We start from the raw sequence: 230686 nt of genomic DNA on the forward strand, positions 1-230686 counted from the left end.
CGCCACGCTCACGAGCCCCCGCACCAAGGCGATCGTCACCAACTCGCCGTCCAACCCGGTCGGCTATCAGTGGACCGCGGCCCAGATGGCCGAGATCGGTGAGTGGGCGGCCCGCCACAACCTGGTCGTCATCTCCGACGAGTGCTACGACCAGCTCTGGCTGGACAAGCCCGCCCCCTCCTTCGCCGCGGCCGCGCCCGGCGTCCCGTCGGTCACCGTGTTCTCGCTGTCGAAGAGCTACGCCATGACCGGCTGGCGCGTCGGCTACGCCGTGACCACCCCCGAACTCGCGGCCGGACTGGCCCGCGTGCAAGAGGTGACCGCCTCTTGTGTGAACACCATCGCTCAGCACGCCGCGGTCGCGGCCCTCACCGGCGACCAGCACTGCGTGGCCGTCATGCGGACCGCGTACCGCGAACGCCGCGACGTCGCCCTGGCCGCGGCCCAGCGGCTCGGCCTGCCTGCCACCCGGCCGGCCGGCGCCTTCTACCTCTGGCTCACGGTGCCCGGCGCGCAGGACGACGGCTTCGCCCGGCGCCTGCTCGACGAGACCGGCACCGCCGCGGCGCCCGGAACGGCCTTCGGGCCGGCCGGCGCCGGACATCTCCGCCTCTCCCTGGCGGCGGCCACCGACAACGTGGTCCGCGGCCTCACCGACGTCCGCTCCCTGCTCGCCGAACATCACCCCCACCCGGAAAAGTAAAGGAGGCCCCGGATGGCTGCTCGCAAGCTCATCCTGGCGGCGTTGCTCTCGGGCGCGGTCGGTCTGACCGCCGCCTGCGCCGGCACCAGCGATGCCGATTCCCCCGCCACCGGCGGTGGCACCACCGCCAAGTACGGCGGCACCATGACCGTCGCCTACCAGAGCGACCCCAAGACCTTCGACCCGGCGGTGTGCTACGACGCCACCTGCTGGAACAACATGCGCATGCTGTACGACCGGCTGTACGACTACACCGGCGACACGATGAACATCGCGCCGCAGGCCGCGTCGGCCGAGCCCGAGGTCAGCGCGGACGGGCTCACGTACACCATCAAGCTGCGTTCCGGCATGACGTTCAGCGACGGCAAGCCGGTCACCGCCAAGGACTTCGTCTACTCGTTCGGCCGCATCTTCGACCCGGCCACCAAGTCGCCGGTGCAGGGCTTCTGGACCGGCGTGGCCGGCGGCGCCAAGGGCATCACCGCGGTCGACGACACCACCCTGCAGATCAAGATGTCCGCGCCCAACAGCGCCTTCAAGTACGTGCTGGCCATGCCGCACTCGTCGGTCATCGAGGACGGCACGGGCGGCAACCAGCCCGTCGGTTCGGGCCCGTTCACGCTCGACCACTTCACTCCCGGCCAGGAGATCGTGGTCAACCGCAACACCAAGTACTGGGACTCCCCGCGCCCGTACGTCGACAAGGTCGTCGAGAAGCTCGGCGTGGACCCGCACGTCGCGCTGCTGTCGCTGCAGAAGGGCGACATCGACCTGATGGGCGACCCGATCCCGGCCGCCGACTACCTCACGGTCACCAACAACGCGTCGCTCAAGGCGCAGACCACGACGATCGTCAAGCCGTCGACCTACTTCGTCACCATGAACACGAAGATGAAGCCGTTCGACAACCCGAAGGTGCGCGAGGCGGTTTCGTACGCCTTCGACCGCAACTTCCTCCTCAAGCTGGTGGCCGGGCAGGGCAAGCCGGCCAACGAGTACCTGCCGCCGGGCATCACCGGCTACACCGAGGAGAAGCTGACCCACGACCAAGACATCGCCAAGGCCAAGCAGCTGCTGAGCGAGGCCGGCTACCCGAACGGCTTCTCGACCGAGATGTACTCGTGGAACACCTCGCCGTGGACCGCGCTGCTGCCCCAGTTGCAGCAGGACCTCGCGAAGATCGGTATCACCGTCAACGCCAAGCCGGTGCAGCAGAGCGCCTTCTTCGACCTGGCCGGCACGCCCGGCAAGGCCCCGATGACGCTCACCTTCTGGGTGGCCGACTACCCGGACGCCAGCGACTTCTACCAGGCGCTGCTGTCCTGCGCGGCGGCCATTCCGGGCGGCCAGAACTACCCGTTCTACTGCAACAAGAACGTGGACGACCTGGTCAACAAGGCGCTCGCGGCCAAGGACAACGCGGCCGCGACCGAGGTCTACGTGCAGGCCACCAAGGCCATGCTGGCCGACAACCCGGTGGTGCCCCTCTACTACGGCTCCAAGACCGAGGTCTTCAACAAGACCGTGGGCGGCTACCACTCGCAGCCGATCTGGGGCTGGGACATGACCAACTACTGGAAGACCGACGGCGCCGCCAGTCGCTGACCGGTTTCCCCCGGCCGCTCCTTTTTTCAGGAGCGGCCGGGGAACGACCCCGAGGACACCATGTGACAGCACTTCTGGAGGTCGACGACCTGACCGTCGGCTTCGAACGGGACGGCACGCGCTCGGCCGCCGTGCGCGGGGTCTCGTTCGAGGTGGCCGCCGGTGAGCGGGTGGGCATCGTCGGCGAGTCCGGCTCCGGCAAGTCGGTCACCGCGCAGGCGGTGATGCGGCTGCTGCCGCTCTCGGCCGAGGTCGGCGGCGCGGTGCGGTTCGCCGGGGACGACGTTCTCGGGTACGACGCCAAGCGGCTGGCCGGGTGGCGCGGGTCCGACATCGCCATGGTGTTCCAGGACCCGATGTCCAGCCTGAACCCGTTGCTGCGCATCGGCACCCAGCTCACCGAGGGGCTGCGCCGGCACCGCGGGCTCTCCAAGCCGGCGGCCCGCGAGGAGGCGGCCCGTCTGCTGCGGACGGTCGGGATCGCCGACGCCGAACGGCGGCTGCGCGACTATCCGCACTCGTTCAGCGGCGGCATGCGGCAGCGGGTGTGCATCGCGATCGCGGCCGCCTGCACGCCAAAACTGATCATCGCGGACGAGCCGACGACCGCGCTCGACGTCACCGTTCAGGCCCAGGTGCTCGACCTGATGGACGAGCTGACCGACCGGCACGGCACGGCGACCGTGCTGATCAGCCACGACCTGGGCGTCGTCTCCAGCTTCTGCGACCGCATTCTCATCATGTACGCGGGCCGGGTGGTCGAGGCCGGGCCGGCCGACGACATCATCGCCCGGCCCGCCCACCCGTACACCCGGGCGCTTCTCGACTCGATCCCGCGGTTGCACGGCGAGTTGCCCCGGCGGCTGCCCGCCATCCCGGGGTCGCCGCCGTTCGGCACGGTGCCGGCCGACCGGTGCTCGTTCGCCGACCGCTGCCCGCGCGTCCAGGACGTGTGCCGCACCAACGACCCGGCGCTCGAGCCGACGGCGACCGGCCGCCCCGCCGCCTGTTTCTTCCCGCTCGATTCCGTCCCCGTGGAGGTCCGATGAGCGCGGTTGTCATCAACGGCCTCGCCGTGACCTACAAGCGGCCCGGCCGCGGGCTGCGCCAGGAGACGTTCAAGGCGGTGGACGACGTCTCGTTCACCATCGAGCCCGGCCGCACGCTCGGGCTGGCCGGCGAGTCCGGCTCCGGCAAGAGCAGCGTGGCCCGGGCCCTGATGCGGGTGGTCGAGCCGTCCGGCGGCTCGGTGCTGATCGGCGGCCAGGAGGTCACCAAGCTGCGCGGGGGAGACCTGCGCAAGTTCCGCCGGCACATGCAGATGGTGTTCCAGGACCCGTACGACTCGCTCAACCCCCGGCTCACGGCGGGCGACAACATCGCCGAGGCGCTGACCGCGGCCGGCGTGTCCCGGCCCGACCACACGTCCCGGACGCGGGAACTGCTCGACCGGGTCGGGTTGCCGGCCGCGTTCGCCCGGCGTTACCCGCACCAGATCTCGGGCGGTCAGCGGCAGCGGGTCTCGATCGCCCGCGCCCTGGCCGTCGGCCCGCAGGTGCTGGTGTGCGACGAGGCCGTCTCGGCGCTCGACGTCTCGGTGCGGGCCCAGATCCTCAACCTGCTCAAGGACCTGCAGGACGCGGACGGGCTGGCCTACCTGTTCATCTCGCACGACATGTCGACGCTGCGGTTCATGGCCGACGACATCGCCATCATGCGCGGCGGCCGGATCGTCGAGCACGGGCCGAGCGCCGACGTGTTCGCCCGGCCGGAACACCCGTACACCCGGGAACTGATCGCCGCCATCCCGGAGCCCGGCGCCGGCCGCCGGCGCCGCCGCACCGCAGAGGAGGTCCGATGACCGCCCCGCTCGAGATTCCCCAGGGCGACCCCGCCCTGCCCGGCTTCGGCCTGCGGGCCTGGCGCAGCCTCCGCAAGGACTGGCCGGCCTTGCTGTCGATCGTGCTGCTCGTGCTGCTGGCCCTGGCCGCGATCCTCGCGCCGCTGCTGGCCCCGCATCCGCCGCTGGCCACCTACCCGGACGGTCTGCAGGCCAACGGCGCGCCGGTCGGACCGGGCGGCGACTTCCCGCTCGGCGCCGACCCCAACGGCCGCGACGTGCTCTCCCGCCTGCTCTACGGCGCGCGGGTCTCGCTGGTCATCGGCATCCTGGCCAACGGCCTGGCCACCGTGATGGGGGTGCTGGTCGGCCTGGTCGCCGGCTATCTGGGCGGCTGGACCGAGACCGTGCTGATGCGGATCACCGACGTCATCATGTCGTTCCCGATCCTGCTGTTCTGCATCGCGCTGATCGCGGTGACCGGGCCCAGCGCCAAGAACGTGGTGTTCGTGATCGCGCTGATCTACTGGACGGCGCTGGCCCGGATCGTGCGCAGCCTGGTGCTCTCGCTCAAGGAGCGCGAGTTCGTGGTGGCCGCGCGCACGCTGGGCCTCTCGCACTGGCGGATCATGCGCAAGCACCTGTTCCCGCACCTGGTGCCCACGATCATCGTGTACGCCACGCTCGGCGTCGCGTCGTCGATCCTCATCGAGGCCTCGCTGTCCTTCCTGGGCGTCGGGGTGCCGGTGCCCGACCCGTCCTGGGGCCAGATGATCGAGCAGGGCAAGGACTACTTCCAGATCGCGCCCTGGCTGCTGTTCGCCCCCGGCGTCTGCCTGATCCTCACCGTCCTGGCCTTCAACCTGGCCGGCGACTGGCTTCGCGACCTGCTCGACCCGACCGCACCGGAGCGCCGCTGATGAGCCGTTTCCTGCTGCGCCGCCTGCCCCAGGCGCTCATCGTCCTGTTCGGCGTGGTCACCCTCGCCTTCCTGATGACCCACGTGGTGCCGGGTGACCCGGCCCGGCTCATCGCCGGCCCCAACGCCAGCGCGGCCACGGTCGCCTCGATCCACCACGAGCTGGGGCTGGACCGCTCGCTCGGCTACCAGTACTGGACCTACCTGCGCCAGGCGGTGCAGGGCGACCTTGGTACGAGTTACGCCCTGCAGGGCACGTCGGTGGCCTCGGCCATCGGGCACGCGCTGCCGGTCAGCGCGGCGGTGGCCGTGCTGGGAGTGTTGTGGGAGGTGCTGCTCGGCGTGCCGATCGGGATCATCGCCGCCTACCGGCCGCGGGGCCTGCTCGACCGGGCCACCACGTTCGGCTCGCTGATCGGGTTGTCGGCGCCGCCGTTCTGGCTCGGGCTGTTGCTGCTGTACGCGCTCGCCTACAAGAGCAGCGTCTTCCCGCTCAGTGGCTACTCCAACCCGTACATCAATTATCTGATCCTGCCGTCGTTCACTCTCGGACTGGGTGGGGCGGCCTGGTACGCCCGGCTCACCCGGACCAACATGCTCGAGGCGCTGCGCAGCCCGTACGTGCAGACCGCGCGGGCCAAGGGCATGCCCGAGAGCGTCATCCTGCTGCGGCACTGCCTGCGCAACGTGCTCAGCCCGCTGCTGACCATGCTCGGCATGGACCTCGGCTACTTCCTCGGTGGCGTGGTCGTCATCGAGTCCGTGTTCGGCCTGCCCGGCGTCGGCAAGCTCACCTTCGACGCCATCGGCACCCTCGACATTCCCATGATCACCGGCGCCGTCCTCTTCGCCGCCCTCTTCATCGTCGTGATGAACCTGCTGGTCGACCTCGCCTACGCGGCGATCGACCCGCGCGTACGTCGCTAGCTCCTGAAAGGAACCCCCCTCCATGACTGACAAACTTCGTGTCGCCGTTGTCGGCGCCGGCCGCTGGGCCCAGCGGGCGCACATCCCGGGCTGGCAGCGCGACCCCCGGGTCGAGGTCGTCGCGCTGGCCGACACCGACCCGGCGATCCTGGCCGAGGCGGGCGAGAAGTTCGGCGTACGCAAGCTGGTGACCGACTATCGCGAGCTCTGCGCCGACCCCGACATCGACGTGATCGACGTGGCCACGGCCAACCGCGCGCACTACGAGATCTCGGCCGCCGCGCTCGAGGCGGGCAAGCACGTGCTGTGCGAGAAGCCGGTGCACCACGACTTCCACGAGACACGGGCGCTCTCGGAGCTGGCCAAGACCAAGGGCGTGAAGACCAAGCTGGGCTTCACCTTCCGCTACGCGCCGGCCGTGCAGTACGCCAAGAGCCTGATCGACGCCGGGTTCGTGGGCACGCCGTACATCTTCAACGGCTACGAGCAGAACAGCCAGTGGATCGACCCGGCCACGCCGATGCGCCAGGTCGACCCCAACGCTGACCCGGACGTCATCGCCACGTCGTCGATCGAGGGCTACGGCGCGCCGATCATCGACATCATGCACTGGTGGAGCGGCGCCGAACTCGAGTCGGTGGTGGGCACCATGCGCAACTTCGTGCCGGAGCGGATGGTCCGCGACACCGGAAAGACGCAGCGGCTGAACATCGACGACGGCGACATGTGGATCGGCGAGTTCTCCAACGGCATGCTGGCCTCGATCCAGTCGTCGTACGTGACGGTGGGCAACTTCCCCGGCATCGAGGCCCGGATCTACGGCTCCGAGGGCGCGATCATCGTTCGGCTGGTCGACGAGTTCGGCATCTGCCAGACCATCAAGACGGCCACCAAGAACGAGGTGGAGTTCGTCGAGCGGCCGATCCCGCAAGAGTTCTTCCCGACCGGCGGCACCTCGGAGGAGGACTGGGACTTCCTGTTCTACTCGTGCCTCTGCCAGGACTTCGCGACCGAGATTCTTTCCGGTGGCGCGGCCAACCAGGGCGACTTCGGGCAGGGCGCTCTGGTGCAAGAGACCATCAACGCGTACGAGCGTTCTTTCCGCTCGCGCTCGTGGGTCAACCTGCCGCTGGACGCCGCATGAGCGCGCATTCCTGGGGATCTCTCGCTTCCTCCGCCACCGCGCGCGACATTCTGGACTCGGCGCTCGCCGCCGTGTCGGACAGATCGGAATTCGCCGACGTACGGCTGATCGAGGCCGAGGAGATGCGGTCGTACATCAGCCTGGGCGGCGATCCGGACGAGCGGATCGAGCAGAACATAGGCATCGGTGTACGAGTTCTGGTCGACGGGCAGTGGGGCTTCGCGGCCCGTCCGCTGGCCTCCGCGGCCGATGCTGCGGTCGCGGCTCGGGATGCGCACGCCTCGGCGGTCGCGCTGGCCGGCTCGGGCAAGCCGGTGTCGCTGCCGCCGCGCGAGCCGTCCAGCGGTTCGTATGCGACCTCCGTCGGCGAGGACCCGTTCGCGGTGCCGACCGCGCGGCGGTACGAGCTGCTGGCCGACTGGCTCGCTGCCGCCTCCGCGCCGGCCGAAGTGGCGGCCGTGCAGGCCGGGATCAACGCCAAGCGCCAGCACCGCCACTACGCCGACACCGAGGGCTCGCGGCAGCACCAGCACTTCGTCGAGACCGGGGCGATGGTGCTGGTCACCGCGCGCGGCCACGGCGACGTGCAGCGGCGAAGCTACCCCAACTCGTTCCACGGCAACACGGCCGCGGCCGGCTGGGAGTACCTGTCCTCGCTGTCGATGACCGAGCAGGCGGCGCGGGTCGGCGAGGAGGCGGTCATGCTTCTCACCGCGCCGGTCGCCGCGCCCGGCCGGGCCGACGTGGTGATCGGGCCGCAGCAGGTGTCCCTGCAGATTCACGAGTCCAGCGGGCACGCCCTCGAACTCGACCGAATCCTGGGCGACGAGGCCAACTACGCGGGCACGTCGTTCATCCGGCCCGAGGACATCGGGTCGCTGCGGTACGGCTCGGAGGCGGTCACCATCACCTCCGACCCGACCGTGCCCGGCACCCGGGGCAGCTTCGCCTTCGACGACGAGGGCACGCCGGCCCGGGCCTTCAATTTGATCGACCGGGGAATCGTGCGGAACACGCTGTCCAACCGGGACTCGGCGGCGCGCTCGGGGCAGACGCTGACCGGGGCCGCCCGCTCGGACGGGTGGGGCTATCTGCCGGTCTGCTTCGCCACGCACGTGTTCCTGCAGCCGGGAGAGGGCAGCCTCGACGAGCTGCTGCAGCGGATGGGCGACGGCTACTACATCGACGACAACCGCAGCTGGTCGATCGACAACCAGCGGCTCAACTTCCAATTCGGGACCGAGGTCGCGTACGAGGTGAAGGGTGGGCGCCGAGGGCGGCTGCTCAAGAATTTCTCGTACGGGGGAATCACCCCGCAATTCTGGGGGTCGGTCGAAGCGGTGGCCGGGCCGTCGGAATTCCGGTCGTACGGCTACCCGTGCGGCAAGGGCGAGCCGAAGCAGTGGGGATTCCTGTCCCACGGCGCGTCGCCCATGCTCGTGCGCGACCTCAGGATCGGAGTCGCCTGATGTCCTCGTTCACTGCGCCCGTCGCGCCGGACGCTCTGCTGGAGACGTTGCAGAAGGCGGCCGCCAGCGCCGATGCCGACGCCGTCGAGATCGCCCTGCTGGGGCGGGCCGGCGAGTACACCCGGTTCGCCGGGGGCCGGATCCACCAGCCGCAGAACATCACCGAAACCCAGTTCACCGTGCGGGCGATCGTGAACGGGCACGCCGCGCGGGCTGCTTGCGGGGCGCTCGCCTTTCTGGATGACGCCGTGGCCCGTGCCGCCGCGCTGGCCCGTGAGTTGGCGGCGCGCGCCTCTTCACCCGGCCACGCCGTAGTGGCCGCCGCCGACGCCGTCTCACCCCCATTGGAAATGTCCGTCTGGAGTGAGGACACGGTGGCGTTCGACGGTGGGGCGCGAGCGGCCCTCGCCTCCTCGGCCATGCGGCAGAACGCGGCCGCGGCGGGCATGTTCGGCCGCGCCGTCACCCAGATGGCCGTGGTCAACAGCGCCGACGTCGCCCGGCACACGCTCGCCACCGAGGCGTCCGGCAGCCTGACCGCCACCGTCGACGAGGGCACCTCGCACTGGATCGACCTGCACCGCTCGTCCTCGGCCCTGAACATCGAGCAGGCCATCGAGCGTACGGTCCGCGAGGCCACCGCCGGCCGGGGTCGCGGCCCGCTGGCCGACGGGCACTACACCGTGGTGCTGGGCCCCCAGGCGGCCGGTGAGCTGATCGGGTTCCTGCCCGACTTTGGCTTCGCGGGCGAACTGGCGGCGGCCGGGGTCGGGCTGCTCGCCGCCCCGGGCGCGGGCGCCCAGGTGGCGGCGCCGATGGTGACCGTCGCCGACGACGCCCTGGCCGTGGACGGTCTGCCGATCGGTTTCGACCTCGAGGGCACGGCGAAGTCGCGGGTCGCACTGCTGGACGCGGGCCGGGTCGGCGCCGCCGTGACCGACCTGACCACCGCGCGAGCGCTGGGCACCGCCTCGACCGGGCACGCGCACGTGGCCCGGGAGGAACCACCCCGCCCGGTCGCCGCCAACCTGCGGCTCGAACCAGGCGACCAGACCGAGGAGGACCTCATCGCCGGGGTCGAACGCGGCGTCTACGTGCAGCGCTTCTGGTACACGCGGCTGGTCGACCGGGTCACCGGCACGATCACCGGGGTGTCCCGGGACGGCTGCTTCCTGATCGAGAACGGCCGCCTGGCCGCCCCGGTCGCGGGGGCGCGGTTCACCCACTCCGTCCTCGATCTGCTCTCGACCGTCGACGGGCTGGGCAGCGAACTGCGGTCGCAGCCGGTCATGAACGTGTGGAACGGCGCGGCCACCGCACCGGCGCTGCGCGGGCACAAATTTCGATTCGGAGCAGCCCGATGAGCGGGGTGCGCACCAATCGGGACCGGCTGGTCACCCAGATTCTGGTGGGTGAGGTGTGGCCGGCGCTGGCCGACCGGCACGGCTACCGGGTGGACGCCGACGGCACGCCGTTCCTGCTGCCCGGCATGGGCGGGGTCACGCTGGGCGCGCACGCGGGCGACCCGGCCACCGGCTACGCGGCCGACCACCTCGAACCAGGCTTGTCGGTACGGGCGGCGGGGGAGGGGGCCAACATGGCCCTGCAGTTCCTGTCCTGCGTCGGCAACGAGGTCACCGTGCGATCGGGGCCGGCCGCCGGGAAGACCGGACGCGTGCTCGGCCAGCACGCGTACGTGCTGGTCGACATGGCCGAGGACGACCTCGCACTGGTCGCCCCGGGCGACCGCGTGAGCATTCGCGCGTACGGGCAAGGTCTGCGCTTTCTCGACCACCCCACGGTCGTGGCCAAGAACCTGGACCCCGGCTTCCTCGACAGCCTGCCGATCCGGACGCTCGACGACGGGCGGCTCGAGGTCGAGGTGGCGGCCCGGGTGCCGGCAGCGGCGGTCGGCGCGGGCGCCGGCATGGTGTCCGAGTTCGCCAACACCGACCTGATGGGCGCCTACGCCGGGCAGGGCGACGACCTGTCGCTCGGGCTCGAGTCGCTGCGGCTCGGCGACCTGGTGCTGCTGGAGGACCAGGACCACCGGTACGGCCGTGGCTACCGGCCCGGCTACCTGACCGTCGGGGTGATCTGCACCGGGCACTGCCGGCTGTTCGGCCACGGCCCCGGCCCGTCGACCATCCTGTCCGGCCCGGCCGAAGCGTTCCATGTGAAAGGGGCATCGTGAAGACGGTTGCCATGAACCTGAGCGGCGCCGTCGAGACGCCCGAGATGCCGTCGTCGCCGTACCTGGTCGACGTCGACGGCCGTCCGTACGTGCCGATCGGCACAGCCGGGATCGTGCTCGGCGTCCGCCTCGGTGACGGGGTGTTCGACCACGACGCCGACCACGCGGCGCCCGGCGTCACGCTCTCGCACACCGACCAGGCCGCCCGGCACGGGCTGACCGCGCTCGCCTGCCTCGGCAACGAGGCGGTGGTGCACGGCGGCGCGGCGGCCGGGCGGCGCGGCCGGGTGCTCGGCAAGCGGGGCGAGCAGGGCCGGGTGATCGTCGTCTTCCCCGACGACGTGCTCGAACTGCTGCTGCCGGGCGACCCGATCCTGGTTCGGGCCCATGGCCAGGGCGCTGTCGTTTCGCCTTCCGTCGCCTTGATCAACACGGATCCGGACTTCCTCGACCGGCTCCCGATCTCGGTCGGCAATGATGGCGTACGAGCGTCGGTGCGCGCCGCCGTGCCGTCGGCGCTGGCCGGCAACGGGATCGGCCGTCCGGCTCACATGTGGGACCTCGACCTGCAGGTGACCGCGGAGACCGCGGCCGCGGCCGGGCTGGCCGGGCTGCTGTTGGGCGACCTGGTGGCCGTCGACGACCTGGACGTCCGGCACAACGCCGGCTACCGCCGCGGCTGGCGCACGGTGGGCCTGATCGTGCACGGCGGCAGCCCTCAGCCGGGGCACGGTCCCGGCCTGATGCCCATGCTGTGCGGGCCGCGGGAGGCTCTGACGATCGACATCCAGGGCGACCAGCACCGGGGAGTCACCGCCGAGCACCTAGACTTCCGGCCATGAGCGATCCCGCGAGCTTCCTGCACCGCTCCCTGCCGGAGGCGGTCTATCTGGAGCTGCGCCGCAAGATCCTCAACAACGAGTACGAGGCCGGCCAGCGCCTGATCGAGGCGCCCCTGGCTGAGGAACTGGGGGTCAGCCGCTCCACCGTCCGCGAGGCGCTGCGCCAACTGAACGTCGACGGCCTGGTCGAGATCACCCCGCGCCGCCACAGCGTGGTCACCCGCATGTCGTACGAGGAAATACGAGACGCCTGCTACGCGCGGTTCGTCCTGGAGGCCGGCGCCGCCCGCCTGCTGACCTTCCACAAGGACCCCATAGTCGACCGCCTGCAGGCGGTAGTGGACCGCATGGCCGCCACAGCCACGAACGGCGACGTGGCGGCCATGATCGACCTCGACACGGAGTTCCACAGCTGCATCATCGACGCGGCGGGAAAGCACCGTTTGGCCGCCCTGTGGCGAACCCTGGACGCCCAGATGGGCGCCCTGATGCGCTCGTCGATCGACCGCCAGCACATCGGCCTCGACGAGGCAGCCCGCCGCCACCAACAGGTGGTTGACGTCTTCCGCGTAGGCACAGCCGAGAACTTCGTCCAAATCCTGGAGGAGCACTACCTGGGCACGGTCGACAGCATGGCCCAGGCCGGCGTCCTGGATTCGGCGGCCGCCTTCAAGTCCTGACCGCCCGCGCACGGCCGCGCCCGCACGCCAACAACGCTCAATTGGAACGCGCCCGCGCATGTATTGAGCGTTTCGCACGGTCGTGCTCGGGTGTTGAGCGTTTAGCGCGGCCGCGCGCATGTGTTGAGCGTTTCGTGCGGCTGCGTGCAGGTGTTGAGCGTTTGGCGGGCTGCGTGCGGGTGTTGAGCGTTCGTGCGGCTGCGCGCAGGTGTTGAGCGTTTCGCATGGTCGTGCTCGGGTGTTGAGCGTTTGGCGGACTGCGCGCATGTGCTGAGCGTTTGGCGCGGCGGTGCTCAAGCGGGGACGGGGGTTGGTCGCGGTCGGGTCGGAGTTAGGACGGCGGCGATCGCGATGTCGGCGGCGGCGACGATCGCGGCGGTGAGGAAGCCGTTCTCGAAGCCGGTCAGGGTGGTGCCGGCGATGCTGGCGGCGGCCACGCTCGAGATGACGGCGGCCCCGAGTGAGGCGCCGAACTCGTGGAACGTGCTGACGATGCCCGAGGCGATGCCGGCCTCGTGCGGGGCGACCTGGCCGAGCGCGGTGGCCGAGGCGACCACGAACAGCACGCCGGTGCCGGCGGCGGCGATGACGACGCCGGTCACGACCGTGGCGGTGGTGAGCGACAACGCGGGAACGGCCATGCCGGCGGCGGCGATCGCGGTGCCGGCCATCGCGAGCGGCCGGGCGCCGAGGCGGCCGATCAGGCGGCCGGTCAGCTGCGCCCCGGCCATCGTGGACACGGCCACCGGCAGGAACAGCAGGCCGGTGGTCAGCGCGCCGAACCCGCGGGCGTGCTGGAAATAGAACGTGCCCAGGAAGAAGACGGCGATCATGAGCGCGGTGGCCAGCAGGATCAGGAAGGCGCCGGTCGCAACCGGACGGCGGGCCAGCAGCGACACGTCCATCAGCGGCGACGACGCCCGCCGCTGCCACGCGACGAAGACGACGTAGCCGATCGCGGCGGCCAGCACGAGCAGGCCGGTGACCGGGCTGAGCCAGCCCCGGTCACCCGCCCCGATCAACGCGAAGATCACGGCCGCGGTGGAAGCGGTCACCAGCACCGCGCCGAACACGTCCAGCCGCGTACGACTTTCCGCATTCGCATTCGCGGTTGAGGGCGCGTCCGCGTTCGCATCGGAGTGCTCTCCCGGGGTCGCGTCCCCGCTGTCAGCCAGGGTCGCCGGGAGCATGCTGGTCAGTGCAACCGCGATGATCAGGCCGACCGGCACGTTGACGTAGAAGACCCACGGCCAGCCGGGGCCTGCCGTGATGAGGCCGCCGAGCAGCACGCCGAGGGCCGCCCCGCCGCCGCCCAGCGCGGACCAGATGCCCAGCGCCCGGTTGCGCTCGTCGCCGTCGAACAGGGCGACCACCAGCGACAACGCGGCCGGGGAAAGCAGGGCGGCGCCGAGGCCCTGCGCGATGCGGCCACCCAGCAGCGCCTCCGGCGACCAGGCCAGCCCGGTGACGAGGGACGCCACCGAGAAGATGAGCAGCCCGGCCAGCAGGACGCGTTTGGCGCCGGCCAGGTCGGCCAAGCGGCCGCCCAGCAGCATGAGGCCGCCGAAGGTCAGCGTGTAGGCGCTCACCGTCCAGGTCAGCGTCTCGCGGCTCAGGTTCAGGTCGGCGCCCATGCTGGGCAGCGCGATGGCCACCACGGTGACGTCGAGGATGAGCATCAGCTGGGCGATCCCGAGAAATCCGAGGATCCGCCAGCGCGCGGGATGGGATGTCATGATCAGCCTCCAGAGCTAACTCGTACGTGTGTGTACGAGTTAACCGGCAGCGTATCTCGTACATTCCCGTACGAGATAAAGTGGTCGCATGGCTGACACCAGGGCGCGCCCCCGCCGGGCCGACGCCGAACGCAGCATCGCGCGCATCGTGGCCGGGGCCCGGGCCGCACTCAGCCGCGATCCGGACGCGACGGTGGACGACATCGCCGCCGCTGCCGGGGTCGGGCGCATGACGGTGTACGGCCACTTCCGCACCCGGCCTGAGCTGGTCGAGGCCGCTCTGGCCGATGCTTTGCGGGCCGGCGAAGAGAAGCTGGCTGGGGTCGACCTCGAGGGCGACCCCCGCCATGTGCTGACCCGTCTGCTCGGGTCGAGCTGGTCGCTGGTGTCGGAATCAAACGCGCTTCTGTCAGCGGCCGAAAAGGTGCTGCCCGAGGGCCGGGTGCGCCAGTTGCACGCGGCCGCCGCCGACCGCGTCGAGCGCCTGATCCGCCGCGGTCAGCGCGACGGCGTCTTCCGCACCGACCTGCCGATCACATGGATGGTCAATGTGATTCAGCACGTCCTGCACGGCGCCGCCGAAGAGGTGCGCACCGGCCGCGTACGGGAAAGGGACGTGCCCGACCTCGTGACGAAGACGGTGTTGTCGATTCTCAGCGGCTGAGCAGGTAGTCCTGGGCGGTCGAGCGCAACCGGGTGTGGATTCCCTCGTACGCGGGAGGGTTGTGCAGGAAGGTTTTGGCGACCTTGGCCAGCATGGTGTAGTTCGGGTCGCAGACGTTGCCGACCGGGGCCTCGCCGGCCTGGCTGATCAGTTGGTAGGCGTCGAGGATGTCCAGGCCGGTCAGGTCGGCGGTCCAGGTGACCAGGTCGTGCTGGCTCATGCGGTACGCGTCCTCGAGCGGGCGGGCCGAGCCGGCCGACATCAGGGCGGCGTCGGTCTCGAAGCGTGGCGTGGGGGTGGCCGCGCCCTTGATGACGTCGAGGATGAGCACCGTGTTCATGGCTGACTCGACGCCCGTACCGCAGACCTCGCCGTCGCCCTGGCGGCAGTGGCCGTCGCCGAGGGCGAAGAGTGCGCCGGGCACGTTAACGCCGAAGTACGCGGTCACGCCGGCCCGCAGCTCAGGAGTGTCCAGGTTGCCGCCGTGGGCGTCAGGGACGATCGTCATGCGGCTCTCGAACGCGGCGGGCGCGACCCCGGCCGTGCCGTGCATGGGGTCCAGTGGCAGTTCGACGGTGAAGTCGCTGCGCCGTGCGTGGTAGCGGACGACGCCGGCGGCCACGTCCACGTCGTACTTCCAGACCAGTTCGTCCAGCGGCGGGTGCAGCATCGCTGTGGTGTGGGTGCCGGTGAGCGCCCCGAAGTGCGGGAACGTCGACGAGACGGCCCACTCGCGGGCGGGCACGATCTCGACGAAGTGCACGGCCAGCGTGTCGCCCGGCTCGGCCCCCTCGACGTGGATGGGGCCGGTGACCGGGTTCAGGTAGGGGAACTCGCAGACCACGGAGGGCAGGTCGCCCACGTCGCGGACCCGGCCGCCGAAACAGTCCTCGGTGTAGAGCTCGACGATCGTGCCCGGCTTGACCCGGCGTACGGGCTCACGCCCACCGAAGGTGTACGACAGTTCCTCAGGAGTGGGGCGGTAGCTCACGACGTCGGTCATCGGCTGTCCTCCGGCGATGAAAGGCCGGCCAGCGCGGGGCGGCGGCCGGTCACGTAGAACACGATAAGCACGATCACTCCGACACCGAGCCAGGCGAAGCCGAGCGTCTGCGCGGCGATGTCCGCGTTGATCACCACGTAGAGCAGAATCAGGAATCCGATCACCGGAACGATCAGGTGCCGCCACCAGTCCCGGCTGTGATTTCGTACGACGTAGTGCACGATAACCGCGACGTGGAGAGCCAGGAAGGCGGTCATGGCGCCGAAGTTGACCAGCGTCGACAACAGCGAAATGCCGTCGTCGCGCGAGGCCATGTAGAGCCCGAGCACCAAGGACACCGCCGCGACCAGCAGGGTGGCGTTGGCTGGCACCCGGTGCCGCTCGTTGATCCGGCTCAGGAAGCGCGGCATCTGCCCGTCGCGGGCCATCGCGTACAGCAGCCTGCTGGTAGCGGCCTGGGCCACCAGCGAATTGGCGAAGCCCCAGGCGATCGCGGTGGCCAGGGCCGTCAGGTTGGCCAGCCAGCCACCGCCGGCCGCCCGAGCGGCGTCGTAGAACGCCGTACCTTCGGGGTCGCCGTTGGCCAGCAGTCCGGGAGCGTCCGGCACCAGCAGAGCAGCAACCCAGGTCTGTACGACGAACAGCGTGCCCGCCAGCAGCAGCGCGCCCACCATCGCCCGTCCGATCTGGCGCGCTTCTTCCCGGCTTTCCTCGGCGAGCATCGAAATGCCGTCAAAACCAAGAAATGACAGTACGGCGATCGACACCGCGCCGAAGACGACCGACCACGAGAACGTGTCGGCGTTGTAGAGCGGGCTCCACGAGAAGCCGTCGCCCTTCCCGTTGGCGAGAGCCACCACCCCGACCACCAGGAAGATGGCCAGGATGACGACCTCGGCCGCCAGCATGATCCGGTTGACCCGGGCCGTCATCTTGATGCCCAGATAGTTGACCACGGTGTTGAGCAGGACAAACGCGACCAGCCACAGCCACACCGGCACTCCCGGCACGAGCGAGTGCATGGCCACGCTCGCGACGAGATACAGCAACCCCGGCACGAGCACGTAGTCGAGCAGGATCACCCACCCGGCCAGGAACCCGACCGGCGGCGCGATCCCCCGCCCGGCATAGCTGTAGACCGACCCTGCCATCGGAAAGGCCTTGACCATTTGCGCGTACGAGAGGGCGGTGAACATCATCGCGACCATCCCGATGACGTACGCGAGGGCGACCATGCCGCCCGACCCGTTGTACACACTGCCGAAGATCCCGAAGGGCGCGATCGGCACCATGAAGATCAGCCCGTAGATCAGCAGATCGGTGAAGCTCAGCGACCGGCTGAGCTCCTGCCGATACCCGAACTTCTCGATGTCCGCCATGGCGCCGCCTCTCAGGCTAGAAACGCACCATAGATCGAATGTCCTCGATCGTCACCCCCCGCCCGGTAGTGTCGCGGCCGCGGGGTGTGATGGGGAGGTGGCATGGGCGGCGTCGATGTGCTGATCATCGCGGCGTTGAAGGAAGAGCTCGATGCCGTGCGGGCGGCGTCGGGCGTGACCTGGACGCCGTACGAGGGAAATCTGCCGTTTTTGCACGCCGACTACCCGTGCCGTGACGGCCGGCGTCTGTCGCTCGCGCTGGCCCGGCCGACCCGGATGGGCGGCCGCACCACCGGCCAGTTCGCGACGCACCTGGCCGGCGAGCTGAAGCCCGGGTGCCTGGCGATGTCCGGCGTCTGCGCGGGTAACCCGTCGGACGTCGCGCTCGGCGACGTCGTGGTCGCCGAGATCGCGTACGAGTACGACGAGGGCAAGGTGACCGCGGAGGGCCTGGTCGGCGATCACCGCCAGTTCCGATTGGACGAGCGGTGGTTCCGCGCGGCTCAGGAGTTCGATCCGGCCGGGCTGCCGAGCTACGGCGAGGCGACCGAACAGGAGGCGGCCGTCTGGTTCCTCGAGCGGCTGCACGCCGGGCAGGACCCGAGGAGGCATCCGGCCCGCGACCGCTACTTCCCCGCCGGCACCTGGAACCCCCGTATCGCGGGGCTCGAAGATCGCGGTCTCGTGGCGTGGGGTGATCCCGGCTGGGAGCTGACCGCCGCGGGCCGCTCGCATGTCACGCGGCTGCTGTACAACGACGTCGACGGTCCCGACAAGCTGCCGTTCGCCGTGGTGGCCGGCCCGATGGCCAGCGGCAGCTACGTGGCCAAGGACGGCGAGTCGTGGGATCGGCTCGCGGCCATGGGGGTGCGTACGGTGGTCGGCCTCGAGATGGAGGCCGCGACCATCGCCACGGTGGCCGCCGGGCAGAACGTCCCGCACTGGCTCGTCGTGAAGGGCGTGATGGACCACGCCGACCCCAACAAGGACGACCGCTACAAGAGGTTCGCCGCGCGGGCCGCCGCCGAGGTCTTGCTGGCGCTGCTCGACCAGCTCGCCGGCCGGGGGCCGAGCTCAGGCCCAGCCGCCGTCGTCCCGCCGACAAGCAAGTACCGGGTTACCGTCACCGGGTCGAAGGGCGTGCAGATCGGCGACGGCACCACGCAGAACAACACTTTCACCTAGAGCGGAGGCCGGCCGAACATGCGGCACACGGCCAGGTCCAAAGCTTTGGTGAGTACGGGGAACAGGGCGTCGTCGGGCTGGGTGGGCATCATGAGGACGATGCTCCGTTCGCCCGCACGGTCCGTGTAGGTCCACGAGACGTACCCCGGGATGCCGCCGTTGTGCCCGAAGACCGGCCCGCACGAGAGCTGTTCGATGAACAGGCCCAGCCCGTAGCTGAAGGTGGGCGCCACCACGACCGGGGTCAGCAGCTCCCGCTGCTGAGCCGGGGCGAGCAGGCGGCCCCGCAGGAGGGCTTCGTAGAACGTCCGCAGGTCGGTGGCGTTCGAGGTCATCGCGCCGGCCGCCCACACCGAGGACGGGTCGACCGCCGTGATGTCCCGGTAGCCGGCGCCGGTCACCGACGGCGGCAGGTAACCGTGGGCGTGATAGCCCGCGATCCGCGTAGTCGCCGGGAACGCGGTGCTGCGCAGGCCCAGAGGCCGGATGACACGCTGCTCGACCAGCCGCTCGAGGGCGCGGCCGCTCGCCTTCTCGACGATCAGGCCGGCCAGAATGTAGTTGGTGTTGGAGTAGGACCAGCCGCCGCCGGGCTCGAAGGAGGGCGGGTGGCTGTTGGCGATGGCGATCAGCTCGCGCGGCGTCCGCGGGCGGGTCGGGTCGGCCAGGAACTCGGCGAAGAACGTCTCGTCGGCGCCGTAGTCGAACAGGCCGCTGGTGTGGTTGAGCAGCATCCGCAGGGTGATGTTCTGGCCGTTCGGCACCAGGCCGGGCAGCCAGTGCTCCACGGTGTCGGTGAGCCGCAGCCGCCGTTCGCCAACCAGTTGCAGTGCCACGACCGACACGAACGTCTTGGTGTCGCTGCCGACGCGGAAGCGCGCCGACGGCCGCAACGCCTGCCGCGGTTCGAGCCGGGCGACGCCGCTGGTCAGCTGGATCGTCCGCCGGCCGTCGTCGACCACGGCCAGGGCACCGGTTCCCCCGGCCGCGACCACGTCGTCGAGGGCGGCCTGCAGAGCGGGGTCGCCGCGGGCGGCCGACGCCGGCGCGGCCGCAGTGGCCGGGAGCACCAGCGCGGCGCAGATCACGAGGAGCGTGCGTATCGATGCATGTCTCATCCCATCACCGTGGCACTGCCGACGGCGTCGCACAGGCGGCCGATCATCCAATAGGTGACTGTCGATCAATGATTGCGGGTAAGCCGGGCGGATGCGCAGGGTCATCGTCGCCAGTCTGATCGGCACGTCGCTGGAGTGGTACGACTTCTTTCTGTACGGGTCGGCGGCGGCGCTCGTGTTCGGGAAGTTGTTCTTTCCGCAGTTCGAATCGCTCACCGGCACCTTGCTGGCCTTCACCACGTACGCGGTGGGGTTCGTGGCCCGGCCGCTGGGCGGCATCGTCTTCGGGCACTTCGGTGACCGGGCCGGGCGGCGCAACGTCCTGGTGACCACGCTGGTGCTGATGGGGGCGGCGACCGTGGCCATCGGCCTGGTGCCGTCCTACGCCTCGATCGGGGTAGCGGCTCCGATCCTGCTGGTCGTGCTGCGGTTCCTGCAGGGGCTCGGGCTGGGCGGCGAGTGGGGCGGCGCCGTGATCATGTCGGTCGAGCACGGCGGCGAGCACCGGCGCGGTCTCAACGCCAGCTGGCCGCAGGTCGGTGTGCCGGCCGGCAACCTGCTCGCCGCGGGGGTGCTGTGGATCCTCAACGGCACGTTGTCCGAGGCGGCGTTCCTGTCGTGGGGCTGGCGGGTGGCCTTCCTGCTCTCCGGCGTCCTTGTCATCGTCGGCCTGTGGATCCGCTTGTCGATCAGCGAGTCGCCGCTGTTCGCCGAGGTCGAGGAATCGGGCGCCAAAGCTCGTATGCCGCTGATCGAGGTCCTGCGTCGCCATCCGCGCGGACTGCTGGTCGCGATGGCCGCGCGGATCGGCACCGACGTGGCTTTTTACACCTTTTCCCTGTACGTGCTGACGTACATCACGGGGACGCTCGGTCTGCCGCGCAGCGTGGGCCTGGCGGCTGTGCTCATCGGTTCGGCGTTCCAGCTCGCGCTCATCCCGGTGTTCGGCGCGCTTTCCGATCGCGTCGGGCGGCGTCCGGTCTACGCGGTCGGGGCCGCCGGTGCGGCGGTGTGGGCGTTCGCGTTCTTCCCGTTGCTGGACACGCAGAACCGCGTCGTGATCGTGCTGGCCACGGTGGTCGCCCTGGCCACCCACGCGGCCATGTACGGCCCGCAGGCGGCGTTCATCGTGGAAATGTTCAGCACCCGGCTGCGCTACTCCGGCGCGTCGATGGGCTACCAGATCGCCGGCATCCTGGGCGGCGCGCTGGCCCCTCTCATCTCGATCAAATTGGTGCAGCTCACCGGTTCGGCGTTCGCCGTTTCCGCGTACGTCTTAGCAGCGCTCCTCATTACGCTGGTGGCGCTGTGGTTCGCCCCCGAAACCTCGAAGACCGACCTTCACGCCTCGTCGGCCACCACGTGAACCAGGTTGCGGGTCTGCTGGGCGATGGCCAGGCGCCACGCGTCGAAGGTGGCGTCGCTGGGCTCGTAGTCGGTCTCGAAATGCTGCATGTCCGGGGTGTGGATGTGCCCGGCCGGAATGCTCAGGCCGAGGCGGTCGCGCAGCAGCGTGTTGCGGTAGGCACTCTCGTTGGACAGGTAGTTGCCGCCACCGCCGCTGTACGAGCATGACTGCGGGCTCGGCGGCACGCCGTCGCGCGTGACTCTCTCCGGCGCCGTGCAATCCGGGAATTCGACGTACGAGGTGCGGTGGACGACACCGAACGCCACCGACTCGTCGGGCCAGGTGTCGCCCGGCGGACGCGGCACGTCGGCGCCCGTGTCGGCCGCGATCATCGCTTCCACCGGCAGGGTGGCGCTGGTCCACTGCGGCGGATCGCGCAGATCCGGAGTGGCTGGCCCGCCCCACCGGTCGACCACGGTGATGGTGCATTCGGGGTTGTTCACCGCCAGCTGCGGCACCCCGCCGACCGCCGCGCAGGGCCGGAAGTTGTCGTTGCCGGGCGAGACACCGTGGTAGCGCGCGTTGAACTGCTCGAGGTTGAACACCGCGCCCCCGGCCTGGCTCACCGTGATCGAGGCGTCGACCTGGCGCGGGCCCGGCCGCATGAATGGGCCCACGGTGTCTTCGAGATAGCCGCGCCGGAACTCGGGATAGCTCACCGGCAGCGTGTAGGCCTCGATGAACGCGTTCCCGTGGCGCGTGCCGTCCAGTGACAGCGCGGTCGCTCCCGACGGGTTGCCGTGCCGGATGTTGTTGCCGCCCACCCCGCCGTCCAGCGTGTACGGATCGAACCCGCTGACGATGACCCGCTTGACCTTGCTGCCCGCCGGCAAGTTGATGTCCGGCATCCCACGCGATGCGCGGTCGAACGTCTCGATCAGCTGCAGACGCTGACCCGAGAAGAGAGGGAGCTGCCGGATGGCCGCCATGGCCTCGATCCGGGTCCAGTAGAGCGGACGGTCGTCGCTGTAGGGCAGGCTCCCGCGCACCGGACCGCGCCGCTGAGCCCGGTCGACCGCCGCGTGCCACAGCTTCTCGCCCTCACGCGCCAGCAGCTTCTCGGCCGCGCCGGGCGAACGGGCGGCGCACAGCCGCCGGACGAGGGCCGGTGTGAAGCCCTGAAAGCCCGCACCCTCGATCATCTGCCGCGCGAACGGCCTGTCCTGCCCCGGGAGCGTGACGGTCAAGCGGTTCTCCTCGACCGACAACGGCACCGACGGGTCGAGGCAGCCGGCCGCCCGGGCGGGGCCGGCGACGGCCACGGAGCCCGCGGCCAGGGACATCACGGCAAGCACGCGGAGAAGCCTCATCTCATCAATATATGACTGTCGATTGATTGCCGGTCAAGCCGATGGTAACGATGAGCGTCGATGACTTCCGAGGGGGTGCCATGCGAGTGGCAAGGATCAGCAAAGTTATGGCCGCCGTCGCCACGTGCGTATTGCTCACGCCCGTGGCCGCCGCCGAGGCGCGCGAGCAAACGGGGGCCGCCGCCGCCGCCGGCGGCGCGCGCGGGCAGACGTGGGCCGCGGCCTGGGCCGGTTCGGCGCAGGGGGTCTATCCGATCGGGTACTCGGTGGGGCAGCCCGGCGTGCCCGGGCCGGCCGGTCCCGGCAACACGGCGCCCCTGCTCACCGCCGCCTTCCCCGACAACCAGGCCCGTAACCAGACGTTGCGCCTGATCGTGGACCCGAGCGTGACGGGCGACAGCTGGCGCGTACGACTCAGCAATGAGTTCGGCACCCGCGCGGTCACCTTCGGGCGTGCGTACGCCGGTCTGCAGTCGACCGGGGCCAACCTCACCCCCGGCACGAACCGGCCCCTGACCTTCGGCGGCCGCGGATCGGTCGTGGTCCCCGCCGGCCGGACCGTTCTGAGCGACCCGGTCCGCGTCAAGGTGGCCGACGCCCAGTCCCAGCGCCTTGCCGTCAGCCTGCACGTGTCGGGCGCGAGCGGCCCGATGACCTGGCACGCCGCCTCGTTCACCACGTCGTACGTATCGGACCCGGACAGCGGCGACCACACGGCCGACCGCGGCGACCTGGCCTTCCCGCACTCGACCACCTCGTGGTACTTCCTCTCCGAGGTGCAGGCGCAGCGCTCCGGCGTCCCCACCGTGGTGGCTTTCGGCGACTCGATCACCGACGGCTTCTTCAGCACGATCAACGGCAGCGACCGCTGGCCCGACGTGCTGCAGCGCCGCCTGGGCGAGCGCACCTCCGTGGTCACCGAGGCGATCGGCGGCAACATGGTGACGCGAATCGGTCGTACGCCCGGGGGCTGCACGCCCTGCGACGGCCCGCCCGCGCTCGACCGCCTCGACCGCGACGTGCTGGCCCGTCCCGGCGTCCGCGCGGTGATCCTGCTGGAAGGCATCAACGACCTCGGCGGCGGCAACGCGACAGCCGAGCAGGTGATCGCCGGCTACCGGGAGATCATCCGCCGCGTCCACGCCCGCGGCATCAAGATCGTCGGCGCCACCCTGACCCCGTCCGCCGGCACCGAGTTCGGCCTGTACGGCACACCCGAGACCGACGCCAAACGCCGCGCCGTCAACGCTTTCATCCGTAGCGGGGCCTTCGACGGAGTGGCTGACTTCTCCGCCGTCACCGAGGATCCGGCCAACCCGGGCCACCTGCGCCCCGAGTTCGACACCAACAGCAGCGTCGGTGGCCCCGGCGACCACCTGCATCCCAACCGCGCCGGCTTCCTGGCCATGGCCGGAACCATCGACGTGAACCAACTGCGCCGCTGGACGGCGTAGCGCGGCGGCCGCGGACGGCTGGAAATCCGTTTCTTCGAATTGCTTGCGCTCCTTAGGATCTTCCGAGATCCAGGAGGGTATTTCGATGAGCGATTTCCAGCAGTTCGTGGCCGATGTGGACACGCGTTTGTCCGCGATGTCGAAGGGCGAGTTGTACGTCGCCGGCGACGCTTTCGACCGGGACTCGCTCTGGCTCACCTTCCTCGAGTCGTTCCCGGCCGGCACCAATCTGCGGTTCCGTGAGCGGACCGAGTACGACTGCTCGACCTGCCGCGGGTTCATCAAGAACTTCGGCGCCGTCGTCGAGATCGACAACGACCGGGTCCGCTCTCTCTGGTCCGGGGTGGCCGCGGCCGACCCGGTCTTCTCCGTCGTCGCCGCCGCGATGGACGAGTTCGTCGGCACCCTGCCGCTGTCCGACCTCTTCCGGTCGACCGAGGCGCAGTACGGGGCCAGGACGACCCGGTCGCTGCGCGACGGTCAGGTCGAGGTGTGGCACCACCTGCACGGCCGGGTGGCGAAGCAGCACCGCACGCGGGACGTCGGCGCGGCGCGGGGTGCGTTCGACGCCGCGGTGCAGGTGTTCCAGCGCGGCCTGAACGAGCTGACCCCGGACGCTCTGGACACCGTGGCCGACCTCATCGACGACAACGCTCTCTACCGCGGCACCGAGCATCTGCGGGCGGTGACCGAGTTCCGCTACCTGCGGAACCAGTGGACGCAGGCGGCCGACCAGCGGGCCTTCGTGTTCGCCTACGCCATGAACCCGGCGGCCCGGTTCCGCAACACGGTGATCGGCACCCTCGTCCAGGATCTGTCCGCGGGCGTCGGCCTGGAGCAGGCGGTCCGGTCGTTCGAGTCGAAGGTGGCGCCCCAGAACTACCGGCGTCCCCAGGCGCTGATCACCCCGGCCATGGTCAAGGCGGCCATGAAGACCATCGACGAGCTGGGCCTCGAGGAGTCGCTGCAGCGCCGGTTCGCCCGCCTGTCCGACGTCTCTGTCACCAATGTGCTGTGGGTCGACAACGACACCCAGTCGCGGATGAAGGACGGCCTCGAGGGGCTGCTCATGCAGGCCGCGACCACCGGGTCGTCCGGCGCGCGCCTGCGGGACGCGAAGCCGGAAGAGGTTCCGGTCGTCACCTTCATGAAGGACATCCTGCCCGGCGCCGCCACCATCGACCTGTGGGTGGCCAACCGCCACGAGCCGCACTTCGTCAGCCTCACCACCGGTGAGCACCCGGCGGCGCCGCGGCTGTTCACCTGGGACAACGACTTCGCCTGGTCGTACGGGGGAAATGTCACCGACTCGATCAAGGAGAGGGTCAAGCGGGCCGGCGGCAACGTCACCGGCAAGCTGCGCGTGAGCCTGTCCTGGTTCAACCACGACGATCTCGACCTGCACGTGTTCGAGCCCGACGGCGCCCACATCTGGTACAAGGACAAGCGCAACAAGCTGGACGTCGACATGAACGCGGGCGGCCGGTTCACCCGTGAGCCGGTGGAGAACGTCACCTGGACCGGAACTGTGCCCGATGGCGAGTACCGGATCGAGGTGAACCAGTTCAACAAGCGGGAGAGCACCCAGGTCGGCTTCGTGATCGAGACGGAGAGCAACGGGCGGATCGAGCACTACAGCCACGAGCGGGCGGTCGGTCACAAGCAGACCGTCGAGGTGGGCCGGATGACGGTCGCCAACGAGGTGATCACCGCTTTCCGGCCCGGTGAGGACATGAAGGCGGGCAGCGCCGGCCAGGAACTGTGGGGCATCACCACCGAACAGTTCGTGCCGGTGTCCACCGTCATGTACTCGCCGAACTACTTCGACGACAACGAGGTCGGCCACCGCCACTACTTCTTCATGCTGAAGGGCTGCCGGAACGACCGGCCGGCCCGGGGCATCTACAACGAGTTCCTGCGCGGCGACCTGCAGCCGCACCGCAAGGTGTTCGAGGTTCTGGGCGACCGCACGAAGTGCGAGCCGTCGGAGGATCAGCTGTCGGGCCTGGGCTTCAGCTCCACGGTTCGCAACTCCGTGGTGGCCAAGGTGACCACGACCGGCGGCCGGCGCCGGCTCATCAGCATCCAGTTCTGATCGAAAGAGGCATCGTGACCGTTTTTGAGAAGGCCACGCGGGAGAAGTTTCGTTACCCGTCGGCCAAGGGCCTGCTGACCACCGAGCAGCTGTGGGAGCTCCCGCTGACGGCCAAGTCCGGCTTCAGCCTCGACGACGTGGCCAAGGCCGTCAACGCCGAGCTCAAGGCCGTCGGCACCGAGTCGTTCGTGGCCACCGAGGCCGATCCGGCCAAGGCGACCTGGGAGGCCAAGCTCGAGGTCGTGAAGCACGTCATCGCCTACCGCCTCGCGGAGGACCAGGCGGCCAAGGCGGCGGCGGCCAAGAAGCTGGAGAAGGAGAAGCTGATCGCCGTCCTGGGCCGCAAGCAGGACGCGGAGCTGGAGAACCTGACCGAGGCCGAGCTGCTGGCCCGCATCAACAACCTGTAGTCAGCGGCGGGGCGGGGCGGTCGAGCCGCGGATGACCAGGCGGGTGGGGACGGTGACCCCGCCCGCCGTCGGCTCGCCCGCGAGCAGGGCCAGCACCACCCGGCCGGCCAGCACGCCCTGGTCACGGACGGGCTGGGCCACCGTGGTGAGCTCGGCCAGCTCGGCCATCGGGTGGTCGTCGATGCCCACGATCGACATGTCCCCGGGGATGCGCAGGCCGGCCCGGCGCAGCGTGCGGATCGCGCCGAAGGCCACCTCGTCGGAGTGCGCGTAGACGGCGGTCGGCGGCTCCCGCAGGCCCAGCAGCCGGGACATCGCGTCGGCGCCGGGCAGCCCGCCCCAGGGCACGGTCACCGCCAGGGCCGGGTCGGCGGGCAGGCCGGCGTCGGCCAGCGCCTGCTCGTACGCCCGGGTGCGGCCGGGGTTGGCCGGCCAGCCGGGCTCGGCCGGGTCGACGGCGGCGATCATGCCGATCCGGCGGTGCCCCAGGAAGATCAGGTGGTCGACGGCCTGGCGCCCGGCCGCGGCGTCGTCGATGGAGACGTACGGATAATTCTCGACCTGACCGCCGGCCGCCACGATGTGCACGCCCATGAGCTCGAGCCGGGCCCGTTCGCCGTCGCGCACCGGCATGCCCAGCACGACCACGGCGTCGACCTTGCGCCGGGCCGGCAGCCGCTGGAAGAAGTCGCGCCGGTCGGCCTCGTCGCCCACGTGGTAGAGCAGCACGTCGAGGTCGGCCTCCCGCAGCACCGACTCGAGGCCTTCGAGCAGGGTCGCGAAGAACCACCGGGCGATGTGCGGCACCACCACGGCGACCCGATCGGTGGCGCCCCCGGCCAGGCGTGACGCCTCGGGCGAGATCACATAGGACAGCTGCTCGGCCGCGGCCAGCACGCGGGCCCGGGTCTCGGCGGCGACGTGCGGATGGTTGCTCAGGGCCCGGGAGGCGGTCGCCATCGACACGCCGGCCCGGCGCGCCACATCGGCCATGTTGACCCTCGTGTGCGGTGGCACGAGGTGAGCGTAGCAATCGTTGGAAGCGTTTCCGATCACGCAGAGCGTGCACATTGTGACTCTTGACGAGAGACGCAGATCACATTGACGCTGAAATCCGCAAACGGTTCCAAGCCCATCCACAGAAGGGACGGCAACCGTGCTTCAGCACAAGCCACGCCGCTGGGCGGCCGGCTCCGCCCTCGTCGTGTTCGCCTCGGTCCTCGCCGGGTGCGGCGGCGACGACGGGTCGAACACATTGACCTACTACATCGCCGACGCCGCTCAGGAGGACGTGGCCACGCGCTGCTCGGCCGAGTCCGGCGGCGCCTACGCCTTCAACATCCAGCGGCTGCCCAACACCGCAGCCGGCGGCCGCGAGCAGCTGCTGCGCCGGCTGGCCGCCGAGGACCGCTCGATGGACATCGTCAGCGTCGACCCGCCGTTCATGGCGGAGTTCGCCAACGCCGGCTTCCTGCGCGCGTTCACCGACGCCGAACGGCAGGAGTTCTCCGACGGCATCCTCGACGGCCCGCTCAAGCAGTCCACCTTCCGCGACACGCTCTACTCGGCGCCGCTCTACGGCAACACGCAGCTGCTCTGGTACCGCAAATCGGTGCTGCAGAAGGCCGGTGTCGACCCGTCGGCCGGCCCGGTCACGTGGGATCAGCTCATCAAGGGCGCGACCCAGGCCGGTGTCACCGTGGCCGCGCAGGGCCGCCGCAACGAAAGCCTCATGGTCTGGGTGAACGCGCTGGTCTCGTCGGCCGGCGGGTCGATCCTGCAGGCCGGCTCCGAGAACCTGCCGGCCAACGAGGTCAAGGGCGGCCTGAACACGCCGGCCGGCGCCGAGGCGGCCCGCATCATGCACGAGCTCGCCGTCTCGCCGGCCGCCCCGGCCGGGTTCAGCACGGCCGGTGAGGAGGACTCGCGGGCCGCGTTCCAGGCGGGCACCGGCGGCTTCATGGTCAATTGGCCGTACGTCTGGGCCGCCTTCGACTCGGCCATCGAGGAGGGCACCCTGCCGGCCAACTTCAAGGACGACGTCGGCTGGGCCGCCTATCCGCGCGTCGAGACCGGCACCGAGAGCGCTTCCCCGTCCGGCGGCCTGGGCCTGTCCATCAGCTCGTTCAGCCGCAAGCAGGACCTGGCCGTGCAGGCCATCCGGTGCCTGGCCAACGAGCAGAGCCAGAAGGACTTCATGAAGACCGCGGGCAACCCGGCCGCGCTCGCTTCGGTGTTCGACGACCCCGAGATCCGCGAGATGTTCCCGATGGCCGACGAGATCCGCACCGGCCTCGACGCGGCCACGCCCCGGCCGGTCAGCCCGTACTACGGCGACGTCACCGGCTCGATCCAGACCGCGTTCCACCCGCCGGACTCGCTCTCACCCGGCTCCACCCCGCGGGAGGCCAACGACCTGCTCGAGGACGTCCTGTCCAACAAGAGACTGATCTAGGAGCGGCCATGAGCACGACAACTTCCGCCGCACCACCGAGAACCTCGTCCGAGACCCGGTCGCAGCGCCGGGTCCGGCTCACCGACCGCGCCCGGCACGAGCGGAACCTGGGCTGGCTACTGGCCGGGCCCGCGTTCATCGCCATGGTGGCGGTGACCGGATATCCCATCCTCAACGCCATCTGGCTGTCGATGTTCGACTACCGGCTGACCGACCCCGAGGGGCGGAACTTCGTCGGGCTCGGCAACTACTTCACGATCCTGACCGACGGGCTGTTCTGGCAGCAGTTCGGCGTCACCTCGCTGATCACGGTGGTGACCGTGGCGGCGGAACTGGTGCTGGGCTTCGGGCTGGCCATGGTCATGCACCGCGCCCTCTATCTGCGCACTGCCCTGCGTACGGCAATTCTTGTCCCGTACGGCATCATCACGGTCGTCTCGGCCTACGCCTGGGCCTACGCGTTCAGCAACACGTACGGGTTCGTGAACGGGCTGTTCGGGCTGGGCGAGTTCGACTGGTTCGGCGGCACGTGGTCGGCGCTGGTCACCGTCTGCGTGGCCGAGATCTGGAAGACCACGCCGTTCATGTCGTTGCTGCTGCTGGCCGGCCTGGCCCAGATCCCCGACGACTACCTCGAGGCGGCCAAGGTCGACGGGGCCACCGCCTGGCAGCGGGTCAAGCGGGTGATCCTGCCCAACATGAAGGCCGCCATCATGGTGGCGCTGCTGTTCCGCACGCTCGACGCGTTCCGCATCTTCGACAGCGTCTTCATCATGACGGCCGGCGCCCAGGGCACCGAGACCCTGTCGTTCCTGGCCTACCGGCAGACGATCAGCCGGGTGATGGTCGGTCTCGGCTCCGCGGTCAGCGTCATCCTGGCCATCCTGGTCGTCCTCATCGCGGTGATGTTCGTGAAGGTCTTCAAGACCGACCTGTCCCAGCAGAGGGGGGAGCGGAAGTGAAGGTCAGCCGCCGCACACAGGTGTACTGGATCGTCGGCGCGATCCTGATCATCGCCTACGCCATCATTCCGGTGCTGTGGATCGTCTCGCTCTCGTTCAAGGAGGGCGACGACATCACCAACAAGTCGTTCCTGCCGACGACGTGGAGCTGGGAGAACTACCGCACGGTGTTCGCCAGCGACCTGTTCACCACGGCGTTGCGCAACTCGGTCGGCATGGCGCTGATCGCCACGACCATCTCGGTCATCCTGGCCACCCTGGCCGCGTACGCCATCTCCCGTCTCGATTTCCCGGGCAAGCGCCTGGTTCTGGGCGTGGCCCTGGCCATCACGGTGTTCCCGGTCATCGCGATCGCCACGCCGCTGTTCAACCTGTGGCGCACGATCGGGCTCTACGACACGTGGCTGGGCCTGATCATCCCGTACCTGTCGTACTCCTTGCCCTTGGCCGTGTACGTCCTCGCCGCGTTCTTCCGCGAGATCCCGTGGGAGATGGAGCAGGCGGCCCAGGTCGACGGGGCGACGTCGTGGCAGGCCTTCCGGCGGGTCATCGTCCCGCTGGCCACCCCGGGCGTCTTCACGGCGGCGATCCTCACCTTCTTCGCCGTCTGGAACGACTTCGTCTTCGGCATCACGCTCACCTCGAGCGAGGCGGCCCGCCCGGTGCCCGCCGCGCTCGCCTTCTTCCAGGGCGCCTCGCAGTTCTCGCAACCGACCGCGCCCATCGCGGCCGCCGCCGTGGTCGTCACGATCCCGGTGGTCATCCTCGTGCTGCTCTTCCAACGCAAGATCGTCGCCGGTCTCACCAACGGCGCCGTCAAAGGCTAGTCATCTCTCGGAGAGGAACCCCGGCATGGCAGCCATCGAGATGCGCAACATCGTCAAGGAGTACGGCGACGGCTTCAAGGCGGTCAACGACATCAGCCTGGACATCGCCGACGGCGAGTTCATGATCCTGGTCGGGCCGTCCGGCTGCGGCAAGTCGACCCTGCTCCGCATGATCGTCGGGCTCGAGGACATCACCTCGGGCGACATGGTGATCGGCGGCGACCGGGTCAACGAGAAAGCGCCGCGCGACCGCAACCTGTCCATGGTGTTCCAGAACTACGCGCTCTACCCGCACCTGACGGTGTTCGAGAACATCGCCTTCCCGTTGCGGCTGAACAAGAAGGTCAGCGAGGACGAGATCCGGCGCCGGGTGAAGGAGGCGGCGGACATGCTCGAGCTCAACGAGCACCTCGAGCGCAAGCCGGCCAACCTCTCCGGCGGGCAGCGGCAGCGGGTCGCGATGGGCCGGGCCATCGTCCGGCAGGTCAACGCGTTCCTGTTCGACGAGCCTCTGTCCAACCTCGACGCCAAACTGCGCGGGCAGATGCGTACGGAAATCTCGCGCATGCAACGCCGGCTGGGCACGACCACGGTGTACGTCACCCACGACCAGACCGAGGCGATGACCCTGGGCGACCGGGTGGCCGTGCTGCGGCGGGGCTTCCTGCAGCAGGTGGCCTCGCCCCGCGAGCTGTACGAGCAGCCGGTCAACATGTTCGTGGCCGGGTTCATCGGCTCGCCGCCCATGAACTTCCTGCCGGCGGTGGTGGCCGGGCAGCGCCTGCAGCTGCCGTTCCTCGAGGTCGACCTGCCGGCCAAGGCGGCCGGGAAGGTCACCGACGGGCAGCTGCTGATCGCCGGCATGCGGCCCGACCACTTCGAGGACGCCCGCCTGCTCGACCCGGCCAAACGGGAGCGGGGCGCGCTGTTCCGGGCCAAGGTCGACGTGACGGAATGGCTGGGTGATTCCCAGTACGCGTACATCCCGTTCGAGGCCAATGAAGAGGTCACCCGGCAGCTGGCCGAACTGGCGGCCGAACTCGACAGCGAGGCCCTGCGGACGCAGCTCATCATCTCGATCGACGCGATGAGCCGGCTCCGCGAGAACCAGGAGGCCGAGTTCTGGGCCGACACCAGCCGGATGCACCTGTTCGACCCGCGTACGGGCGAGAACCTGACCCGCGACGAGGACGCCGCGGCCGACCTGGCCCACCTGGAGGAAGAGGAGCTCCGGGAACGGACGACGCGATGAGCTGGTGGCGCCACGCGGTGATCTACCAGGTGTACGTGTGGAGCTTCGCCGACTCCGACGGCGACGGGATCGGGGACCTGCAGGGTGTCCGGTCCCGCCTGCCGTACCTGCGCGACCTCGGCGTGGACGCCGTCTGGCTCAACCCGTTCTATCCGTCCCCGCAGGCCGACAACGGCTACGACGTGGCCGACTACCGCGATGTCGACCCCCGCTTCGGCACCCTGGCCGACGCCGACGCGCTGCTGCGCGACGCCCACGCGCTGGGCCTGCGCGTCATCATCGACCTCGTTCCCAACCACACCTCGTCCGAGCATCCCTGGTTCCGCGAGGCGCTGGCCGCCGCGCCCGGCAGTCCCGAGCGCGGCCGGTACCTGTTCCGCGACGGCCGCGGGGACGAGCCGCCCAACAACTGGATGAGCAACTTCGGCGGCCGGGCCTGGACGCGGGTGCCGGACGGCCAGTGGTACCTGCACCTGTTCGCCCCGGAGCAACCGGATCTGGACTGGACCACCACCGACGTACGCGAGGAATTCCACTCGATCCTGCGGTTCTGGCTCGATCGCGGAGTGGACGGCTTCCGCATCGACGTGGCCCACGGGCTGGCCAAGGATCCGCAGATGCGTGACGTGGACGCCGGCCAGGCGAGCCACCCGCACTGGGACGTCGACGAGGTGCACGACGTCTATCGGGGCTGGCGGCGGGTGCTGGACGGCTATCCGGGCGACCGCGTGTTCGTCGGCGAGATCTGGGTGCAGACGGTCGATCGGCTCGCGCTCTATCTGCGGCCGGACGAGCTGCACACGGCGTTCAACTTCGCCTTCCTCACGGCCGATTTCTCGGCGCCGGCCCTGCGCCAGGCGGTCGACGACAGCATGCGGGCGCTCGAACGGGTCGGGGCGCCGCCGACATGGGTGCTCTCCAACCACGACGTGGTCCGGCACGTCACCCGGTACGGCGGTGGTGAGCTCGGTCTGCGCCGGGCCCGCGCCGCCGCCCTGCTGATGCTCGCGCTGCCCGGAAGCGCCTATCTGTACCAGGGTGAGGAACTGGGCCTGCCCGAGGTCGAAGACCTTCCCGACGCCGTACGACGTGACCCCGTGTTTCACCGAAGCGGGGGCGCAGAACTGGGGCGTGACGGCTGCCGGGTGCCGCTGCCGTGGTCGGATGCCTCGCCGTCGCTGGGTTTCGGGCCGGGGGAGGCCACGTGGTTGCCGCAGCCGGCCGCCTGGAAGTCGCTGACGGTCGAGCGCCAGACCACCGATCCCGGCTCGATCCTCAACCTGTACCGCGCCGCCCTGGCTCGGCGCCGCGACCTCCCGGACGCCGGCCTCACGTGGATACCGACCACCGGCGACATGCTGGCCTTCCGCCGCGGGCCGGGGTTCCTGTGCATAGTGAATGTGGGCGACGACGCCGCCCCCGTGCCTGATCCCGTCCTTGACGAGGCACGGTCCGCCTCGCTGGTGCTGCACAGCGACCCGCGAGCATCCGGCGAGGTGCTGCCGGGAGGGAGCGCGGCCTGGTATGCGCATTCTGATCGTGACGGCGGGCTCGCGGGGTGACGTAGCCCCGTTCACCGGGCTGGGGCGGCGATTGCTCGAGGCCGGGCATTCGGTCGCTCTGGCCGCGCACGACCGGTTCGCCGATCTGGTGCTGTCGGCCGGGCTGGAGCATCGGACGCTGCCGGGCGACCCGGTCGAGCTGGTGCGGGCGCGGACGGCAGCGCCCAGCCCGTCCGAGGCGCAAGCGGTCTTCGCCGAGTTTCTTCACAAGTTGGGGGACGGGATCGTGGCCGCTGTGGCCGCCGGGACCGACCTCGTGCTCACCGCTTTCGGCCCGGCTCCGCTGAGCCGGGCCGTGGCGAACAGCGCCGGCCTGCCCAGTGCTGGGGTGTACCTCGCACCCGGTGTCCCGGCGAACGATTCCGGCTGGCCGGTGACGCGGGACGTGGTCGACCGGTCGGCCGCCCTTTACGCGCCTGTGCTGCGCCGGCTGAGTCTGGCCGAGCCGAGGGCCGCCGGGTGGCCTGTGTTCCACGGCTTCAGCCCGGCCGTGGTTCCGCGGCCACCGGACTGGCCGGACAACGTCCACATCACCGGCTACTGGTGGCCGTACCGCTCGGAAGCCTGGCAACCGCCGGATCAGCTCGCGGACTTCCTGCAGTCCGGGCCGCCGCCGGTGTTCATCGGGTTCGGCAGCATGACCCCCTCGCAGGAGCAGCTGCAAGACATCGTGTCGGCCGCGGTCACCCGGGCCGGGGTGCGTGCCGTGGTGCAGGCCGGCTGGGCCGAGCTGGGCCCGGCCGGCGACGACATCCTGGTGGTCGGCGACCTCCCGCACGAGTGGCTGTTCCCTCGTACGGCTGCGGTGGTGCACCACGCCGGAGCCGGCACCGCGGCCGCCGGCTTGCGGGCGGGAGTGCCGGCCGTCCCTGTTCCCGTGCTGGTCGATCAGCCTTTCTGGGCCGGCCGCCTGGTCGACCTGGGTGTGGCGCCGCGCTCCCTGCCGATGACCGAGCTGACCGCCGACGCCCTGGCCCAAGCCCTGCGCGCGTGCCTCGATCAGCCGTCCTACCGCGACCGCGCGACGGAGCTCGCCCGCCGCATCGGTGCCGAGGACGGCGCCGAACTCGTGCTGGCGGCGGCGGCCCGGCTCGAAGCGGCCCCGACTCCGGCTTCGGCGCAGCCACGAAGGTCGGCACCCCCGCCGCCGACGTGAAGATGCTCAACCTTGCCAATTGACGCGGCGGGATGTCGGTCGGTGGCCGGGAGCCAAACCTCAGCCACGAACGCGAAGTGTGTACGTGTGTATCGGCGTCAATGTTGACGTCAATATTGATCCAGTCAACATGAACGAGCCTTCAGGCGCTGACTCGCCCAAGGCGGGCTCGTGCTGGACCACCCCGAGTGCCGCATCGGCCTGGACCCATGGACGTGGGGCCGCCGTGCTTGCTCCTGGTCCGCTGCGTTGGTAAACGCTACGCGCGACCGCGACGGTGGTGCGCTGGGCGGTGGCGTCTGTCTTGTTGAACGCTACGCGCGGCGGACCGCGACGGTGGCGCGCTGGGCGGTGGCGTAGATCGTACCGGCCCAGCCGTCGGCGTCGCGGAACGACAGGCTGGTGGCGCCGGGCTCGGCGTGGTCGGCAACGATCGTGAAGGCGGCCCGCTGCAGCTCGCGCCGGTAGAACGACAGCACCGCCTCCGGGCCGGGGGCGGTGAGCGTGAACGAGGCCCCGGACTCGCCGTCGGCCAGCGCGGTGACCCGGCTGCCCGGCGGCAGGCGGAAGGCCGAAGGCACGTTGCGGACCCCGACGGCCGCCGGGGCCGCGGCCTGGACCTCACGCGCCGGGGCGCGCACCTCGGCCGCCGGAGCGGGCGCGATGGCGGCCTGCTCGTTGCGCCGCGGGTCTGTCGTGGCCGCGTTTCCGCAGGCCCCGGCGCCGGCCACGGCCAGCAGGGTGGCCACCAGGGTGCCGATCCGCCTCGCGATCATCGGTCCATTCTCCGTCATCGGGTCAAGAGTGTGGCCGGCATCGAGATGCCGGCCACCCCATTCTTCTCAACGAGCCGCCCGCCCAGGAGCCGCGGGCCACCTCTTTTTAGTTCAGCCAGTCACCGTGGGTGTTCTGGGTGGGGGCTGCGGCCCGGGCCGCCGCGATCGCCGCCGGGCGGGGCGGGATCGACGACGTGTCCTTCGCGAACGTGGCCACCGCGGTGGCGATCGCGTCGGCGTTGGTGTCCAGGGCGAACGTGTTGATGTTGCCGACCAGCTTGTTCTTGTAGGCCTTCCGGAGCTGGGCGTACAGCGCCTTGTCGGCGCCGTCCCGCTCAGGGGTGAAGCTGTCGCAGGCCTGGTGGTAGCAGGGGTCGTAGGCCGCGCCGGCGACGCCGCCCCACTTGGTCACGTCGTCCGCGGTCTTCTCGACCTCGGCCCCGGTGAACAGGCCGCCGGCCGGGATGCCGGTGCCGATGAACGGGCCGTAGTCGGAACGGCCGGTGAAGTCGGACGCCGCCGTGGCCTGGCCGCGGCCGGCGAAGAACTTCTGGAAGACGGCCTCGATCTGGGCCGATCCGGCCGGCCCGGGCCCGGCGCCGGTGGCGGCCGAGTCGTCGCCGTCGTACACGCCGAACGTGTAGTTGGGCGAGCCGATCATGTCGAAGTTGAGGTAGAGCGCGATCTTCGCGTGCTCCTCCTCGGTCAGGCTGTTCACGTAGAACGTCGAGCCGACCAGGTTGGCCTCCTCGGCACCCCACCAGGCGAATCGCAGCTTGTTGGTGGTCTTCTGGTTGCGCATCTGCAGGGCCGTCTCGAGGATGCCGGCGCTGCCCGTGCCGTTGTCGTTGATGCCCGGGCCCTCCGGCACCGAGTCGAGGTGGGCGCCGGACATGACGACCTCGTCCGGGTTGCCGTAGCGCGACTCGGCGATCACGTTCTCGGTCTCGCGCACGTCGGCCACGGTGTCGGTGGTGATCGTGAGGGTCAACCCGGCCGTGCCGGCGAAGGCCACACCCTGCGGGTACGAGATGCCGATGGCCGGGATGCCGACCGGGGAGCCCAGGGTGCCGAGGAACAGTTCCTGGCGGTCCGGGGCGGTGGTGTCGCCCTGGTTCATGATGACGACGCCGATCGCGCCGGCCGCCTCGGCGTTGGCCGCCTTCTGACCGAACGGGCACCCGCCGCGCTGCAGCAATGCGATCCGGCCGGTCACGTTGACGAAGTCGGCCGCCTCGCAGCCCGACGTGCTGGTGTTGGGGGTGGTGAGCTGCAGGTCGACCGGAACAACCGTGCCGGTCGCCGTGCCTGACCCCGAGCAGTCGAGGACGTCGTAGTCGGTCTGGTCGACGTAGGTGGTCGGCGTCGGTGCGGTCTGCGCGAACGACGACCCGTTCTCCGTACAGAAATTGAAAGTGAACGGCTGCCGGGTGACCTTGTAGCCGGCCGCTCGCATCAGCGTCGACACGTAGTCGGCGCTGCGCTTGTAGCCGGGCGTGCCCGACGCCCGCGTATCTCCACTGAGTTTGGCAATGGCCTGGAAAGCGACCAGGTGCCGCAGCACTCCGGCCAGCGTGACCGCCTTGGTCACGTCCTTGACCGAGTTATTTCCGGACGAGGCCTGAGCCGGTCCGGCGGCGACGAGGCCGCCCAGCAGCACCGCTGCCGCGGCCGCCGCCCCCACCCGTTTCCATGTCGATCGAGACACCACGATGTGTTCTCCCCCTTGTGAACGGTGGTCGGTGAATATCCAGCAACCTAGATCCGTCACCGTCCGCACGGAACCCGTCACACGGACATCCGTTTCCGCCGTCCGGTCGCCGGCCGGCAACGGCATCCATTGACGTCGATGGCACTGCATGCGAAGAATCGGGGTCAGCCGCACGGGGGTTCGGCTGCCGACAGGCGTGGCCGGGGTCCCGTGCATCCACACACGGGGGATCCTGTGAAGAGACGTTCTGTCCTGCGAAACTCGCTCGCGCTCGGCCTGGCGGCCGCCACCGGGGGCTCGGCTGCGGTGCTGGCGAATCCCGGGCCGGCCGCGGCCATCCCGGCCGGCACCGACCACGTCATCCTGTGGAACGAGGCCCTGCGGTACGCCTTCAGCCGCACCGACCTCGCCCCGGGCCCGCTGACCCGCCGGGCCGCCATCCTGAACGCGGCCATCTACGACACAGTGGTCTCGCTGGCCGGGAACTCGACCCCGTACCTGGGCCGGGTGCCGAAGGAGCCGCACTTCAACTACGACGTGGTGTCCAACATCGACGCGGCCGCCCGGACCGTGTTGCCGCAGATCTTCCCGACCGTCGACTTCACCGCGTTCTACGCCGAGGCGGCCAAGTACAAGCCCGTCGGGAACCCGGGGCCGGAGGGCTTCAGCACCTCGGTCGGCGTCACGGCGGCCCAGCGCATCCTGGCTGCGCGGGCCAATGACGGCTCCGACAACAACACCCCGTACGTCGAAGGCACCGAGCCCGGCCAATGGCGGCAGACCGGATCCGGCGCTCCCGCGACGCCCAACTGGGGCGGGGTCACGCCGTGGACCCTGACCTCGAACACCCAGTTCCGGCCGCCGCTGCCCGGCGGGTTCAGCTCGCTGCCCGCGTTGCTGGCCAGCCCCGAGTACGCGGCCCAGGTCAACGAGGTGAAGTCGCTCGGCGCGGTCAACTCCACCACCCGCACCGCCGAGCAGACGAAGATCGCGTTCTTCTGGGCCAACGACGTGGCCGGCACCTACAAGCCGCCGGGCCAGTTGCTGCGCCACACGTCGATCCTGGCCTTCGACCACAATCTGGAGTCGTTCCAGGCGGCCCGGCTCTACACCCTGGTCAGCCTGGCCATGGCCGACGCCACCATCGTCTCGTGGGACGCCAAGTACCGGACGCCGATCGACCTGTGGCGCCCGGAATCGGCGATCCGCCTGGCCGGCACCGACGGCAACCCGGCCACCGTGGCCGACCCGGCCTGGCAACCGCTGTCGGTGAACCGCAGCGGCGTCCGGTTCTCGCCGCCCTTCCCGGCCTACACCTCGGGGCACGCCACGCTGGCCGGCTCGTGGGGCGGGGTCATGCGGCGCTACTTCGGCACCGACAACGTCACTTTCCGGGTCGACAGCGTCGATCCCAACGAGCAGGAGTACCGCACGTACACGTCGTTCTCGTCCGCGGCCCAGGAGAACGCGCGCAGCCGTGTCTACCTCGGCGTGCACTACCAGTGGGACGCCGATTTCGGCCTGTCCTCGGGTGACGCGGTGGCCGGCCAGGTGTTCGCCCGGCTGAGCTGAGGTGAGCTGATCGCCCGGCCGAGCCCCGGCCGGGCGATCCAGTAACAGTCCAGTTGGTCCGCTCTAGCTTGTGGCGGTGAGCGAGAACGCGTACGAGGAAACTGACGTCGTTGTCATCGGGTCGGGCATGGGTGGGATGGCCGCGGCGCGGATGCTCGCCCAGTTCGGTGGGAAGCGGGTGCTGGTCCTCGAGCAGCACTACACGCCGGGTGGGATGACGCACGAGTTCTCGCGCGAGGGGCGGTTCAAGTTCGGCACCGGTCTGCACTACATGAGCGGCAACGCGGGGCCGTTCCTCGAGTTCATGACCGACGGGCGGGTGCAGCTGTGGCCGCTGCCCGACGACTACGACGTGCTGCACTTCCCGGACTTCGACTTCTCCGTGCCGGCCACCCGCGAGAAGTTTCAGGCCCGCCTCAAGGAGCAGTTCCCGCACGAAGCCGCGGCCATCGACCGGTACTTCGCGACCGTACGGCGAGCCATGACCGGGCTGGCCGCGCGCAACGTCTTCTCGTCGTTCCCGGCCCCGGTGCGCCGGATGGGTTATCCGGTTGTGGAAAGGCTGTTCCCGGCGACCTACCGCACCACGCGCGAGCAGATGGCGCGCAGCTTCAACGATCCGCGCCTGCGGGCCGTGCTGGAGGCTCGGTGGGGGCTGTACGGGACGCCGCCCGGGGCGAACGCGTTCGGCTATCACGCCGCCGTGCCGACGACCTTCTTCCTGGACGGCACGGCGCATCCGGTCGGCGGTCCGAAGGAGCTCAACCGGATCGTCCTGGAAATTCTTGCGCGGTACGGCGTGGAAGTGCGCACCCGGCAGCAGGTGCACCGGATCGTGACCGAGCGGGGACGCGTACGGGAAATCGAAGTGGAGGATCGGGCGTCGGGCCGCACCTATCGCGTGCGCACGCCAACCGTCGTCTCGGCAGCCGGAGTCCGGAACACGTACGCGTTGCTGGGCCCGGAATGGGCGGACAAGCCGGCCGCGCTGCCGCCCGAGCCGTCGGCGGTCATGCTGTTCCTCGGGCTCGACCGGTCGCCGGCCGCGTTCGGACTGCGCGGCGAGAACCACTGGTTCATGCCCGACCTGGACGGCCACGACGGGTTCCGGCGCGAGCTGGGCGACGGCACCCTGTACGTCTCGTTCGCGTCCCTCAACAACCCGGCCGCCCGCCACCACACCGTCGAACTGCTGGAGCTGGTCGATCCGGCGGCCTTCGCGCAGTGGGAGGGCACCGACGAGCAGAATCGGCCCGAGGAGTACCGCAAGCTCAAGGAGGAGCTGACCCGGCGGCTGATCGCCCGGCTGGACGAGCGCTGGCCCGGCTTCGCGCGGACTGTCGTGTTCGCCGAACTGGCCACCCCGCTCACGTTCGAGAATTTTCAGCACAGCGTGCGCGGCTCGTTCTACGGGCTCGCGGCAACCCCGGAACGCCTGCGGTCGGGAGTGGCCGGGGCTCGTACGCCAGTCAAGGGTCTCGTCGTGGCGGGGCAGGACGCCTGGGGCTCGGGCGTGGTGGGAGCGCTCGCGGGCGGGCTCATGGCGGCCAATGCTGTGCTGAGCCCACGCCAGACGGGCGCTATGTGGCGGACCATCCGGGCCCGTCCGGTGCGTGATTCGGCGGCGGTGTGGCAGGGCTATCTGCGGGTCACCGACGTCGAAGTGCTGACCCCGACCGTACGGAAAATCAGGTTGGCGCCGATGGCCGGCGACACCTTGCCGTTCGCCTTCGCCGCCGGTCAGTACCTGAAAATCGACCTTCCCGTGGCGGTCGAGCCGATCGAGCGTTCGTATTCCATCTCGAGCGGCCCGGGAACGACGGATCACGTCGAGATTGCGGTCAAGCGCGACCCGGACGGCCTCGGCTCGACTTTCCTGCATGACGATGTGGCCGCCGGCGACACCCTGCGCGTCAGCGGACCGTTCGGCGAATTCACGTGGCAGGAGAGCGCGGGCACGCTGCTGCTGATTGCCGGTGGCATCGGGATCACGCCGCTGCTCAGCGTTCTGACCGAGGCCGCGGAATCGGGCCGCACCGGCCGCATCGTGCTGCTGGCCGGCTGCCGCACCGAGGACGAGATCCCGTTCCGGCGCGAGCTCGAACAGCTTCCGGCCCGCCTGCCCGGCCTCGAGGTGGTCTTCCTCGTGAGCCGCCCGGGCGACGGCTGGACGGGCCGGCGCGGGCGCATCGACCTCGAAACCCTTCGCCCGTACGCCGATGACGTGACACGCGTGCACCTGTGCGGCCCGGCGCCGATGATGCAGGACGTGATCGGCTGGCTCACCGAGCTGGCGGTTCCGCGCGACGCTATCCACACCGAAGCCTTTGTTTCCGGCCGCAGCGCCGAGACCCGCCGCGAGCGCGCCCACGCCCTCGCGGTCGCCGCCGAGAAGGCCGGCATCACCGGGTACACGATCACCGTCGAGGACCAGACCTTCACCGGTACGCCCGGGCAGACCCTGCTTGACGCGGCGAACGCGGCCGGTGTGCCGTTCCCGCAGTCGTGCGGCGAGGGATCGTGCGGAACGTGCCGGGTGCGAATCACCGCCGGCGCCTACGAAACCGACCCTCGCGGCATGTTCTCGGCCGACGAGCTCGCGGCGGGCTGGCGGCTGGCCTGCCAGACCCTGCCCACCGCGGACTTGACGGTCAGCCGGCCGTCATCCGGTGCGCCAGTTCGAATCGTGAACGGACGCCGAGCTTGACGAACGCGTGCCGCAGGTGCGAGCTGACCGTGTGCGGCGACAGGTAGAGCTCGTCGGCGATCGCCCGGTTGGTCCAGCCCTGCGCGACCAGCCGGGCCACCTTCGTCTCGGACTCGGTGAGCCCGGCCCACCCCGCCTGGGGACGGTTGGGGGCGCGCCGCCGGACTCCGTGGCCGCGCAACACACCGCGCACCCGTGCGGCATCCCGGTCGGCGCCCATCGCTTCCCATTGGTCGAGCGCCGATCCGAGCAACGACAATCCCCGCGTACGGTCGGAGAGCACCACCACCGACCCGGCGTCCTCGGTTACCCGGGCCCGCAACAGCAACCGTTCGTCGTCCTCATGCAGTTCGGCTGCCTGCCGCAGCAGCTCCGGATCGGCGTTCAGCAAGCCGCGCGCGTGCATGAACGCGGCCACGACCACCGGCTCACCGCGATGCCGATCCGCTTCCTGAGCCAGCCGATCGACGGCTGCGGCGGCTCTTTCCCGCTTGCCGGCCCGCAACAGCAGGCGTACGAGCGTGGCCACCTCGGCGTGCTCGGTCAGCGTGATGACGCGGACGCAGCCGGCGAACACCGCGTCCATCTGCGGCGCGGGGTCCACATCGGCCGGTGCGCCGCGAGCCTCGGCCAGCAGCGCCTGGAGCCACTGGCCGCGGCCCTGCCACGTGGGCGCGTCGCTCGCTCGCATGTGCGCGGCCATCGCGTCGGCGGCCTTCATCCCGGCCTGGTCGCCGCGGTGGATCGCGACCGCAGCCAGGATCATGGCGGCCGTGTAGAGATAGCTGACCGTGCCCAGTTCGTGCGACATCGCCTGGATGGCCTCGGCCTCGGCCCGCGCCTCGTCGAACCGCCCGCCCCGCAGGTGGATCCGGGCCCGCACCATGGCCCACACCCGCGCATTGGCCAGCTGACCGTCGGTCTGGGCGAGCCGGGCGCCGTCCTCGGCCAGCCGCCACGCGTCGGTCATCCGGCCCGTCGCGTCCAGCATCATCGCCTTCCACCCGTCGGGCAGCGACAGCGAGCGGACCCCGGCCGTCTCGTTGCGCAGCCGGATGGCGTCGTCGGCCGCGCGCAGGCCGCCGGCCCAGTCACAGGACTGGAAGTCGGCCACCGCCTTCGCCACCAGCACCGCCGAGTCCCGGCCACCGCCGATCTCGGCCATGGCGGCGTCGGCCGCGCGCCGGGCCTCATCCGGGCGGCCGACGATGCCCATCGCACCCGAGATGACGGCATGCAGCCGGGCCCGAAGCTCGGCCGGCAGCCCCTCGTCGGTCAACGCCTCGCGGCAGATCTCGGCCGCCTGTCCGGCCGTCGCGGGCAGGATGGCCTCGGCGATCAGCAGCTGGATGCGGGCCGTGGCCACCCGGTCGAGCACCGGACCGCTGCGCTCGACGAGTTCGGCCGCCTCCGGGGCCCGGCCGGCCAGCACGAGATGGATGACGGTCTCGGTGAGCAGCGGGCCCCGATCCGGATCGTCGGGGCGGGTCAGCTCGAACGCCCGCGTGCCGAGCCGAGCCGCGGTGGCCGGGTCACGCCGCCCGATCTCGGTGGCGGCCCGGCGCAGCAGGGCGATCGCGTCCCGATCGTCGAAGGTGGCCGTTTCCATCACAAGCGCCGCCACCTCGGCCGCGGGCGCCCCCTCGGCCAGGGCGGCGTCGATCGCCTGCCGGCGCAAGGCTTGGCGCAGCGGCGCGGGCAGGCCGGAGTCGACCGCCTCGCGCACCAGGTCGTGCCGGAATGCGAAGCGGTCGCCGTCCTCGACGATCAGCTCGGTCTCAAGCACCTCGCGGAGGGGGACGAGCAGGGCAGCCGGGGTGCGGTCGAGCATCCGCGCGAGCTGCTCGGCGGTGAACGTACGGCCCAGGACGGACGCCATCTCGACGGCCAGCCGGGCGTCGGGCGACAGCTGCCGGACGTGCCGGCGGATCGACTCGGCGAATCGCAACGGCGGCCGATCGGACCGTAGCGAGGCCACCCCGCTGGTCACCCGCACGGCCCGCTCGTCGCGCAGACCGTGCAGGAAGTCGAGCAGCAACAGCGGCCGCCCCTGCGCCCCGGCCAGCATGGCGGCGAGCCGTTCGTCCGGGCGGCCGCCGAGCACGTCCTCCGCGATCTCGGCCACCGCGTCAGATTCCAGGCCTCGTAAGGAAATCGCTTCGTCGGCGATCTGCGGGCCGCCGGGCCGCGACGCCAGCACCCACAGGACGGGATCGGCGGCCAGCCGCCGGGTCAGCGACCGAAGCGCGTTGACCGTGGCCGGATCGGCCCAGTGCAGGTCGTCGAGGACGATCATCACGGGTGCCTCGAGGGCCGCGCGTTCCAGTCCCTCGTGCACGGTCTGGATGAGCCAGAACGGCTCGGTCGCCTCCCGCAGCGCGGCCAGGTCGACTGGTGGCCGGGCCGTGTCGGTCAGCGCCTCCAGCAGGAGCCACAGCGGGACACCGGCCGAGGCGGCCTGCCCGGCGGCGTACAGAACCAAGAAGTTGCGTTCGCGGCCGAAAGCGACGGCCTCGGCCAGCAGCCGGCTCTTGCCGCTGCCGGCGGCGCCCTCGACGGCGACGAGCCCGCCGGTGCCGGCGCTCAGCTGGTGTACGCGGTCGCGCAGGGCTTCGCGCTCCGAGTCCCGCCCCCGCAGCGGCCACGCCGTCCTCGTCATCGGGCCCCACGGTAGCCGATCAAGAGGCCGTCCAGAACCGGCCGTACGCCTTCACCTGCGGCAAGTGCTGCCGGTCTTCAACAGCGTCAACTTGTGTGATGTCCGGGCGGGCCCGGCTTGGTGGGATCGGCTCATGACTTCGCGACTGCGCCTGACCGTGATGGGTCCGCTGCGCGTGTGGCGGGACGACACCGAACTGGACGCCGGCCCCCGCCAGCAGCGGTGCCTGCTGGCCCTGCTGCTGGTGCGGGAAGGCCGCCCGGTCAGCATCAACGACTTGGTCAACCTGCTGTGGGGAACCGAGCCGCCGCCGAGCGCGGTCAACAACATTCACAAGTACGTGGGTTCGCTGCGCCGGCTGCTGGAGCCGGGCCTCCCGCCGAGATCCACCGGCGCCTACCTGCAGCGCCACCGCATCGGCTACCGCTTCGTGGCCGGCCCGGCAACCCTCGACCTGGCCCTGTTCCGCCGTCTGGTCGCCGCGGCCAGGGCCGGCGCCGCAGGCAACGGCCCGGTCGAAGCCCTCGACCGCTACGCCGAGGCGCTGCGCCTGGTCCACGGCCCCACCGGCGACGCCCTCTCCGACAGCCCGGCCGCCACGGCCACGTTCGCCGCCATCGACAACGAGTTCGTAGCCGCCGCCACCGACGCGGCCGAGATAGCCGTGCTGGTGCGACGCCCCATGGAAGTCCTGCCGTCACTGCGCCTGGCCGCCGAGATGGACCGCCTGAACGAGCCCATCCATGCCGCCCTGGTCACCACGTTGGCCGCCGCCGGCTACCAGGCCGAGTCACTGGCCGTCCACCGCGGCATCTGCACCCGCCTGGCCGACGAACTGGGCATCGACCCCGGCCGCGAGTTACGCGAGGCCCAACAGCGAGTGCTCACTCAGGCCGCCGCCCCGCTACCCACCGCCCGCCCAACTCCGGCCGGGATCCCGCTCGCGCAGCTTCCGCCGTCCTCACCGCGCATTGCCGACCGCCCGGTCGGCTCGCTTGCGCAGTTCGTGTCATCCACGCCGCTTGGTGCCGACCGCCCGGTCGGCCCGCTCGCGCAGCTTCCGCCGTCCGCGCCACTCAGCGCCGACCGCCCGGCTCGGTCGCTCGCGCAGCTTCCGCCTGCATCGCTGTACGAAAACGATCGCCTGAGCCGGCTGCTCACCGTCGGTCCGGTGATCCCACTGGCGCAGCTGCCGCCGGATCAACCGTTGTTCACCGGCCGCAAGACCGAACTGGACCGGCTAGCCGAACTGGCCGGCGACCTGCACGACGGCGGCCCGACGGTGATCGCGGTGCACGGCGAGGCCGGCGTGGGCAAGTCGACGCTGGTCACCCACTTCGCGCGCCGGACGGCCGGCGACTTCCCCGACGGCCAGCTCCACCTCGACCTGCGCTGCGGCGTGACCGAGGGTCTGCGTGCCTTCCTGTACGCGCTGGGCATCCGGAAAACGGATATCCCCACCACTTTCGAAGCGATGACCGGCGCCTACCGCAGCCTGACGGCCACCTCACGGCTCCTGGTCGTCCTGGACAACATTCACGACGCGACGCAGGCGCACGCGTTGGTGCCGAGCGCACCCGGAAGCCTCGTCCTGACCCTCAGCCGCGAACCCTTAATTGACCTGGCCGCTTCCGCCGGCGCGTCCCTCGTCCACCTCGACCGCCCGGATCTGCCGGAAGCCCGCGACCTGTTCCGCGCCCGGCTGCCCGCACACATCCACGCCGATGACGACGCTCTCGATCGCGTAGTCGAGCTGCAGGGGCGTTTGCCGATGGCGTTGGCCGCACTTGCTGCTCGCCTGTGCGCCAGCCCGGGCCTGTCGCTGGACTCGACCGAGGCTCATTCGCGCGCCGACATCTGAGGGTGTGCGCAGCCGAGCGAACGCGCATTCGCTGACGGCTGGGAATGCGCATAGTTGAGCGAACGTGCATTCCGCTGGCGGTTTTGGTCGGGGGGCTGCGCAAGGGTGAGCGAACGCCCATTTGCTGGCGGTTGTGGGATGGGGTGTGCGCGAAGGTGAGCGAACGTGCACTCGGCTGGCTGCGACGGCCGTTAGCCCACCAGCAGTCGAGCGGGCCCGGGCGTGCAAGGGGTCTGCGTGTGGGAAAGGCGGTTCAGGTGTTGGTCAGGGCTGCGTGGACTGAGGAGACGGCGGCGGCGCCTTCGCCTACGGCTGTGGCTACTCGTTTGGTGGAGCCGGAGCGTAGGTCGCCTACGGCGAAGACTCGGGGGGTGCTGGTTTGGTAGGGGAGGGGTTGGGCGTCGGTCAGGACGAAGCCGTTGGGGTCTCGGGCTACTCCGGTGAGCCAGTCGGATACGGGGGTGGCGCCTATGAAGCAGAACAGGGCCGCGCAGTCGAGGCGTTGCTTGTCGCCTGTAGTGCGTTCGATCACGATCGAGTCGAGTAGCTCGGGGCCGTCCAGCTCGCGCACCGTTGAGCCGGTGTGCAGGCGGATCCTGGGGTCCGCCTGGATTCGGTCGGCCAGGTAGGACGACATGCCGGAACGTAGGTCGGCGGCCCGGACTATCAGGTCTACCGTCGCGCCGTGGGCTACCAGCGACAGGGCGGCCTGGCCGCTTGAGTTGGCGCCTCCGACCACGGCGACGGGCCGGTTCTCGTAGCCCCGCACATCCAGTTCGGTGGCGGCGTAGCGGATACACCCTCCGTTCTCGAAGCGGTCCCACTCGGGCACGTCCAGGCGGCGGTAGTGGGCGCCGGTGGCCGCGATGACCGCCCGGGACTCGATGCGTGTGCCGTCCGCCAGCAGCACGGCCGGGCCGGCCGGGTCGAGCCCCGCGACCACGCAGGGGGAGTGGATCCGTACGCCGAACTTGAGGGCCTGGATCATGGCTAGGCGCGTCAAATGCTCGCCGCTGACGCCCTGGGGAAAGCCGAGGTAGTTCTCGATGCGGGCGCTCTTTGCGGCTTGGCCACCTAGACCCTGACGATCCAGCAGCACTGTGGATAACCCCTCCGACGCGGCGTAGACGGCCGCGGCCAGCCCGGCCGGGCCCGCGCCCACCACGACGACGTCGGCCGATCCTTCGCCGGGACGGTAGGTGAGCCCGAGGGCCTGCGCGACCGTTCCGGGTGTGGCTGACCGCAGGGCCGAGCCCCGGATGATCGCGGCCGGCAGGTCGTCCTCGTCCAGCGCGGCGGCCAGCATCACGGCGCGACCGGATGTTGTATCCGCTTCCAGCCATGAGTGCGGCAGGAGCAACTGGTTCACGTACGTCCGCAAGGCGAGTGAGGCCGCCGCGTCGGCCCGGCCGACGATTTCCAGTGCGCTCCCGGCCGCCTCGGCGATGACGTCACGCCGTACGCGGAAGGCCTCCATCAACACGTCGCCCAGGTCCACCTGCTCGGCGATCACGCGGCGCACCGCCGCCGCGCCGATCCGCACGACCGTTCCGGCCGAGACCACCCGGGCCGTCAAGTAGACGTGCTGGCCGGTCAGCAGATTGAGCTCACCGAGGAAGTCGCCCGGTCCGGCGCGGTAGATCAGCCGTTCCGGCTCGAGCACCGTGGCGTCCCGCACGATGTCCACGGCGGCCGTGGTGAGCAGGAAGAAGTCGTACGAACGGTCGCCCGTTGCGTACAGGTCGCGGCCGGCCTCGACGTGCTCGGCCGCACCGTACGCGGCCAGGCGGCGGAACTGCTCGTCGGTGAGAAGCGGTCCGCTCGGCAGGGGCATGGCCGCAGTCTGCTCGGGTGCAGTGGACATGCGATGGATCGACCGGAGTCACCACTCCAGTTGTGATCCAGTCCTCGTCCACGGCCTGTTCCTAGCCTCGGCCCTCAAGATCTGACGAGGGGGACAGAAGTGCGTAACCGTTCCAGAACCGTATTCGCTACAGCTACGGCGGTCGTGGCGGCGGCCGGCTTGACGATGTTCGCCATGACCGCGGCCGACGCCCACCCGGCCAAGAAGCCCACTATCGTGCTCGTGCACGGTGCGTTCGCCGACAGCAGCGGCTTCAACGAGGTCACCCGGCGGCTGCTGGCCGACGGCTATCCGGTGCTGGCCGCGCCCAACCCGCTGCGCGGGCTCAGCTCCGACGCCGTGCAGGTTCGGGCCCTGCTCGACAGCATCACCGGCCCGATCGTGCTGGTCGGTCACTCGTACGGTGGCGCAGTTATCTCCACCGCGGCGACCGGCAACTCGAATGTGAAAGCACTGGTCTATCTGGCTGCGTTCGTGCCCGAGACCGGCGAGAGCGCGGAGCAACTGGCCGGCAAGTTCCCCGGCAGCACGGTCGGCGAGTCGCTGAAGCCGGTGCCGCTGCCCGGCGGCCAGGTCGACCTGTACATCGATCCGAAGGTCTACCACTCGAACTTCGCGGCCGACGTGCCCAGCAAGGAGGCCGCGCTGCTGGCCGTCGCGCAACGCCCGGCCACCGGCGCCGCCCTCGGCGAGCCCGCGCAGGGCCCGCAGGCCTGGCACACGATCCGCAACTACAACCTGATCAGCGGCGCCGACAAGATCATCCCGCCCGCCGCGCAGAAGTTCATGGCCACCCGCGCCAACGCGAAGACCGAGGTCGTCGAGGGTGCCTCACACCTGGTCTTCGTGTCCCAGCCGCGCCGGACCGTGGCCTTCATCGAAAAGGCGGCCCGCGAGACCGTCCGCTGACCGCAGCGTCGTCGGTTGTTATCAAGAAGACAGAGCAGCCGCCCCGCCCGGCGGCTGCTCTGTCCACGGCGTCACCCACAAGAACGGTCCGCTCTCGTGCCCCCGTTGGCGACCCGTCGCCAGACAGTCTGAGACACCGGGTAAGCGCTTGTCTTCAGCAGACAGCGCACACTGCTACGCACACAGCGCACCGGCCGGCTGCCGGGTCACCGCGCATGGCAACTTTGTTCCCGGCAGCGCACAGTGAAAAGGGGCCCGAGTTGTCCGTACCTGACTTGATCGATGTCTGCTCTCCTCCAGCGGGCAGTCGATCGGACTTCGACTGGCGGGCCTTCGAACTGCGCACGGGCCAGCCCCTGCCGAGCGATTACCGTGAGATCGTCGCGACTTACGAGTCGGGGCGCTTCGCCGGATTCCTGTCGGTCTATCTGCCGGAAGCCGAGGTGGCGACGGCCCGCCTCGACACGATGAACGCTGAAGTCCTGCGGACGCTGCGGGATCTGGAAGACGAATACGAGTGGCCGTACGAGCTCGACAAACTTCTGCTCTGCGGCGTCAGCGACAACGGAAACTATCTGTTCTGGCGGACGGAGAACGCCGATCCGGAGGCGTGGACCATTGTCGTCAGCGACTCGGAGACCGAGGAATGGTTCGAGTTTCCCGGCGGGCTGGCCGCGTTCCTGCGCGCCGTGGTGACGGGTGAGCTAGTCGTGCCGATCTTCCCCGACAATCTGTTGTCGGCCATGGAGCGATGCTTCGCGCCCTATCCCCAGCTCGCCTCACCGGCCAGCCCGTAGGTGTTGATGGCGGTGGTGCTGAATACGTCGCTCGGTGTGCCGCCGAGCAGGGCGGTGATCGCGGCCATGACCTCGGCGTAGGTGGCCGCGACCTCGAGCACCGGCCAGTCCGAGCCGAACATGAGGCGGTGGGGGCCGAACAAGTCAAGTGCGGTTTCCACGTACGGGCGTAGGTCTTCAGCCGTCCAGCGGGTCCAGTCGGCTTCCGTGACCAGGCCGGAGAGTTTGGCCACCAGGTTGGGTTGCGCGGCGACCGGGGTGATTAGTTCCCGCCATTCGTGGAAGCCGCCGGCCGCGATGGGCGGTTTACCCAGGTGGTCGAGGACGAACGTGGCGGCCGGCAGTGCGGCTGCGGCCCGGGCCACGGACGGCAACTGCGATGGGCGTACGACTAATTCGTTGACCAAGCCGGCGGCGGCGACCGTGGCCAGCCCGGCCCGGACGTCCAGGCGGTCGAGGTGGTCGTCGGCGTACGCCTGCACCTGGTCGCGCACGCCGACCAGCAGCGGACTGCGGAGCTCGGCGAGGGTGGCGGCCAGATCCGGGTCGGTGAGCGAGGCCCAGCCGACCACGCCGGCGATCTCCGGTGTCCGCTCGGCGATCCGCAGGAACTCGCGCGTCTCGGCCAGATCGCCGCGGCCGGCCTCGACCAATACCGTACGGTCGACGCCCGTCCCGCGGAGGGCGGCCCGCAGGTCGTCGACCGTGTAGTCGCGCCGGATCCGGGCCAGGGACGGCTCCCGCAGCCAGGAGTAGTCGGCCGTCCACAGATGGTGGTGCGCGTCGATGATCACGTGAGCATCCCTTCGGCGGGGTGACGCGGGGCACGGCAGGCGCTGAGAATCGTGTTTACCGTGGATGCGGTGAGCAGTGAGCATCCGAGGCCGCCGGGATATCGGCGTCAGGGTTCGTCGTACGTCGATGACGGCGGCCGTGTGGTGGCCGACGGCGAGGTCGCCGCGCGCCTGAAAGCATTGGCCGTGCCGCCGGCCTGGCGCAACGTCTGGATCGCGGCCGACCCCGAAGCCAAGGTGCAGGCGGTCGGCATCGACAGCGCGGGCCGCACCCAGTACCGGTACGCGGCCTGGTGGACCGAGAGCCGGTCGCGCGACAAGTTCGCTCACGTGCCGGACTTCGCGGCGGCCCTGCCCACGCTGCGCGAACACGTCGACCACGGCCTGGGCCGGGCGCGGCGCACGCTGGATCGCGACCACGTGCTGAGCGCGGCCGTGCGGCTGCTCGATCTGGGGTTCTTCCGGGTGGGGTCCGAGCGCTACGCCCGCGACAACCACACGTACGGCCTGACCACCCTGCAACGGCATCACGTGCACGTCAGCGGCGAGAAGGTGACGTTCGACTACTCGGCCAAGGAGCATCTGCACCGGGTGGTCGAGGTGTCGGATCCGGTGCTGGCGCCCTGGGCGCGGCGGCTTCTGACGAGGGCCGACGACGATCCGGCCTTCCTGGCCTGGAGCCGGGACGACGGCGGCTGGCAACGGGTGCACAGCTCGCACGTCAACGCGTTCATCCACACGTTCACGGGGATCGACGCCACCGCCCGGCGTTTCCGCACCTGGGCCGGCACCGTGCTGGCCGCGGCCGCCCTCGGCGGGGCCCGCCACGACGAGAAGGCCAAGTCGCCGCAACTGGCTGCTGTACGCGCCACGAGCCGGCTGCTCGGCAACACCCCGGCCGTGGCCCGCGCCTCCTACATCCATCCGGCCGTCCTCACGTCCTTCGACGACGGCCGCACCATCGCCCCCGCCGTGCGGGACGCCGCGGACCGGGCCGGCGACGACCGCCTGGCCGTGTTGTGGCGCGACCCCGCCGTGCAGCAAGCCACCCTCGGACTCCTGAAGGAGTAGACCGCGTGTGCCACGCTGGGTGACCTCAGGGGAGGGGCACCCTTGCGCACTCTGTTCGACACTCGGAACCTGCCGGTCGCGGATCGCGTGGCCGCCTGGGAGGATGTGTGTGCCGCCTCGCTGATTCAGACGGAGATCGGCAGCCCGGATCCGCCGGCCTTCGCGGCCCGGCTGGGGGCGTTGCCGCTCGGAGCGGCCCAGCTCGTGTCGCTGTCCTACACGTCGCTCTCGTCACGGCGTACGGCGAAATTAATCAAAGCCTCTGACCCTGAGTTCTTGTCGGTCGGGCTGATTCGCAGCGGGGACCAGGGGATCGACCAGAACGACACGAGCGCGCTGCTCGGCGCGGGCGACCTCGTCGTGTACGACAGCTCGCAGCCGTTCGAAGCGGTCAACATGAGCGGCATGCGGCCGGCCGAGACGATCGTGCTGCAGTTCCCGAAGGGATTGCTGCCGCTGCCGGAGTCGCAGGTGTTCGACCTGTGCGCGACTCCCATCCCAGGCGCGGACGGCATCGCCCACGTGTTCACGCAGTTCCTGGTCTCGCTGGCCCGCGAGGAGGCCGGCTTCACCGCGCGCGACTCGCTGCGGCTCGGCCACACCGCGATCGACCTGGTCACCGCCGTGCTCGCCCACCACCTCGACCGGGGCTCGCCGCCGCTGCGCTCGCCCTCGCAGGTGCTGTACCTGCGGATCACGTCGTTCATCGACCGGAACCTGCACCGCGCCGACCTGCGCCCGGCCACCGTCGCCGCCGCCCACCAGATCTCGCTGCGCTACCTGCACCGCATCTTCGAGCAGCACCACGACGTGAGCCTCGGCGCGCACATCCGGGCCCGCCGCATCGACCGCGCCCGCCGCGACCTGGCCGACCCGCACCTGAGCCGCCTCACGATCGCCAGCATCGCCGGCCGCTGCGGCTTCACCCGGGCGGCCGACTTCAGCCGCGCCTTCCGCACCCACACCGGCGTCTCACCCCGCGACTACCGCGAACAGGCTCAAAGGCCGTAACGGGCGGCGCAGAACGCGCGCAACCGGGCAGCGATCGCCGCGATGGTTTCCGCGCCGTGGTGGTGCGGTTCCCAAGCGGCATAAAGACTTATCCGTACGCCGTGAATCCCCACCGGGCGCAGGTCGAAGCGTGGATCGTCGGAAACCACGGCCACCCCGCGTCCCGAAGCGGCCACCGCCTGGGCCACCTCGGCCGAGGCGAACTCGTGGAACGACCCGTACGCCAGTCCGGCCGCCGCCAGGGCCTGGTCGAGCGCCCGCCGCGGATGAAAATCCCGGTTCTGCAGCAGCACCGGGCGGGTCACCAGCTCGTCGACCCCGACGGCCTCGCGCTGAGCCCACGGATCGTCCGGCCGCACGTACGCCCACACCGGCAGCTCGGCCAGCGGCAGGCCGTCGAGGTGGGCCGGCCAGGGTGTCGTGCCGATGGCCAGGTCGGCTCCGCGGTCCAGGGTCGCGTAAACCGACGGCGGCGCCTCCTCCCACACCGCGGGCATCGGGTCGCCGGCGGTCAGCGTGGCCAGGAACGGGGCCACCACGTCGGTCAGCGTCGTGCCGGGGGCCGAGATCGTCAGGCTGCGCAGGCGGCCGGCGGCGATCGCGCGGGCCGTCTCGAGCGCCGCGTCGGCCTGCGTCAGCAGCCGCCGGGCGACGGGCAGGAACTCGCTGCCGGCTGCGCTGAGCCGGAACGGCCCCCGGTCGCGCACGAACAGCTCGATCCCCAGCTCCCGCTCGAGCTGGTGCACCTGCCGCGACATCGACGGCTGGGTCAGGTGCAGCGCCGCCGCGGCCGCCGTGACCGTGCCGGCGTCGGCGATCGCCACGAAGTAGCGCAACGGCCGGAGCTCCACCCCATGCCTCCCGAGCATCGTGCGGCGGCTTTTCAAGTATTGGACAGCATGGCACCCGCGAACCGACCCTGAAAGACATGACGCACACGGGACTGTTCATCGGCGGCGCCTGGCGCGACTCGGGCGACGGCGCGACGGTCGACGTCGAGAACCCGGCCACCGGCGAGGTGCTGGCCTCGGTGGCCGACGCGACCTCGGCCGACGGGTTGGCCGCGCTGACCGCCGCGCACGAGGCCCAGCGGCAGTGGGCGGCCACCCCGGCGCGGGCCCGGGGCGAGATCCTGCGGGCCGCCTTCGAGCTGCTGACCGAGCGGCGGGAGCAGTTCGCGGCGCTCATGACGGCCGAGATGGGTAAGCCCCTGGCCGAGGCGCGGGGCGAGGTCGCGTACGGCGCCGAATTCTTCCGCTGGTTCGCCGAGGAGGCCGTGCGGACGGGCGGCACCTGGTCGCCCTCGCCCGACGGCGCCACCCGGCTGCTGACCATGCGCCAGCCCGTCGGCCCGGCCCTGCTCGTCACGCCGTGGAACTTCCCGCTGGCCATGGGCACCCGCAAGATCGGGGCGGCGGTGGCGGCGGGCTGCACGATGGTGGTCAAGCCGGCCACCCAGACGCCGCTGACCATGCTCGCGCTGGCCGGCCTGCTGGGCGAGGCGGGGTTGCCGGCCGGCGTTCTCAATGTCGTCACCACCACGCGTACGGCCGAATTGGTGGAACCGCTGGTGCGCGACCCTCGCACGCGCAAGCTCAGCTTCACGGGCTCCACTCCGGTCGGGCGCCTGCTGATGGAGCAGTCGGCCGAGCAGCTGCTGCGCCTCTCGCTGGAACTCGGCGGTAACGCGCCCTTCCTGGTGTTCGGGGACGCGGACCTCGACGCCGCGGTGGACGGCGCGATGGCGGCCAAGATGCGCAACACGGGCCAGGCCTGCACGGCGGCCAACCGGTTCCTGGTCCACAAGTCGGTGGCGGCCGAGTTCACCGCGCGCTTCACCGACCGGATGGCCGCGCTGCGCGTGGGCGTGGACGTCGGCCCGCTCATCGATGCGGCCGCCCGGTCCAAAGTGGCCGCTCTGGTCGACGACGCGGTGGCGCTCGGCGCGAAGGTGCTGTGCGGGGGCTCGTCGGTCGGCGACGCAGGCTACTTCTACGCGCCGACCCTGCTCACCGACGTGCCGCCCGAGGCCGAGCTGAACCGGCAGGAAATCTTCGGCCCGGTCGCGCCGATCGCCACGTTCACCGACGAGGACGAGGCGGTGGCCAGGGCCGGCGACACCGAGTTCGGCTTGGTGGCGTACGTCTTCACCCGCGAACTGTCGCGGGCCGTGCGCGTCAGCGAGGCCCTGCAGACCGGCATGGTCGGCGTCAACCAGGGCGTCGTCTCGCACCCGGCGGCCCCGTTCGGCGGCGTCAAGGCGTCCGGCTTCGGCCGCGAGGGCGGCGCCGAGGGCATCAACGAGTACCTGCAGACGAAGTACGTAGGTCTCGCGATCTAGGCAGATCCACGGCCACCAGCACCACCAGCACGGCCGCCAGCAGTTCGGCCGAGGCCGGCGCGAGCGGGGTCAGCAGGGCGAGCACGGCTCCCACCAGCAGAGCCGGCGACTTGGCGGCCCGCCGGTGCAGCAGCCACACGAAGAAGAGGTACACGGCGACGGCGTACCCGGCCCCCGGCCCGATCCCGACCGCCGCGGCCGCCGCCAGGATGAAGAAGTGCCCGTAGCCCCACAGCAGCGAGTGCCTCAGCGAGTCCAGCAGTTCATGGGCGGGCCGGTTGAAATAGAGCCACCACAACGAGAAGACGATGACCAGCCCCGACACCGCGGCCGCCACCTCGCCGTCCCGGAACCTCTCGACCGTCGACGCGACCGACTCGCCCAGCACGATGATGGTGAACAGCCCGTACCGCTCGGCGATGTGCCGCGGGTGGAACGTGGTCGGCCCGCCCGGCGCGTGCTCGGCCCACACCGGCACCGCGAGCTCGAGCGCGATCAGCACCAGCACCGACGGCAGGAACCAGCCCGACTCGGCGTCGATGAGCAGCCGCAGCAGCCACAACACCTGCACGGCGACGATGCCGGTGGCGTAGCGCAGGGCGGTCGGGCGGCGCTGCCGGTCGGAACGGGCCGCGCGCAGCCACTGGGCCACCAGCGCCAGCCGCATGACCACGTACCCGATGGTGTCGACCCGGAAGTCGCCGTCGTCGAACGCCCGCGTCAGCCCGGCCGCCAGCACCAGCGCCCCGGCCACCTGCACCAGCGTCATGACCCGGTAGAGCACGTCGTCGGTGTCGTAGGCGCTGGCGAACCAGCTGAAGTTGAGCCAGGCCCACCAGATGGCGAAGAACACCGACAGGTAGTTGGCCAGGCCGGTCAGGGCGTGCCCGTCGGCGACGGCGTGGTGCAGCGGGCCCACGGCCTGCGCCACCGCCACCACGAAACACAGGTCGAAGAACAACTCGAGCGGCGTCGAGGCGCGGTGCGGCTCGTCGGCGGCGCGCGCTCGCATCGGATTCAGCAACGGGCGGTGCGGCATGCCCCCTGAGACGCACGGCGGGCTCCGGAATTCACGGTGAACACTGCGCCTCGCGCTGCGTATGCGGGTCATGGGACTGATCGGGCGGGACGACGAACTGGCGTCGCTGCGGGCGCACCTCGGGCGGCCGGGGGCGCTCCTCGTCGTCGGCGAGGCCGGGGTGGGCAAGACCGCGCTGCTCGACGAGTTCGCCCGGGAGGAGGCCTCGAAGGGCCGGCGCGTTCTGCGGGCCGGTGGGGCGCACTTCGAGGCCGAGGTCGCCTACTCCACGCTCAACCAGCTGCTGTCCCCGCTGGGCGAGCCGGACCGCCTCGAACTGCGCGTAGCACTCGGTTTCGAGATCGGGCCGGCCCCGCAGCGGCTGGTCGTGGTGAACGCCCTGCTCGGCCGGCTGCGCGCACTCGGCCCGATTCTGCTGGTGGTCGACGATCTGCAGTGGGCCGACCGGGCCAGCGCCGAGGTGCTCGGGTTCCTGGCCCGCCGCCTGGCCGGCACCGGCGTGTCGCTGCTCGGTTCTTGTCGTCCCGGCTTCGACCTGTACGGCGGTGTTCACGAACTGGAGCTGCGGGCGCTCGCACCGGCCGCCGCCCGCACGCTGGTCCACCGCCGCTTTCCCGACCTGGCCCCGGCCGTACGGCGTCGTCTGCTGGCCGAGGCGGCCGGCAACCCGCTGGCCCTGCTCGAGCTGCCCACCGCCCTGGACGGCGACCAGCGTCGCGACTTCACCACCCTGCCGCCGGTGCTGCCCCTGCCCGAGCGGTTGCGCCCGGTCTTCGCGGCCCAGGTGCGTGCGCTGCCCGACCGCTGCCGCCGGGCCATGCTGCTGGTGGCGCTGGGCGGCACGACGAAGCCGGTCGAGGACGATCTGGCGCCGGCCGAAGCCGCCGGCTTGGTCCGGATCGACGCCACGCGGGCCCGGCTGCGGCATCCGCTGATCGCCGCGGCGGTCGTCGAGGCGTCCGCACCCTGCGAACGGCGCCGCGCCCACGCCGCCCTGGCCGAGGCGTACCGCGACGTTCCCGAGCGGCGCGCCCGTCATCTCGCCGAGTCCGTGACGGGCGCTGACGAAGAGACAGCCCGCGAACTTGAGAGCGCCGCGCACGCCTCGCTGCGCCGGGGCGACGCCATCGGCGCGGTTGCCGCCCTGACCCGCGCGGCCGAACTCAGCACCGACCCGGTCCGCCGCGGTCACCGGCTGGCCGAGGCCGCGTCCATCGGGGCCGACGCCGGTGGCGAGCCCGCCGTCGCATCCAAGCTGCTGGGCGACGCCCGCCGCACCGGCTGCCCGGACTCGCTGCCGGCCGCCGTCGCCGCGGCCCACCTGCTGGTCAACGCCGGAGGCGACATCCCGACCGCTCATCGCCTGCTGGCGGCCACGATCGGGGCCCGCGACGACGCGACCGACCCGGACCTGATCGAGGCACTGCACTCGCTGCTGCTGGTCAGCTGGTGGGCCGGCACCGACCAGGCCTGGCAGACCTTCTTCACTCTGCTCGGCCGTCTCAACCCAGCCCCGCCCGAGGAACTGCGGTTGGTCGCGGCGATTTTCTCCGACCCGGCCCGGGCCTGCCGCGAGGATGTGGCCGCCCTGGACGCCCTGATCGCGGGCGTCCGCGACGGCGAGGACCCGACCCGGCTCATCCGGCTCGGCACCGCCGCGGTCTTCGCCGACCGCCTGCCCGCGCTGGGCGGCCCCGAACGGCACCTCGTGCAGACCGGGCGCGAGGGTCGCGGGCCGGCCCGCCGTCACCTGGGCGCGCTCATGCATCTGGGGCTCGACGGCTTCCTGGCCGGCCGCTGGGACGAGGCGTGGACCCTGGCCGAGGAGGGCCTGGCGCTCTGCGCGGAACACGGGCTTCGTTTCTACCCCTGGTATTTCCAGTACGTACGAGCACTCATCGCCGCCGGTCGGGGCGACACAGCCGCGGCGCGCAAGTTCACCGACGAGCTCCTGCGGTGGGCGGTCGCGCGGCACGCGGCCGGCATCACTCATTTCGCCGTGCACGCCCGGGCCCTGGCCGAGCTGGGCGCGGGCGACTTCGAGAGCGCCTACCGGCACGCGGCCCGGCTGAGCCCGCCCGGACGGCTGCTGCCGCACCGGCCGACGGCGCTGTGGTCGGCGCTCGATCTGGTCGAGGCGGCGTTGCACACCGGTCGTACGCGGGAAGCCGCCGCCCACGCCGAAGCGTTGCGGGATACCGGCGCGGCGGAGCTTTCCCCACGGCTGCGGATGCTGACCACCGCGGCCCAGGCGATGACCGCCGCCGACACGACGGCCCGCGAGCTGTTCGAAGCGGCCGTGTCCACACCGGACGCCGAGAGGTGGCCCTTCGAGCTGGGCCGGATCCATTACGCGTACGGTGTTCGCCTCCGCCGACTGCGGGACACCCCGGCCGCCCGGGAGCACCTGACCGTCGCCCACGACCTCTTCACCGCGCTCGACGCCCGTACGTGGCGCGATCGGGCAGCCCACGAACTCCGCGCGACCGGTCGGCCGCAGTCCCTGCCGGCCACCACCCCGTACCCGCTGACCCCGCAGGAACGCGAGATCGCCGAACTGGCCGGAGCGGGACTGACGAACAAGCAGATCGGGCAGAAACTGTTCCTGTCCCACCGGACCGTCAGCGACCACCTCTACAAGGTCTTCCCGAAGCTCGGCATCACGTCCCGGGCTGCTTTGCGGGACGCCCTCACCCACCTCGACCGGGCCCTGCCCGCCGCCTGAAAGGCTCCTCCATGCTCGACAACACTCACCGGATCATCGCGGGCGTCGTGCTGCTGACCGTGATCGGCATCGCGTACGGCGGCACCTTCCTGCTCCGCGTCGCCCGCGGCCGCGCGCCGGCCAACGACCTGCAGAAGTCGTTCTTCCGGGCCGGGCACGCGCACGCCGGCGTCCTGGTCATCCTCGGCCTGCTGGTGATGGTCCTGGTGCAGTCGAACGACGTCGGCGAGCCGTGGGCCACGCTCTCGACCGGCGTGCTCATCGCGGCCATCTTCGTGCCCGCGGGTTTCTTCCTGTCGGTCGCGAGCCGCGATCCGCAGCAGCCCAACGGCCTGGTCGCGCTCATCTGGATCGGCCTGGCCGTGCTGGCGGTGGGGCTGCTGGCCGGCGGCATCGGGCTGATTGCCGCCGGCGTCGGCTGATCAGTCGCAGGCCGGCAGCGGGACCCCGGTGAACGTGTGGCCGGGGTCGTACCGCCGTTTGACGCCCTGCAGATGGGCGGTGTTCGGCCCGAACGTGTCGGCGGCCCGGTCGCCCTCGTCCGGGCCGAGCAGGTTCACGTAGCCGCCGGGCATCGCGTGGGCCGAGAGGTCGGCCGTCGTACGCTCGACCCACTGGCGGTGCCGGTCCGGCTCGCGGTCGTCCGGCCACCAGGAGCCGATGACCTCGACCATGAAGTGCGGCACGCGCCAGGTGAAGGCGGTGGCATCCGGCGCGACGCGGGCGGCCGCGCCGCGGAAGCAGTGCAGCGCGATGGTCGATTCCGGCGTGGTCCGGGAGGCGCCCGCCTTGGCCAGCACGGCCATGACGTCGTCGGTGAAGCCAGGAACATTTCGGGTCCGTACGGCGTAGTGCCGCCCGGCCGGGGCGATGCTGTCGACGAACCCGATCAGGCCCGCCCACGGCGCCGGCCCGATCCGCGACGTGTACACTGTGCCGAGCCCGTCCAGCCCGGCCAGCAACTCCTTGCCCTCGGCGGCGTCCCCGATCCAGGTCGGCGAGACCAGCACCGCCGGCGACCCGTCGGGCCCGGTCACCAGCCCCGAGTCGATCGACAGCCCGTCCGGCGCGTCGGCCAGCAGGTGCTCGATCCCGCTCCACACCGAGGCCGCGTCGTCCGGGCTGAACATCAGGAACCCGGCCAGCGCGGTGTCCAGCTGGTGCAGCCGCATCCGCAGCGACGTCACCACCCCGAAGTTCCCGCCCCCGCCGCGCAGCGCCCAGAACAGGTCCGGCTCGTTGTCCTCGTCCGCGGTGACCACCCGGCCGTCGGCCAGCACGACCTCGGCCGACAGCAGGTTGTCCAGGGCCAGCCCGTACGCGCTGGTGCCGGGACCATAGCCGCCGCCCATGGCCAGGCCGGCCATGCTCACGGCGGCCGACGTGCCGGTGGCGGTGACCAGCCCGTGCCGCGTGGTGGCGTCGATGAGGTCGGCCGCGGTGGTGCCGCCGCCCATGGTGGCCACCTGGGCGTCCCGGTCGACGGCGACGTAGCGCAGGCCGGACAGGTCGACGGTGAGCCCGCCGGACCGCACCGACCGCCCGGCCCAGTCGTGCCCGCCGCCCTTCACCGAGACGGGCAGGCCGGCCACGCGGGCGGCCTCCAGGGCGCTGCGGACGTCATCGACCGACTCGCTGCGGACCACGAGGGCCGGCCGGGCCGTCACCGCGCCGTTCCAGACGCGGACCGCCTCCGCGTAGCCGTGGTCGCCGGGATTGAGGACTCGCGCCGGGTCGACCCGGCCGCGCAGGTACGTTGTTGCTTCTTTCTCGGTCATACCGGCGCAGACGCGGCGCACCGGCCGGAATTCGACCGGCCGCGCTGTGCCTCCACTCACACGCCTCAGCCCAGCACGGCCGTGCGCAGCGCGCGGATCGCGTAGTGCTGCCTCGATCGGATCGTGCCGAGCGGCAGATGCAGGTGCTCGGCCGCCTCCTGGGCGGTGTGGTTGCGTACGTAGAGCTCCTCGACCACCTCGCGCTGGTGCGGGGCCAGCGCGGCCAGCCCGCAGCGCAGCGAGTCGGCGGCCACGACGGCTGAGGCCACGTCGTCGGGTGCGGCATTTCCGCGTACGTCGTCGAAGGCCACTGTCGTGTCGGCGTGCCGGACCTTCTGGCGCCGGGCGTTGTCGATGGAGAGCCGGTGGGCCACGGTGAACAGCCAGCGGCGCTGCTCGTCCTCGCCCTCGGGCAGGCGGTCGAGATGCCGCCAGGCGCGGATGATCGTCTCCTGCACCACGTCCTCGGTGGCGTGGTGGCGGCCCCGGGTGAACTGCTGCACGAACCGCACGAGGGCCGGCCGGTGCGTCCGCACGATGTCGGTCATCCGGTCGTTGACCTGGGCGGCAGGATTCTGCGATGCCATGATTCGGACACTAGGGAGGGTGTACCGACCGGCCTCTGACATGCCAATGACACGGGCTCGCGTTCATGCCAGTCTGAGGGCTCCGACCGACGGGGTGATGCGTGTGGAGGGGACGGTCTGGCTGGGCATTCTCGGCCCGGTCCGAGCACGCCGGGGCGACGCCGAGGTCGACCTGCGCCAGCGTCAGCTGCGTCACGTGCTGGGTCTTTTGCTGGTGCGGGCGGGCCGCCCGGTGGCCACCGGCGAGTTCCTGACGCTGCTGTGGGGCGACGACCCGCCGGTGCGGGCCGAGAACATCGTGCACCGGCACATCAGCAACGTGCGGCGCCTGCTCGAGCCCGATCTGCCGTTCCGGGCCCAGGGCCGCTGGGTGCGCCGGTCCGCGCCCGGCTACGAGCTGACCGCCGGCCCGGAATCGCTCGACCTGCTGGAGTTCCGGCGGCTCGCGGCCGAGGGCGCCGCCTCCGGTGATGCGCTCGAAGCGCGGATGGCGGCGTTGCGGTTGTGGCGGGGCCGGTGCGGGGCAGGGCTCGATCTGCCGCCCAGCCTCGTACCCGAATTCACCGCTGTCGAGCGCGAGCGGGTGGCCGTTTTGACCGCCGCCGTGGACGATGCGCTGGCTTGCGGCCGGGCGAGCAGCCTGCTTCCGGTGGCTCAGGAGGCGGCGGAGCAAGACCCGCTCGACGAGGCGTTGCAGGCCCGGCTGATCCTGCTGCTGGCCGCGACCGGGCGGCAAGCGGCGGCGGTCGCGGCCTATCACGCGGTGCGCACCCGGCTGGTCGAGGAGCTGGGCGTCGACCCCGGGCCGGAACTGCGCGAGGCGTACGACCGGGTGCTGCGGCAGGATGTGGCGGCCGCCGCGCCGGCCCGGGTGGTTCCGGCTCAGCTGCCGCCGCGCAACCGGTTCTTCGCCGGCCGCACGGCCGAACTGGCCCGGCTGACCGCGTTCGCCGGCGAACTCGACCGGCAGCCGGCGGCCACCGTGATCGGGATCGTCGACGGGCTGCCCGGCGTGGGCAAGACCAGCCTGGTGACCGAGTGGGCCCACCGGGTGGCCGGCCGCTTCCCGGACGGGCAGCTGTTCCTCAACCTGCGCGGCTTCGACCCGGCCCAGCGGCCCGTCGCGAGCGGGCAGGCGCTGACCCAGCTGCTGGCCGGGCTGGGCGTGCCCGCCGCGCAGATGCCCGAGGACGTGGGCGAGCTGACCGCGCTGTTCCGGACCATGACCGCCGACCGCCGGCTGCTGATCGTGCTCGACAACGCGAGCGACGAGGACCAGGTGCGCCCGCTGCTGCCCGCCTCGCCCGGGGCGCTGGTGCTGATCACCAGCCGCAACCGGCTCACCGGCCTGGTGGTGGGGGAGGGCGCCGTGCCGCTGAGTCTCGCCGTGCCCTCGTTCGCGGAGGCCCGGGCTGGTTTGCGGGACAGGCTCGGAGCCGAGCGGATAGCGGGGGAGGGGGCGGCGCTCGACGAGATCGTCCAGCACTGTGGACGGTTGCCGCTGGCCCTGGCGGTCGTGTCGGCTCGGGCGCTGGCCTACCCGGAATGGACGCTGGGGGCCATCGCGCACGAACTGCGTACGGCGCCGCCTTTGGATTTCTTCGACGGCGAGGAACCCCGTAGCGACGTGCGCAATGTCTTCTCCTGGTCCTACCGGCTGCTCTCCGATCGGGCGGCCCGGCTGTTCCGCCTGCTGCCCGCCCACCCGGGCCCCGACTTCGGGGCGATCACCACCGCCGAACTGGCCGCCCTGCCCCTGCACACCACCCGGCAGGTGCTGCGGGAATTGACCCGCACCTCGCTGCTGGCCGAGATCCGGCCCGGCCGCTGGTCCTACCACGACCTCATCAAGGCGTACGCGGGCTGCCTCGACGACGAGTCCCGGGCCGAGGCCCAGCAGCGCCTGCTCGACCACCTGCTGAGCGTCGGCGACCGGGCGAACCGCGCGCTGCGACCGGCCATCCGGTTCAGCGAGGCGCCCGCCGAGGCCTCCGAGCCGCCCATGGATCTGCGGGAGGCGCTGGCCTGGTTCACCGGCGAACTCGGCGTGCTCGAAGCGGCGAGCGACCTGCCCGGCGTACGGTCCTGGCGCCTGGCCGAAATCCTCACGCCGTACTACCAGCGGCGTGGCCTCTACCAGCGGTGGGAGGCGACGGCGACGCGGGCGCTCGACCGCGCGGTGGCCGCCGGCGACCTCGAGGGGCAGGCCGCCATGCACCGGATGCTGGCCGGGGCCAACGCCGTCAGCGGCCGGTCCCGGGCCGCGGTCGCGGCCGACGCCGACCAGATCGGGGTGGCGGCCGCCCACCTGGACGAGACCCTGCGGATCCTCACCGAACTGGGCCGCACGGCCGAACTGGCCGAGGTCTACCGCAACCGCGGCGTCGTCGAGGCCGAGGTCGACCACCACGAGCGGGCGCTGTCGTTCTTCGAGCAGGCGCTGGCCCTGTTCGAGTCGGGCGGGAGTGCGCGCGGGACGTCGCTCACGCTGCTCGGCACGGGCTGGGAACGGGCGGAGGTGGGTGACGTGGAGGCGGGCATGGCCGACCTCGTCCGGGCCGGCCGCATAGCGGTGGAGCTGGGGGACGTGCACTCGGCCGCCGTCGCGGCGGGCACCCACGCCCACCTGCTGGCCCGGCTCGGGCGCGTCGACGAGGCGGTCGGCCGGCTCGACCAGGCGGCCGAGCTGTTCCGGCGGATCGAGGACGAGGACGGGATGGCCGGCACCGAGGTCAAGCGGGGCGACCTGCTGGCCGAGGCGGGCCGGCCGGTCGAGGCGGCGACGTTCTGGCGGCGGGCCCGCAATAGGTATGCCGACCTGGGGCAGGTCTCCATGGCCGAGGCCATGGACAAGCGCCTCAGTTCCATTTAGGCGGGCACCGCGTCCGGTGCGTCGATGAGCTCGGCCGCCGTCCGGTCGGCGGTGGCCCGGGCGCGGCGGCCCGTGGTGATCACACCCAGGGCGAGCACAGCCAGGCCGCAGCCGACGACGATCCACCAGCCGACATGGCTGGCCTCGGCGAACCCGGTGTCCATGGGCCCGGCGAAGCCCGAGACGACGGCCGCACCGATCACGGCCACACCCAGCGAGCCACCCACCTGCCGCGAGGTCGACGCCACGGCCGCCGCCACCCCGGCCTGGGCGCGCGGCATGCCGGACACCGCGGTGTTCGTGATCGGCGCGTTGACCAGCCCGAACCCGATCCCGAAGAGCAGGTAGGAGCCGATCAGCACGGCGTCCGGGGTCGTGGTGGTGAGGCGGGTCAGCGGCAGCATGGCCAGCGTCATCGCCGTGCCGGCCAGGATCAGCGGCAGCCGGGCGCCCCGCGCGCCGACCAGCCGCCCCGACAGCGGCGCGAACACCGCGGTCATGACGGCCATGGGGAGCGTGTAGAGGCCGGCGTGCAGGGCCGACAAGCCCCGCGCGTCCTGCAGATAGAGCGTGTTGAGGAAGAGGAACCCGGCCAGCGCGGCGAAGGCGGAGACGGCGATCAGGGTGGCCCCGCTGAACGGGACACTGCGGAAGAACCGCAGGTCGAGCAGCGGCTCGGCCCGCCGGGGCTCGTAGAACAGCAGACCGGCCAGGGCGGCGGCGCCGAGCACGAAGCAGCCGACGATCTCGGCCGAGCCCCAGCCCGACGAGGGTCCCTCGATGATCCCGTACGTGACCGAAGCCAGCAGCACAAGGACGAGCACCTGCCCGACCACGTCGATGCGCCGCGGCCGCGGCGCCCGCGACTCGGGCACGAACAGCGCGGCCAGCGCGATCGCGGCCACCCCGACCGGCACGTTGATCCAGAAGATGGACCGCCAGCCCAGCGACTCGACCAGCACCCCGCCCAGCACCGGCCCGAGCGCCATGCTCAGCCCGACCACGCCACCCCACACGCCGATGGCCCGGATCCGCTCCCGCGGCTCGGTGAACGTGTTCGTGATGATCGACATGGCCACGGGGTTCAGCATCGACCCGCCCACGGCCTGGATGGTCCGGAAGAAGATCAGCCACCCCAGCGTCGGCGCCACACTGCACAGCAGCGACCCGATCGTGAACAGCGCCAGCCCCGCCTGGAAGGTGCGCCGCCGCCCCACCCGGTCGGCCGTGCTGCCGGCCAGGATCAGCAGGCTGGCCAGCACCAACGTGTAGGCGTCGATCACCCATTGCAGCCCCGACACCGACGTGTCGAGGTCGCTGCGCAGGGCGGGCAGCGCGATGTTCACGATCGTGTTGTCCAGCCCCACGATGAACAGGCTGAGGCAACAGATGGCCAGCACAAGCGCACGCCGGCGAGGACTCAGTTCGGGCACTCTACGATTTCTACCGCCGAATCCCCTCGCCCGCGCGTGACTCGTACGTCGGAAAAGTCACTCCGCCCGAAGCGGCTTGGCCAGATGCACAGTCGGCCCAGTCCCCGCCGCGGCCGGCGCCCCCGTCAACACGAGCGCCACCGCCACAGCCACCGCGATCACCTTGGATCCCCGTTTCTTAGTCATCCCCCGAGTGTGTGCCGTCCCCGCAGCCATGTCGTCCTCACCGAGCGCACATCCCTACGCACCCAGCGCACACTGGCCCGGCTCATCCGCCGTTGCGACCCAGCCGGCGATGACGAACAAGACCGCGGTAGCGACGAAGAGCAGCAAACCGGAGATCCAGAACACGTCCGCGTCCACTGCCCAGCGCTTCCCCGGCTGAGACGGCGTTCCGGCCGGGATCCCGTCCTCGATGAGCACCTGAAGCGCATGCAGCTCCCGCTCATAGCGAATGTAAGCCGAGGCGATGCACGCGCCGGTGAACACGAGCAACATGAGAATCAACGCACGCCACCACAGCGGGACGGCGGTGTAGACAGCCGATGCGGCGTCGCCGGACAACAGGACCGCGAGGAACAAGGTCAGACTGGCTCCGACCAGGGTGACCAGGCGCAGACGCCGCTCCACCCGTCGCTTGCGCTGAGGGTAGGTGTCGTTCTCGAACCTCCCGTCCGGGGCGGCCGCGGCGGTCATCGTTCCACGAGCCCGTCAAAGATGACCTCGAAGAAGCGGCGCGCTTCCCGTATCAGTTGGGCGGTGAGCGGAGGTTGCCGCAGTTTCCTCGCGTCCCCAGACAGGTGTCGACGGATAGCGCCGACGCTAGAGAGAGGCCACGGAAAGCTGAGTCGGGCGCTCATCGTGGGATCTGTCCTGTTCCGGACCGCCCGTCGATGTCGTCAGGGGTGATAGCAAGCCAACGACGTAACCGCCGTAGTCACGGGAGCACAGCCCTAAGCACTCAGCGCACGTTCCACGTCGAGCAGGGACGTGACCGAGACGTCGGCCTGAGCGCGCAAGCGGGCGAGGGTGATCGGGGCAGCTTCGGCCGCTGCCTGCTCGGCCAACGCGACCAGGCCGAATCCGGCGTCGCGCGCACCCAGCAGCTCGTCGTTGCTGCCGTCGCCCACGTAGGCGGCGTCAGCGGCCGGCACCGCCAGCCGGTCGAGGATGTGCTCGTACGCCGCCCGCTCGGGTTTGAGGTGGCCGATCTCGTGCGAGAAGGCGACCGCGTCGACCAGCCCGGCCAGCGGAGAACGAGGCCACGCGCGCATCTCGAGGGCATGGGTGTTGCTCAGGACGCCCAGCTTGAGCCCGCGCTCCCGCAACCCGGTCAGCGCGGCGATCGTCGCCGCCGGTGGATCGAGCAGGGCCTCTCGCCGTCCTCGGTCCCACTCGGTCGCGGCTTTCTCGAGGTCGGCTTCCGTGAGGCGGACACCCAGCTCGGCCGCGGTGGCGCGCAACCAGCCGAGTTCCGGATCGGGCCCGCCCGCGCGTCCCGACTCGAGTTCCGGCTCGAACGCGTGCCAGCGGCTACGAAGGGCGTCCACGTCCAGGCTCAGGGCGTCGGCGAGCCACGCCATCCGGCCCGTTCCGCGCGGATGAACCAGCGTGTAGAGGAGGTCGAAGACGACGGCGCGCGTCACGACGGCCACCCTATCGGCGGCGGGGGTACTCGTAGGGGGTGGAGGCGGCGGGCGGAGACGCCGGGACGGACCACAGGCCGTACGGTCCTTCCGTTGCCGGATCGAGCAGGGCCTGGAAGCCGACCGCCCCGCCGGGGACTGCCGCTCGGGGCAGGTCGAAGAAGATCAGACCGGTGGCCCATTCGCCGGGCGAGATGTCGTACGCGGTGAACTCGCCCAGCCGTCCTTGCGGCGCGGGCGGATAGACCGATCCGTCGGCTGCGGCGAAGAAGAAGTCCCACAGTTCCGCCCAGCCGGCACATCCGGAGGCGTCCACCTCGACCCGTGCCACCAGCCAGACGTTCTCGGGCCCGTTGGGCGTCACACCGATCGACCGGACCCGGTACTGCGTGTTGAAGCGGCCGATCGACTCACCCACCCCCACGGTGACCGGGATACTCGCCGGCGCGGGATAGGTGATGCAGCGGTCGTCCTCCTGCGTGTCGACCAGCGTGTAGGTCGAGAGAATCGGCTCCGGCCGACCTTGTTCAACCCATTCCCAGGCGTCGGCCCGCTCGTCCACCGCCGGCGTGCCGGTCGACGCCCCACCCAGGGCAAGCAGCAGCGCGGCGCTCAAGCCGATCCAAAGCCTTCTCATGTCGCGCCCCCGATCGGCGCCCACCGCCCCGACTTGAGGACTTTCCCGCACCTGCGGTCCGGACCAGCCTCGCGGTGATGGGCCATGCTGTGGGCATGGCGCGGATTCTCAGCTACGTCGATGCGGTCCGGGTGCTCGGTGGGGACGACGAAGCTGTCCGTCGGCTCGATGTGCTGGCGGGCGGTGCGCTCCTGATGACGGCACCGGCCGCTCCGGCCGTACTGGCGCTGATCGACGCCAAAGCCGAGATCGTGAGGCTTGGTCGCGACCTCATCAAGGGGCTTCGCGAGAAACGCAGCGGACTCAGTCGTTACGGCCGGACGGAACGTCTGGCCGCGGCGCACACGATCCTGGTCGTCACGGCTTACTTCGAGGCGATGGCCGAAACCGACATGCCGCTGCGGTTCGGCGAGATCGAGCTGTCGGCGCCGGAACAGATCGCGATTGCGTCGGGGGCGCCGCCGGCCGATGGCAGATCCTTCGCCGACGCCGTCGTGGACGCCGGCCTCACCGTGCCCATCCTGCAGGGCGGACACGAGGACTTTCTGACAGCGCTTGATGCCTATTACGGCGACCTCTGTGCGCGCGTTCGCACCTTCCTGACCGGACTTCGAGTGTGGGAAGAGTTGTCGATCAGCGACCAGGAAGCCTGCGGCGTGGTGCTCGACGGACTCCCGGACAACGCCCGGCAGCGGTACGTGGACCATGTGCGGTCCTTGGCCGCGGATTTTCCGGAGGTCGCGATCTGGATCGACCTGATGGAGCATGAGGCGACCCGGACGGCCGTACGCGGCCTCGAACCGTCGCTGGCCCGCATGGAACGTCGACTGAACGCACTGGCCTCCGGCCGTTTACCGGCCGAACGCGTCGGCGGCATCGCCCGCGTGAACCGCGCGGCGCTCGGCCGTCCGATCGCGGACTCGGGTGACGTGCCGCCCGACCTGTCCGTACCCACGCTCGCCGAAGGTTTCCTGACACCACGGTTCCGGGTCACCGACTTCGCGCCCGACGGAGGTCCCAGCAACGAGCACGGATGGGAGCAGATACCGGTCCGGGACGACCTCGAAGACTTCCTGTTCCGCTATCTCACCAGTGTCGAGGCGACCGGGACTCTGATGCTCGTTCTCGGCCAGCCCGGCGCCGGGAAGTCCGTCCTGACCCGGGTGCTCGCCGCACGTCTGCCACCGGCCGACTACCTGGTGGTACGCGTGCCCCTACGGGATGTGGCGGCCGAACTTGACGTGCAAGGGCAGATCGAACGAGCCGTCCTGCAGTCGACGGGGGAGCGGATTGCCTGGCCCGACCTGGTCCGCGGCTGCGCGGGCAGCATGCCGGTGATCTTGATCGACGGATTCGACGAGCTCCTGCAGGCGACCGGTGTTCGCCAGACCGACTACCTCACCCGGCTGGCCGACTTCCAGCGACGGGAGGCCGAGCTCGGGCGCCCCGCCGCCATCCTGGTGACCACCCGGACCAGCGTGGCCGACCGTGCTCGGGCGCCCATCGACACCGTCTTCGTGCGCTTGGAGCCTTTCGACAAAGATCAGATCGACGCCTGGGTGACGATTTGGAACCGAACCAACGCCGCCAACTTCGAACGAGCCGACATCAAGCCGTTGGACGTGGAAGTGGTCCGGAGGCACGCCGATATCGCCGGCCAGCCGCTCCTTCTGCTGATGCTGGCCCTGTACGACGCCGACGGCAACGCTCTGCGGCGGTTCCCGCCGGCCATCGTGCCCTCGGCTTTGTACGAAGGCCTTCTCACGGCGTTCGCGCGTCGGGAGATCACGAAGCACGATCTGTCACCGTCGGCCGACGAGCTTCAGGCGTTGATCACCGAGGACATGCGCAGGCTGTCGATCGTGGCGTTCGCGATGTTCAACCGGCAGAGCCAGTGGGTCACTGAGTCGGATCTCGAGCTCGACCTCGCCGCCATTTTCGGCAGGCCCGGTGAGATTGAACCCGGCGCGATACGGTCCCGGCTGGGTCCGGCCGAACGTCAGCTCGGCCGGTTCTTCTTCGTTCACCGGGCGCGCGCGATCCGCGACGAGTCAGCTCTGCACACGTACGAGTTCCTGCACGCCACCTTCGGCGAGTACCTGGTTGCCCGGCTCACCTGGGAGGTCGCCGTCGACTCCGCGAACCGGGACGCCACCGCCATGCTGCCGACCGGCGGAGTGGACGACGGGTTGTTGCACGCGTTGCTGTCGTTCGCCGCTTTGGCCGGCCGCAAGCCGATCGTGGAGTTCCTGACGCTCATGGCCGCGCGCTTGGACGCCTCCGAGCGGGAGCGCCTGTCGAACCTCTTGATTCGCCTGCTGCGCTCGGCCGGCCTGCCGAACCCGGCCCGATCCTTCGCGCAGTACGCCCCGCAGCGGATCAGCGTGTCGCAGCGGCACGCGGCGTACAGCGCCAACCTCGTGCTGCTGGCCGCCCTCATCCGAGGCGAACTTCGAGGTGGGGACGTGTTCACGGCCGCGGAGACGGATCCCGTCGAAGAGTGGCATCGGCTGGCGCTGTTGTGGCAGTCACAATTGGGCGCCGATTTCTACAGCATGGTGCATACCATGGCCCTTCGGCGGGTGACCGACGGCACTCACCGTGACGTGGTGCTTTACGTCGACCACGGCCAAGAGGTGCCCGCCGCGATCGATCCGCTCTGGACCTACAACATCGGCGAGCGTCGTGGCTCGTTCATCTGGGGTTTCGCGGACGAGCTCGGTGTCCGTCGTCGTGCGAACTTCCTGTGCGGTGGGCAAAGCGACATGCTGATGCATGTCGCCGAGCCGTTCTTCGAACTGGGAAAGCATGTCGTCACCCGCTTCTTCTCCGTCTTCCCCGATGAGGCAGACCTGGCTCCGTCGAGAGCACGAGCCTTGCTCGACGTCCTGCTGCTGACGGCGTCGGACGATGATGTGCCCGACCGGCATCTGCGCTACGTGCGTTGCGCTTCGGTGTGCGTAATTGACGACCGCTCGTGGAGTCCGGACGACGACGTGCAGCTGACCAGGCTGACCGACCTGCTGCTGAACGCGCTCCTGACCGACCGGCACGTACGAGCCGAAACCGCGGCCCAGGTCGTGGAAACCTTGATGCGAGCCGAATGGACGACTGAGACGACGAGAGCGCGTCTCCGGGACTGTGCGTCGGTCTTCCTCGGCCGGACCGGGGAGGCCGAGGGCGCAGCTCGTGAAAGGCTCGCTTTGATCGTCAATTCCGGATGAGGACACCAGCAAAGGGCGTCATGGCGGACGGGTGGACGGCGGAGGAACTGCTGCTCATCGAGGCGGCGGACGAGCTTGAGATAGCGGCCGAGCGGGTGGACGGGACGTCGCTGCGGTGGGCGCCGATCTGGGTTGTGCGCGTGGGGGAGCAGGTCTTCGTGCGCAGCTGGCATCGGCGGGAGACCGGGTGGTTCGGGCACGTAGTGCGGTCGGGGCGGGCCGGCATTCGGGTGCCCGGGCTGGAGGCCGCGGTGGTTGTGGAGGACGTCGGCGCGGGGGCGGAGGACGTGCGGGCGGCCGTCGACGCTGCCTATCGCGTGAAGTACCAGCGCTACGGCGGCGGCGCCGTCGGGCCGATGGTGACTCCGGCCGCGGCGGCCACCACGTTGCGGCTCAGTCCAGTTGAACAGCGGGGCACAGGCCGCGGTAGTTGTCGTGGCGGCGCTGGTTGATGACGTTGAGGGCGATCGCCCCCGACCACAGAAGTATCTGGGCCGAGCGCAGCAGAATGTTCGAGACCGAGTACGGGCCGACGGCGAGCAGCAGGACCGAGAGGGCCAGCATCCCGCCGAAGAAGTAGCGCGCCCAGCGCTGCCGGGACGCCGCCCGGAGGACGCGGCGGGCCAGGTGGTCGACGTGCGGGTCGTCGGTCTCGCCGTCGCGCATGGCCTGGCGCACGGCTCGGCGGGTTTCGGCGCTCTCGCTACGCAGCAGGCCGAAAAGGGAGTCGCCGCGGCGTAACTCCACGACCACCACGATCACGCCGAACAGAACGAACAGGACGCCGGCCGACACAAGAGCGATGCTCACGTCCGGGTCGTTACCCGATTCGCCGCGATCTCACGCCGCCCTTACGGTGGCGGGATGACGGGGGATCTGTTCGACGCGGCATCGATGTACGACGAGGACTATCTGCACTTCTTCGTGGGCGCGGAGAGCGGCGGCGCACCGACGCACGGACCGATTGTGGGCACGGCGTATCCGGGCGCGACCGCGGCGGCCGACCTGGTGTGGAGGCTGCTCGGCCTGGAGCCGGGGATGGCGGTGCTCGATCTGTGCTGCGGGCACGGCGCGCTGGCCAACGAACTGGCCTCCCGCGGCTGCCGGGTCACCGGGCTCGACTCCTCCGCCGTGTTCCTGGACCGTGCCCGGGCGGATGCGGGCGCTCTCGAAGTCGAGGTCGACTACGTCGCCGGGGACATGCGCGCGCTGCCGGGGGAGTGGGACGGCCGGTTCGACCGGGTCGTCAACTGGACCACCGCCTTCGGCTATTTCGACGACGACGCCAACCGGGGTGTGCTCGACGAGATCGTGCGCGTGCTGCGGCCCGGCGGACGCCTGGCCATGGACCTCGACAACCTTGTGAAGTTCCTGGCCTCGTACACTCCCTCGCGGGTCACCGCCGCCCGGGCCAACGGCGACCTGCTGGTCGACCGGCACCACCTCGACCCGCTGACCCTGCGCTTCGAGGTCGAGCGCACGGTCGTGCGGGACGGCCGGGCCCGGACGCTCACCTTCCTCAAGCGCCTGTTCGGCTTCCCGGAGCTGCGTGACTGGTGCACCGCGGCGGGCTTCACCGCCGTCACCGCGTACGGCGAAGACGGTGAGCCGCTGCGAGCCGATCACAATCGCATGGTTGTGATCGGTGACCTCAGGCCGCCGGGATAGGGAACACGTGCAGCTGGGCCGGCGCCTGCTGGGAAAAGCCGTCGTTGCTGATCGCGTAGAGCCTCTTCCCGTTGGGCGCCCAGGCCAGGCCGCCCCGGGCCAGGATGTGGTCGGTGCCGCCCAGCTCGAACGACGCCACCGAGCTGCCGTCGACGCCGAAGACGGTCACATCGCCGTCGTACCCCGCGTTGGAGCCGCCCGCGATGCGCGTGCCGTCGCGGGTCAGCTCGACCGCGTTCGGGTACGGCGCGAGCGAGTAACTGCGGCCGGTCTGGGCCGGATTGGCCATGGAGAACGTCTGCAGCCGGTACGGCGATCCGCTCGCCGTGAAGGCGGTGGCGCCGGTCGGGTCGACGGCCACGTCGCCCAGGTTGCCGCCGAGCTGGCTGGTGCTGCCGACATAGGTCAGCGCCCCGCCGGCGCCGATCGTGTACGAGTAGCCCGTCCACGGGCTGCCACCCGCGTCGCCCACGAACAGCACGTTGTTGTTGCGCAGCGCGGTGGCCGGCTGCGCGTAGCTGAAGCTCTGGCCGGTGAGCCCGGTGGTCACCACGGCCGGCTGGCGGCCCAGGTCGACCTTGCCGAGCCCGCGGCTGTCGCAGCTGTAGCCGAAGAACAGGAAGCGGCCGGTGACGGCGAGCGTCTCGGGGCAGGCGGTCTCGTAGACGGCCGACCGCAGGAGCGAACCAGTGTCGTACGCGACGATCTGGCCGGCCGCGGGCAGCGCCACGTAGAGCATGCGCCGGTCGTTGCTGAGCTGCAGGTCGGTCGGCCCCTGGAGGCCGTCGATGGTGCCGGTGATCGCCCCGGTCGCCGACGTGACGACGATCTGCGTGGCGTCGCGGCCGCCGCTGATGAACACCCGGTCGCCGGCCGAGACGACGTCGGCCGGGTTGCCGAACGGCAGCTGGGTGACTGTGGGCTCGGCCGCGGCCTGCGCGGTGCCCGGAGCGACGGCGAGGCCACCCAGACACGTCACGAGCGCGGCGAGTAAGACGACAGGTCTGCGCACTGCACTTTCCCCCTCGAAGCCGAGGACCGGGCAGGGGGCAGCGACAACTGAACGGTCTCGCCCCCGCGCACCGATCCAGAGGGGTCAATAACTACCACAGGGCGCCGACATTTTCCGGCCCGCCCCGCGCGACAGCGAAATCACTCATAGTGACCGCAGGCGGCCGACGATCCCTTAGCCGATCTCGTACGGCGACATTACGAAGAGTGAGATCTGGGGGCGGGCAAGCCGCCGAAGCGGTAAGCGGCAAAAGCCCGATTCGTGCCTGGTTTCGACCCGATACGTGCAGCCTGAGATGTCTGAGTTCAACCCTTTGGCCAGGATGCGCCGCCGCCCAGGTCAACGCCCTTGTTTCACGCTGCGTAGCTTCCTATTGTCCTAATGCGTCCGAAAAACACGGGTAACCGCGACGGGCGACATCACGAACGGTGACAAGGCGGAGGTTGCGATGTTCGGAGAACACGGCGGGCTGATCCTCGTCGCCGGCTACGCGCTCATGCTGTCGTGGCCGCTCTCGACCGTCGCGCTGGTGACCATCGCCGTCCGCTACGTGGCGTCACGCCGCCAGGAGCTGGTCAGCCGGTCGCTGGTCAACGGCGACGGCACCCCCGAGCACTTCTGGATCATCGTGCCCGCGCTCAACGAAGAGGTCGTGGTCGGGAACACCGTACGGGCCGCTCTGGGTCTCACCGGACCGGGCAACACGCTGGCCCGGGTGCTGGTGGTCGACGACGGTTCGGACGACCGCACGCCCGAGGTGCTGGCCGCCATCGACCACCCTCGCCTGCACGTGATGCGCCGGGAGCTGCCCGAGGCCCGCAAGGGCAAGGGCGAGGCGCTGAACGCCGCGTACCGCTACATCGCCGAGCAGACCGCGCAGGCCGGCATCAGCCCCGAGAAGGTCGTCCTCGGCATCATCGACGGCGACGGTCAGGGCAGCCCCAACATTCTGCTCGAAGTGTCGCGGATGCTGCGCGATCGGGCGATCGGCGCGGTGCAGGTGCAGGTGCGCATCCGCAACCGCAACAAGCTGCTCGGCGCCGTGCAGGACCTCGAGTTCGCGTCCATCGTGAACGCCTGCCAGAGCCTGCGCGACCGGCTCGACACGGTCGGGCTCGGCGGCAACGGGCAGTTCACCCGGCTCTCGGCGCTGCTGGCGCTCGGCGCGGCGCCGTGGTCGGCCTGCCTGGTCGAGGACCTGGAACTGGGCCTGCGCATGCACCTGTCGGGCGTCGGCATCCGCTACACCTCGCGGGCCGCGGTCACCCAGCAGGCCGTGGTCGACGTCCGCCGGCTGACCCGCCAGCGCACCCGCTGGGCCCAGGGAAACCTGCAGTGCGCCCGCTACCTGCGGCAGCTGGTCACCTCGAAGCAGATCGGGCTCACCTCGCTGGCCGAGGTGCTGCACTACCTGTTCTCGCCGTGGATCAACGCGCTGGTCACCGTCGTCCTGGCCGTCATGGTCGCGGTGAGCACGCCCGGCTGGTCCGACCTGGCCGCGGGCGGCGCGGTCTGGCTCGGCATCACCTGGTTCCCCGGCTTCCTGTGGGCGCTGGTGCACCGCTACCGGCTCCGCGACGAGACCCTTCCGCGGCTGTTCCTGGCCGCTGTCGCCTACCCCGCGTTCCTGCTCCTCGGCCTCGTGGCCACCTACCGCGCCATCGCCCGGCAGGCCACCGGCCGGCAGGCCTGGGCCAAGACCGAACGCCTGGCCGAAGAACCGCTCCCCACCTCCGCTCTCGCCCTCGCGGCCTGAGACCCCCCAGGAGAATCCGAAATGTCGCTCCCCGAAGTGCACCTGATCGGCGGCACCCGCCCCGAAGCCGTCAAGCTGGCCCCGGTCGCGATCGCCATGCGCGAGCAGGGTCTGGTCGAGCCGGTTTTGCTGGCCAGCGGTCAGCACCCCACGATGGTCATCCAGGCGCTGGCCGCGTTCGACCTGACCGCCGACGTCACGCTGACGATCGAGCGCAGCACCGGCAGCCAGGCCGAGCTGATGACCGAGATGGTGCGCCAGCTGGACGCGCTGTGGGACGTCCGCCCGCCGGCCGCCGTCATCGTGCAGGGCGACACCACGACCAGCCTGGCCGGTGCGCTGGCGGCCTTCTGGCGCCGGATTCCCGTCGTACACCTGGAAGCGGGTCTTCGCTCGGGCGACCTGGACTCGCCGTTCCCCGAGGAGGCCAACCGCAAGCTCGTCGCCCAGGTCGCCTCGCTTCACCTGGCGCCGACCCCGCTCGCGGCGATGAACCTGCTCGACGAGAACGTGCCGGCCGCCGACGTGATGGTCACCGGCAACACCGTCGTCGACGCGACCCTGGCCGTGGCCGGACGCAAGCTGCCTTACGCCAACGCCGCTGTTGCCGCCGCCCGCGCGAACTCGAGCAACCGCCTCGTGCTGGTGACCGCCCACCGCCGCGAGTCGTGGGGCCAGCCGCTCGACCGCATCCTGGCCGCCGTGCGCACGCTGGTCGCGAAGTACCCGGACATCGACGTGATCCTGCCGAGCCACCCCAACCCGGCCGTACGGGCCCAGGTCGAGGCCGGTCTGGCCGGGCTCGAGCGGGTCACGGTCACCGACCCCGTCCCGTACGCGGACCTGTCCCGCCTGCTGTCGGAGGCCTACCTGGTGCTGACCGACTCGGGCGGCATCCAGGAGGAGGCGCCGTCGTTCGGCGTCCCGGCGCTGGTGCTGCGTGACGTCACCGAGCGGGTCGAGTCGATCGACGCCGGCTGCGCCACATTGGTCGGCTCCGACACGCAGCTGATCGTCGACGAGGCGTCCGCGTTGCTCGACGACCGTGCTCGCCGAGACGCCATGACCGTCAACGGAAACCCGTACGGCGACGGTCTCGCCGCCCACCGCACCGCCCAAGCCACCGCCGCTCTTCTCGGTCTGACCGCCTCTCCCGAAGCCATGGTTGGAGTGTCCCGCTGATGCGTTTCTCGAAGCCCCTCATCTCGGCCGCCGCGGCCGCCGTCACCCTCGGCGCGTTCGCCCTCAGCTCGGTGCAGGCCGAGGCCGCGGTCAAGCCGGCCGCCGTCGTCACCGCGCTGCCGGCCGCCAAGTCCGGCAAGGCCGCGCCCGGCGGCGGAACGGCGAAAACCCTTGTCCTGTACGACACCACGGGCGACTACGGCTGGATGGGCGAGGTCTACGCGACTCAGACCGCCAACCTGAGCTCCCACTTCGGCTCGTGGACGGCGGCGCCGGTCGGCTCGTACAAGGCGGGCGACCTCAACGCGTACACCGCGGTCATCTACGTCGGCTCCACCTACGACGAGCCGATCCCGCCGGCCTTCCTGACCGACGTGACCGCCACCAGCAAGCCGGTGACCTGGCTGTACGACAACATCTGGCAGCTCACCGCTACCGGCGACTTCGCGGCGCAGCACGGCTTCACCAGCGGCGGCTTCGACTTCGCGGACGTGGCCGAGGTCGGCTACAAGGGCCAGACGCTCACCCGCGACACGGTCAACAAGTCCGGCATCATGAACCTGTCGATCAGCGACCCGGCCAAGGTGAGCACGCTGGCCACGGCCGTCCGCCCCGACGGCTCGACGTTCCCGTGGGCCGTGAAGTCGGGCAACTTCACCTACGTGGGCGAGATTCCTTTCGCGTACGTCACTCACGACGACCGTTACCTGGCGTTCGCCGATCTGCTCTTCGACTCGCTGGGCTTCACCAACGTCGACCGGCACCGCGGCTTGGTGCGCATCGAGGACGTCGGCCCCGACTCCGACCCGGCCGAGCTCAAGGCCGTCGCCGACTACCTGTCGAGCGAGAAGGTGCCGTTCACGGTGGCCGTCTACCCCCGCTACCGCGACCCCAAGGGCGTCAACAACGGCGGCAAGGCCCAGGACTACACGCTGCTGAGCAAGCCGAAGGTGGTGGCCGCGCTCAAGTACATGCAGAGCAAGGGCGGCACGCTGCTCATGCACGGCTACACCCACCAGTACGGCAACGTGGCCAACCCGTACGACGGGGTCAGCGCCAACGACTTCGAGTTCTACGCGGCCCACGTCGACGCCAACGACAGCGTCATCTACGACGGTCCCGTCGCCGGCGACTCGGCCGCCTGGGCCACCAGCCGCATGGTCGCCTCGGGCCTCATCTTCACCGCGGCCGGCCTCGGCACGCCCACCATCTTCGAGTTCCCGCACTACGCGGCCAGCGCCGTCGACTACCAGGTGGTCAACACCCTGTTCGGCAAGCGCTACGACCGCGGCCTGTACTTCCCCGGCGTGCTGACCGGCCAGAAGTTCGACTACTCCCGCCAGTTCGGCCAGTTCTTCCCGTACGCCGTCCGGGACGTCTACGGCTCGGTCGTGATTCCCGAGAACGTCGGCAACGTCGAACCCGACGCGTTCAACAACCACCCGGCCCGCCTGCCGGCCGACCTGATCGGGGCGGCCAAGCGCAACCTGGTGGTCCGCGACGGGGTGGCCAGCTTCTTCTACCACCCGTACCTCGGCACCGACTACCTCAAGCAGGTCGTCACCGGGATCAAGGCCCAGGGCTACACGTTCGTGTCGGCCAACTCGGTCATCTAGTTTCCCCGACGCGCCGCCGGTGACTTTCATCGGCGGCGCGTCGGCGTCGGTCACCAGCCGTGGATCAGCTCCTCGATGGCCGCCTGCGCGTACTGGTCCAGCTGCCGCCACCAATCGGCCTGCCGGATCGCACCCGGTACCTCTTTGGTCCACCGCTCCTGCAGGGCCCAGGCGTCGACGGCGAGCGTGGCCCAGAGCGGGCTGTCCGAGTCCGAAGCCGTGTAGGCGAGGCGAAGCCAGTCGTCGGCCCGCCCCCGCGCGTACCGCTCACGCTCGGCCCACGCGCTCGGCTGCCGGCTGGCCACCCGGCGAACGACGTCCCAGGCCTGCAACGCCGCGTACGGGTCGACGTCGGCCGCTACGGCAATCCGGATCTGGTAGTTGGCCTGCTGCCACTGAGCCAGCTCGTCGGCGACGTACCGCCCGCGGAACGCGTCGACGTCGATGCGGGCCGCGCTGGGCCAGCCGTGGCGCAGGAACTCGGCCACGTCGGCATCGGTCCGCACGGCGCCGGCTCGCTCGACGGCAACCGACCCCGGATCGACGAACCGAATGGAGTCCACATAGTCCCAGTCGCTCGAGCTCACCAGGGAGGCGCCGTCGTCGTACGGAACGTGGGCGTTGTCCTGGGCCAGGGCGGCCGCGTATCCGGTGCCGCCGAACTCGGCCAGCTCCTCGTCGGTGCCGTTCGCCGCGCGCCGGGCCGCCGCGTTCACCCAAGGAAAGTCCGCCGCCGGGTGCTCGGCCGCCATCCGGTTCGCGTACTCGAGATCGTCCGCCCGATCCCGAGCCGCCTGGCTCAGCGCGGCCGGATAGCCCGACGACAGAAACGCCGCCGTGTCACCGTCCACGGCCTGGCCGGCCGCCTGCTGAACCGCCCGGCGCGGGGCGTGAACCGACAACCACCGTACGAAATCCCGTTCCGCCCCGGCCGGGTCAGCCACCAGATCCGGCGCCGCCGGCGGAGCCGCGACCGCCCGCGACGGAACGGCCAGAACGATCCCGGCCGCACCCAGTAAGAAGTGCCTGCGCCTCATGAGCTACCCCCGCTGACAAACATCGATGGCTGGCCCGCGATTGAAGCACACCGCGGCATTCTTCACATGACCTGCACATACGGCAGTAGACCGGCCACCCCGGAAAGTGCTGGACTGACTGTCCGCCGCCAAGCGAGAGATCAGCGAGGAACAGGAACCGTGCGAACCGAACAAAGGACGAGCGGCCGATACGGCACCCCGGCCGAGGCTGCCGGATACGCCGGGGCGTTCGCCGCCCTGGTCGTCCTGGCCGCCGTCACCCTCCTCGGATCGGCCCACATCATGTCGAACAGCTGCATCGTCGGCTCCGAGCAGTCCCTCTGCCCGATCGCCGGCCCGGACTGGTCGCGTCCCGTCCCGGTCACGGTGATCCTGCTGGGCCTGCTGACCGGCCTGCTCGGCCTCGCCGCCGGCCGCCCGATCCGCAGGAACGCGATGATCGCGGCCTACGCAATGGTTGTCCTCGGCTTGGTCATCACACTGCTGATCGGCTGAACCCGGCACCGCGCCGCGGCGGATATGCAGTGCCGTGATCTTTGACGCCGACGCCGGAATCAGACCGTGCACCGTGGACATCCCCCGTCGGCCCGGCGGGCGGCAATGAACGTCAGTGCCGAGTCCGCCATGAAGCTTCTGCACATGTACTTCCGGCGGATTCTCCTGCTGCATCCGGCATTTAACCTGATGTCGGCCCGGGTCAATGCCGGCGCGGAAAAGCGTCGCCGCTGAACAACCCGCGCGCAGGGGGAACTTTCATGTATACGCCGGAATACGTCCCCGCCCCCAGAAGCAGAATGGGCCGCGGTAAGAAGGCCGGCCTGATCGGTGGCGGTGTGCTCGCCGGACTCGCCGGGCTCGTCGTAGTCGGTATCGCTGCCGGTGGGGGCGACGAGACGCCCGCCGCGGCTCCCGTTGCGGCTATGACAACAACGCCATCCATCAGCGCGGCCAACCAGGAAGCCATCGACAAGCTCCAGGTGTGCATCGACATGACCGTCGGCACCCGCCCGTACGATCCGACACTGTGGGACACCACTCTGTGCGGCGAGTACCACGGCAACCTAGGTTCTGCCGGGCAGCCGACCACCGAGGCCGCGGAAGCCGTCACCGAACCCACTACTGAAGTGATCGCGGAACCCACCACCGAACCCACCGAAGAGCTGACCGTCTCGCAGCAGAATGCCGTCGACACGGCAGCCGACTATCTGTCGTCGTCCTCGTTCTCGCGCTCCGGCCTGATCAAGCAGCTGAAATACGAAGGCTTCTCCACCAAGGACGCGACCTTCGGTGTGAACGCGCAGAAGGCCGATTGGAACGAGCAGGCCGCCGGGAAAGCAGCGGATTATCTGGAGAGCAGCTCGTTCTCGCGCTCCGGGCTGATCAAACAGCTCAAGTTCGAAGGCTTCTCGACCAAGCAGGCCACCTTCGGTGTGAACGCGCAGAACGCCAACTGGAACGACCAGGCCGCCAAGAAAGCGGCGGACTATCTCGACAGCGGATCGTTCTCCCGCTCCGAATTGATTCGGCAGCTCAAGTTCGAGGGCTTCACGACAAAGCAAGCCACCTATGGCGTCAAGAAGGTCGGGCTGTGATCCGAGGACTCGAGCTCGAGATGCTGAGTTAGTCGAGGAATCCGCCCATAGTTACGAAGAAATAGGCGCCCACCGAGAAGGCGAGGAAGCCCAACCCCACGACGACAGCCACGATGCCGCCGTCGCCGCGGGTGTCGACGGACATGGCGCGCTGGGGGTCGGCCGGGTCGTAGATGATGTCCATCGGGACGTCGATGATGTGTGACTTGTAGCTGCTCGAAGTGTCGACCGCCGTGCGGACCTCGTGGCCCTCGCGCGTGTGGAACCGGACGACGGGCAGGAACGTGTCTCGGCCTTCACTCTGCGCCACCCGCTGATTGCCGGCCACCACCGCGGTGATTCGCTGGCCGTCCCGGAGCAGCTGCCGCACCCGCTGCCGCCGCCGGAGGCCGAGCACGATCGCCAGCACCCCCGCGATCGCCGGAACTCCCACCACGAACGCGGCGACGACAACGCCGAAACCCATCGACTCTTCCCCCATGGGCAGAACGGTAGAGGAACCCGTCCAGCGGCCCGAATCAGAGGCGGCCGGTCCAGGGTTTGCCGGCGGCTGCGCGCTCGGCGGTGCGTCCTGGAGGCAGGTCGAGGACGTCGATGAGGCTGGGATCCTCGTCGACGGCGTGGTGCAGGTGCCCGAGCTTGGCGGTGGCGGTGTCCCCGTCCGAGGCGCCGGTCAGCTGCCAGAGCCCGTCGTGGGCGTCGTGGCTGATCGAGAGCACCGGTTCGTGACGTTCGAAGACCTGGCTGGTCTGAACGCAGTTGGTGCCCAGCAGCCAGTGCCGCATCCACCAGGCCCGCCGGTCCAGCTGCATGACGTGGTCGGTGACCCACCACACGAAGGGCAGGTCCTCGTGGGCGCGCGCCTCGTTCGCGGTCAGGTCGGGGCCGCCCTGCGGGACGTGCTCGAACGGCTCGTCGACCAGCGAGAACGCGTGACCGCCCTCGTTGGCGAAGACGACGGCGTGGAACGTGCCGCCGCCGGGGTTGCCGGCGCCGATCCCGACCGACAGGCGAGCCACGTGCGGATCCGCCCCGGTGGTCCAGCCGAACGCGTAGGAGGCCAGTTCGCCTTGCGGGCCCACGAACTCGCCGAACGCGCGCCGGTCCATCCCCGTGACGTCGGCCGTCGGCACCTCGACCAGGGCGCCTTCATCCACCTGAATATGCACGACGGCAAGATAGCTGATCTTGCGGCAAAACCGTTTGTCGGTACGGCGGCGGGGTGCGAGATTCGCCGAGTGGACACGAACTGGGAGTGCGTTGCTGTGGCGGCGGGTGAGTCGGAAAGCCTCGTCCCGCTGCTGCACGACGCTGAGGAGGACGACGAGCGGATTCGGGCCGCGCTGCGGGAGTCCGCCTGTCAGGGGTATATCGCGCGGGTGGGGGAGGAGCCGGTCGGCGCGGCGGTGATGCGGTGGTCGGCAACGGAACCGTCGGAACTGCTGTATCTCGCCGTTGTGGAGCCGGCCCGGCGGCAGGGGCACGGGCGGCGGATCGTGGCCTCGCTGCAGGCGGAGCTGCCGCGGCACGGGCGGAGCATGCTGGTCGGCACGGGTAACTGCTCGCTCGACAACATCGCGTTCTATCAGCGGTGCGGGTTTCGCATGCACGGCGTGAAGCGGGACTTCTTCTCGTACATCGACCCTCCGCTGAGCGAGAACGGCATCGTCATGCGGGACATGATCGTGTTCTCGTACGAAGTTGGCGAACGATGAGCTTGTTCTGCGATGTGGAGATGGCTGCTCGCCTCGAACGGCTCGAAGCCGACCTCATGGGACGCAGCAGCGAAGCCGCCCGAAACGGGTTCGCCGTGCCGCTGGCCGGTGGAGTGGCCAGCTTCGCCGAGGCCGACTCGCCGCTGAACAAGGTGGCCGGGCTCGGCTTCGGTGGCGTTCCGGCGGCCGCCGACCTCGACGCGGTGGAGCAGGCCTTCTTCGCCCGTGGCAGCGCGGTTCAGGCGGAAGTGTCCACACTCGCCGACCCGGCCGTCGGTGAGGTGTTGAGCGGGCGGGGCTACCGGCTCGTCTCGTTCGAGAACGTGTCCGGTTGCCGGCCCACGGCGGGCGCGGGGACGACGTACGACATCGAAGTGCGAAGCGCGACCGGGGAAGGCGAATGGCTCGACGTGGTCGCCGATGCTTTTGCGGTGGCTGACACGCAGGGCGTCGCCTCGCACGAGGACTTCCCGCGCGACGTGGTGGTGAACGCCATGCGGCACATGGCCGCGGCCGGTCTGCGCCACTACCTCGCGCTGCGCGACGGCGTCCCGGCCGGCGGCGCCAGCATGCACGTGGCCGGCGGGGTGGCTCAGCTGACCGGCGCGGCGACCCTTCCCGAGCACCGGCGCCGCGGCGTCCAGTCGGCGCTGCTTTCGGCTCGTTTGGCCGATGCGGCGGCCGAGGGGTGCGACCTCGCCGTCGTCACCACACAGCCCGGCTCCAAGTCGCAGCAGAACGTGCAGCGAAACGGGTTCGACCTGCTCTACGCCCGGGCCATCCTGGTCAAGCCTCTTCCGGAGCGGGACGGGAACCGTGGTTGATTCGTTCGGAGGAGACGTGCACTTCGAGCTGAGCCAGCGTGGCCGGGGACAGGCCGGTCACGTCGACGAGGATGTCGGTGTCGGTGGTGCGGGCCAGGTGCACGGCGGTCTCCGCGACCAGTGAGGCCCACAGGCCTGTCGCGCGGGGTTCGTTCGTACGCAGCAAGCCCGCGACAGCGTCGTCGAGGAACTTGAGGTCGAGGGTGAGGCCGTCGGCCGCGTCGGTGCCCTGCGTCCAGACGATGCTGCCATGGCCGGACTCGACCGGCGGCCACAGCACGGCCCGGCGCTCCACCGGCTCCCGCGGACCAGTGTCGATCATCGGCGGCGACGGCCGGGTGCTGCCCGCCAGCTGAAGCCGCGACTCGTTCTCGACGATGGCGGGCAACGCCTCCAGGCCGTGCGCGACGTAGTAGCCGTCGGGGCCGCCCTCCAACGCCCGGGTGATCGGCCCCGGGTATTGGATGCCCCGATCGTGATCGTCGAATTCGGTGAGGAGGATTCGCGCGTCCGGGAAAAGCCCGCGCAGCGAACCCAGCGTCCGCGCGCTGACCACGGTCGTGAGCACGATGTTGGCCGTGGTCGGGGCCTCCTTGATGTCGAGCACGATGTAGCCGTCACCGAGCATCCGGCTCAGGTCGGCCCGGGCCTGCGCCGACAACGGCATCGTGGTCGCCACGACGACGTTCGCATCATGCTCGTCCATGCGGCACACCGTACCGACGGCGGTCCAATGCTGCTTTCGTCAGCGCGCCGGCGCTTGGCGGGCCAGGTCCGCGAGGGGTTCACCGCTCAGCCGGCACATCGTCCACTCGTCCAGCAGTTCGGCGCGAAGCGAGCGGTAGAAGCCGATGGCCGGCTCGTTCCAGTCCAGCACCCGCCACTCGAAGCGTTCATAGCCGCGGTCCACGCAGATGGCGGCCAGGCCGGCGAGCAGGGCCCGGCCGTGACCCCCGCCGCGCGCCTCCGGACGGACGTAGAGGTCGTCGAGGTGCATGCCCCGGGTGCCGGTCCAGGTCGAGAAGAACGGAAACCACACCGCGTAGCCGACCACCTCTTTCGGGTCGTCGTTCTCGGCGATCAGGGCGTACGCGGCACGGTCCGAGCCGAACAGGGCCTCAACCAGCTGAGCATCAGTTGCTTTCGCTTGCTCGGGCGCCCGTTCGTACGCGGCGAGCTCCCGGATCATCGCCCTGATCTCCGGGACGTCGTCCACCACGGCCGCTCTGATCATGGAAGCAATCTACCCGCGCACGGCTACAGTCACGCTGACCGAGTGAGCCAGGAAGGGTGACTTCGTGACGTGCATCGTCGGGATCACGGACGGGCGGACCGTCACCGTGGGCGGGGACTCGGCCGGCAGCGACGGGTGGCACGTCGCGGTGCGCTCCGACTCCAAGGTGTTCCAGGTGGGCCCGTACCTGATGGGTTTCACGACCAGCTACCGGATGGGTCAACTGCTGCGCTACTCCCTGGACGTCGGCGAGCCCGACAACTGGGACGTCGACCGGTTCATGGCCACGACCTTCATCGACGCCGTTCGCGAATGCCTGACCAGAGGCGGCTACGCCCGCACGGAGGACGGCCAGGAGCAGGGCGGCCAGTTCCTGGTCGGCATCCACGGCCGCCTCTACGTCGTCGACAGCGACTATCAGATCGGCCACACGATCTCGGGCTACGCCGCGGTCGGCTCCGGCTACCTTGTCGCCCTGGGCTCGCTGCACTCCACCGCCAAATCCTCCGCCACAAGCCACGAACGCGCCGTGATGGCCTTGGAGGCGGCAGCCGAACTGACCGAGGGCGTGCGACCCCCTTTCACCGTGGTGCAAGCCGAGTAGAGGCCGGAAAAGCAGGCGCTCAGACCGCCGGAATGCGGGACGCTGTCGTTGTGGCCGGCCGGTGGAGCGTCATAGTCGATTGGCTGCAGCGCCACTGCGCGGGCGAGGCGGCGCAGGTGCGGCCGGGCGCCTCCGAGGCGGCGCAGGTGCGGCCGGGCGCCTCCGAGGCGGTTCTCGCAGCCGCCCAGCGCGAAGTCGGTGTGCCGTTCCCGGCTGACCTGCTGGAGTGGTGGCGGGCGGCAGACGGGATGGAGTGGGCCTTCGAGCGGGCGGAATGGCCGAGCGTCGGCGCCATGATCGATGAGACCGCGGAGGCCTTGACCACGGGTATTTTCCTGTGGCCGTCGAGGGCCGGCTCGAATGGGTTCCCGCCGAAGAACTTCGACGAACTGTGGTCAGGCCTCGTCGTACTTCTCCCAGAACTTGGTACGGAGTTTGTGGCGCACTAGTTCGTTCAGATCGATGCCGCCTCGGCGGTCGGACAGGTCGGTCAGCAGGGCCTTGTCGATGTCCCGGGGGATGGACGGCCGTCCGGCCACGAGTTCGGTCAGGGCCTCGGCGGTGGCGGACCGGCGGAAGGTGGCCAGGACATTGCTGACTACCGAGTCGATCTGCTCGGTCAAGTCGGCTTGATCCTCGAACATCGTCCCGCCGGGCTCGAGCAGGGGCGCCGGTTTCGGTCGCGGGCGCCAGCCCTGCACTTCGATCTTCGTGACCGTCTGGTCGATGGTTTCCGGGAAGATGGTTTTGAGGCCGTCGGCGGCGCGGATCAGGTGGCGGCTGATGGCGTGCGGCTTGTCCGTCGCGTCGGGGACGGCGAGCAGGATCACCTGGACGCCGTGGACCTGGGCCTCCTCGACGGCCTCGGTCAGGTCGTCGTCGCCCGAGACGAGGATGAAGACGTCGGCGGCGCCGTTGCGGGCGTGCGTCACCAGATCGAGGCCGATGCGCAGGTCGACGCCCTTCTGCTGGCCCTCCCGGCCGAACCGGCCGAGGCGCAGCTTGACGTTCGACAGTTCGCCGATGAACTGCTGCTGGTTGTCAGGCACGCCGTCGCGCGCGGAGTCGTACCAGTGCACTCGCAGCACCGGCAGCCCGGACAGCGCTTCAGCCTGCTGGACGAGCGCGTCGATCAGCGACTCGTAGTCGACCTGGATCCCGTTGCGGAACGACGTCCCGGTCACTCGGACGGCGGTGGCGCTGAGCAGATAACCGACGTCCACATATAGGGAGCACCTGGGCCTCACGCTCCACAGGATGCCATCAGCCGGGCACTCCGGTCTGGATAGGCTCGAGTCGTGGGGCGTGGTGAGGTCGCTAGGAGCGTGAATCTGCTGGTGGACTTCTGCGCGATGCGGGACGAAACGGCCTTGAACAGGGGAGCGGCTGACGTCGCGATTCTGTTCGGGGGCAGCATCCTGGCCGGCGGGGATGTCTTCGCGCGGGCGCTCGAGAACGGGGTGGCTCAGCGGGCGATGATTGTCGGCGGGCAGGGGCACTCGACCGATGCTTTACGGGCAGCCATGCGGCAGTCGATGGGGTGGGGCGACGTCGACGTCACCGAGGCTGCGCTTTTCCAGCGTTATCTGCGTGAGCGGCACGGCCTGAACGTCGATCTGCTGGGCACCGAGTCGACCAACTGCGGGAGCAACGTACGGGAAGCCTTGGACCTTTTAGATGCTCGAGGCGTGCCGCATGAGCGGATTCTGATCGTTCAGGACGCCTCCATGCAGCGGCGTATGGACGCGGGATTCCGATTGCTGGCGCCGCTGAAGACCGTCGTCAACTATGCCGCTCATCGGACGTACGTTGATGACGCTCTCAATTACCTCGATGCGCCGGCCGGAATGTGGGCGCCCGAGCGCTATTTATCGCTTCTCATGGGCGAGATCCCGCGGCTCGCCGACGGCCCGGATGGGTACGGGCCGTCGGGGCGCGGGTTCATCGCCCACGTCGACATACCGGACGACGTGTGGCGGGCCTATTCGGCGCTGAGGACGGCCGGTGCGGGCGTGGCCAGGGCGGCCGACCCGAGGTGGGCCTGAGGCTGCGCGCGACGCCAACGGGTCGAGACGGCGGGAGCCTTCTTCTCGACCGGGCGGCGGACGGCGGCCTCGCCCCGGTTCGGCAGGGCCAGGCGGAACACCTTGTACCAGGCCGACGCGACCTGTTTCGGCAGCGGGCCGCTGACATATGAGAGCCCGTACCGCTGGAACAGGTCCTGGATCTTCGGAGCGATCTCTTTGTAGCGGTTGCTCGGCATGTCCGGGAACAGGTGGTGCTCGATCTGGTGGGACAGGTTGCCGGTCATCAGGTGCATGGCCTTGCTGCCGCTGATGTTGGCCGAGCCGAGCATCTGCCGCAGGTACCACTCGCCGCGCGTCTCGCCCTCGATGGACGTCTTCTCGAACGTCTCGACGCCGTTGGGGAAGTGGCCGCACATGATGACCGAGTGGCTCCACAGGTTGCGAATCAGGTTCGCCGTGGCGTTGGCCGCGATCGTGTGCAGGAACGACGGGCCGGACAGGGCCGGGTGCACCACGTAGTCCTTGAGCACCTGCTTGCCGATCTTGCGGCGGACGGCCTTGAGCGCGGCCTTGAACTTCGGGTCCTTGCGGCGCTCCTTGGTGGCCAGGTTGCGGCCCAGTTCCAGGTCGTACGCGGCGATCCCGTACTCGAAGAAGCAGGCGTTGACGAAGTTGTAGAACGGCTGGCCCAGGTGCGCCGGGTGCCACTTCTGGTCCTCGTCGACGCGCATGATGCCGTAGCCGAGGTCGTTGTCGCGGCCGATCACGTTCGTGTACGTGTGGTGCAGCTCGTTGTGCGAGTGCTTCCACTGCTCGGCCGGGGAGGCGTGGTCCCACTCCCACTTCGTCGAGTGGATCTTCGGGTCGCGCATCCAGTCCCACTGGCCGTGCAGGATGTTGTGGCCGATCTCCATGTTCTCAAGGATCTTGGCGATCGACAGGCCGGCCGTGCCGACCAGCCAGGCCGGCGGGAACAGCGAGAAGAGCAGCACCCCGCGGCTGCCGAGTTCGAGCCCGCGCTGCCAGGCGATCACCCGCCGGATGTACGCGGCGTCCTTCTCGCCCCGGCTGGCCATGACCTCGTCGCGGATGGCGTCGAGCTCGACGCCGATCTGCTCGATGTCCTCGGGCATGAGGTGGGCGATCGGGCTGGTCTTCTGGCGCTGGATCGTGGTCATGCAGGGTTCCTTTTCACGCGTTGATCTTGCGATGGCCGGCGACCGGGTTCATCAGGCGTCGATCTTGCAGGGGCCGGCGGCGGCCGAGATGCATGTCTGTACGGGGATGCTGTCGCCCGGTTCGGCGACGGTCAGCTGGCCGTCGCGCAGGTCGCGCACGGCGCCCTCGCGCAGCGGCAGCACACAGCTGAAGCAGATGCCCATGCGGCAGCCGGACGGCATGAGCACGCCGGCCGCCTCGCCCGAGTCGAGCAGCGGCTCGGAGCCGTCGGTCTCGACCACGGTGCCGGACTGAGCGAAGGTGACCGTGCCGCCACCGCCGCTATTGATGAGCACCGGCCGGAAACGCTCGGTGCGCAGCAGGTGGCCGGCCTCGGCGTCGGCCCAGTGGGTCTCGAGGTCGTCCAGCATCTCGTTGGGTCCGCAGGCCCAGGTCTGCCGCTCGAACAGGTCGGGCACGAGCTCGTCGAGGTCGGCCGGCTTGAGGCGGCCGTCGGCCCGGGTGTGCCGCTCGATCAGCCGGATGCGACCTTCGGCGGCCAAAGCGCGCAACTCTGCGCCGAAAACGACAGCTTCGCGCGTTCCGGCCGAGTGCACGACGACAACATCGGACAACTCGTGCAACGTACTGCGCAACATGCCCATGACCGGGGTGATGCCGCTGCCCGCGGTCACGAACAGCGCCTTGGCCGGTCGTGGCTCGCACAGCAGGAACTCGCCGGCCGGGACGTCGAGGTGCACGATCGTGCCGCGTTTCATTTTCCGTACGACGTGAGTGCTCACCACGCCGTCGGGCACCGCGTTGACGGTGATCGTGAAGCGCCCGTCGCGCCGGGTGGGCGGACTGGTGATCGAGTACGAGCGCCACAGCCGCACGCCGTCGACGTCCACACCGAGGCGGACGTACTGCCCGGGCCGGTGCGCCTGCCAGCCGCGACCGGGCCGGAGCAGCAAAGTGACACTGTTATCCGTTTCCGGCCGGACGGCGTCGACCTTGGCCCGCAGCACGTTGGCGTTGCGCAGCGGGGCGACCACGTCGAGGTAGTCCGCGGGCACCACCGGCGTCGTGATCAGCTCGATGACCCGCCAGGCGCCGGATCGGACGTTGCGTATAACAGCCACGTAACAAGAGTCCTACGTCGCGGGAGTAGATTCCTGACCTACCGAAGTGAAAGTGACCGTATTATTTGTTCACGGGGGACAAGACGCGGCACCTAAACGGGAGAAATTGGTGTGACGGAGCCCCTACCAGATGTAAGAACTTTTCGACTCTCACCCGAGGTGGTCGCGCCCCTACGGGAACGGCTGCGCCACATCGCGTTGCAGACCATCTATGCCATCACAGCCGAGGTGCCCGCGTACGCGGATCCGTTCGCCGGCGAGCTCGGGCCGAAGATCGAGCGGGCCGTCATGGCCGCGCTGGGCACCTTCCTGCAACTTGTGTCCCGGGCGGAGGGTCCTGACCCGCAGTCACCGCTGGGGCCGGCCCTCGAAGGTGCGTACGCGCTGGGCCGGGGCGAGGCGCGCAACGGCCGCAGCCTCGACGCGCTGCTAGCGGCCTACCGGGTCGGCGCGCGCGTCTCGTGGCACGAGATGGCCGCGATCACTCTCGGCACCGGTCAGCCGGCCGCCAACATCGCGCACTTCGCCGAGCTGGTGTTCGCCTACATCGACCAGCTCTCGGCGGCCAGCGTGGCCGGACACGCCGACGAGCTGGCCTCTTCGGGCCGGGCCCGCCTGCGCCACCTGGAACAACTGACCCAGGCGTTGCTGGCCGGCGAGCCCGAGCACACGCTGGTGGCGGCCGCCCGGCGGGCCGACTGGTCGCCGCCGCGCACACTGACCGCCGTGCTGGTCCCCGAGCACACCGCTCGCACTGTGATTGACCTGCTCGATCGCCGCACGCTCGAGCTGAACGAGGCCGGACCGGGCGCGCCCGACTTCGCCGTGCTGCTGGTGCCGGACGCCTCGCGGGAGGCCCTGCTCGGCCTGCTGCGCGGTCAGGTTGCCGTGGTCGGGCCGGCCCGGCCGTGGCTGGCGGCCAAGGCCTCGTACGACCGGGCCGTACGCACCTTGCGGATGCCCGGGCGGACCGTCCGCACCGTGATCGACACCGAGGATCACCTGGTCGAGCTGGTGCTGACGGCCGACTCGCAGGCCCTGGCCGACCTGCGGGCGCGGGTGCTGGCCCCGCTGGCCGACGCCCCCGAGGACTCGGCGGCCAAGCTCGTCGACACGCTGCGGAGCTGGCTGCGGCACCAGGGCCGGCGCGAAGAGGTGGCGACCGAGCTGTTCGTGCACCCGCAGACGGTCCGCTATCGCATGACCCGCTTGCGACAGCTCTACGGCGACCGCCTGACCGATCCGGAGTGGATATCCGCTTTGACGATCGCCCTGTCGGCGCCCTCAGAGTTCGCTGTGTAAGTACACGGCCGTTGTGCTTGTGGCCGCGAGAGTACACAGAGTTCGTTAAGAAGCTCTGCGGAACCGGCCAGGGCGGGCGGCCAGCATCCTCGGCATGAGCGTGATCGAGGTACGGGGACTGACCAAGCGGTACGGGCCGCAGACAGTGGTGGACGACCTGTCCTTCACCGTCGAGGCGGGGCAGGTGACCGGCTTTCTGGGGCCGAACGGGGCCGGCAAGTCGACCACCATGCGCATGATCATCGGGCTGGCCGCGCCGGACCGGGGGACGGCCACGATCGGCGGGCGGAACTATCGCGACCTGGCGGTGCCGCTGGTCGAGGTGGGGGCGCTGCTCGACGCGGGCGCGGTGCACGGCGGGCGTACGGCCTACGACCACCTGCACGCGTTGGCGGTGAGCAACGGGCTGCCTCGCAAGCGGGTGGATGCGGTGCTCGCGCGTACGGGAATGGAAGGGGTGGCCGGGAAGCGGGCCGGCGGCTTCTCGCTCGGCATGCGGCAGCGGCTCGGGATCGCGGCGACGCTGCTAGGAGAGCCGCGGGTGCTGATCTTCGACGAGCCGGTGAACGGGCTCGACCCGGAGGGCATCCGGTGGGTGCGCGATCTGATGCGTTCGCTGGCCGCGGAGGGTCGGGCAGTGCTCGTTTCCAGTCACTTGATGAGCGAAATGGCGCAGACGGCCGACCACCTGATCGTCATCGGCCGCGGGCGGTTGATCGCCGACACGGCGGTGAGCGAATTGACGCGTACGAACGGGGAAGGCGCTGTCGTCGTCCGAGTGAGCGATCGTGCACGTTTCGCACAACAGTTGAGCGCCGCCGGGGCGACCGTCCGCGACGGGCTGGAGAGCTCGCTCGTCGTGTCCGGCATGAGCGCCGCCGACATCGGCCAGCTGGCCGCGTACCACGGGGTGGCGCTCAGCGAGCTGACACCGCAGCGGGTGTCGCTCGAGGAAGCGTTCATGGAGCTGACCCGCGACAGCATCGAGTTCTCGGGGGTGGCGGCATGAGCACGGACGTCGCTCCGCGGGCCGGCTTCGGCCGCACGCTTCAGGCCGAGTGGATCAAGCTGCGCAGCCTGCGCTCGACCTGGTACACGCTGGCCTGCCTGTTCGTGGTCGGGCTGGGCATCACGATCCTGAGCTCGAATGCGGCCGGGCAGGCTTGGGAGACGGCCACCGAGGCGGAGAGGCTGGCCTGGGACCCGACCGGGCGCAGCACGATGACGTACATCGTGGCCCAGCTCATCGTCGGGGTGCTCGGCATCCTCGTGGTGACGTCGGAGTACGCGACGGGGTTGATGGGCACAACGCTCACCGCCATGCCCCGCCGCACGCGGGTGCTGGCCGCCAAGGTGCTACTGGCCACGGCGGTGGCCTTGGTCGCCGGTGAAGTGCTCATGTTCGCCGCGTTCTTCATCGGCCAGCCGTTGATGGCCGGCCAGAACGTGCCGACCGCGCACCTGAGCGATCCCGGCGTGGTTCCCGCAGTCATCGCGGGCGGCCTGTATCTAGGCGCGATCGCAGTGCTGGCGATCGGCCTGGGCGTCCTCATGCGGGCGACGGCCGGGGCGCTGGCCACGCTGGTCGGCATCGTCTTCCTGGTGCCGGCCGTGGCCGGGCTGTTCCCGTCCTGGATGTCCGGCGTCTTCGACTTCTGGCCCACGCTGGGCGCGGCGGCCCCGCTGGGAACGGTGCCCGACCCCGACTTCCCGCACCCGTGGCTGAACTTGACCGGCATGTGCCTGGCCATAGCCGCAGTGCTGGCGGCTGCGTTCATCGCTTTCCGCCGCCGCGACATCTGATGCCCCGGCGACTGCCCATGGCCAGGCTTCCGGTCGTCCGCCGGGTCGGCGAGGGTGCGGCGGCAGGCGTCGGGGCGGTGGTAGCCGTGGCCGGTACGGCGTTCGTCGCGCTGCTGCTGCTCGACGCGCGGCGGCTGGGGCGGCTCGACCGTCTGACGGCGGCGGTCGTCGCGATGGCGGCCGGTGCGCCGGCCCGGCTCGCCGCGACGCCGTCGGGCGGTTTGCCGGTTGCTGTACACAGCCGGATCGATCTGACGCCGTTGGGGATCAGCGTGGTCGGAGCGGTCGTGCTGGGAGCGCTGGTGCTACGCCGAGGACGCGAGGGCTTGCTTCTCCGCGGCGCCTCGGCGGCGGTCGCCTTCACCGCAGGCATCGGGATGGCCGCCTGGACCGCACGTGGACATCTCACTCTGCCGACCGGCGCGTCTGGGGCAATGGCGTCGCCGGCCTGCCTCACCGGCGGCGGATTGCCGGGCGGCCTCACGGGTGGCGAAGGGCTGCCAGGTGGCGGCGGGCTGTTGAGCGCGGGTGGGAGAGCCCTCGATGGTGGATTCGTCGTGGGTGTCGGCTCGGCGGTGTGGGGTGCGGCGTTCGGGGCGCTTGTCGTCGTCGGGTTGTGCTGGCTCGCTGCGCGGTTCCCGGCGGTCGCGGGCGGGCTGCGGGGTTTGCGGTGGCCGGCTGTCGGGGCTGCGGTCGTGCCCTTGGTCGGCGCATGGGTTGTCGGTGGGGCGGCGGCGGTCGGAGTCGGCTTGCTCGGGTTTCCTCTCGTCATGCTGAGCGGGCTGCCCTGGGACGTGCACACCGGCGGCATGCTCGCCTGCGTTCTGGACGGCGGAACTGAGTTACCGACGGGTGGCCCGTTGGTGCTGACATCCGCCGTCCTGGCGCTGGGCTTCGGCGTTGCGGTCACGGCCGGGATCTATCGCGGAAAGGGCTCGACTGCACATGTTGACTTGACTGACATGTTGATCCAGTCAACACAATCAACATGTCAGTCAACACGAGAGTCAACACATCCGGCGACGGCGGCGGCTGGAACCGCTGGTGCGGGCGCGCCGGGTGGTCGGGACCGGCCGTGGCGGGCGGCCCTCGTGCGGGCGGCCTCGGTTGGGCTGGCCGGGGGCGTACTGCTCGTCGTGCTGGCGGTGTTGGCGCGGGTGTCGGTCGGGCTTTCCGCTCAGGCCTTCATTCTTACCGTGCCGCTGGTTGACGTGCGTCTGGCGCCCGATCCGTGGGTTGCGCTCGGTGTCGGCTTGGTGGCGGGGGCGATGGGCAGTTTACTCGTGGCTGCGTTCGTAAGCTGGCGCCATGACGCCGCGCGATGAACGCCTGCTCGTGGTGGATGACGAGGCCACCGTACGGGAACTGCTTTCCGCGACTCTGCGGTTTGCCGGCTTCACCGTGAGCTCGGCCGGCACGGCCGCCGAGGCCATCGCCACGGCCACGGCGGAACCGCCGGACCTGGTGCTGCTCGACGTCATGCTGCCCGACATGGACGGCTTCGAAGTGGTCCGGCGGCTGCGCGAGCAACGCACGCAGGGACGCAGCGGCCCGGTTCCCGTGCTTTTCCTGACCGCGCGCGACCGGCAGGCCGACAAGGTGACCGGCCTTTCGCTGGGCGCCGACGACTACGTGACCAAGCCGTTCGACCTGGAGGAACTGATCGCCCGGATCAACGCGATCCTCCGCCGCACCAGCGGTTCCCACGCGGGCGTGCTGACGGTGGGCGCGCTGAGCCTCGACGCCGAGGGGCACCAGGTCACCCGGCACGGGAAGCCCGTACGTGTCTCGCCCACCGAATTCCGGCTGCTGCGTTACCTGATGGAGAACGCCGGCCGCGTCGTCACAAAGGCGCAGATCCTCGAGCGGGTGTGGCACTACGACTTCGGCGGCGACGCCAGCATCGTCGACACGTACATCTCGTACCTGCGGCGCAAAGTCGACGCCGAGGAACCGAAAGTTATCCACACCGTGCACGGCGTCGGTTATGTGCTGCGGGAGCCTCGAACATGAGCTTGCGTGTACGACTTCTGCTCATCACCACCGCCCTGCTGCTCGCCGGGCTGGCCCTGGCCGGCGCGGTCGTGTCCAGCCGGCTCGAGCACTACCAGCTGCAGCGGCTCGACACCCAGCTGAGCTCGCTCACGTCGCTGATCTCGTCGATCCCGGGCGCCGGCCCTCGGCCCGAGCCCGTCGCCAACCCTGATCTGCTCGACTCCGCACTCGATCTGATCGGTGCGCCGTACCTCGTCTATGTGGCACCGGACGGCCAGGTGATCGAAGGCATCCGCTCGTCCAAGCTCGATCGGGCCGGTCTTCCGGCCGCGGCCGACCTGCGCGCGCTTCCCACCGACGGAAGGGGCGTCTTCCTGCCGGCGGCCGACGGCTCGGACCGCTGGCGGGCCGTCGCCGAGCACACCACGGGCTGGAACGGGACGGTGATCGCGGCGGCGCCGATGGCCGAGGCCGACGCCACGGTCGCCCAGCTCCGCACGACCAGCCTGGCCGGCGGCGGAGCGCTGCTCGTCGTACTGACCGGCCTGGCTTGGTTCGCCCTCGGCCGGGGCCTGCGGCCGCTGCGCCGCATCGAGCACACCGCGGCCGCTATCGCCGCCGGCGACCTGACCCGCCGCGTGCCCGAGCTGGCCGCGCCCGGCACCGAGATCGGTCACCTGGCGGGCTCGCTCAACACGATGCTGGGCCAGCTGGAACGCGCCTTCGCCGACCGGGCCGCCTCGGAGGCGCGGATGCGGACCTTCGTGTCGGACGTGAGCCACGAATTGCGTACGCCATTGTTTGTCATCAAAGGTTCGACCGACCTGCATCGCATGGGCGCCCTGGCCGAGCCGGCCGACGCCGACGAGGCCATGCGCCGCATCGAGCGCGAGGCGACCCGCCTGACCGCGCTCACGGAAGACCTGCTCCTGCTGGCCCAGCTCGACGACGCGCCCGAGGGCCAGCTCGACCGCGCCCCGATGGACCTGCGCACGCTGGCCACCGACGCCCGGCACGATTTGCACGCGCTCGACCCGTCCCGCCCGGTCGAGCTGACCGGTCCCGCCGGCGCCGGCCCGCCCGGCCCGGCCCCGGTCGACGCCGACGAGGCTCGCCTGCGCCAGGTGGTCGCCAATCTGGTCGGGAACGCGGTCGCCCACACACCGCCCGGCACGGCCGTACGCATCGGGGTGGGCATTGTGGATAACCGGGCCGTCCTGGACGTCATCGACGACGGCCCCGGCATGGCAGCGGATCAGGCCGCCCGGGTGTTCGACCGCTTCTACCGTACGGACCGGTCCCGCACCCGAACCGGCGGCGCCTACGCCGGGCTGGGCCTCTCCATCGCCCGCTCGCTGGCCCGCGCCCACGGAGGCGACATCGAGCTGGAAACCGCCGTGGGCAAAGGCTCCCGCTTCCGCCTGTCCCTGCCGGCGACGCCGTAATTGCGTTGTGGCCGGCCGCCACTCCTGTCACTCTGATCTTGGCCCCGGCGGCTTCAGAAGAAAGCGCTCACGCAGCGGGTGCATTGGCCGTCCAACCACGCTGATCCGCTGCTCTCCCGGCGTCCGATCCTTCACATCGGAACCGCTACGGGGCCACCCTTACGTTCTTTCAGAGGTGAACCATGTCCAAGACCCACGAGGTGATCGTCCACAGCGGATACCGCGGTCTTCGTTACTCCGACGGCCGATTCGTCGACGTGCTCGAGCCCGGCCGCTACGAGCTGCCCAAGCGACGCTTCCCCGGGCAGCGCATCCCGCGCGTCGCGATCGTGCCGCTCGACGTGCGCGAGCGCGAGCTCAACATCAAGGGCCAGGAGATCCTGACCGCCGACAAAGTTGCCGTACGGGTCAACATCGTCACGCACTTCCGGGTGATCGACCCGCAGGCCGCCGTCGAGCAGGTCGCCGACTACGAGGACCGCATCTACAGCGACGTGCAGCTGGCCGCGCGGCGCTCGCTCGCGTCCATGACCCTCGAGGCCATCCTGACCAACCGCAACCAGCTCAGCGAGGACATCCTGCGCGACGTCGAGGGCGTCTCGGCTGGGTACGGCGTGCAGATCATCCGGGCCGACGTGAAGGACCTGGCCTTCCCGGGCAACCTGCAGGAGATCATGAACCGGGTCCTCACGGCGCAGCGCATGGCCGAGGCCCAGATGGTCGAGGCCCGTACGCGGGCCGAGCGCGAGACGCTGGAGGCCGAGTCCGAGGCGAGCGCGAAGCGGGTCGCCGCCGAGGCCGACGCCGAGGCCAAGCGCATCCGGGCCGACGCCGAGGTGGACGCGCTGCGCCGGCTGGCCGCCGCGGCCGAGGCGTACGCGCAGCACCCGGCGCTGCTGCGGCTGCGCGAGCTCGAGACCCTGGGCACCCTGGGCACGAACGCCGCCGCGCGCCTGTACATCGGCTTCGACAAGCACGCCGACCTGGGCGAGTAAGGCGGGTAGCCCAGGCTGGCGCGGGCTTCGTAAGCTGTCGCGCGATGTGTCGCCGCGGCGGAGGTGGAGCGTGAAGGTACGGGTTCGAGGCCTGGTCCTGGCCCTGTTCATCGCGCTGGCCGGCGCGTACGTCGGCGCCTTCGCCGCGGCGCGGATCGGCATCGAGCACGTGCCGCCGCTGCAGGCCGAGGGCCTGGCCGCCACCGCGTTCCCCGGGCTGCGGGTCTTCGGTGGCGGCGAGCCCGAGGCGATCGAGCCGTTCGGCGACGGCGAGGGCGTCAAGTACGGTTCGGTGGCCTACTGGGTCAAGCACACCGACGCGACCCGGGACGTGGCGACGTACGCGGCGGGCGCACGCGACCGGCTGGCCGCCGCCGGCTGGCAGATCCACGACTTCACCGTGCCCGCGCCCGAGCCGCTGGTCGACGGCGGCGCGCAGTACGAGGCCACCTTCTGGGCCACCAAGCCCGGCCTGATCCTCAACTTCTCCGATTACTACTGGACGGGCCGCCCCTCGTACGACTCGCCGGGCGCGGCCGCGTTCGACATCTGGCGGTCGCCGCCCTCATGGATCACCACCGTGACGTGGGGCGGAGCGGTCGCCGGCGGGCTGGTGGCGCTGCTGCTCACCTGGTGGGTGAGCCGTCACGCCGGCCGGGCCCGCCCGTTCGTGGCCGGGGCGGCCGTCGTGGCGCTGGTCTTCCTGCTGCCGAGCACGATGCGGCCGGGCGAGGAGATGCCCGGCGACAGCCCGTGGTGGGGCGGCTTCTACAACCTCGGGTTCGGGCCGGCCCTGCTCTCGGCGTTCATCGCGGGCCTGATCCTGGTGGTCACCCTCGCCCAGACCCGGCCGGTGCGGGCCGCGCTGAGTTTCGCTGCCGGGCTGGTCCGGCGGTGGCCCAAGGCGGCGGTCGCGGCCGTGGTGCTCGTGGCGCTCGCGTTCGTGGTGCCCGGTGTGCTGCGGCAAAGCGGCGTGACCGGCCCGGCCTGCCGCCCGGCTGGACTCCCGGCCGAGGCGCCCGCCACTGAGACCCGTACCAGCAAGCACGTGAAGATCTTTGTCAGCAACACCGCCACCGAGCAGGAGCGCGCCCTGATCGACGCGGCGATCTTCCGCAGCCGGTCGGGGAGCCTGGGCGAGCTGATCTGGCAGCCGGATTCGGCGGGCTTCCGCGAGACGTACTGCGCCGGCGGTTCCGTCCCGAAGGACGCCGTGGCCGCGCTGCCGTACTACTTCGACGTCGAGCTGGCCAACCCGGCCTATCTGCCCGCCCTCACCGAGGAGGTGACGGGCCTGGCCGGCGTGCTGGCCGTCCATCGCACACCGTGAGTTCGCCTCGATGTCAGAAAAGCGAGCCGCGGCGGTTCTAGCGTGTCGCCGGGCGCAGATTGATGGTTGTGGATGCCCTGGCCGCACTGCTCGAGCCCGGCCGTTACATCCTGCGCCTTCTGCCCGACGACGGCTGTCGCGCGGTCGCCGAGTCGGCTCCATTCACGACTCGCCGGGCTCTCTTAGCAAAAACGGGGGAGGCGCGCCGGTCAACGGCGTAATGCAAGCCGAACCGCCGCCCGATGCGCGCCGTGGGGTCAGGATGCGTCGAGCCCTTCGGCGGCCAAGATCAAGACGTTTGACGCTGGTCCAAATGTCCTGAATGCACCATTCTTGAATCAGCTCCGGATGACGGCGTCGCACCCTTTCGGACACAGGACCAATGGCCGGAAGTCCGGGCTCGCTGTGCGAGGCAGGCCCGGCTCCGCGGTTCGACGCCGGCGTCCGGAGCCCCTTTGCCTTATCAATCTTCCGTGTCGGTTATCACCATGCCGACGCACCCATTGACGTTCTCGGCCGTCGATGGAAAAGATGGCCTTCCGGAAGCGGAAGGGGCATCGTGTCATGGCGAAATTGATCGCGTTGCTGGGGGCCGGTGCCCTGATTCTGGGCTTTGCTCAGGCGAATCCGCCGACGACTGAGGCGCCGGCAACCGTTACGGTGGCCGCCGCGACTGTTCAGGCGTCGGCCGCGCGCAAAACTGTCGCGCTGACCTTCGATGACGGACCGTCCAAGTACACGCCGCAGATTCTCGACATTCTGCGGCGGAACAAGGTCAAGGCGACGTTCTGCATGCTCGGGAACAATGCCGGATCGTACAAGAAAACCGCGAAGCGCATCGTCCGGGAAGGGCATCGCGTCTGCAATCACAGCCGCAATCATGCCGATTTCACGACGCTGTCCACCAGCGCGGCGCGTTCGCAGGTGGTGTGGACCCAGCGAAAGATCAAGAAAGTGACGGGCCGCACGCCGCACGTTTTCCGTTTCCCGTACGGGTCGAGCAACTCCCGCACCCGGGCCGTCGTCCGTGACGAGGGGCTGCGCATCGTCGGCTGGACGGTCGACACCCGCGACTGGAGCCGCCCCGGCACGTCCACAATCGTCAGCCGGGCCGTCGGCAAGACCCGCCCCGGCGGCGTCATCCTCATGCACGACGGCGGCGGCAACCGCAGCCAGAGCGTCGCCGCCCTCGACAAAATATTCAAGCGCCTGAAGGCCAAGGGCTACACGTTCGTCCTGGCCTGAGGTCTTTCGTCAAAGGGGGGTGGGGTTTTCCCCACCTCTTTCTCTCCGGTCTGCCGGATGGCTCCGCCAAGATCACCGGAGAAGCATGGCCGCATGGTGATTTCCCCCCTCGTGGGCCTGCGGACGGCGGTGGCCGGGCGCGATCGCGGGCCGGTCGGCCATCCGCTGCTCAGCGGGGTGTTCGTCGCCGCGGCGCTGGGCTCGGCGCTCCTGGTCTACGTCAACACCGGCGGGGTTGAGCTGGTCGTCGTCCAGATCGCGCTGGCTGCCGGGGTAGCGGTGCCGATAGCGCTGCTGCCGCACCGGCCGCTGATCGCGTGGCGGCTCGCCATGGTGGCGACGCTGCTCAACCTGCCGCGCGAGGTCGCTCCCGACGGGCTGTCCTGGCCCTGGCATCCGCTGCAGCTTGTCGTTCTGCCCGCGCTGGTGCTGTTCATCGCGCTCGTCCACCGGGGTGCGACGGTGATCTGGGTCGTTCTGCTCACGTCCGCGACGACGATGGGCCACCTCGAGCCGTCCCGGGCGCTACCCGTGGCGGCCTCGGTCGTCGTGCTCGCCGTGGTGGGCGACCAGGTGCGCCGCCGCGTCGAGGCCCAGCACAGCCTGGTCGCCGAGCGGAAGCTGACCGCGGCCGAGCAGGAACGCAGCGCCGTCCTGGAAGAGCGCGTCCGCATCGCCCGCGAGATGCACGACGTGGTGGCCCACCACATGTCCATGATCGCCGTCCGGGCCGAGACGGCGCCCTACCGGCTGAGCGGCGAGCCCGAGACGCGCGACGCCGAGTTCGTGGCGATCGCCGGCGCCTCGCGGGCCGCCCTGCAAGACATGCGCCGCCTGCTGGGCGTGCTGCGCAGCGAGTCCGCGGACGCCGACGCGACGACGCCGTCACCGGGCCTGGCCGACCTGGCGGCCATGGTGTCCGCCGCCACCGCGTCCGGGCTGCGGGTCGTGCTTCAGGCGCAACCGCCGGTCGGGCGTGCTGCGGCCGCCGTTCCGCCGCTGGTCGGGCAGGCCGCCTATCGCATCGTCCAAGAGGGGCTGTCCAATGCAACACGGCACGCTCCCGGCTCGGTCGTGCGGGTCAGCGTGACTGCGGACGACGCGGCGGTGCGGGTCCGGGTGCACAACACCGCTCCGGCTGGGCCCGTCTCCCGGTCGCGCGGCGGCGGCCACGGCATCAGAGGCATGCGCGAGCGGGCCGGCGCCCTGGGCGGCACACTTTCCGCGGGCCCGGCCGATGGCGGCGGCTACAACGTGCACGCGGTGCTGCCGCTCGCCGCGGGGGAGGGCCGGCTCAGAGCCCCGGGAAGCCGCTCAGCAGTTGGCGCAGGTGCATGACTTGGCGGGGAATGAACTCGGCGATCGTGGTGGCGACGACGTCGCCGGCCGCGTCGAGGTCGGCCGTGATGCGGCGCACCTGGGCAGTGGTCAGGCCGTCCGGCTCGGCGCCCAGCCCGTAGACGATCTCGTTGCTGTCGATCGTGTCGACGTCGAAGTGGACGGCGACCCGCGAGCAGCCGGTGCCGGCCAGCCAGTCGAGCAGCGGCCGCGTCGACGTCCGCAGGTCGTCGGGGTGAAACGAGCTGATGCCCCACTCGCTCACGTGGCCGATGCTGTCGTCGTCCCAGGCGTGCAGGCCGACCAGCGCCACCCGCTCGGGCGGCACGGTGGCCGGCAGCAGGCGCAGCACGTCGGGATCGCCGTGGCCGGTCAGGGCGGCGACGGCCATGGCGTGGAAGCCCGGGTACTCGTCGGCCGGGGTGCCGACGTCGGGGTGCGAGTCGATCCACACGATCGCCAGGTCGTCTGCGTAGCGGCCGGCCATCGCGGCGAACGGCGCGACGCTGACCGCGCACTCGCCGCCCAGCGTGACGATCCGCTCGGGGTCGTGCCGGCGGATGACGTCGAGCGCACCCTCGAGCTGTGCCAGCACGACGTCCTTGGCCTCGATGCCGTCCCGCTCGGCCAGGCCGGTGTCGTCCATGGCCACCGGCACGGCCGCGGTCGGGCCGTTGTGCGGCGGCAGCACCGCCTCGAGGACGGCCGATCCGACCGCATAGCCACGCCGCGCGACGTCGAACGGAAACTCGGGCGCAAGGTTGCGTACACTACTGGTTCCCGCGCCTTGCCACTGTGGCCACAGCAAACGGAGTTTTGTCCCGGACATAGCCCCTCAATCCATGGTCAAAACGACCCGAGTGATGTTTACGACAGGGTGGATTCTGATACGTCGCCCGTCAAACGTCTGGTAAACAACGTGCATGGCGTTTGAGTGGTCGACGGTCGGCACCGTCCTGGTCAAGGGTGTCCGCCTCGGCTACCGCGAATGCGGCGACCCGGCGGGCGTGCCCGCGGTGCTGTTGCACGGCACCGGCAGCAGCTCCTCCACCTGGAACCGCCTCGCGCCCCGGCTGGCCGACGCCGGCCACCGCGTGATCGCGTTCGACCTGCGCGGACACGCCGGTAGCGTGAAGACGCCGGACTACCTGCTGGCCAGCCTGCGCGACGACCTGCTCGGGCTGCTGCACAGGTTCGACCTGCGCGACGCCGTCCTCATCGGCCATTCGGTCGGGGCGTACGCCGCCCTGGCCGCCGCCCAGCACTCACCCCACCTGATCTCGCGGCTGGTGCTCGAAGACCTGGCCGCCCCGCCCCGCCACCTGCCCCCGTTCCACGGCGGACTGCTCCGCCTGGTCGCCGCGGCCGGCGCCGTGGTCACCGCGCGTCCCGGGCACGCGCTGGCCGTGATGGGCTCGATCGTCCTGCAGCTGGTGCGCCCCGACCCCGCCTGGTGGTCCCGCCTGAGCGGGGTGCGCCAGCCCGCCCTGGTCTTCTCCGGCGGCCCGACCAGCTGCATCCCACCCCGCCGCCTGGCCGAGATGACCGCCGCCCTCCCCGACGCCCGCCTGGCCACGATCCCCGTCGGCCACCGTGTCCACAGCCTGGCCCCGGAGGCCTTCCAGGCCGAGGTCATGGCCTTCCTGAACGCCACCGAGCCGGCCCGCGCGTAGGCCGCCGCTCGACCCTCGCGCCCGGACGGGGGCATGATCGAGGTAGTTCGGGCACTTGTAGTCGCTATGGCGTCATTCATGTTGCCGCTTCGGTGTGATCCCCAGTAGACCGGTGAGCAGACACCGACCGTCACGCAGACCGGGTGGTCCATGACCTCGCCGAACGACCTTGCCGCGCTGCCGGACCCTGGGCCGGCCCGGAGCCTGGACGACCTCGTGGGGCTGCTGCGTGCGCTGAAAATTTGGTCCGGCAACCCGTCGTACGAGGCGATCACGGAACGGGTGAACGCGGAGCGGCCGGCTCGGCGGGCGACGGTCAGTGACTGCTTCCGGCTCGGGCGGCGGCGCGTCGACAACGACCTGTTCATCGCCGTCGTGCGGGCGTTGTGGGGCGAGCGCGGATACGTCGCCCAGTGGCGGCAGGCACTGCGCGTGGTCACCGGGGAGGCGCGGGCGGCGGCCCAGGTGCGTACGCAGGAAGTCCTACCCGCAGACCTGCAGGAGTTCACCGGCCGCGAAGCCGAGCTGGCGCTGCTGCGGCGCGAACCGGGCGGCGTCACCACCATCGAGGGCATGGCCGGCGTCGGCAAAACGCAGCTGGCCGTGCGCGCGGCCCATCTGTTGAGCGCCGATCACCCGTACGAGCAAATTCTGTTCGTCGATCTGCGCGGTTTCCACATCGATCCCGCGCAGCCGCCGGCCGACCCGTCCGCCGTGCTCGACAGCTTCCTGCAGCTGCTCGGCGTGCCTGCCCGGCAGATTCCGTACGAGCTGACGGCGCGCTCGGCTGCCTTCCGTGAGCAGCTTGCTGGGCAGCGTGCGCTGATCGTGCTCGACAACGCCGCCGGCGAGCAGCAGGTGCGGCCGCTGCTGTCCGACTCGCCGCTCTGCCGCACGCTCGTCACCAGCCGGCGCAGCCTCGCCGATCTGGGCGCCGCCACCCGCATTACCGTCGACGTGTTCACCCCCGACGAGGCGCGCGCCTTCCTGACCCACGCCGAACGCCCGACCTCCAACAGTGCCGGTCGCTTGACCACGAGGTCGCTCTCCCGCGACGCCGAAGGGGACGCGGGCGCGCTGGCCCGGATCGCCGAGCACTGCGGTCATCTGCCTCTCGCGCTCGGCCTGGTCTCGAGTCACATGCGCGCCCGGCCCGGCTGGACGCTGCACGACCACGCCGACCGCCTAGACCAGAAGCACCGCGACCGCCGCCTAGAAACCGGCGTCGAGCTGGCGCTACGCCTGTCCTACCAGGGCCTGCCCCCCGACCGCCAACGGCTGCTGCGCCTGCTCGCGCTGCACCCAGGTCAGGACTTCGACGCGTACGCCGCTTCCGCCCTGGCCTCCGCCTCAGCACCCTCCATCCCGACCCTCGCTTCAGCGCCGGCTTCCTCTTCCGGCCTCTCCTCGGCTTCCGCCCGAGCCTCGGCGTCCGGGCCGGCGTCGGCTTCCGGCCTGACCTCAGCTTCTGCGCCGGGGTCCGCGAATGCGCCAGGGCTCGCGTCGGCTTCGGGGCCCGCGTCCGCGCCGGGGCCCACGCGGGCGTCCGCGCCGGGATCTGCGTCCGCACCGGGATCTGCGTCCGCGCCGGGGTCGGCGCCTGCCCCGGCCTCTGCCTCCGTTCTGGACGGGGCCGGCCTCGATGACGTCGCTTTGCAGTTGCGGCGGCTTGTTGAGGATCACCTCCTTCGGGAGCCGCGCGAGGGTCGCTTTGGCTTTCATGATCTGGTGCACGCGTATGCCCTCGAGGTTGGCGCGGATGAGGACAGCCCGTCGGAGCGGCGGGCCGCCCGCACTCGCCTGATCGACTACTACGTCGCTACCGCCGGCGTGGCCATGGACACCTTGCATCCGGCTGAGAAGCAACGCCGCCCCAAGGTTCCGGAGATCGCGCACCCGCAGCCCAGGCTGGATGAACCCGAACAGGCGCGGGCCTGGCTTGACGCGGAACGGGCCGAGTTGACCGCAGTCGCTGCGATGGTGGGATGGCCGGAGCACACGCTGCGGTTGTCGGCGACGCTGTTCCGCTACCTGGACGGGGGCCACTACAGCGACGCGCTCACCATTCACGGTCACGCCCAGGCCGCGGCCGAAGCGCTGGAGGACCCGGCGGCTCAGGCGCAGGCCGTGCTCGGGTTCGGCACGACGCACAGCCGGCTCGGTCGCTACGAGGAGGCGGGGGAGTACCTGCGCCGGGCGTTGGAGCTGTTCCTGCAGGCCGGTGACCTGCTCGGGCAGGCCCGGGCGCTGGCCAACCTGGGCAATGTGGACGCCCGGCTGGCTCGCTACGCGTCGGCCGCCGACTACTACGCCGGGGCCATGCGGACGTTCCGCGACGCGGGCGACCCGGCCGGCGAGGCCCGCGCGCTGGGCAACCTCGGCACGGTGGAGGAAAGGCTGGGCCGGTACGACTCCGCGGCCGGCCACCTGTCGTCGGCTGTCTCGCTGTCGCAAGGCTTGGGCGACCGTACGGGCGAGGCGCAGGCCCTGGACAACCTGGGCTCAGTCGAAACGGCTCGGGGCCGGCCCGAGGTTGCCGCCATCCACCACGAGCGGTCGCTCACGCTTTTCCGGGCCCTGGGCAACGAGTCGGGCGAAGCCTGGGCCCTGTACGGCCTGGGCGCGGCCCACACCCTGCTGGGCCGCACCGAATCGGCCACCGACCTGCTGGAACAGGCGCTCGCCCGGTTCCATCAGGCGGGCGACCGCGACGGCGAGACGTGGGCCCACAACGGCCTGGGCGAGGCCGCGCTAGCTGCCGCCGGCCCTTCTGAGGCCGCCGCCGGCCCGTCCGAGGCCGCCGCGCGCCCGTCCGAGGCTGCCGCGCTCCTGTCCGAGGCCGCCGGTCACTACACGACAGCGCTGGCCCTGGCCGAAGAGACCGGCCTCCGCGACCAGCAGGCCCGCGCCCATGCCGGCCTGGCCCGCGCCCTCGACCTCCCCGTCCACGCCGACCGCGCCCGCGCCCTGTACGACGAGCTCGGCACTTCACCGCCCTGAGCGGCGAACCGCTTGCAGGACGCAATCGGTGGGCTTAGGGTGCTCACCAGTTGCATGTGGCAACCGGTTATCGAGGAGGCAGTCATGCCGTACGTCACGGCCGACCTTTCCGTGTCTGTCGACGGGTACGCCGCGGGCGTCAACCAGGCGCTGGAGAAGCCGTTCGGCGACGGGCCGGTCGACGAACTGCACAAGTGGATGTTCGAGACGCCCGACGAGAATGCCGCCGAACTGGCCGGGATCACCGCCGCCGACGCGTTCATCATGGGCCGCAACATGTTCGGGCCGGGCCGTGGTGACTGGGATCGGGATTGGACGGGCTGGTGGGGGCAGGATCCGCCGTACCAAAAACCGGTTTTCGTCCTGACCCATCACGAGCGGGACGATCTGCCCATGCAGGGTGGCACGACGTTCCACTTCGTCACCGGGGGCATCGAGGCGGCCTTGAAGCAGGCGGTGGAGGCGACCGGGGACGGCACCATCGCGATCGCCGGCGGTGCGGCCACCACCAATCAGTACCTGGCGGCCGGTCTGATCGACGAGCTGCGGCTGCACGTCGCGCCGGTGATCATCGGCGCCGGCGAGCGGCTGTTCGACGGCGTCCCGGCCGGCAAGCTGCGGCAGGTCTCGTCGCGCGGCGCTTCCCTGGTCACCCACATCACCTACGAGGTTGTCCGCTGATGAAAGCACTGCTCACTTCGTCCGGCATCAAAAACTCCAGCATCGAGAAGGCACTGGTCGACCTGCTGGGCAAGCCGATCGCCGAGGCCGACGCGTTAATAGTGCCCACCGCCATCTATCCGTTCCCGGGCGGGCCAGGCATGGCCTACCGGGCGCTCACCGGTCAGGGCACGTCGCCGCTGAGCGGCCTGGGGTGGAAGTCGCTGGGAATCCTCGAATTGACGGTGCTGCCGAACATCGAGGAGGAAGCCTGGGTGCCCGGTGTCCGCGCCGCCGACGCTCTTCTCTTCTGGGGCGGCGACCCGTTGTTCCTCGCCGAATGGATGCGACGCTCCGGGTTGACCGCCCTGCTGCCGAGCTTGCGGTCCGAGGCCGTGTACGTCGGGGTGAGCGCGGGAAGCATCGCGGCCTCAGCCACCTTCGTCGAGACCTACACCGAACCGCCCCGCGACATGGAAGGGCGGCACGTCTCGTTCTCCACGCCCGAGGGCGACGTCGACCGCCTGCTGGTCACCGGTCAGGGCGCGGGACTGGTCGACTTCGCCGTGATCCCGCACCTCGAGAATCCTCACCACCCGGACGCCTCGCTGCCCAACGCCGAGAAGTGGGCCGCCCACATCCCGGCGCCGACCTACGCGATCGACGACGAGACCGCCATCAAGGTTGTCGACGGTGTCGCCGAGGTCGTCTCCGAGGGCCAGTGGAAACTGTTCCAGCCCGTGACGGGATAGAACTCGACGCGCGCCGCGGCCGGTGGATCCGCTAGGGCGGTGCGGACCCACCGGCCTGCCTGAGGCCGCGCTACGCGGTCAGAGCGCCTGGTCGGCCGCGCCGGAGGTGCCCTCGCCGGTGGATCCGTTCTTCTCGGGGCAGTCCCACTGCGTCGCCGAGCCGGATCCGGTGCCCGCGCCCGGCGTGGCCGCTCCACCGTTGTCGACGGTGACCTGGACGGCCGGCTCGGCCCGCTCGGGTCCGGCGGCCAGGGCGGTTCCGCCGACGCCGACCGCGACGGCCGCCGCGCCACCCGCGACGGCAAGTCCGATGATGGTTCTGGTTCGCATGCTCACTCCCGACTCTGCTTCGGTTGTCAGTGCGTCCCAGAAAACCAAGGCGCCCCGAAAATTGACCGAAGCGCCCGGCCCGGCGCCACATCGCCGGTCGGCGACAATCTCGTCCATGACGTCGTTCGAGCTGGCGTGGCCGCACGACCATTACGGTCCCGGCACGACGGAGTGGCTCACGATCGCCCGCGAGCCCGACGGGCAGTGGTGGTACGACGGCTTCATGGTCGGGCGGGTGCCGATCAGCGGCGGCGCGGAGCACGTCGCGGCCTTCGCTCGCTGGCTTCCGGCAGATCCGCCGGCCGGTACGAGAAGGACTTCCCGGTGCTGAAGGACGACAGGCCGGTGCCCGGTTTCTGGAGCCCCGACATGCTGATCGACCTCGACGTGATGCTCGGCCGGGAGCACGCCGGCGGCCCGGAATACCTGGTCGTGTGGCCGAGCGGCTACTTCCCCGAGCTGAAGGTCGGCGCGGACATCAGCGGCGAACTGCACTGGGAGCCGGTCGACCGCAACCGCCTGCACAACCAGGCCACCGCCCTGCTCACCGCAGCTCAGGAAGCGCGCGGCTAATCGGGGTGTGAGCGGCGTGGTGGGGGGTGCGCGGCGGCCTGTGCCGGGCCGCCGCGCTGGTCCACGTAGGGCTGTTAGCTGCAGGCGGTGCCGTTCAGGGCGAACGCCGTCGGACGTGGGTTGCTGCCGGTGTGGGTGGCGTTGAAGCCGAAGCTCACCGTCGCGCCCGGGGCCAGGCTGCCGTTCCAAGCCGTGTTGGTCGCGGTGACCTGCGTGCCCGACTGCGTCACCGTCGCCGACCAGGCCTGGGTGACGCGCTGGCCCGCCGTGAACGGGAAGGTCAGCGTCCAGCCGTTCAGCGCGGTCGGGCCGTTGGTCACGGTTACCGTCCCGGTGAAGCCGCTGCTCCAGTCGTTGGTGGAGTAGGCGACCCGGCATCCCGCCGGCTGCGTGGGTGTGGGCGACGGCGAGTCTGTCGGATGCGTCGGAGTGGATGGGCTCGGTGAGGGCGTGGTCGGGGTCGGCGTCGGCGTGGTCGGCGTCGGGGGAGGGGTCACCGTGCCGGGCTCCGAGCCCCACACGCGGGTCGCGCCGTCGTACAGCGTCACGCCCTGGTTGGGGCCGGCGGCCGCCTGGTAGGACGGGTCGTTGGCCGGGGTCCAGGTGCCGCCCTCGACCACGCCGATCTTGAGCTGGACCTCCATGCGGTGCGCGGACTGACCGGCCGGCGCGATCGTGTAGCCCGTGCAGTCCACCTCGACGTACCAGATGTCGCCCGAGTACTGCTTGGCCGCCGTCGGGCCCGGGCAGCCCTGCGTGTACGGCGACGACACCGTCAGGGCGGCGTCCCCGTCACGCGTGAAGTAGTAGCGGAACTTGCCCGCCGTCAACGCCCGCGCCGGGAACGCCGACTTGTTGTAGACGACCGCCTTGATCCCGGTCGACCGGGTCTCGTTCTGCATGACCGTCGTCTCGACCGAGAGCTCGGGAATGTCCGGCCTCTCCGCCACCGGGAATCCGGCCGCCGGGGCGCCACCGTATTCGCCGTACAGCCGGGCCAGCGCCGACGTGAATCCGGCGTTGTAGTCGGTCGCCACCTCGTTCATGACGTAGTCGCCGCGGCTGTCGGTGTATTTGTCGTCCGGCGCCGACGGGCCACCCACCAGCGCTCCATAAAGCACATGCCGCGTTTGCTCAGGCACCTGCTGGCTGTCCCACCACGACCCGTGCGCCGTCCGGTGATGCGGGTTCTTCGGCGCATTGGCTCCGAACCCGATCACATAGCTGCTGTTGCGCGGATTGGCTCCCAGCGCGTAGTCGATCTGCTTGACCGCGAAGTCGTGATACCGCTGTTTCCGTGCCGCGTCAGTGAGCCCGTCGCTGTAAACCAACGCCACGAACGCTGTGTTGGCCGCGTACCGCAGTGCTCCCCACGTGTCGACCACGACCATTCCGCCGGGCGACGTGCGTACCTTCTCGCCGTTGACCCCCACGGTGAACCAGTCGAGCCACCGGTTGGCGTCGTCCACGTACTTCTGCTTGCCGGTCAGCTTGGCCAGCAGCACGTAATTGCCGTACTGCTTGTTGTCCCACGAGATCGTCCACTTGTACATCTTGGTATTGGTCTGGTTCTCGTTGCCCTGCGCGTCGTATCCGGCCTCGGCCTTCGCCAGATAGGAGGCGTCCCCGGTCGCCCGGTGCAGCCAGATCGCACCCCACACCAATTCGTCGGCATAACCGCTCCACGACTTGTAGAACGCCGTCGCGTCGGTGATGCACTCGTGATAGCTCTTCCGCACATTGTCGGCGAACGCATAGAGCTGCTTGGCATGGGTCAAAAGCGTTTCCGCGTACGTCGGATCGGTCGCGCGGAAAACCAGGGAGCTCGCGGCCATGGCGGCCGCCGTTTCCGCCGCCAGTTCCGTTCCGCCGCACGAGGCGTCGATCTTGTACGCCGGACGCGCCATCGGCAGAACCTCGGCCGGCCCCCACCACTTGTGGTCGTCGTCGCCCTTGCCGACCTGGCCGTAGAGGACGTTGGCCGACGGGTGCGCCTTGATGAAGTAGTCGTTGGGCACGCGCAGGTTGTTCAGCAGGTGCGTCAGCTGCCCCGAATCGGCGTACGCGGACCGGTTCTCGATCGCGCCCCAGGCCAGCATCGTGGTGGTGAACGCCATGGGCAGCCCGAACTTCACGTGGTCGCCCGCGTCGTACCAGCCGCCGGTCAGGTCGAGGCCCACGTCCGAGCCGTCGCGCATCGCCGAGTCGCCCCGCCACGAGACCCGGTTCCAGGCCGGCTTCTTGCCCGACACCTGAGCCTCGTAGAAGAACAGCGACTTCTGCAGCGCTTCGCCGTAGCTGTAGGCGGGCGCGGCGGCGGCGCCGGCGGGCGCCGCGAGACCAACCAGACCGAGGACGAGGACGGCCAACACGGCGCGCAGTTTCACGGGCACCTCCGGTATAGAGCATCATCGTTACATGGGAGCGCTCCCAACGTCCAGAGCCGAAACGGGAAGGCAATCGATCAACGCTCAACATAAAGTTGCGTCGATTTTCGCGTCGAAGAGGAATGGTCCTCCGAGGGCCGGGTACCCGGCTCTCGCTCCCATCGAGAGGATCTGTCCCATGTTGATCAGAAAAGCAGCGCTTGCCCTGGGTCTGGCCGGAATGTTCCTGGTTCCCGCCACCGCGGCCCAGGCGGCGCCGTCCGACCAGGACGCGGCCTACCTGCGGGCCGCGCACCAGTCGAACCTGGCCGAGATCGCCGGCGGCAAGCTGGCCCAGCAGAAGGGCGACAGCCAGGACGTCAAGGATCTCGGCGCCCGGTTCGTGGCCGACCACACCAAGCTGGACGCCGCCGTGCGGCAGACGGCCTCGCAACTCGACGTCGACCTGCCCGGGGCTCCCAACGAGGAGCAGCAGGCGCTCGCCGCGAAGTACCAGCAGGCTTCGGGCGACGACTTCGACGCCCTGTTCGTCTCGACGCAGATGGACGCGCACATGAAGGCCATGGCCAACGGCCAGAAGGAGATCTCGCAGGGCTCCGACGCCGCGGCCAAGAAGAACGCTCAGGCGGCGGCGCCGGTCATCGCCTCGCACCACGAGCTGCTGAACGACGCCGCCCGCGCGGTCGGCGTCCCGGCCGGGATCGGCACCGGCACCGGCGGCGAGGCCGCCAGCCGGACCTTCACCACGCCGGTCGTGGCGCTGCTGAGCCTCGGCGTGCTGCTGCTGGTGGCGGGTGCTGTGCTGTTCCGGCGGCGTCTGTTCGTCCGGGCATGACCGAACCACTGTCCGGTGGCCGGCGCGCGGCAGGCTGGGCGGCACTTGCCGCCGGCCTGTCGGCGCTGGCCGCCGGCGTGGCCCTGGCCATCCACAGCGGACAACCGCCGGAGGACGCCGGCGCGCTGCCGGTCGCCGTGGCCGCGCCCCAGTCAGTGACGCCCAGCGGCAAGCCCGCGCCCACCGCAAAGGCGCGCAACGAAAAGAAGCCCACCCAGAAGGCGCCAACGCCGCCGGCCTGGGCCACCCCGACCCGCGTCGCAATCGGCCAGTTGAAAGTGGACGCCCCCGTGCAGGCCGTCGGCGTCCGGGCCGACCGTTCGCTGAACGTTCCGGACGACGGCGCCCGGCTCGGCTGGTGGATCGGCTCGGCGACCCCCGGCTCCCCGCGTGGCACGGTGGTGATCGCCGGCCACGTGGACACCGCCGAGGACGGCCCCGGCGCCCTGTTCCGCCTCGAGAATCTGAAGCTGGGCGCGACGATCCAGGTGCGCGCCGGCGACCGCGTCGTCGCCTACAAGGCCGTGGCCCGCCGCAGCTATCCGAAGCAGCGCCTGCCCAAGGAGCTGTTCGCCGCGAACACCGCGCCCCGCCTGGCCTTGGTGACCTGCGGCGGCTCCTTCCACGACGGCGTCTACAGCCACAACGTCATCGTCTACGCCGAGCCGGTGTCGTCCCGCGTGTAGCGGTGCTTGACCCCGCGCGGGAAGAACTCCGGGTCGTCGGCGGCCCGCAACTCGATCTGCGGGAGCTGGTACGCCGCCGGCACGTAGTGCGCGAACTCGCTGTTGAGCCGCAGCAGCTCGTCGCGGATCGACTCTGCGGCCAGGCGGCGCCTCTCCTCGGTGGGTTCGGCCCCGGCGGCCAGTTCGACCACGACCTGAAGACGGCCGTCGATGTCGGCGTCCTCGACCGTACGCAGAACGAACCGGCCCGTCGTCCAGCCGCTGACCGCCGGGCGCTCCAGGCCGACGGTGACGTTCTCGGGATAGATGTTGGCGCCGAAGAACGACACCGTGAACAGCGATCGCCCGAAGACGTAGACGAATGGCAGCCGCGGACCGTCGCCCGGCTCGAAACCGTGCTCGCGGCAGAGACCCAGAAGCTTCTCGTACGGCAGGACACCACCCTCGTCCGCGATGTGATAGCGGACCAGCGGCACCAGGCCGTCGGCGCTGAACACCAGGGTGCCGTCGGGCGCCGTCTCGAACAGGCGGGTCGACGGGTCGTACTGCACCAGGGTGGGCAGCCGGGCGTCGCCGAACAGAGGAGTGGCGATGTCGGGCCGCTCGGCCAGGAAGCGGCGGATCCGGACGCTGAGCGGGGTCTCGTTGCCCAGCACCCCGGCGTCGGCCGTGCCGTAGAGCGACGCGATGCCGCTGACCGGGTCGGCCACGCCCGCCCGCTCGGCCACCAGGCTGCGCCACTGCTCGCTGAACACCTCGCCCGCCAGCACGAGCTTCACATCGTACGAGGGCCAATCGACGCCCCGGCTGAGCCCGGCATCGATGACGTTCTTGACGAAGGGCGGATAGCCCAGCAGCACGACCTGCTCGAACGAGTCGCCCAACTCGCCGATCACGCGCAGGATCTCGCCGATGTCGTTGCCCGGCGCGGCCACCGTGACCGGATAGCCGATCACGGAGAGCTGACGGCAGGCGGCGACGGTGTACATGCCGCCGACCCAGTTGCCCAGCGCGAAGCAGACCACGGCCAGCGTGCTGCGGTCGCCGATCTGGAAGCCCTCGTGGAAGATCTGCTCGAACCGGGCGGTGACCGCCTCCTCGTCGTTGATGGAGCGCGGCCAGACCGTGGGCCGGCCCGACGAGCCGGACGAGAGGGCCACGACGGCCGCCGCTTCCAGCCGCCCGGCCCGGCAGCGATCGGGCAGCGGATATTGCTGGTGATAGTTGGCCTTCGTCATCAGCGGTATCTCGGACGGGTCGCGCACCGCGACGGCCTTGACGCCCTCGGAGCGCAGAAAACGCGCGTACGCGGGCACCCACTCGGCCGCGTCCTGGAAGAGCCTGAGCACCGACAGCGGTGATTTCCCGTTCATAGGAGCCACGTTCTTTTTCTGAGCACGGACTGTCAAGGGACTGTGAACTCCTTGTGGTGTCGATGCTCTACCCTGACCTCGGCGTTCGGGCGGGGAAAGGCAGGCCAATGGCTACGGCGACCGTGGTTTTCCTGGTGCTCGGCGCCGTCGGTGTGGTCGTGCTCGCGCTCGCCCTGCTGGGCGGCGAGCTGATGAGCTTCCTGCACTTCGGCGACGGGCCGGTCTCGCTGGAAGTCGTGGCCGGTTTCCTGGGTGCGTTCGGTTTCGCCGGAGCCATCGCGGCCGAACTGCTGGGGGCCGATTCGCCGGGCGCCATCGCGCTCGCCTCCGTCGTCGGGCTGGCCGCCGCGGTGCCCACCGGCTGGCTGGCCTTCCGCCTCTCCCGGGCCGCGCGCACCATGCGTACCGACGCCACCCCCACCCGCCAGGACCTGGTCGGCAGCCTCGGCGTGATCGTCACCGCCGTACCGGCCGGAACGGGTTTCGGCGAAGTGCGCATCCTGCTCGGCGGCCAGCCAATCAAGCTGTACGCCCGTTCGCAACACGCGATTCCCCTCGGGGCGCAGGTCTTCGTGATCGAGGCGCCGTCCGACACGAGTGTCGTTGTCGAGGAAACCCTCCGGGTCGACGAGACCCCTCACCCTGGAAAGGTATAGATGTCGCCTCTGCTCATCGCCATCGGCGGTGCCGTCCTCCTGATCCTGCTCATCGTCCTGTTCGTGCTGTCCCGCATCAAGGTGGCCGGCCCGAACGAGGCGTTCATCATCACCGGCCGCAAGGGCCGCACCACCCAGTCGGCCGACGGCACCAGCAGCACCGACCTGTCCGGCCAGAAGGTCGTCATGGGCGCCTCGGTGTTCGTGCTGCCGGTCGTTCAGAAGCTGCAGTCGCTCGACCTGTCCAGCCGCCGCATCGACGTCAGCATCCGGGGCGCCGTGTCCAAGCAGGGCATCCGAGCGGAGCTGCACGGCGTCGCGATCGTCAAGGTCGGCGGCAACGAGGGCGCGATCCGGGCCGCCGCCCAGCGCTTCCTGCACCAGCAGGCCGAGATCGAGGAGTTCACCCGCGAGGTGCTGGCCGGCGCCCTGCGCTCGATCGTCGGCCGGCTCACGGTCGAAGAGATCATCCGCGACCGGGCCGCGTTCGCCAGCGCGGTGGCCGAGGAGGCCGAGCACTCCATGACCAACCAGGGTCTGGTGCTCGACGCGTTCCAGCTGCAGGACATCGTGGCCGAGGGCTCGTACCTGCAGGACCTGGGCCGGCCCGAGGCGGCCCGCGTGCTCAAGGACGCGGCCATCGCCGAGGCCCGGGCCCGGCAGCAGGCCGAGCAGGAGCGCCTGCTGGCCGAGGAGGCCATCGCCGAGGCGCAGCGCAACCTGTCGCTCAAGCAGGCCGGCATCCAGGCCGAGATCGACGCGGCCAAGGCGAAGTCGGCCGCGGCCGGCCCCCTCGCGCAGGCCGAGCGCGACCAGGCCATCCTGGCCGAGCAGCAGAAGGTGGCCGAGCAGAACGCCGAGCTCAAGCAGCGTCAGCTCGACACCGAGGTGCGCAAGCCGGCCGACGCCCAGCGCTACAAGGTCGAGCAGGAGGCGGAAGCGGCCCGCGCCGCGGCCGTGCTCGGCGCCGACGCGCAGCGGCAGGCCACCATCGCGGCCGCGCAGGCCAGCGCCGAGCAGGCTCGCCTGACCGGTGAGGGCGAGCGGGCCCGCCGGGCCGCGCTGGCCGAGGCCAACGCGATCGAGGGCGCCAAGGAGGGTGAGGCGGAGCAGCGCCGCCGTTCCGCGATCGCCGAGGCCATCGAGCGCGAAGGTGCCGCCGAGGCCGCGGCCATCCTGGCCCGCGGTGGCGCCGAGGCCGAGGCCATGGCCCGCAAGGCCGAGGCGTTCGCCGCGTACGGCGAGGCGGCCGTGCTCGACCTGCTGGTCCGGGTGCTGCCGCAGGTCGTCGAGGCGGCCGCGGCCCCGATGGGCTCGATCGACAAGATGACCGTCATCTCGACCGACGGCGCCTCGTCGCTGACCAAGTCGGTGGCCAGCAATGTGGCTCAGGGCCTGCAGCTGGGCACCGACCTGACCGGCATCGACCTGTCGGCCCTGCTCAGCAGGCTGGGCGCGGCCAAGGCCATGAACGGCACGACGCCCGAGATCGAAAAGGAGCACTGACCCCCGGTCAGGCCGGCGCCGCCAGCACCCGTACTGGCGCGCCGGCCTGCCAGGCGGCGATGTCCTCGACCACCTGCTCGTACATGCCGCGCAGGCTGCCCTCGGTGACGTACCCGAGGTGGGGCAGCAGCACGGTGTGCGGGGCGCCGCGCAGCGGGTTGCCCAGCGGCAGCGGCTCGGTGTTGTAGACGTCGAGCCCGGCCCCGGCGATCGTGCCCGCGGTCAGCGCGGCCACCAGCGCCGACTCGTCGACGATGGGCCCGCGCGACGTGTTCACCAGCACCGCCGACGGCTTCATGGCGGCCAGCTCGGCCTTGCCGATCAGGCCGGTCGACCGCTCGCTCAGCTTGAGGTGCACGGTCAGCACGTCGCTCTGCGCGAAGAACTCGTCCTTCGACACCAGTGTCGCCCCCGCCTCGGCCGCCCGCTCGGCGGTGAGGTTCTGGCTCCAGGCGATCACCCGCATGTCGAAGGCCTGCCCGATCCGGGCGACCTGCGTGCCCATCCGCCCCAGGCCCAGTACGCCCAGGGTGCTGCCGGCCAGGTCGGTGCCCACGGTGGTCTGCCAGCGCCCGTCCCGCAAAGCCTTGTCCTCGGCGACGACGTGCCGCCGGCAGGCCAGGATCAGGGCCCAGGTGAGCTCGGCCGTGTTCGAGCTCTTCGTGTTGCCGTACATGGAAGTGCCGCAGATCGTGACACCGTGCGCGACGGCCGCGTCGAAGTCGACGGCCGCGTTGGCCATGCCGGTGGTGACGAGCAGTTTCAGCTCGGGCAGCCGCTCGAACACTTCGGCCGGGAACGCCGTACGCTCCCGCATCGCCACCACGACGTCGGCGCCCCGCAACGCCGCCACCAGCGCGTCCTGCCCGTCCAGGTGCTCGTGCCGCACCTCGACCTCGGCCCCGGGCACCGAGCCGAAGTCCCCGTACTCCCGGGCCACCCGCTGATAGTCGTCCAGCACCACGATTCTCATGCCCTCACCGTAATGGCCGGAGATCAGGAGTCCTCGAACTGTCATGAGACCGCCGGGTTGACGACCGACCGGTCGCGTAGGCTTGGTGTCTGGTGTGCCGGGAAGCCTGGTCGGCGATGTGATGACGTCTGCCCTGCGAAAGGCTTCTTGTGGCACACCTGTTCAGTCGTGGGAGTTGGCCCGAGGCCCGGCGGATCGCCGAGGTGCTGCGCGCCGAGACCGTCGGCGGAGTGCTTCTGCTGGCGGCTGCGGTCCTTGCGCTGGTCTGGGCCAACACCCCCTGGTCGGACGCGTACTTCGACCTGGCCGGCTGGGTGGTCGGCCCGCACGCGCTGCACCTTGACCTGTCGCTCGCCACCTGGGCCGCCGACGGGCTGCTGGCCATCTTCTTCTTCGTCGCCGGGCTCGAGCTCAAGCGTGAGTTCGTCGCCGGTGACCTGCGCGACCCCCGCCGCGCGGCGCTCCCGGTGGCCGCGGCGGTCGGCGGCATGGCCGTGCCGGCCGTCATCTTCGCCGTGGTCGCCTCCCGCGATGGCGGCGGGGCCTTGAGCGGGTGGGCGGTGCCGACGGCCACCGACATCGCGTTCGCGCTGGCCGTGCTGGCGGTCATCAGCACCCACCTGCCGGCCGCGATGCGCACCTTTCTGCTGACCCTGGCCGTGGTGGACGACCTGCTGGCCATCACGGTCATCGCGATCTTCTACTCGTCGTCGCTGCACTTCGTGCCCCTGGTGCTCGCCCTCGTCGCGGTGGCCGTGTTCGGCCTGCTGGTCCAGCGCGGGGTCAGCCGGTGGTGGCTGCTGATGCCGCTCGCCGTGGTGGCGTGGGCCTTGGTGCACGCGTCGGGCATCCATGCCACCGTGGCCGGCGTGCTGCTGGCCTTCACGGTGCCGGTCCGCGACAAGAACGGTGGCGCCCACGGCATGGCCGAGCGCTTCGAGCACCTTTGGCGCCCGGTGTCGGCCGGCGTCGCCGTGCCGGTGTTCGCCTTCTTCGCGGCGGGCGTGTCGATCTCCGCCGCCGGTGGTCTCGGCGCCGGGCTGACCGACGCCGTGACCATGGGCGTCATCGCCGGTCTGGTGGCCGGCAAGGCGATCGGCATCACCGGCTCGACCTGGCTGGTGCAGCGGTTCACCCGGGCTCAGCTGGCCGCGGGGCTGAGCTGGTGGGACGTGCTGGGGCTGGCGTTGCTGGGCGGCATCGGGTTCACCGTGTCGCTGCTGATCGGGGAGCTCGCGTACGGCGCCGGCTCGCAGCGGGACGGGTTCGCCAAGATCGGCGTCCTGGCCGGATCGTTGCTGGCGGCGCTGCTGGCGACCGTGGTGCTGCGCATCCGCAACCGCCACTACCGCCGCCTGTGCGAGGAGGAGAGCGTGGACGCGGACGCCGATGGCGTGCCCGACGTCTACCAGGTGCCGAAACCGGGCTGATCGGACACCCGCGGTGTAGGTTGATCGGCGGTGTGCCGGGAAGTCCGGTCGGCGATCGATGACGGCTGAGCAATCCCGGGGGATCCATGAGCGCGCTGGCCTGGTTCGCCGTGGCCGTTTTCACAATCGCCTACGTCCTCATCGCGACCGAGAAGGTCGGCCGGGTGACGGTGGCCCTGGGCGGGGCGTCGATCCTACTGGCGGCCGGCGCGACGAACGCCGAGCACGCCTTCTTCTCCGAAGAGTCGGGGATCGACTGGAACGTCATCTTCCTGCTGCTCGGGATGATGCTGATAGTCGGCGTGCTCAAACGAACCGGCCTGTTCGAGTACGTCGCGATCTGGGCGGCCAAGCGGGCCCGGGGCCGGCCCTTCCCGATCATGGTGATCCTGATCCTGGTGACCGGCGTGCTGTCGGCCGCGCTCGACAACGTCACCACGGTGCTGCTCATCGCCCCGGTGACGCTGCTGGTCTGCGACCGGCTCGGCATCTCGCCGGTGCCGTTCCTCATCGCCGAGGTGTTCGCGTCGAACATCGGCGGCGCCTCGACTCTGGTCGGAGACCCGCCCAACATCATCATCGCCAGCCGGTCGGGGCTGACCTTCAACGATTTCCTGTCGGTGCTGGCGCCGTTCGTGGTGGTCGTCCTGGGTGTCCTCGTGCTGCTCTGCCGGCTCATGTTCCGGTCGTCGTTCCGCTACGACGCCGAGCGCGCCGAGCGGATCATGGCGCTGCGGGAGAGGGACGCCATCCGCGACCGGCGCCTGGTCGTGCTGAGCCTGGCGGTGCTGGGCGCGGTGCTCCTCGCCTTCACCCTGCACACCTGGCTCGGCCTGGAGCCGTCGGTGGTCGCGCTGCTGGGCGGTCTGTTGCTGCTCCTGCTGTCCCGGCTCGACCCCACCGAGATCGCCCAGGACGTCGAGTGGCCGACGCTGGTCTTCTTCGCCGGGCTGTTCGTGATGGTCGGTTCGCTGGTCGCCACCGGCGTGATCGACACGCTGGCCCAGGCCGCCACCGGCGCCGTCGAGGGCCGGCTCTGGCCGGCGACGCTGCTGCTGCTCGGCGGGTCCGGCGTGCTCTCGGCCATCGTCGACAACATCCCGTACGTGGCCACGATGAGCCCCATCGTGGCCGAGCTCGTGAACAACGCCGGCGGCAACGACAAGGCGCAGGTGCTGTGGTGGGCGCTGGCGCTGGGCGCCGACTTCGGCGGGAACGCCACCGCCGTGGGCGCCTCGGCCAACGTGGTCGTGCTGGGCATCGCGGCCCGCGCCGGCCATCGCATCACGTTCTGGGGCTTCACCAAGTACGGGCTGATCGTCACCGCGGTGTCGATCGGGCTGGCCGTGCCCTATCTGTGGCTGCGGTTCTTCGCCTTCTGAGACCTTCGGCGGCTCACTGGCCGAGCATCCGGTCCAGCAGCGCGTCCAGGCTGATCGCGCCGGTCATCACCCGATGCCGGTCGACCACCGCGACCAGGGGAACGTTCGAGCGGGCCATCACCGACGCGATCTCGAGAGCGGTGGCGTCGGCGCTCACCGCGGGCAGCTCGGGCCGGTTCCGCGGCAACAGGTCGGCGACCGTCCGGTCACCGAGGCCGTCGAAGATGACATCGGCCGCGGCCTCGTCGACCACCCGGGCCAGCGCGGGGTCGTCCTGGCAGTACGCGGGCAGCGACATGCGCAGCACCTGGGTGCCGGCGAGCACGGTCAGCGGGCGGCCCTGGTCGTCGACCACGATGAGGCCGGGCAGGTCCTGAGCGGCGAGGATCTTGACCGCCTCGCGGGCCGGCATCGTCTCGGTGACCGTGCTCATCTGCGTCGAAACGTCGCGCGCTCGCATTCGTCGACCATACGCGCGGCCGTCAGCTGCTCGATGTTCCGAACTGCCACACCGTCGACGAGCGGTAGGTCTCGCCCGGCCGCAGCACTGTCGACGGGAACGCGGGCTGGTTGGGGGAGTCGGGGAAGTGCTGGGTCTCCAGGGCCAGGCCGTCGCCCTGGCGGTAGAGGCGGCCGCTGGTGCCGATCATCGTGCCGTCGAGGAAGTTGCCTGAGTAGAACTGCAGGCCGGGCTCGGTGGTGGAGACGGTGAGCGTACGGCCGCTGACCGGGTCGGTCACCTCGGCGGCTGTGGTCAGGCCGTCGTCGGTGCGGTCGAGGACCCAGTTGTGGTCGTAGCCGCCGGCGTGGCTCAGCTGCTCGTCGCCGGTGCGGATGCGCTCGCCCACGGCGAACGGCTCGCGGAAGTCCATCGGCGTGCCCGCCACCGGGCGCAGTTCGCCGGTGGGGATCAGGTCGGCGCCGACCGGGGTGAAACGGGCGGCGTGCAGGCGCACTCGGTGGCCGTAGATGTCGCCGGTGCCCTCGCCGCCGAGGTTGAAGTAGCTGTGGTTGGTCAGGTTGACCACGGTCGGGGCGTCGGTGGTGGCCTCGTAGTCGATCCGCAGGGCGTTGCCGGCGTTCAGGGTGTAGCGCACCGTCGCCGTCAGGGTGCCGGGGTAGCCCTGGTCGCCGTCGGGGCTCACGAGCCGCAGCTCGACCGCGTCGTCCGTCCCGGTGGCCGTCCAGATCCGCTTGTCGAAGCCGGTGGCCCCGCCGTGCAGGCTGTTCGGGCCGTTGTTGATCGGCAGCTCGTGGGCGGTGCCGTCGAGCGTGAAGCGGCCGCGGGCGATGCGGTTGCCGTAGCGGCCGATGAGGGCGCCGAAGTACGGGCCGGGGTTGTCGACGTAGCCCTGCAGCCGGTCGAAGCCGAGAACGACGTTGGCCGTCGCGCCCGTTCGGTCGGGCACCTCGACACTCTGGACGATGCCGCCGTACGTGAGAACGGCGACCCGCATGCCGTCGCTGTTGGTCAGGACGTGGCGGTCGACGGGGCCTTCGGCGGTCGTTCCCCAGTGCTCGATCATCGTCCCACCCTAATGATTGACTTCGTTCCAGGCCTTTGACAACGTTGTAAAAGATCAATGAACGTCAGGGTCTAGGAGTTCGGGTGCTCAGATCAGCAGTGGCTGCCGCGCTGGCCGCAACGTTGTCCGTCGCCGGGCCGGTGCCGGCCGAGGCGCACAGCAAGACGCAAGTGACCTCGGGAAACGCTCGGTTCCAGGTGTTGTCGCCGACGCTGATTCGCACCGAGTACGCCGAGGGCGGGCGGTTCACCGACGCCGGCACCTTCAACGTGGTCGGGCGGAAGGCCTTCTCGCCGGTGCGCTTCACCCAGCGTACGCAGAAGGGCTGGCTCACGATCGACACGGGCGCGGTGACGCTGCGCTACAAGGTCGGCTCGGGCCCGTTCACGGCGGACAACCTCGACGTCAAGCTGCGCGCCGGGAAGCAGACCGTGAGCGCCCAGCCGTGGGCCGGGCACTATCCGCCGGACTGCGTGGCCGGCACGCTGTGTGAGGCCGAGGCGCTCGATCTGCGCGGGCCGGGCCTGGCCACCGACCACACCGGATACACCGGCCGGGGCTTCGCGGCCGGATTCGCCAACGCGGGCGACGCGGTCGTCTTCACGGCCACCAGCGGCGGAACGTTCGACCTGGTCGTGCGCTACGCCAACAGCACCGGCGGGGACGGGCAGAACACCACCCGTACGCTGACCGTCTCGGCCGACGGGCAGAACCACACGCTGACCCTGCCGCCCACCGCCACCTGGGACACCTGGGCCGAGGCGCGGGTGCCGCTGACCCTGCCGGCCGGCCGCCACGAGGTCAGCGTCGTGCGGACGGCGACCGACACCGGCAACGTCAACATCGACAGCCTCGCGCTGGTGACGCCGGGCGCGGCCTATCCGGCTCCGACGCCGCCCGCGCCGCAGCCGTGCGCGTTCGGGACCCTTTGCGAGGCCGACGAGGGCACTCTTTCCGGCGGTGCCCGCAGCGCTTCCGACCACAACGGATACTCCGGCGACGGTTTCCTCGCCTCGCTCGAGCGGGCCGGCGCGTCGGCCGCGTACACGATCACCGGCGTTCCCGCGCGAGGCACGTACGCCCTGCAACTGCGGTACGCCAACGGAAAGCAGGCGCGCGCGATCTCGGTCAACGGCCGCAGTGTGACGCTCCAGCCCACCAGCAGCTGGGACTATTGGCGTACGGTGCCGGCGCCGGTCATGCTGCAAGCCGGAACCAACACGGTGCAGCTGGACTGCCCGACCGACGACAGCTGCAACGTCAACATCGACACCATTGCCGTCACGAAATCGGGCGCTCCGCTGCTCGCCCCGCACGCGCCGCTCGGCGGTTACCGGCGTGGCCTCGACGGTGTCAACGGCGCCGCGCTGACCGAGCCCGGGCTGCTCTATCAGGACGGCTGGTCGCTGCTCGACGATTCCGCCTCCGCTCTCTACGACCCGGCGAAGAAGAAGGTCACGCCGCGGACGACCCAGGGCCAGGACGGATATGTTTTCGCGTACGGCCAGAATTACGCCCGCGGCCTCAAGGAGCTCTCGACGCTGACCGGGCCGACCAAACTGCTGCCGAAATGGGCCTACGGCGTCTGGTATTCGGAGTATTACGACCGTACGGCGGCCGAGTTCCAGCAGATCGCCGAGCGTTTCCGCACCGAGGGCGTGCCGCTCGACGTGCTGATCGTCGACACCGACTTCAAGGCGCCCGACAAGTGGAACGGCTGGGCCGTCGACAAGTCGCGATTCCCGGACATGAAGGCCTATCTCGCCTGGGCCCGCAAACAGGGATTGCACACGAGCCTCAACATCCACCCGAGCATCCTCGGCTCCGACCCGCACTTCGCCGAGGCGCAATCAACGGCGAAAGGCAAATTGCAGCGTACGGGTTGTAACGGCGGCGCCGACTGCTATGTGTTCGACTTCGGCGACCCCGACCAGCTCAAGGCGTACTTCGATCTGCACGACGGCCTGGCCGACCCCGACTTCTGGTGGCTCGACTGGTGCTGCGACGCCTCCCGCTCCTCGCTCGAGGGCGTGACCCCGGACGCGTGGATCAACCAGCAGTACGCCGACCGCGACGGCTTCGCGTTCTCCCGGGCGTACGGGTCTCTGCAGGCCGGCGGTTACAGCAGCCCGACCGCGGTGCCGACCGGACCGTGGGCCGACAAGCGCACCACGCTGCACTTCACCGGCGACACCGTCTCGACCTGGGAGACGCTGCAGGCCCAGGTCGGCTACACCCCCGGCGAGTCGGCCGCCACCGGCCTGGCCGCGGTCAGCCACGACATCGGCGGCCACACCGGCGGCCTGTCGACCGAGCCCGGCGCCGAGCCGCAGAGCACCAAGCTGCCCGACGACCTGTACGCCCGGTGGGTGCAGCTGGGCACGTTCCAGCCGATCGACCGCCTGCACTCCAACCACAGCGACCGCCTGCCCTGGCAGTACGGACCGGCCGCCAACGCCTCGGCCAAGAAGTTCCTCAACCTGCGCAAGAAGCTGCAGCCGTACACGTACAAGGCCGCGGCCGAGGCCACGCGCACCGGGCTGCCGATCACGCGCCCGCTCTACCTCGCCTACCCGAACGAGCAGGAGGCCTACGCCACCGCGGGATCCGAATACCTCTACGGTCCCGACCTGCTGGTGGCCCCGGTGACCACACCAGGTACCACCGCCACGACAACGGTGTGGTTCCCGCCCGGCACCAAGTGGACCGACTACTTCACCGGTCGCACCTACCGCGGTGGCACCACCCAGCAGATCACCACCACGCTGGACACGATGCCGGTCTTCGTCCGCTCCTAGCGGTGGCGATGGTGGCGGTAGCCGGAGGTCAGTGACAGCGCGGCCATGGAGATCAGGGCGCTGACCACCAGCAACGTGCCCAGCAAGATGTCGACGAGCATGGCTCACCCCTCCTCCGCCTACCATGGGCGCGCAGGAGGGGTGGAGTCAACCCGCTTCGCGTGACAAGAGACTCGGAAACTTGGCCGGGTTCAAGATCGTGGGCTAGTGTGCGCGGCGAGGGGAGTACCTCGCAAAGAGCGTTGCGGTCATCACGGGCATCTCGGCATGCCCCCGTGCGCTCGCCTGTCACACCGGCAGGTGAGGGAGACCTCGGACGATGGCGCACATCTCCGAGGAGGCTCCCTGATGTCGCATAGTGTCACCCTCGCCGCCCCGCTCGAAACTGTTGCGTCCCCGCAGTTGTGGATCATCAGCATCGCGGTTCTGCTGGTGCTTCTGGCCGCCGACTTCTTCGTCACCCGCAAGCCGCACGACGTGGCCATGCGCGAGGCCGTCGGCTGGTCCGTGTTCTATCTGACCCTGCCGGCCATCTTCGGGCTGGTGCTGTGGTGGGCGTACGGCAGCAAACCCGCGGTCGAGTTCTACACCGGTTTCGTCGTCGAGAAGTCTCTGTCGGTCGACAACCTGTTCGTCTTCATGCTTCTGCTCGGCGCGTTCGCCGTTCCCTCCGCCTTGGCGCAAAGAGTTCTGCTGTACGGCATCGCGGGCGCACTGGTGCTTCGGGGTGTCTTCATCGCGCTCGGCGCCGCCGTGCTGCAGGCCGGAACCTGGGCCTTCCTGCTGTTCGGGGCCGTGCTGCTGGTGACCGCGATCAAGGTGATGCGGGACGCCCGCAAGGGTGAGGACCACGAGGTCGACATCGACAACATGCGCAGCGTCAAACTGCTGCGCCGGTTCTTCCCGGTCACGAAGGAGTACCACGGCAGCAAGATGGTGATCCGCCAAGCCGGCCGCCGGGTGCTGACGCCGCTGGCCGTCGTGGTGGTGGCCGTGTTCATGACCGACATCGTGTTCGCCGTCGACTCGGTTCCCGCGGTGTACGGCGTGACCGAGGATCCGTACCTGGTGTTCGCCACCAACGCCTTCGCCCTGATGGGTCTGCGTGCCCTGTACTTCGTGCTGCGCAACGTGCTCGACAAGCTGCGCCACCTCGACTACGGCCTGGCCGTCATCCTGGCCTTCATCGGCGTCAAGCTGGTGCTGCACTGGGCCCACGGCGTCTGGACCTGGCTGCCCGAGGTGCCGACGCTGGCCTCGCTGGGCGTCATCGCCGTCACCCTGATCACCGTGACCATCACCAGCATGCTGGCCAACCGTCGCGACGCCGCGGCCGCGGCCAAGGCCGGCTCCACCGACCCCGTCCCGGCCGGAACCGGTACGCCGGAGCGGGAGTCCCAAGGTGCATGAGATCTGCGTGGGGGACGGCAGTCGCGGCGGTGGCGTGCGGGGTGCTGGCGCTGGCGGGCTGCGCCCAGCCGGCTGAGCCGGCGGCCGAGGAAGCGGCGGAGGGCTGGCAGCAGGTGGCGGCCGGCCCTCTCAGCCCGCGGGAACAGGCGCTGGGGCTGTGGACCGGCCGCGAGGTGCTGCTGATCGGGGGCAGCGACGCGCCGCCGTGCCCGCCCAACGCGAGTTGCGCTGTCAACCCGGCGCCGCTGACCGACGCGGCCGCCCTCGACCCGGCAACCGGCCTCTGGCGTCCCATCGCCGCGCCGCCCGCCCCCGTGCTGGGCGCGCAGGGCGTAGTCATCGGCTCGACCGTGTACGTGCTGCCCTATCAGCCTCGGGCGGCGTTGCTGGGCTACCGGGTCGACCAGGACAAGTGGTCGCAGCTGGCCGCCCCGCCCACCTTTACCGGCGGATACGGCCTCGTGGCGGCCGGAGATCGGCTCGTGGCCTACTCGGGAAGCGACGAGAACGGCCCCGACCGCGACTACCTGTTCGATCCGGCCACGAAGAAGTGGACCGCGCTGCCCGACGACCCGCTCGGCGCCGGCTTCGACCGGCATCTCGCGTGGGGCGGGCGCGAGCTGCTCCTGTTCGACCACAAGCTCGTGCCGAATCCCAATGCCGACGGGCCTGCCCTGACCCGGGTGGCGGCCCTCGACCTGGATCGGGGAACGTGGCGGAAGTTGCCCGACCTGCCCATGCTCTCGACCGGCCCGTGGCTGGCGGCCGGGGCCGAGCTGGTCAATCCCACGCTGGGCGGGGCCGACGGCGGGCAGGTGGGCAACTGGGGCCGTACGTATCCGCTGGGCGGCATCCTCGACCCGGCCACCGGGAAGTGGTCGGCCCTGCCCGACCCGCCGGGTGGGGAGGGCGTGCGCAGCGCTGCCCGCACCGGCGACGCCGCGCTCTATCCCGGGCTCGTCGAGGTCGTGTTGAGCACGTCATCGCGTACATGGGAAAAGGTGTCCGCCCCACCCGGCGGCGACACCACCGGCGAAACCGTCGTGGCGGCCGGCGCCCGCATGGTCGTGTTCGGCGGCGCCCGGTGGAAGGGCGAGGAGGGCAAGCTGCTGAACGCGACCCGGATCTGGACGCCCGCGGGCTAGCGGTGCCACCAGCGGCGGCGGGCCACGGTCAGCAGGTCGCAGACGTCCCGGACGCCGTCGGTTCCCCGCGCGCGAGCCAGGGCGGCTTCCTTCACGGCGGCCCCGCTCACCCGGCCCTCGAGGATGGCCACGCCGCTCTGCACGCGAACGTCGATGTCGCCGCCCTGAACGCCGGGATCGCGCAGCAGGGCCAGGGCGAGTTCGACGGCGACAGCGCGGTCGGCCGCGGCCCAGTGATCGGCGATCGCCTTCCGCTCGCGTGAGTCGTCGTCGTCCGGGCGCGCGTTCGACGACCAGTGCGTCTCCCACTGCGAGCTGTCCCAGAAGTACATGCTGACCTCCACCCCGAGCCGGCTTCCAGCCTCAGGGCGGCACGTCGCGGGAATCCCGCAGTTGCATGACAGTCGTGTGACGACGGGCGTCAGACCTCGGTCGTGGGCTCCGGGAGGGCCGTGCAGAGGGCGTCCGCGCGGTCGACCACCAGGTCTTCCGGGGTGGGGCAGCGGCGGTGCAGGGCGGCCAGCGCGTGCTCGTAGGCGGGGCGGCTGAACGGGGTCTCGCGCATGCGGGTGACCGAGGCCCGGACGGCGGCCGCGAAGTCCTGCGGCCACTGGACGCGGTGCAGCGCCTTGACGATGTTGGTGTCCCGGTCGACCAGCACGATCTGCACCGTGCCGTCGGCGTCCACGCCGGGCAGGCCGTCCTCCGGCGCGAACAGGTGCGGGTTGTACGGGGCCTGCGACCAGGACAGCACGGGGCCCAGCCGGTAGGCGAGGATGCCCGCGTGCTCGCTGTCGACCCAGGCGAACCTGGTCGGCGGCGTCGTCACGGCCTGGACCTCCAGCTCGTGCGGGCGGCTCAGGAACATCATGAGCTGCACCGGCTCGCCGGCGAACATGGTCAGGGCAGCCCCTTCGGGCCAACTGACGTCCGGGTCCAGTCGGCTACCCACCTCGACAATCAGGTGCACGAGCTCAGAGTAACGGTGTCGGCACGTTCAGGAGTGGGGTAATCGAGGGCATCGATCTTTAAGTTTTGTTCAACAAACGTGCGGACGGCGGCGTCCCGGCGCAGAGTCGGTCGGTCACCCCCGACCGATTGAGGATCACTGTGCGTACGCGTCACCGCCGGCCCACCCGGACCCGAGTTCTCGTTCTGGCCACCGTCGCCGTCGGCGTGCTGGGCGCCGGAGCCGCCGGCATCGCCTCGGCTCAGACCAACCGGCACCACCCCCAGGCGCCCGCCGCCCAGAAGCTCGGGGCGGCCACCCGGGTCACCGAGGCCGCCCGCGACCGGCGTACCCACCGGCCGCGCCCCCGCCCCACGGCGACGACCACCGCCCCGAAGCCGACGACGGCCGCCCCGACCACGGCCGCGCCCACCACCGCCGTACCCACGACGGCCGTGCCCACCACCGAAGCCCCCACCACCACGCCGCCCACGACCACGCCGCCGCCGGCCAGCACCGCGCCCCCGGCGACGACGGCCCCCGTGACCACCCCGCCGCCCGCGAGCAGCGTGATCGACCAGGTGCTGGCCCACATCAACGCCGCCCGCACCGCGAACAACCTCACCCCGCTGACGCTCAACGCGAACCTCACGAACGCCTCGCAGGCCCACAACGCGCTGATGGTCGGCGGTTGCGGACTCTCGCACCAGTGCCCCGGCGAGGCCGGCCTGGGCGAGCGCTTCACCGCGGCCGGGGTCTCGTGGAACTCGGCCGGCGAGAACATCGGCCAGGGCAACGCCTCGAACAACGACGCCTCGATCGTGGCCGCCGCCAACGGCCTGACCGACCTCATGCTGGCCGAGACGCCGCCCAACGACGGCCACCGCCGCAACCTGCTCAACCCGAACTTCAAGCGCGTGGGCCTGGCCGTGACCCGCGGCGCCGACGGCCGCGTCTGGTTCACTCAGGATTTCGTCAACTGAAGCGACGAACCGACCCGCGCCGTCTCCTGTTTGTAGGGGGTGTCGGAGAGCACGAAGTGGGTGATCCCCAGTTTCGCGTACGCGTCCAGGGCCGCCCGCACGTCGCCGGCCGACCCGACCAGCCAGGTCGTGCCGGCCCCGCCACCCCCGTAGCGGCCGGGCGCCGTGTAGAGGCAGCTGTCCAGCACGTCACCCCGTGCCGCCAGATCGAGCAACCGCTGCTGCCCGACGGCCGGCCCGCGCAGCTGCTCGTTCGGTGACAGCGACCGCCGGGCCATCTCGGCCACCCGCTCCTCGGCGTCACGCCAGGCCTCCTCGCGCGTGTCCCGGATGAGCGTGGTGATGCGCAGCCCGAACTCCAGCGGCGGCAGCTCGCGCTCCTTGCTCAACAAGCGCAGGCGTTCGATCCGCGAGGCGATCCCGTCGAGCGGCTCGCCCCAGAACAACTGCACGTCCGCCTCGGTGGCCGAAACCCGTTCCGCCGCCTCGGAAGCACCCCCGAAGTAGAGCCGCGGGGGAGTGGACGGCCGAAGCGGCAGCGTCGAGCCGGTCACGCCGAAGTGGGTGCCCTCGAACGTGACATCCTCCTCGGTCCACAGCCGGCGGACGATCCGCATGAACTCCTTCGTCCGGGCGTACCGCTGGCTCTGGTCGCCCTCGACATCGCCGTACGCGGAGAGGTTGTCCTTCCCGCTGACGATGTTCACCAGCAGGCGGCCGCCGCTGAGGTGGTCGAGGGTGGCCGCCGCCGACGCGAAGTGGGCCGGCTGCCAGTACCCGGGCCGGATCGCCGCCAGGGGCTTGAAGGTCGTGGTGCGGGCGGCGATCGCGGTGGCCACGGTGAACGTGTCCGGCCGTCCCCAGCCGGTGCCGATCAGCGCCCCCTCCCAGCCGTGCTCCTCGGCCGTGCGGGCCAGGTCGACGCTGTGCTCGAGCGTGCCGTAGCCGGCGACGGCGTCGTCCCCGCGGTGCCCGGGTTCCACGGTGTTGGGGATGTACCAGAGGTAGGTCACGCCAGGGCTCCTTCCGGGGCGAACCGGTTGGCCGGGCGCGGCAGTCCGTAGTGCTCCCGCAGGGTTGTGCCCGTGTACTCCGTACGGAACAAGCCCCTCGATTGAAGAATGGGCACGACCTCGGCGGCGAACGCCTCGATGCCGGACGGCAGCACCGCGGGCATGATGTTGAACCCGTCGGCCGCGCCGTTCTCGAAGTAGTGCTGGATCGTGTCGGCCACCTGCACCGGCGTGCCTGCGAACGTGCGATGCCCGCGGCCTCCGCCGAGCTTGCCGATCAGCTGCCGCACGGTCAGGTTGTCCCGCCGGGCCCAGTCGACGATGAGCGTGCGGCGGCTCTTGGCCCCTTCGATCTCGTCCTCACTCGGCAGATCCGCCGGCAGCGGCTCGTCCAGCTTCAGCCGCTCGGCGTCGACCCGCAGCGTGTGGGCCAAAGTCGCCACCGCGTACTGCGGCGCGATCAGCCGATCCAACTCGGCGTCGAGTTCGCGCGCTTCCGCCTCCGTCGAGCCGATCACCGGCACGATGCCCGGCAGCACGACGACGTGGTCGGGGTCGCGGCCGGCCGCCACCGCCCGGCGCTTGATGTCGGCGTAGAACTCCTGGCTCTCGGCCAGCGTCGGCTGCGCGGTGAAGATGGCCTCGGCCCACTTGGCCGCGAACTCCCGGCCGTCCTCCGACGATCCGGCCTGGACCAGCAGGGGATAGGCCTGCGGCGAGCGCGGCACGTTCAAAGCCCCGTCCACCCGGAAGTGCTCGCCTCGATGCTCGATCGGATGCACCCGCTCGGAAACAGCGTGCACCCCGGCCGGCTTGTCGGCGACGATCGCGTCGTCAGCCCAGCTGTCCCACAATTTTGTGGACACCTCGAGGAATTCGTCGGCCCTTTCGTACCTCGTACGGTGCAACGGCTGGTCGTCCAGGCCGAAGTTCCGGGCCGCCGCGTCCCCGGCCGTGGTGACGATGTTCCAGCCGGCCCGGCCGCGCGACAGATGGTCGAGCGAGGCGAAGCGCCGGGCCAGGTTGAACGGCTCGTTGTACGAAGTGGACGCCGTCGCGATCAGCCCGATGTGCCGCGTGCTCACGGCCAGCGCGGCCAGCAGCAGCGTCGGTTCCAGCTTCCCGGCCGGCCGCCGGCCCGGATCGCTCCACAGCACCGGGCTGTCGGCCAGGAACACCGAGTCGAACTTGGCGTCCTCGGCCACCCGGGCCAGGTGCTGATGAGCCTCGAGCGACAGGTTCGAGTGCGGATCCGAGCCGGGCAGCCGCCACGACGCCTCGTGGTGCCCGGTGTCGTGCAGGAACAGGTTGAAGTGCAGCTGACGGCTCATCGGATCTCCAACTCCTCGAGCAGGAACGAGCGCAACTCGACCGGCGACCGGCCGGCCACGCGGACGTCGGCCCGCACCACCCCGGCGTCGAGCACGATCACCCGGTCGGACAGCGCGATCGCCTCGTCCACGTCGTGGGTGACCAGCAGGACGGCGGGACGGTGGGCCTCGCACAACTTGCGCAGCAGGGCGTGCATGCGCAGGCGGGTCAACGCGTCCAGCGCGCCGAACGGCTCATCGGCCAGAAGCAACTGCGGTTCGCGTACGAGGGAACGGGCCAGCGAAGCCCTCTGCTGCTCGCCGCCCGAGAGCTGGAACGGCCACGACCGCTCCCGCCCCTCCAGCCCGACCTCGGCCAGTGCCTGCCGGCCGCGCTCCTCCGCGCCCGCCCCACGCAGTCCGAGCACGACGTTGTCGAGGACCCGCCGCCACGGCAGCAGCCGCGAGTCCTGGAACACCACCGACACGCTGGCCGGCACCTCGATCTCGCCGTGGCCGGCGACGTCCCGGTCGAGCCCGGCCAGCGCCCGCAGCAGCGTGCTCTTACCGGTGCCGGACCGCCCGATCAGCGCCACGAACTCGCCCGGCGCGATGTCCAGATCCAGCCCGTTGAGCACGCCGCCGCTCTCGCTGAAGCTGCGGTGCAGATCCCGGACGCGCACCGCCGGTTCGGTGGCGGTCAGTCCTCGAGTGTCCGTCGCCATGCCAGCACCCTCCTTCCGACCAGGCGCACGGCGCTGTCCGCGCAGTAGCCGAAGATCCCGTAGATGACCAGGCCGACCACGATGACGTCGGTCTGCCCGTACTGCTCGGCCAGCGTGATCATGTGACCGATGCCGGCCGTCGCGTTGTACTGCTCGACGACGACCAGGCCCAGCAGCGACGAGGTGACCGCGAACCGCATGCCGAGCAGGAAGCCGGGCAGCGCGCCCGGCAGCACGACGTGCCGCACGAACTCGCCGCGCCCGATGTCCAAGGTCTCGGCCAGTTCGGCGTACTTGCCGTCGATGCCGCGCAGCCCGTTGTGCGTGTGCACATAGATCGGGACCAGGCTGATCAGCGCGATGGTCACGATCTTCATCTCCTGGCCGATGCCGAACCAGGCGATGAACAGCGGGATCAGGGCCAGCGTGGGCACCGACCGCTTGATCTGGATCGGCCCGTCGATCAGCGACTCGCCGAACCGGGACAGCCCCGAGATCACGGCCAGCACGCCACCGGCGGCGACCCCGAAACCGAGGCCGAGGGCCGCCCGCTGCAGCGAGGAGAGGATGTTGCCGAGCAGGTCGTGGTCGGTCCACTGCTCGCCGAACGCGACCACCACGTCCCACGGCGCGGTCAGGATGGCCGGGCTGATCAGGCCGGTGGCCGAGCCGGCCGACCAGACGGCCAGCAGCAGGAGCGGGCCGATCCAGAACGCGTACGGGATGCGGCGTCCCGGTCCGAGCCGGCGGCGCACGACCCGGACGTCGGCTGTGACCGTTCGCGGACGGGCCTCGGTGACGGTCATGCCGCATCACCGGTGACCACGTCGGCTCCCGCGGCGGCCGTCTCGACCGGCTCGAAGCGGCGGTCGACCAGCGTGCTCACGTCGAGCTTGTCGCGGTCCTGCTGCTCGGCCAGCAGATCGGCCGTCTCCTGCAGCCGCTTGAGAGCGTTGTCCCAAGTCGCCGGGATGCCCTTCCGGCCATCGACGGCCACCACGTCCTTGGCGTCTTCCGCGCTGAGCCCCTGCACGTCCTGCAGATAGGCCTTGGCGTACCCGTCGGGGTTGGCGTTCTGCCAGAGCAGGGCCTTCGCGCGCACGCCGACATAGACCTTGAGCGCGGCCGCCTTGTCCGCGTCCTGCACGGATTTGGTCAGGCAGTACAACGTCGACGCGTCGTCCCGGATCCCGGTCAGGATCGCCCCGCCGCCGGGATACTTGGTCTTGTAGATCTTGACGTTGGCCGCCCCGATCGGCGCCACGTCCACCGCCTTGCTTCCCAGAGCGGTCACGTACGAGTCACCGGTGCTGGTCAGCTCGACGAGGGTCACGTCGTCCTTGCTCAGACCCGCCTTCTGCAGCACCCGCAGCACCAGGGCACCCTGGGCCTGGCCGGCGCTGTAGGCGATCTTCTTGCCCCGCAGATCGGCCAGCGAGCTGACGTTGACGCCCGGCGCGACGCCGAGCTGATAGATCGGGTGGTTGATCGGGTCGACGATGACCGACTGGAACACGATCTTCGTGGAGGTGCCGGTCCACGCGGCGAACAGCGAGGGGATGTCGGCCACCGCGCTGCAGTCCAGCTTGTCGCCCCGGAAGGCCTGGATGCTCTGCGGGCCGCCGCTGATGTTGGCCCACTCGACCTGAACGCCGGCGTCGGCCAGTTCTTTGTCGAGCCCGGACGCCTGCACGATGGCCTGGATGGCCGGGTCGCCGATGCGGATCTCGGTGCCGCCGGCCACCTGGTCGGGCAGGGCCGCGGTCAGCTCAAGCGGCGCCCCGGCGTCGTCGCCGCAGGCACTGAGTGCGAAAAGGGCTCCCGCCAGAGCAGCGGCGAGGAGCGGGGGTGGGGTTCTCATGAATGCATGCTATGCAGATAGGAATTGTGGGGTAACAATGCACCGAGCTGAATTAAGTACGCCCTAGTGGCGCCGCGAACACCCGGTCGAGCGCGACCGCCCCGCCCGCCACGCCGAGCACGTCCGCGCCGAAGCTGCTGGCGCGCACGGTCGCGGGCACGTCGGCGCTGCCGGAGGACCACTCCGCCGCCTCGGCTCGCAGCGTCGCCAGGCACCCGGGCAGCCGATTGGCGCCCGCCTCGGAGACGACCAGCACCTCGGGGTCGAACAGGTCGAGCAGCAACGCGGCGGCCCGGCCGACCAGGCGAGCGCGCTCGGTGAACAGGGCGCTCGCCCCGGCGTTGCCGTTCTGCGCGGCCTCGATCAGGGCGCCCAGCTCGGGGCGGTCGATCAGGCCGGCGGCCAGCGCGCGCCGGACGAGCGTGCGCTCCGAGACGGCCGCCTGCAAACACCCCGTACGGCCGCAAGCGCAAGCCTCGCAATGGCCCTCGACCGGAAGGTGGGCGACCGCGCCCGCCGCCGACCGCGGGCCGTGGTGGATCTCGCCGCCGGCCGCGAACGCGACGTCGACGACGTTGCCCACGAACAGATGCACCGCACTTTCCCGCGCCCGCCCGGCCGCCGCGCCGAACAGCTGCTCGGCCCGCAGCAGCGCCCGCGAGTTGCTGTCGACCCGCGTGGGCAGGCCGGTCGACTCGGCCAGAGCCGCGCCGACCGGCACGTCACGCCAGCCGAGCAGGGGATGGTCGACGACGGTGCCGTTCGCGGTGTCGACCCAGCCGCCGGTGGCCACGCCGAGCCCCAGGATCCGCCGCCGTTTACGACGCAACGCGGCGATGCGGGCGGTGAGCGCGGCCAGCACCGCATCCGGGTCGCGGGCGCCGTGCGGGTCGCGGTGCTGAGCGAGAATCTGGCCGCGCAGGTCGAGCAGGGCGACAGTGGTGTGCGGGACGGCGATGTGCGCGCCGATCACAGCGACCCGGTCCGGCTCGAGGTCGAGCGGCACGTGCGGGCGGCCGATGCCGGGCGGTCCGGCCGCCTCGGGCACCTCGCGGACCAGGCCGCGGTCGAGCAGCGAGGTCACCACGCCGCTGACCGAGGCGGCGGAGAGCTGTGTGGCCCGCGCGACCGTGCTGCGGGCGATCGGGCCGTGGTCGAGGACGGCGCGCAGCACCACTCCGGCCGAGTCGCGCGATCGCCGCGGACCGGCCGGCGGCAGATCGCCACGCCGGGTCATGCTGGGAGGCTACGGCCCGATCGGCGCGAAGCCGTAGCGAAGTAATTGGTCGGTAACAGGCCCTTATCGGGCGCTGGTGGGCGTGATGAGCTCGACCCCGCTGGCCTCGAGGGCGTCACGCAGCTCGCGGGCCGGCATGGCGTCGGTGATCAGGTAGTCGGCGCTGCCCAGCTCGGAGACCTGGGCGAACAGGCGGCGGTCGAACTTCGACGAGTCGGCCAGGATGGCCACCCGGGCCGCCCGCGAGATCATCTCTTGCATCATGGCCGCCTCGGCCAGGTTGCTCGTCGTGTAGCCGGCGTCGGCCGCGATCGCGCCCACGCCGATCAGGGCCAGGTCGCAGCTGATGTCGAGCTCGGTGCCGCCGTTGGCCCGGAAACTGACCGGCCCTATGGTGGCCAGGGTCAGCGACCGTACGGCGCCCCCGAACACATAGATGTCGCGCACCGCCGAGGTCGGCAGGGCGGCCGGGACCAGCAGGTTGTTGGTGGCCACGGTGAGGTCGCGGTGCTGGCCGAGCTGGCGGGCCAGGGCCAGCGTCGTCGTGCCGCCGTTGATCATGATCGTGGAGCCGTCCTCGACCAGCGAGGCGGCCAGCGCCGCGATCTTCTCCTTCTCCTGCTCCTGGATCGAGAGGCGCTGGTCGACGGCTCGGTCGGTGCGGGTGATCGTCGAACGGCTGACCGCCCCGCCGTACGTGCGGACGAGAACCCCGTCCGCGCTGAGCTGGTCGAGGTCGCGCCGCACGGTGTCGATCGAGACCCCGAAACGCTCGGCCAGCGCGCTGACCGTGACCTGCCCGGCCTCGGTCACGTACGCGGCCAGCTGGGCTTTGCGGCCCGCCGGCAGGTGACGTTGCCGCTCGTCTCTGTCGACGTTCACCACTGCGTCCCCCCTCGTTGTGTGCGGCAGTATGCCACACCTGTGCAGCTCCTTGCTTAGAGTGGCGAAGAGCCGCATAGTTGGGCAACTGCCCGATCGGATGGCCTTGACCAGCACTTCTCCAAGGTGGACGGCGCCGGCGGGCCGAGGCAAGTGTGCACCCTCCCGCAGTATCTTGCCGAACTTCGCAAGATTCTGCGGTTCTTGCTCTTGTTAACTCGCGTAACACGTTGCTAACGTGACGACAATCTCGCAGAGAACAGAGGAACCTCTCTATAGAAGGAGTCCGCGATGGCGGCACGTTCCACCCGGTTGAGGCGATTCACAGCAATAGCGGCGGCGGTCGGTTTGACTGCGGTCATGGGAGCCTGCGGGGGCGGCTCGGACGAGGCGAGCTCGGACGGAACGGTGACGCTGGAGTTCGCCCAGTGGTGGGCGCCCGAGCTGCCGTCCGGGTCGTTCGACAAGATCATCAACGACTTCCAGACGGCCAACCCGACCATCAAGGTCAAGCTGCTCAGCGCGCCCTACGCGTCGACCAAGCAGCAGCTGGTCACCGGGGCTGCCTCGAAGACGCTGCCCGACGTGGTCGGCCTCGACGGCGCCTGGGTCAACGACTTCGCCAAGCAGGGCGCCATCGCCGACATGTCCAAGCTGATGACCGACGCCGGCTACGACGCCTCCCAGCTGGCCAGCCAGGTGCAGGTCGAGGGCAAGACCTACATGGTCCCGGTCGTCAACTTCGTCTACCCGCTGTTCGTCAACCAGGACCTGCTCACCAAGGCCGGCGTCAGCAAGGTGCCGAGCACCCGCACCGAGTTCGCCGACGCGGCCAAGAAGATCAGCGCCACCGGCGGCAACGTCAAGGGCTGGGCGCTCCCGCTCGACACCGCCGTCCCCAACGGCATCCAGAACGACGTCATGTCGTGGCTGTGGGCCTCCGGCGGCAGCATGCTGGCCGACGGCAAGCCGGCCCTGCAGACCCCGCAGGTCAAGAGCGTCGTCGAGTACGTGAAGAGCCTGAACGACGCCGGCGTCATCGCGCCCGGCTCGCTCACCATGAAAGAGCAGGACAAGGTCGAGAAGTTCACCACCGGCCAGGTCGGCATGGTGGTCGACTCGCTCGCCCACATCAACCTGGTCAAGAAGAACAACCCCGACCTCAAGTTCACCGTCGCGCCCATCCCGGCCGAGGACGGCTACACCGGCAAGCGCGGCATCCCGTACGCGTCCTGGGGCATCGGCGTCGCCAACTCCTCGGAGCACAAGGCCGAGGCGTTCAAGCTCGTCCAGTTCCTGATGGACGCCAAGGCCAACGCCGAACTGGCCACGCTGGCCAACGGCTTCCCCGGCAACAAGACCGCGAAGCCCGACTTCACCGACAGCGACCCGCTGTTCAAGCAGGCCTTCGACATCTACTCCGAGGGCACCCCGGCCAACGAGTTCGTCGGCCTGCCCAAGTCGGAAGACCTCATGCGCAGCTTCGACGAGCAGCTCCAGCTGGTGCTGACCGGCAAGGGCTCGGTCGACGACGCCCTCGCCAAGTCCCAGGAGAACTGGTCCTCGGTTATCGAATAGGCCGCCCGGGCGCCGTGCCGGCCTGACCGGCGCGGCGCCCGACCAAGGAGACTGCAATGACAACCGCGCCCGCGGACCCCATCATCAAGCAGGACCGCGTACCGCCGTCCGAGCCGCCCGCCCCCGCGGCGAAGCGCTCCACGGTGGCCCGGCGCCTGATCCCGTTCGGCTATCTGTCCCCGACGATCGTGCTGATCGCGCTCCTGATGATCGTCCCGATCGTCATGGTGATCAGCTACTCGTTCCGGGACAACGTGATCGTCCAGGAGAACTCGGTCTTCGCCGGCCTGGCCAACTACACCGAGGTCTTGACCGACCCCGACTTCCTGGCCGCCATCAAGAACACCGGCATCTTCATCACCGTCAGCATGGTGGCCCACCTGCTGCTCGGCCTGGGCTTCGCGATGATGCTGAACAGCCCCCTGCTGGGCAACGTCACCAAGAGCCTGTTCCGGGTCGTCTACGTGCTGCCGTGGCTGTTCACCATCGCCGTGATCGCCGTCATCTGGCGGCTGCTGCTCGACCCGTCCGGCGTGGTCAACTACGTGCTGAACGCGCTGGGCCTGATCGACCAGGGGGTGGACTGGCTCGGCAGCCCCAGCACGGCGCTGTGGGTCGTCACGTTCGCCAACATCTGGTCCGGCTACCCGTTCTTCATGATCAGCCTGCTGGCCGGCTTGCAGGGCATCCCCGGCGAGCTGTACGAGGCGGCCTCGGTCGACGGGGCCAGCCCGTGGCGCAAGTTCGTCCACGTGACCCTGCCCCAGCTGCGCCCGGTGATCATCAGCATGGCCGTGCTCGACCTGATCTGGACGTCCCAGCAGTTCGCCCTCATCTGGATGATGACCGGCGGCGGGCCGCTGAACTCCACCGAGATGCTCAGCACCTTCACCTACAAGCTGGCCTTCAGCGAGTACGAGTTCGCGACCGCCTCGGCCAGCGCCGTGATCGTGCTGCTGCTGACGATGATCCTGGCCTTCTTCTACGTCCGTCAGCAAAGGGAGCGGTGACATGGCGACAGTGATGCCCGACAAGGCCGCGCCCGGCATGACCCCGCGTACGCGCCGCATCCTGATGAAGACCGCGCTGTTCCTCGGCCTGGCCCTCGGCGCGATCTTCGCCGGCGCCCCGGTGCTGTGGATGCTCTCGACCTCGTTCAAGAGCAACGGCGAGGTGTTCGAGAACCCGCCCAAGCTGATCACCGAGAACTTCTCGCTCGACGCCTACACGGCCATCCTGACCAACGGCGCGCAGCTGCGGTTCTTCCTGAACAGCTACATCGTGGCCATCGCGGTGACGGTGCTGACCCTGCTGGTGGCTCTGCTGGCCGCCTACGCGTTCAGCCGGTTCACCTTCCCGTTCTCGAAGACCATCAACGCCGTGATCGTCAGCGTCCAGGCGGTGCCGCCGATCACGCTGGTGATTCCCTACTTCGGTCTCGTGGTGGGGCTGGGCCTCTACAACACGTACCCGGGCCTGATCCTGACCCACATGGTCTTCACCCTGCCCTACGCGATCATCATGCTGACCGCGTACTTCAACACCCTGCCCAAAGAGCTGGACGAATCCGTCAAGGTCGACGGAGGAAGCAGCTGGACGGCGCTGTGGCGGATCCTCGTGCCCATCTCGGTGCCCGGCATGATCGCGGTCGGGGTCTACACGTTCATGATCTCGTGGAACGAGTACCTGTTCGCGCTCTCGCTGACCCGCACCGACGACATGCGGACGGTCCCGATCGGCATCCAGCTGCTCATGGGCCAGCACTCCTACGAGTGGAACCAGATGATGGCGATGAGCATCCTCGGGTCCATCCCGGTCCTCATCCTCTTCCTGGTCTTCCAGCGGCGCTTCATCGGAGGCCTCACCTCCGGCGCCGTCAAAGCCTGAATCACCCCCTGTTTATTGCGGAGATCCCGCAACCAAGAAGGAGAAACCCGTAATGCTGGTAACCGGAAAGCGGATCCTCGACGTCGCGAACGAGCACAGCTTCGCCGTGCCCGCCTTCAACATCAGCGACTGGGCGATGCTCAAGGGCATCGTGGAGATCAGCGAGGAGACCAACGCCCCCCTCATCGTGGCCATCCACCCCGACGAGGTGGCCCACATCGGCCGCGAGATGATCGCCGGCATCATCGCCCGGGCCCACACCGCGCGGGTGCCCGTCGCGATCCACTGGGACCACGGCGCCACCTACGAGCAGGCCCTCACGGCCGCCCAGTTCGGCTTCACCTCGGTGATGATCGACGCCTCGATGAAGCCGTTCGACGAGAACCTGGCCATCACGCGCAAGGTCACGGAGTCGGCCCACGTGCTCGGCATCTCGGTCGAGGGTGAGCTCGGCACGATCGGTGGCAATGACACGTACGCCGAAGGTGGCTCGGACACGATCATCTACACCGACCCCGACGACGCCGTCACCTACGTCGAGCAGACCGGCGTGGACAGCCTCGCCATCGCCATCGGCACCTTCCACGGCATGTACCCGGCCAACATGAAGCCCGAACTCAAGCTCGACCTGCTCAAGGAGATCAAGGGCCGGGTCGGCATCCCGCTGGTGCTGCACGGCGGCTCCGGCAACCCGGACGACGAGATCCGCGAGGCCGCCCGCATCGGCATCAACAAAATCAACATCTCGACCGACATCAAGGTCGCCTACCACAACAAGATGCGCGAGGTTCTCGGCAACGACCCCAAGACCCGCGAGCCCAACGCGATCCAGCCGGCCTGCATCGAGGCCATGAACGTGGTCGCCGCCCAGAAGATCGAGCTGTTCGGCGCCGCCGGCAAGGCCTCGCTGTACTGACATGAGCGACGCGTCCCGTGTACTCCTGGGCCTCGGCGGTTGCGTCGACTACGAGCTGAAGCTGACCGCGGGTGTTCTGGAGGAGCTTGTCGCCTCGTACGGCATCGGCTTCGCGGAACTCGGTTCGGCGGGGCCGGTGGCGAGCGAGCGGGACCTGGTCGTGTCGATTCTCGGGTACGTCGCGCGGGGCGGGGGAGGCGAGCACTACGTCGCCTCCGCCCCGGCGCTCGAGAGCTTCGCCGACCGGTTCCCGCACCGCCAGACGCTGGGCGGAACGTCGGTGCGGGCGGGGATCCTCATGGACCGGCTCGGCATCCCGTCGACGTGGCACCTGGTGAGCGTCAACGACACCGTACGGCGGTTGGCGCCCGCCTCGACGGCGTACTTCTCGTCGAGTTCTGAGGACACCACGTACCCGCACCTGATCGTGCAGTACGACAAGGGGCTTCGGGTGGCGGTGGGGGACGTCGTGATCGAGGCGCCGTTCCCGAACCGGCTGATCTACGTGAACGACCCGGCCAACGACACGATGGTGCTCGATTCCACCCTCGGGGAGCGGCTGGGGCAAGCCGAGGTCTTCCTCATCTCCGGCTTCAACGCCATGCGGGACAAGGAATTGCTGGACCGGCGCTTGGCCGAACTACGCGAGCACATGCGCCAGCTGCCTTCCTCCGCGGTCACGTATTTCGAGGATGCCGCCTATCACGAGCCGTCGTTCAGCGGCCGCGTCCGGGAAGCGCTGCTCGACCGGATCGACATCTACGGGCTCAACGAGGACGAACTGCAGTCCTACCTCGACCGGTCGGTGGACCTTCTTTCCGTACGCGAAACAGTGGCCGCCCTGGCCGATGTCCGCACGTTGATCCCGGCGCCGACGCTCGTGTTGCACACGAAGTATTGGGCGCTCGCCGTGGGGGACGAGGCTTCGGCGTACGCGTCGGCACTGGACATGGGGACTGTCATGGCGGCGACCCGGTACGTGCACGGTGATGCGTTCACCGAATCCGACGTGGCGGCGCTGCGGACCCGTCCACGCCGGCGGTCAGCGGTCGAGTTCGCGGCGGCACTAGAGGCCCGGCTCGGAGCGTCGGTGCGGTGCATTCCCGGCTTCTCGCTGGACGTCGCCAACCCCACGACGGTCGGGTTGGGCGACACTTTCGTCGGTGGCTTTCTCTCCGCACTCGCTAAGGACGCTTGATGACGGTCGTAACACTGCCAGCCAACCAACCTTCGACGTTTTATCGCGGCGCGGGGCGGATCGCCGAGTTCCGCAACGTGCCGGCGAACCCTGATCGGCCCGAGGACTGGGTGGGGTCGGTGTCGACCCGGTTCGACCTCGCGCCGTCCGGGCTGTCGGCGCTGCCGGACGGGCGGCTGCTGATCGACGCGATCACGGCCGAGCCGCGCTACTGGCTCGGACCGGATCGGGCGGACACGGGGGTGCTGGTAAAGCTGCTCGACGCGGGGCAGCGGCTGCCGTTACACGTACACCCGGACCGGAGTTTTGCGAACGCGCACTTGGCGTCGCCGTACGGCAAGACCGAGGCCTGGGTGATCGTGTCGGCTCGGCCGGACGCGTTCGTGCACCTGGGGTTCGCCCGCGATGTCCAACCGGATGAGCTGGCGGGCTGGGTTTCGGCCCAGAAAACCGACGAGATGCTGGCGGCGACGAATCGCATCCCGGTGGCGGCCGGCGACGCGATCCTGTGCCCGGCGGGCGTGCCGCACGCGATCGGCGACGGGATCCTGCTCGTGGAGATCCAGGAGCCGACGGACTTCTCGGTGCTGCTCGAGTACGAGGGGTTCGGGCTCAGCGACGGACACCTGAACCTGGGGTACGACCTGGCGCTTCAGTGCGTGGACCGCAAGGCGTGGTCGCCGGCGCGGCTCGAAGAACTGCGAGGAGCGCCCGACCGCCTGCTACCGGCCGCAGCCGACGAGTTCTTCAAAGCCGAGCGCCTGTACGGAGGAGACCGGGTGGCCCGAGGCTTCAGCGTGCTCGTGGTGGTCTCCGGGGAAGGCACACTCGCGGGGGAGAACGACAACCTGCAGGTCCGCCGAGGGGACACGCTGCTCATCCCGTACGAGGCAGGGCAGCTGCAGCTCAGCGGCTCAGCCGAAGCGATCCGCCTGACGGGCAACTGAGTCAGCGGAACCAGTCGGCCAGGCGGCGCGGCATGTCGTTCGTACGGACCTCAGCGTCCGGCGCCGCCCGGCCGACCGCATCGGCGAACTCCTCGAAGCCGCTGCCGGTCAGCACGTAGAAGACGCGCCCGTCCCGCCGGACCACGACGGACGACCCCTGGTCGGCGGGAAAACCGATCTCCTCCACCTCAGCCAGAGGGATGCGGTAGAGCGCCAGAGGAGCGCGGAGCCGCAGCTCGGTGTCGGTGAGGGTCAGCTTGTAAATCATGTGCCGGGAGGCCCACCACCAGCCCATGGGGATGGCGATAAGCAGGAACAGGGTCTCAGCCCACCAAGGGGCGGCATCGATGAAAATCGCAAAGATCGGGAACGCGACCGTGGCTACGGCCATCAGCGGGAAGATGAGCCAGGCGCCCCGATAGCGGTATGTTCGCTCCACCATGGACATGGTCTTTACCCAGCTGCTTGGTGTCTTGCACCCGGATTGTTGTGGGTGAAAACCGCTTATTTCTTGCGCTTTGACGGCCGGGGACGAGGGCGCTCACGCAAGCTGGAAAACCGTCTCTATGCTTTGCGTGAGCGCCCTCGTCCCCGGCCTTGCCGGGGGAATACCTTGATCTAGCGTCGTGGTCGGCGCCTCTCTGATTGCATGGCTGGGCTGGGGAAACCCGCTGCGGGTTGGTGGTCTGGCTTCCGCGTTGTGGTCGCAACTGGGCGGTCTCGTCACCCGGGCGGGCCTGGGTGGTGGGTCTCGCGTTCGCACCGTGCCGGTTGCGCTTGTGGGTGGTTGCGGTCTTCTTGCGGCCTTCGGCCGCTGACACGAAGCCCGGCGGCTTCGGCCGTTGGTCGGGGCGGTAGGCCGGTACAACGCCTGGGTTTGAGCTGCTGCTTGTAGGTGACAGACAATTCACGACCGGCACGGGTCACGATCAGATCATGCTGGCGAAGCAACCGGATGAGTCGGCACGACCCTGCCATGCCGTACTCCCGCGTTAAGCTGGTTCTCTGACGCAATCGGCTGATCCGAAGAAGGATCGCCGGCCTTCAGATGCGCCCGAATGGCATCCGCCAGTTGATCTGCAGGGGGAGTCGGTCCGTCGCGGTCGATCGCAGCCGGACCGGCTGCCCGCCGTCGCCGCGGCAGACGAGCAGTGGGCCATCCGGGATGCGCAACTAAGGTGCCTCAGCAGGCCGGTTTTGGTCCTTTTGGTACGTTGCATCGCAATCGTGCCGCTGGAGAAGGTCAGCACTCTTTCATCGGTTGAAGGCATGCTCGATATATTTTTGTTGGGGCTGGTCAAGAGCCCACAGTCCACTTGGGTCTTGGGCGTTCGAGACGGCTCGGACGGGCAGTGATCCGAGTATGCCCGCAACTAAGATCCAAAGTGGTGTGTACCATACTGGTCCTCATGCTCATTGCTTGAACCGATGTGAGGGCGAATGAAGCTCACCACCCTGGCACTCAATAACTATCGCAGCATTACTACCACTGCGATGAACGACTGCAGTTCACTCAACGTTCTAATTGGACGAAATAATTCAGGTAAATCAAATTTGCTTTCAGCTTTAGTCTTCTTCTTTCGGCACATCAATCCTGAAAGCGGATTGGCGGAGATTGCGCGGTCGCGTAACAACTTCTACACCACCACCTCTAGTGCTGCCGAACATGCACTCGTTTCAGCAACCTTCCGGTTATCGGCGGCCGAACAGGTGCAGCTCGCTGAAGAAATCGCGAATGAGGCGCCGCAGGTAAGGAATACCCTTGATGGGCTGACAAGTTTCGTGAACCTCCGAATTAAGCTACATCTAATTAGGAGCCTAAGTGTTGCATACATCGAGTCAATCTACCTTAGTGATCCTGAGGCTGAAAGTGAAAGGAGCCTTTTAGGCGTTTCCGCGGCGTCAGCTGCCGAACTTGCTAAGCAGCATTTTGACGTTCGAAAGATTCAGTCGGCGATCGATGGGCTAAAGAAGGCGGTGGAGCGAGCCAACGCCGACGCCGAGCGGTTCGCTTCGGCAGATAGGGAAGGTGTTCGCAGTTTGCTATTGAATCGCGTCCTCGAGGAAGTTCCTCAAGGCGAAAGAGCCGAGCTGCGGAGTCGGCTTAGTGTTTCGCCGCCGTCCAAATGGCGTACCGAAATAGAGGAAGTTCAAGCCGCTTATGTCGAGCGTTTGCAAGCCGAAAAATCGCGTGAATTAAGGAACAGCCTCGACACTTTTGCTGGGGCGGCTAACACACTGCCCGGCTACATCAAGAATCTTCTCCAGCGCGTACGAGACATAAAGGTGCTTTACCTTAACGAACAACGCATGCCTGTGGGTCCACGTGAAGCAGCGCAGCTGCTGCTACTCAAGGTCCGACGAGGTGGCACAAACGAACTCCAAACAATCCAGAGTACCGTCGCAGGCCTTCTAGGTGTGCAGATTGATGCTTTCGAGAGTGGCGAGACGGGAGCGCGCATAGCCGGCCGAGAGGCGACTGCAGAGATGGATGTTGACAACTTCCTAGTTCAAGTTAACGGTTCTGGCGTTCGCGAAGCCCTGCGACTTATTCTTGATGTACGATTCAATAGTCCAGATATTCTACTGGTCGAAGAACCGGAAGTGCATCTGCATCCTGCTCTCGAACTTAACATGTTGCAATTCTTAAGCCAACAGAGCACTACGGCGCAAGTTTTCTTAACCACTCATTCGACGAATTTTCTGGACGCTGCTGATACGAGCAATATCTATCTCGTTACGAGAGGAGACTCCACCTCTGTGCGGCAGCTAACGCAGGATGAGTCGGAAGCCGAGATTCCGAAAGAGCTAGGTTTACGGCTTAGTTCTGTTTTTATGTATGACCGCTTAGTTTTCGTAGAAGGCCCATCTGATGAGGCGATTCTCCGTGAATTCGCCTTCAAGCTTGGCCTTAATTTGAGCAAGCGCAGTATCGGCTTCGTCTCGATGGGCGGCGCGCGGAACTCCGCTCATTTCGCGAATTCATCCACAATGGAGCTACTGTCGCGGCGGCAAGTCAGGTCGTGGTTCGTAATCGACCGAGATGAACGCAGCGAAAGCGAAGTAGAGCGGTTACTGCGTATGTCTCCTGAAACCGCAACGTTGCACGTTCTTGCTCGTCGGGAGCTTGAGAACTTTCTCCTAGACGAGGAAGCGCTTGCCGCCTTCATTAGCTTGAAAAGCAGTGGCAGAGCTGCACCCGACCCTGCTGAAATTTCCCAAGTTCTTAACGAGGTTGCCGAAGAGCTTAGGGATGTGGCGGTTGGCAAAGCGATTGCGCAGCGATTTTGTGCTCCGTTGTACTTTGATAGGAGCCAGCTGGGTGCGGCCGGAGGTCGGGCGGCGGCCGTTGCCTTGGAGCAGCTTTCCAGAATGAACGAGCGGATATCTGAAATGATTGGTCAGGTGGACGTCGAGGCAGCTGAAATAGCCGCCGATATCGACGCGAAATGGGCGCTAATAAAGTTCAACATCATACCAGGAACTGAGCTGCTGGATGCGGTTCTCAAAAGATACAATCTCCGGTACAGAAAGGATCGGGATGGCGCTGCAATTGCGTCGCTTATCGCGGAAGGTAAGGTGGACCCGTCAGTGGCCGAATTGTTGCGAAGTATCGTTTATGCAGAATGAAGTGAACTATCTCCTGCTCACCTCGCGTGTTGGCAGTATGGGTAATCGCGCCCATGGCTGCCAGCGATCGCGCTGCACAGCAAGCTGCTTTGAAGAAATTATGACCGTCATGACGAACTTTTGTCGAGACGGTGTACTTCATGGACGTCCCAGCCTTTAAGTGAACTGTTGCGTGGCATACAGCGGCCCAAACTGGGATGGTGGTGATAGGGCTAGAGCTGCTGGGTCAGGTTGAGCATGTTGCCGTCGGGGTCTTGTACGTGGGCTACTCGTTGGCCCCAGGGCATGTTGTTGGGTGGGCTGGGTGCGAGGCCGCCGGCGGAAATCACTACGGGGAGCAGGGCGTCTACGTCTTCTACGTCGGCTGTGAGGGTGATTCTGACGGGAGCGCCGATCTGGGTGTCGGCCTCCTGCGTCAGCCCCAGCTTGGTTTCGCCGATTGTCAGCTCTGCGTAGAAGTCGGGGACGCTGAGGGTTTGGGTTGCGCCTAGGACCTGCTCGTAGAAGGTGCGCAGGCGGGGGAGGTCGGGCGTGCTGATGATGGGCTGGATCGAGGTCATAGGGGGTTGACCTTGTCGGGGCCCGGAACTCATCGGTCAGTCGGTGGTGGAGCGGTTGGTGCTGCGAGGGTCGGTGACTCGGTGAGCGGCGTAGATGTCGCCGCGGCGGGCTTTGGTGCGCCAGGGCAGGGCCTTGTTGAGGGCGACGTCCAGGGCTGGGTCGGTGCGGTCCAGGTCGATGCAGATCAGGTCGGGGGCGTCGGGTTGGGCTCGTTGTAAGACGTAGCCGTGCGGGCCGATCAGGGTTGACGAGGTGGTGGGGGCGCACTGCGCGGGGACTGCCATGCTGACCCAGAAGCTGTTGGTGGCGGCGTAAGCCCTCGCTATGACTTCGAAGATGGGGTCTTCGGAGTAGGTGGAGAAGAGGACGCAGTCGACGTCCAGGGCGCGCTGCTCCAGCCACAGCTCGGGGAAGTTGACCTCTATGCAGAGCAGGCAGCCGAAGCGGAAGCCGTCCACCTCGAAGGTGCAAGGGTGGTCGCCGGGGGTGTAGAAGCCGGTGATCTCGGAGTGGGAGAGCCAGCGCTTGTCGTAGCGCTCGGTCAAGGCACCGCGGTCGTTGATTACCCATAGTGAGTTGTGGGGGCGATGGGGCGCGGACAGGCGGTGGTTGCCGCCTACCACGGTCCAGATGCGAAGCTCGGCGGCCAGGGCCATCGTCTGGTGCAGCTCTTCAGTGACCGGCGCCCAGTCGATGTGCCAGCCGGCGAAGTGTGGCTTGGCGGGGCCCACGTAGCCGGACAGGGCGCCCTCGCTGAAGTGGATCAGGCGGGCGCCCTGGTCGGCGGCCTGGCGCATCGCGGTGCGGATCGCTGGGCCGTTCGCTCGGGGGTCGGTGGTGACCTCGGTCTGGGCCACTGCGATGCGGATCTTGTCGGCTGTGGTCATGGCCGCACGATTGCTGTTCGTGCCTGGTTGATGTGGTGCAGGATGGCGTGGGCCTCGTGGGCCTGGGCGATGGCCTGCGCCTCGTCGAGTGTGGCTATGGCGTCGGGGCGGCGGTTCTGGGCGGCGGCGATGTAGGCCAGGCCGACCATGTTGGAGGCCAGGCCGGGGTAGTTGCCTGTCTCGCGGCGCAGGCGGGACGACTCCTCCAGCTGGTCGCGGGCCGCGTCGAGGCGGCCGGCGGAGTGGGAGGCGATGCCCAGGTGCCGCAGCGCCTCGGACTGCGTCGCCTTGTCGCCGGTTTCGGCGGCCAGCCGGTTCGACTGCTCCAGGTACGGCAGGGCAGTCTCGTTGTCGCGCCGGATGTACTGGTGGAGGCAGCCGATCCAGAACAGGGCTTCGGCCTCGCCGCGGTTGTCGCCCGCGGCCCGGTACAACTCGAGGGCGCGTTCGAACAGCGGCAGCTCGGTCGGATCCTCCACCGGCGAGGAGCCGGGGGCGCTCTGGAATCGCGCGTGGGCGATCTTGCCGCGGGCCAGCGCCGTGTCGGCCTCGACCGCGTTCAGGGCCGACTCGGCGTCGGCGAGCGAGCTCGCGTCGCCCGCATAGACGGCTCGCTCGTACGCTTCTCGGGCTTGCTGGAATCGGTTCAGTCCGGGTCTTCCTTCACTCGGGCCACCAACTGGGTGGGGTTGACGAAGCGCAGGGCAATGACCAGCAGGACGAGCATAGAGCTTGTGTAGAGGACGGCCATGGCGTCGACCGACTGCTGGGCTCGGATGCCGGCGGCGGACATGGAGTAGTAGAGAGCCACCACCAGCGTCTGGGAATCGGGGCCGGCGGTCAGGAAAGTCAGCTCGAACATTCCCACCGTACGGACCAGGACCAGGATCGAGGCGGCCAGAATTCCGGGGACCAGGAGCGGGGCCAGGATCCGGGCGAAGATTTGCCAGGTGCGGGCGCCGCACATGCGGGCTGCTCGTTCGATCGCCGGGTCGATCTGTTCGATGAAGGGAGTCATCGTGAGGATGACGAAGGGGATGGACGGCACCAGGTTGGCCAGCACCACGCCGGTCAGGTGGCCGGCAAAGCCGTACTTGTAAAGGACTGTGGCGAGGGGGATGCCGTACGTGATCGGTGGCATCAAAATCGGGAGCAGGAACAGCAGGTAGACCAGGCGGCGGCCGGGGAAAGAGCGGCGGGCCAAGACGTACGAGGCGGGGACGCCGACCAGGACGGAGATCGCGACCACCAGGACCGCGACTTCGAGGGTGACCAGCATGACGTCGAGCAGGCCGAATTCGGTCCAGGCGGTGGCGTACCACTTGGTCGTCCAGCCTTGGGGTAGCCAGGTGTCGAACCAGCGCTCGCCGAACGAGTTGACCACCACCGAGGCGATGACGCCGGCCAGGTTGATGAGGAAGAACGCGACCGCGCCCCAGATGAGCCACGAGGTGGGGGAGGCGACGATGCGGCGGCGCGGCGGTGCCTCCGGGCGGGATAGAACAGCAGTCATCCCTTGCCTCCAGTTGAGCCGGTGTAGAGCAGGGAACGCAGGCCGAGCACGATGGCCACGACCAGCAGCTCGACCACGCCCATGACTACGGCGATGGCGCTGCCCAAGGGATAGTCGTAGACCTCGTACGCGGCGTGGTAGGCGGCGATCGAGATGACCCGGGTCGAGCCGGCGGGGTCGCCGACCAGGACGGCGGACGGGAAGACGCTGAAGGCCAGCACGAACGTGAGGCAGAACGTGGTGGCCAGGCCGGGCGCCAGCAGGGGCAGGGTGATGCGCTGGAAGCGTTGGCGGCGGCCGGCTCCGAGGGTGGCGGCGGCGCGTTCCAACGTCGGGTCGATGCCGGAGAGGTACGACAGGATGAGCAGGAACGCGAACGGGAAACCGGTGATGACGAGCGAGAAGAAGACGCCCCAGTAGTTGTTGGTGAGGCGGATCGGCTCGTCGACGAAGAACAGCAGGCGGTTGAACCAGCCCGTGGGACCGAGATAGTTGAGCAGGCCCTCGGCGGTGAGCACGGTGCCCAGGGTGATCGGCACGACCAGAACTGTTGTCAGCAAACGCTTTCCGCGGAAGCGGCCGCGCATACGGTAGGCGATCGGCACCGAGGCGGCAACGTTGAGGATGGCAGCGGGCAGGGCCAGCCCCAGCGTCGTGGCGATGGTGTCGCGCTGGTAGGCGTCGGCGAAGAACGTGCGGTACGCGCCGAACACGCCACCCTCGGCCGGTTGGAACGACAGGCCTATCCCGTACGCGAAGGGGTAGACGAACAAGGCCAGCACACAGGCCAATCCCGGTACGAGCAACCACAGCTGCCGGTCGATGCCGCGCTCGGCCAGGCGATGCCGCCACGCCACCTGACTCATGACGGGAACACCAGCACCCGCGAAGGGGTGGCCGTGACCGTGATCTGGTCGCCCGGGGAGGGGCGCGTGGCCGCCCGCAGGTGCACCGCGACGCCGGACTGCGTGCGGGCCTCGACGGCCAGCTCGCGGCCCTGGTACTCGACCACCTCGACGGTGACCGGCACGCCGTTTCCGCCCTCGTGCAGGTCTTCGGGGCGGATGCCGGCGACCACGTCGTCGCCGGGGGAGACGGGGCCGGCGGGGGTGCCTTCGAGAGTGAGGCCCGAGCCCTCGACGGCCACGACCTCGCCGTGCACCGCCTTCACCTTCATGGGCAGCAGGTTGCGGTAGCCCATGAAGTCGGCGACGTGGCGGTTGGCCGGGCGCTCGTGCAGCTCCTCGGGGGTGCCGATCTGTTCGACGCGGCCGTCGCGCAGCACGACCAGGCGGTCGGCCAGGGACAGCGCCTCCTCCTGGTCGTGCGTCACGTAAACCGTGGTGAGGCCCAGGGTCTGGTGCAGGCGACGGATTTCGGTGCGCATCTCGAGGCGGAGCTTGGCGTCCAGGTTGGACAAGGGCTCGTCCATCAGGACCAGAGAAGGCTCGAGCACCACCGCCCGGGCGATGGCCACACGTTGCTGCTGGCCGCCGGAGAGCTGACCTGGCAGCTTCTTCGCGTGCTCCTCCAGGCGTACGAGGGAAATGGCCTGATCGGTTCGGCGGCGCACCTCATCGCGGGGAAGCCGGCGCATCTGCAGGCCGAAGGCGATGTTCTTGCGCACCGAGAGGTGCGGGAACAGCGCGTAGCTCTGGAACACCATGCCGAAGCCGCGACGCTCCGGGGGCAGGGTGTCGAGCCGGGCGCCGTCCTGCCAGATGCTGCCTTCCGAGAGCGGCAGCAGGCCGGCCAGGCAGTTCAGGGCGGTCGACTTGCCGCAGCCGGACGGACCGAGCAGGGCGATGAACTCGCCCCGCCGGATCGTCAGGCTCAGGCCGGCCAGCGCGTCCTTGCCGCCGAAGCGCCGGCGCACGCCGTCGAGGCGCAGTTCCTCGAAGCCGGTCACTTCTTCACCTTCGCGCCGCCGATCTCGCGGTCCCAGCGGTCGAACGCGGTCACCAGGGACTTGGCGTCCAGCGGGACCTCGACGGGGTGGTCGGCGATGAGCTGTTCGTACTCGGGACGGCCGAACTCGGCGAGCGCCTGCTGGCTGTCGGCGGGGGCCATGCTCAGCGTCACGTCTTTGACGGCCGGGCCGGGGTAGAAGTAGCCCTTGTCGTACGCCTTGGCCTGCTGCTCGGGCGTGAGCATGTCTTTCAGCAGGTTGAGGATGGCGGCCTGCTTGGCCACGGGCACGCCGCGCGGGATGACGGCGTAGTGCGCGTCGGTGACCCAGTGGAAGCCCTCGAGCGTGCCGACCTTCGCCTCTTTGGGGACGGTGCCGAGGACGCGGGGGTTGATGTCCCAGCCGGTGGTGGTGGCGATGATTTTGGCCGAGCCGTTGGCCAGGTTCTTCATCGTCTCGGAGGTGCTGGACGGGTAGAGGGTCACGTACTTGTTGAGCTCGGCCAGGTACGCCCACGTCTTGGACCAGCCGTTGACCGGGTCTTTCGGGTCGCTGTCGCCGAGCAGGTAGGGCAGGCCCATGAGGAAGGTGCGGCCCGGTCCGGAGTTCGACGGGCGGGCGTACTGCACTGCCCCGGGGTTCGCTTTCGCGTACGCGAGAAGCTCTTCAGCCGTCTTCGGGGGATTCTGCAGAGTGGGCAGGTATTCGATGAGCGGACCGGACGGGTAGTAGGTGACCGTCACGCCGTAGTCGCCGGCCAGTTTCTGCATGGCGGCCGCGCCGGGCAGGTAGTTGCTCATGCCGGGCAGCCGCGCCGACTGCGCGGGCAGCAGCGTCGTCCACAGGCCCTGGTCGATGCCGGCGGCCAGGCCGTCCACGCCGGTCAGCACGAGGTCGATGTCGACCCGGTTGGCCGCCTGCTGCGCCTTCACCTTGCCGACCAGTTCGGGCGCGGTGGCCTTGGAGTAGGTGACCTTCTGGATCTGGTCTTTGTTCTTGGCGGCGAAGCCGTCGATCATGCCCTGGGTCAGCTGCAGGTTGCCGGCGACGTCAAGAACGTTGAGGGTGACGGCGCTGTCCGGCTTCTCGGGCACCGGGCCGTCGGTGGCGCCGCTGCTGCTGTTGGGACTGTCGGGAGCGCCGCAGGCGGCGACGAGCAGGGTGGCGGCGGCTGCGATGACGATTCTCGTACGAGCCATGGGGTGCCCTTCGTCAGCGGGCGGGACCGGTGGAGCCCCGCACCATGAGGTGGGTGGGCAGTTCACGCCGGACTTCCTGGTGGCTGTCCAGCAGGCGCAGCAGGAGGTCCACGCCGGCCTGGCCGGCCTCCTCCTTGGGCAGGGCGACGGTGGTGAGGGCGGGATGGACCATCTCGGCCAGGGGGATGTCGTCGAAGCCGAGCACGCTGAGGTCGTCCGGCACGGCGACCCCGCGGGCCGCGAACCGGTGCAGCAGGCCGAGCGCGACCAGGTCGTTGTAGGCGATCACCGCGGTGACCTCGGTGGCCAGCACCCGGTCGGCGATCGAGACGCCGCCGTGGAACTGGGGCGCCACGTTGCCCATCTCGCAGAGCTCGACGCCGGACTTGCGCGCGACCGCCCGCAGCGAGCGCACCCGCTCGCGGTTGGCCCACGACCGGCGCGGCCCGGCCACGTACGCGATCCGCTGGTGTCCGAGAGCAACCAGGTGACTGATCGCCTGGCGCATCCCGTCGAGAAATTCGGCGGTCACCGACGGAACGCCCGCGATGCGGCGGTAGACCAGCACGGTCGGCACCTCGGCGGCCAACGTGCGCAGCTCGGGCTCGGCCATCCGCGGCGAGCACAGCACGATGCCGTCGACCTGCTTGGCCAGCTTGCGCACGAGCCCGGCCTCGGCCGCCGGATCCTCGTCGGTGTCGGCCAGGAAGACGGCGTGGTCGGCCTCGTGCGCGCGGCCCTGCACACCCTTGACGATGCTGGGGAAGAACGGGTTGGCCAGGTCGGGCACGAGCAGCCCGAGGTTGCCGGTGCGGCCGGTGATCAGGCCGCGGGCGGCCCGGTTGGGGTGGTAGCCGAGGCTGGCCGCGACCTCGCGCACCCGCTCGCGGGTGGTAGGCCGGACGACCTCGGGATTCGACAGCGCCCGGGTCACCGTGGCCGTCGACACGCCGGCCACGCGTGCCACCTCTTTGATGGTCACTGCCACGTGGCCCAGCTTGTGATCTGTCACGAGATCAAGTCAAGGCATCGAGCATGATCACTGTAAACCTTTTCATCGAGCGACAAAGGTGGGCGGCGCTGTGCATGCTGGTGGCATGAACGCGTACCCGGACTTCACCGACGAACAGCTGGCCGTCCTCCGCACGTACGGGACGGAGCGGGCGACGACCGTCGGCGAGGTCGTCTACTCGCCCGCCGATGCGCGCAACCCGCTGGTGGTCGTGCTGGCCGGCGAGATCGAGGTGCGCGACGAGTCGCAGGGCCACGACGTCGAATTCGCGCGGTTCGGGGCGGGCACGTTCGTGGGCGAGCTCAACCTGCTGACCGGGCAGCGGCCGTACGTGACCGCGCGCGTCACGGTCGCGGGCCGGGTGGTGCCGATCGAGGCCGAACAGCTGCGCACGTTGCTGGAGCGCGAGACGGAGCTGGCTGACCTGCTGGTCAATGCGATGATCGCCCGGCGCAAGCTGCGGCTGGCCGACAGCGCCGACCATGCGGTCATCGAGATCGTCGGGACGGCGCGGTCGGAGGCGACGCTGGCGCTGCGCACCTTCCTGGGCCGCAACTCGGTGCCGTACCGGTACGTCGAGGCCGAGGCGCCGGGCGACGACCTGCCGGTCGCGGTGACGCCGGATGTGGTTCTGCCTCGGGCCACGCCGGGGCGGCTCGCCGAAGCGCTCGGGCTCACCCTGGCCGCGGGCGACGACCGGCCGTACGACGTGGCCGTGGTCGGCGCCGGGCCGGCCGGGCTGGCCGCGGCCGTCTACGGCGCCTCGGAAGGGTTGCGGGTGGTGGTGTTCGACGCGACCGCACCCGGCGGGCAGGCCGGCACGAGCTCGCGCATCGAGAACTACCTCGGCTTCCCGGGCGGCATCTCGGGGGCCGAACTGACCACGCGGGCCACGTTCCAGGCCCAGCGGTTCGGCGCCCGGCTGGTCAGCCCGTGCCGGGTGGCCGCGGTCGAGCCGTCGGACGCGGGTTTCGTGGTGACACTGACCGACGGTGCGCGCACCTCCGCCCGTACGGTCGTGGTCGCCGCCGGGGCCGAATACCGCCGACTGCCGTTGGCCGGGTGGGATCAGCTCGAAGGGGCGGGCATCTACTTCGCGGCGACCGAGCTGGAGGCCGAACTGTGCGCGGGCGCCGACGCGATCGTGCTCGGGGGCGGCAACTCGGCCGGGCAGGCGGCCATCTATCTGGCCCGGCGCTGCCGTCGCGTCACGATCGTCATCCGGCGGGAATCGCTCAGCGAATCGATGTCGCAGTATCTGATCGACCGCATCGAGGGCCACGAGCGCATCGACGTGGCCGCCAATACCGAGATCAGTGCGCTGCGCGGCGAGGATCACCTGGACGGGGTGGAATTGCGTGACACCCGTACGGACGTCAGGCGCGAAAGCGAGGCCAGGGCGCTGTTCTGCTTCATCGGCGCCCGCCCCGCCACCACCTGGCTGCCGGCCGAGGTCCAGCGCGACGAGGACGGCTTCGTGCTCACCGACGTGGCCCTCGACCGCAAGCGCCTGCCCTACGAGACCTCGCTCGACGGCGTGTTCGCGGCCGGCGACGTGCGGCTCGGCTCGATGAAACGCGTGGCCGCCGCGGTGGGCGAGGGCTCGTCGGTGATCCGCTCGGTGCACGAATATCTCGAACCGCGCTGAGGGCTGTCACAGAACTGTCATGCGTAGCGAGCGAGCCCTCCGGGGAAGGTCAAGGCGACAACGACCTTGGGAGAAACGCATGACTGTCACGGGAATCATCACCGCCATCGTCGTCGGGCTCATCGTGGGCGCGCTGGGGCGGCTCGTCGTGCCGGGGCGGCAGAACATCGCGCTCTGGCTGACGATGCTCATCGGTGTCGTGGCCGCGCTGCTGGGCACGGCGCTGGCCCGCGCGGCCGGGATCGGCACGGACGGCTTCAGCCTGCTCGAGCTGGTCATCCAGGTGGCGCTGGCCGCCGTGGGCGTCGCCCTCGTGGCCGGCACCTACGGTCGCCGGCGCGCGGTGCGCTGACCGTCATCGGATCGTCATGCGCTCGGGGCGGCGCCGCCACATGAGGCGATCATCCTGAGGGCGAGGGGCACCAGCCGCACCACCGGGCGGCGTCCGCGGGGAGCGCCGCGGACGCCGCCTTCTCTCGTCTAACGGCAGGTCCACTTGAGGGGGCGGTTGGCCGCGACCTCGGAGTCGGTGTTGTCGTAGCTGTAGCCGGCCGCCGTTTTGCCGTCCGCGCTGTAGGCGGTGATCATGTACTCCCGCATCTTCTGGTATCTCGGCAGGTCGACGACCTTCTTGCCGGCGATGATGACCGGGCCCACGGCCACGCCGGCCACCCAGCCGTTCTCGGCGCCGTACGCGCTGGGAGAGAGCTCGGTCGCCAGCTTCTCGTACTTGCCGGTGGCGATCGAGTAGCGGTACGACGTGAAGTCGCGGGTGCGGTCGCTGTCGTACACGGCCCGGCCGTACAGCCAGCCGTTGCTGATGGTGTCGGTCCAGAAGTAGTCGGCGCCCTTGGGACGGGGCAGCAGGCGTCCGGTGCCGTCCGGCCGCCACAGGTAGGTGGTGCCTTCGCCGACGCCCTGGTAGACCGCGCCGACGATCGTGCCGTCCTCGCCGATGAGGTTGGCGTCGGCATGGGGGTAACCGGACGGCAGCTTGAGCTTCTCCGGTGTCGCGCGGGACGACGCCCACTTGACCGGTGTGCCCTCCATGGAGGGGTCGCCCAGTGAACCGACGATGAGGCCGCTGTCGTCGATGGCGGAGGGGGCGCCCGGTCCGCCCTTCAGCCGCGTCACCGTGCCGCCCTCCAGCACGTACCCGTACTGCTGGTCGCCCTCGAAGCTGGAGCCGACCGCTACACCGGACGAGTTGATGGCGCGGAAGCCGGCGTCGTCGCCCGGCATCTTCGGCACGGGCTGGAGCACGCCGTCCTTCCACAGCACCGTGTGCACCCCGCTGGGCGGATAGACCCGCCCGGCGAAGTAGCGCCCGGTCGGGTCGCCCGCCGTGACCAGCGCCTTCTTGATCCCGCCACTCGGCAGCAGGGTCACCTTGCAGTTCTTCGGCACGGGCGCCGGCGCCTTCGAGGCAACGGTGACCGGCGGGACCGGCTTGACCGGGGCCGGCTCGTCGCGCAGGGCCGCCGTGGCCAGGGTGCCGCCGCCCGCCGCGACCGCGGTCACCGCGACCAGGGCCACCCCGCCCGACCAGCGCCGGGTGCGGCGCCGTCGCCGGCCCTCGGCCATGGTGCGCTCGACGTCCACGGTCGACGGCAGCGGTGGCTCGTCGGGCATCGTGCGCAGGATCCGCACCGCGGGGTCGTCCTCGGTCATGTCTCTCTTCTCCTCCGTCATCGCCGGTCCTGGACGGTGGCGGCGGGCAGGTCGTCGAAGATCAGGCGGAGCCGGTCGAGCGCGTGCGCGGACTGGCTCTTCACCGTGCCCTCGGAGCAGCCGAGGACCTGGGCCACCTCTTTGACCGGCTGGTCGCACAGGAACCGCAGCACCACGACCGCGCGCTGCCGGGGCGGCAGGCTCATCAGGGCTGTGCGCACCACCGACTGCTCCTCGACCTCGCCGGCCGGCGGCGTGCCCGCGGCCCGCTCGGGCAGCCAGTCGAGCAGCGCGACCTTCCACCAGCCGCGCCGGCGCTCGTCCAGGAAGACCCGGACCAGCATCGTGTTGACGTAGGCGTCGATGTTCTCGACGTGGCTGATCCGCGGCCAGCGCGAGTACAGCTTGGTCAGCGTCTCCTGCACGATGTCGTCGGCGCCGTGCGAGTCACCGCACAACAGGTAGGCCGCCCGTCGCAGGCCGCCCACCCGGCCCCGCACGAAGGACAGGTATTCGCTGTCGGTTCTCCTCGGCATCCCCGCTCCCTGTCACCGTCACTGCGTACCCGACGCGGAATCGACGGCGATCGGTTGGGTCAGGCGGGAAGATTTCTTCGGGCCAGCATGTAGCCGTACGGAGGTTCGGAGCCCTCGGCCGGTGTGCTGCCCTGGAAGACCAGCGTGTAGCCGGCCGCGGTGAGCAGGTCTTCCATCTCGCGCGGGGAGAGCCAGTACCGGTCGAAGTCGATGCCCAGTTCGGCCACCCGGCCGCCGGGGAGGTTGCGACGCCGGGTGCCGTCGCCGTGCTTGAAGGCCGCGATCAGGTAGCCGCCCGGCCGGACGACCCGGGCCAGCTCGGTGAAGGCGGGCGTGCGGGCGTCCGGGGCCAGGAAGATCAGCGAGTACCAGCACACCACCCCGGCCAGCGAGGCGTCGGCGAAGGGCAGCGCGCGCACGTCGGCCACCTCGTAGGCGAAGCCCGGGTTGTCCCGCCGCGCCACCTCGACCATCTTCGGCGAGAGGTCGACCCCGCGCGGGGACAGGCCCCGGCTCGCCAGGTAGGGCAGGAGCCGGCCGGTGCCGCAGCCGACGTCCGCCACCTCGGGCCCCACGGCCGCGGTCACCTCGGCGAACAGGTCGAGCATGGCGCGCTCGACCGGCATGCTTTCGAGCAGCCCGGTCAGGTTCTTCGCGTACCACTCGGAAAGCACGTCGTGCGCGTCCCGCAGTTCCTCGGTGCCGGCATCCATTGGCGCAATCTACGGGGTGCCCGCCGCGAACGCGACGGCGATCAGCCCCGTCACGAACACAGTGGCCAGTCCGGCGCCCATCGCGAGCAGGATCGAGCGGCCGCGCCGGGCGATCAGCCCGGTCACGACCATCCCGGCCAGCAGCGCCACGAAATCGCCGAGGCCGCCGGTCGCCACGCCGCGCAGGGTCGCGCCGAGCAGGGCCGCGATGGCCACCGGGAACACCAGATCGGTGATCCGGGTCGTCCAGGCGGGCAGCTTGAGATGGCGCCCGGCGACCAGGAACGACAGCCGCAGGGCGAGCGTGCCGGCCGCCGCGGCCAGGATGACCAGCCACATCATGACGAGACCTTCTTTCCCGTACGGATGACGGACCCGGCCGCCACCCCGGCGATCATGGCGACGGCCAGCCCGGCGCTGCCCGGCAAGGTGGCCAGCGCCGCCCCGCCGACCGCGGCGGTCCCGGCCGCGGTCAGGCTCCGCCGGTCCTTGACGGCGCCCGTCAGCAGCGCGACGAAGCACAACGGGGCGGCCGCCGACAACACCTTCAGATCCGGCACCACGGACGGCATGAGCACCCCGGCCCCGGTGACGAGCTGCCACCAAATCCACAGCACAACCGCCCCGCCGAGGTAATAGGCGGGCTCTCGCCGTTTCTCCTGAGCCAGCACGTAGGACGGGTCGATCAGCAGGTAGCCGGCCAGCACGCGCCAGCCGAGCGGCCGGTCCCGCCACAGCGGAGCCATGGCCGCGCTGTAGAACAGCAGCCGCGCGTTGATGACGAGCGCGACGACGATGGCCGTGAGCCCGGCGCCGCCCACGTACGCGCTTACGAGGGCGAGCTGAGCCGAGCCGGAGTAGATCAGCGACGAAGTGGCCCAGGCGGCGAGGCGGCCGGTCGGCATCTGCCCGAGAGCCAGGCCCAGGGTGAGGCCCTGCGGAGTCACCGCCAGCATCAGCGGCACCATCGCCTGGGCGCCCGCGCGCCACGCCGGGGTCTCCGGGACGGGCGGTGAGATCAGTGTGGTGGTCATGCCGAGGACTCTTCCGGGGCGGGCCGGCTCAACCTTGGCGACGATGTGGCGATTACCTGGAGAAGCTCGCGGGGTTATGGTCCGGGCGTGACCTTCGTCTTCGAGGATCTGGAGCTCGATCTCGGCACCGTCGAGCTGCGCCGGGCCGGCGTGCGCGTGCCGATGGAGCCGCAGACCTTCGAGGTGCTCGGCTATCTGGTGACCCACCGGGAGAGGGTGGTGTCCAAGGAGGAGCTGATGGACGCCGTCTGGGGCGGGCGGTTCGTCAGCGAGTCGGCCGTGACCAGCCGGATCAAGCAGGCGCGGCAGGCGGTCGGGGACAACGGGCAGGCGCAGCGGCTGATCCGGACCGTGCACGGCAAGGGCTATCGCTTCGTGGGTACGGTCGCGGCGGCCGCGCCTGTGTCGGTGCGGCACGATCCGGTGCGGTACGCGGTCAGCGACGGGCTGCACCTGGCCTATCAGGTGACCGGGGGCGGCGAGCGGGACATCGTGCTGGTGCCCGGCTTCGTCTCGCACCTCGAGCTGGACTGGGCCGAGCCCCGGCACGCCGCCTTCCTCGATCGGCTGGGCTCGATGGGGCGGCTCATCAGGTTCGACAAGCGGGGCACCGGCCTGTCCGACCGGCCCAGCGGCGTGCCGGACCTGGAGACCCGCATGCACGACGTGCTCGCCGTCATGGACGCGGCCGGGTCACGCCGGGCCGTGCTGTTCGGGTATTCCGAGGGCGGGCCGATGGCGGCTCTGCTGGCGGCCATGCACCCGGATCGGGTCGAGGCGCTGATCCTGTACGGCTCGTACGCCAAGCGGGAGCGGTCGGCCGACTATCCGTGGGCGCCGACCCGGGCCGAGCGCGAGGCCTACGTGGACCGGCTCGCGGGGGAGTGGAGCTGGGAGGCCGACATGCGGGTCATGGCGCCCTCGGCCGACGAGGCGATGGCGCGCTGGTGGGGGCAGCGGGCGCGGGCCTCGGCCACCCCGTCCACGGTGCGGGCCCTGATCGCCATGAACACGCTGGTCGACGTGCGGGACGCGCTCGGCTCGATCCGGGTGCCCACGCTGGTGCTGCACCGCCGGGGCGACCAGGACAGCCGGGTCGAGGAGGGCCGCTACCTGGCCCGCAACATTCCGGGGGCGGCCTTCGCCGAGCTGCCGGGCACGGACCACTTCGTGGCGGTCGACTCGGACCAGATCCTGGACCAGGTCGCGGAGTTCCTGGCCGGGGCGCGGGCGGCGGAATTGCCCCCGCTGGCGCTGGGCGCGGTTCTGGCCGTACGCGGGCCGGCGCCGGAGCTGTCGGCGGTGCGCACGGCTCGCACCCCCGGGGGCACGACGATCGCCGTCTACGACGGGCCGGCCACCGCCATCCGGGACGTGCTCGGCGTCCGGCGGCGGGAAGGTGTGCGCTTCGGACTGCACATCGCGGAATTAGCTCGTACGGGGAACGTGGTTGACGGCCCCGGAGTGCGGGTGGCGGAGGCGCTGGCCGAGCGGGCCGAACCGGGCGAACTGCTCGTCTCGGCGACCGTGCGCGATCTGGTGGCCGCCTCCGGAATCACGCTGGAGCGGGCCGGCGACGACGCCTACCGGCCCGGTTGAGCGGAGTCGCCGTCCTTGGATTCGACCTGGGTGGTGGCGGGGTGACCTGGCGATAATCACGTGGCGACGTAGCGGTTCTTGCCCGCGTTCTTCGCGGCGTACATGGCGGCGTCGGCCTGACCGACCAGGTCGTCGGCCGTGCTGTCGCGGTCGCTGACGGCGATGCCGATGCTGGCCGAGACCCGCGCCTCTTCGCCGTTGACGTCGATGGGAGCGCGGACCCCGGCGATGACGCGTTCGGCGGCCGAACGGGCGTCGGCCGGACTCTCGATGTCCTCCAGGATCACGGCGAACTCGTCGCCGCCGAACCGGGCCACCGTGTCGGCCGCGCGCAGCGAGGTGCGCAGCCGGTCGCCGACCGTGCGCAGCACCAGGTCGCCCGCGTTGTGGCCGAGCCGGTCGTTGACCTCCTTGAAGCCGTCGAGGTCGATGAACAGCACCGCGAGCCGCCCGCCGGTGCGGCCGCGGGTGGCCACGGCGTGGGTCAGCCGGTCGTAGAACAGCAGGCGGTTGGCCAGGCCGGTGAGCGGGTCGTGGAACGCCAGATGGTGCAGTTCCTGCTCGCGCTCGCGCAACCGGGCCTCGACGTCCTCGCGGCGGGCGATGTCCTTGCGCAGGGCCGTGGTGGCCTGGTCGACCTGGAGCAGGGCGCGGTTGCGGCTGCCGGTGAGCACGGCGGTCATCAGGCACAGCAGCACGGTCAGGGCGGCCCCGGCGGCCAGGGTGAAGCGGCTCATCCCGCGGTCGGTGGCGTTGATCAGGCGGGTCGTGGGCCACAGGGTGAGCTCCCAGTGGCGCTGGCCCACGGTGAGCGCGCGCTGCCGCACCAGCGACTCGTCGGCCACCCGGCGGCCCGGGGCGGCCGTGGCCAGCACGGCGTGGGCCCCGGTGCCCTCGGCCAGGCTGGTCTGCACGGCGCCCTGTCCCCGGTCGTGCAGCGTCCGAGCCACGAAGTCCTGGCCGCGGACGGGCATCACGATCCAGCCCCGGAACACGTCGGGGGCCGACGAGCCGAGCCCGGAGTAGACCGGCGCGACGAACGAGATGGAGGTCTGGCGGGCGCCGGGGGCGAGATTGTCGTCGCGGATCAGGTAGTAGGCCGGGCTGATCGCGGTGCGGCCGCTGGCCTGTGCGGTGCGCAGAGCCTCGCCGGCCTGGGGGCGCTGGGCCAGGTCGACGCCGACGATGTTGGTGACGCTGTCGAACGTGCGCTCGAAGACCACGAAGTCGTGCGTCGAGGTGCCCGTGGCCGGCAGCAACTTGAGCTCGGAGGCGCCCCGGGCGCGCCAGAAGCGCTGCAGGGCGGGCACCTCGGGCCCGGTGGCGGCCACCACGAAGCTGATGCCGGCCGCCCCGGGCAGCCGGGCGCCGTCGAGCGTGGCGGTCATCCGGACGAAGTCGTCGCCGCGCAGGTCGGACTGGGCGCCCACGGCCGCCGCGAGGTCGCTGACGGTCTCGGTGTAGCGGGCGGCCCGATCGCCGACCGCGGCCGACAGCTCGGCCGCGTACCGGTCCATGACCTGCCCGGCGTACCGGTCCTCGCCGTCGTCGACGATGTCGTACGCGGCCACCGTCACCGCGCCGCCGGTGATCAGGACGGCGACCACCAGCAGCAGGCCGGCCCAGCCGCGTCCCCTCCGCACATAAGGCTGATCGGCACGAGCGTCCCGTCACTGAACCGCCCGGATCGGCACGGGCCGCCACCAGGTCAGGGCCCGCCACAGCCACTCGAGCGGCCCGTAGCGGAAGTGCCGCAGCCAGACGATGCTGAGCGCCGCCTGGATCACCCCGATCGCGAGGCCGGTCCACACGATCGGGGCAAAGCCCGACGCGTGGCCCAGGTCGAACAGGCGGTCGGCGAGCAGGATCAGCACCGACGCGAGCACGTAGTTGGTGAGGGCCATGCGCCCCATCGGGCCGAGCACCGCGTCGAGCGGGCGGCGGAGGCCCGTACGCATAAGCAAGAGAAACCCCACGGTGATCAGGAACGCGCAGACGGTGCCGGCCGGGAGGATCCGGTAGTTGGCAGGGTGGCCGACCCCCGCCTGCCACTGCAGCCACAGCATCACCGCGGTCACCGGCACCGCGCCGGCGAAGGCGATCCCCAGCTGCCGGGTCCGCTGGTCGAGGGTGTCGGGGATGCCGTACTGCGCGGTGGCCAGGCCCAGCAGGAACAGGCCGGGGATGATGAACAGCCCGTTGAACGTCAGGCTGGCGGCCAGGGTCAGCACGACGCCGAGCCCGAGCACCCAGCGCCGCGAGAGATAGGACGCGGGCAGCAGCACCACGATGCCGAACGCCGCGTAGAACTTCAGCACCTCGCCCGGCTGCAGCAGCGTGTGCAGGGCCGAGAAGACGCCGAGCCACAGCAGCCGGCGCAGCAGCACCAGCCGCGGCCGATCGGTGCGGTTGCCCGCGGTGCGCAGGAACAGCGCGAAGCTGATGCCGAACAGGAACGAGAAGATGGGGAACGGCCGCTGGATGAACAGCGCCTCCCACACGTACGCCCCGGGGTGGTCGGCCGCGGGGCCCTCGGGCCGGGGGAAACCGGTCATCTGGACGATGTTGAACTCGACGATGCCGGCCAGCGCGAGGCCGCGGAGGGCGTCGAGTTCATGAATGCGACGAGCCATGCATCAAGGGTTCCGAGTGCTGCCTGCCCGCCGATAGCGCCGCGAGTCGTGACCGGAACCTACTTTCGTATGCTCCAGGGCATGCGGCGGCGCCGGGTCCTCGACAGCGCGATCGACGTGGCGCTCGCGCTGACCGCCGCGGTGGCCGGCGTCGTGCTCGAACTGCGCGATCCCGGCTGGTTCCCGGTCGCCGCGCAGATCGCCGGGGCCGGTTCCCTTCTCGTACGCCGCCGGTGGCCCTACGTGACGGCCGGGGTCCTGGTCGTCCTCAACGTGTTCGTGCCGGTGTGGGCGACCGTGCTGGCGCCGTACGCGCTGGTGGCCTTCACCGGCGAGCGGGCCCGCTGGCGTCCGTGGGCGGCCACCGGCCTGCTCGTCGTGACGTTCCTGATCGGGGCGCGGGCGTGGCAGATCGCCGACCCGTTCTCGGCGCCGCTCGTTCTCCTGTGCTCGGCGCTGCTGGGTCTCTACGCCCGGGCCCGGGCCTCGCTGGCCGCCGAGGCGACCCGGCGGGCGACCGAGCAGGCGCGGGCCGACGAGCGGGTGCGGCTGGCCGGCGAGATGCACGACGTGGTCACCCACCGGCTCAACCTGATGGTGCTGCAGGCGGGCGCCATGCGGATGACCGCGCCCGACGACACGACCCGCGAGGCCGCCGACGAGCTGCGGACGGCCGGGGTGCAGGCACTGGCCGAGCTGCGCGACCTGGTCGGGGTGCTGCGCGACGGCGCCGATCCGGCCCGGGCCGAGGGCGGGGACGTGGCGGAACTGGTCGAACAGTCGCGGGCGGTCGGCCTGCCGGTGCGGCTGACCATCACGGGCGACGAAAGCACGCCGTCCCCCGCGGTACAGCGCACGGTCGTCCGGGTAGTGCAGGAGGCACTGACAAACGTCCACAAGCATGCGCCGGGCGCCGCGACCGAGGTGACGCTGGCCTACGCCGACGAGGGGATCAGCGTGGAAGTCGTCAACGAGCGCTCCGGCCGGAGCCCGCGCGAGCTGCCGTCGGGCGGGGCCGGCCTCACCGGGCTGCGGTACCGGGTCGAGATGGTCGGCGGATCGTTCGCCGCGGGCCCGGCCGCCGGGGGCGGGTTCCGGGTGAGCGTGCGGCTTCCCGCGTACGTTCCGACGGCGCAGCCGTGATCCGGGTGCTCCTGGTCGACGACGAGCGGATGGTCTGCGCCCACCTGCGCACCATCCTCGGCACGGCGGCCGACATCGAGGTGGTCGGCGAGGCGTACGACGGCGCCGAGGCGGTCGAGGCGGTGGTGCGGCTGCGCCCCGACCTGGTGCTGATCGACGTCCGGATGCCCGGCGTCGACGGCCTCACGGCGATCGAGCGGATCGCCGGCTTCCCCGACCCGCCGCGGCTGGTCGTGCTGACAACGTTCGACCACGACGAGTACGTGCTGCGGGCGTTGCAGGCCGGTGCGGCCGGCTTCCTGGTGAAGTCGACCGACCCGGAGGACCTGGTCGATTTGGTGCGGGCCGCGGCCGGCGGCGGGACCGTGCTGTCCCCGGTGGCCGCGCAACGCCTGCTGGGCGCGGCCGGCGAGCGGCAGCGGGTGCGCGAGCGCCTGGGCCGGCTGAGCGAGCGCGAGACCGAGGTGCTGGCCGGCCTGGGCGCGGGCGACTCGAACCTGCGCATCGCCCGCCGCCTGAGCCTGTCTGAGGCGACGGTCAAGGGTTACGTCTCCCGGCTGCTGGTCAAGCTCGACTGCGACAACCGCACCCAGGCCGGCCTGCTGGCCCAGCAAGCCGGCCTGCGGCCGTAGCCACTAGCCGCCGTTGTCGCGCAGCAGGTGGGCCAGCTGGACGCGGGACGTGACGCCCAGCTTGGTGAAGACGTGGCGGACGTGGGTGTTGACCGTGTGCGGCGAGAGGGAAAGTTGCTCGGCGGCGCGGCGGTTGGTGGTGCCGGTCGCGATGAGGCGTACGACCTTCAGCTCGGACGTGGTCAGGCTCGCCCAGCCGCTGTCCGGGCGCGCCGGTCGCCGCCGGCCCTGCTCGCGCAGCGACTTGCGCACCCGCTGGGCGTCGCCGGCGGCGCCCGCCTCCTCGTAGATCTCGAGGGCCTGCGTCAGGTGGTCGGCGCCGCCGGCGTCCTCGATGGCGCTCGCGGCCAGCAGCGGGCGGCCGGCGGCGTTCTGCAGCTTCGCGGCCGTCAGCAGTTGTTCGGCGTCGCCCGCGATCATGCCGTGGATCTGGGCGGCGGCCGCGGCGAAGGCGGGAGCGTCGGCTGCGCCCTGCTCGAGGGTCACGGCGGCCGCGGTGCAGCGCTCCAGCAGGCCGGCGTCGGCGGCGGTCAGGGCGACCCGGGTGGCCATGGTCAGGAAGGCCAGGTCGGTGGGGAGCGGGGGAGCGGCGGGCAGCAACGGATCGTCGCGCAGCAGGCGGGCGGCCGTTCCGGCGTCGGCGCGGGCGGCGGCGTCGGCGGCCAGGACGCGGGTCGCCCAGCGCCGTTCGACGAGGCCTTCCCCCGTACGCAATTGTTTGGCGAGCGAGACGGCGGTGCGGGCCAGGCCGGGGTCGCCGAGATAATGCGCGAGCGCGGCGATCGTCGTCATGCGCAGCGCGGGCGCCAGATCGGCGGCCGAGCCGAGAGCCAGCGCGCGTGACTCGTCGAGCCGGCCGCTCATCAGGTGGGCCATCGCCGAGAGCTGGGTGCACAGGCCTTGCAGCGGCCCGTCGTGGTCGCGGCGGGCCTGGCGCAGGCTCTCGGTGAAGGCGGCCGTCGCGTCCCCGGTACGGCCGAGGTGGTGCAGCAGATTGGCGGTGAGCAACCCGTGCAGGCCGGCGTGCGGGTCGTCCGGCTCCGGCGGTTCGCTCAGCAACCGGTCCAGTTCGGCCGAGGCCAGGGTTCCGGCGCCGCGGGCGGCGTGCACGCTGGCCACCACCAGCCGGGCCAGTCCGGCCCCGGCGCCGGTCGAGGCGGCCCGCGCGAGCCGGTCGGCCTCGGCCAGGTCGCCGTCGAGCACCAGGTTGCAGGCCAGCCAGGCGTGGTGCCGGCCGCGCAGCCGCGGGGTGGTGCCGCGCAGCGCGAGCGCGGCCCGGTTGTCGGCCGCCCGCTCGCCGGCCGGGCGATCGGCCATCGTGGACAGGTGAAGCAGGAGCTCCGCGTTCTGCTCGGCCGGCAGCAGCTCGGCCCGGGCCCGGCCGGCCAGCTCCCGGGTGCGCTCGAAGCGGGCCGCCCGGTGCGACTGCACCAGCGCCTCCACGATCACCGGACCGCGGGCCTCGTCGTCCGGGGGCAGCACGTCCAGCGTACGAACCAGAAGGTCCGAAGCCGCCGCCGGATCCCGCGCCGTCCGGGCCGCCGCCCGCAGCGTGTCGATCGCGGCGCGGTCGCCCGGCAGGACCGTGCGGGCCAGCAGGGCTGCCGCCTCGGCCGGGGCGTCACCGGTCCGCAGCAGCACGTCGGCCGCCTCCCGTTCCAGCGCTCGCCGCAGCGAGCCCGGCAGGGCCGCCCGCGCACCCCGCCGCAGCAGGTCGTGCCCGAACCGGAGGTTCCTTCCATCCACGGTCAGCAGGTCGGCCCGCACCGCCTCGTCCAGCGGCTCGATCAGGTCGGCCGGCCACGCGCGCAGCATCGCCGCCAGGTGCGCCGTGGTGAACCGGCGCGGCAGCACCGCGGCCATCCGCACCAGCTTGCGGGCGATCGGGCTCAGCGCGTGCACCCGGTCGCCGACCGCCGTCGCAACCCGCCGCGGCAGGCCGGCCCCGGTCACCGTGGCCGTGCCGCCCGCCACCGGCAGACGGCCCTCCTCGTCCAGGCCGCGCAGAAGTTCCAGAATCCAGTACGGGTTCCCGCCGGCCGCCCCGGCCAGCTCCAGCAGCGGCGGCCGGGCGATCGCCCGCACGAAGTCCTCGACCACCCGCACGCTGGCCGCCCCGCCCAGTGTGGACAGCGTCATCGCCTCGGCGCCGTCCCGTTCCAGCTGGGCCCACAGCTCGCGCACGTGCGGCCGGGCCTGCGCCCGCCGCCCGGACAGCACCCAGAGGAGGGCCGGGTCGGCGGCCAGGGTCCGGATCGCCGCGGTCGTGTCCGCGTCCGCCCCGTGCATGTCGTCGAGGACGATGACCAGGGGACCGGCCGCCCGCAGCGCCGACCGCAGGCCGTCGAGAACCCAGAAGGCCGCGCCCGGCCGCTCGCTGAGCGCCCGCAGGGTCCGCGCGTCGCCGACCGGCGGGTCAGCGCCCAGAGTGGCCGCCAGGAGCGGTGCGAACGGCGCGCCGGGACCGGTGACGGCGTCTGCCCGCAGGGTCCGCACGCTCGACGGCCCGGCCCGCCGCACGAGTTCGGCGATCAGCCGCGACTTGCCGACGCCGGCCGGCCCGTCCAGCAGCAGGACGCCGCGGCCGCCACCCGCGACGGCCGACATCCGGCGGTCGGCCACGGCCAGCTGAGCCTCGCGTCCCCGCAGCGGTGCGGTGTGTCCCTGATGCATAACCCATCCTGTTCGGCGGCCGGGCGTCCTGTCGTCAATGCCTGCGGGTATCCCGATCTACCGGCTAGCAGGGGGACGTGGTTGCCCGGCCCGGCCCCCGGCGGGCACGATGAGCGCGGGGGTGAGGGGATGCGGGTGGTCGTGGCCGACGACGACGTCCTCATGCGCGAGGGCGTGGCCAGCCTTCTCACCGGTCAGGGCTTCGACGTGGCGGGCAAGGCCGGCACCGGTCCCGAGGCCATCGAGCTGGCCCGGGCGGTCAAGCCCGGCCTGGTCATCCTCGACATCCGGATGCCGCCCACGCACACCACCGAGGGGCTCGACGTGGCCCGGCAGATCCGGGCCGAGCTGCCCGGCACCGGCATCGTGCTGCTGTCCGCCTTCGCCGAGGTCGACCACGCGACCGAGCTGCTGCGCAGCGGCGGCGGGGTCGGCTACCTGCTCAAGAGCCGGGTGACCGAGGTCGACGAGTTCTTCGACGCGCTCGACCGGGTCGGCCGGGGCGGCTGGGTGGTCGACCCGGAACTGGTCACCGAGCTCATCGAGGCGCCGCGCCGCTCGCACCCGCTGGCCGGGCTCACCGAGCGGGAACGCGACGTGCTCAACCTGGTCGCCGAGGGCCGCTCCAACGCGGGCATCGCGCATCAGCTGTTCATCAGCGAGGGCACTGTCGAGAAGCACGTCCGCAGCATCCTGACCAAGCTCGGGCTCAGTGATTCGGCCGAGGATCATCGCCGGGTGCTGGCGGTCCTGCGCTATCTGGACGCATCATGAGCGCGTGAAGCCGTTCGCCTGGCGCACCCCTCTCCGTCCGCGGGCCTTTCCTTGGCCGTGGCGCGGGCGGCGCCGCGCGGCGCGGATCGACCGCATGATCCTCGAATCCGAGCGCCGGGCCCTGCTACGGCTGGGCGCGCTGGTCGGCAACGCGCCGATCCAGGAGGTGTTCGACGCCATCAGCGAGGAGCTCGGCCGCATCATCGACACCGAGACCGGCGAGACGTTCGAGGACATGGCCGGGCTGTCCCGCTTCGACCCGGACGGCATGATGACGTTCATCTCGTCGTTCGGCCCCCGGCCCGACTGGCCCTCGCCGATCGGCTCGCGCTGGCCGCTGGCCGACGGGGACAGCGCCAACGCCCGCGTCTACCGCACCGGGAAGCCGGCCCGGCTCGAGGGCGGCATCCCGGTCACCGGCAGCATCTCGCGCCGGCTGAGCACGATCAAGGCCATCTCGTCCATCGCGGTGCCGATCTTTGTGGACGACAAGCTGTGGGGCTCGGCGACGGTGGTCTCCGACCGGCCCCGGCGGCTGCCCGCGACCACCGAGTCCCGCCTGCTCGAGTTCGCCGCGCTGGCCTCGACCGCCATCTCCAGCGCCCAGCGCCGCGAGCAGGTCGAGCGGCTGGCCGACGAGCAGGCCGCGCTGCGCCGGGTGGCCACGCTGGTCGCCGCGGGCGCGCAGCCCGAGCAGGTCTGGGAAAGCGTCGTCTCCGAGGTGGGCGTGTTGTGCGGGGCCAGCCGTACGGGTCTCATCCGCTACGTCTCGGCCGACGCCATCGCCGTCCTGGCACTGTGGGCCGACGAGGGCGATCACGAAGAAGTCGCCGCGCGCTGGCCGATGGCCGGGGGCAGCCTGTCGGCCCGGGTCGCCGCCGAACGCACGGTCGTCCGCATCGACGACTGGTCGGAGGTGGACGGTGAGATCGCGGCCACGATCCGCGAGACGATGTCGGTCGGCGCGTCGATCATGGCGCCGGTGTTCAGCGACCACGAGCTGTGGGGCGGGCTGGTCGTCCACTCGGCGGCGGGCGAGTCGCCGGCCGACGACACGGAACGGCGGCTGGTCGCGTTCGCCGACCTGGTGAGCACCGCCATCGCCGGGGCCGAGGCCCGTACGCAGGCTCGCCGCCTGGCCGACGAGCAGTCGGCCATCCGCCGGGTGGCCACGCTGACCGCCCGCCAGGCCCCCGTGCCCGTCCTCTGCCAGGCGGTGGCCGACGAGCTGCACGACCTGCTCGAGGTCGAGGACGTCAAGGTGTCCCGCTTCGACGACGGCAAGGTGGTGATCGTGGGCGGGCGCGGCCTGCTCGACGAGCTCTACCCGGCCGGGTTCACCTCGCTGATCCTGCCCGACACGGCCGTCGGCCAGGTGTTCCGCGATCACCGGCCGGTCCGCGTCGATGGCTACGAGCAGGCCACCAGCGAGGTCGGCCGGGCCGTGCGCGGGCGCGGCGTCCGCTCGACCATCGCGTTGCCGATCCTGCTCGGCGAGCGGCTGTGGGGCGCCCTCAGCGTCTCGTCACTGCAGCCGGGCCGCATCCCGGAAAGGGTCGTCCAGCCGATCTCGGACTGCATCGACCTGATCGCCACGGCGATCCGCAACGCCGAGGCCGAGGAGAGCCTGCGGGCCTCCCGCGAGCGCATCGTGACCGCCACCGACGCCGCCCGCCGCCGCTTCGAGCGCGATCTGCACGACGGCGCCCAGCAGCGGCTCGTCGCCCTGGCCCTGGAGCTGCGGGCGATGCCCGGCCTGGACGGCGAGGAGCTGGCCGCGACCGCGGACGAGGTCGACTCGATCCTGACCGACCTGCGGACGTTGTCGCGCGGCCTGCACCCGGCGGTGCTGTCCGAGGGCGGGCTGGGCACGGCCATCCGGTCGCTGGCCCGGCGGTGCCCGACGCCGGTCGAGCTCACCTTCCCGTCGGACTGGCCGGGAGCGGACGACATGGCCGAGCTCGCCTTCTACTACTTCGTGGCCGAGTCGCTGACCAATGTGGCCAAGCACGCCCTGGCCACGCGGGTGACGGTCGACGTGGTGCGGGACGACGAGTCGATCCGGGTCACGGTGGCCGACGACGGGCTGGGCGGGGCCGACACCGCCGACGGCTCGGGGCTGCTGGGGATCGCGGACCGGATGGAGGCGCTCGGGGGCTCGCTGAGCGTGTCCAGTCCGCCCGGCGCCGGCACGACGCTGGTGGCGACCGTCCCGGTCAGGGCAGGTCAGGAATGAGCTCGCGGATGGCCCGCACCGAGAGCGCCGACTTGGCCAGGAAGCCGGCGGCCGGGGTGCCCTCCATCAGCTCGGCGTAGTCCTCCTCGGCCCGGGTCGAGATCATGATGATCCGGCCGGTCAGCTCCGGGAACCGGGCGGCCAGCAGGCGGACCAGCTCGAAGCCGCTCTCGCCGCCCAGCGAGACGTCGACCAGCACCACGTCGGGGTGGTCGGCCTCGGTCGCGGCGAGGGCGGTCTCGATGGTCTCCGCGGTGCCGACGGACTCCAGGCCCTGCCACTCGAGGCTGCGCCGGGCGACGTCCAGGAACCGCTGGTTGTCGTCGACCACGAGGCAACGGAACTGCACGGCCCGACTGTGCCAAACCGGCGGCTGATCCCGCACTCCGGCTAGCCGGTATGGAGTTCGGCCGGAATCAGTGCTATGCCGCCGTCAAGGGTGCCGCCCAGGGCCTCGACGCGGTCACGACCGACGGGACTGACGTGGGGCGCGCCGTCCGTGGTCAGGGTCAGCCGCAGCGCTTCGCCCAGGTCGTCCAGCTGTACGGTCAGATGCTCCCGGGCCTGGCCGGCGGCGTCGGCCACAAGGCGGTAGACCGTGGTCTCGATCAACGCGTCGAAGCGCCGCAGCGGCGGCAGGTCGAGCTCGACCGGGACGGTGGCGTGGCGGGCCAGGGAGCGCAGGGCGGGGGCGAGGCCGGCCTCGGTGAGGATGGCGGGAAACGTACGGAAAGAAAGGGTTCTGACCCCGGCCGCCATTTCTCGCAGCTGCCGTCCGAGGGCGGCCAGATCGTCGCGCGCGGGATCGCCCTCGGGCAGCCGGGCCCGGATCAGTTCGAGCTCCAGGCCGGTGGTGGTCAGGCGCTGCTGGATGCCGTCGTGCAGCTCGCGTTCGACGCGGGCGAAGATGTCGTCGGCCTCGGCCATGAGCCGCCGCTGGGCGTCCATGGGCTCCACCTTCGCCGGGCACCGCGCGGCGCCGCAAGACCTTCCGCCCGGTGATCGACCTGTGATAGACCGGGATCACTGTGTCAATCCGTAACGGGGTCGCAACAGGGAGGCCACACATGGCCACGCCGATCAGTCGCCGATCAATCCTGGCCGCCGGAGCGGGGGCGGCCGCCGGCCTGGCTCTGCCCGCCGCCGCGCAGGCCACGGGCGGTCACGCCGGAACGCGGATCCGCTTCACCTTGAACGCCGTCACGCTCGACGGCGGTGAGCAGGTGGTGGCGGTGACGCTGAAGACGGGGCGGCTCGGCCGCATCGATCCGGCCAGCCTGACCCCCGCGTCGTTCTCCGTGCACGCCAAGGCCACGAGCCCCATCCCGATCGCGCCCGGGGACCAGATCTTCAGCGAGTACGACCTGGACCGGACGGTCACCGCGGCCCGGCTGAACCGCGACGGCGACATCGTGCTCGAACTGGCGTACGCCGAAGGGGTGACCGGCGGCGGGACGCTCGGGTACATCGCCGGCAAGGGGCGCAACGTCCAACTCGACCTGGTCTACACGATCACGCAGAACGCGCCGGTCGTCGTGCGGGGCCGGCCGGTCACCTTCGCCGCGTTCGCGCAGGGGCGGCTGTCGAACCCCGAGGTCGACGCGTTCAGCTACCACGTCTCCGGGACGGGCATGAAGTACCGGCTGTTCTCGCCCGGCCGCCACCACGGCAAGCGGCCGCTGGTCGTCTGGCTGCACGGCGGCGGCGAGGGCGCGTCCCTGCCCGACAACTACTACGACAACGAGACGACGCTGCGGGCCAACCGGGGCGCGCTCGGCTTCGCCACCCGCGAGGCGCAGCAGATCTTCGGCGGGGCGTATGTGGTGGCCCCGCAGAGCCAGTCGTTCTGGCTCGAGGACGGCGACCGCTTCGCCCCGCAGATCCGCCAGATCATCCGGGACGTGGCCCGCCGGCACGACGTCGACCGCGATCGCATCTCGGTCGTGGGCTGCAGCAACGGCGGCTACATGAGCCTGAAGATGACCGTCGAATACCCGGACCTGTTCGCCTCGTCGGTGCCGATCTGCGGGGTGGTGCAGTCGCTGGACCCGGGCGGCCCGCGCCAGATCACCGACGATGAGCTGAAAGCCATCGACACGCCGACGTGGCTGGTGGCGTCACGCGACGACGACACGGTGCCGCCGGAGCCGAACACGGTGCACGCCCACGACCTGATCCCGGGCTCGCGGCTCAGTCTCTACGACCACGTGATCTGGAACGGTCACCAGTTCCCGGGCCACTGGTCGTGGATCTACGTGGCCCGCAACGACCCCCGGCAGAACGGCGAAACCATCTGGCAGTGGATGGCCCGCCAGCGGAACTGACCATACTGGTCGACCATGGAGTTGGACGAGTACCAGCGCGGCGCCCTGCGGACGGCGGCGCCGCGCGACAAGAAGAACGAACTGCTGCACCTGGTGCTCGGCCTGGTCGGCGAATCGGGTGAGGTCGCCGAGAAGTTCAAGAAGTGGGTGCGCGACCTCGACAGCGACGAGGCGCTGATCGACCGGCCCGGCATCGCCAAGGAACTCGGCGACGTGCTCTGGTACGTGGCGGTGCTGGCCGACTACCTGGACCTGTCGATGAACGACATCGCCAAGGGAAACCTCGACAAGCTGGCCAGCCGGCAGGGGAGGGGCGTGCTGGGCGGCAGCGGCGACAACCGCTGACGCCTTTACGGGCGGCGGAGGGCTCGGCGGATGGCCAGGGCCAGGTGCAGGCGGAAGCGGCCGTGCGGGTCGCGGATGGGCCAGCCGAGCAGCGCCTCCAGGTGCTTGATGCGTTCCTGCAGCGTCGAGTGATGCAGGCGCAGGGCGCGGGCGGCGTCGCGCATGCTGGGGGCGCCGGCCAGCGTGTCCAGGGTGTGCAGCGCCCAGGGGGCGGCGGTGGCGGCGCGGTTCAGGGCCTCGACGTCCGGCACCGGGCCGGCGGTGGTGTCGGCCGCGCGGATCAGCAGCGCGAGCGTGCCGAGGTCGTCGGCGTGCACCACCCGGGGGCCGGGGTCGGCCTCGGTGCCCTCCGCGGTCAGGCGCAGCGCGAGCTGGGCCTCCGTCCACGAGGCGGGCAGGTCGGCGACCGGCGAGCACGGGCCCACGCCGGCGCGGCGTCCGGCCGGTGGCCCGGCGTCCGGGGGCAGGATCAGAGCCTCGCCGTCGGCTAGAGCTACAGCCCGCGCCGTTGGGGGCAGGCCCAGGCGGCGGGCCGCGCTCAGGCGGTCGGACAGCGCGGCGTGCGGGTCGAGCACCAACTCGACCGAGGCGGCGTCGGTGCCGGTGACCGCCGAGCGGGTGCGTTCCAGCACGGCGCGGACGGCCGCGGCCGCCCGTTCCAGCACCACCGCTTCGTGCGTGCTCGGTGCGGCCGTGGTTTCGAGCCACAGCGTGGCGCCCGGGCCAATGGACGCCGACGGCCAAGCGGGGTCGAACTCGTCCGGCGGCGTCTCGACGATGCCGTCGGGGGTGGCGCGGATGGTCAGGTGGCGGGTGGTGTCGCTCAGGCGGGCCGGGCGGCCGGACAGCGTGGCGGCGCCGGCGACGATGGTCCGCAGGCCGGCTCGGGCGGCCACCAGGGCGTCGAAGTGGCCGATCACCCGTACGGCCGCGCCGGCCTCGGGGTCGACGGCGGCCAGCCGCAGCGCTAGCTCGTTCACCTCGCCATTCTCAACCCGGGAGCACGGCCGCGACCAGCGCCTGGTCGGCGGGGAGCGTCCGCCACCCGGCGGGTGCCGCCGCCGGCCGCGGGCGGGCAGGATCGGTGTGACCTGGACAACAACGAGGCGGGAGACACCATGATTCCGACCAGCGTCAGCGAAGGTGCGCGGCAGATCCTCGCCGTGCCCCGGATCGAGGCGTCGTGGCCCGCGCCGGACGACGTCGAGGGCTGGGAGAAGCACATCGCGCAGGCCGACGCCGGGCTGCTGGAGCGGTTCGCGTCGGTCGGGCAGCTGCCGGTGGCCGTGGACGACCGCGAGATCGCCGGTGTGCGCACCTTCGTGGCCCGCATGGAAGAAGACGACTCCGGGCCCATCTACCTGGACATTCATGGTGGGGCCCTGATCATGGGCGGCGGCGAGCTGTGCCGGGCCTTCACGGTGGTCACCGCGATGACCAACGGGATGGTCACCTGGGGTGTCGACTATCGGATGCCGCCCCACCACCCGTACCCGGCCGGTCTCGACGACTGTGTCGCCGTCTATCGGGCGCTGCTCGAGGCTCGCTCCCCGGACCAGGTCTTCGTGGGCGGCGCCTCGGCCGGCGGCAACCTGGCGGCGGCGCTGATGGTGCGCGCCCGCGAGGAAGGCCTGCCCATGCCGGCCGCGCTCGTGCTGAACACGCCCGAGCTCGACCTCACGGAGTCCGGCGACTCGTTCCACATCAATCTCGCGTACGACAATGTCCTCGGGCCGCTGCTCGAGGTGAACCGCCTGTACGCCGCCGGGCACGATCTGGCCGACCCGCACCTGTCGCCGCTGTTCGCCGACGTGTCCGGGTTCCCGCCCACCTTCCTGCAGGCGGGCACGCGCGACCTGTTCCTGTCCAACGCCGTACGCATGCACCGCAAGCTCCGCAACGCCGGCGTCGACGCCGAACTGCACATCGGCGAGGCCATGCCGCACGGCGGATTCACCGGAAACACACCGGAAGATCTGGATCTGGCCGCCGAACGGAGGAGGTTCCTGGACAAGCATCGCCGGGAGGCCGCAGCCTGATCGCATGCGCCGGTTCGGACTCGCGAGTGTGATCGGGGTGGCCGCGCTCCTGCTGCTGAGCGCGGCGCCCGGTCACGCCACGACGCCCGGCCGGACGATGGAGTACGCCCCGGGCCGCCTGCTCGACCTCTATCTGCCGCCGCCGAGCGCCCGGCCCGCGCCGGTGGTCATCTGGTCGCACGGGTCGGGCTGGATGGCCGACAACGGCCGCGACGGCGCCGAGGTGGTCGCGGCGCACTTCAACCGGCGCGGGTACGCGGTGGCCGGGCTGGCCGTGCGTTCCAGCTCTCAGGCCCGCTTCCCGGGCCAGCTGGACGACCTGCGGGCGGCCATCCAGTTCCTGAAGGGCCAGGCCGGCCTCGACCCGGACCGGATCGGCATCATGGGCGAGTCGTCCGGCGGCTGGCTGGCCGCGATGGGCGCCGTGACCGGTCAGGTGCGGGCGGCGGTGGCGTTCTATCCGCCGACCGACTTCCTGCGCATGGACGAGTTCATGCTCGACGGGTGCGCGCCGTTCAACCGGTCGCTCGGCCTGACCGGCTGCCACGCCGACCCCCGCTCACCCGAGTCGCTGCTGCTCGGCTGCCCCATCGAGCAGTGCCCCGACAAGGTCGCCGAGGCCAACCCCATCACGTACGCGAGCAGCACGTCCGCCCCGCTGCTGATCATTCACGGTCAACGCGACATCCTCGTGCCCTGGCAGCAGGGCGAAATGCTCTTCCACGCCGTACGCGGAACCGGCGGCGACGCGACCCTGGTGCTCCTGCCGCACGGCGAGCACGGCCAATGGAACGACTACCTGAACGGCTCGGAGGCGAGCTGGGACTACGTGCTCGACTTCTTCGACTCCCGCACCTGACCGGCCCACCGGACCAGCACCGGATCGGCCAGCGTGGCGAAGACGACGTCTACCTCGAGCTCAACCCCGGCCAGCGACGGCACGCCGACGACAACCGTGCCCGCCGCCCGCGCCGAGGCAGCCCCGGTGCGGGAATCCTCGAAGGTCACCGTGCGCGCGGGCCGGGCGTCCAGCCGTGCGCAGGCGGCCAGATAGAGGTCGGGCGCCGGCTTGGGCTGCTCGACGTCGCCCGCGCTGAGCACGACCGCGAACAGGTCGTCGAGCCCGGCCGAGGCAAGGGCGGCGTCCACGAACGCTCGCGGGCTGTTGCTGGCCACCGCGACCGGCACCCGGTCGCGCAGCATCAGCACGAGCTCACGCGCGCCCGGCAGGGGGTCGGCCCCGCCGGCGAGCTCGACCGCCACCAGATCGTGCAGTCGCCGGGCGAGCGCCGGCCCCTCGCCGGGCCGCCCGAAGTAGCCGGCCATGGCCGTCCCGGCCGCCTCCAGCGTCTTGCCGATGACGATCTGCTTCTGCTCGGGCCCGAAGCCGTGCCCGTGCTCGGCGAAGATGGCGGTCTCGGCGCGCGTCCAGCTCGTCTCGGTGTCGACGAGCAGGCCGTCGCAATCGAAGACCACGGCGTCCACGTACGCGGGCAGTTCCATCCGCCCGATCCTGCCATCACGGCCACAGCGGGCTCCCTCACGGCCGGCCCACGATCAGGCGCAGGGAACCCGGGAACTCGGGCTGAGTGCGCAAATGGCCATGGCGTACGTCCCAAGCCCCCGAGCCAAGGTCGGCCCGCAGCCGTTCGACGGCCCGTTCCGCCACCGGCTCGTCGACGAAGCCCCAGGCGGACTGCGCGGCCCGCACCCGTGGATCGAGGAACTGCTCGGGTCGCGCGTAATAGGTCTCGGTGAACCCGTCCACACAATCGATCGGGACGGGCACGTCGATCACCTCGGACGTCCCGCCGATCAGTTTGGCGATGGTGTCGATCGGTAGGTAGCGCCGCCTTTCGGCCGCGATCAGTTCCGGCACGTAGTCGGCCAGCCAGAACCGGTCGAGCGCGTCCCCGTCGAAGGTCAGCACCGCCACCGGGCCGCGCGCCACCCGCCGTAGTTCGCCCAGCCCGAGCGTGACATCGGCCCATTGATGGACCGTGACGGTGGCCATCGCCGCGTCGAACGAGTCGTCGTCGAACGGCAGGTTCTCGGCCGTCGCGTCCAGCGCCGGAACCGACGGGGCCGGTCGTTGGGCGCGCATCCGGGCCGACGGCTCGACCGCCACCACGTACCGGTCGTCCGGCTCGTAGGACCCGGCCCCGGCCCCGACGTTCAGGACCGTACGGGCGTCGCCCAGCGCGGCATGAATGAGGCTCGCGATCCGCGGATCGGGCCGCCGCTGGATCGCGTACCCGTGTCCCTTGCTCTCGTAGTCGAAATCTCCCACGCGGCGACGCTAAACCCGTACCCCGGGGTCCAGGTCAAGACGGGTGTACCGCGGGTACACCCATCGTCAGAGACTTCTGCCGATCAGGAAAAGCGAGTGTGCTGAAGACATGACCACGATTGCCATCATCGGAGCCGGGCCGGGCCTGGGGGCCGCGGTCGCCCGGCGGTTCGGAGCGGAAGGCTTCGACGTCGCCCTCGTCGCGCGCGGGCGCGAACACCTCGACAAGCTCGTCGCCGAGCTGACTGGAATCAACGCCCGGGGATACGTGGCGGACGTGCGGGACGCCCGGGCGCTCGGCGCGGCTCTCGACCAGGCGGCCCAGGAGCTCGGGCCGATCGAGGTGCTGCAGTACAGCCCGATCCCGCAGAAGGAATTCCTGAAGCCCGTCCTCGAGACCACCACCGACGACGTACGCGCCGCTTTCGAGTTCTCCGTTCTCGGGCCGGTGACCGCCGTCCAGGCGGTGCTGGGCGGGATGCGGGAGCTGGGCCGCGGTTCGGTGCTGTTCGTCAACGGCGGCAGCGGCGCCCGGCCCAATCCGAAGGTGGCCGGCACGTCGATCGCCTTCGCCGGCGAGGGCGCCTACGGCTCGATGCTGCACGACACCCTGGCCGCCGAGGGCATCCACGCCGGCCAGCTGATCGTGCCCGGCGCCATCACGCCCGGCCACCCGACGCACGACCCGGACGTCCTGGCCGAGCGTCTGTGGCAGATGCACACGAGCCGCGGCGAGTTCCGCGTGTATGCCGAACCTCTGCCGTAGTTCTTCGTTGTACCGAAAGATCAAAGGAGCCATCATTCTCACCGTCAACGCCATCGCCGCGCCCTCGGCCACCGAGCCGCTCGTCCGCACCACCATCGAGCGCCGCGACCTCGGGCCGCGCGACATCCTCATCGAGATCCGCTACGCCGGCATCTGCCACTCGGACATCCACACCGTGCGCGGGGAGTGGGGCGAGGTGGCCTACCCGCTGACCGTCGGGCACGAGATCGTCGGGTCGGTCACCGAGGTCGGCTCGGAGGTCAGCAGGCACGCCGTGGGCGACCGGGTCGGGGTCGGCTGCATGGTCAACTCGTGCCGCGAGTGCCCGAACTGCCGCGCCGGCCAGGAGCAGTACTGCGAGAACGGCAACACCGGCACGTACGCGAGCGTCGACCGGGACGGCACCACCACCCAGGGCGGCTACTCGACCCACGTCGTGGTCGACGAGGACTTCGTGCTGCGGGTTCCCGAGGCCATCCCGTACGAGGCGGCGGCCCCGCTGCTGTGTGCGGGCATCACCACGTACTCGCCGCTGGCGCACTGGAACGCCGGGCCGGGCAAGAAGGTCGCCGTGGTGGGCATGGGCGGCCTCGGGCACATGGCGGTCAAGATCGCCGTGGCCATGGGGGCCGAGGTGACCGTGCTGTCGCAGACGCTCGGCAAGAAGGACGACGGGCTGGCCTTCGGCGCCGAGAACTACCACGCCACCCGGGACGCGGCCACGTTCGAGGCGCTGAAGAACACCTTCGACCTGATCATCAACACGGTCAGCGCGCCCATCGACATGGCCGCCTACCTGGGCCTGCTGCGGCTGGACGGCACGCTGGTCAGCGTGGGCGCGCCGCCGGAGCCGCTGGCCGTGCCGGTGTTCGCGCTGTTCGGCAACCGGCGCTCGTTCGCCGGCTCGGGCATCGGCAGCATCGGTGAGACGCAGGAGATGCTGGACTTCTGCGCCGAGCGCGGCATCGCCCCCGAGGTCGAGCTCATCACGGCCGACCAGGTCAATGAGGCGTACGAGCGGGTTCTGAAGTCCGACGTGCGCTACCGGTTCGTGATCGACATCGACTCGTTGCGCTGAGTCGTCGCGGCCCAGGACTCCAGGAGTTTGAGCGCCTGGGCCGTCGGCGACGCGGGCTCGGCCGAATAGATCGTCAGCGTGAGGTCGGCCTCGGCCCGGAGATCCATGCTTTCGTACGCGAGAACGAGCTCACCCACGGCATGGTGGTGGAAGACCTTGACGCCGGTGCCGTGGGTGCGCACGTTGTGCGACCCCCACCGCCGCCGGAACTCGTCGCTGCGGGTCGACAGCTCGCCTACCAGGTCGTGGATGCCCTTGTCGTGCGGGTCCTTGCCGGCCGCGGTGCGCAGGTTGGCCACGAACATGTCGGCGAACAGGTTCCAGTCCGGATAGAACCGGCGGGCGCCGGCGTCGAGGAACGTGAACAGCCCGAAGTTCGGCACCGCGTCCGGATCGGTGAACAGGTCGCTGTGCATGGCCCGGCCCAGGTGGTTGGTGGCCACGAGGTCCTGGCGGTTGTTGACCAGGATCGCCGGCGTGTGGATGGCATCCAGGGACCACTGCACATTCGGCCGGACGGTCCACTGCTTGGGCCGGCGGGCGGGCCGCACCAGGTTGCTGCTGCCGTTGGCCGAGCTGGCCAGCCGGAACAGGTGAGTCCGCTCCGCCTCGTCCAGCTGCAACGCCCGCGCGATCGCGTCGAGCACCCCGGCCGACACGCCCGCCAGCGAGCCCCGCTCGAGTTTGGCGTAGTACTCGACGCTCATCCCGGCCAGCGCGGCCACCTCGCTGCGCCGCAGCCCCGGCACCCGCCGCTGCCCGGCGCTGGGAATGCCCGCCCGCTCCGGCGTGATCTTCGCTCGGCGGGTGGTCAGGAAGTCCCGCACCTCGGCTCGGTTGTCCACTCCTCGACGGTACGACGCGCACCGGCCGCCAGGGATGCACTGCCGGTACACCCCACCTCCTAAGATCACCCCGGTGCGCACAGAACCGATCACCATCGATGGTGTGGCCGGCCCGGTCGTGGTCACCACCGGCCGCTTCGGCGGCGCGGCCCGGGTCGAGGTGAACGGGGAGGTCGTACCCCAGTTGGGTGACCGCCACCACCGGCTGCCGGCCACCGGCGGCGGCACTGTCGAGGCCGTGGTGCGGGGCGGCACGTTCGACCCGTACCCGACCGTCGAGGTCGGCGGGGTGAAGCACCGCACCGGGCCGAAGGTGAACGGCGTCGTGCAGGCCCTGGCCTTCGCGCCGATGATCATGGCGATCACCAGCGGCCTGGTCGGCGGGCTGGTCGGCCTGGCCGGCGTCCTGGCCAACGCGACGCTGCTGCGGTCCCGCCTGCGCCCCGGCGCCAAGGTGCTCGCCGTCATCGGGGTCGACCTGGCCGTGATCGTCGTGGCCGTCGCCCTGGCTATGGCCGTCCGGCACGCGATCGACTGAGCTGCGGGGTACTGCCGGTACACCCCTTGACAGGAACTCCCCGGGGCGGCCGGGACGCGCTGTGATGGGTGGGTGAAGCTCTCCGCCGGCGTCGTCGGCACCGTCGTCTTCCTCACCGCCATCGCCCCGCTGGCCACCGACATGTACGTGCCGGCGTTCCCGCGGGTGGCCGGTGAGCTGGCGGCGTCGGCGACCCAGGTGCAGCTTACTTTGACGACGTTCTTCGTCGGGATGGCGCTGGGCCAGCTGATCGGCGGCCCGGTGTCGGACCAGCGGGGACGCCGCCGGCCGCTGCTGGCGGCGATCGTGCTGATGACCGTGGCCTCGGTGGTGTGCGCGCTCACGCCGTCGATCGGGGTGCTGATGGCGGCCCGGTTCGTGCAGGGGTTCAGCGGCGGCTGGGCGATGGTGATCGGCCGGGCCGTGATCGTCGACCTGGCCTCCGGGCCCCGGCTCGTACGGGTGTTGAACGTGATCGCCGGAGTGGGCGGGGTGGCGCCGATCGCCGGGCCGCTGCTGGGCGCGGTCATCCTGCAGGTGTCGGACTGGCGGATGTCGTTCTGGGCGGTGGCCGCCCTCGGCGTCGCGATGCTGGTGGCGGTGCTGGTCGCCGTGCCGGAATCGCTGCCCGTGGAGCGGCGGCACGGCGGTGGGCTGCGGGCCTTCGCAGTGGCCGGGCGGCAGGTGCTCTCGCGGCGCCGCTACGTCGGGTATCTGCTGGTCAGCGGCTCGGCGATGGGAGCCCTGTTCGCGTACGTGGCGACGTCGGCCTTCGTCCTGCAGTCGATGAATGGCCTGTCGCCGATCGGGTACTCGGTCGACTTCGCGGCCAACGCGGCCGGCATGACCGTGGCCGCGCTCGTGGCGGCGCGGCTGGCCGGGCGCGTGTCCACCCGCCGGGTGATCCTGACCGGGCAGATCGCGGCCCTGGCGGCCGGGGTGGCGATGCTGGCCGGGGCGCTGTGGTTCGGCACCCCGCTGCTGCTGGCGATCGTCTGCTTCCTGGTGCTCATGACGGCGCAGGGGCTGATCGGGCCCAACGGCGGCGCGCTGGCGTCGGCCGAGGTGCCCGAGCACCCCGGCACCGGGTCGGCGCTGCTCGGGTTCGTGCAGTGGGTGGCCGCCGGCACCATCGCCCCGATCGCCGGGCTCGGCGGGGAGCACACCGCCGTACCGATGGCCCTGTTGATGGTCGGCGGGGCTGTTCTTTCGATGGCCGGGCTCGCCCTGGCCGGATCAAGTGAGAGGAACAACTATGCGTGGCGTAGTTATGCACGCGCCCGGTGACGTCCGGGTGGAGAACCGTGAGGACCCGCGGATCGAGGCGCCCACGGACGCGATCCTGCGGCTGTCGGCGACCTGCGTCTGCGGGTCCGACCTGTGGCCGTACCGCGGTGTCGACAAGGTCGAGGGCCCGTCCCCGATGGGCCACGAGTACGTCGGTGTCGTCGAGGCCGTGGGCAGCGAGGTCACCACGGTCAAGCCGGGGCAGTTCGTGGTCGGCTCGTTCTGGGCGTCCGACAACACCTGTGAGGTCTGCCGGGCCGGCTACCAGAGCGCCTGCGTGCACCGCCAGCCGATGGGCCAGTTCGGCTCACAGGCCGAGTACCTGCGGGTGCCGCTGGCCGACGGCACGCTGGTCGGCACGCCCGAGGTGCCGTCGGACGACCTGATCCCGAGCTACCTGGCCGCCTCGGACGTGCTCGGCACGGGCTGGTTCGCCGCTACGGCGGCCGAGGTGGGGCCGGGCAAGACGGTGGCCGTCGTCGGTGACGGCGCGGTCGGCCTGCTCGGTGTGCTCGCGGCCCGGCAGCTGGGCGCGGAGCGGATCATCGCGATGAGCCGGCACGAGTCGCGGCAGCAGTTGGCCCGGCAGTTCGGGGCGACCGACATCGTCACCGAGCGCGGCGACGAGGGCATCGCCCGGATCAAGGAACTGACGAACGGGCTGGGCGCGCACTCGGTGATCGAGGCGGTCGGCACCCAGGAGTCGATGATGCAGGCGCTGCACTCGACGCGGCCCGGCGGCAACGTCGGCTTCGTCGGCGTCACCCACGACGTGAGCCTGCCCGGCATGGACATGTTCTGGTCGCTGGTCAAGGTGCAGGGCGGCCCGGCCTCCGTACGCCGGTTCCTGCCCCACCTGATGGAGCTGATCGGCAACCGGACGATCAACCCCGGCCTGGTCTTCGACCTCGACCTGCCCCTCGACCAGGCCGCCGAGGGCTACCGCGCCATGGACGAGCGCCGCGCGATCAAGACCCTGCTGCGGCCGTGACGGATCACGCCCCCCTCCGGTCTACCGCGGGAGCCTGATCGGCTCTAGCCTCGGACCGGGGGAGGGGTTTGAGCCATGACCAGCGGTTCCGCCGCGCGTGAGGTCCGTGGCCGGCGCTCGGAGTGCGCGTCCCTCGACCGGTTGGTCAGCGACGTGCGCTCCGGCCGCGGCCAGACCTTGCTTCTGCGCGGCGAACCGGGGATCGGGAAGTCCGCTTTATTGCGGTACGCCGGTCGGCGCGCGGCCGGATTCCGGGTGGCGCAGGCGGCCGGTGTCGAGTCCGAGGTGGAGCTGCCGTTCGCGGGCCTGCACCAGCTGTGCGCGCCCATGCTCGACCAGCGCGCCCGGCTGCCCCAACCGCAGCGCGAGGCGCTGGGCGTCGTCTTCGGCTACAGCGCCGGCTCCCCGCCCGACCGGCTGCTGGTCGGCGTGGCGGTGCTGAGCCTGCTGGCGGCGGTGTCCGAAGAGAAGCCGCTGCTCTGCCTCATCGACGACGCGCAATGGCTGGACGAGACATCGGTGCAGGCGCTGACGTTCGTCTCGCGCCGGCTGCTGGCCGAGCGGGTCGGGGTGGTCTTCGCCATCCGCGAGTCGGCGGCCGGTCGCGCCTGGCGGGGCCTGCCCGACCTGCCGGTGGGTGGCCTCGGTAACGACGACGCGCGCGCCCTGCTCGAGTCGGCCGTGCCGGGGCGGCTCGACGAACGCGTGCGGGACAGGATCGTCGCCGAGACCCGCGGCAATCCGCTGGCCCTGATCGAACTGCCCCGGGGGCTGACGGCGGCCGAGCTGGCCGGCGGCTTCGGGTTGCCGGACGCGCGGCCGCTGGCCGGCAAGATCGAGCAGAGCTTCGCCCAGCGCGTGCGTTCGCTGCCCGCGGCGACCCAGCAGCTGCTGCTGACCGCCGCGGCCGAACCGCTCGGCGACGCCGGGCTGCTGCGCGACGCGGCCACGCTGCTCGGCGTGCCGATGCGGGCGCTGGCGGCGGCCGAGCAGGCCGGTCTGATCGAGGTGGACTCCCGGGTGCGGTTCCGGCATCCGCTGGTCCGTACGGCGGTGTACCGGGCGGCGACGCCGGCCGACCGCCGCGAGGTGCACGAGGCCCTGGCCCGGGCGACCGACCCGGCCGAGGAGCCCGACCGGCGGGCCTGGCACCGGGCGCACGCGGCCGAGGAGGCCGACGAGGCGGTCGCGGCCGATCTGGTCGGCTCGGCCGAGCGGGCCCAGCGCCGCGGCGGCATCGCGGCCGCGGCCGAGTTCCTGCGGCGGGCCACCGAGCTGACCCCCGACCCGGCAACGCGGGCGGCCCGGGCGCTGACCGCTGCCGAGGCTGAGCTGCGTTGCGGCGCCTTCGAGACCGCGTCGAAGCTGCTGCTCACCGCGGAGGGACCGGCCGACGAGCTGCATCAGGCCCGGGTCGCCCTGGTGCGGGCCCAGATCGCCTTCGCCTCCGGGCACGACATGGCCGCGCCCCGGCTGCTGCTCGACGCGGCCCGCCGGCTCGAACCGCTCGACCTGGAGCTGGCCCGGGACACGTACCGCGACGCGCTGGGCGCGGCGCTGCTGGCGGGCGGGCTCAGCGAGGGCGTGGGGATGACCGAGGTGGCCCGGGCGGTGCTGGCCGCGCCCGAGCCCTCGCCCCGCCGGCCGGGCGACCTGCTGCTGAACAGCCTGGCCGTGCTCTACACCGACGGCTACGCGGCTGCCGTGCCGCTCGCCCAGCAGGCCCTGCGGGCGTTCCGCGCCGACGGGCAGTCCGATCAGCCCTGGCTGTGGCTGGCCGTGGTCACCAGCGCCATGATGTTCGACGAGGCGACCTGGGCCGTGCTGAACCAGCGGCACGTCCGGGCGGCCCGCGCGCTCGGCGATCTGAGCGCGCTTCCGCTCACGCTCAACTCGCTCGTGTGCCTGCAGATGTTCGGCGGCGAGCTGGCCGCCGCGGCGGCGGCCGTCGCCGAGATCCACGCCATCGGGGACGCCACGGCCGTCGCCCTCGCGCCGTACGGCGCCCTGACCGTGGCCGCCTTCAAGGGTGACGAGGCCGTCGCCGGCCCGCTGATCGAGGCGGCCGCGGCCGATGTGGCCGCCCGCGGCGAGGACAGCGGCGTCATGGTCACCCATTGGAGCCGGGCGGTGCTGCTGAACGGTCTCGCCCGTTATCACGAGGCGCTGCCGGCGGCGCTGGCCGCGATGGAGCACCCGAACGAGTCGGGCGTCTGGTACTGGTCGCACGCCGAGCTGATCGAGGCGGCCGTCCGCACCGACCAGCCCCAACTCGCCGCTGCGGCCTACGAGAGCCTGGCCGTGCGGCTGCGCGCGGCCGGCACCGACTGGGCGCTCGGGATGCTGGCCCGGTGCACCGCGCTGCTGCGCACCGGCCCCGAGGCCGAGGCGTGCTTCCGGCAGGCGATCGACCATCTCGGCCGGACGAGGATGCGGCTGGAACTGGCTCGCGCGCATCTGCTGTACGGCGAATGGCTGCGCCGCGAGAACCGGCGCCGGGACGCCCGCGGCCACCTGCGGACCGCGCACGACATGCTCACCGCGGCCGGCGCGGGCGCCTTCGCCGACCGGGCCCGCCGCGAGCTGGCCGCCGCCGGCGAGGTGATCGCCGACCCGGCCGTGCGGGCCAGCGACAGCCTGACCGCGCAGGAGGCGACCATCGCCGCCCTGGCCGGCACCGGCCTGACCAACGCCGAGATCGGCGCCCAGCTGTTCCTGAGCCAGCACACCGTCGAGTGGCACCTGCGCAAGGTCTTCACCAAGCTCGGCATCACCTCGCGCAAACAGCTCCGCCCGCCGTCACAGATCGGTTGATCAGCTTGTCTGGCTGATATGAGCCCGATCAGCCTGCCCCGACCCGTCGCCGTGGCGGTGGGTGGCGGGGGCGTGCTGGGCGCGGCCCACGTGGGCGCCGGCTACGCGCTCGAGCATCGGGGATTCGTACCGGACCTGATCGTCGGCACCTCGGTCGGCGCCCTCACCGGGGCGATCGCGGCCGCCCACCCCGACGACGCGGCGCCCTGGCTCGACCAGGTGTGGACGAGGTTGCGCCGCCGCGACGTCTTCCCGCTCGGCTATCTGTCCTCGCGGGCCAGCGTCTTCGCCGACCGCGGCCTGCGCAAGCTGATCGCCGGGGCCGGGCTGCCCGAGCGGATCGAGCAGCTGCCCATCCCGTTCATCGCGGTCGCCACCGATCTCACGACCGGCGACCCGGTGCTGCTCGACCACGGTGACCTCGAGTCGGCCCTGCTGGCCAGCGCGGCCATCCCGGGCGTGCTGCCCCCGGTCGTGCGGGACGGGCGGACGCTGATCGACGGCGGCGTGGTCGCGTACGTGCCGGTGCTGGCGGCGTGGCAGGCCGGGGCGGCCAGCGTGCTGGCCCTCTCGATCGTGCCGGAGAGCAGCCCGCTGCCGGCCGCCGTGCCGCGCCGCCGGGCCGGGGCCATCGCCGCCCGGGCCGGGATCCTGATGTTCCGGCACCAGATCGAGCGGGATCTGCGCGAGGTGGCCCGGAACATCCCCACCGTGGTGCTGCCCACCGGCATCGAGGCCTGGCCCTCGCCGTGGGACTTCGGGCAGACGCGCCGCCTGATCACCACCGCCGCCGTCGCGGCGGGCGCCTTCCTCGACCGGCTGGACGTCGACGGGCCCGGTCTGTACCGAGTCGCTGAGCCATCACTGGAGGTCGAACGATGAGCACCATCGCGTTCCTCAACATCGCCATGCACGGGCGGGTCAACCCGACGTTGCCGATCGTGGCCGAGCTCGTCCGGCGTGGACACACCGTCAGCTATCACACGTCGCCCGCCTTCGCGACCAAGGTGGAGGCGGCCGGCGCGACCGTGCGCCTCTATCCCGGCGTCGACCAGCCGCTGCCCGATCCGCCGATCCCTCTCACCCTGCTGCGCGGGCTGGCCGAGGCGGCCGTCGGGCTGCTGCCGGTCGTGGTGGGTGAATTGCGGCGCGTACGCCCGGACCTGATCGTCCATGACTCGGCCTGCCCGTGGGGCGCGCTGGCCGCCCGGGAGCTGGGCGTGCCGGCGGCGTCCTCGTTCACCACGTTCGCGTTCAACCGCGAGGCGCCGAGCCCGACCCGCCTCTCGCGCGAGCTGCTGGCCGAGGCGGTGGCCAACCCGGCCGCGGCGATCGGCTTCCTGCGGGCCCGGCTGAAGCTGGGCCGGGGACTGCCCCTGACCGACCTGGGCAACCTGCGCCAGCCGCTCAACCTCGTCTACACCTCGCGCGCGTTCCAGATCGGCGCCGACGGCTTCGACCGCTCGTACCGCTTCGTCGGCCCCAGCATCGGCGCCCGGCCGCCCGACCCGTCCTTCCCCATCGACGAGCTGAAAGACCCCGTCCTGTACGCGTCACTGGGCACAGTCTTCGACGCTGACCCCAAGCTGCTGCGCACCTTCGCCGCCGCTTTGGCCCCACTGGGCGGAACTGTGGTCGTGGCGACCGGCGGCCACGACCCGGCCGAGCTGGGCCCGCTGCCCGGCAACGTGATCGCCCGGCAAAGCGTGCCGCAGCCCGAGGTGCTGGCCCGGGCGGCCCTGTTCATCACCCACGGCGGCATGAACGGCACCAACGAAGCCCTGTACGCGGGCGTGCCCATGCTGGTCGTCCCGCAGGGCGCCGATCAGCCGCTGGTCGCCTCCCGCGTGGTCGCGCTCGGCGCCGGCCTCTCGCTGACCAACGCCGAGGTCAGCGAGGACGTCGTGCGCGACCGGGCCCGGCAGTTGCTCGACGATCCGAGATTCCGCGAGGCGGCCCAGATCATGAGCACCGCCCAGCAGCAGGCGGGCGGCCCGCTGCGGGCGGTCGACGAGCTCCAGCGGTACCTGAAGATCGTGCCGGCCGAGCGATGACCGCCGGGGTCGTCGTGCTGCTGGTGCTGGCCGGGCTGTCCGAGGCCGCCGGGCGCGTGCTGCCCGTGGTCGCGGGCCGGTCCGGGGCGACGCGGACGGGCACGGCCGGGCTGCTGCTGACCGGAACCGTGATCGACGGCGTGATGATTGCGCTGTGGCCGGTGCTGGCGTCGGTGCTGGCCGGAGCCGACACGATGGTGTGGAGCGCGAGCCTGGTCGCGCCGCTGCTGCTGGCCGCGGTGCTGGCGTTCCCGCTGCTCGGGCCCGCGTTGCACGGGCTGCTGGTGGTCGGGGTGGGGGCCGGGCTGACCGGGGCGCTGGCCACTTCGGCCGGCATCGGCTGGTGGCAGGCGGCCGGGTGGGTGGCGCTGGCCGGCGTCGGGCTGGCCGCCGCCGTCACCGGGGTCCGCCGCCTGGTGATCAGCCTGCATCGGGGGCGGTCCCATGGCTGAGTTCGGGCTCCTGCTGCTGCTGGCCGTGGTCGGCCCGGTCCTGCTGGCTGAGGGGTTGCTCGCCCGGTACGAGTTATTGATCTACGCCGCGGGCTGGCGAGCACCGACGACAGCGTTGCCGGACGGGATGCCGTACGCACGAGGAGCGCAAGCGGACCGCCCGCCCGACGCCTATCTGGTCTATCTGGACGGCATCGGCAAGCGGCGGTTCCGCGACACCCGCGACGGCGGCCGGCTGGTCCAGGCGATCCTCGAGACCGCGCCCGAACTGCGGGTGCTGGGCCAGGTGCTGCCGTACTCGCCGCTGGCCGACCCGCTGGCCGACCGGCGCGTCTGGGCCTGGCTGCGGCGCCGGATCGGACTGGTGCTGTTCCTGCACAACGTGATGCAGATCTTCATCGCGGCCGACCGCCGCTACCGCCCGCACTACAACCGCGCCGTGGGCGCGCAGATCGCCGCCCATCTGCGGCTCGGCGGCTACCAGCCGGACAGCGGAGTGCCCGTCGTGCTGCTCAGCTACAGCGGCGGCGCGCAACTCGCGACGGGCGCGGTCGAGGGCCTGTGGGCCGAACTGCGGTGCCCGCTGCAACTCATCTCCATCGGCGGCTTCCACAACGGCGCCAACGACGTCACCCACGCCCGGCGCCTCGACGTGATCACCAGCTCGGAGGACTGGATCGAACGGCTCGGCTCGCGCATCTTCCCGCCCCGCTGGCCGCTGCTGCGCGCCAGCGCATGGAACCGGGCCGTCCGGGCCGGCCAGATCACCGTGCACCGGCTCGACCCGGCCACCCACGTCGGCCCGCGCAGCTACATCAGCCCGGAGGCCCGCATGCCGGACGGCCGGACCTACCTCGACCGGACGGCGGAAACGGTCATTGCCCTGATCCGCGAGCAACGGCCTGTGCGACGACGGCTGCCCTGAACGCGTGCGCCATACTTCGGTGCCTTTGTCGTGAGGAGAGCCGATGGTCCGCGCACGCCTGTCGGAGTGGACGCTGCGCCGCCGGGTGGCGGTGCTGTTCACCGTGGCCGGGATCCTGCTGGCCGGGATCGGCGCGCTGGCCGCGGTGACGGCGGTCGACAGCAACGACAACCTCGACGTGATCCTCGAGAAGACCGGGCCCATGCGCATCGCCGGGCAGGAGCTGTACTCGGCCTACCTCGACCAGGAGACCGGCGTACGCGGCTATGCGCTCAGCCGGTCCGCGAAGAACCTTCAGCCGTACGAGCAAGGGGCCACCGCCGAGCGCGACCTGCTCGCCCAGATCGAGACGCTGAACGACTCCGACGGCAACGCGGCGATCGCCGCCTCCATCGCGGCCGTGCGGGCGCGGGCCGCGGAATGGCGGCGGGCCGTCGCCGAGCCGGTCATCAACGGCGACTCGGCCGGAACCATCGGCACCGCCCAGTTCGACGCGCTGCGGGCCGCGGTCGACCAGTTGCAGGCCGACATCCTCGACCTGCGCAACGAGGCGGTCGACGCGGCCCGCCGCACCGGTTCCGTCCTGGTCGCGCTCGAGATCGGGGCCGCGTTCATCGTCATCGTGGTCGGCGCCCTGATGCTGCTGCTGCTCAACCGGCTGGTCGCGCGGCCCGTCACCGAGCTCGCGGCGCAGGTGCGGCAGGTGGCCGGCGGCGACTACGAGCGGCCCATCACCAGCGGCGGATCGCCCGAGCTGCGCAGCCTGGCCGGCGACGTCGACGGGATGCGGCGGCAGATCGCGCAGGAGCTGACCCAGGTGCGCGAGGCGCGGGCCGAGGTGGAGTCGGCCAACGAGCAGCTGGAGGCCAAGGCCGAGGAGCTGACCCGCTCCAACCGGGACCTCGAGCAGTTCGCCTACGTCGCCTCGCACGACCTGCAGGAGCCGTTGCGCAAGGTGGCCAGCTTCTGCCAGCTGCTCCAGCGGCGGTACGGCGGTCAGCTCGACGACCGGGCCGACCAGTACATCGCCTTCGCGGTGGACGGCGCCGAACGCATGCAACGCCTGATCAACGACCTGCTCGCGTTCAGCCGGATCGGCCGCATCACCGCCGGCTTCAAGCAGGTCGAGCTGGGCCAGGTGCTGCCCGAGGTGAAGTCGCAGCTGGAGGCCCGGGCCGGGGCCGAGGCGAAGATCAGCTGGGGCGAGCTGCCGGCCGTCGAGGGCGAGGAGCCGCTGCTCACCACGCTGTTCGTCAACCTGATCGGCAATTCGCTCAAGTTCCGGCGGCCCGACGTGCCACCCGAGGTGCGGGTGACGGCGGAACGCGACGGCGACCAGTGGAAGATCAACGTACGCGACAACGGGATCGGCATCGAGCGCGAGTTCGCCGACAAGGTCTTCGTCATCTTCCAGCGCCTGCACCCCCGCGACGCGTACGAGGGCACCGGCATCGGCCTGGCCATCGTCAAGAAGATCATCGAATACCACGGCGGCCGCATCTGGCTCGACCTCGACGTCGAGCAGGGCGCGTCGATCTGGTTCACGCTCCCGGTCCGGCCCGGCGCCGCCACTGCGACGGAGTGAGCCCGTACCGGGCCTTGAACCGGCGCGTGAAGTGGGTGGGATCGCGGAAACCCCAGCGCTGCGCGATGGTGGCGATGGGCAGGTGGCGGCGGTCGGGCCGGCTCAGTTCGTGGCCTACGCGGTGCAGGCGCTCGTTGATGATCCACTGCTCGAGGCTGAGGCCGGCGTCGGCGCACAACTTGTAGAGCTGCCGCACCGAGACGCCGTGCGCGGCCGCGATCATCGCCGGGCTGAGGTTGGGATCGGCCAGGCGCCGGCGGGTGAAGGCGCGCACCCGGGTCAGCAGCGTCTCGGCGAACACCTGCGGGGCGTGCCGGTGCGACCGGGCGGCCGAGACGAGCAGGGCGCGGACCAGGTCGATGCTGGCCGCCGCGGCCGCCGCCGAGGCCGGGTCGCCGGTGATGCCGGCCGGGTCGCGTCCGAGCTGCGCGATGTGCTCGGTGACGAGGCGGTAGAGCGGACTGGCGCCGGGCACGGCCGACGCCCGGCGCACGACATCGAGCGGAAGACCCAATTGGTCGTACGGAATCTGCAGCGCGGCCGCCCCGCCCGAGCCCGACCACGAGTAGTCGTACGGCGCCGACAGATCAACCACGACCAGCTCACCCGGCGCGACCAGGCGCTGGTGCCCGCCCTGCTCGATCCGCCCGTCGGCCCGCTGCTGCACGGCCAGCGCCACCACCGGCATGCTGTCCTGCCGGGCCTGCTTGGCCGTGCGCAGCAGCCGGATCCCCGACGACCGGTGCGTGAAGATGTTGGCGTCCCCGAAGTCCCACACCTCGAGCCGCGCGTGCACCGCCCCGGCCGGATCCTCGTGCACCACATGACAGGGCGCTGACGCGTACAGCATCGCCGTGTTCACGGCCTCGACCCGCTGGTCGGCCGTCAGCTCAGCCGTGTCAAGCACGTACCCCATGCACGTCAGTGTCGCACCGTGATCGATCTTCCCGACTCCTCCGAACAGTGCCGTAACTGTTGACGGGATGCGGTCATCGCGCCCGACTGACATTGACTCTGGCCGCCCACGTCGAATCTGCTGGCCGCAACCTAGGAGGCCGTATGAGAAGCGTGTACGAGGGCCCGGCGGGCTGGCGGAAATGGCAGGAATACCTGGCCGGCGACGACCACGAAGACCTCGCCGAGGTGTTCACGCGCGTTCGCCGGCGCGGCACCGATGGAACAAGAATGCGCTGGTCGCGCGACTGGCGGACGCGCACCTTCTGCGATCTCGGGCTCTACCTGCTGTATCGGCACACGCTCAACCACACGGCCGGTGTCGAGCCCATGGAGATGAGGATCTTCGCCCGGCTGCAGGCCAGCGCGCTGGCCGACCTGGCCGCGGTTCTGATCGAGGACCCGTCCGAGGCCGAGGCGATGACCGTTCAGCGTTTCAACGACACCTGGGGACAACAGTCGGGCTATTGCGAAGATCTCGTCTGCTACCTGTTCCGGCCCGGCCCCTACATGCGCCGGTTGTCCCGGCTGCACCCCGAACTGCTGGCGATGACGCACAGGTTGACGCTCGGCGAATGGGTCCGGCAGTCAGCCGTCAAGGAACTCAACTCGGCCGTGGCCGACCCGCTCATCGCCATGCACACCCTCGTCGAGGCCGTCTTGCCCGCGACTCCGCTCGTGCGCTCCCTGGTGTCCAGGCTGCGGCGGGCCCGGCTGCGGAAATGGGCTCAACTGTACGAAGACGGGTTCGCTGCCTTCGGCGTGCAGCCCCGAGCCGACTTGGACTGGCTGGACATAGCCGAGCGTTTCTCCACCATTGCCGGCGGCGCTTTCCTGCGCGCACAGACACGAATCGATCAGCAGGAGCCGGCCACGGACGGCGAGATGCTGGGTCAACTCGTCATCGAGGTTCTGCCCGCGCTGTGCGCGATCGAGGCTGGAGAAATCGGTGCGCGACGCGCAGTTTGACGGTTCGGACACTCGGGAGCAGGGGGAGCGATGAAAACTGCCTGGTACATTCCACTCCTGGCGCCTGCTGCCTCGTTGGCGGCGGTATTCCTCACGCATTACTTGACCCTGCGAAGAGAGTCGAAAGCCTTTTCCCGCTCGAGCTCGGACGGCAGGGAGCACTACGGGCAGATCGCTGAATACATCGCCGGCCTTCGGCATCAGCGGCCCTCCGAAAAAGAAGTGAAGATCCTCGCCGGACTCTTCCCGGAGCCCCAGGCGTTACGCCGCCGGATCGAGCTGAGGGTGCGAGGCGAGCGGTTCGTTCTCGGTGCGGCCGCCGGCGGCGCACTTCTTTACCTTGCTCTGTATCCGTGGGGGAGTCTGGGCCGGACGACTGCCGACCCGGCCGGCGTGCCCGCCGCTCCAGTGCATGCCGGCGCGTCCGGTGCTGCCTCGGTGAAAGCGCCATGCCCGGGACTGGCGGTAACGGCTATTCGTGAGGCGACGAATGTGACGGGTTCACCGATGGTGGTCGAGATCCGTTACGCCTCCGGGCCGGATCGCGCCTATGTCTGCTCTCTGCCGTCTGGACAGGCATATTATTTCGGAATGAAATCCAACGGCAATCTGTCGAATGCGATCGCGCTGCCCGCGACGCCTCAGGGGAGCGGGTTCAAGGCGGCGAACGGGAAAACGATCTATTACGTCGAATCGAATCTTCTGCAAGTCGAGAACGGCTAGGATTTCAAGCCGCCCTGACTGTCGGCCGTTGCGTCCGGCAGCTTGGACATCAATGTGCGCAGCTCGTACTTGATGCCTTCCCGGATGTCGCGCACGTCGGACACCGGAGCTCCCTTCGGAAGGTCGACCCAGAACTCCTGCGTCAGCCGGCAGGCGCCGGGCCCCAGCGGGTCGATCGTCAACGCCCCGTAGGCTGGATAGGCCGACGAGAGGTTGCGTGTCTGGGCATAGCGGCCGGCCTCGAACTTGACGACCTCGTGCAGGTGGCCGACCCGGCCGGCCGATGTCCGCTGGATGAAGACCTGGATCTCTCCCAGCCCTCGGGGACGGCTGGGAAGCAAGACTCCACTTTCCATGTCGTTGAGCCGGACAGCGGACGCCGGGTCCCACATGAAAGACCACACCGCTTCCGCGTCCCGGGCGAGTTCCACCGACGCCGCCTCCCTTACTTGGACGGGCTTGGTGGTGATCCTGGTGATCTTGAACAGTGCGGGCACGATCAAGATCCTGGCATCACTCGTTCAGCACGGGAAGGACGATGTGCGAGGCGCGGCCGTCGTCGTGGAAGAGCTCGAAGTGGCAGGGGCGGCCGGCGGTGGCTGTCGCAAACGGTTCGTCTGTGCCCATGTTGCGGGCGTAACGCGGGAAAGCGCCCCCGCTGACCTGCACGCGCAGGCGGTGGCCGGCCTGGAAGCGGTACGCGGTGGGGAAGAGCTCGACCGGCACGGCCAGCACGCCGTCCTCGCCGCGGACCAGGTCGGGGGCGTCCGAGGTGCGCGGGTCGAGGCGGCGGATGCCGTCGACCACGTTGCGCGACACGTCCTTCTCGTCGACGTCGCACAAACGAACAAAGACATCCGCGTACGGGATGGAAGTGCGCACATGGACAGTTGCGCGCACCGAACCGACAACATCGAGCGCTCGTTCGAGCAGCGGGCCGGTGAAAACGAGCACATCGTCGCGCGCTTCGACCAGCCGGTTGTCCGCTTGCTTGCCCGGAGGCTGCAGCAGCGGGCCGCCGACGGTCGGGGTCGGCCGGGCCGGGTCGTAGGTGAAACGGCTCGGATCGCCGCCCTCGGGCTCGGTCACCAGGCCACCGCCGCTTCCCAAGTTCAAGACCGTTTCCCGTACGGCGGAAGGCGGCCACTCCTCGAACTCGAGCCACTTGTTCGCCCGCTGCAGATGCACACGGACCGGCGCACCTTCGGGGGCGGGGCCGCCGCGCAGATGGTGGTCGAGCCACACACTGTCGGTCTGCACGATGGTGCGCAGTTCGCCCGGCTCGCCGTGCAGCCACGGGCCGACGACCAGCCGTGCCGGCACCCCGGCCGCCCGCAGGGCCGTGTAGTCGGCCAGGTTCCCGCCCAGGAACAGGTCCCACCAGCCGGTGACCATGCTGACCGGCGGCATCCGGGTCAGGTCGGCCTGGTCGTGATCGGCCTGCGACCAGAAGTCGTCGCCCGGCTCGGCGTGCGCCACGAAGTCCCGCCAGAACGGCACCGGCGCCTCGGCCACCCGCACGTCGACAGCCTGCAGGGGCAGTTTGCCCAGCGCGCGCCGCACCTTGGTCTTCACCCGCGGGTCGGGCACGGAAGCCAGCAGACCCGGGCGTTCCTGGCGGCCGATCTGGGCCGACCAGCTCAGCGCCGTGTGGATCGACGGCACGCCGTGCTCGTAGAACAGCCGGTTGGTCACGTTGGCCGAGGTGATGTGCGGGGCGACGCAGGTCAGCGGGGGATCGGCGTACGGGGCGACGGCCCACTGGGTGTGCCCGAAATAGCTGCCGCCGGCCATGGCGATCCGGCCGTCGCACCACGGCTGCTTGCGGAGCCAGTCGACGGTGGCCAGGCCGTCGTCGCGCTCGGTGGTGAACGGGCGGAACTGCCCGCCCGACCCGAAGGTGCCGCGGGTGGCCTGCATGAACACCTGGAACCCGCGGCGGGCCAGCGGGGCTGCGAACAGCTGGCCGAATGCGCCGTCACGCCCGTACGGGACCCGGATGAGCACCACCGGAAGCGGGCCCTCAGCCTCGACCGGGCGGTAGTGGTTGGCCAGTAGCGTCACGCCGTCGAGCATCGGCACGGGAACGTCCCTGCGAATCTCGTACGGTGTTGCTCGCACCGGCAATCCGAGCGCGACATCCGCGGCGATCCCGGCCAGCCTGCTGATCTTCGCCATGACGGCAACGTAACCCATGATGGGGTGATGGCGCTCAGGATGCACACCGCCGAGGAGCGACCCGACCTGTGGGAGCGCGGGATCCCGTCGGCCGCGGTCTGGCCCGAGTACAACCTGCACGGCGACCGCCTCAACCGCTGGTGGCCGCACCTGGACGGTTCGTGCTGCACGACGACGAGCCCGACGAGGTCGTAGCCGAGGGTCACACCGGTCCGCTGTGGTGGGACGGCGACGAGAAAAGCCTGCCCGCCGGCACGACGCCGCAATCGAACAAACCTTCCTGCAAACGAGGTCAGGCGAGCCGGTGAACACTCTGTGCGCACTGGCGGCCGAGACACTCCGCGACGGCCGCCGCCGAGGATTGGCCCACGAGCTGCTGGGCGCCATGCGCGAGATTGCCGCCCGCCAGGGCCTCAAGCACCTGGTCGCGCCGGTCCGCCCGTCGGCCAAGGACAGCTACCCGCTGATGCCGATCGAGCGCTACATCCACTGGCGCCGCCCCGACGGCCAACTGCTCGACCCCTGGATGCGAGTGCACGAACGCCTGGGCGCCCGCGTGTCGACGCCCCTGCCCCACTCAATGCTGATCACCGGCACGGTACCCGAGTGGCAATCGTGGACCGGCTTGGTCTTCCCCGACCCCGGCGACTACGTCTTCCCCGAGGGCCTGGCCACCGTCCGCATCGACGGTGACCAGGGCACCTATTGGGAACCGAACTTCTGGATGATCCACCCGGATATCGCCCCGGCCGCAAGCTAGCTACCTCAGGCATCGCCCCTGCCGCGGCTGGCTGTCCGGGCGTCGCGTCGGCCGCGGCCGGCTGTCCGGGCGTCGCCTCTGCTGCGGCCGGCTGTCCGGGCGTCGCCTCTGCTGCGGCCGGCTGTCCGGGCGTCGCCTCTGCTGTAGCTGGCTATCCGGGCGTCGCCTCTGCTGTAGCTGGCTTTCCGGGCGTCGCCTCTGCTGTAGCTGGCTATCCGGGCGTCGCCCCTGCTGTAGCTGGCCAGCCGGGTATCGCTTCCGCCGCAGCTGGCTATTCGGGCGTCGCCTCTGCTGTAGCTGGCTATCCGGGCGTCGCTTCCGCCGCAGCTAGCTACCCAGGCATCGCCCTCCGGCCGCAGCTGGCTACCCGGGCATCGCTTCCGGCGTGAGCCGGCTGGCCGCCAGGGCTTGGCCCGAGCGGCCCGCTCGAGTCGGCTCCGTCAGGAGCGAGCTGCTTTCTCGATGAAGGCCGCGGTGACGCCGGGCTGCGACACGAAGACGGCGTGCGAGCCGCCCTTGACGCTGCGGACCGCGGCCGCCTTGGCCCGCTTGGCCTCGAAGTACTGCACAGCCGGCGGAATGTTCTTGTCGGCCCCGGCGACCAGGAAGTACGACTTCGTCGCCTGCCAGGCCTGCGGTCCGGACGCCTTCTCGTCCAGCGCGGCCGCGGTGATCGGGCGCTGGGCCACCGCCATCAGGGCGGCGTCGCGGGCCGGGACGTCGGCCGCGAACTGCTGGTGGAACTTCGCCGGGTCGACGTAGAGGTCCGTCTGCCCGCCGGGGAGTGCCACCGGCTTCAGCGTCTCGGCCAGGGTGCTGCCGGGGAACTTGGCGGCCAGGTCACCCGCGCTCTCCCCGGCCAGCGGGGCGAACGCGGCCACGTACACCAGCGCCTTGACGTCTTTGTCCCCGGCCGCCGCCTTGCTGATCACCATGCCGCCGTACGAGTGCCCGACCAGCACGATCGGCCCCTTGATGCTGTCGAGCAGCGCCTTGACCTGTGCCGCGTCCGACGCCACGCCACGCAGCGGGTTGGCCGCCGACACCACCGGATAGCCGTCGCGGGCGAGCCGGCTGACCACCCCGTTCCAGCCGCTCGAGTCCGCGAACGCCCCGTGCACCAGCACGACGGTCGGCTTCGCTTTGTGCCCGCCGCCGCCCGCCTGAGCCGCCGCTCCGCCGCCGCCCAGCGCCCCCGCCGCCAGCGCAACAGCTGCAGCCACCGCGATCGTCCGTGACTTGATCCGAACCATGAGTTCCCCCTCGAAGTACGTCGTCGTCCGAGACGCTAAGAGCCCCCAGTGCCAAATCAGTTCCGATCGAGTGCGCCGACGCTCAGCAGTCGCCCGACGTTGAGCGAACGCGCATGTTCAGTCACGAACCGCCGAGAACTGCGCGAATGATGCGGTGAAGGCTCAGTGGTCCGGCCGAGTGTTGAGCGAACGCGCACAAACGGCCACCCGATGAGCATCGGGCGTGCGCTGCGTGCACTCTCGTTTCGCTTGCTGGTAGACGACTGCGAACGGGGAGGCGTCGGTTGGCGGGTTGCTCGGTTGTAAGCGAACGCGCACAAACGGCCGCCCGATGAGCATCGGGCGTGCGCTGCGTGCACTCTCGTTTCGCTTGCTGGTAGACGACTGCGAACGGGGAGGCGTCGGTCGGCGGGTTGCTCGGTTGTAAGCGAACGCGCACAAACGGCCGCCCGATGAGTATGGGGCGCGCGCTGCGTGCACTCTCGTTCGCTTGCTGGTAGACGACTGCGAACGGTGAGGCGTCGGTTGGCGGGTTGCTTGGTTGTGAGCGAACGCGCACAAAAGGCCACCCGACGAGCATGGGGCGTGCGCTGCGTGCACGCTCGTTCACTTGCTGGTCGACGACTGCGGATGGGGCGGCGTCGGTTGGCGGGTTGCTCGTTGTGAGCGAACGCGCACAAACGGCCGCCCGATGAGCATGGGGCGTGCGCTGCGTGCACGCTCGTTCACTTGCTGGTCGACGACTGCGGATGGGGCGGCGTCGGTTGGCGGGTTGCTCGGTTGTGAGCGAACGCGCGTGAGGGAGCATCCAGTGAGCAGTCGTGTCCGTGTTGCTGTGCGCTTGTGGCGTGCTGGTCGGGAACTGCGCGGATGTGTGGCGCTTGCTCGGCGGATTGGCTAGTTGTGAGCGAATGCGCGTAAACGGCCATCCGGCGATCAGTCGGAGTTGTCCATGTCGCACACTTGATCGGCACTGCGGGCGGCTACCGTCCTCGGCTGAATAGAGGGGTGGGGCCGTGGCACTGGTGGGAGTCTCGGGCGCGGGGGAGTCGGCTCGGAGCTTGGCGGACAACTTGGCTGGTCACGGCTACGGGTTCGCGAAGCCGGGGGAGCGGCCGGACGTCGTGTTTCTGGTCGACGATGACGCGGACACGGTGATCGTCGAGGGCGGCGCGCACGTCCTCAGCTGCGGCGTGACCCGCGACGCTGCGATGCTGCGTGAAGGGCCGGCTTACGTCGTCGGCGGTAACCACGCCGCCTACCTGAGGGTGCGGCCGATTCTGCGCGCCACCGCCGCCCGCGAGCAGAACGTGCCGTGCGTCGCCTACGCCGGTACCGGCGTCGCCGGTCATAGCGCCCAGCACGTGCACGACGACTTGGCCGCCGCCGACCTTCAGTTGGCCGTCGACGCTTACGAACTGATCGTGACCGGCCTGGGCCGCAAGCCTGAAGCAGCGGGCGAGATCTTCGCCGACTGGGACACCGGTGAGCTTCGCTCCCGCTTGATGGAGACGGCCGCCCGCGTGCTGGGCCGGCCCGACGACCGTCCCTTCGCCGACCACCTGGCCGCCGAACTCGGCGTTCCCGCGATTCCGCAGGCCGCCACCGAGGCGACGGGCGAGCTGGACGTTACGGTGCCGGAGATCTTCGAGGCTTTGTACTCGGCACGCATCGACGCTTACTCGCGAGCCTTCGAACGGTTGCCGGTCGAGCATCGAGCGTCGATCGCCTCCGCTTGGCGTGCGGGCAGCGCCATCGGCGGGCGCTTCCTGAACTACGTCCGGGAGGCGTTCGAGGCTGAGCCCGTCCCCGCACGGCTCGAGGACGACCTGTACTTCGCCGGCGTGCTACGCCACTACCGCCCGGCGTGGCGGCGCGTGACCGCCGAGGCCGCCCGCATCGGCCTCGCGGTGCCAAGCTTGCGAGCGCCGGCCAGCGCCGCCTAACAAACGTCACGGTGCAGCGTGGCCTTGCCGGTCACTACGACTACGCCGGCTTCGCGTGCCAGTGCCGAAGGTCACGCATGATCAACGCGGCGAGCGCAGCAGGACCTTGCCGGTTGCGGTTGTCGGTCGCGTCCGGATCGCGCTCGTGATGCCGGCGTCACAAGAGGCGTTCAGCCAGCGGACGCTACAGCGTGGCATCGCCGGTCACTACGACTGAGCCAGCTTCGCGGTGCCAGTGCCGCAAACTGCGCATGATCAATCTGGCGACGCGGGTATGACCGCGCCGATCGTCGGTCGTCGGCCACGTCGGGCTTGTGGTGCCGCTGCCGCAAGCGGCGCGTGATTGGCGTGACGATGTGCGCCATTACTGCTGGTAGGCGGCACGACCGACACGGTGTGGGTTAGGGCCGTGGCAAGCCCGGCTGTTCGCCGCAGCTGCGTCGGACCTGCGGTGCGTGATTGCTCGCGCGGGTAAGCGGCCCGTGACCAACGTGGCGGGCGGGGAGCGGCGTCGCGTTGTCGGTTGCCGCGACCGCGTCGGGCTCGCGGTGTTGGCACTGGCCGCGGCGGATAAGAGGCCGGCCCGCCGGTCACTGTGGCTGCGTTGGGCTTGCGGGTGTGGGCAAGCGGCGTAGGGCGGCGCCGGTGGCTGCGGCGATTGCGCCGAACGCGGTCAGCCAGATCGGTAGGTGAGGTGGAATGCCTAGGTAGGTGACCATGCCTAGGATTCTGTGCAGGCCCCACGGCAGCAGGGCCAGCTGGTCGTTCCATGTGGTCAGCGCCGTCTCCAGGCTCACCACCCAAACCAGCAAGCCCAGGGCCAGCGTGGGCAGGCCCGCCGTGAGCAGCACGGCTCCGGTCACGCGGCGGCGCGGCCAGCCGTACTGGTGGCGCAGCGCTGAACCCAGGGCCACGAAGAGCCAGGCGAAAAGCGCGAACCCCACAATCACGTACGCCGACCGGGCGGCCGGGTTCGTCCAGAAGCCGAACCAGTAGTAGCCGGGGCCGCGCACCGCCAGCACGCCCAGCAGCAGCACCGATCGCAGCAGGGCCACCCCGGCTATGACCGTCCACAGCAGATACGGGTTGCGCACCAGCAGCCGGGCGACGAGCGCCACCACGGCCCACGCGGCCAGCGTCACCAGCATGTGGGCCGGCGCGGCGAACCACGTGAAGATGGCCCGGCTGACCACCAGCACAGCCGCCGCGAACAGCAGGGCGGCCGCGGACGAGGCCTGCGCGCGCCACGGCATGACGCCGGCCAGCCAGAGACGCCGGGCGGCCGGCCACAGCAGGGACAGCGCCAGCAGGGCCAGCAGCACCCGGGCCGCGATCGCCATGGCCGGGTCGCGGGCGAACCGCGCATTGCCCAAGTCGGCCGCGGTGAAGTTGTAGGCGGGCAGGTCGACGTTCGTGCCGTAGCGCCGCACGTGGTTGTCGCGGGCGGCCTCGTACGCAGCCTGAGCCGAACGCCACTGCTTGCGCGCCGTGGCCGAGCCGGTGTCGACCCACTGCGCCCGCCGCAGTACCAGCTCGCGGTAGGCGGCCAGCGTTCCGAACAGGTCCTGCTGGTATTCGAGGGTTTCGATCAGCCGCGTCCGCAGCGCCGGGTCGCGCCACTTCGCCGGATCGGTGGAGTTGATCCGGGCCAGCTGGTCGCCGGCGATCGTGGCCGCTCGCCGGCCGTCCGCGATGGTTTCGTCGACGTGGTCGCGGCCGATGGCGTAGATGCTGTCGAGCACCGACGAGTCTCCGGTCACGATGTCCCACTCGAAAATCCACATCATCGGCGGCGGCTCGAGACCCAGGGCCTTGACCGAGTAATCCGCGTACGGGCGCAGGTAGAGCCCTTTCTCGACGGCCTCGCGCGACATCGCGAACACCTGCGCGATCGCCGCCACCGTCGCGGGATCGGCCGAGAACGTCTGCCGCACCCAGTCGGCGGTGATCGTGGACGGGTCGGTGGCCGGCGCGCGGGCGAGCCGTCCCATCGCGTAAGCATTGAGGTCGTACAACTGCCAGAAACCGGTGCGCAGATACAGCGTGCGCGGCCCGGCGCGCAGCGGCCCGCCGTCCTGCGTCCACAGCCACACGCCTTCGATGTGCTCGTTCTTCGCGAGCAACTGCTTCAGGGCGTACGCATGAAGGGCCGTCAGGTCGTTGGGCAGGGCCCCGAATCCCTCGAACTCCCGGCGCCCCTGGAACTCGACGATGCGGCGCTGAGTCCCCACCGTGAGCGTCCAGTTGAGCGGCAGGTGGCTGTAGAAGTCGCCCAGCGTGAACTTGGTCGAGACGATCAGGTGCGGGTCGTCGAGCCCGCCCAGCACCTCCTCGTACGACTCGGGGTTGGTGTGCAGGTCGCCGACCGCCCCCACGCCGACTGTCCAGCTGCGGAAGATGATGTCGCGATCTGCCTCGCCCGCCACCGACAGGAATGCGCGCAACATGGCCCGTACCTGGGAAGGCTCTGTCACCGCGATGCGCGAGAAATAGTCCCAGCCCGGCGCCTCGTAGGCCGATCCGCCCTCGCCGATGCGCACCATCAGCCCGGCCGCGAACGGCATGCTGGCGAACAGCTCCCGGAGCCCGGCCTGATAGATCGGCCACGGGTCGTCCCGCTTCGCCAGGTAGTCGTCGAGCGGCTTCGAGAGCGCCAGCATGTCGGTCATGAAGTAGACGCGCATGCCCTTGCCCGCCGCGTACGCGAAGACGGGCCGGAATGCATCGACCATGGCCCGGGCCCGGGCGATGTGCGGATCGTCGTCGCGATAGACGCCGTGGCCCGCGAACGTCACGTACTCGAGGAAGCCGGGCACGACGACTCCGTTGTAGCCCTGGCCGGCCGAGTGGTCGACGAGCTGCCGGAACTCGCCGGCGATCCGCTCGACGGCGGCCGCGTCCACCCACGGCGCCCGAGGCAGCAGCGCGCTCGTCACGATGTCGGTGTTCAGCGAGTAGTCGTCGCCCCAGGCGGCGGGATTGTCCGACCGTCCGACCGAGCCGGCATCGGTGAGCCGCAGCGGCAGTTCCCGATGGTGAACAGAGGCCGCGGGCGGCAGGGTCGGCGCCGGCTCCCACGACAGCCGCAGGGCGCCCTCGAGCCCGTAGGCCACCCCGGCGCCCAGCGCCAGCAGCACGATCACCACCAGCAGTCGGCGCATGCCTGTGTCTATCAGGTCGTTCGAGGCACTGGAAACACACTGCCGAGGTGTCGAATGACAGGGCGCGATCATCATCTGTTCGGATATGTCGGGCTGGCCGTTCATACATTTGACGTCCTCCGATTGTGCGATCGGCGAAACCGGTCTATGTTTCGATCAAACCGGTTTAGTAAATCCGGGGAGGTGCTATGACCAGGGCAGACAGGCCGACGATCGTCGATGTCGCGCGGGCCGCCGGTGTTTCCAAAGGCACTGTTTCGTTCGCGCTGAACGGTCGCCCCGGCGTCTCCGAGGACACCCGCGAGCGGATCCTGGCGGCCGCTCGCGACCTCGGCTGGACGCCCAGCACCAAGGCCCGCGCCCTGTCGGTCTCCCGCGCCTTCGCCGTCGGCATCGTGCTCGCCCGCGAGCCCGAACTGCTCGGCGCCGACCCGTTCTTCCCGTCGTTCATCGCCGGCGTCGAGCGCACGCTGATCGACCGCGGGCAGGCCCTGGTGCTGCAGGTCGTGCCCGAGGCGGAGGAAGAGGCGGGTTACCGGCGGCTGGCCGACGCCGGCCGGGTCGACGGGGTGTTCCTGCTCGACCTGCGCGTCGACGACCAGCGGATGGCCCTGCTGGAGGAGCTGGGCCTGCCGGCCGTCTCCATCGCCCGGCCCGACGCCCCGAGCCCGTTCCCGGCCGTGCTGGTCGACGACCGGCCGGGCATCGAGGCCGCGGTGCGGCACCTGGCCGAGCTGGGCCACCGCCACATCGCCCATGTCGCCGGGCCGGCCCACTTCCTGCACGGCCAGCGCCGCCGCCAGGCGTTCGAAGAGACCCTGGCCGCGGTCGGGCTTCCGGCCGGGCCGGTCGTGGAGGCCGACTTCTCGGCCGCCGGGGGAGCGGCGGCAACGCGCGAGATCTTGAAACCGGCCGGCGGAGCGGCAGCAACGCGCCAGATTCTGAAGCCGGCCGAGCAAAAACCAACGGCGATCGTCTACTCGAACGACCTGATGGCCATCGCCGGCCTCTCCGTCGCCGTCGAACTCGGCGTGGCCGTGCCGGCCCAGTTGTCGGTCACCGGGTTCGACAACACCGATCTCGCGGCATACGTCACGCCACCCCTGACCAGCGTCCGCACCGACCCCTACCTCTGGGGACGCAAGGCCGCCGAAGCCCTTCTCGATCTCATCGACGGCGGGACGGTCGACGACGTTCCCGTGCCCGCCGCCCAGCTGGTGACCCGGGCGTCCACCGCGCCCCCGCCCCCCACAGTTCGAACGGAGAAACGATGAAACGCATCCTCCCGGCCGCCCTTCTCGCCCTGTCCCTCGCCGTCGTCACCGGTTGCGACGGCAGCGGCGGGGGCGGGGACGCCGAGCAGGCCAACAAGGCCACCGGCCCCATCACGATCTGGCTCTCCAACAACCAGGAGGAGCTGACCTGGGGCAAGGCCATGGTCGCGTCGTGGAACAGCCAGCACGCCGACCAGAAGATCACCGCGCAGGAGATCCCGGCCGGCAAGAGCTCGGAAGAGGTCATCGGGGCCGCGATCACGGCCGGCAACGCGCCCTGCCTGATCTGGAACACCGCGCCGGCCGCCATCCCGCAGTTCCAGAAGCAGGGCGGCCTGGTCGCGCTCGACTCGTTCGACGGCGGCGCGCAGTACGTCACCGACCGCACCGGCGAGACGGCCGAGCAGTACAAGTCGCCGGACGGCAAGTTCTACCAGCTGCCCTGGAAGTCGAACCCGGTCCGGATCATCTACAACAAGGACATCTTCGCCAAGGCCGGGCTCGACCCCGAGAAGCCCGCCCTTTCCACGTACGACGAATTCCTCGCCGCCGCCCGCAAGATCAAGTCGTCGGGCGCCGCCCAGGCCGCGATCTACCCCGCGCCCAGCAGCGAGTTCTTCCAGTCCTGGTTCGACTTCTACCCGCTGTTCGCCGCCGAGACCGACGGCAACCAGCTCGTGAAGGACAACAAGGCCCAGTTCAACACCCCGCAGGGCCTGGCCGTGGCCAACTTCTGGAAGACCATGTACGACGAGGGCCTGTCGCCCAAGGAGATGTACAACGGTGACTCGTTCGCCGACAAGAAGGCGGCCATGGCGATCGTCGGGCCGTGGGCGATCAAGGTCTACGGCAACAAGGTGAAGTGGGGCACGGTCCCGGTGCCGACCTCCACCGGCAAGCCGGCCGAGCAGATCAAGACGTTCAGCGACGCCAAGAACGTGGCCATGTACAGCGCCTGCCAGAACCGCGCCACCGCGTGGGAGGTCATGAAGTTCGCCACCAGCCAGGACCAGGACGGCAAGTTCCTCGAGGCCACCGGCCAGATGCCGCTGCGCAAGGACCTCGAGACGACCTACGCCGACTACTTCGCCAAGAACGCGGCCTACAAGCCGTTCGCGGACCAGGTCGCCAACACGGTCGAGGTGCCCAACGTGCCCAACTCGGTCGCCATCTGGCAGGCCTTCCGGGACGCGTACTCGGAGTCGGTGATCTTCGGTAAGACGCCGGTGGCGGACGCGTTCTCCGGTGCTGCCCAGAAGGTCGACCAGCTGGCCAGCGGGTCGTGATGACGGCCGCCCCCACTGTTGCGGGCGGCGCGAAGCGGAACCGGGCGGCGGGCTTCCTCGGCCGCCACCCGGTGGGCATGATCCTGGCCGCCCCGTACGCCGTCTATCTCGCGGTCATCTTCGCCTACCCGTTCGGGTTCTCGGTGTGGATGAGCTTTCACGACTACTTCTTCGCCGCGCCCGGCGCCATCGTCGACCACCCGTTCGTCGGGCTCGACAACTACAAGGCGGCGGTGACCGACCCGGCCGTCCGGCAGGCGTTCAAGAACATCCTGATCTTCCTGGTCATCAACGTGCCGCTGACCACCGCGCTCGCGCTCGTGCTGGCGGTCGCGCTCAACCGGGTGGTCCACGCCCGTACGTTCCTTCGGGTCTCGTTCTACGTCCCGTACGTGACGGCGAGCGTCGCCGTCGTCGGTGTGTGGCTGTTCCTGTTCAACTCGGGCGGCCTGGTCAACTCGATCCTCGGCCCGCTCGCGCCCGACCCGTCGTGGCTGGTCAACGAGGGCTGGGCGATGCCCGTCATCGCGTTCTTCGTGACCTGGAAGCAGCTCGGCTTCTTCATCCTGCTCTACCTGGCCGCGCTGCAGAACGTGCCGAAGGAGCTGTACGAGTCGGCCTCGGTCGACGGGGCCAACGGCTGGAACAAGTTCTGGTCGGTGACCGTGCCGGCGGTGCGGTCGTCGACGGCGCTCGTGGTGATCCTGGCCCTCATCACCGGGGCCAACCTGTTCACCGAGCCGTATCTGCTGACCGGTGGCGGCGGTCCCAACGGGTCCTCGGCCTCGCCGGTGCTGATCATGTATCAGCGCGGCATCCAGCAGGGTGAGCCCGACTTCGCGGCCGCCCTGGGTGTGCTGCTGGTGCTGGCCACGCTGGTCGTCGCGTACATCAACCGCCGGTTCATCGAAGGGCGGGACTCATGAGGCGCTGGCCCAACGTGGTGCGCTATTTCCTGTTGTTCCTCGGCGCGCTCATCTTCCTGTTCCCCTTCTACTACATGCTGATCGGCTCGCTTCAGTCCGAACCGGACACGTCGGTCTCCGGCGCGTTCCCCACCTCGGGGCTGACGCTCGACAACTACAAGGACATCAACTCGCGCGTCGACCTGCTCGGCTCGCTGGTCAACTCGGGCATCTTCACCGGCGGCGTGCTGCTGGGCACGGTCGTGTTCGGCACGGTGGCCGGCTACGCCCTGGCTCGGCTGCAGTGGCGGGGACGCGGCGTGTTGTTCGCGCTCGTGCTGCTGGTCCAGGTGATCCCGTTCCAACTGCTTCTCATTCCCCTGTACGTGTTGATCGTGCGCGGCTACGGGCTGGCCGACAACTATCTCGGCATGATCCTGCCCTTCGCCATCAACACCACCGCCGTCTTCGTCTTCCGCCAGTTCTTCCTGCAGCTGCCGGACGACCTGTTCGCGGCGGCCCGGCTCGACGGCGCGGGTGAAGTGCGGATCCTGTGGTCGGTGGCGCTTCCGCTCGTACGCCCGGCTCTGCTCACCGCCGTGCTGCTGACCTTCATCGGGCCGTGGAACGAGTTCCTGTGGCCGTTCCTGGTCACCAAGGACGCCGACATGCAGCCGCTGGCGGTCTCGCTGGCCAACTACATCAGCAACGTGTCGTCGCGGGCGGCCAACCCGTTCGGCGCGATCCTGGCCGGCGCCTGCGTGCTGGCGGCGCCCGCGGTCGCGCTGTTCATCGCCTTCCAGCGGCAGTTCATCTCCTCCGACATCAGCTCCGGCGTGAAAGGCTGACATGGTTCCGTACACCCTGACCCGGCTGGGCGTCGTCATGGCTCCCGAGACCGGCGATCCCCTCGAGGCCGAGGGGGTTCTCAACCCCGCGAGCGGGCGTACGCCCGACGGGCGCCTGTTCCTGCTGCCGCGGCTGGTGGCCACGGGCAACGTCTCACGTGTCGGACTGGCCGAAGTGGAGCTCAAGGACGGCGTACCGGTGGGGGTCGAACGCCGCGGCATCGTGCTCTCGCCCGACGAGGGCTGGGAACGCGGCCTCAACAACGCCGGCGTGGAGGACCCGCGAACGACCTGGGTTCCGAGTCTTGGGAAACACCTCATGACGTACGTGGCCTACGGGCCGCTCGGGCCGAGGCTCGCCCTGGCCGTGTCCGAGGATCTGGAGCACTGGACCCGGCTCGGGCCCGTGCAGTTCACCTACCAGCCCGACCTCGACACCGACCTCAACCTGTTCCCCAACAAGGATGCGGTGTTCTTCCCCGAGCCGGTGCCCGACCCCGACGGGCGGCCCAGCTACGCGATGATCCACCGGCCGATGTGGGACCTCGGCTGGTTCCGGCCCGGCGAGGGCGTGCACCTGCCGGCCGGGATCACCGACGAACGGGCCGGGATCTGGATCTCGTACGTGCCGGTGGATGAGGTCGAGTCGGACATCAACGCTCTGGTGCGGCCGAGGAACCACCGGTGCATCGCGTTGCCGGAGTTCGGCTTCGAGGCGTTGAAGATCGGGGCCGGGCCGCCGCCGCTGCGGGTGCCCGAGGGCTGGCTGCTGATCCACCACGGCGTCACCGGCTACATCCCGCCCGGGTTCGACCCGGCCAACCAGCGCGTCACCTACGCCGCCGGGGCGATGATCCTGGACCCGGCCGATCCCAGCCACGTCCTCGACCGTACGAGCGAACCGATTTTCGTCCCCGAGACGGCCGACGAGCAGTCGGGCACGGTGCCCAACGTCGTCTTCCCCACCGCCATCGAGCAGGTCGACGGTGTGAACTACGTCTTCTACGGCATGGCCGACAGCAAGATCGGCGTCGCCCGCCTCGACCGCGTCCCCGCGTCCTCTTCGAACTCGCCCGCTGAAGGAGAAAGCCATGAAGCGCCGATCCGTGTTGCTGGGCAGCGGACTAGCCCTGACAGCGCCGCTGCTGAGCTCGACGCCCGCTCTCAGTAAGGCGGCGGGGCGCCTCACCAATACGGCGCACCTCGACTTCCTGCGGGACACCGTCACGCCGCCCGCGCAGGCCGGGCACACCTCGTACAAGCCGTCGGAACCGATCGGCGTGCTGTGGACCTATGCCGAGCCGAACGCGGACGGCACCTACCGGCGGATCGGCGGCGGGCCGTACGACGCGGCCACCGACACGTACGGGCAGGGCGCCTTCAACTCCGACGACATCGCCCGGGCGGCCGTGGTCTACATCCGGCACTGGAAGCAGACCGGATCCGCCGCGAGCCGGAACGCCGCGTACTCGTTGCTGCGGGGTCTGACGTACTTCCAGACGACGTCGTCCGGGTTCTTCGTGCTGTGGATGCAGCCGGACGGCACGTTCAACGCGAGCCCCGAGCCGGTCGAGCTGCCCGACCCGTCCGACAGCGGTCCGTCGTACTGGCTGGCCCGCGCGATCTGGGCGCTGGGGGAGGGGTATGCCGCCTTCCGTACGGCCGATCGCGCGTTCGCGGCCTTCCTGAAGCAGCGGCTCGACCTGGCGATCGGGGCGCTCGACCTGTCCGAGTACGGCAAGTGGCAGAACATCGACGGCGTGCGCCGGCCCGCGTGGCTGGTCGTCGATGGCGCCGATGCCAGCGCCGAGGCGGTGCTGGGACTGGCCGCGTACGTGTCGGCCGGTGGTTCTTCGGCGGCGCGGCGCGTGCTGCGGCAGCTGTCCGAGGGCATCGCCGTGCTGTCGGACGGCTCGGCGCGCGAGTGGCCGTTCGGGGCGGTGCTGCCGTGGGCACTGTCCCTTTCGGACTGGCATGCCTGGGCCTCCCAGATGCCGGCTGCGCTCGCCCGCGCCGGTCAGGTGCTGAACGACAACGATTTTGTACGACCGTCAGTCACCGACGCTGCCGTCTTCACACCGTGGCTGCTCACGTCCGGCGGCCCCGACAACGGCCGGCTGCCCGCCCGCATCGACAAGAACCAGATCGCGTACGGGGTGGACTCGCGCATCCAGTCGCTGCTGGCCGTGGCCGGGGCGACCGGCCGCACCGGCTTCCGGCAGCTGGCCGGCATCGTGGCCGCCTGGTACTTCGGCGCCAACGCGGCCGGCGCTGCCGCCTACGACCCGGCCACCGGCCGCACGGTCGACGGCATAGCCGCCGACGGCACGGTCAACCGCAACGCGGGCGCCGAGTCCACGATCCACGGCCTGCTCAGCATGCTGGCCCTGGACGCCCACCCCGACGTGCTGGCCGTGGCCCGCCAGGGCAGCATCGTCACGCGGGTCGGCTCCACCACGATCGAGGCCGAATCGGCCGTCCTGGCCGGCGGCGCCGCCGTGGTAACACCGCCGTCACCGTGGACGGGCGAATCCCAGTACAGCGGCGACCGCTACGTCCGCATGCCAGCTGGCGCCACCGCCCGCTTCACCCTGCCCGCGGCCACCCAACCGCAGTTGGTGCTGCCCGTGGTCAACCTGCAGCCCGGCTCAGCAGCGCTGACCCGGTGGACCTCGACCGGCAAGTCGCTGGGCACCGTCCGGCGCGGCGACGTGGGCCCCCAGGGCGCATCGCCGGCGCCCGGCGCCCTGCTGCCCGTCACGCTGAACGGCGAGTTGCCACCGGGCAGCACCGACCTAGTCGCCACCTCCACCGGGGGAGAGGCAGTGGTGGACGCGGTCATCCTCGAGCCGCTGGTGTCGCGCTACGTCATCACCGGCGCCGGCCACACAACGGCCCTGCTCCGCAGCGCGTCCCGCACACCACAAACGGTGACGGTCGCCGTAGCTGGTTCAGGCCCGGCGGTCATCGAGTCCTACGACGCCACCGGAGTCCGCCGCTCCCGAGCCTCCACGTCAGGCACGTCGGTGCGCGCCTTGGTCCTACCCGGCGGCTTCACCATCGTCCGCCGCTGAGTTCCGCCAGCCGGCTTCTCCACCGTCCGGCGCTGGCCCTGCGCGTGAGTGCGCGCCGGGTCAACGCCGGGCGGCTTTACCGTCGTGGGGCGCCGGCCCGGGGTCGTATGTGCGTGCTTCGGTTCTGCCGGGCGGGCTAATTGTCGTCCGGCGTTGACCCGGCGCGTCAGCGCGCGCCGGGTTGTGCCGGGTGGGTTCACCGTCGTGGAGCGCCGAGCCGGCGTGTGAGTGCGCGCCGGGTTCAGCCAGGCAGCTTCACCGTCGCGTCGCGCGGGCCGGGGGATGAGCGCGCGCTGGGTTGCCTGGCGGGTTCACTGTCGGGCGGCGCTGACCCGGCGCGTGAGTGTGTGCTGGGTTTTGCCGGGCGGCTGGTTTACGGTCGTGTGGCGCCGGGCCGGGCCGGGAGTGTGCTGGTTTCGACCGGGCGGGTTCGCCGTCGTGTCGCGCCGGGCCGGGACGTCAGTGCGCGCTGGGTTCTGCATGCCGGGTTCGCTGTCGGCGGTGCTGACCCCGGCGCGTGAGTGTGTGCTGGGTTCTGCCAGGCGGCGGATTCACGGTCGTGTGACGCCGAGCTGAAGCGTGAGAGCGCTGGTGCTGCCAGGCGGCTTCACCGTCGTGTGGCGTCGGGCCGGCGTGAGTGCGCGCTGGGTTGCTGGGCGGGTTCACGGTCGTGTGGCGTCGGGCCGGCGTGAGTGCGCGCTGGGTTGCTGGGGCGGGTTCACTGTCGTGTGGCGCTGGGACGGTGCGTCAGTGTGCGCTGGGCTGTTTGGTTCGGTGGTGGGCCGGTACGCCTTTGCTCTTGGGCGCAACCACTCACGCAGTCGCCGTGGTGGGGTGAGCGTTCTGGACGCGCCAGCGGCCAGCTCACCCCGCCGCGGCCCTCGGCGGGAGCGACGGTCTGTAACCCCCCACCCCGCTACGACATCGTCTTTGACGTTCGGCTCTTGACCTTGACGATCCCCCCACCCCGCTATGACATCGCCTTTGATCTTTGGCTCTTGACCTTCAAGTTCTGATTCTTGATCTTCGTTGGTTTGGCCCTTCAAACTCAAGCCGAACATTGTGGCGCTGCGTATCTGCCTCGTTGGACTGCGTTGGACAGCTCCTTGCCGCCCACTGTGATCGAGCACGTCACCTCGCCTGTGCCGCCTCGCTTGCGTTGGGCGATCACGACCAGCGGCGGCTTGTTGCCTTGGAAGCGGAACGTGTGCTTCCAGGGCAGCTTCACCTCGCCCTTGCGGATGATGTCGCGGTCCTGGTCGGTGTAGGAGACGCTGGCTAGGTCGCCCTGGCCGGTCGACTTGACCAGGTAGACGACCTCGTCGGCGGGCGGCTCGGCCACGACAGCTCGGGTTGTGTTCGTCTGCGGCGCCTGCTTCTTGACTTGGGGCGCCGCCGTAACTGCCGGCGTTGTCACTCCGGGCGTCGGTGTGGCCTGCTCTCGTCCGTCGTCGTCGTTGAACGGGTTCAGCAGGAGGCCGCCCAGGCAGGCTACGAACGCGACCATCGCCGCCACGATCCACCAGCCGCGGGAACTGCGCCGGTGGGGCGGCTCGCCGAAGTAGCTGTCGTCGGACACAGGGGAAACGAAGGTGTCTCCGTGGTCGATCGGCGAGGTGGGGGCCGACTCCATCCAGGGGTCGGCGGGCGGCGTGTTCCGGCGGTCGTCGTTGCCGCCGTCGTACTCAGTGTTCGTCACAACCTCACAGTAAGAAGCCCGCCAAGGATGCATCCTGCGGCGGCATTCACCATGATCGGTGTGGAGATCGTGGAGCAGTTCGTGGCGGGCAAGACCGGTGATCCGGAGGTGTGCGAGGACGCGATCGTGGTGACCGCCGGCCACGCGGCGGTGATCGACGGCGCCACCGACCTGAGCGGGCGCCGCTACGAGGGCCGGGCGGGCGGATGGTGGGCGATGGCGGCCTGCCGCGACGCGATCCGGCAGCTGCCGTCCGGCATCGACGCCTACACGGCGGTCGAGGCTTTGACCTCGGAGCTGGCGGCGCGTCTTCCTCCGGAACTGCCGGCGATTGAACGCCCGTGTGCCTCGGTCACTCTCTACTCGCGGGCGCGCCGTGAGGTCTGGCAGATCGGCGATGTCGGTTTCGCGTACGCGGGACTGCCGCCGGCGATCGGGCAACCCCGCAAACTGGTTGATCAGATAGCGGCGTCCTTTCGAGCCGCTGTCCTGGCCACCGAGTTCGCCGCCGGCAATCTCAGCCCGGATCGGGTGGTGGCCGACGACCCTGGACGGCTGGCCGCGCGAGCCCTTATCGGCCGGCAGGGCGTGCTGCGCAACACCACGGGACCGTACGGGTATGCCGCCATCGATGGCCGCCCGGTGCCACCGTCGCTGGTGGTCGTGCACCCGCTGCCGGCCGCGGTCGGCGGATTGGTGATCGCCAGCGACGGCTACCCGTCCATCGGCGAGACGTTGGCCGCGACCGAGTCCGAGCTGGCCGCTTCGTTGCGCACGGATCCCTGGTGCCTGGCTGGCACGAAAGGCGTCGGGCCCGGGCAGCTCAGCTTCGACGACCGCGCCTACCTGCGCATCCGCCTCTGATCAGCGGAACTTCTGCTGAGCGCTGCGCCGGTTGGCCCGGGCCGGCGGCTCGTTCACGTTGCTGAGGCGGGGCGGCTGCTCGCGGGGCTCATGCCCCTCGGGAAAATCCCGCATGGTCACCACGATCCCCTGGACCAGGCGGTCCTCGCGCAGGTCTCGGTACGTGGCCTCGACCAGCACGTGGTCGCCGTCGGCGCGCAGCAGCGAGCAGAAGACCACGCCGTCGCCGGGGCTGCCGAAGGCCTGGCGCAGCTGGTGGCGGTCGTCCGGATGGACCAGGTCGTCGAGCCGGGCCAGCGGCGGAAGATCGTCGGCGCCGAGCAGCTCGCGCAGCGACGGGCTGGCGTACCGGATGCGCTGGTCCTCGTCGATCACCACCATGATGTCGGCGCTGTTCCGCACCACCGCACGCAGATAGAGGTCGCTGTCGCGGCGGCCGACCGCCTCCATCAGCGAGATGCGGTCCAGCGCGAGCGCCGTCTGACCGGCCAGCACCTCGAGGGTGTCGCGGGTGGCGGTCAGGGTTTCCCGGTGACCCACCAGGATCAGGGCGCCGCCGCTGGGCCGGGCGACGGCCAGCGGCTCCAGCCAGAGCGGGCAGACCAGAGTGGCGTAGTCGTCGTCCGCGTCCTCGAGCCACCAGCTGCGGTGCGGCGGGCCGGCCTCGGAGCCGGGCGCCGCCTCGAGCGCGAGCCGGCGGTCGTCGGCCGCGAAGACCGTGCTGCGGACTGCGTCCGGCGGCATGAGCTGCGCGATTGCGGCGCGGACGGCCTCTTCCACGGCCGGTGTGTCGGCCGCGGCAACCAGCGCGGCGTTGGCCTGCCGCAGGCCGCGCTCGCGGGTCAGGGCCTGGCCGTTGAGGGTCACCGAGTCGGTCAGCCGGGTGATGGCCAGCAGCAGGGTGATCGCCCCGGCCACGGCGATCACCACGCCGTCGCCGACCGTGCCGTGCAGCGCCTCGATCAGCAGCACGATCGGCGGGGTGGCGACGGAGACGCCCAGCAGCGCCGCCCAGCGCCCGAGCCGCTGGCTGGACCGCGGCACCCGGGGCTCGGTGAGCTTGACCATCGACGGGTGCAGCGCGGCCGCGCCCCAGGCCAGATAGAGCACGACAAACCCGGTCTCGCTCAGCCGGCCCGGCCACAGCGGCTGCACGATGTCGCTGACCAGCACGCCCACCGCGCCGACGACCAGCAGCACGGCCGAGAGGTTGCGGCCCGCGGCGATCAGCACCCGGGTGACCACCGCGAGAAGCAAAAGGGCCCCGATGACGTACGCCCCGGAGACCCCGCCGATCCGGCTGGCCTCACCGACGGCGAACACCCAGATCACCAGCAGTGTCGAGCACGCGAAGGCGAGCAGGTCGATGAGCCGGGCCCGGTCGACGAGCACCGCCCCGACCCGGGTCAGCTGCAGGAGGCTGGCGGCGACCAGCACGAACATGACGTAGAAGCAGAAAGCAGCCACGTCGGCCCGGTCCAACGCGGTCAGCACATCACCCGCGGCGCTCGCCACGATCGCGCCGGCGAGCAGCAGCCAAGGGGCGACCCGGGCCGGCCGGTGACGACGGACGCCGTAGACGATGGCGGCCGCGCTGCCGGACCCCAGCAGGATCCACTCGATGACCCTCAGCACGCCTAACTACTACCAGCGGCCCTGCGGCGTGTCCACGTCGCCGTATACGCAGCGCCAACAAGCCCGTCCTTACCCCAGAGCCGGCGCATTGAGAAGCGGCATTTCGTCGGATTCCCACCCACTCGTCCGCCGTTAGAGTCAGCCTATGGTCGCTGACAACTCGTCGTCCGGTCATCAGGCGCAGCGTTCGATCACGATGTGGGCCGCCATATCGACGGTATTGCTGGCCGGAGTGTTGTCCGCCATCTACCTTCTCTCGCTGGGGCTCGGTGGAAGCGACCCGGTCGAGAAGCCGGGTACGTTCGGCTTCGGGAACGGCATTCTCGCTCTACTGGTCGCCATTTTGCCCGGGCTGATCGGTACCCTTATCGACTTTTTCTTCGCAAGCTGCGTCGAGCGCCTCGGTCTCTCCGCGACAGACAAAATCGCCGCCGGCGTCGAAGAACGCCGCGCAAATACGACGCGCGGGGCGTGCGGCTCGCCAGTGATGTCGGCGTGCCGGTGAGGGTGCGGGTCATAGCGCGGATGTACGCCACGAGCGATATGGGCAGCTACAGTGAACTGCCGACCTTCTTCGCCGACGATGGCCCGTTTGCTGAATTCGTTCGCAGTGATATCGACGCTGTTCACGGCCGCCAAGGCGGGGCGTTGACATGAGACTGCAGATCGCCGTCATCGGACCCAATGCCGAGGCTTCGCAACAAGATCTGGACGACGCTACCTACATAGGTCGCGAAATCGCCGGACGAGGCGCAATTCTGCTGACCGGGGGCTTAGGTGGTGTGATGAGGGCGGCGACCGAAGGGGCAGTCGACAACGGCGGTACAGCGGTCAGCTTGGCACCGGGTTCGGATCACCGCCATTCCCTCGACCAGAATCCGAAGGCGACGGTGGTCGTCCCGACCGGGATCGGGCAGATGCGCAACGTCCTCCTGGTGCAATCGGCTCACGCGGTCATCGCCGTCGGGTGCAATTGGGGAACTGTGACAGAAATCGGTTTCGCCATGCGGGACGAGAAGGTGCTGGTGTGCCTGCGTCCGTGGCGGATCGAAGCCGAGCAGCCGAGAATCGCCCAGACCGCCCAGGAGGCGGTCGAGGCCGTCTTCGACGAGCTGCGCAGGATTAGGTGACGACACGAGGGAATGATGGCTGGCATGGCGGAATCTCGGGACTGGAGCTTCGACGGCACTCAGGGGCAGCTGGCCGCGCGGACCTGGCAGGGGGGCGGACCCGCCGGCGCGCATCGTCGTCATCGCGCACGGGTACGGCGAGCACATCGGACGCTATGAGCGGCTGGCCGACCGGCTCGTCGCCGACGGGGCGGTCGTGTACGCCGTCGACCACGTCGGGCACGGGCGCAGCGAGGGCGAGCGGGTGCACATCACCGACTTCGAGGACGTGGTCACCGACCTGCACACGCTGGACGAGACCGCCCGGCGCGAGCACCCGGGGCTGCCGGTCGTGCTGCTCGGTCACTCGATGGGTGGACTGATCGCCGCCCGCTACGCCCAGCGCTACGGGGACACGCTGGCCGCGCTGGTGCTGTCGAGCCCGCTGATCGGCCGCTGGGAGGGTGCCGCCCAGCTGCTGGCGCTGGACGAGATCCCGGACGTGCCGCTCGACATCACCACGCTGTCCCGCGACCCGTCGGTGGGGGAGCGGTACGCCGCCGACCCGCTGGTGTGGCACGGGCCGTTCAAGCGCCCGACCTTGCAGGCGATCGAGCGGGGCCTGGCCGCCATCGATGAGGGGCCGTCGCTGGGCGGCCTGCCGCTGATGTGGATCCACGGCGAGGCCGACCCGCTGGTGCCGATCGACGGTTCCCGCGCCGGCGTCGAGCATCTGCGCGGCCCCGACTACGTCGAGCGGACCTATCCGGAGGCCCGCCACGAGCTGTTCAACGAGCTCAACGCGGACGCCGTCATGACCGAGGTCGCCGCGTTCGTCCGGCGGTCTTAGCGGTCCGGGCCGTACAGGCCGAAGTGCAGGGCCGGGTCGGCCGGATCCCACGAGTTGGTGAACTGGGATCGGGCGCCCATCTCGGCCACCCGGCTCAGCAGATCGTTGCCGAGGGCGAGGCGGCCGGGTTCCCAAGCCGCCAGAGCGCTCGGCACATCCGGCGAAGAAGCCAGTGAGGAAGCCAGCGACCAGGCGTCGGCGGCGGCCTTGGCGGTGCCGGCGGCGGCGTGCGGGCGGGCGGCGAAGGCGGCGTCGCCGATCAGCGCGATGCGGCCGAACGCCATGTTGCGCACCGCGATGTCGAGGACGATTTGGATGTACGGCTCGGGCGTACGCGCAATCAGTTCGGCCGCAGCCGGCGGGAGCACCTTCGCGGCGTCGGCCCGCATCTCGTTGACGAACCGGTGCTGAACCTGTCCGGGGTGGACGGACACGGGAGCGGTGAACCCGCGCAGATCCGTCGTCATCTCGTCCAGGGCGGGGCCCTCGGCGACGTTGCGGTACCAGATGTAGTTGAACTGCCGGTTCCCGGTGGCCAGGCTGCCGTCGGCGCCGGGGATGGCGTACATGCAGATGTGCGAGGAGTCGATCAGCGCGTAGGCCAGGGCGTCGTTGATCAGATCGGCCGTCTCGCGGGTGACTTCGCGCTCGGGCACGCAGCCGCGCCAGCCGATGTAGCCCGCGTAGCGAGGCTGCACCCGCGGTTGCAGCCGGCGCCGGCCGACCGACGAGATGCCGTCGGCGAACACGAGCAGGTCGGCCCGCTCGGTGCGCCCGCTGGTGAAGCGCAGCTCGACGCCGTCCGCGTCCTGGTCGACCCCGACGGCGTACTCGCCCAGGTGGTACCGCTCGGCGCCGAAGTCGTCGAACAGCACCCGGTACATCGTCGTCCAGGAGCTGAAACGCCACGCCGCCGGTTCCTCGTACACAATCTTGTTGTCGTCGCCGAGATACCGCATCACCGACGACCCGATGCTCACGTCGTCTACGCCGAAGCTGTGCGGCCGCTCGGCGATCCAGCGCACGGTGTCCGGCTGCAGCACGATGCCGCCGCCCCGGCCGTCGAGGTAGGCCGGCGTACGTTCGAAGATGTCGACGTCGAAGCCCTGCTCGCGCAGCAGCAGCCCGGCCGTGAGCCCGGCGAACGAGCCGCCGACGACGATCGCGCGACCCCGGTCAGTCATGGTCGTACCGCCCCTCGGTCAGGCGCGGACCGTATGGGTGATCGGCGAGGTTGATGACGATGGCGTCCTGGGTCGTGCGGGCGACGATCATCTTGACCGGCTCGGTGTCGCTGGCGTTCTCCTCCCAGTGCACGACGTCCGGCTTGATGTAGACGAAGTCGCCCGGGTGGGCCTCGGCCACGGTGTCGAGCTTGTCGCCGATCCACCACCGGCCGACACCGCTGAGCACGTACAGGGCCGTCTCCGACTTCCCGTGGTGGTGGACGCCGGTCTTGCTGCCGGCGGGCAGCACGGACAGGCCCATCCACAGATCCTGGGAGCCGAGGCGGCGAGCGGAGACGGCCTCGAACCGTTTCAGGCCGGACGTCTGGGGCGTCTGATCGGACAGATCGCCGGCGCGGACGATGTGCACGCCGGCATCGGACTGGTCGCTCATGGGCCTAACTGTGGCGTTCCGGCCGCCCGGTTCGACATGTGCGGCCACACAGGTATGGCGCGGGGTCAGTTGTGATGGCACAGTCTCGGGCATGCAGACGACCGGTGCCGTGCAGCTGCGTCAGTGGCTCGAGGCGATCGCCGCCATCGCGACCGCGCTCAATCGGCCGGTGTCGCTGCCCGAGGTGCTCGACCTGGTCTCGGCGACGGCGTCGGGCCTGCTGGGGTACGACTTCTGCGCCGTGCTGCTCGTCGACGAACCGCGCCGCAAGCTGGTCATCACCGGCGCCCACGGGCTGTCCCCGCGCTACATCGAGCAGGTCAACGCCGACCACCCGGTCGTGCTCGAACCCGACGACGAGCCCCGCGCCCCGTCCAGCCGCGCCTTCCTCACCGGCACCTCGGTGCAGGTGCCGGACACGGTCGCCGACGCCACGTTCCTGCCCTGGGGCGGGGTTGCCCGGCAGCAGGGCTACCGTTCGATGATCTCAGTGCCGGTCTTCTCGGCCGGGGTGCCGGTGGGCACGCTGAACTGCTACACCCGCATGCCGCACGAGTTCGGCCCCGGCGAGCAGGAGCTGTTGTCGCTGCTGGCCGACCAGGCCGGTGTGGCCATCGAGACGGCCCGCCTGCGCGAGCGTGAAGCGGCCACGATCGCGTCGCTCACCAAGGCCAACACGGCTCTGCGCCGGGGCGAGGAGGTGCACGAGCAATTCACCCGGGTCGCCCTGCGCGGCGGCGGTGTGGCCGGGGTGGCCGCCGCTCTGGCCGAATTGCTGCGTACGTCGGTGGTGGTGCTCGAGGAGCCGTCGGGCGTGCAGCTGGCGGCGGCCGGCGACGACCCGGTCGAGGACGGGCAGGCCACGCTCGTGGTGCTCGGCAACGAGACGGTGGCCCGCATCGTGGTGCCGCGCTCCGAGACGCCGCTGGCGGCTTTGGACGTACGGGCCCTGGAGCACGCGGCGACGGTCTGTGCCCTCGAGGTGCTTCGCGCCCGCACCGCGCACGAGGTGGAGTGGCGCCTCTCCGGCGAGGTGGTGAGCGACCTGCTCGCCGGCAACCCGGCCGGCCTGGTCACGGCAGCCGAGCGAGCCGGTCGCCTCGGCCTCGACCTGACCAAGCCGCACGCGGTCATCGTGGTCAACGGCGGCCCGTCCGCCCGCGTCCTGTCGGTGGCCCGCTCGCTCGCGGCGACCGCCCAGCCCCGCGCCCTGGCCGGCGCGATCGGCGACGACGTGGTCCTGCTGTGGCCGGCCGGCGCCGAGTCGGAGGCCGAACGGCTGCTGCAGCAGGTGCGCCGCATCGGAGCCGGCCCCGAGACGGCGGTCGCGGTTTCCCCGCTGTGCCACGCCCTGACCGACTACCCGTCGGCTTACCGCCGAGGCCGCGGCGCCGCCACGATCGCCCGCCTGCGCGGCAACGCCGACACGGTCGCCACGTTCGAGTCGCTGGGCGTGCACGGCCTGCTGCTGCAACTCCAGGACGTCGCCGAACTACGCCGCTTCGCCGCCGAAACCCTGGCCCCGATCCGCAACTACGACGCCGCCCGCGGCACCGCACTCGAACAAACCCTTCGCGCGTACGTGACGCACGACCTCAACACAGCGGCGACGGCCGCCGCCCTCTTCGTCCACCCCAACACCGTCAATCTGCGCCTGCGAAAGGCCGAGCAGCTGCTGGGCGTCTCCACCTCCCAGGTACGAGTCCTGGCCGAACTACAGGTGGCCCTGAGCGCCGACGACGTGGCCGACGCCCTGGCCGCCCCCGGTTCCCCGAACAGCTAAGCGTTCGAGACCCACCTCGACGCGCCGAAGGCGAACAGCAGCCGGGTCGGCCCGGCCACCGACTCCCTGCCCGGCGGAGGAGGACCGAGGCCGACTTCGAACGCACCGGCCGAGCGCCCGAGGGCTGCGGCCTCTCCGCCGGGCGATGAGGGAGCACTGATCGCGCCGCCGACCGATCACAACGCACCGATCACAACGCACCGATCACGGGACCTAGCACAAGTTTGGGGACTGAGGTTGGGTCCACAGAGCCAAGCTGTGGAGCACCGCCGAGGTGGACAGGGCCTTTCCCGTCGAAGTCTCCGTGTGCGCTTCGACGGCAATGAGCTGTTCGGCCGCGGAGCCGATGACCACGGTCGTCGCCGGTGCCAAGGCGCCTGGCGGAACCACAAAACGCGCGGTTTCGGCGCCAACTCGCCTCTCGGGTCCGTCCGGGTCGGTGGTCCGGCCAAGGCTCGGCTGACCAGCTCGGACAGCCGGGTGCGCATCGAACCGCTGGGTGACGAAGTCCAGATGATCACCAATGCCGACGACGTCGGCTTGTGGAGTGGGAAAGTCACGGTGACCGGCGAGGGCACCGTGACTATGCAGGTCGCAGTCACCGCTCTGCAAGCTGACGGCAAGGCGCCGCTGGCGCCCACGAAGGTCCTTCCGATCGCGATACGTGCGAATGAGCCGGGAAGGCTTTCTGTTTCACGCCGGAAGCTGCGCGAGCGAGGCGAACCGGCCGGCGAGAAGGCTCGATAGCTGCTTCACGACGGCGACGAAGATTTCGTCGGTGATCGGCGCGGGCGAGGATGTGGCCGACGCTCTGGGTCGGCGGCGGCTCTGACTGCCACGGTGTTGGCCGCGACCACGATGGCGATGCCCGCCCATTCGTGCGGGTGCATGGTCTGGTTGAGGAGGAGCAGGCCGGCCAGGGCGGCCAGCACGGGGTGGATGCTCATGAAGACGCCGAAGAAGCGGGCGGGTACGCGGCGCAGGGCGATCACGTCGGCGGCGTACGGGATGGCCGAGCTCAGGACGCCCGCGCCCACCGCGTAGAGGATGGCGGCGGGCTCCCAGCGGCCGTGCAGGAACAGCGTGGCCGCCACCGGGAGGTACATCAGCGCCGACACTGTGGTGGCCGCGGCGGGGGCTTGCAGGCCGGGCAGGCGGGCGCCGACCAGGCGGTTGAGCAGGATGTAGGCGGCCCAGCAGGTGGCGGCCAGCAGGCCCAGGCCGACTCCCAGGTAGTCGCTGGACGGGCCGGGCAGCACGAGCACGTACACGCCGGCGCAGGCCGCTATGGCGCAGAACAGATCCAGCCGGGTGCGGGACGCGGCCAGGGCGACGGCCAGGGGGCCCAGCACCTCCAGGGTGACGGCCAAGCCGAGCCCGATCCGGTCGATCGCGGTGTACAGGCTCAGGTTCATCGTGGCGAAGACCAGCCCCAGCAGCAGCGTCGGCCACCACTGGGCCCAGGTGAAGCGGCGCAGGTCGGGGCGGGCGACGGGCAGCAGGACGGCGGCCGCCACGAACTGGCGGACGGCCACGACGCCGGCGGGACCGATGGTGGCGAACGCGTGCGCGCCCACCGCCGCTCCGACCTGGTTGCTGGCGCCGCTGCCGACCATGGTGGCGATGCCGCCGAGCACTGATCCGCGAATAGCCATGGGCCGAGTGTCGGCCGCGGGCATTGATACGGGAAATGCACTAGCCGCACGACTTATACGCTCAGCGTATGGAAGTTCAACTGCGTCAGTTGCAGGTGTTCGTGGCCGTGGTCGACGCCGGCACGTTCACCGACGCAGCCGTCGCTCTCGACGTGTCGCAGGCGGCCGTGTCGCGGGCGGTCGCGGCGTTGGAGGCCACGCTCGGCACGCGGTTGCTGCAGCGGACGACCCGGCACGTCAGCCTGACCGTCACCGGGACACGCGTGCTCGCCTCGGCCCGGCGGGTGCTCGAGGAGGTCAACCATCTGCGGCGGGTTGTCGAGGAAGCGCGCACCGAGGTACGCGTCGGGTACGCCTGGGCTGCGCTGGGCAAGCACACTCGGCGGCTGCAGAAGACGTGGGCGGCCGCGCATCCCGGCGTGCCGCTGGTGTTCGTGCAGTCGAACACGCCGACGGCCGGGCTGAGCGAGGGCGTGGCCGACATGACCGTGGTTCGGCGGGCGCTGACCGATGCCCGCTTCGAGACCGCCCTGATCGGGGTCGAGGCCCGGTTCGCCGCCGTGGCCACCGACAACCCGCTGGCCCGGCGCCGGTCGGTGCGCCTGGCCGACCTGGCCCGCTACGCCGTGGCGATCGACAGCCGCACGGGCACGACCACCCCGGACCTGTGGCCGCCGGGCTCGGCACCGGCCGCCATCCGTACGACTCACGGCGTCGACGAATGGCTCACGCTCATCGCGGCCGGGCAGGCCGTCGGGATCACGTCCGAGGCGACAGCCAACCAGAACCCGCGGCCGGGGGTGGCCTACCGGGGCGTCCGTGACGCCCAGCCGATCCCGGTGTGGCTGGCCTGGTGGAAGGACGAGCCGCCGGCTCACCTGACCGAGCTATTGAACCTGGCGTGCGAGACCTACCGGGCCGGGCAGCCGCCGGCGCGGGAGCGCGGCCAGCGGTAGGAGCCAGACGACGCCGACGGCCAGCAGCGTCCACGAGGCCAGGCCGTGATCGGCGGCCCAGCCCACCAGGGGAGTGGCCGCGACGACCAGGCCGAAGGCGGCCGTGTTCATCAGCCCGACCGCCGCCGCCGGGCGTTCCGGCACGAGGGCCTGGCCGGCGCCGACCACGCCGGCGAAGGGGAGGCCGCTGAAAATGCCGAGAGTCAGCACGGCGAGTACGGCGACGGCGGGCGTGCTGCGCCACGACAAGGCCGCGGTGGCCGCGCCGCACGCCACCAGTGCCACCACCCAGATCTGGCGGGAGCTTTCCGGGAAGCGCGCGGCGAGCAGACCGCCGAGGGGACGGCTGACCACCGACAGGCCGAGGACGCCGGAGCCGATGACGGCCGCCGTGGAGGGGCCGAAACGCCAGACGTCGACGAGCAAGGTGGTCGCCCACGACGAGAGCACCAGACCCAGGCCGAGCGTCACCGCGTGGACGGCGGCCAGGCGGAACAGCTGCGCATCGAGCACGGTGGCGCCACGTGACGACGTACGCGGGGAACTGGTTCGGCCGTAAAGAACTGAAAGGAGCAGCGCGGGCACGGTGATGACGAGTGTGGTCAGCCAGGGCGCACGCCAGTCGGCGAGGTGCGCCGTGAATGGGACAACCAGCACGGCCACGCCGGAGAAGGCGAGCGAGACGCCGCCGAAGATGCCCATGCCGCGCGCGCCGAGGCCGCTGGCCCGGGCGAGTTCGGCGCCGCAGACGAAACAGACGGCGAAGCCCGTGCCGGAAACGATCCGGGCCGCGATCGCCAGCCCGGGCTGGGGTGCGATCAGGGCGGCCAGATGCGCGGCGACCACCAGAGAAAGACCGGCAACCGCCGTGGCCCGTACGCCCAAGCGATCGACCACGACCCCGGCCGGGAACTGCAACGCCGCGTAGGGAGCGGCGAACGCCGACCCGAGCAGCCCGACCCAGAGCAGACTTGCGCCGTAGCCGGCCGCCACCGTCGCCGCGGCCGCTCCGGGCGCCGTCAGCGCCCAGCCCGCGGAACCGCCGAGCAGGCAGGCGAGGAGCAGCTTCACGCGATCAGCAGCCGGGCCAGCCGGAGGGCGACCTGGAGTTCCGTGCGTCGTTCGGTGAGCGGCCGGCCCAGCAGCTCGGCCGCCTTCTGAAGACGGTTGCGCACGGTGTGCTCGTGCAGGTGCAGGTGGGCCGCGGTGGTCACGTGACTACCGTACCGGTGGGAAGCCTCGACCGTCTCGCGGAGCCGGGCCGCGACCTCGTCCTCGGCGCCCAGCTCGCCCAGCTCGGCGCGGACGAAGGCCCGGGCCCGCGCCGGGTCGGCCATCAGCAGGACCTCCAGGCTGACGTCGGCGTAGCTGAGCACGCCGTGGCCCCAGGCCTCGCGCACGCTCTGCACGTCGCGGACCTGCCGCCAGCCGTCGCGGACACCCCGCACTCCGACGTGCGGCTCGCTCACCGACGCCTCGACATCTAGCGAGCGCAGGCATTCGACAATTGCGGCGGTACGCGTGACCGGCCAGCCGGCCTGCCGGGGCTGAGCCAGCCACACCACCGTGCTGGTCAGGTCGATCGGGTGGACCAGCGTGTCCCGTACGTGGCACTTGTCGCGCAGCGTGTCGAGGACCTGCCGGGCGGCGGCTTCCGGCGTCGCGGGCAGCAGCACCGCGAGGTGGGCGGCGTCGAGCGGATAGTCGAGCAGCACCAGATCGGACGGCGGCAGCGGCGTCGAGTCGTCGCGCAGCAGGTGCTGCACCAGGCCGGCCCGCACGTGGTCGCGGGATCGGCTGAGCACGTCATCCGTACGCGCGAAGCTGTCGGCGACCAGCGAGGCGACGTGATGCTGATAGGCCAGCACCAGCTCGGTGAGTGCCTGCAACGCCTCCAGGCTCTCGCGCCGGGGCACGTCGTCGTGCTCCGCCCGCGCCACCAGCTGATCGCTCCACTCCTGCCACATGGTCAGGAAGCCCACCCGGTACGACCGTTGGAGCGCGGTCTGCGGCAGGCGCAACCGGGCCTGCAGCGCCGCCAGCGCGAACGGCTCGGTGAGACGCACCTCGGCCAGCGGGATGCGACCTGTGAGCACCAGGCGTAACGCCCGCAGGTTCTCGACCACGCTGGCGTGCAGCCGGGTCACGAACTCGTCGTTGTCGCGCAGGGTGTCGAAGGCGGCCTCGATGTCCGCCTCGACGACCCGGTCGGCCAGCGCCGGCAGGTCGACGGCGTCGGCGGCCTCGCGAGCCCAGAGGGGGAGAGGAGCCACTGCGATGGTCGTCATGGCCTTACGTTGCCGCCGCCCCGGATTCGGTCCGATGTGCGGGGCCACACACTGTCGGCCCAGAAATGGTTGGCCACACATCGCGGCGGCCCCGTCGGCGCGGTGAGGCTGTGGCTTGTAACACAGCCGTCACACCTGGGAGCCGACATGTCGTTGGGTGGTCGATCGCCGCACGAGGCTGGTGGCGAACAACCGCTCGCGGCCGGCCCCGATGTCGCCGTCGTGCTCGATGCGTTCCACCAGCAGCCGGGCCGCGGTGCGGGCCATCTCGCTCAGCGGCTGGTGGACCGTGGTCAGCTGGAACACCTCCCAGCTGGCCATCGGCACGTCGTCGAAGCCCAGCACCGAGACGTCGCCCGGCACGTCCAGGCCGAGCGACTTGACGGCGTCGATGGCCCCGAATGCGATGATGTCGTTGCCGCACAGCAGCGCGCTCGGGGGATCGGGCAGCCGCAGCAGCTCCCGGGCGTTCTGGTAGCCGCTCTGATGCGAGTACGGGCCCTCCCGTTCCTCGATCGTCACGCCGCTGCCGGCGAAGCCCGCGAGCACCCCGGCGTGCCGGTCGCGGCTGGTCGACGTGTTGGCCGGCCCCCGGATGACGCCGATCGTGCGGTGGCCCAGTTCGAGCAGGTGCCGCGCGGCCGTCTCGCCGCCGTGGTGGTTGTCGGCCGTGACCCGGTCGACGTCCATCCCGTCGACGTAGCGGTTGAGCAGCACGATCGGCAGGTCGCGTTCGGCCAGGGCCGCGCCCAGGTGCGAGTCGAGCGTGGCCGTCGTGATCAGGACGCCGTCGATCGACGAATTGAGCAGGCTGAGCAGCGCCTCCTGGCCGGTGGGGAGGTCGGTGCGCTCGGCGAACAGCACGAACCGGTAGCCCATCAACTGCAATTCGTCGTGTACGGGGTTGAGCAGCGACGGGAAGAACGGGTTCGTGAGGTCGGAGGCGACAACCCCGATCGACTTGGCCCGCGTCGGTCGTACGGCCGGCGCCAGATCGGCCCAGGACGGCCGGTAACCCAGCCGCTCGGCCGTCGCCTCGATGAGCCGGCGGGTGTCCTCCCGCACCCGGGGATCGCCGCGCAGGGCGCGCGAGACGGTCGACTGCGCCACTCCGGCCGCCTGAGCGACCGTCGAGCTGGTGGGGCGATTGCTCATGGGCGGACCCGCTTTCTCGTAGTGCATAAATTATGCACTCACATTGCGTCACTTCAAGCCCCTGATCAGGGCGCATCCACCTGCATAAATTTCCAAGAAATGCTTGACTTGCACAGGTTGCCACGGCAGTGTCGGGCGTCACAACCCCGAAACAAACTTCACGGCCTGGAAACGCCACCGCAGCCTCTGGTCGCGCGCACCCCCTCCGATGTGCTGAACCCCCTGTGAGAGGTAGTTCCCATGAATGCATCACGCATCGCCCGTCCGGACCGCCGCCGACTCATAGCCGCCACCGCCGCCGTCACCCTCGTCGCCTCGGCCGGCTGCGGCGCCCGGCCCGCCGCCCAGACCGGCGCCAACGCCGAGGCCAAGGACGCCAACGGCGTGGTGAACATGGTCATGGCCCCCGACCCCGTCTGGAAGTGGATGGAGTCGCAGGGCATCAAGCAGGAGATGGAGGAGGAGGCCAAGATCCAGGTCCTCACCTCGTCGTCCTGGGACGAGTTCGGCGTCTACGCCGGCGGTCACGCCGACGTCGTCTCGGCCGCCTCGTACGAGGTGCCGGAGCTCGAGAAGCAGACCGGCGAGAAGACCACGATCTTCGGCAAGTTCAACTCCGACCGCAGCATCCTGGCCGTCGGCAAGGACAGCACGGCCAAGGACATCTGCGACCTCAAGGGCAAGAAGATCGTCACCCACAGTGCGGTCTCGATCACCATCATGTGGGGCGTCTTCGCCAAGAAGTGGTGCGACCTCGACCTGCGGGCCGGCGGCGGCGACTACGAACTGGTCGTCACCGACCCGCAGAACGCGGCCGGCCTGATCCAGCGCGGCGACGCCGACGCCGGCCTGCTGCTGCCCGACTTCTCGATCCCGCAGCTGTCCAGCGGCGCCATCAAGCCGCTGTACGACTCCAAGTCGGTCTCGCAGATCTACGCCGAGCAGTTCAGCGACAACAAGACCGAGCTCACCCACCCGCAGAACAACGTGTTCGTCGCCCGCAAGGCCTGGGTCGAGAAGAACCCGGAGGAGGCGGCGTTCCTCATCAAGATGTGGGACCGCGGCGTCCAGGAGTGGGCCAAGAACCGCGACAAGATCATCGAGGCCTACCCCGAGGACTTCGCGGCCGAGTCGGACAAGGACAAGGCGTTCATCCGCGACTGGCTGGCCAACAAGTACGACTGGTTCGTCGAGTCGACCTACCTCGACCAGGCCTGGGTGGACAGTGAGACCAAGCTGTTCAACCTGATGAAGGAAGCCGGCTACGTCGACAAGGACGTCCCGGACCCCGACTTCACGATCCTGCCGAAGTCATGACCGACCAGCTGGTGCGCACCGCACCACCCACGGATCCCGAGGCCGGCGCCAAGCGCACCGCCAAGCGCCGCCGCCTGCGGCTGACCGGACTGGTGATCCTCGGCTGGGTCGCGATGTTCGCCCTCTGGGAGTACGGCTCCTGGTGGTTCGGCTCCCGGCTGCTGCCCCGGCCGCTCGAGGTGTTCCAGGCCGGCGTCGAGATCGTCGAGAGCGGCAACTTCGTCACCGACTTCTCGGCCAGCGTCCTGAAGACCTTCGCGGGCTTCGCCGTCGCCGCGGCGGTGGGCGCCCCGATCGGTTATCTCATGGGCCGGTACAACTACTGGCGCGCCTTCTTCCACGACGGCGTCACCATCGCCGGCACCATTCCCGCGATCGTGTACGCGGTGATGTCGCTGATCGCCTTCGGGCTGTCCAACCTCGGTCCGATCCTGGCCGTCGCGCTCGTTTCTGCCCCGTACATCGCCCTGAACGTGGCCGAGGGCATCCGCGGCGTCGACAAGTCCCTGGTGACGATGAGCGAGGCGTTCGGCCGCACGCCGCAACAGATCCGCCGTGAGGTGCTGGTCCCGACCATCGTGCCGTTCGTCTTCGCCGCCATCCGGATGTGCTTCGCCGTGGCGTGGAAGGTGGAGGCGCTGACCGAGGTCTTCGGCGGCCGCAACGGCGTGGGCTTCCAGATCCGTACGGAATACCAGCTGTACGACATCGCCGCCGTGCTCGCCTGGATGTTCCTGTTCATCGTGTTCATGCTGATCATCGAGCGCCTGGTCCTGGCCAAGAGCGAGGCCCGGCTGCTTGCGTGGCGCCCGCAGGAGAGGAGCTCCGCGCTGTGAGCACCACGATGACCCCCGTCAAGGCCCGGCGGTCCACCTCGGAGAAAGAGAAGGCCACGCCGGCCTGGCAGAAGACGCTCACCTCCGACCGTGCCGCCCGCGTCGCCGCGCTGCTCTCGTTCTTCCTGTTCTGGGTCGTCATCTCGGCCCTGTTCGCCCGCGTCCCCGGGCCGGTCGAAGTGGTGCAGCGGCTCGTCGACGAGTTCTCGCGCGGCGAGGTGTTCGGCAACTTCGGCTCGACGCTCTACCGCTTCGGCGTCGGCGTCGCGCTGGCCACCGTGGTCGGCATCGCGGTCGGCGTCATCATGGGCCTGTCCCAGCTGGGCCGGGCCTTCTTCGAGAGCCCGGTGCTGGTCGCCCTGTCGATCCCGGCCATCATCTGGTCGTTCCTGACCGTGATGTGGTTCGGCTTCGGCGACCTGAGCCCGATCATCACGACGTTCCTGACCTCGGTCCCGTTCGTCATCGTCAACGTCGCCCAGGGCGTACGCGGGGTGTCCCGCGACCTTCGGGACATGTCCACGACGTACAAGGTGCCGCTTTCGCGCCGCATCAAGGATCTGGTGTTGCCGGCGGTCACCGGGTACGTCGCGGCCGGCATCCGGTTCGCCATCATCATCGGCTGGAACGGCGTGCTGCTGGCCGAGTGGTTCGGCGGCGGCGGTGGCGTCGGCTACCGCGCCCGCTGGTGGTACGACGCCAACCGGTTCGGCGGGTTCGCCGCCTGGGTCGTGCTCTTCGTCGGCTTCATCGTGCTGCTCGACCGCTTCGTCCTCGACCGCGTGATCCAGCGTGCCTTCCGCTGGCGCGACGCCTCAGCTTAGGGGTTCACCATGGCTGTCCTGACCATCAAGAATCTGGCCAAGACCTTCAACGTGGGCACGCCGCGGGCCAGCCGCGTGCTCGACGACATCTCCTTCGACGTACGCGGCGGCACCTTCGTCTCGATCGTCGGGCCGTCCGGTTGCGGCAAGAGCACGCTGCTCAACATCATCTCCGGCGTCGAGGAGCACACGTCGGGCGACATCAGCCTGACCAGCGACTCCGGCGGGCCGGCCCGGATGGGGTACGTGTTCCAGGACCCGCGCCTGCTGCCGTGGCGCAGCGTCATGAAAAACATGATGTACGTGCAGAACGACCGCAGTGAGGCGACGGTCGGGCGGTGCCGCAAGTACCTGGAGATGGTCGGCCTCACCAAGAACGCCGACTTCTTCCCGGGCCAGCTCTCGGGCGGCATGCAGCAACGGGTCGGCATCGCCCGCGCCTTCGCCGTCGAGCCCGACCTGCTGCTGATGGACGAGCCGTTCAGCCACCTCGACGCCATCACGGCTCGCGGCCTGCGGGCGCAGCTGCAGGACATCTGGGCCCAGTCCAAGAAGACGGTGGTGTTCGTGACGCACGACGTGGTCGAGGCGGTCGAACTGTCCGACCGCATCATCGTCCTGCAGCCGGGCGGCCGGATCTTCGAGGACATCACCATCGACCTGCCCCGGCCGCGCCGGCAGACCGACCCGACGGTGGCCACCCTGCAGGCCGAGGTGCTGGGCCGGCTCGAAACCATGAAAGCCATGGCCCGTACGCCTGAGGCGGTCGCCTGATGTCTCAGGTCTCCGACGTCGTTCAAGAAGTCATCGAGGACGTCCGCGCCAACGGTGACGACGCGGTCCGCCGCTACTCGCAGAAGTTCGACAACTGGTCGCCCGAGTCGTTCCGGCTCTCCGCAGCCGAGATCGAGAAGATCGTGGCCTCGGTGCCGCCGACGGTCATCGACGACATCAAGACCGTGCAGGCCAACGTCCGCAGGTTCGCCCAGGCGCAGCGCGACAGCATGCACGACATCGAGGTGCAGACCCAGCCCGGCGTCTTCCTCGGGCAGAAGCACCTGCCGATCGTGGCGTCCGGCGCGTACGTGCCGGGTGGGCGTTATCCGCTGACGGCGTCGGCCCACATGACAGTCGTAACGGCAAAAGTCGCTGGTGTGGAACGGGTTACGGCGTGCACGCCACCGCTGCGCGGGGAGATCCCGCCGGCCACGGTGGCCGCGCTGCATCTGGCCGGGGCCGACGAGATCCATCTGCTCGGTGGTGTGCAGGCGGTGGCGGCCATGGCGCTCGGAACCGCGTCGATCGCGCGGGTCGACCTCATCGCCGGGCCCGGGAACGCGTACGTAGCCGAAGCCAAACGCCAATTGTTCGGCACGGTCGGCATCGACCTGTTCGCCGGGCCGACCGAGATCTTGATCGTGGCCGACGACGCCGCCGACCCGTTCATCGTCGCGGTCGATCTGCTCAGCCAGGCCGAGCACGGGCCCGACTCGCCGGCCGTGCTCATCACGACTTCGTCAGCGCTGGCCGAGAAGGTGGTCGAGCACATCGAGGCGATCCTGCCCGGCATGCCGACCAACGACATGGCCGGGCCGGCCTGGCGCGACCACGGTGAGGTCCACGTCGTCGGGACGCTCGACGAGGCGTACACGCGGGCCGACACGTTCGCCAGCGAGCACGTGCAGATCCTGACCCGGAACCCGCGCGAGGCGCTCGAGAGGATGCGGCACTACGGCGCGCTGTTCCTCGGTGAGGGCACGTGCGTCTCGTACGGGGACAAGGCGATCGGGACGAACCACGTGCTCCCGACGCGGGGCGCCGCGCGCTACACGGGCGGCCTGTGGGTCGGGAAGTACCTGCGCACGGTGACCTATCAGGAGGTCACCTCCCCGGCCGCCTCGGCCGAGCTGGGCGAACTGTGCGGACGGGCGGCGCGGGTCGAGCTCTTCGAGGGCCACGCTCGATCCGGTGACGTCCGTGCCGCGAAATACGCCGGTGCTCCACTCTCCTGGGCTTCCTAGAAAGGCTTCTTGTGCGAACCGTTGATATCCACGGCCACGTCATCCTGCCCGACACGCTGCCGCTCGTGAACGGGCTCATGTCGCCCGAGATGGACCCGTTCACCTACTACGGCGGGGACGAGACCAACGCGTACCAGGTCGAGCACGTCCGCGAGATCATGCCGCAGGCCACCGACCCGTTGCGGCGCATCGCGGACCTCGACCGGATGGGCATCGACGTGCAGGCCATCTCGGTCGCGCCGGCCGGCTACTTCTACTGGACCGACCCGGCTCTGGGCCGTGACCTGGCCCGGATGCAGAACGACAACCTGGCCAAGATCGTGGCTGATCACCCGGACCGGTTCGTGGGCCTGGCCACCGTACCCATGCAAGATGTCTCCGCCGCCGTGGCCGAACTCGAAAGGTGTGTGCGCGAGTACGACTTCCGCGGCGTCGAGATCAACACCAACGTGATGGGGCTGGACCTCGACGATCAGCGGTTCCGCCCGTTCTTCGCCAAAGCCGAGGAACTTGACGTCGTGGTCATGTTGCACCCCAACGGCTTCACCGGGGGCGAGCGTTTCCGCAAGTACTACCTGACCAACGTGATCGGCAACCCGCTCGACACCACGGTGGCGCTGACGAAGATCATCCACGGCGGCGTGCTCGAGGAGTACCCGAACCTCAAGCTCGTGGCCGTGCACGGCGGCGGCTACCTGCCGTTCTATTCGTCGCGCATGGACCACGCGTACGAGCTGCGCCCGGAGGGCCGGCACCACATCAGCCGCCAACCGTCGACGTACCTGAAGCAGATCTACGTCGACTGCCTGGTCTTCGACGCCCCGCACCTGGAGTTCCTGGTGCAGCAGATGGGCGCCGACCACGTGGTCATCGGCACCGACTACCCGTTCGACATGGGCCACTACGACCCGCTCGACCAGATCGCCACCGCCCGCCTCGACGAGCCGGTCCGCGACGCCATCCGCGGCGAGACGGCCGCCCGCCTGCTCAAGCTCACCTGACCCCTTCCGAAGGCAACCACGCCCGCCGCCGGCAACGACGCCGCCCGGCGGGCGTGGTGTGTGCCGGCATCCGGAAGTCGATCGTCCGGAATGGGGTCTACGGTGCCGGGCATGGACATGCTCACCGGGAAGCAGATAGCCGACGCCGGCCTGGCCGACTGGCGCAAGCTGGGGCAGGGGCTGCACGCGCGGTACACCGTCGGCGGGTTCGGGGCCGGTGCAAGGTTCGTCGCGGCGATGGCCGACCTCGGTCACCCGCCGCGGGTGACGGTCGGCGACGGCTACGTGGACCTGAAGCTGATCAGCCAGGACGCCGTCCACCGCGACGACCAGGGCGTCGAGCACATCGTCGAATGGGTCACCCAGCACGACCTGGACGCGGCCCGCCGGATCACCGAGATCGCCGCCGAGCAGGGCGCCGTAGCCGACCCGTCCGCGATCACGACGATCGAGCTGGCCCTCGACACAGCCTCAGCGGCGCGGGTGGCGCCC

Annotated in this window: 209 protein-coding genes (2 of these 209 cut by a window edge); 128 read left to right on the plus strand and 81 right to left on the minus strand. The window is 70.4% G+C overall.

Translation table 11 applies throughout. From position 1 onward, the window contains the following. The 12 genes from OWR29_RS03185 to OWR29_RS03240 form a co-directional block, all read left to right on the plus strand. On the plus strand, positions 1-703 hold the 3' portion of the coding sequence (locus tag OWR29_RS03185; RefSeq protein WP_267560781.1) for a pyridoxal phosphate-dependent aminotransferase. The gene continues 446 nt to the left of window position 1, outside the view; only the last 703 of its 1149 coding nucleotides appear in the window; its start codon lies beyond the left edge, outside the window; it ends in the stop codon at positions 701-703. Positions 704-715: 12 nt separating this feature from the next. Continuing rightward, positions 716-2308 carry an ABC transporter substrate-binding protein gene (locus OWR29_RS03190; protein WP_267560782.1) on the plus strand — a complete coding sequence of 531 codons (1593 nt, stop codon included), beginning with the start codon at positions 716-718 and terminating at the stop codon, positions 2306-2308. A gap of 62 nt (positions 2309-2370) precedes the next feature. After that, on the plus strand, positions 2371-3357 hold the full coding sequence (locus OWR29_RS03195; RefSeq protein WP_267560784.1) for an ABC transporter ATP-binding protein: 987 nt from the start codon (positions 2371-2373) through the stop codon (positions 3355-3357). Then, complete coding sequence (locus OWR29_RS03200; protein ID WP_267560786.1) at positions 3354-4169, plus strand: ATP-binding cassette domain-containing protein; 816 nt, start codon at positions 3354-3356, stop codon at positions 4167-4169. The genes OWR29_RS03195 and OWR29_RS03200 overlap by 4 nt, the downstream gene beginning before the upstream one ends. Further along, positions 4166-5068: an ABC transporter permease gene (locus OWR29_RS03205; protein ID WP_267560787.1), complete on the plus strand. Its 903-nt coding sequence runs from the start codon at positions 4166-4168 to the stop codon at positions 5066-5068. Before OWR29_RS03200 ends, OWR29_RS03205 begins: the two co-directional genes overlap by 4 nt. Continuing rightward, on the plus strand, positions 5068-5994 hold the full coding sequence (locus tag OWR29_RS03210; protein ID WP_267560788.1) for an ABC transporter permease: 927 nt from the start codon (positions 5068-5070) through the stop codon (positions 5992-5994). The genes OWR29_RS03205 and OWR29_RS03210 overlap by 1 nt, the downstream gene beginning before the upstream one ends. A 22-nt stretch (positions 5995-6016) precedes the next feature. Beyond that, on the plus strand, positions 6017-7138 hold the full coding sequence (locus OWR29_RS03215) for a Gfo/Idh/MocA family protein (RefSeq protein ID WP_267560790.1): 1122 nt from the start codon (positions 6017-6019) through the stop codon (positions 7136-7138). Next, positions 7135-8607, plus strand: a complete 1473-nt coding sequence (locus OWR29_RS03220) for a TldD/PmbA family protein (protein ID WP_267560791.1) — start codon at positions 7135-7137, stop codon at positions 8605-8607. Before OWR29_RS03215 ends, OWR29_RS03220 begins: the two co-directional genes overlap by 4 nt. Next, entirely contained in the window at positions 8607-9971 is a 1365-nt protein-coding gene (locus OWR29_RS03225) for a TldD/PmbA family protein (protein ID WP_267560793.1), read from the plus strand. Before OWR29_RS03220 ends, OWR29_RS03225 begins: the two co-directional genes overlap by 1 nt. Continuing rightward, entirely contained in the window at positions 9968-10801 is an 834-nt protein-coding gene (locus tag OWR29_RS03230) for a DUF4438 family protein (RefSeq protein WP_267560794.1), read from the plus strand. The genes OWR29_RS03225 and OWR29_RS03230 overlap by 4 nt, the downstream gene beginning before the upstream one ends. Beyond that, positions 10798-11643 carry a DUF4438 family protein gene (locus OWR29_RS03235; RefSeq protein WP_267560795.1) on the plus strand — a complete coding sequence of 282 codons (846 nt, stop codon included), beginning with the start codon at positions 10798-10800 and terminating at the stop codon, positions 11641-11643. Before OWR29_RS03230 ends, OWR29_RS03235 begins: the two co-directional genes overlap by 4 nt. Next, positions 11640-12323, plus strand: coding sequence for a GntR family transcriptional regulator (locus tag OWR29_RS03240; RefSeq protein WP_267560796.1), 684 nt, complete (start codon positions 11640-11642; stop codon positions 12321-12323). The genes OWR29_RS03235 and OWR29_RS03240 overlap by 4 nt, the downstream gene beginning before the upstream one ends. A 293-nt stretch (positions 12324-12616) precedes the next feature. Here OWR29_RS03240 and OWR29_RS03245 read toward each other — a convergent pair whose 3' ends face one another. Further along, positions 12617-14059 carry an MFS transporter gene (locus OWR29_RS03245; protein WP_267560798.1) on the minus strand — a complete coding sequence of 481 codons (1443 nt, stop codon included), beginning with the start codon at positions 14057-14059 and terminating at the stop codon, positions 12617-12619. A gap of 88 nt (positions 14060-14147) precedes the next feature. Here OWR29_RS03245 and OWR29_RS03250 point away from each other — a divergent pair, with 88 nt between their 5' ends. Next, positions 14148-14723: a TetR/AcrR family transcriptional regulator gene (locus OWR29_RS03250; protein WP_267560799.1), complete on the plus strand. Its 576-nt coding sequence runs from the start codon at positions 14148-14150 to the stop codon at positions 14721-14723. Here the strand turns inward: OWR29_RS03250 and OWR29_RS03255 are convergent. Both OWR29_RS03255 and OWR29_RS03260 read right to left on the minus strand, forming a co-directional pair. Then, positions 14713-15726 carry an acetamidase/formamidase family protein gene (locus OWR29_RS03255; RefSeq protein ID WP_267560800.1) on the minus strand — a complete coding sequence of 338 codons (1014 nt, stop codon included), beginning with the start codon at positions 15724-15726 and terminating at the stop codon, positions 14713-14715. The two genes, OWR29_RS03250 and OWR29_RS03255, sit on opposite strands and share 11 nt — an antisense overlap. Continuing rightward, entirely contained in the window at positions 15723-17105 is a 1383-nt protein-coding gene (locus tag OWR29_RS03260) for an APC family permease (RefSeq protein WP_267560802.1), read from the minus strand. The genes OWR29_RS03255 and OWR29_RS03260 overlap by 4 nt, the downstream gene beginning before the upstream one ends. Positions 17106-17207: 102 nt before the next feature. Here OWR29_RS03260 and OWR29_RS03265 point away from each other — a divergent pair, with 102 nt between their 5' ends. After that, the gene (locus tag OWR29_RS03265; RefSeq protein WP_267560803.1) at positions 17208-18290 is read left to right on the plus strand and encodes a hypothetical protein; all 1083 of its coding nucleotides are present in this window, start codon (positions 17208-17210) and stop codon (positions 18288-18290) included. Here OWR29_RS03265 and OWR29_RS03270 read toward each other — a convergent pair. Next, entirely contained in the window at positions 18287-19408 is a 1122-nt protein-coding gene (locus OWR29_RS03270) for a serine hydrolase domain-containing protein (RefSeq protein ID WP_267560805.1), read from the minus strand. The genes OWR29_RS03265 and OWR29_RS03270 overlap by 4 nt on opposite strands. A 91-nt stretch (positions 19409-19499) precedes the next feature. Between OWR29_RS03270 and OWR29_RS03275 the strand changes: the two genes are divergently transcribed. Further along, positions 19500-20774, plus strand: a complete 1275-nt coding sequence (locus OWR29_RS03275) for an MFS transporter (protein WP_267560807.1) — start codon at positions 19500-19502, stop codon at positions 20772-20774. Here the strand turns inward: OWR29_RS03275 and OWR29_RS03280 are convergent. Further along, the gene (locus tag OWR29_RS03280; RefSeq protein ID WP_267560809.1) at positions 20750-22126 is read right to left on the minus strand and encodes a PA0049 C-terminal domain-containing protein; all 1377 of its coding nucleotides are present in this window, start codon (positions 22124-22126) and stop codon (positions 20750-20752) included. The two genes, OWR29_RS03275 and OWR29_RS03280, sit on opposite strands and share 25 nt — an antisense overlap. Positions 22127-22233: 107 nt before the next feature. On the opposite strand from OWR29_RS03280, the gene OWR29_RS03285 reads away from it, so the two are divergent. The 3 genes from OWR29_RS03285 to OWR29_RS03295 all read left to right on the plus strand — a co-directional run bounded on the left by OWR29_RS03285 (position 22234) and on the right by OWR29_RS03295 (position 26085). Beyond that, positions 22234-23580, plus strand: a complete 1347-nt coding sequence (locus OWR29_RS03285) for an SGNH/GDSL hydrolase family protein (protein ID WP_267560810.1) — start codon at positions 22234-22236, stop codon at positions 23578-23580. Positions 23581-23665: 85 nt separating this feature from the next. Next, positions 23666-25675 carry a DUF8224 domain-containing phage-derived protein gene (locus OWR29_RS03290; RefSeq protein WP_267560812.1) on the plus strand — a complete coding sequence of 670 codons (2010 nt, stop codon included), beginning with the start codon at positions 23666-23668 and terminating at the stop codon, positions 25673-25675. A gap of 14 nt (positions 25676-25689) precedes the next feature. Continuing rightward, positions 25690-26085: a hypothetical protein gene (locus tag OWR29_RS03295; RefSeq protein WP_267560814.1), complete on the plus strand. Its 396-nt coding sequence runs from the start codon at positions 25690-25692 to the stop codon at positions 26083-26085. Here the strand turns inward: OWR29_RS03295 and OWR29_RS03300 are convergent, their stop codons facing one another. Beyond that, a complete protein-coding gene (locus OWR29_RS03300; RefSeq protein ID WP_267560815.1) occupies positions 26086-27102 on the minus strand; it encodes a LacI family DNA-binding transcriptional regulator in 1017 nt (338 codons plus the stop codon). Between the two features lie 139 nt (positions 27103-27241). Here OWR29_RS03300 and OWR29_RS03305 point away from each other — a divergent pair, with 139 nt between their 5' ends. The 6 genes from OWR29_RS03305 to OWR29_RS03330 are packed head-to-tail and all read left to right on the plus strand — an operon-like array spanning position 27242 to position 34299. Continuing rightward, positions 27242-28540: an extracellular solute-binding protein gene (locus tag OWR29_RS03305; RefSeq protein WP_267560816.1), complete on the plus strand. Its 1299-nt coding sequence runs from the start codon at positions 27242-27244 to the stop codon at positions 28538-28540. An 8-nt stretch (positions 28541-28548) separates the two neighbouring features. Next, a complete protein-coding gene (locus OWR29_RS03310) occupies positions 28549-29502 on the plus strand; it encodes a carbohydrate ABC transporter permease (RefSeq protein ID WP_267560817.1) in 954 nt (317 codons plus the stop codon). After that, entirely contained in the window at positions 29499-30329 is an 831-nt protein-coding gene (locus OWR29_RS03315) for a carbohydrate ABC transporter permease (protein WP_267560818.1), read from the plus strand. Before OWR29_RS03310 ends, OWR29_RS03315 begins: the two co-directional genes overlap by 4 nt. Positions 30330-30354: 25 nt before the next feature. Further along, positions 30355-31581, plus strand: a complete 1227-nt coding sequence (locus OWR29_RS03320) for an ABC transporter ATP-binding protein (protein WP_267560819.1) — start codon at positions 30355-30357, stop codon at positions 31579-31581. Then, a complete protein-coding gene (locus tag OWR29_RS03325) occupies positions 31578-33143 on the plus strand; it encodes a glycoside hydrolase family 13 protein (protein WP_267560820.1) in 1566 nt (521 codons plus the stop codon). Before OWR29_RS03320 ends, OWR29_RS03325 begins: the two co-directional genes overlap by 4 nt. After that, a complete protein-coding gene (locus tag OWR29_RS03330) occupies positions 33106-34299 on the plus strand; it encodes a glycosyltransferase (RefSeq protein ID WP_267560821.1) in 1194 nt (397 codons plus the stop codon). Before OWR29_RS03325 ends, OWR29_RS03330 begins: the two co-directional genes overlap by 38 nt. A gap of 314 nt (positions 34300-34613) precedes the next feature. On the opposite strand, the gene OWR29_RS03335 is transcribed toward OWR29_RS03330, so the two are convergent. Beyond that, complete coding sequence (locus OWR29_RS03335) at positions 34614-35075, minus strand: hypothetical protein (RefSeq protein WP_267560822.1); 462 nt, start codon at positions 35073-35075, stop codon at positions 34614-34616. Between the two features lie 106 nt (positions 35076-35181). After that, entirely contained in the window at positions 35182-36783 is a 1602-nt protein-coding gene (locus OWR29_RS03340) for a M28 family metallopeptidase (protein WP_267560823.1), read from the minus strand. A gap of 237 nt (positions 36784-37020) precedes the next feature. On the opposite strand from OWR29_RS03340, the gene OWR29_RS03345 reads away from it, so the two are divergent. Further along, entirely contained in the window at positions 37021-38358 is a 1338-nt protein-coding gene (locus tag OWR29_RS03345) for a vanadium-dependent haloperoxidase (protein WP_267560824.1), read from the plus strand. Positions 38359-38434: 76 nt separating this feature from the next. Then, entirely contained in the window at positions 38435-41065 is a 2631-nt protein-coding gene (locus OWR29_RS03350; RefSeq protein ID WP_267560825.1) for an FAD-dependent oxidoreductase, read from the plus strand. On the opposite strand, the gene OWR29_RS03355 is transcribed toward OWR29_RS03350, so the two are convergent. Next, positions 41010-43724 (minus strand): ATP-binding protein, encoded by a 2715-nt coding sequence (locus OWR29_RS03355; protein ID WP_267560826.1) that lies wholly within the window; start codon positions 43722-43724, stop codon positions 41010-41012. The genes OWR29_RS03350 and OWR29_RS03355 overlap by 56 nt on opposite strands. Positions 43725-43857: 133 nt before the next feature. Here OWR29_RS03355 and OWR29_RS03360 point away from each other — a divergent pair, with 133 nt between their 5' ends. Continuing rightward, positions 43858-45585 carry an AfsR/SARP family transcriptional regulator gene (locus OWR29_RS03360; RefSeq protein WP_267560827.1) on the plus strand — a complete coding sequence of 576 codons (1728 nt, stop codon included), beginning with the start codon at positions 43858-43860 and terminating at the stop codon, positions 45583-45585. A gap of 253 nt (positions 45586-45838) precedes the next feature. Here OWR29_RS03360 and OWR29_RS03365 read toward each other — a convergent pair whose 3' ends face one another. After that, positions 45839-47449, minus strand: coding sequence for an FAD-dependent oxidoreductase (locus OWR29_RS03365; protein ID WP_267560828.1), 1611 nt, complete (start codon positions 47447-47449; stop codon positions 45839-45841). 174 nt (positions 47450-47623) lie between these two features. On the opposite strand from OWR29_RS03365, the gene OWR29_RS03370 reads away from it, so the two are divergent. Then, the gene (locus OWR29_RS03370) at positions 47624-48358 is read left to right on the plus strand and encodes an alpha/beta fold hydrolase (protein WP_267560829.1); all 735 of its coding nucleotides are present in this window, start codon (positions 47624-47626) and stop codon (positions 48356-48358) included. A gap of 215 nt (positions 48359-48573) precedes the next feature. After that, complete coding sequence (locus OWR29_RS03375; protein ID WP_267560831.1) at positions 48574-49155, plus strand: SMI1/KNR4 family protein; 582 nt, start codon at positions 48574-48576, stop codon at positions 49153-49155. On the opposite strand, the gene OWR29_RS03380 is transcribed toward OWR29_RS03375, so the two are convergent. Continuing rightward, entirely contained in the window at positions 49122-49949 is an 828-nt protein-coding gene (locus OWR29_RS03380; RefSeq protein WP_267560832.1) for an amidohydrolase family protein, read from the minus strand. The two genes, OWR29_RS03375 and OWR29_RS03380, sit on opposite strands and share 34 nt — an antisense overlap. 69 nt (positions 49950-50018) lie before the next feature. Between OWR29_RS03380 and OWR29_RS03385 the strand changes: the two genes are divergently transcribed. Together OWR29_RS03385 and OWR29_RS03390 are read left to right on the plus strand one after the other, a co-directional pair. After that, the gene (locus OWR29_RS03385) at positions 50019-51020 is read left to right on the plus strand and encodes a DNA topoisomerase IB (RefSeq protein WP_267560833.1); all 1002 of its coding nucleotides are present in this window, start codon (positions 50019-50021) and stop codon (positions 51018-51020) included. 42 nt (positions 51021-51062) lie between these two features. Beyond that, the gene (locus OWR29_RS03390) at positions 51063-52031 is read left to right on the plus strand and encodes a helix-turn-helix domain-containing protein (protein ID WP_267560834.1); all 969 of its coding nucleotides are present in this window, start codon (positions 51063-51065) and stop codon (positions 52029-52031) included. Here OWR29_RS03390 and OWR29_RS03395 read toward each other — a convergent pair. Next, positions 52019-52882: a LysR family transcriptional regulator gene (locus OWR29_RS03395; RefSeq protein ID WP_267560835.1), complete on the minus strand. Its 864-nt coding sequence runs from the start codon at positions 52880-52882 to the stop codon at positions 52019-52021. The genes OWR29_RS03390 and OWR29_RS03395 overlap by 13 nt on opposite strands. A 77-nt stretch (positions 52883-52959) precedes the next feature. Between OWR29_RS03395 and OWR29_RS03400 the strand changes: the two genes are divergently transcribed. Then, positions 52960-54372 carry an NAD-dependent succinate-semialdehyde dehydrogenase gene (locus OWR29_RS03400; protein ID WP_267560836.1) on the plus strand — a complete coding sequence of 471 codons (1413 nt, stop codon included), beginning with the start codon at positions 52960-52962 and terminating at the stop codon, positions 54370-54372. On the opposite strand, the gene OWR29_RS03405 is transcribed toward OWR29_RS03400, so the two are convergent. Next, the gene (locus tag OWR29_RS03405; protein ID WP_267560837.1) at positions 54329-55384 is read right to left on the minus strand and encodes a low temperature requirement protein A; all 1056 of its coding nucleotides are present in this window, start codon (positions 55382-55384) and stop codon (positions 54329-54331) included. The genes OWR29_RS03400 and OWR29_RS03405 overlap by 44 nt on opposite strands. A gap of 97 nt (positions 55385-55481) precedes the next feature. On the opposite strand from OWR29_RS03405, the gene OWR29_RS03410 reads away from it, so the two are divergent. Both OWR29_RS03410 and OWR29_RS03415 read left to right on the plus strand, forming a co-directional pair. After that, entirely contained in the window at positions 55482-58136 is a 2655-nt protein-coding gene (locus tag OWR29_RS03410; RefSeq protein ID WP_267560839.1) for a helix-turn-helix transcriptional regulator, read from the plus strand. An 11-nt stretch (positions 58137-58147) separates the two neighbouring features. Further along, on the plus strand, positions 58148-58558 hold the full coding sequence (locus OWR29_RS03415; RefSeq protein WP_267560840.1) for a hypothetical protein: 411 nt from the start codon (positions 58148-58150) through the stop codon (positions 58556-58558). Here OWR29_RS03415 and OWR29_RS03420 read toward each other — a convergent pair whose 3' ends face one another. Together OWR29_RS03420 and OWR29_RS03425 are read right to left on the minus strand one after the other, a co-directional pair. Further along, positions 58559-59974 carry an FAD-binding oxidoreductase gene (locus tag OWR29_RS03420; RefSeq protein ID WP_267560841.1) on the minus strand — a complete coding sequence of 472 codons (1416 nt, stop codon included), beginning with the start codon at positions 59972-59974 and terminating at the stop codon, positions 58559-58561. It abuts the gene before it with no gap. Positions 59975-59979: 5 nt separating this feature from the next. After that, the gene (locus OWR29_RS03425) at positions 59980-60501 is read right to left on the minus strand and encodes a sigma-70 family RNA polymerase sigma factor (protein ID WP_267560842.1); all 522 of its coding nucleotides are present in this window, start codon (positions 60499-60501) and stop codon (positions 59980-59982) included. A 103-nt stretch (positions 60502-60604) separates the two neighbouring features. On the opposite strand from OWR29_RS03425, the gene OWR29_RS03430 reads away from it, so the two are divergent. Next, positions 60605-63373, plus strand: coding sequence for an AfsR/SARP family transcriptional regulator (locus tag OWR29_RS03430; protein ID WP_267560843.1), 2769 nt, complete (start codon positions 60605-60607; stop codon positions 63371-63373). Here the strand turns inward: OWR29_RS03430 and OWR29_RS03435 are convergent. The 4 genes from OWR29_RS03435 to OWR29_RS03450 form a co-directional block, all read right to left on the minus strand. Next, complete coding sequence (locus OWR29_RS03435; protein WP_267560845.1) at positions 63370-64806, minus strand: MFS transporter; 1437 nt, start codon at positions 64804-64806, stop codon at positions 63370-63372. The genes OWR29_RS03430 and OWR29_RS03435 overlap by 4 nt on opposite strands. 240 nt (positions 64807-65046) lie before the next feature. Continuing rightward, positions 65047-65502, minus strand: a complete 456-nt coding sequence (locus tag OWR29_RS03440) for a hypothetical protein (RefSeq protein ID WP_267560847.1) — start codon at positions 65500-65502, stop codon at positions 65047-65049. A gap of 257 nt (positions 65503-65759) precedes the next feature. After that, positions 65760-66452, minus strand: coding sequence for an HAD family hydrolase (locus tag OWR29_RS03445; RefSeq protein WP_267560848.1), 693 nt, complete (start codon positions 66450-66452; stop codon positions 65760-65762). Positions 66453-66462: 10 nt separating this feature from the next. Then, complete coding sequence (locus OWR29_RS03450; RefSeq protein WP_267560849.1) at positions 66463-67089, minus strand: hypothetical protein; 627 nt, start codon at positions 67087-67089, stop codon at positions 66463-66465. A 95-nt stretch (positions 67090-67184) separates the two neighbouring features. Between OWR29_RS03450 and OWR29_RS03455 the strand changes: the two genes are divergently transcribed. Beyond that, entirely contained in the window at positions 67185-70313 is a 3129-nt protein-coding gene (locus OWR29_RS03455) for an NACHT domain-containing protein (RefSeq protein WP_267560850.1), read from the plus strand. After that, positions 70310-70765, plus strand: coding sequence for a DUF2255 family protein (locus tag OWR29_RS03460; RefSeq protein ID WP_267560851.1), 456 nt, complete (start codon positions 70310-70312; stop codon positions 70763-70765). Before OWR29_RS03455 ends, OWR29_RS03460 begins: the two co-directional genes overlap by 4 nt. Here OWR29_RS03460 and OWR29_RS03465 read toward each other — a convergent pair. After that, positions 70707-71123 (minus strand): hypothetical protein, encoded by a 417-nt coding sequence (locus OWR29_RS03465; protein WP_267560852.1) that lies wholly within the window; start codon positions 71121-71123, stop codon positions 70707-70709. The genes OWR29_RS03460 and OWR29_RS03465 overlap by 59 nt on opposite strands. 54 nt (positions 71124-71177) lie before the next feature. Here OWR29_RS03465 and OWR29_RS03470 point away from each other — a divergent pair, with 54 nt between their 5' ends. Next, on the plus strand, positions 71178-71981 hold the full coding sequence (locus OWR29_RS03470; protein WP_267560853.1) for a class I SAM-dependent methyltransferase: 804 nt from the start codon (positions 71178-71180) through the stop codon (positions 71979-71981). Here the strand turns inward: OWR29_RS03470 and OWR29_RS03475 are convergent. After that, positions 71965-72993, minus strand: a complete 1029-nt coding sequence (locus OWR29_RS03475) for a hypothetical protein (RefSeq protein WP_267560854.1) — start codon at positions 72991-72993, stop codon at positions 71965-71967. The genes OWR29_RS03470 and OWR29_RS03475 overlap by 17 nt on opposite strands. 448 nt (positions 72994-73441) lie before the next feature. Between OWR29_RS03475 and OWR29_RS03480 the strand changes: the two genes are divergently transcribed. From OWR29_RS03480 to OWR29_RS03490, 3 genes are read left to right on the plus strand one after another with little or no spacing between them, the layout of a single operon-like run. Continuing rightward, positions 73442-74749 (plus strand): glycosyltransferase, encoded by a 1308-nt coding sequence (locus OWR29_RS03480; RefSeq protein ID WP_267560856.1) that lies wholly within the window; start codon positions 73442-73444, stop codon positions 74747-74749. Between the two features lie 21 nt (positions 74750-74770). Continuing rightward, on the plus strand, positions 74771-75931 hold the full coding sequence (gene wecB, locus OWR29_RS03485; protein ID WP_267560857.1) for a non-hydrolyzing UDP-N-acetylglucosamine 2-epimerase: 1161 nt from the start codon (positions 74771-74773) through the stop codon (positions 75929-75931). Then, positions 75931-77547, plus strand: a complete 1617-nt coding sequence (locus OWR29_RS03490) for a DUF2334 domain-containing protein (RefSeq protein WP_267560858.1) — start codon at positions 75931-75933, stop codon at positions 77545-77547. Before wecB ends, OWR29_RS03490 begins: the two co-directional genes overlap by 1 nt. A gap of 50 nt (positions 77548-77597) precedes the next feature. Here OWR29_RS03490 and OWR29_RS03495 read toward each other — a convergent pair whose 3' ends face one another. Beyond that, positions 77598-78584, minus strand: coding sequence for a hypothetical protein (locus OWR29_RS03495; RefSeq protein ID WP_267560859.1), 987 nt, complete (start codon positions 78582-78584; stop codon positions 77598-77600). A 159-nt stretch (positions 78585-78743) separates the two neighbouring features. Between OWR29_RS03495 and OWR29_RS03500 the strand changes: the two genes are divergently transcribed. Continuing rightward, positions 78744-79079, plus strand: coding sequence for a hypothetical protein (locus OWR29_RS03500; RefSeq protein ID WP_267560860.1), 336 nt, complete (start codon positions 78744-78746; stop codon positions 79077-79079). Between the two features lie 260 nt (positions 79080-79339). Next, a complete protein-coding gene (locus tag OWR29_RS03505; RefSeq protein WP_267560861.1) occupies positions 79340-80176 on the plus strand; it encodes an Ltp family lipoprotein in 837 nt (278 codons plus the stop codon). Positions 80177-80204: 28 nt separating this feature from the next. Here the strand turns inward: OWR29_RS03505 and OWR29_RS03510 are convergent, their stop codons facing one another. Together OWR29_RS03510 and OWR29_RS03515 are read right to left on the minus strand one after the other, a co-directional pair. Next, positions 80205-80657, minus strand: a complete 453-nt coding sequence (locus tag OWR29_RS03510; protein WP_267560862.1) for a DUF3592 domain-containing protein — start codon at positions 80655-80657, stop codon at positions 80205-80207. 37 nt (positions 80658-80694) lie between these two features. Then, on the minus strand, positions 80695-81345 hold the full coding sequence (locus OWR29_RS03515) for a hypothetical protein (protein WP_267560863.1): 651 nt from the start codon (positions 81343-81345) through the stop codon (positions 80695-80697). Here OWR29_RS03515 and OWR29_RS03520 point away from each other — a divergent pair. Both OWR29_RS03520 and OWR29_RS03525 read left to right on the plus strand, forming a co-directional pair. After that, entirely contained in the window at positions 81340-81891 is a 552-nt protein-coding gene (locus tag OWR29_RS03520) for a GNAT family N-acetyltransferase (protein ID WP_267560864.1), read from the plus strand. The two genes, OWR29_RS03515 and OWR29_RS03520, sit on opposite strands and share 6 nt — an antisense overlap. Beyond that, positions 81888-82715 carry a GNAT family N-acetyltransferase gene (locus OWR29_RS03525; RefSeq protein ID WP_267560865.1) on the plus strand — a complete coding sequence of 276 codons (828 nt, stop codon included), beginning with the start codon at positions 81888-81890 and terminating at the stop codon, positions 82713-82715. The genes OWR29_RS03520 and OWR29_RS03525 overlap by 4 nt, the downstream gene beginning before the upstream one ends. Here the strand turns inward: OWR29_RS03525 and OWR29_RS03530 are convergent. After that, positions 82678-83421, minus strand: a complete 744-nt coding sequence (locus tag OWR29_RS03530; protein WP_267560866.1) for a hypothetical protein — start codon at positions 83419-83421, stop codon at positions 82678-82680. The genes OWR29_RS03525 and OWR29_RS03530 overlap by 38 nt on opposite strands. A 39-nt stretch (positions 83422-83460) precedes the next feature. Beyond that, positions 83461-83949, minus strand: a complete 489-nt coding sequence (locus OWR29_RS03535; RefSeq protein WP_267560867.1) for a GNAT family N-acetyltransferase — start codon at positions 83947-83949, stop codon at positions 83461-83463. Between the two features lie 64 nt (positions 83950-84013). Between OWR29_RS03535 and OWR29_RS03540 the strand changes: the two genes are divergently transcribed. Beyond that, a complete protein-coding gene (locus OWR29_RS03540) occupies positions 84014-84553 on the plus strand; it encodes a hypothetical protein (protein ID WP_267560868.1) in 540 nt (179 codons plus the stop codon). Positions 84554-84603: 50 nt separating this feature from the next. Then, positions 84604-85002, plus strand: a complete 399-nt coding sequence (locus tag OWR29_RS03545) for an SMI1/KNR4 family protein (RefSeq protein WP_267560869.1) — start codon at positions 84604-84606, stop codon at positions 85000-85002. On the opposite strand, the gene OWR29_RS03550 is transcribed toward OWR29_RS03545, so the two are convergent. Next, a complete protein-coding gene (locus OWR29_RS03550) occupies positions 84949-85800 on the minus strand; it encodes an NYN domain-containing protein (protein ID WP_267560870.1) in 852 nt (283 codons plus the stop codon). The genes OWR29_RS03545 and OWR29_RS03550 overlap by 54 nt on opposite strands. 78 nt (positions 85801-85878) lie before the next feature. Here OWR29_RS03550 and OWR29_RS03555 point away from each other — a divergent pair, with 78 nt between their 5' ends. Beyond that, complete coding sequence (locus OWR29_RS03555) at positions 85879-86598, plus strand: YdcF family protein (protein WP_267560871.1); 720 nt, start codon at positions 85879-85881, stop codon at positions 86596-86598. Here OWR29_RS03555 and OWR29_RS03560 read toward each other — a convergent pair. Beyond that, entirely contained in the window at positions 86535-87758 is a 1224-nt protein-coding gene (locus OWR29_RS03560; RefSeq protein WP_267560872.1) for a fatty acid desaturase family protein, read from the minus strand. The two genes, OWR29_RS03555 and OWR29_RS03560, sit on opposite strands and share 64 nt — an antisense overlap. 51 nt (positions 87759-87809) lie before the next feature. Continuing rightward, positions 87810-88880: a ferredoxin reductase gene (locus OWR29_RS03565; protein ID WP_267560873.1), complete on the minus strand. Its 1071-nt coding sequence runs from the start codon at positions 88878-88880 to the stop codon at positions 87810-87812. 111 nt (positions 88881-88991) lie between these two features. Between OWR29_RS03565 and OWR29_RS03570 the strand changes: the two genes are divergently transcribed. From OWR29_RS03570 to OWR29_RS03615, 10 genes are all read left to right on the plus strand, one after another. After that, entirely contained in the window at positions 88992-90182 is a 1191-nt protein-coding gene (locus tag OWR29_RS03570) for a PucR family transcriptional regulator (protein WP_438872546.1), read from the plus strand. Positions 90183-90282: 100 nt separating this feature from the next. Next, positions 90283-91191: an ABC transporter ATP-binding protein gene (locus OWR29_RS03575; protein WP_267561179.1), complete on the plus strand. Its 909-nt coding sequence runs from the start codon at positions 90283-90285 to the stop codon at positions 91189-91191. After that, a complete protein-coding gene (locus OWR29_RS03580) occupies positions 91188-91985 on the plus strand; it encodes a DUF2705 family protein (RefSeq protein ID WP_267560875.1) in 798 nt (265 codons plus the stop codon). Before OWR29_RS03575 ends, OWR29_RS03580 begins: the two co-directional genes overlap by 4 nt. A 17-nt stretch (positions 91986-92002) precedes the next feature. Next, positions 92003-93310: a hypothetical protein gene (locus OWR29_RS03585; RefSeq protein ID WP_267560876.1), complete on the plus strand. Its 1308-nt coding sequence runs from the start codon at positions 92003-92005 to the stop codon at positions 93308-93310. Further along, positions 93294-93998, plus strand: a complete 705-nt coding sequence (locus tag OWR29_RS03590) for a response regulator transcription factor (RefSeq protein WP_267560878.1) — start codon at positions 93294-93296, stop codon at positions 93996-93998. The genes OWR29_RS03585 and OWR29_RS03590 overlap by 17 nt, the downstream gene beginning before the upstream one ends. Beyond that, complete coding sequence (locus tag OWR29_RS03595; protein ID WP_267560879.1) at positions 93995-95425, plus strand: sensor histidine kinase; 1431 nt, start codon at positions 93995-93997, stop codon at positions 95423-95425. Before OWR29_RS03590 ends, OWR29_RS03595 begins: the two co-directional genes overlap by 4 nt. A 182-nt stretch (positions 95426-95607) precedes the next feature. Continuing rightward, complete coding sequence (locus OWR29_RS03600) at positions 95608-96420, plus strand: slipin family protein (RefSeq protein WP_267560880.1); 813 nt, start codon at positions 95608-95610, stop codon at positions 96418-96420. Positions 96421-96490: 70 nt separating this feature from the next. Continuing rightward, entirely contained in the window at positions 96491-97750 is a 1260-nt protein-coding gene (locus OWR29_RS03605; RefSeq protein WP_267560881.1) for a hypothetical protein, read from the plus strand. Positions 97751-98314: 564 nt separating this feature from the next. Beyond that, positions 98315-98995, plus strand: a complete 681-nt coding sequence (locus OWR29_RS03610; protein ID WP_267560882.1) for a polysaccharide deacetylase family protein — start codon at positions 98315-98317, stop codon at positions 98993-98995. Between the two features lie 93 nt (positions 98996-99088). Beyond that, complete coding sequence (locus tag OWR29_RS03615; protein ID WP_267560883.1) at positions 99089-100333, plus strand: sensor histidine kinase; 1245 nt, start codon at positions 99089-99091, stop codon at positions 100331-100333. On the opposite strand, the gene OWR29_RS03620 is transcribed toward OWR29_RS03615, so the two are convergent. Further along, complete coding sequence (locus tag OWR29_RS03620) at positions 100290-101141, minus strand: arginase family protein (protein WP_267560884.1); 852 nt, start codon at positions 101139-101141, stop codon at positions 100290-100292. The two genes, OWR29_RS03615 and OWR29_RS03620, sit on opposite strands and share 44 nt — an antisense overlap. 115 nt (positions 101142-101256) lie before the next feature. Between OWR29_RS03620 and OWR29_RS03625 the strand changes: the two genes are divergently transcribed. The 4 genes from OWR29_RS03625 to OWR29_RS03640 all read left to right on the plus strand — a co-directional run bounded on the left by OWR29_RS03625 (position 101257) and on the right by OWR29_RS03640 (position 106418). After that, positions 101257-102006 (plus strand): alpha/beta fold hydrolase, encoded by a 750-nt coding sequence (locus tag OWR29_RS03625; protein WP_267560885.1) that lies wholly within the window; start codon positions 101257-101259, stop codon positions 102004-102006. Positions 102007-102156: 150 nt separating this feature from the next. Then, a complete protein-coding gene (locus OWR29_RS03630; protein ID WP_267560886.1) occupies positions 102157-105006 on the plus strand; it encodes a tetratricopeptide repeat protein in 2850 nt (949 codons plus the stop codon). 84 nt (positions 105007-105090) lie between these two features. After that, positions 105091-105687, plus strand: a complete 597-nt coding sequence (locus tag OWR29_RS03635; RefSeq protein WP_267560887.1) for a dihydrofolate reductase family protein — start codon at positions 105091-105093, stop codon at positions 105685-105687. After that, positions 105687-106418, plus strand: coding sequence for a Type 1 glutamine amidotransferase-like domain-containing protein (locus OWR29_RS03640; RefSeq protein WP_267560888.1), 732 nt, complete (start codon positions 105687-105689; stop codon positions 106416-106418). Before OWR29_RS03635 ends, OWR29_RS03640 begins: the two co-directional genes overlap by 1 nt. A 78-nt stretch (positions 106419-106496) precedes the next feature. On the opposite strand, the gene OWR29_RS03645 is transcribed toward OWR29_RS03640, so the two are convergent. Continuing rightward, positions 106497-106748, minus strand: a complete 252-nt coding sequence (locus OWR29_RS03645; protein WP_267560889.1) for a hypothetical protein — start codon at positions 106746-106748, stop codon at positions 106497-106499. Between the two features lie 115 nt (positions 106749-106863). Between OWR29_RS03645 and OWR29_RS03650 the strand changes: the two genes are divergently transcribed. Beyond that, positions 106864-107079, plus strand: a complete 216-nt coding sequence (locus OWR29_RS03650; protein ID WP_267560890.1) for a hypothetical protein — start codon at positions 106864-106866, stop codon at positions 107077-107079. Beyond that, positions 107073-107321: a hypothetical protein gene (locus OWR29_RS03655; protein WP_267560891.1), complete on the plus strand. Its 249-nt coding sequence runs from the start codon at positions 107073-107075 to the stop codon at positions 107319-107321. Before OWR29_RS03650 ends, OWR29_RS03655 begins: the two co-directional genes overlap by 7 nt. Positions 107322-107395: 74 nt before the next feature. On the opposite strand, the gene OWR29_RS03660 is transcribed toward OWR29_RS03655, so the two are convergent. Continuing rightward, positions 107396-109708, minus strand: coding sequence for a glycoside hydrolase family 9 protein (locus OWR29_RS03660; protein WP_438872547.1), 2313 nt, complete (start codon positions 109706-109708; stop codon positions 107396-107398). A 178-nt stretch (positions 109709-109886) separates the two neighbouring features. Between OWR29_RS03660 and OWR29_RS03665 the strand changes: the two genes are divergently transcribed. Then, the gene (locus OWR29_RS03665) at positions 109887-110543 is read left to right on the plus strand and encodes a DUF4142 domain-containing protein (protein ID WP_267560893.1); all 657 of its coding nucleotides are present in this window, start codon (positions 109887-109889) and stop codon (positions 110541-110543) included. Beyond that, positions 110540-111229 carry a class F sortase gene (locus OWR29_RS03670; RefSeq protein WP_267560894.1) on the plus strand — a complete coding sequence of 230 codons (690 nt, stop codon included), beginning with the start codon at positions 110540-110542 and terminating at the stop codon, positions 111227-111229. Before OWR29_RS03665 ends, OWR29_RS03670 begins: the two co-directional genes overlap by 4 nt. Here OWR29_RS03670 and OWR29_RS03675 read toward each other — a convergent pair. After that, positions 111199-112602, minus strand: coding sequence for a phenylacetate--CoA ligase family protein (locus OWR29_RS03675; protein ID WP_267560895.1), 1404 nt, complete (start codon positions 112600-112602; stop codon positions 111199-111201). The two genes, OWR29_RS03670 and OWR29_RS03675, sit on opposite strands and share 31 nt — an antisense overlap. A gap of 62 nt (positions 112603-112664) precedes the next feature. On the opposite strand from OWR29_RS03675, the gene OWR29_RS03680 reads away from it, so the two are divergent. Both OWR29_RS03680 and OWR29_RS03685 read left to right on the plus strand, forming a co-directional pair. Continuing rightward, a complete protein-coding gene (locus tag OWR29_RS03680) occupies positions 112665-113258 on the plus strand; it encodes an NfeD family protein (RefSeq protein WP_267561181.1) in 594 nt (197 codons plus the stop codon). Beyond that, positions 113259-114764 carry a flotillin family protein gene (locus OWR29_RS03685; RefSeq protein WP_267560896.1) on the plus strand — a complete coding sequence of 502 codons (1506 nt, stop codon included), beginning with the start codon at positions 113259-113261 and terminating at the stop codon, positions 114762-114764. Between the two features lie 7 nt (positions 114765-114771). Here OWR29_RS03685 and OWR29_RS03690 read toward each other — a convergent pair whose 3' ends face one another. Next, complete coding sequence (locus OWR29_RS03690; protein ID WP_267560898.1) at positions 114772-115737, minus strand: D-2-hydroxyacid dehydrogenase family protein; 966 nt, start codon at positions 115735-115737, stop codon at positions 114772-114774. 149 nt (positions 115738-115886) lie between these two features. Between OWR29_RS03690 and nhaA the strand changes: the two genes are divergently transcribed. After that, positions 115887-117167 (plus strand): Na+/H+ antiporter NhaA, encoded by a 1281-nt coding sequence (gene nhaA / locus OWR29_RS03695; RefSeq protein WP_267560899.1) that lies wholly within the window; start codon positions 115887-115889, stop codon positions 117165-117167. An 86-nt stretch (positions 117168-117253) separates the two neighbouring features. Then, complete coding sequence (locus OWR29_RS03700; RefSeq protein ID WP_267560901.1) at positions 117254-118549, plus strand: ArsB/NhaD family transporter; 1296 nt, start codon at positions 117254-117256, stop codon at positions 118547-118549. Between the two features lie 13 nt (positions 118550-118562). On the opposite strand, the gene OWR29_RS03705 is transcribed toward OWR29_RS03700, so the two are convergent. Both OWR29_RS03705 and OWR29_RS03710 read right to left on the minus strand, forming a co-directional pair. After that, positions 118563-119009, minus strand: coding sequence for a CBS domain-containing protein (locus OWR29_RS03705; RefSeq protein WP_267560902.1), 447 nt, complete (start codon positions 119007-119009; stop codon positions 118563-118565). A gap of 22 nt (positions 119010-119031) precedes the next feature. Further along, positions 119032-120075, minus strand: coding sequence for an aldose epimerase family protein (locus OWR29_RS03710; RefSeq protein WP_267560903.1), 1044 nt, complete (start codon positions 120073-120075; stop codon positions 119032-119034). Between the two features lie 83 nt (positions 120076-120158). Here OWR29_RS03710 and OWR29_RS03715 point away from each other — a divergent pair, with 83 nt between their 5' ends. From OWR29_RS03715 to OWR29_RS03725, 3 genes are all read left to right on the plus strand, one after another. After that, positions 120159-122873, plus strand: a complete 2715-nt coding sequence (locus OWR29_RS03715) for a TIM-barrel domain-containing protein (RefSeq protein ID WP_267560904.1) — start codon at positions 120159-120161, stop codon at positions 122871-122873. Positions 122874-123221: 348 nt separating this feature from the next. Continuing rightward, on the plus strand, positions 123222-124283 hold the full coding sequence (locus OWR29_RS03720; protein WP_267560905.1) for a TerC family protein: 1062 nt from the start codon (positions 123222-123224) through the stop codon (positions 124281-124283). Then, on the plus strand, positions 124280-125428 hold the full coding sequence (locus OWR29_RS03725; protein WP_267560906.1) for a Kelch repeat-containing protein: 1149 nt from the start codon (positions 124280-124282) through the stop codon (positions 125426-125428). The genes OWR29_RS03720 and OWR29_RS03725 overlap by 4 nt, the downstream gene beginning before the upstream one ends. Here OWR29_RS03725 and OWR29_RS03730 read toward each other — a convergent pair. Both OWR29_RS03730 and OWR29_RS03735 read right to left on the minus strand, forming a co-directional pair. Beyond that, positions 125425-125760 carry a BON domain-containing protein gene (locus OWR29_RS03730; protein WP_267560907.1) on the minus strand — a complete coding sequence of 112 codons (336 nt, stop codon included), beginning with the start codon at positions 125758-125760 and terminating at the stop codon, positions 125425-125427. The two genes, OWR29_RS03725 and OWR29_RS03730, sit on opposite strands and share 4 nt — an antisense overlap. Positions 125761-125849: 89 nt before the next feature. Next, complete coding sequence (locus OWR29_RS03735) at positions 125850-126398, minus strand: hypothetical protein (RefSeq protein ID WP_267560908.1); 549 nt, start codon at positions 126396-126398, stop codon at positions 125850-125852. A gap of 140 nt (positions 126399-126538) precedes the next feature. Between OWR29_RS03735 and OWR29_RS03740 the strand changes: the two genes are divergently transcribed. Beyond that, entirely contained in the window at positions 126539-127360 is an 822-nt protein-coding gene (locus tag OWR29_RS03740) for a CAP domain-containing protein (RefSeq protein WP_267560910.1), read from the plus strand. On the opposite strand, the gene OWR29_RS03745 is transcribed toward OWR29_RS03740, so the two are convergent. From OWR29_RS03745 to OWR29_RS03775, 7 genes are all read right to left on the minus strand, one after another. Continuing rightward, complete coding sequence (locus OWR29_RS03745) at positions 127342-128373, minus strand: LLM class flavin-dependent oxidoreductase (protein WP_267560911.1); 1032 nt, start codon at positions 128371-128373, stop codon at positions 127342-127344. The two genes, OWR29_RS03740 and OWR29_RS03745, sit on opposite strands and share 19 nt — an antisense overlap. Next, positions 128370-129704 (minus strand): LLM class flavin-dependent oxidoreductase, encoded by a 1335-nt coding sequence (locus tag OWR29_RS03750; RefSeq protein WP_267560912.1) that lies wholly within the window; start codon positions 129702-129704, stop codon positions 128370-128372. Before OWR29_RS03750 ends, OWR29_RS03745 begins: the two co-directional genes overlap by 4 nt. Continuing rightward, complete coding sequence (locus tag OWR29_RS03755) at positions 129701-130408, minus strand: ABC transporter ATP-binding protein (protein WP_267560914.1); 708 nt, start codon at positions 130406-130408, stop codon at positions 129701-129703. Before OWR29_RS03755 ends, OWR29_RS03750 begins: the two co-directional genes overlap by 4 nt. Then, positions 130384-131214: an ABC transporter permease gene (locus tag OWR29_RS03760; RefSeq protein ID WP_267560915.1), complete on the minus strand. Its 831-nt coding sequence runs from the start codon at positions 131212-131214 to the stop codon at positions 130384-130386. The genes OWR29_RS03755 and OWR29_RS03760 overlap by 25 nt, the downstream gene beginning before the upstream one ends. Next, complete coding sequence (locus OWR29_RS03765; RefSeq protein ID WP_267560916.1) at positions 131211-132269, minus strand: ABC transporter substrate-binding protein; 1059 nt, start codon at positions 132267-132269, stop codon at positions 131211-131213. Before OWR29_RS03765 ends, OWR29_RS03760 begins: the two co-directional genes overlap by 4 nt. 52 nt (positions 132270-132321) lie before the next feature. Further along, positions 132322-133506, minus strand: coding sequence for an ROK family transcriptional regulator (locus OWR29_RS03770; RefSeq protein ID WP_267560917.1), 1185 nt, complete (start codon positions 133504-133506; stop codon positions 132322-132324). A gap of 63 nt (positions 133507-133569) precedes the next feature. Further along, a complete protein-coding gene (locus tag OWR29_RS03775; protein WP_267560919.1) occupies positions 133570-134388 on the minus strand; it encodes a DeoR/GlpR family DNA-binding transcription regulator in 819 nt (272 codons plus the stop codon). Between the two features lie 360 nt (positions 134389-134748). On the opposite strand from OWR29_RS03775, the gene OWR29_RS03780 reads away from it, so the two are divergent. The 6 genes from OWR29_RS03780 to OWR29_RS03805 are packed head-to-tail and all read left to right on the plus strand — an operon-like array spanning position 134749 to position 140914. After that, positions 134749-135966 (plus strand): ABC transporter substrate-binding protein, encoded by a 1218-nt coding sequence (locus OWR29_RS03780; protein WP_267560920.1) that lies wholly within the window; start codon positions 134749-134751, stop codon positions 135964-135966. Between the two features lie 56 nt (positions 135967-136022). After that, positions 136023-136976 (plus strand): carbohydrate ABC transporter permease, encoded by a 954-nt coding sequence (locus OWR29_RS03785; protein ID WP_267560922.1) that lies wholly within the window; start codon positions 136023-136025, stop codon positions 136974-136976. A gap of 1 nt (position 136977) precedes the next feature. Then, positions 136978-137853 carry a carbohydrate ABC transporter permease gene (locus tag OWR29_RS03790; protein WP_267560923.1) on the plus strand — a complete coding sequence of 292 codons (876 nt, stop codon included), beginning with the start codon at positions 136978-136980 and terminating at the stop codon, positions 137851-137853. Positions 137854-137905: 52 nt separating this feature from the next. Beyond that, complete coding sequence (locus tag OWR29_RS03795; RefSeq protein ID WP_267560924.1) at positions 137906-138769, plus strand: ketose-bisphosphate aldolase; 864 nt, start codon at positions 137906-137908, stop codon at positions 138767-138769. Between the two features lies 1 nt (position 138770). Then, positions 138771-139967 (plus strand): ADP-dependent glucokinase/phosphofructokinase, encoded by a 1197-nt coding sequence (locus tag OWR29_RS03800; RefSeq protein ID WP_267560925.1) that lies wholly within the window; start codon positions 138771-138773, stop codon positions 139965-139967. Then, on the plus strand, positions 139967-140914 hold the full coding sequence (locus tag OWR29_RS03805) for a class I mannose-6-phosphate isomerase (RefSeq protein WP_267560926.1): 948 nt from the start codon (positions 139967-139969) through the stop codon (positions 140912-140914). The genes OWR29_RS03800 and OWR29_RS03805 overlap by 1 nt, the downstream gene beginning before the upstream one ends. A gap of 1 nt (position 140915) precedes the next feature. On the opposite strand, the gene OWR29_RS03810 is transcribed toward OWR29_RS03805, so the two are convergent. Further along, positions 140916-141356: a hypothetical protein gene (locus tag OWR29_RS03810; protein ID WP_267560927.1), complete on the minus strand. Its 441-nt coding sequence runs from the start codon at positions 141354-141356 to the stop codon at positions 140916-140918. Between the two features lie 998 nt (positions 141357-142354). Between OWR29_RS03810 and OWR29_RS03815 the strand changes: the two genes are divergently transcribed. Next, positions 142355-144544 carry an AAA family ATPase gene (locus OWR29_RS03815; RefSeq protein WP_267560929.1) on the plus strand — a complete coding sequence of 730 codons (2190 nt, stop codon included), beginning with the start codon at positions 142355-142357 and terminating at the stop codon, positions 144542-144544. Positions 144545-144756: 212 nt separating this feature from the next. On the opposite strand, the gene OWR29_RS03820 is transcribed toward OWR29_RS03815, so the two are convergent. From OWR29_RS03820 to OWR29_RS03855, 8 genes are all read right to left on the minus strand, one after another. After that, on the minus strand, positions 144757-145104 hold the full coding sequence (locus OWR29_RS03820; protein WP_267560930.1) for a VOC family protein: 348 nt from the start codon (positions 145102-145104) through the stop codon (positions 144757-144759). A 36-nt stretch (positions 145105-145140) separates the two neighbouring features. Next, positions 145141-145992 (minus strand): carbon-nitrogen hydrolase family protein, encoded by an 852-nt coding sequence (locus tag OWR29_RS03825; protein ID WP_267560931.1) that lies wholly within the window; start codon positions 145990-145992, stop codon positions 145141-145143. Next, positions 145989-146471: a tetratricopeptide repeat protein gene (locus OWR29_RS03830; protein WP_267560932.1), complete on the minus strand. Its 483-nt coding sequence runs from the start codon at positions 146469-146471 to the stop codon at positions 145989-145991. Before OWR29_RS03830 ends, OWR29_RS03825 begins: the two co-directional genes overlap by 4 nt. 167 nt (positions 146472-146638) lie before the next feature. Then, the gene (locus tag OWR29_RS03835) at positions 146639-147505 is read right to left on the minus strand and encodes an ABC transporter permease (RefSeq protein WP_267560934.1); all 867 of its coding nucleotides are present in this window, start codon (positions 147503-147505) and stop codon (positions 146639-146641) included. Then, the gene (locus OWR29_RS03840; protein ID WP_267560935.1) at positions 147502-148371 is read right to left on the minus strand and encodes an ABC transporter permease; all 870 of its coding nucleotides are present in this window, start codon (positions 148369-148371) and stop codon (positions 147502-147504) included. The genes OWR29_RS03835 and OWR29_RS03840 overlap by 4 nt, the downstream gene beginning before the upstream one ends. Further along, entirely contained in the window at positions 148368-149414 is a 1047-nt protein-coding gene (locus tag OWR29_RS03845; protein WP_267560937.1) for an ABC transporter ATP-binding protein, read from the minus strand. The genes OWR29_RS03840 and OWR29_RS03845 overlap by 4 nt, the downstream gene beginning before the upstream one ends. Continuing rightward, positions 149411-150613, minus strand: coding sequence for an extracellular solute-binding protein (locus OWR29_RS03850; protein WP_267560939.1), 1203 nt, complete (start codon positions 150611-150613; stop codon positions 149411-149413). The genes OWR29_RS03845 and OWR29_RS03850 overlap by 4 nt, the downstream gene beginning before the upstream one ends. A 13-nt stretch (positions 150614-150626) precedes the next feature. Continuing rightward, on the minus strand, positions 150627-151625 hold the full coding sequence (locus OWR29_RS03855) for a LacI family DNA-binding transcriptional regulator (RefSeq protein WP_267560940.1): 999 nt from the start codon (positions 151623-151625) through the stop codon (positions 150627-150629). Positions 151626-151710: 85 nt separating this feature from the next. Here OWR29_RS03855 and OWR29_RS03860 point away from each other — a divergent pair, with 85 nt between their 5' ends. Both OWR29_RS03860 and OWR29_RS03865 read left to right on the plus strand, forming a co-directional pair. Continuing rightward, positions 151711-153273, plus strand: coding sequence for an FAD-dependent oxidoreductase (locus OWR29_RS03860; RefSeq protein WP_267560941.1), 1563 nt, complete (start codon positions 151711-151713; stop codon positions 153271-153273). 79 nt (positions 153274-153352) lie between these two features. After that, on the plus strand, positions 153353-153625 hold the full coding sequence (locus OWR29_RS03865; protein ID WP_267560942.1) for a GlsB/YeaQ/YmgE family stress response membrane protein: 273 nt from the start codon (positions 153353-153355) through the stop codon (positions 153623-153625). A 128-nt stretch (positions 153626-153753) separates the two neighbouring features. Here OWR29_RS03865 and OWR29_RS03870 read toward each other — a convergent pair whose 3' ends face one another. The 5 genes from OWR29_RS03870 to OWR29_RS03890 are packed head-to-tail and all read right to left on the minus strand — an operon-like array spanning position 153754 to position 157227. Beyond that, entirely contained in the window at positions 153754-154944 is a 1191-nt protein-coding gene (locus OWR29_RS03870) for a hypothetical protein (protein ID WP_267560944.1), read from the minus strand. Between the two features lie 17 nt (positions 154945-154961). Then, positions 154962-155480 carry a SigE family RNA polymerase sigma factor gene (locus OWR29_RS03875; RefSeq protein ID WP_267560945.1) on the minus strand — a complete coding sequence of 173 codons (519 nt, stop codon included), beginning with the start codon at positions 155478-155480 and terminating at the stop codon, positions 154962-154964. A 59-nt stretch (positions 155481-155539) separates the two neighbouring features. Beyond that, positions 155540-156193 carry a class I SAM-dependent methyltransferase gene (locus OWR29_RS03880; RefSeq protein ID WP_267560948.1) on the minus strand — a complete coding sequence of 218 codons (654 nt, stop codon included), beginning with the start codon at positions 156191-156193 and terminating at the stop codon, positions 155540-155542. 9 nt (positions 156194-156202) lie between these two features. Next, a complete protein-coding gene (locus OWR29_RS03885) occupies positions 156203-156535 on the minus strand; it encodes an AzlD domain-containing protein (protein WP_267560949.1) in 333 nt (110 codons plus the stop codon). Continuing rightward, positions 156532-157227, minus strand: coding sequence for an AzlC family ABC transporter permease (locus OWR29_RS03890; protein WP_267560951.1), 696 nt, complete (start codon positions 157225-157227; stop codon positions 156532-156534). Before OWR29_RS03890 ends, OWR29_RS03885 begins: the two co-directional genes overlap by 4 nt. 87 nt (positions 157228-157314) lie before the next feature. Here OWR29_RS03890 and OWR29_RS03895 point away from each other — a divergent pair, with 87 nt between their 5' ends. After that, complete coding sequence (locus OWR29_RS03895) at positions 157315-158826, plus strand: alpha/beta hydrolase (RefSeq protein ID WP_267560952.1); 1512 nt, start codon at positions 157315-157317, stop codon at positions 158824-158826. A gap of 56 nt (positions 158827-158882) precedes the next feature. Here the strand turns inward: OWR29_RS03895 and OWR29_RS03900 are convergent, their stop codons facing one another. Both OWR29_RS03900 and OWR29_RS03905 read right to left on the minus strand, forming a co-directional pair. Next, positions 158883-160469, minus strand: a complete 1587-nt coding sequence (locus tag OWR29_RS03900; protein ID WP_267560953.1) for a sensor domain-containing diguanylate cyclase — start codon at positions 160467-160469, stop codon at positions 158883-158885. A 27-nt stretch (positions 160470-160496) separates the two neighbouring features. Then, positions 160497-161459, minus strand: coding sequence for a DUF418 domain-containing protein (locus tag OWR29_RS03905; RefSeq protein ID WP_267560954.1), 963 nt, complete (start codon positions 161457-161459; stop codon positions 160497-160499). A gap of 81 nt (positions 161460-161540) precedes the next feature. On the opposite strand from OWR29_RS03905, the gene OWR29_RS03910 reads away from it, so the two are divergent. Beyond that, on the plus strand, positions 161541-162602 hold the full coding sequence (locus OWR29_RS03910; protein ID WP_267560956.1) for a sensor histidine kinase: 1062 nt from the start codon (positions 161541-161543) through the stop codon (positions 162600-162602). Next, positions 162599-163234 (plus strand): response regulator, encoded by a 636-nt coding sequence (locus OWR29_RS03915; protein WP_267560958.1) that lies wholly within the window; start codon positions 162599-162601, stop codon positions 163232-163234. The genes OWR29_RS03910 and OWR29_RS03915 overlap by 4 nt, the downstream gene beginning before the upstream one ends. A gap of 3 nt (positions 163235-163237) precedes the next feature. Here the strand turns inward: OWR29_RS03915 and OWR29_RS03920 are convergent, their stop codons facing one another. After that, a complete protein-coding gene (locus OWR29_RS03920) occupies positions 163238-165907 on the minus strand; it encodes a helix-turn-helix transcriptional regulator (protein ID WP_267560959.1) in 2670 nt (889 codons plus the stop codon). Between the two features lie 129 nt (positions 165908-166036). Between OWR29_RS03920 and OWR29_RS03925 the strand changes: the two genes are divergently transcribed. Further along, the gene (locus OWR29_RS03925) at positions 166037-166681 is read left to right on the plus strand and encodes a response regulator (RefSeq protein ID WP_267560961.1); all 645 of its coding nucleotides are present in this window, start codon (positions 166037-166039) and stop codon (positions 166679-166681) included. A 94-nt stretch (positions 166682-166775) separates the two neighbouring features. Continuing rightward, the gene (locus tag OWR29_RS03930) at positions 166776-168917 is read left to right on the plus strand and encodes a sensor histidine kinase (RefSeq protein WP_267560962.1); all 2142 of its coding nucleotides are present in this window, start codon (positions 166776-166778) and stop codon (positions 168915-168917) included. Here the strand turns inward: OWR29_RS03930 and OWR29_RS03935 are convergent. Beyond that, positions 168898-169266, minus strand: coding sequence for a response regulator transcription factor (locus OWR29_RS03935; protein ID WP_267560963.1), 369 nt, complete (start codon positions 169264-169266; stop codon positions 168898-168900). The genes OWR29_RS03930 and OWR29_RS03935 overlap by 20 nt on opposite strands. A gap of 41 nt (positions 169267-169307) precedes the next feature. Further along, on the minus strand, positions 169308-169865 hold the full coding sequence (locus OWR29_RS03940) for a sensor histidine kinase (protein WP_267560965.1): 558 nt from the start codon (positions 169863-169865) through the stop codon (positions 169308-169310). Positions 169866-169984: 119 nt separating this feature from the next. Between OWR29_RS03940 and OWR29_RS03945 the strand changes: the two genes are divergently transcribed. Together OWR29_RS03945 and OWR29_RS03950 are read left to right on the plus strand one after the other, a co-directional pair. Next, complete coding sequence (locus tag OWR29_RS03945; RefSeq protein ID WP_267560967.1) at positions 169985-171241, plus strand: prolyl oligopeptidase family serine peptidase; 1257 nt, start codon at positions 169985-169987, stop codon at positions 171239-171241. 15 nt (positions 171242-171256) lie between these two features. Beyond that, positions 171257-171586, plus strand: a complete 330-nt coding sequence (locus OWR29_RS03950) for a nucleoside triphosphate pyrophosphohydrolase family protein (RefSeq protein ID WP_267560969.1) — start codon at positions 171257-171259, stop codon at positions 171584-171586. Between the two features lie 5 nt (positions 171587-171591). Here the strand turns inward: OWR29_RS03950 and OWR29_RS03955 are convergent, their stop codons facing one another. Further along, positions 171592-172566, minus strand: coding sequence for a PucR family transcriptional regulator (locus OWR29_RS03955; protein ID WP_267560970.1), 975 nt, complete (start codon positions 172564-172566; stop codon positions 171592-171594). Positions 172567-172704: 138 nt separating this feature from the next. On the opposite strand from OWR29_RS03955, the gene OWR29_RS03960 reads away from it, so the two are divergent. Together OWR29_RS03960 and OWR29_RS03965 are read left to right on the plus strand one after the other, a co-directional pair. Continuing rightward, positions 172705-173625 (plus strand): alpha/beta hydrolase, encoded by a 921-nt coding sequence (locus tag OWR29_RS03960; RefSeq protein ID WP_267560971.1) that lies wholly within the window; start codon positions 172705-172707, stop codon positions 173623-173625. A gap of 4 nt (positions 173626-173629) precedes the next feature. Beyond that, positions 173630-174484 carry an alpha/beta hydrolase gene (locus OWR29_RS03965; protein ID WP_267560972.1) on the plus strand — a complete coding sequence of 285 codons (855 nt, stop codon included), beginning with the start codon at positions 173630-173632 and terminating at the stop codon, positions 174482-174484. On the opposite strand, the gene OWR29_RS03970 is transcribed toward OWR29_RS03965, so the two are convergent. Both OWR29_RS03970 and OWR29_RS03975 read right to left on the minus strand, forming a co-directional pair. Continuing rightward, a complete protein-coding gene (locus OWR29_RS03970) occupies positions 174451-175128 on the minus strand; it encodes an HAD family hydrolase (RefSeq protein WP_267560973.1) in 678 nt (225 codons plus the stop codon). The two genes, OWR29_RS03965 and OWR29_RS03970, sit on opposite strands and share 34 nt — an antisense overlap. A gap of 37 nt (positions 175129-175165) precedes the next feature. After that, positions 175166-175915 carry a class I SAM-dependent methyltransferase gene (locus OWR29_RS03975; RefSeq protein WP_267560974.1) on the minus strand — a complete coding sequence of 250 codons (750 nt, stop codon included), beginning with the start codon at positions 175913-175915 and terminating at the stop codon, positions 175166-175168. Positions 175916-176024: 109 nt separating this feature from the next. On the opposite strand from OWR29_RS03975, the gene OWR29_RS03980 reads away from it, so the two are divergent. Then, positions 176025-176681 (plus strand): SDR family NAD(P)-dependent oxidoreductase, encoded by a 657-nt coding sequence (locus OWR29_RS03980; protein WP_267560975.1) that lies wholly within the window; start codon positions 176025-176027, stop codon positions 176679-176681. A 34-nt stretch (positions 176682-176715) separates the two neighbouring features. Continuing rightward, on the plus strand, positions 176716-177759 hold the full coding sequence (locus OWR29_RS03985; RefSeq protein ID WP_267561183.1) for an NAD(P)-dependent alcohol dehydrogenase: 1044 nt from the start codon (positions 176716-176718) through the stop codon (positions 177757-177759). Here the strand turns inward: OWR29_RS03985 and OWR29_RS03990 are convergent. After that, positions 177723-178604, minus strand: coding sequence for a helix-turn-helix transcriptional regulator (locus OWR29_RS03990; RefSeq protein WP_267560977.1), 882 nt, complete (start codon positions 178602-178604; stop codon positions 177723-177725). The two genes, OWR29_RS03985 and OWR29_RS03990, sit on opposite strands and share 37 nt — an antisense overlap. A gap of 73 nt (positions 178605-178677) precedes the next feature. On the opposite strand from OWR29_RS03990, the gene OWR29_RS03995 reads away from it, so the two are divergent. From OWR29_RS03995 to OWR29_RS04035, 9 genes are all read left to right on the plus strand, one after another. After that, positions 178678-179142, plus strand: coding sequence for a hypothetical protein (locus OWR29_RS03995; RefSeq protein WP_267560979.1), 465 nt, complete (start codon positions 178678-178680; stop codon positions 179140-179142). A gap of 72 nt (positions 179143-179214) precedes the next feature. Beyond that, the gene (locus OWR29_RS04000) at positions 179215-180429 is read left to right on the plus strand and encodes a multidrug effflux MFS transporter (RefSeq protein ID WP_267560980.1); all 1215 of its coding nucleotides are present in this window, start codon (positions 179215-179217) and stop codon (positions 180427-180429) included. Continuing rightward, entirely contained in the window at positions 180398-181420 is a 1023-nt protein-coding gene (locus OWR29_RS04005) for a zinc-dependent alcohol dehydrogenase family protein (protein WP_267560981.1), read from the plus strand. Before OWR29_RS04000 ends, OWR29_RS04005 begins: the two co-directional genes overlap by 32 nt. A gap of 75 nt (positions 181421-181495) precedes the next feature. Next, positions 181496-184234 carry a helix-turn-helix transcriptional regulator gene (locus OWR29_RS04010; RefSeq protein WP_267560982.1) on the plus strand — a complete coding sequence of 913 codons (2739 nt, stop codon included), beginning with the start codon at positions 181496-181498 and terminating at the stop codon, positions 184232-184234. A gap of 18 nt (positions 184235-184252) precedes the next feature. Continuing rightward, positions 184253-185116, plus strand: coding sequence for a patatin-like phospholipase family protein (locus OWR29_RS04015; protein ID WP_267560983.1), 864 nt, complete (start codon positions 184253-184255; stop codon positions 185114-185116). Continuing rightward, positions 185113-186288 (plus strand): macrolide family glycosyltransferase, encoded by a 1176-nt coding sequence (locus OWR29_RS04020; protein ID WP_267560984.1) that lies wholly within the window; start codon positions 185113-185115, stop codon positions 186286-186288. Before OWR29_RS04015 ends, OWR29_RS04020 begins: the two co-directional genes overlap by 4 nt. Next, positions 186285-186740, plus strand: coding sequence for a hypothetical protein (locus OWR29_RS04025; RefSeq protein ID WP_267560985.1), 456 nt, complete (start codon positions 186285-186287; stop codon positions 186738-186740). Before OWR29_RS04020 ends, OWR29_RS04025 begins: the two co-directional genes overlap by 4 nt. Beyond that, positions 186733-187665, plus strand: a complete 933-nt coding sequence (locus OWR29_RS04030; RefSeq protein ID WP_267560986.1) for a hypothetical protein — start codon at positions 186733-186735, stop codon at positions 187663-187665. Before OWR29_RS04025 ends, OWR29_RS04030 begins: the two co-directional genes overlap by 8 nt. 43 nt (positions 187666-187708) lie before the next feature. After that, complete coding sequence (locus tag OWR29_RS04035) at positions 187709-189250, plus strand: sensor histidine kinase (protein WP_267560987.1); 1542 nt, start codon at positions 187709-187711, stop codon at positions 189248-189250. Here the strand turns inward: OWR29_RS04035 and OWR29_RS04040 are convergent. Then, a complete protein-coding gene (locus tag OWR29_RS04040) occupies positions 189207-190166 on the minus strand; it encodes an AraC-like ligand-binding domain-containing protein (RefSeq protein WP_267560988.1) in 960 nt (319 codons plus the stop codon). The two genes, OWR29_RS04035 and OWR29_RS04040, sit on opposite strands and share 44 nt — an antisense overlap. 92 nt (positions 190167-190258) lie before the next feature. Between OWR29_RS04040 and OWR29_RS04045 the strand changes: the two genes are divergently transcribed. Together OWR29_RS04045 and OWR29_RS04050 are read left to right on the plus strand one after the other, a co-directional pair. Further along, the gene (locus OWR29_RS04045) at positions 190259-191173 is read left to right on the plus strand and encodes a hypothetical protein (protein ID WP_267560989.1); all 915 of its coding nucleotides are present in this window, start codon (positions 190259-190261) and stop codon (positions 191171-191173) included. Between the two features lie 30 nt (positions 191174-191203). Then, entirely contained in the window at positions 191204-191896 is a 693-nt protein-coding gene (locus tag OWR29_RS04050) for a hypothetical protein (RefSeq protein WP_267560990.1), read from the plus strand. On the opposite strand, the gene OWR29_RS04055 is transcribed toward OWR29_RS04050, so the two are convergent. Beyond that, the gene (locus tag OWR29_RS04055) at positions 191893-192393 is read right to left on the minus strand and encodes an SRPBCC family protein (RefSeq protein WP_267560991.1); all 501 of its coding nucleotides are present in this window, start codon (positions 192391-192393) and stop codon (positions 191893-191895) included. The genes OWR29_RS04050 and OWR29_RS04055 overlap by 4 nt on opposite strands. 16 nt (positions 192394-192409) lie before the next feature. Further along, positions 192410-194074, minus strand: coding sequence for a CocE/NonD family hydrolase (locus tag OWR29_RS04060; protein WP_267560992.1), 1665 nt, complete (start codon positions 194072-194074; stop codon positions 192410-192412). Between the two features lie 27 nt (positions 194075-194101). Here OWR29_RS04060 and OWR29_RS04065 point away from each other — a divergent pair, with 27 nt between their 5' ends. Together OWR29_RS04065 and OWR29_RS04070 are read left to right on the plus strand one after the other, a co-directional pair. Further along, positions 194102-194269, plus strand: coding sequence for a hypothetical protein (locus OWR29_RS04065; protein ID WP_267560993.1), 168 nt, complete (start codon positions 194102-194104; stop codon positions 194267-194269). A 109-nt stretch (positions 194270-194378) separates the two neighbouring features. Next, positions 194379-194834 carry a hypothetical protein gene (locus tag OWR29_RS04070; RefSeq protein ID WP_267560994.1) on the plus strand — a complete coding sequence of 152 codons (456 nt, stop codon included), beginning with the start codon at positions 194379-194381 and terminating at the stop codon, positions 194832-194834. A 440-nt stretch (positions 194835-195274) separates the two neighbouring features. Here the strand turns inward: OWR29_RS04070 and OWR29_RS04075 are convergent, their stop codons facing one another. Continuing rightward, on the minus strand, positions 195275-196057 hold the full coding sequence (locus tag OWR29_RS04075; RefSeq protein ID WP_267560995.1) for an alpha/beta fold hydrolase: 783 nt from the start codon (positions 196055-196057) through the stop codon (positions 195275-195277). Positions 196058-197241: 1184 nt separating this feature from the next. Between OWR29_RS04075 and OWR29_RS04080 the strand changes: the two genes are divergently transcribed. Next, on the plus strand, positions 197242-198033 hold the full coding sequence (locus OWR29_RS04080; protein WP_267560997.1) for an NADP(+)-dependent, decarboxylating phosphogluconate dehydrogenase: 792 nt from the start codon (positions 197242-197244) through the stop codon (positions 198031-198033). A 590-nt stretch (positions 198034-198623) separates the two neighbouring features. Here OWR29_RS04080 and OWR29_RS04085 read toward each other — a convergent pair. After that, a complete protein-coding gene (locus OWR29_RS04085; protein ID WP_267560998.1) occupies positions 198624-201194 on the minus strand; it encodes a hypothetical protein in 2571 nt (856 codons plus the stop codon). 188 nt (positions 201195-201382) lie between these two features. Between OWR29_RS04085 and OWR29_RS04090 the strand changes: the two genes are divergently transcribed. Genes OWR29_RS04090 through OWR29_RS04115 form a run of 6 tightly spaced genes read left to right on the plus strand, consistent with a single transcriptional unit; the run spans position 201383 to position 208581 of the window. Continuing rightward, the gene (locus tag OWR29_RS04090; protein WP_267560999.1) at positions 201383-202468 is read left to right on the plus strand and encodes a LacI family DNA-binding transcriptional regulator; all 1086 of its coding nucleotides are present in this window, start codon (positions 201383-201385) and stop codon (positions 202466-202468) included. After that, positions 202465-203754 (plus strand): extracellular solute-binding protein, encoded by a 1290-nt coding sequence (locus tag OWR29_RS04095; RefSeq protein WP_267561000.1) that lies wholly within the window; start codon positions 202465-202467, stop codon positions 203752-203754. Before OWR29_RS04090 ends, OWR29_RS04095 begins: the two co-directional genes overlap by 4 nt. Further along, the gene (locus OWR29_RS04100) at positions 203754-204680 is read left to right on the plus strand and encodes a carbohydrate ABC transporter permease (protein WP_267561002.1); all 927 of its coding nucleotides are present in this window, start codon (positions 203754-203756) and stop codon (positions 204678-204680) included. Before OWR29_RS04095 ends, OWR29_RS04100 begins: the two co-directional genes overlap by 1 nt. Continuing rightward, a complete protein-coding gene (locus OWR29_RS04105; RefSeq protein ID WP_267561004.1) occupies positions 204677-205507 on the plus strand; it encodes a carbohydrate ABC transporter permease in 831 nt (276 codons plus the stop codon). Before OWR29_RS04100 ends, OWR29_RS04105 begins: the two co-directional genes overlap by 4 nt. Before the next feature lies 1 nt (position 205508). Continuing rightward, positions 205509-206678, plus strand: coding sequence for a glycoside hydrolase family 130 protein (locus tag OWR29_RS04110; RefSeq protein ID WP_267561005.1), 1170 nt, complete (start codon positions 205509-205511; stop codon positions 206676-206678). Further along, complete coding sequence (locus tag OWR29_RS04115) at positions 206599-208581, plus strand: hypothetical protein (protein ID WP_267561006.1); 1983 nt, start codon at positions 206599-206601, stop codon at positions 208579-208581. Before OWR29_RS04110 ends, OWR29_RS04115 begins: the two co-directional genes overlap by 80 nt. 1048 nt (positions 208582-209629) lie before the next feature. Here the strand turns inward: OWR29_RS04115 and OWR29_RS04120 are convergent. Beyond that, positions 209630-210280 (minus strand): MmpS family transport accessory protein, encoded by a 651-nt coding sequence (locus tag OWR29_RS04120; protein ID WP_267561007.1) that lies wholly within the window; start codon positions 210278-210280, stop codon positions 209630-209632. 60 nt (positions 210281-210340) lie between these two features. Between OWR29_RS04120 and OWR29_RS04125 the strand changes: the two genes are divergently transcribed. Then, the gene (locus OWR29_RS04125) at positions 210341-211144 is read left to right on the plus strand and encodes a hypothetical protein (protein WP_267561008.1); all 804 of its coding nucleotides are present in this window, start codon (positions 210341-210343) and stop codon (positions 211142-211144) included. Here the strand turns inward: OWR29_RS04125 and OWR29_RS04130 are convergent, their stop codons facing one another. After that, complete coding sequence (locus tag OWR29_RS04130) at positions 211145-212779, minus strand: PAS domain-containing protein (RefSeq protein ID WP_267561009.1); 1635 nt, start codon at positions 212777-212779, stop codon at positions 211145-211147. Between the two features lie 145 nt (positions 212780-212924). Between OWR29_RS04130 and OWR29_RS04135 the strand changes: the two genes are divergently transcribed. The 3 genes from OWR29_RS04135 (at position 212925) to OWR29_RS04145 (ending at position 214738) form a co-directional block, all read left to right on the plus strand. Further along, positions 212925-213284, plus strand: coding sequence for a hypothetical protein (locus OWR29_RS04135; protein WP_267561010.1), 360 nt, complete (start codon positions 212925-212927; stop codon positions 213282-213284). 148 nt (positions 213285-213432) lie between these two features. Next, on the plus strand, positions 213433-213909 hold the full coding sequence (locus OWR29_RS04140; protein ID WP_267561011.1) for an SLOG cluster 4 domain-containing protein: 477 nt from the start codon (positions 213433-213435) through the stop codon (positions 213907-213909). 112 nt (positions 213910-214021) lie between these two features. After that, on the plus strand, positions 214022-214738 hold the full coding sequence (locus OWR29_RS04145; protein WP_267561184.1) for an alpha/beta hydrolase: 717 nt from the start codon (positions 214022-214024) through the stop codon (positions 214736-214738). Here the strand turns inward: OWR29_RS04145 and OWR29_RS04150 are convergent. Both OWR29_RS04150 and OWR29_RS04155 read right to left on the minus strand, forming a co-directional pair. After that, positions 214735-215922: an FAD binding domain-containing protein gene (locus tag OWR29_RS04150; protein WP_267561012.1), complete on the minus strand. Its 1188-nt coding sequence runs from the start codon at positions 215920-215922 to the stop codon at positions 214735-214737. The two genes, OWR29_RS04145 and OWR29_RS04150, sit on opposite strands and share 4 nt — an antisense overlap. Continuing rightward, positions 215915-216358, minus strand: coding sequence for a cupin domain-containing protein (locus OWR29_RS04155; protein ID WP_267561013.1), 444 nt, complete (start codon positions 216356-216358; stop codon positions 215915-215917). Before OWR29_RS04155 ends, OWR29_RS04150 begins: the two co-directional genes overlap by 8 nt. 91 nt (positions 216359-216449) lie before the next feature. On the opposite strand from OWR29_RS04155, the gene OWR29_RS04160 reads away from it, so the two are divergent. After that, the gene (locus OWR29_RS04160) at positions 216450-218141 is read left to right on the plus strand and encodes a helix-turn-helix domain-containing protein (protein ID WP_267561014.1); all 1692 of its coding nucleotides are present in this window, start codon (positions 216450-216452) and stop codon (positions 218139-218141) included. Between the two features lie 306 nt (positions 218142-218447). Further along, positions 218448-218888 (plus strand): hypothetical protein, encoded by a 441-nt coding sequence (locus OWR29_RS04165; protein WP_267561016.1) that lies wholly within the window; start codon positions 218448-218450, stop codon positions 218886-218888. A gap of 5 nt (positions 218889-218893) precedes the next feature. Here OWR29_RS04165 and OWR29_RS04170 read toward each other — a convergent pair whose 3' ends face one another. Then, positions 218894-219796, minus strand: a complete 903-nt coding sequence (locus OWR29_RS04170; RefSeq protein WP_267561017.1) for an EamA family transporter — start codon at positions 219794-219796, stop codon at positions 218894-218896. A 68-nt stretch (positions 219797-219864) separates the two neighbouring features. Here OWR29_RS04170 and OWR29_RS04175 point away from each other — a divergent pair, with 68 nt between their 5' ends. Beyond that, entirely contained in the window at positions 219865-220752 is an 888-nt protein-coding gene (locus tag OWR29_RS04175) for a LysR family transcriptional regulator (protein WP_267561018.1), read from the plus strand. On the opposite strand, the gene OWR29_RS04180 is transcribed toward OWR29_RS04175, so the two are convergent. The 3 genes from OWR29_RS04180 to OWR29_RS04190 form a co-directional block, all read right to left on the minus strand. After that, complete coding sequence (locus OWR29_RS04180; protein WP_267561020.1) at positions 220684-221823, minus strand: MFS transporter; 1140 nt, start codon at positions 221821-221823, stop codon at positions 220684-220686. The genes OWR29_RS04175 and OWR29_RS04180 overlap by 69 nt on opposite strands. Further along, complete coding sequence (locus OWR29_RS04185; protein WP_267561022.1) at positions 221820-223040, minus strand: PucR family transcriptional regulator; 1221 nt, start codon at positions 223038-223040, stop codon at positions 221820-221822. Before OWR29_RS04185 ends, OWR29_RS04180 begins: the two co-directional genes overlap by 4 nt. Before the next feature lie 129 nt (positions 223041-223169). Further along, a complete protein-coding gene (locus OWR29_RS04190) occupies positions 223170-224195 on the minus strand; it encodes a LacI family DNA-binding transcriptional regulator (protein WP_267561023.1) in 1026 nt (341 codons plus the stop codon). A gap of 240 nt (positions 224196-224435) precedes the next feature. Between OWR29_RS04190 and OWR29_RS04195 the strand changes: the two genes are divergently transcribed. The 7 genes from OWR29_RS04195 to OWR29_RS04225 form a co-directional block, all read left to right on the plus strand. Further along, positions 224436-225512 carry an ABC transporter substrate-binding protein gene (locus OWR29_RS04195; RefSeq protein WP_267561025.1) on the plus strand — a complete coding sequence of 359 codons (1077 nt, stop codon included), beginning with the start codon at positions 224436-224438 and terminating at the stop codon, positions 225510-225512. Then, the gene (locus OWR29_RS04200) at positions 225509-226348 is read left to right on the plus strand and encodes an ABC transporter permease (RefSeq protein ID WP_267561027.1); all 840 of its coding nucleotides are present in this window, start codon (positions 225509-225511) and stop codon (positions 226346-226348) included. The genes OWR29_RS04195 and OWR29_RS04200 overlap by 4 nt, the downstream gene beginning before the upstream one ends. Continuing rightward, positions 226345-227172, plus strand: coding sequence for an ABC transporter permease (locus OWR29_RS04205; protein WP_267561029.1), 828 nt, complete (start codon positions 226345-226347; stop codon positions 227170-227172). Before OWR29_RS04200 ends, OWR29_RS04205 begins: the two co-directional genes overlap by 4 nt. Before the next feature lie 9 nt (positions 227173-227181). Continuing rightward, positions 227182-227946 (plus strand): ABC transporter ATP-binding protein, encoded by a 765-nt coding sequence (locus OWR29_RS04210; protein ID WP_267561031.1) that lies wholly within the window; start codon positions 227182-227184, stop codon positions 227944-227946. Beyond that, positions 227946-229193 carry a histidinol dehydrogenase gene (gene hisD / locus OWR29_RS04215; RefSeq protein WP_267561033.1) on the plus strand — a complete coding sequence of 416 codons (1248 nt, stop codon included), beginning with the start codon at positions 227946-227948 and terminating at the stop codon, positions 229191-229193. The genes OWR29_RS04210 and hisD overlap by 1 nt, the downstream gene beginning before the upstream one ends. 11 nt (positions 229194-229204) lie before the next feature. Next, on the plus strand, positions 229205-230194 hold the full coding sequence (locus OWR29_RS04220) for an amidohydrolase family protein (RefSeq protein WP_267561034.1): 990 nt from the start codon (positions 229205-229207) through the stop codon (positions 230192-230194). Between the two features lie 111 nt (positions 230195-230305). After that, positions 230306-230686, plus strand: the 5' portion of a protein-coding gene (locus OWR29_RS04225; protein ID WP_267561036.1) for a 4a-hydroxytetrahydrobiopterin dehydratase. Its footprint extends 303 nt past the window's final position; 381 of the gene's 684 nt are visible here — the first part of the coding sequence; it begins with the start codon at positions 230306-230308; its stop codon lies off the right edge, out of view.

Source organism: Paractinoplanes pyxinae (assembly GCF_026626335.1).
In the GTDB taxonomy this organism is placed as follows: domain Bacteria; phylum Actinomycetota; class Actinomycetes; order Mycobacteriales; family Micromonosporaceae; genus Actinoplanes; species Actinoplanes pyxinae.

Coding starts and splice junctions, on each gene's coding strand:
- OWR29_RS03190 (WP_267560782.1), top strand. CDS start 716: ATGGCTGCTCGCAAGCTCATCCTGGCGGCGTTGCTCTCGGGCGCGGTC.
- OWR29_RS03200 (WP_267560786.1), top strand. CDS start 3,354: ATGAGCGCGGTTGTCATCAACGGCCTCGCCGTGACCTACAAGCGGCCC.
- OWR29_RS03205 (WP_267560787.1), top strand. CDS start 4,166: ATGACCGCCCCGCTCGAGATTCCCCAGGGCGACCCCGCCCTGCCCGGC.
- OWR29_RS03210 (WP_267560788.1), top strand. CDS start 5,068: ATGAGCCGTTTCCTGCTGCGCCGCCTGCCCCAGGCGCTCATCGTCCTG.
- OWR29_RS03215 (WP_267560790.1), top strand. CDS start 6,017: ATGACTGACAAACTTCGTGTCGCCGTTGTCGGCGCCGGCCGCTGGGCC.
- OWR29_RS03220 (WP_267560791.1), top strand. CDS start 7,135: ATGAGCGCGCATTCCTGGGGATCTCTCGCTTCCTCCGCCACCGCGCGC.
- OWR29_RS03225 (WP_267560793.1), top strand. CDS start 8,607: ATGTCCTCGTTCACTGCGCCCGTCGCGCCGGACGCTCTGCTGGAGACG.
- OWR29_RS03230 (WP_267560794.1), top strand. CDS start 9,968: ATGAGCGGGGTGCGCACCAATCGGGACCGGCTGGTCACCCAGATTCTG.
- OWR29_RS03240 (WP_267560796.1), top strand. CDS start 11,640: ATGAGCGATCCCGCGAGCTTCCTGCACCGCTCCCTGCCGGAGGCGGTC.
- OWR29_RS03245 (WP_267560798.1), bottom strand. CDS start 14,059: ATGACATCCCATCCCGCGCGCTGGCGGATCCTCGGATTTCTCGGGATC.
- OWR29_RS03250 (WP_267560799.1), top strand. CDS start 14,148: ATGGCTGACACCAGGGCGCGCCCCCGCCGGGCCGACGCCGAACGCAGC.
- OWR29_RS03255 (WP_267560800.1), bottom strand. CDS start 15,726: ATGACCGACGTCGTGAGCTACCGCCCCACTCCTGAGGAACTGTCGTAC.
- OWR29_RS03260 (WP_267560802.1), bottom strand. CDS start 17,105: ATGGCGGACATCGAGAAGTTCGGGTATCGGCAGGAGCTCAGCCGGTCG.
- OWR29_RS03265 (WP_267560803.1), top strand. CDS start 17,208: ATGGGCGGCGTCGATGTGCTGATCATCGCGGCGTTGAAGGAAGAGCTC.
- OWR29_RS03270 (WP_267560805.1), bottom strand. CDS start 19,408: ATGAGACATGCATCGATACGCACGCTCCTCGTGATCTGCGCCGCGCTG.
- OWR29_RS03275 (WP_267560807.1), top strand. CDS start 19,500: ATGCGCAGGGTCATCGTCGCCAGTCTGATCGGCACGTCGCTGGAGTGG.
- OWR29_RS03280 (WP_267560809.1), bottom strand. CDS start 22,126: ATGAGGCTTCTCCGCGTGCTTGCCGTGATGTCCCTGGCCGCGGGCTCC.
- OWR29_RS03285 (WP_267560810.1), top strand. CDS start 22,234: ATGGCCGCCGTCGCCACGTGCGTATTGCTCACGCCCGTGGCCGCCGCC.
- OWR29_RS03290 (WP_267560812.1), top strand. CDS start 23,666: ATGAGCGATTTCCAGCAGTTCGTGGCCGATGTGGACACGCGTTTGTCC.
- OWR29_RS03310 (WP_267560817.1), top strand. CDS start 28,549: ATGAGCACGACAACTTCCGCCGCACCACCGAGAACCTCGTCCGAGACC.
- OWR29_RS03320 (WP_267560819.1), top strand. CDS start 30,355: ATGGCAGCCATCGAGATGCGCAACATCGTCAAGGAGTACGGCGACGGC.
- OWR29_RS03325 (WP_267560820.1), top strand. CDS start 31,578: ATGAGCTGGTGGCGCCACGCGGTGATCTACCAGGTGTACGTGTGGAGC.
- OWR29_RS03330 (WP_267560821.1), top strand. CDS start 33,106: ATGCGCATTCTGATCGTGACGGCGGGCTCGCGGGGTGACGTAGCCCCG.
- OWR29_RS03335 (WP_267560822.1), bottom strand. CDS start 35,075: ATGATCGCGAGGCGGATCGGCACCCTGGTGGCCACCCTGCTGGCCGTG.
- OWR29_RS03355 (WP_267560826.1), bottom strand. CDS start 43,724: ATGACGAGGACGGCGTGGCCGCTGCGGGGGCGGGACTCGGAGCGCGAA.
- OWR29_RS03360 (WP_267560827.1), top strand. CDS start 43,858: ATGACTTCGCGACTGCGCCTGACCGTGATGGGTCCGCTGCGCGTGTGG.
- OWR29_RS03365 (WP_267560828.1), bottom strand. CDS start 47,449: ATGTCCACTGCACCCGAGCAGACTGCGGCCATGCCCCTGCCGAGCGGA.
- OWR29_RS03370 (WP_267560829.1), top strand. CDS start 47,624: ATGACCGCGGCCGACGCCCACCCGGCCAAGAAGCCCACTATCGTGCTC.
- OWR29_RS03375 (WP_267560831.1), top strand. CDS start 48,574: ATGGCAACTTTGTTCCCGGCAGCGCACAGTGAAAAGGGGCCCGAGTTG.
- OWR29_RS03400 (WP_267560836.1), top strand. CDS start 52,960: ATGACGCACACGGGACTGTTCATCGGCGGCGCCTGGCGCGACTCGGGC.
- OWR29_RS03405 (WP_267560837.1), bottom strand. CDS start 55,384: ATGCGAGCGCGCGCCGCCGACGAGCCGCACCGCGCCTCGACGCCGCTC.
- OWR29_RS03410 (WP_267560839.1), top strand. CDS start 55,482: ATGGGACTGATCGGGCGGGACGACGAACTGGCGTCGCTGCGGGCGCAC.
- OWR29_RS03415 (WP_267560840.1), top strand. CDS start 58,148: ATGCTCGACAACACTCACCGGATCATCGCGGGCGTCGTGCTGCTGACC.
- OWR29_RS03425 (WP_267560842.1), bottom strand. CDS start 60,501: ATGGCATCGCAGAATCCTGCCGCCCAGGTCAACGACCGGATGACCGAC.
- OWR29_RS03440 (WP_267560847.1), bottom strand. CDS start 65,502: ATGACCGCCGCGGCCGCCCCGGACGGGAGGTTCGAGAACGACACCTAC.
- OWR29_RS03450 (WP_267560849.1), bottom strand. CDS start 67,089: ATGAGAAGGCTTTGGATCGGCTTGAGCGCCGCGCTGCTGCTTGCCCTG.
- OWR29_RS03455 (WP_267560850.1), top strand. CDS start 67,185: ATGGCGCGGATTCTCAGCTACGTCGATGCGGTCCGGGTGCTCGGTGGG.
- OWR29_RS03460 (WP_267560851.1), top strand. CDS start 70,310: ATGAGGACACCAGCAAAGGGCGTCATGGCGGACGGGTGGACGGCGGAG.
- OWR29_RS03470 (WP_267560853.1), top strand. CDS start 71,178: ATGACGGGGGATCTGTTCGACGCGGCATCGATGTACGACGAGGACTAT.
- OWR29_RS03480 (WP_267560856.1), top strand. CDS start 73,442: ATGTTCGGAGAACACGGCGGGCTGATCCTCGTCGCCGGCTACGCGCTC.
- wecB (WP_267560857.1), top strand. CDS start 74,771: ATGTCGCTCCCCGAAGTGCACCTGATCGGCGGCACCCGCCCCGAAGCC.
- OWR29_RS03490 (WP_267560858.1), top strand. CDS start 75,931: ATGCGTTTCTCGAAGCCCCTCATCTCGGCCGCCGCGGCCGCCGTCACC.
- OWR29_RS03495 (WP_267560859.1), bottom strand. CDS start 78,584: ATGAGGCGCAGGCACTTCTTACTGGGTGCGGCCGGGATCGTTCTGGCC.
- OWR29_RS03505 (WP_267560861.1), top strand. CDS start 79,340: ATGTATACGCCGGAATACGTCCCCGCCCCCAGAAGCAGAATGGGCCGC.
- OWR29_RS03510 (WP_267560862.1), bottom strand. CDS start 80,657: ATGGGGGAAGAGTCGATGGGTTTCGGCGTTGTCGTCGCCGCGTTCGTG.
- OWR29_RS03520 (WP_267560864.1), top strand. CDS start 81,340: ATGCACGACGGCAAGATAGCTGATCTTGCGGCAAAACCGTTTGTCGGT.
- OWR29_RS03525 (WP_267560865.1), top strand. CDS start 81,888: ATGAGCTTGTTCTGCGATGTGGAGATGGCTGCTCGCCTCGAACGGCTC.
- OWR29_RS03530 (WP_267560866.1), bottom strand. CDS start 83,421: ATGGACGAGCATGATGCGAACGTCGTCGTGGCGACCACGATGCCGTTG.
- OWR29_RS03535 (WP_267560867.1), bottom strand. CDS start 83,949: ATGATCAGAGCGGCCGTGGTGGACGACGTCCCGGAGATCAGGGCGATG.
- OWR29_RS03560 (WP_267560872.1), bottom strand. CDS start 87,758: ATGACCACGATCCAGCGCCAGAAGACCAGCCCGATCGCCCACCTCATG.
- OWR29_RS03580 (WP_267560875.1), top strand. CDS start 91,188: ATGAGCACGGACGTCGCTCCGCGGGCCGGCTTCGGCCGCACGCTTCAG.
- OWR29_RS03585 (WP_267560876.1), top strand. CDS start 92,003: ATGGCCAGGCTTCCGGTCGTCCGCCGGGTCGGCGAGGGTGCGGCGGCA.
- OWR29_RS03590 (WP_267560878.1), top strand. CDS start 93,294: ATGACGCCGCGCGATGAACGCCTGCTCGTGGTGGATGACGAGGCCACC.
- OWR29_RS03595 (WP_267560879.1), top strand. CDS start 93,995: ATGAGCTTGCGTGTACGACTTCTGCTCATCACCACCGCCCTGCTGCTC.
- OWR29_RS03600 (WP_267560880.1), top strand. CDS start 95,608: ATGTCCAAGACCCACGAGGTGATCGTCCACAGCGGATACCGCGGTCTT.
- OWR29_RS03610 (WP_267560882.1), top strand. CDS start 98,315: ATGGCGAAATTGATCGCGTTGCTGGGGGCCGGTGCCCTGATTCTGGGC.
- OWR29_RS03615 (WP_267560883.1), top strand. CDS start 99,089: ATGGTGATTTCCCCCCTCGTGGGCCTGCGGACGGCGGTGGCCGGGCGC.
- OWR29_RS03625 (WP_267560885.1), top strand. CDS start 101,257: ATGGCGTTTGAGTGGTCGACGGTCGGCACCGTCCTGGTCAAGGGTGTC.
- OWR29_RS03630 (WP_267560886.1), top strand. CDS start 102,157: ATGACCTCGCCGAACGACCTTGCCGCGCTGCCGGACCCTGGGCCGGCC.
- OWR29_RS03635 (WP_267560887.1), top strand. CDS start 105,091: ATGCCGTACGTCACGGCCGACCTTTCCGTGTCTGTCGACGGGTACGCC.
- OWR29_RS03640 (WP_267560888.1), top strand. CDS start 105,687: ATGAAAGCACTGCTCACTTCGTCCGGCATCAAAAACTCCAGCATCGAG.
- OWR29_RS03645 (WP_267560889.1), bottom strand. CDS start 106,748: ATGCGAACCAGAACCATCATCGGACTTGCCGTCGCGGGTGGCGCGGCG.
- OWR29_RS03650 (WP_267560890.1), top strand. CDS start 106,864: ATGACGTCGTTCGAGCTGGCGTGGCCGCACGACCATTACGGTCCCGGC.
- OWR29_RS03665 (WP_267560893.1), top strand. CDS start 109,887: ATGTTGATCAGAAAAGCAGCGCTTGCCCTGGGTCTGGCCGGAATGTTC.
- OWR29_RS03670 (WP_267560894.1), top strand. CDS start 110,540: ATGACCGAACCACTGTCCGGTGGCCGGCGCGCGGCAGGCTGGGCGGCA.
- OWR29_RS03675 (WP_267560895.1), bottom strand. CDS start 112,602: ATGAACGGGAAATCACCGCTGTCGGTGCTCAGGCTCTTCCAGGACGCG.
- OWR29_RS03680 (WP_267561181.1), top strand. CDS start 112,665: ATGCTCTACCCTGACCTCGGCGTTCGGGCGGGGAAAGGCAGGCCAATG.
- OWR29_RS03685 (WP_267560896.1), top strand. CDS start 113,259: ATGTCGCCTCTGCTCATCGCCATCGGCGGTGCCGTCCTCCTGATCCTG.
- OWR29_RS03690 (WP_267560898.1), bottom strand. CDS start 115,737: ATGAGAATCGTGGTGCTGGACGACTATCAGCGGGTGGCCCGGGAGTAC.
- OWR29_RS03700 (WP_267560901.1), top strand. CDS start 117,254: ATGAGCGCGCTGGCCTGGTTCGCCGTGGCCGTTTTCACAATCGCCTAC.
- OWR29_RS03705 (WP_267560902.1), bottom strand. CDS start 119,009: ATGCGAGCGCGCGACGTTTCGACGCAGATGAGCACGGTCACCGAGACG.
- OWR29_RS03710 (WP_267560903.1), bottom strand. CDS start 120,075: ATGATCGAGCACTGGGGAACGACCGCCGAAGGCCCCGTCGACCGCCAC.
- OWR29_RS03720 (WP_267560905.1), top strand. CDS start 123,222: ATGTCGCATAGTGTCACCCTCGCCGCCCCGCTCGAAACTGTTGCGTCC.
- OWR29_RS03725 (WP_267560906.1), top strand. CDS start 124,280: ATGAGATCTGCGTGGGGGACGGCAGTCGCGGCGGTGGCGTGCGGGGTG.
- OWR29_RS03730 (WP_267560907.1), bottom strand. CDS start 125,760: ATGTACTTCTGGGACAGCTCGCAGTGGGAGACGCACTGGTCGTCGAAC.
- OWR29_RS03750 (WP_267560912.1), bottom strand. CDS start 129,704: ATGAGCCGTCAGCTGCACTTCAACCTGTTCCTGCACGACACCGGGCAC.
- OWR29_RS03755 (WP_267560914.1), bottom strand. CDS start 130,408: ATGGCGACGGACACTCGAGGACTGACCGCCACCGAACCGGCGGTGCGC.
- OWR29_RS03760 (WP_267560915.1), bottom strand. CDS start 131,214: ATGACCGTCACCGAGGCCCGTCCGCGAACGGTCACAGCCGACGTCCGG.
- OWR29_RS03765 (WP_267560916.1), bottom strand. CDS start 132,269: ATGAGAACCCCACCCCCGCTCCTCGCCGCTGCTCTGGCGGGAGCCCTT.
- OWR29_RS03770 (WP_267560917.1), bottom strand. CDS start 133,506: ATGACCCGGCGTGGCGATCTGCCGCCGGCCGGTCCGCGGCGATCGCGC.
- OWR29_RS03780 (WP_267560920.1), top strand. CDS start 134,749: ATGGGAGCCTGCGGGGGCGGCTCGGACGAGGCGAGCTCGGACGGAACG.
- OWR29_RS03785 (WP_267560922.1), top strand. CDS start 136,023: ATGACAACCGCGCCCGCGGACCCCATCATCAAGCAGGACCGCGTACCG.
- OWR29_RS03790 (WP_267560923.1), top strand. CDS start 136,978: ATGGCGACAGTGATGCCCGACAAGGCCGCGCCCGGCATGACCCCGCGT.
- OWR29_RS03795 (WP_267560924.1), top strand. CDS start 137,906: ATGCTGGTAACCGGAAAGCGGATCCTCGACGTCGCGAACGAGCACAGC.
- OWR29_RS03800 (WP_267560925.1), top strand. CDS start 138,771: ATGAGCGACGCGTCCCGTGTACTCCTGGGCCTCGGCGGTTGCGTCGAC.
- OWR29_RS03805 (WP_267560926.1), top strand. CDS start 139,967: ATGACGGTCGTAACACTGCCAGCCAACCAACCTTCGACGTTTTATCGC.
- OWR29_RS03810 (WP_267560927.1), bottom strand. CDS start 141,356: ATGGTGGAGCGAACATACCGCTATCGGGGCGCCTGGCTCATCTTCCCG.
- OWR29_RS03815 (WP_267560929.1), top strand. CDS start 142,355: ATGAAGCTCACCACCCTGGCACTCAATAACTATCGCAGCATTACTACC.
- OWR29_RS03820 (WP_267560930.1), bottom strand. CDS start 145,104: ATGACCTCGATCCAGCCCATCATCAGCACGCCCGACCTCCCCCGCCTG.
- OWR29_RS03825 (WP_267560931.1), bottom strand. CDS start 145,992: ATGACCACAGCCGACAAGATCCGCATCGCAGTGGCCCAGACCGAGGTC.
- OWR29_RS03835 (WP_267560934.1), bottom strand. CDS start 147,505: ATGACTGCTGTTCTATCCCGCCCGGAGGCACCGCCGCGCCGCCGCATC.
- OWR29_RS03840 (WP_267560935.1), bottom strand. CDS start 148,371: ATGAGTCAGGTGGCGTGGCGGCATCGCCTGGCCGAGCGCGGCATCGAC.
- OWR29_RS03850 (WP_267560939.1), bottom strand. CDS start 150,613: ATGGCTCGTACGAGAATCGTCATCGCAGCCGCCGCCACCCTGCTCGTC.
- OWR29_RS03860 (WP_267560941.1), top strand. CDS start 151,711: ATGAACGCGTACCCGGACTTCACCGACGAACAGCTGGCCGTCCTCCGC.
- OWR29_RS03865 (WP_267560942.1), top strand. CDS start 153,353: ATGACTGTCACGGGAATCATCACCGCCATCGTCGTCGGGCTCATCGTG.
- OWR29_RS03870 (WP_267560944.1), bottom strand. CDS start 154,944: ATGACCGAGGACGACCCCGCGGTGCGGATCCTGCGCACGATGCCCGAC.
- OWR29_RS03875 (WP_267560945.1), bottom strand. CDS start 155,480: ATGCCGAGGAGAACCGACAGCGAATACCTGTCCTTCGTGCGGGGCCGG.
- OWR29_RS03880 (WP_267560948.1), bottom strand. CDS start 156,193: ATGGATGCCGGCACCGAGGAACTGCGGGACGCGCACGACGTGCTTTCC.
- OWR29_RS03885 (WP_267560949.1), bottom strand. CDS start 156,535: ATGATGTGGCTGGTCATCCTGGCCGCGGCGGCCGGCACGCTCGCCCTG.
- OWR29_RS03890 (WP_267560951.1), bottom strand. CDS start 157,227: ATGACCACCACACTGATCTCACCGCCCGTCCCGGAGACCCCGGCGTGG.
- OWR29_RS03905 (WP_267560954.1), bottom strand. CDS start 161,459: ATGGCTCGTCGCATTCATGAACTCGACGCCCTCCGCGGCCTCGCGCTG.
- OWR29_RS03910 (WP_267560956.1), top strand. CDS start 161,541: ATGCGGCGGCGCCGGGTCCTCGACAGCGCGATCGACGTGGCGCTCGCG.
- OWR29_RS03920 (WP_267560959.1), bottom strand. CDS start 165,907: ATGCATCAGGGACACACCGCACCGCTGCGGGGACGCGAGGCTCAGCTG.
- OWR29_RS03925 (WP_267560961.1), top strand. CDS start 166,037: ATGCGGGTGGTCGTGGCCGACGACGACGTCCTCATGCGCGAGGGCGTG.
- OWR29_RS03930 (WP_267560962.1), top strand. CDS start 166,776: ATGATCCTCGAATCCGAGCGCCGGGCCCTGCTACGGCTGGGCGCGCTG.
- OWR29_RS03940 (WP_267560965.1), bottom strand. CDS start 169,865: ATGGACGCCCAGCGGCGGCTCATGGCCGAGGCCGACGACATCTTCGCC.
- OWR29_RS03945 (WP_267560967.1), top strand. CDS start 169,985: ATGGCCACGCCGATCAGTCGCCGATCAATCCTGGCCGCCGGAGCGGGG.
- OWR29_RS03950 (WP_267560969.1), top strand. CDS start 171,257: ATGGAGTTGGACGAGTACCAGCGCGGCGCCCTGCGGACGGCGGCGCCG.
- OWR29_RS03960 (WP_267560971.1), top strand. CDS start 172,705: ATGATTCCGACCAGCGTCAGCGAAGGTGCGCGGCAGATCCTCGCCGTG.
- OWR29_RS03965 (WP_267560972.1), top strand. CDS start 173,630: ATGCGCCGGTTCGGACTCGCGAGTGTGATCGGGGTGGCCGCGCTCCTG.
- OWR29_RS03970 (WP_267560973.1), bottom strand. CDS start 175,128: ATGGAACTGCCCGCGTACGTGGACGCCGTGGTCTTCGATTGCGACGGC.
- OWR29_RS03980 (WP_267560975.1), top strand. CDS start 176,025: ATGACCACGATTGCCATCATCGGAGCCGGGCCGGGCCTGGGGGCCGCG.
- OWR29_RS04005 (WP_267560981.1), top strand. CDS start 180,398: ATGCGTGGCGTAGTTATGCACGCGCCCGGTGACGTCCGGGTGGAGAAC.
- OWR29_RS04010 (WP_267560982.1), top strand. CDS start 181,496: ATGACCAGCGGTTCCGCCGCGCGTGAGGTCCGTGGCCGGCGCTCGGAG.
- OWR29_RS04015 (WP_267560983.1), top strand. CDS start 184,253: ATGAGCCCGATCAGCCTGCCCCGACCCGTCGCCGTGGCGGTGGGTGGC.
- OWR29_RS04020 (WP_267560984.1), top strand. CDS start 185,113: ATGAGCACCATCGCGTTCCTCAACATCGCCATGCACGGGCGGGTCAAC.
- OWR29_RS04025 (WP_267560985.1), top strand. CDS start 186,285: ATGACCGCCGGGGTCGTCGTGCTGCTGGTGCTGGCCGGGCTGTCCGAG.
- OWR29_RS04030 (WP_267560986.1), top strand. CDS start 186,733: ATGGCTGAGTTCGGGCTCCTGCTGCTGCTGGCCGTGGTCGGCCCGGTC.
- OWR29_RS04035 (WP_267560987.1), top strand. CDS start 187,709: ATGGTCCGCGCACGCCTGTCGGAGTGGACGCTGCGCCGCCGGGTGGCG.
- OWR29_RS04040 (WP_267560988.1), bottom strand. CDS start 190,166: ATGGGGTACGTGCTTGACACGGCTGAGCTGACGGCCGACCAGCGGGTC.
- OWR29_RS04050 (WP_267560990.1), top strand. CDS start 191,204: ATGAAAACTGCCTGGTACATTCCACTCCTGGCGCCTGCTGCCTCGTTG.
- OWR29_RS04060 (WP_267560992.1), bottom strand. CDS start 194,074: ATGGCGAAGATCAGCAGGCTGGCCGGGATCGCCGCGGATGTCGCGCTC.
- OWR29_RS04065 (WP_267560993.1), top strand. CDS start 194,102: ATGGCGCTCAGGATGCACACCGCCGAGGAGCGACCCGACCTGTGGGAG.
- OWR29_RS04085 (WP_267560998.1), bottom strand. CDS start 201,194: ATGCGCCGACTGCTGGTGGTGATCGTGCTGCTGGCGCTGGGCGCCGGG.
- OWR29_RS04090 (WP_267560999.1), top strand. CDS start 201,383: ATGACCAGGGCAGACAGGCCGACGATCGTCGATGTCGCGCGGGCCGCC.
- OWR29_RS04095 (WP_267561000.1), top strand. CDS start 202,465: ATGAAACGCATCCTCCCGGCCGCCCTTCTCGCCCTGTCCCTCGCCGTC.
- OWR29_RS04100 (WP_267561002.1), top strand. CDS start 203,754: ATGACGGCCGCCCCCACTGTTGCGGGCGGCGCGAAGCGGAACCGGGCG.
- OWR29_RS04105 (WP_267561004.1), top strand. CDS start 204,677: ATGAGGCGCTGGCCCAACGTGGTGCGCTATTTCCTGTTGTTCCTCGGC.
- OWR29_RS04110 (WP_267561005.1), top strand. CDS start 205,509: ATGGTTCCGTACACCCTGACCCGGCTGGGCGTCGTCATGGCTCCCGAG.
- OWR29_RS04115 (WP_267561006.1), top strand. CDS start 206,599: ATGAAGCGCCGATCCGTGTTGCTGGGCAGCGGACTAGCCCTGACAGCG.
- OWR29_RS04135 (WP_267561010.1), top strand. CDS start 212,925: ATGGTCGCTGACAACTCGTCGTCCGGTCATCAGGCGCAGCGTTCGATC.
- OWR29_RS04140 (WP_267561011.1), top strand. CDS start 213,433: ATGAGACTGCAGATCGCCGTCATCGGACCCAATGCCGAGGCTTCGCAA.
- OWR29_RS04150 (WP_267561012.1), bottom strand. CDS start 215,922: ATGACTGACCGGGGTCGCGCGATCGTCGTCGGCGGCTCGTTCGCCGGG.
- OWR29_RS04155 (WP_267561013.1), bottom strand. CDS start 216,358: ATGAGCGACCAGTCCGATGCCGGCGTGCACATCGTCCGCGCCGGCGAT.
- OWR29_RS04160 (WP_267561014.1), top strand. CDS start 216,450: ATGCAGACGACCGGTGCCGTGCAGCTGCGTCAGTGGCTCGAGGCGATC.
- OWR29_RS04170 (WP_267561017.1), bottom strand. CDS start 219,796: ATGGCTATTCGCGGATCAGTGCTCGGCGGCATCGCCACCATGGTCGGC.
- OWR29_RS04175 (WP_267561018.1), top strand. CDS start 219,865: ATGGAAGTTCAACTGCGTCAGTTGCAGGTGTTCGTGGCCGTGGTCGAC.
- OWR29_RS04185 (WP_267561022.1), bottom strand. CDS start 223,040: ATGACGACCATCGCAGTGGCTCCTCTCCCCCTCTGGGCTCGCGAGGCC.
- OWR29_RS04190 (WP_267561023.1), bottom strand. CDS start 224,195: ATGAGCAATCGCCCCACCAGCTCGACGGTCGCTCAGGCGGCCGGAGTG.
- OWR29_RS04195 (WP_267561025.1), top strand. CDS start 224,436: ATGAATGCATCACGCATCGCCCGTCCGGACCGCCGCCGACTCATAGCC.
- OWR29_RS04200 (WP_267561027.1), top strand. CDS start 225,509: ATGACCGACCAGCTGGTGCGCACCGCACCACCCACGGATCCCGAGGCC.
- OWR29_RS04210 (WP_267561031.1), top strand. CDS start 227,182: ATGGCTGTCCTGACCATCAAGAATCTGGCCAAGACCTTCAACGTGGGC.
- hisD (WP_267561033.1), top strand. CDS start 227,946: ATGTCTCAGGTCTCCGACGTCGTTCAAGAAGTCATCGAGGACGTCCGC.